Origin of the sequence: Peptoniphilus phoceensis (assembly GCF_001517665.2) — a bacterium.
In the GTDB taxonomy this organism is placed as follows: domain Bacteria; phylum Bacillota; class Clostridia; order Tissierellales; family Peptoniphilaceae; genus Peptoniphilus_A; species Peptoniphilus_A timonensis.
Genome location: NZ_LN999809.1, coordinates 422,501 through 653,186, shown reverse-complemented (window position 1 = coordinate 653,186; position 230,686 = coordinate 422,501). Strand labels below are relative to the sequence as shown.

Below are 230,686 nucleotides of genomic sequence, written 5' to 3'. Positions count from 1 at the left end.
CAAGAAACTATTTCATCTTTATTTGCATCATCACTTACAACTTTCGCAGGCTTTATAGTATTAATTGCAATGAGACTTGGACTTGGTAAGGATATTGGTCTTGTAATGAGTAAAGGTGTTTTAATAGGACTTATATCCACAGTTACAGTTTTGCCTACTATGCTTTTGATAGTTGAAAAACTTGTCAATAAATACAATCATAAGGTAATGTTACCAAGCTTCGATAAATTATCTGAATTTAACATAAGACATAAGAAGACACTTTTTATAGCCTTTATAGCAATATTTATCCCAGCTGTATTTGGATCTATAAACACAAAACTTTATTACAATTTGGACAGGTCACTTCCACAAGATTTGGATTCAATAGTGGCTTTAAATAAGATGAAAAAAGATTATGATATGGCAAGTACACACTTTATTGTTGTGAAAGATGATTTATCTAATTCAAATTTAGATGGTCTTATTAGTGATTTAAAGGGAATTGATGGAATTAATTCTGTCTTGAGTGTAAGTTCTGTCACAGGAGTTACAATACCAAGTGAATTTTTGCCAGACAGTTTAAAAGATAATTTCACAAAAAATGGTTACGAGATGATAATGGCAAATTCAAAGTATCAGACAGCATCACCAGAAGTAAAAAATCAAGTTAGTGAAATGAGAGATGTTATAAATAAATATGACGAAGAAGGTTATTTAACTGGTGAAGCAGTTCTTACTGATGACTTAACTGTAATTTCTGATAGAGACTTTAAAATAGTAAATATTATATCTATTGCAGTAGTATTTTTAATAATTGCTATTGTGTTTAAATCTATTGGAATTCCAGTTGTTCTAATTGCAGCAATTGAACTTGCAATTCAAATAAACATGGGTATTCCTTTTTATTTGAATCAAACAATCCCATTTATAACCTCAATAATAATAGGGGTAATCCAGCTTGGATCAACAATTGACTATTCAATTCTTTTGACAGATAGATTTTTAGCTGAATATAAAAAATCAAAGGATGTAGATGGATCTTTAAAAATTTCTGTAAAGGAAACTTCTAAATCAATTGTAACTTCAGCCCTATCTTTTATGGCGGCAACAATTGGTGTAGGTATTTATTCAAAGATGGAAATTGTTTCAACAATTTGTACTTTCTTAGCAAGGGGTGCCATTATAAGTATGCTTGTTATCATACTTTTACTACCTGCTATTATTTCAGTTAGTTTTCCATTTATCAGGAAGACTACAAAAAATTTTGATTAATTTAAAAATAAAGGAGAATAAAATGAATAAAAAAGTTCAAAAGGGTGTTGTTTCCCTAGTTCTATCTTCTATGATATTAACTAATACTGCTTTTGCAGCATCAGAGATTATAAATAAAAGTGAAACTGTTTATGTAATAAAAAAAGATGACCAAATAAAGGATAAAACTGTTTCTGTTTGGTTAAATTCTGAAGATGATATTAAGGGAAAGGACAAGTCTAACCTTAAAAATGTAAAAAACTTAAAAACTGATGAGAGCATTAAAAATGATTCTGGTTACATCTATTGGGATGAAGATGTAAAGGACATTTACTATCAAGGTAAAAGTGAAAAAGACTTACCAGTAGATATTAATATTGACTATTATCTTGATGGCGAAAAATTAGAAAACACTGAACTAAAGGGTAAATCTGGTCATTTGAAAGTTGTATTATCTGCAGAAAATAAAAATTATGTAGTTAAAAAGATTGCTGGCAAAAAAACCAAGGTTTATGCACCATATACACTTATCGCAGCTATGTCTTTTCCACAAGAAGTAGCATCAAATATTGAAACAGATGATGCAAAAGTAGCAAAAGATGGAAAAAATGAATTAGTAACTTCAATTCTAACTCCTGGTCTTAGAGAAAATTTTGAAACTATATTGGAAGAAAGACAAATGGAAGATTTTAGGAGCCAAGCAGTTATAGAAATGGATGTCAAAGATTATAAACCAGTGGAAGCTTATATTGTTGTTTCAAATGAGCTATTCCAAAATGATGCTGATTTAAAAACTATTGATGATCTAAGAGATGGTGTTAAAGAATTAGAAGATAACTCAAAAAAATTAGTAGACGCATCTTCAAAACTTTCTGATGCACAGGGCGAATTAAATGATGGAATTTCAGAATTAGGCGACGGAACTGTTAAACTTAAAGATGGTTCAAAGGAACTTTACGATAAATCTGGAGAATTTGAAGATAAAATTGATGAAGTAATTGATAAGGTTGAACCAATTCCAGGTGCAGCACAAGAAATGTTTGAAGGTGGAAGCAAATTAACATCAGGAATTACTGATTACACTTCCGCAGTTGGAAAAATGAATGAAAAAACTGGGGAAATGAAAGATGGAGCTAGAAAACTTCACGATGGTTCAGTTGAACTTGACAATGGTATTGGAAAACTAAAAGATGCAACAGTACAGTTAAGAGAAGGTTCAAGTAAGCTAAGCAAGGTTGACGAAATGAAGGAAGAAGCCTTAAAGAAATTATCAGAATTAAAAGCTGGTATAGGACAACTTGCAGCTGGTGCAGATAAACTAAATGCTGGAGCTAGTAAGGCTTATGAAGGTGCAAATAAGCTTGCGGCTGGAGAAAAAGAATTTAATTCTAATTTCCAAATGTTAAATGATAAAGTTCAAGATATGAATGCTCCGGACTTATCTGGTCTAGGAAATATTAATGTTGAGGGAGATCTAAATAAAATTGGTGCATCTGCGCAAAGTATTGGGGGTTCAGCCCAAGAAATTGAACAAGTAATAGGAATGCTTAGTCAAATTCAAGATCCAGAATCACAAGCTATAGCTTTCCAAGCAATTACTAAACTTAGTGGAGCAGCACGAAATATTGGTAAAAACGCTCAAACAATTGGTGGATCAGCCCAAAATGTGGGAGCACAACTTGAAGCACTAAAAGATTTAAGTGGAATGGCAGGACAACTTCAAGGCCTAGAACAATTAAAAGACGGAATGAATCAACTAGCTGCTTCATCTGAACAAATAAATGCTGGAGCGAGTCAACTTCCTGGAGGACTTGAACAATTACAAGCTGGAACAAGAGAACTTGCGAGTGGTGCAAAACAAATCGATAGTGAACTTGGAAAGGCAATGGCTGAAGCTGCATCAAAACTTGATACTTCTCAACTTATGAAATTATCTGATTCACTTGTTAAACTTGATGACGCAGCAGGAAAATTAAAAGACGGTTCATCAAAACTAAGAGAGGGAACAGGAGAAAGTGAAGAAGCTGTAAGTAAATTTACAGATGCAATAACAGAACTTGATTCCAACTCTGGCAAGTTAAAGGATGGTGCAAGCGACTTGACAGATGGTCTCTTGGAATTTAGAGATAAATCTCAAGACTTTAAAGAGTTCCCAAGACTTAAAACAGAAGGTATGGTTCCACTTAGAGATGGAATTAAAAAATTGGATGATGGAATAATCGACTTAAATGATGGAGCCTTTAAATTAAAAGATGGTGGAAATTTAATTGACGACAATATGAGAATTTTTGCAGAAAAATTAGCAGAATTCAAACAAAAAGGAATCGATGAACTAGATAGAAAAACAGAAGAACTTCCAGAGTTCAAAGAAATTGTAGATACAATGTTAGAACTTTTAAAAGATGATTCATCATTCACAGGAACAAGTGAAGGTTTTGATACTAAGTATAGAATTATAGAAAAAATAAAATAAAAGTGAACTTTCATTTTAAATGGGTAGTATATAAATAAGAGCATTTAAAATAGGAGGTTATAATTTATGGAAGTTAAAAAAGGTAAAAATTGTTATTATATAGGTGAAGACCAAACAAATTACAAGGGAATCTTACAATATGAAGAAAAGGGCGATGTAATTGATGCCAAACATACTATTGTGAAAGAAGAATTTGGTGGACAAGGACTCGCAGGTGAACTTGTAAAAAAATTAGTTGAAGATGCTAGACGTGAAAATAAAAAAATTAAAGGAACTTGCTCATATGTTGCGAAAAAACTAGAGTCAAGTGAATTTAATGATGTGAGAGCATAAAGAAGGTCGGCTATGCCGATCTTTTTTTATGAATTAGATATTTATTTACCTTTTTATTTTGAGATTATATAATTGTCAAAAGGAAGTGATGAGATGGCAGAAAATATAAAGTCCAGAGACTTTTTAAAAATTGAAATAGCTAATTCAATTAGTCATGGGATTGGTGTTTTACTTGGAATTATTTTTTTATTGATGTTAATTATTCCAAGCGTGAGAGATGGCGATGTTTTAAAGACTGTTGCCTTTTCCATTTATGGTGGCTGTTTTATATTTATGTTTTTAATGAGTACAATTTATCACGCAATCCAACACAAAAAAGCAAAACAGATTCTTAGAATTTTTGACCACGTATCTATTTATTATTTTATTGCAGGAAGTTTTACACCAGTTATACTCTTACTAACAAAGGGAAAATTCAGATTATTTTTTATTATTTTAATTTGGGCAATAGCAATTTTTGGAACTGTTTTTAAAATTGCAACTTATCAAAAATACGACAAGTTAAAGACAATTTCTGTTATTATTTACATTGCTATGGGCTGGCTTTCTGTATTTTTAATTAAGCCAATTGTAACTAACACAACTTGGAAATTTATGTTGCTTTTAGTAATAGGTGGTCTTGTTTATACAGCAGGAACTTATTTTTACAAATCAAAGAAATTTAAATACAATCACATAATTTGGCATTTCTTTGTATTGGCAGCAGCGATAGTCCACTTTGTTGCATTTTATATCTATATTGGCTAAAAATTTTAGGTTCATCTCTTTTGATGAGCCTATTTTATTGCAAAAAATAGACGGGATTTCCCGCCTAAAATTTAAAGTTTTATTTAAAATAAAGTTTCATATCTCCGTCTTGGATAAGTCCCTTTCTATAAAAAATTTCATAAATTGAAGATGTCAAAAGGGCTGGCAGAATAATATGCATAAGTAAAATTATTCCCAAAAGCTTCATAAAGGGCACATTTGGCATGGCAGCAAAGGTTGAGATTTGTCCAACAAGACCACTTGTACCCATTCCAGATCCAAGTGGAGTGTTTTCTAGTTTAAAAATAATTGTAGAAACAGGTCCAAGGATGGCAGATGAAATTATTGGTGGGATAATTATTATAGGTTTTCTCACAATATTTGGCATCTGAAGCATAGAAGTCCCAAGTCCTTGAGCTACGAGACCTTCGATTTTATTGTCTCGATAAGACATAACGGCAAATCCTACCATTTGACAGCAACAACCAATTGTTGCAGCACCGCCAGCGAGAGAAGAAAGTGAAAGCATCATTGAGAGAGCGGCTGAGGAAATTGGAAGTGTGAGTACAATTCCAACTATAACAGACACAATAATTCCCATAAAGAAAGGAGCTTTATCTGTTGCATTTATAATTATTGCTCCCAAAAGATTCATAAAATTTCCTATGTAAGGACCAACAAAGTTTGCAACAAATACACCAGTTAACACTGTCACAGCAGGTGTTACAATTATATCTACCTTTGTTTTTCTGCTGACAAGTTTTCCAAATTCGACAGCTACTATAGTGGCTATATAAACTCCCATGGGACCACCAAGTTCATTTCCAGCAATACCAACAACAGTAGCAGCATAAACCACAAGACTTGGAGCAGACATGGCTGTTGCAATGGCAACTGCAATGGCAGGTCCTGTTGCCTTTTGAGCCAGAGGCCAAAGGACATCAGTTAAAAAATAAATATCAAAGCTTTTTCCAATAGTATTTAAAATTGTTCCGACTAATAGAGTTGCAAAAAGACCAAAAGCCATAGCTCCAAGAGCATCTATGAAATATAACTTTGACTTTCTTTTTATAAGTTCACTTAAACTTTTATTTTGATTTTCTTTCATTATATTCTCCTTAAAATGTCATCTAGTTTATATTTGGGAACAATATAATTTCCTTTGTCGTCAAGATAATATGATTGGTCATGAGAAATATCAATTTCTTCTATAGTAGATTTGACTTTCGGATAACCAAAAGCAACTACAAGATTACAAGTATATTTTTCATCATAAGATAAAATTTCTCGCATTTTATTATCATTTACACTCCCAATTATACAAGATCCAATTCCTCTTTCTGCAGCTGCAAGAGTAAGGTTTGAAATAACAAGTCCCTGGTCAACACCGTCAAATCTTAATTTTTTTTCATTATCACTTAAAACAGCAATAAAATAAACAGGTCTTTCTCCCTCTTTAAGTCTACCTGCTTCATTAGCTAGAGATGCTGCCCATTTGCTATTATTGAAAATTTCCAATACTTTATCTCTTTTTTCAACAGAGATAAATCTCAAATACTGTCTGTTATTTGCACAAGATGCATATTTTATAGAATTTAAAATAGCATCAATATCTTCTTGAGAAAGTAGTTTATTTTCGTCAAACTTTCTGTAAGATCTTCTCCATTTTAATAAATTTTCCAAGTCCATAATTCCTCCAATTGCGATAAATTTCTTCTTGTTAACTTTATATTTTACAACAAAAAAAGTATTTTTCAATTAATACATTAAATTGAGTATAAATTTAATAAAAAGGGGTATAAGAATATTAGTGAAAACGAAAAGATTTGAATTAAAAACTTTTAAATTTTTATTCAAAATTTAGTGGAAATGTTTTGACACTTTAAAGAAGTTGTTGTATACTTTAATTATTGTATACCATCTTGGTGTATCTTTTGTTTTTAACTATTAAAGTATAAATTACTTTAATTATCTTTAATCTTAAAAGGAGGAAAATATGTCAAATATGTATAAGACAACTGACGAACATGAAGCCCTTCGTAAGGCTATCAGAGAGTTTGCAGAAGCAGAAATCAAGCCATTATCTTTTGGACTTGATCAAAACAATGAATTTCCAGAAGAAATAGTTAAGAAGATTGGCGAAAACGGTTGGATGGGACTTCCATACCCTGAAGAAGAAGGCGGAGCAGGTAAGGATGTTATTTCTTACGCAATCGCTGTTGAAGAATTATCAAGAGTAGATGCAGGTGTTGGTGTTGTATTATCAGCTCACACTTCATTAGGATCTTATCCAATTCAAGCTTTCGGTACAAAGGAACAAAAGGAAAAATATTTAAAACCTCTTGCTCAAGGTAAAAAACTTGGTGCTTTTGGATTAACTGAACCTAACGCTGGTTCTGATGCAGGTGGTACAGAAACTACTGCTGTTCTTGATGGAGATTACTACATCTTAAATGGTAACAAGATTTTTATTACTAATGCTCCAGCTGCTGACACTTATGTAGTTTATGCAGTTACTACACCAGGTATCGGAACTCACGGAATTTCTGCTTTCATAGTAGAAAAAGGATGGGAAGGATTCACTTTTGGAGATCACTATGACAAATTAGGTATTAGATCTTCAACTACTGCCGAACTTCAATTTAACAATGTTAAGGTTCCAAAGGAAAACTTACTTGGTAAAGAAGGTCAAGGATTTAGAATTGCAATGCAAACACTTGATGGTGGTAGAATTGGTATTGCATCTCAAGCTCTAGGTATTGCACAAGGCGCTTATGAAGCTGCACTTGCTTATGCAAAAGAAAGAATCCAATTTGGAAGACCAATAGCACAACAACAAGCTATCGCTTTCAAGATTGCAGATATGGCTACTAAAATCAGAGCTGCAAGACTTATGGTTTATTCAGCTGCTGAAATGAAACAAAATCACGAAAACTACTCAATGGAAGCTGCAATGGCAAAAACAGTTGCATCTGAAGTTGCTATGTGGGTTGTTAACGAAGCTCTTCAAATCCACGGTGGTAATGGATATCTAAAGGGAATGGATGTAGAAAGATTCTTCAGAGATGCTAAGATCACTACTATCTATGAAGGTACTTCTGAAATCCAAAGAGTTGTAGTTGCAAGTCACCTTGTTGGTAAAGCTCCTAAGAAAAAAGGTAGAGCAGCTATTATAGATAAAAAAGCTGGTCCTATCACTGGAGATAGAAAAAGAGAAATAATAAAAGCAGATACAGCTGAAGAAGCTGTTGATATACTAGTTAAAAACTTAAAGAAAGATGGATATGACTTCTCTGTAGGAATTGATATTGATACTCCTGTTTACGATGCTGAAAGAGTTGTTTCAGTTGGTAAGGGAATCGGCGGAGAAGAAAATATGGACATGGCAAGAGAACTTGCACACGCTGCTGGTGCTGCACTAGGTTCATCAAGACCAGTTGCAGAAACATTAAAACTTGTACCACTTGAAAGATATGTAGGTATGTCAGGACAAAAATTCAATGGTAACCTATATATAGCATGTGGTATTTCTGGAGCAAGCCAACACTTAAAGGGTATTAAAAATGCATCAACAATTGTTGCAATTAACAAAAATGCTGGAGCTCCTATATTTAAGAACTGTGACTATGGTATAGTTGGAGATATGTTTGAAATTATGCCACTTCTTGCAGAAGCACTTGGAACTGGTGAAAAAGAACCAGCACCTCCAATGAAGAAAGTTAGAAGATCTAAACCTAGAAAATTAGCTCCTAACTACAAAGTAATGGTATGCCCAGGCTGTGGATATGAATATGATCCAAACTTCGGAGATCCAGAAGGCGAAATCGATCCTGGTACAGATTTTGATAGACTACCAGATGATTGGACATGCCCAGAATGTCAAGAAGAAAAGCAAAACTTTATTGAAGCTGATTTCCCAGCTGATAGAAAATAAAGGAGGATATAATGTATACTGTTAGAAAAGTCACAGATGATCTTTACTATGTTGGTGGAAATGATCATAGACTAGAATTATTTGAAAATATTTTTCCTATTCCAGAAGGAGTAACATATAATTCATATTTACTAAAAGATGAAAAAAACGTACTATTTGATACAGTTGACTGGTCAATTGTAAAAGATTATTTAGAAAATATATCTGAAGTTCTTGATGGAGAAGACCTAGATTATCTAGTAATTCACCACTTAGAACCAGACCATGCTGCTGCTATTGATGAAATTGTTTTAAGATACCCAGATGTAAAAGTTATAGCAAGTGAACAAGGTTTTGAATTCATGCGTCAATATGGTTTCCATGTAGACGATGAACAATCAATTGTTGTAGCTGAAGGAGACACTATTTCCTTTGGTAAGCACGAATTCATTTTCTTAGAAGCACCTATGGTTCACTGGCCAGAAGTTCTTGTAAGTTTCGATACAACTGACGGAGTACTATTCGCAGCTGACGCTTTTGGTACATTCGGTACACTTGATGGTAAACTATTTGCTGACGAAGTTAACTTCGAAAGAGATTATCTTGACCCAGCAAGAAGATATTTAACAAATATCGTAGGAAAATATGGTCCATTCGTACAAGATGTTCTTAAAAAAGCTGCAACTGTAGATATTAAATACATCTGTCCACTTCACGGACCAGTTTGGAGAGAAAACCTAGGATGGTTCATCGAAAAATATGACAAATGGTCAAGATATGAACCAGAAGAAGAAGGCGTAATGATTGTTTATGCATCAATGTATGGAAATACAGAACGTGCTGCACAAGCTCTTGCATCAAGACTTTGTGATAAGGGAATGACTAATGTAGTAGTTCACGATGTAAGTAACACTCACATGTCTTACCTAATTGCAGACACATTTAAATACTCTCACATTGTAATTGCATCTGTAACTTACAACTTAGGTATTTACCCTGTAATGAAAAACTTCTTAATGGACCTTGAAGCTCTTAACGTTCAAAACAGAACTGTTGGTATCATTGAAAATGGTACTTGGGCTTGTACAGTTGGCGATAAGATTGAAGAATATATTGACGAAAATCTTAAGATGTTCGACGTACTTCCAGAAAGAGTTACACTTAACTCAGCTCTTAACAAGGCTAACGAAAACGATATGGAAGCTCTTGCAGATTCTATTATCGAATCAATGGCTAAGATTAGAGAAGTTAAAGCAAAATCAGCTGATAAATAATAAACTTTTTATTAAAATATTTAAAGAAGCTATATCATTTGATGTAGCTTCTTTTTTTGCAATAATTTATCTTGTTTTCAATGAAAAATTCTTTATGAAAATCAATAGGACAAATATGTCCCAAATATTTAAATTGAATAATAAAATTATTATTAATATAAACTTTATTAAAAATAAAATAGTGGTTCTTTTTATCTGCTGCATTCTTTGAATTTAATCTAAAATAATTGTGACCAGTGGAGGACATGTGTTGGAGAATATCAGAAGTTAAAAATATTAAAGGAACATTTAAATTTGAGAACTTATAGAAATCATTCTCGAAAATTTTGTAATTAATAGAAAAATAATCAAACTGAAGAGAGTTTCTTTCTAAACACATTATAATTCCTCCAAAAGTACAATTTTTATAATATCCTCAAAAGAAATATTCAGGGCTTCATCGCCACTTAAATAAATACTTTCGTGAAAAATTTCTTTAATCCTACCAGAGTAAGCATCTTTTCTCAGCTTAGTATAAATGAGAACCTCAAGATTATTTACATAGACCTGACTTATTAAAAGAATAAGCTCTTTTCGCGTCATTTGAGAAGAAAAATCTATAAAATCACCCATTTTGTGAAGAGCAGAGGTATGTTCTGAAATAAAAAATCCCATCCACTTTGCCATTCCCCTATCCATATATTCTCTAGCAGACTTAAAGGGCAAATAAGACCTGTCAACCATACAAATACCTCCTAAAATTATTTAACACCATCCATGCCACCACAGTGACCACCAATTAACTTGCTTCTTTCAATAACTCTCGAACCTTCAACAAAAGATGTAGCCTTTTGAATAGAAGTAAAACCGAATCTGTCACGTATTTCATCAATTGCACTATCAAGATTTTCTTCCCTTTCAATAGCCTCTACATCATCAAAAAAATCAAAAACAGTGGAAGATTCGTCTACTAAATTATCATAGGTTACCCCAAGATTTCTCACAGAACCACCCTTATATCTTTCCCTAAAAAGCTTTAGCACTTCCATTTGTAAGACCCTAGTAGATTGACTTGGTCTAATAGTTTTTCTTGCATTAATAGACTTTTTATTTTCGGTATAAGAAAAACCAACATATATAGAAATTACAGAAGCCTTTTTCTTTAGCCTTCTAATTCTAATAGCCACTTGCTCAGCGATTTCAGAAAGGACAATTTCAATTTCATCTTGATTTTCGTAGTCACGAGGAAGAACTTGAGAATTTCCAAGACCTTTTGATTTTGGCTTATAAGGTTTTGATAACTTGGACTCATCAACACCATTTGCGTGAAACCAAAGTTGAAGTCCTATAACACCAAAAATTTTTTTAAGAATATCAGGATCATAATTAGCAAGATCGCGAGCAGTATAAATTGACATAGAGTTGAGTCTTTTTTTCAATCTAGAACCAATTCCCCAAAAATCACTTAAATCATCAATAGCCCAAAGTTTTGATTCCACATCTTCATAAGACCAATTTGCACGCATAGTCCGTGTTTTTTTAGCTTCATTATCAAGAGCAAGCTTTGCAAGAAGGGGATTAGAATTGCTCATGCCAACAGTGGAATATAGACCAGTTGTTTCCCAAATGTCTTTTTGAATCATAGAAGAAACAAGGTCCAACTTGTATTTCTTAGAAAGACATTTATCGGGAACAAAATAATTTAAACTTTTTGTAAGATCAATAAAACCCTCATCAATAGAGTAGGGAAGGATGTCTTCTCTAGGAGCATAGTTTTGGAAAATTTTTTGGATTTTTAAATTTTCTTCAATATAAAGAGCCATTCTTGGAGGGACAATAAGAGTATTTTTCGCCCACTTCTCAATAAAATCGATATAATCCTTAGTGATTTCAATATTTTGTCTCCTGGCCTTTTCAAAGCTAAACTTTCTAGTTTCGATGTCAAAGGGAAGCTTACTTGCCCTTCCCACATTACTTTTCCCAAAAATCTTCTTGAAAAGAGGAGAACTTGCAAGAATAAGACCCTTAGAATTGCTAGACCTACTCATAACACAAAGGCTAGTAGTTAGAGGATCGAGATTTCTCGTGACACACTCAACACTGGCATAAAAAGACTTGATGTCCACAAAAGCAATATCAGATTTAGGTTCTAAAGAATAATCAATAAAAGTCATAAGCCACCTCGAGAAAAATCAAATAAATAAAAATCAATTTTTCAAAAAACAGAATACATATTTAAACAATAGTTTCAATTAAATATATTTTAGAACATTTGACTTAAAAACACAAGTTCACAAAAATTATAAGTTTGAACAAATTTATTAGATTATAAAAATAAGCAAGTTTTGAAAATTTATGAACTCATAAAAAATAATTAAGATTTAAAAATTAAAAAATTCTTTTCTATATTTCACTAAAGAAAAACAAGTAAGCATGTTATAATTTATTTATGATAATGTTTACCTTTAAAAAATTTAAGAGGACAAGGAGATAAAATGTCAGAAAAAATATCAAGTGCAAACTTAGGCTTTGAAAAAGAAATTTTTGGTGCAGCAGACAAACTAAGAGGAAATGTAGATGCTGCTGAATACAAGAACGTAGTCTTGGGCCTAATATTTTTAAAATACATATCAGATAGCTTTGAAGAAAAATATAGAGAATTATTAGATGAAGGCGACGGATTCGAAGAAGACCGTGACGAATACATGGCAGAAAATATATTTTTCGTGCCAAAGGAAGCAAGATGGGACTATGTTGCATCAAAGGCAATGACAGCAGAAATTGGTCAAGTAATAGACAGGGCAATGGTGGCAATCGAAGAAGAAAACGACAGACTAAGAGGAATCCTTCCAAAAAATTATGGCAGACCTGAACTAGACAAGAGACGACTAGGAGAAGTAGTTGACCTCTTCAACAACTTAAAACTAAAGGAACATGGGAATTCAAAGGACATACTTGGCAGGACTTATGAATATTCAATAGCACAATTTGCTTCACTAGAAGGTAAGAATGCAGGAGAATTCTATACGCCTACAAGTATAGTTAAGACATTAGTTGAGATATTAGAACCCTACGAGGGAAGAGTTTATGACCCTTGTTGTGGTGCAGGGGGCATGTTTGTTCAATCGGCAAAATTCGTGGAAAACCATCAGGGAAGGATCAACGAGCTTTCTATTTATGGTCAAGAGTCCAATGCAAACACATGGAAGCTTGCTCAAATGAACCTTGCCATCCATGGACTTGAAGGAGACCTTGGCCATGGTGCAGCAGACACCTTCTTCAATGACCAGCACGAGTCTATGAGAGCAGACTATATTCTTGCAAACCCACCCTTTAATTTAAAGGACTGGGGAGGAAATAAGCTCTTAGAAGATTCTAGGTGGAAGTATGGGACTCCACCAGAGGGCAATGCCAACTACGCTTGGATGCAGCACATGATTTATCATCTTGGATCCAAGGGAAAGATGGGCCTAGTTCTTGCCAATGGATCTCTATCTGCATCAGGAAGAGAAGGAGAAATAAGAGAAGCTATAATAAGAGATGACTTAGTTGAGTGTATTATTGCCATGCCAGACAGGCTCTTTTATTCCACAGGGATTTCTGTTTCTCTTTGGATCTTAAATAAGAACAAGAAGCAAAAGGACAAGACCCTATTTATAGATTGCAGGAATATGGGAAAAATGATTGACAGGGCCCACAGGGACTTAACAGAAGAAGATATACAAAAAATTGCAGATAGCTACAAGGACTTTGTCAAGGGAGAAGATGTAGAAGAGCTTGGCTATGCCCATGTAGCAGGACTAGACGAGCTAGAAGAAAACTCCTTTGTCCTCACACCAGGAAGATATGTGGGACTAGAAGAAGGAGAAGAAGATGACGAGCCCTTTGATGAAAAGATGGAAAGACTTACAAGTGAACTGGGAGAATTATTTAAGGAATCCAATGATTTGGAAGAACTTATAAGGGAAAATCTTGGAGCTATTGGTTATGAAATTTAAAAATTTAAGAAATTGGCATTATAAACCCATTAGTTCAATAACCGAAACGATAACAGACTATGTTGCAAATGGAAGTTTTGCAACCCTTAAAGAAAATACTGAATATGTAGCTAGTAGTAAATTTATACTTATTAGGCTAGTTGATTATAACAATAATTTTAACGGAGAATTTAAATATATAACAAAAGAAAGCTATGAATTTTTAGATAAGACTAAGTTATTTGGTGGGGAAATAATTATTTCAAATGTTGGTGCAAATGCTGGGACAGTATTTAAAACGCCCTATTTAAAATATAAGATGAGCCTGGGGCCAAATTCAATAGTAGTAAAAACTAAAGAAAATGATGATTTTTATTATTATTGGTTCAAAAGCATATATGGTCAATTTTCATTAGATTCTATAAAAACAGGTAGTGCTCAACCTAAATTTAATAAAACGGATTTCAGGAAATTGTTGGTACCTGTTCCAGATATTTTAGAACAGAATAGAATTGCAAATATATTGAACAACTTAGATGGAAAAATTGAAGTTAATAATAAAATAATTGCTAATTTGGAAGAGCAAGCGCAAGCTATTTTTAAGTCATGGTTTATTGATTTTGAACCCTTCCAAGACGGAAATTTTGTTGAAAGCGAATTGGGCTTGATTCCTGAAGGCTGGGAAGTAAGAGAAGTAAAAGATATATGTGACTTAAAGATAGGGAGAACACCACCGCGCAAAGAAAGTGAATGGTTTAATGATAAGAAAGGCATAAAATGGGTTTCCATAAAAGATATGGGGAATTCAGATATGTATATATCTGATACAACAGAATTTTTAACAGAAGAAGCAATAGATAAGTTCAACATTCCTTTAGTAGAAGAGAACACATTAATTTTAAGTTTTAAATTAACTGTTGGAAGGATAGCAATAACATCTGAAAAAATATGTACTAATGAAGCCATTGCTCAATTAAAAAATCCAATTATTAATAGTTTATATTTGTATTTTTATTTTAAAAATTTTTCTTTTGAAACTTTAGGAAATACTTCATCAATTGGAAATGCAGTCAATTCAAAAATAATTAGAGAAACAAAAATTCTTATACCTAATAATAAAGTATTAGATCAATTTTTAAAATCCGTAAAACCAATAAGTGATTTTATTAGAACATTGTTAAATCAAAATAAAAAGCTTGCTGAAATAAGAGATGCCCTTTTACCAAAATTAATGTCAGGAGAAATTGACGTCTCTAATGTAAAAATTAAAGGAGAGGAGGTAAAAAATGAGTGAAATTTATTTAGAAGATGGTTTTGAAAAAATCTTTATAAAATTTATTGAGGACTTAGGCTACCGCTACCTCCCTCACCAAGAAATTGTAAGAGATAGCATGAAGTCACCATTGGCTTCTGAAATCCTGGAAGATTCTCTTAGAAGAATTAATCCTGACATTTCAGATGAAGCTATAAAGGAAGCTCTTCACAAGATAAAGAATATTGATGCAGGTCTCCTTGTTAATAGGAATGAGACCTTCTTTGAATACTTGCAAGATGGTCTTGAGATTTCTACCCATGATGGTGAAAGAGAAAAGACTGAGAGAGTTTATCTGATTGATTACAAGGACATAGACAATAACGACTTTCTTGTCACTAACCAGTTGACAATTATTGGAAAAGACACCAAGAGGCCTGATGTTCTTATTTTTGTAAATGGCCTGCCTTTAGTTGTCATTGAGTTAAAGTCTATTAGCTCTGAAATTGCAGATGTAACTAGTGCTTATAGGCAAATCAAGAATTATCAATATGATATTGAAGACCTATTTGTCTACAATGCCTTTAATATTATTTCGGACTTTACTACTACGAAGCTGGGGACTATTACGGCTGGTGAAGCCTGGTACAAGGAGTGGAAATCTACTGATGGGTCTTATGAGTCCACTAAGTACGCTGACTACAAGACACTTTTGGAAGGGGTTCTTGATAAGAATAGGTTTTTAGATATTATTAAAAATTTTATATTTTTTGAACACAAGGATGATGGGACTAATAAGATTTTGGCTCAATACCACCAATATTTTGCAGTCCACAAGGCTGTTCACTCTACTCTTGAGGCTGTAATGGCTGGAGACGGAAGGGGTGGGGTTTTTTGGCATACTCAAGGCTCAGGTAAGTCTCTCTCCATGGTATTCTACGCCCACTCTCTTATTAATCAACTTGGACACCCTACCTTTGTTGTTTTAACTGATAGGAATGATCTTGACACTCAACTTTTTGGACAGTTTGCCAGGGCAAGCAAGTTCTTGAGACAGAATCCAGTTCAGGCAGAGTCAAGGGCTCACTTAAAAAAGTTACTTAATAATAGGGAATCCAATGGGATTTTCTTCTCAACTATGCAGAAATTCGCCGAGTCAGAAGAGCCCCTAACTTGTAGGGAAGATGTGATAGTAGTGGCAGACGAGGCCCACAGGTCACAGTATGGTTTGAGGGAAAGAATCTCTAAGGATGGCAAGGTCCAATCTGGTATGGCAAGGCTTGTGAGACAATCCCTTCCTAAGGCAACTTACATTGGATTTACTGGAACTCCTCTTAGTATTAACGACAAGGACACTCAAGAAATTTTTGGTCAGTACATCGATATCTATGACATGAGTCAAGCTGTTGAAGATGGTGCTACTAAACCAGTTTATTATGAAAACAGGGTTATTAATTTAGGTTTAAATGAAGAAATACTTAAGAAAATTGATGAAAAATATGAAGAATTATCAGAGAGTGCCAGCGAATATGATATAGAAAGAAGCAAGAGAGACCTAAGTAAGTTGGAACAAATTATTGGTTCTGATGAAGCTATTGACACCCTGGTAAAGGATATTCTAGAGCATTATGAAACAAGTAGAGAAAATCTTTTGACAGGCAAGGCTATGATTGTTGCTTACAATAGAAAAATTGCTGTAAAAATATACAAGAGAATCTTAGAAATTCATCCTGATTGGGATGAAAAAGTTAAGGTGGTTGTGACTCCAAACAACAATGACCCAGAAGAGTGGAAGGAAATAATTGGCAACAAGTCGGACAAGGAAGAGTTGGCAAAGAAGTTTAAGGATGACAATGATCCTTTCAAGATTGCCATTGTTGTGGACATGTGGCTAACTGGTTTTGATGTACCAAGTCTTTCTACTATGTATGTTTACAAGCCAATGCAGGGTCACAACTTGATGCAAGCCATTGCAAGGGTAAACCGTGTCTTTAAGGATAAGGAAGGTGGACTTGTTGTAGATTATATTGGAATAGCCAATGCCCTAAAGAAAGCCATGAGTGATTACACGAAAGCAGATCAAGAAGCTATTGACAATGCAAATATTAGAGATTCGGCTTATCCTCTCTTCCAGGAAAAGCTTGAAGTTTGCAGGAATGTTTTCTTCCATAGTTTTAATTATTCTAAGATATTTTCTGAAAAGATTAATAATATTGAACTTGCTGATTTAATTACTGAAGGATTGAATCATGTTTTAGGCTTTGCCGACAATAAGGTCGATGATTTTAAGAAGGAAGCCTATGCTCTTAAGCAAGCACACACACTTTGCTCTTCTATTTCTACTGAAGTTGAACAAAGAGAGGCTGCTTATTTTGAAGCAATAAGGACAAGTTTAAACAGGATTACTTCTCCAGGCAAGTTAAATAAAAAAGACATAGACAAGCAAATTGGTGAACTACTAGAGCAATCTATTCATAGTGACGGTGTAATTAACTTATTTAGAGATTTTGACAAGGGATTTAGTTTATTTGATCCATTATTCTTGGAAAAAATATCTAATATGAAAGAAAGCAATCTTAGCATCGAACTTCTCAACAAGCTCTTGGGAGATGAAATTAGGGTAAGCTCTAAGGGCGACATCATTAAGGGAGAAGAATTTTCTGAAAGACTTAGAAAAATTATGAAAAACTATAGGAAGACTATGGTGGATAATGCAGAAAGCTTGGATAAATTTATTGGCATAGCATCTGAAGCTACAGATAAGGGTGAATATAAATTAGGAAGTGTAAGAGACGAACTCTTAAAGCTAGCCAAAGATTTAATTAATCTACATGAAGAAAATAAGGCCTTGGGACTTAGTCGTGAAGAAATTGCCTTTTATCATGCAATAAGTAAACCGGAAAATATAAAAGATTTCTATACAGATAAAGAGTTAATCGCATTTACTCAAGAACTTACTAGGACAATAGCACAAGAAATGACTTCGGACTGGATGATGAGAGAGTCTGGAAGAGCAAACATGAGGAGAAAGGTAAAAAGACTTTTGGCCAAGTACAAATACCCAAAGGACCAAAGAAACAATGTTATCGATTTAATAGTAGAACAAGCAGAGTATTATGATGGGTTAATGGAAGCATAATTATATAAGAAGGAGCCATGAGCTCCTTTTTTATATGTTAAAATGTAATTAATAAATAATAAAATGTAATTAATAATATAGAAACTGGAGGAGCTAATGAAGGGTGATGGCATCCAATTATATTCTTACATGGAGGGTCCTAACCACAGGTATATTATTCCTGTTTATCAAAGAAGATATGATTGGAAGATTGAAAACTGCAAACAACTTTATAATGATTTATTAAGACTCGCAAAAGATAAGGAAGGTAATCACTTTTTTGGAAGTATTGTTTCTGATGTTGTTGGTGCTGGGTCTATTACTGAATATCATATTATTGATGGGCAACAGAGACTAACTACTGTAACTCTTCTTCTTTTAGCTATTGCCAAGTTAGTTGAGAAAGGCGAAGCTTATTCTAATGAAGTGGATTTAAATGAGCAAATAATGGAAAGATTTATTATTTCCAAGTGGGCTAAGGAAGATGACAAAGTAAAATTAATCCCTGTTAAGAGAGATAGGAAGGCACTTCATTATTTAATTTTTGGAGAAGAAGACGAGTATATAGAAAATTCAAATTTGACTATTAATTATAAATATTTTTATGAGAGATTAAAAAAGGATTCTCATATTATCGATGAAATTTATTCTGCTATTCAAAGACTTCAAGTTATCTCTATTACTTTAGAGAAGGGCGACGATGCTCAACTTATATTTGAAAGTTTAAATTCAACGGGTCTTGCTCTCAGTGAAGGTGATAAGATAAGGAATTTTATTCTCATGAATCTGCCTTTAGAAAAGCAAAATAAATATTTTGAAAAGTATTGGATAAAAATTGAAGATTTTACTAATAAAAGAATAGATAATTTTGTAAGAAATTACTTGAGTATTAAAACTTTTTCCATGCCCACTATGTCTAAAGTTTATTTTGAGTTTAAAGATTATGTAAATAGACATAGCGAATCTTTGGAAACTTTGCTAGAAGATATGCTTAAATACTCTAAATTCTATAAAAAGCTACTTGATGGTGAAAGCGGATTTAAAAATAAAGACCTAGATTCTTCCATGTTTAATTTAAAGAAGATGGAAATAAGTGTAACAGAACCTTTCTTTATGGAAGTTTTTAGCCTAAATGATGAAAGCATGCTAAGTCTTGATGATTTAATTGGAATTTTTAATACTATTGAAATCTATTTATTTAGAAGAAATATTTGTGGAGTTGCAAGTAATGCTTTAAGCAAAATTTTTCTCAATTTAAATAAAGATATTGTCAGGTATGATGGCACTACTGAAAATTATGTTGAAAAATTGAAATATAATCTTACTCAAAGGAGAGATTCTGGTAGATTTCCTAAAGATGAGGAATTTTATGAAAATTTAAATAACAAAGAAATTTATTTAATGCGTGGAAGGTTTAAAAATTATTTATTTAATAAAATTGAAAACTATAATACTGTGGAAACCAGAGATATTTACAATCATTTAGATGAAGGAACTTATAGCATTGAACATGTTATGCCGCAAAAATTAAATGATGATTGGTATGAAGAGTTGGGAGATAACGCTGAAGAAATTCATGAAAAGTGGATTCACAAGCTAGGTAATCTTACTATAACTGGATATAATTCTGATATGGGAAATTCTTCTTTTGAGAAAAAGAGAGATGGAAAGCATGGTTTTAAAAAAAGCGGAATTAGGATGAACCAAGATTTGGCATTATTAGATTCTTGGGGAGAAGAGGAAATAGAAAAGAGACACAAAGATCTTCTTGATCTTTCAGTTTATGAGATTTGGAAGTATCCTACTACGAAATTTGAATTACAAAGGGAAGACCTTGAATATATTTCTTTAGCTGATGATGATTACGACTTAAAGGGAAAGAAGATTCTAAAAATTAACTTCAGGGGAGAAGAGTCATCTTTTAGAAACTGGTCAGAAACCTTTACTTTTATAATAAAAATCTTGCATGAAGAAGATAAGTCTCAATTAATTAATTTAGTCAGAGAAGAGCCAAGGGATGTATTAGGACTTAATTTCTTTACAACTTCTAATGACTTGCGAAGTTTTGAAAAAATAGATGAGAATATTTTTGTTTCTACAAATAATAATACAAATACAAAAATTAAAATATTAAGTAAACTTTTTGAATTATATGAAGAAGATCCTGATAATTTAATTTTTTATTTTGAAGACTCTGATAATTTTGATAGGACTCCAGAAAATATAAGAGAAGAATATTGGAACTATGCTATTCCTATAATAAAAGAAGAAAATATAGATAATGATTCTTTTAAGAACAACACAAGATCAAAGGGTTCATGGATAGTAGGTTCAATAGGAATACGCAGATTTTATATTTCTTGCTATTTTTATATGAAATCTGCCAAAGTTTCGATGACATTAAATAAGCCTGACAAGGAAACAAATAAGGCAGCTTTTGATTATCTATATAAATATAAAGAAAATATAGAAAATAGTTTAGGTTTAAAACTTTATTGGAATAGATTAGATGATAAAAAAGTTTCTACTATTGAAGTAGCTATAGAAAACATAAACTCAAAAGACAAGTCAAATTGGGAAAAAATTGCAAAATTCCACGCAGAAATGAGCGATGCTTTTTATAAGGAATTTGTTCCAAGACTTAGAGAATTTAATAGTCAATATAATAAATAAAATTATAAACTCGGGCGTGGCTCGAGTTTTTTTGTGTTATAATCTACACAAATAAAAGCTGGAGTTGGTGACTATGAAGAAGAAATTTAATTTCAAAAAATTTTTTATAGGACTTGGTATTGTTTTTGCTATAATTTTTTTATTTTTTTATTTTGCCATATTTGGAAATCCTATTTCTAGGCTAATAGCGGAAAAGTCTGCTGATAAATATATAAAGACCCACTACAAGGATCTGGACTTAAAGCGTGATGAGACCTTTTATAATTTTAAGGATGGCTACTACACTGTAAGGCTTAGCAGCAAAAAAAGTAAGGATACTAAATTTATCTTGGGCTTTGATAGCTTTGGTAAGTTGAAACAAGATACTTACGATTCTATTTTATTTAATACCAAGATTAGATTGTTAGATGAGTTAAGGGAATATGGGGCTACTATTCAGAAAAAGTATAATTTTCCTTATGATATTTCTTTAAACACAGTTGAGGATGTCCCTAGAGAAGACTTAGTCTTAGATCAAGAATTTGATTTTGATAATTTTAAGGAAGAAGTGAGTGCAGAAGTTGTTGGTTTTTCAAAAAATCCAAATCTTGAAGAGTGCTTAGATGTTCTTTGCGATTCACAAAAAATTTTGGACAAGACTTCTTTAAAGGTCACTAAATATTCTGTTATTTTAATTCCAGAGGAAAATAAAAAACCTGATGGTGAAGCTGAGTCATGGCAAAATTCTCTTGGAGTCTACGATGTTCCAGAAGATGTTGTAAGGAATAGGGACCTAAAGAAATTTAAAAATATTTATGAAGAAGCAATAAGTAAAACCAAAGACTAATAAAAAACTCTCATTCTAGGATTTCTATTTTAGGATTTCCTAGGATGAGAGTTTCTTTTTGTCTTTTATTAAAACGTTGATTTTTAAAAATTTATAAATTTTTGTAGACTTCAGTGGTAAAGTCTGTTTTTATTTTTCCAGATTTTATGTTATAAAGATCGCTTGCCAAAATTTCCTTATCAAGCATTTCTTTTGTGATGCCAGTTGAGCTGTCGTAAAAGGATTTAAATGAATAAATTTTATTTTTATTTTTTGATTTTTTAAAAATTTCAATGCCTCTTTCGTCACAAGCAAGGACTCTTGTGTAGGGTTCTTTTAAAGAATTTTTTATTAGGTCTTTTTTTATATCCAATATAATTTCAATTACAAGTCTTTTAATTCTAGATCTGCTGTGTCTTTTGGAATGAACTTTTTCTATAAATTCTTCAAAGTTTTTAGCATCGATGTTTTCTAAAAGTCTATTTTCAAGTCCTTCTTCATAGTCAAAATATTCATTGAAGTTTATTTTTTCAGAAATCATCTTGTATTTAAAAATTTCAAAATAATTTTCTAGATTATTTTCTGGGACTAATTTATAATCAGGAATAAATTTGCTGACATCTTCTCCCTCATAAGCAAGTCTTCTTATGTGAGATGCTGATGCAAAGTCACCGAGGGAAAAGCCATCGTCGTGATTTACATTTTTTCTTTTTATTGAGTGAGCTTCGATTTTTGAATCTAATTTTGCAAGACTATTTAAGTATTCAAGTCCTAATATGTTATTTGGTTTTTTTATTATTTCTTTTTCTTCTTGACTTAAAAAATCCATGGCAAGTTCACGGGATTTTATATATGAATTTCCCTCTGCTAAAAATTTTTTTATCTTTTCATCATCCAAATTTTTATAGATTTTTTCTGATAAATTTTTTAAAGTGGATGCGTCATTTTCACTGCCAAAGTAAAGTCTATCAATTATGCCCATAGAATTTAAAATAATTGTTGCCCCTAATGAAAAAATTTCTGCATTAGATGTAGAATAAAGTAAAGGCAATTCTAATACAAGGCTTGCACCATTATCCACTGCTATTTTTGCCCTCTTGTATTTATCTATAATAGCAGGTTCGCCCCTTTGGACAAAATTTCCAGACATTAGGACGACAATAAAGTCTGTATAGTCCTTTTTTATTTTATTAATTTGATAAGCGTGTCCCTTGTGGAAGGGGTTATACTCGGCTATTATAGAAGCAATTTTCATATTTTAAATCTCCAATTATTGACTAATGGCTACAACTGTTATAAACTAATTATTAGTTATTATACTATATTTAATAAATTTAAAAAACACGAGGAGGAAATATGAAGATATTAGTTATTAATTGCGGATCATCTTCTCTTAAATATCAACTTATTGATATGGAAACTGAAGATGTTATGGCAAAGGGTTTAGTTGAAAGAATCGGAATTGAAGGTTCAAGAATTAAACACGAAACAATAGGTAAGGAAAAGAAAACTATTGAAACACCAATGCAAGACCACAAGAGAGCTCTTGAACTTGTAATGGAATCCCTAACAAATGAAGAATACGGTGCAATAAAATCTCTTGATGAAATTGATGCAGTAGGTCACAGAGTTGTACACGGTGGCGAAGATTTTGCTAAATCCGTTATTATTGATGATAAAGTTTTAAAGGGAATTGAAGATAATGTTGAAATAGCTCCTCTTCACAACCCACCAAATATTATGGGAATAAAGGCTTGTCAAAGACTTCTTCCAGATGTTAAACAAGTTGCAGTATTTGATACAGCTTTCCACCAAACTATGCCAGAAGAAAGCTACATCTATGCTCTTCCATATGAATATTATGAAAAATATAAAATTAGAAGATTTGGTTTCCACGGAACTTCTCACAAATACATTACAAATAAGGCAGCAGAAATGCTAGGTAAAGATGTAAATGAAGTTAACCTAATCACTTGTCACCTAGGAAATGGTTCAAGTATCTGTGCAGTTGAAAATGGTAAATCTATTGATACATCAATGGGCTTCACACCACTTGAAGGACTTGCAATGGGTACAAGATGTGGTGATTTAGACCCAGCTATTCTTCCATTCATTATGGATAAAGAAAATCTTTCTACTGAAGAAATTAACACTCTTATCAATAAAAAGTCAGGCGTACTAGGAATTTCTGGAGTATCAAGTGACTTCAGAGACATTGAAGAAGCAAGAGATAAAGGAAACAAGAGAGCAAAACTTGCACTTGATATCTTTGAAAAAAGAGTTCGTGGATATATTGGTTCTTACATGACAGAACTTGATCATGTTGATGCAATTGTATTTACAGCTGGTGTTGGTGAAAACTCTATTGAAATGAGAGAATCAATAGTTGCTGGATTAAAATCTTTAGGAATTAAATTAGACCCTGAAAGAAACAACGTAAGAGGAGAAGATAAACTTATTTCTTCTGACGATTCTGCTATCAAAGTTTTTGTTATTCCAACTAACGAAGAGCTTATGATTGCAAGAGATACTAAGGAACTTGTTGAAGCATAATTTTCTATATAGTATTGACAATTTAAATTTTAAAAGTTATAATAATTTGTATGTATTTTTGAGGTGAGTATATGAAATTAGATCTTTTTACTTTTTTGTCTTCTGATGATATCAGATTAGACTTTGATGGTATTCTAGAAGATAATGATACAGATTTGAATTTAGAAGATCTCAATCTCATCTATCCTGTAGAGTACAGTGGATATATTCATGATTTGACAGGGGAATTAGAACTTTGTCTCAATATTTCCTACAAATTTAAGGCGATTTGTGACCGATGTCTCAAGGAATTTGTAAAAGAAAAAGAGACAAGTTACATTGCTTACAATTTTAAAGATCCGAGTCTATATGATGAAAATTCTGTAGATGAGTACTTTGAAATTAAAGATGATTCCATAAACCTTTCAGAAATTATTTTTTCACAAATTATCACTTCCATAAATGGAAAAAATTTATGTAGTGAAGATTGCAAGGGACTTTGTCCACATTGTGGCAAAAATTTAAATGATGGACCTTGTGATTGTGTGGAAGAAGAAGTAGAAGAAGTTGTGGACCCAAGATTTGGGAAGTTATTAGATTTATTTAAAGATGAGGAGGTGTAGAAATGGCCGTACCTAAGAGAAAAACTTCAAAACAAAGAAAAAACAAGAGAAGAGCATCTTCTTATAGATTAAATAAAGCAACAGTAGTTGAATGTCCTAACTGCCATGAAATGAAATTACCTCATAGAGTTTGTCCTTCTTGTGGACACTATGCAGGCAAAGAAATTATTGCAGAAGCTGAATAATAAAGTGAGACTTAGGTCTCGCTTTTTTGTAATTAGAATACCCCTGGTTAGACCAGGGGTTCAATTTAGCTTTAGCGATGAAAAACTAATAAAAAAAGACCTCCATGTTAAAATAAATTGTGGTTTACCAGAACACAAAAATAACAGGAGGTTTTTTATGAATTTAAATCATACACATAGTCTATCACATACAAAATGGAATTGTAAATATCATGTAGTGTTCGCTCCGAAATATAGAAGAAAAGTATTTTACGGAAGCAAAAGATTAGAAATAGGTGCAATATTAAGAGAGCTTTGCAACTGGAAAGGAGTTAACATAATAGAAGCAGAAGTTTGTCCAGATCACGTGCACATGTTGTTAGAAATACCACCAAAATTGAGTATATCTAGTTTTATGGGATTTTTAAAAGGCAAAAGCAGTATTATGATATACGATAAGTGGGGTAGCTTAAAATACAAATACAGAGGAAGGCAATTTTGGTGCCGAGGATACTATGTAGATACAGCAGGAAAAAATACAAAAGCAATAAAAGAGTATATTCATAACCAACTTAAAGAGGATGAATTAAGTGGTCAGATAACAATGGACAACACAGACCCCTTTAGGGGTTAGCTAGTAGTAATTGCAAGTGGTAAACCACAAGCGTCCTTGAGACGCAGCTAGCAAAAAAGGTCCTTTGGACCGCAAAAGCAAAACCACCGGCTACGCCGGTGGATTTTTATTTTATTGTTTTTAATATTTGAGATAATTTATTTTTGTAATTTTTAATTATATAAATTTGAAAAAACTCTCTTTACAAGATTTTGTTAAGAGGGTTTTCTATTAGTTTTAATTTAAATAAAAGTAAAGTGTGATATTTGTCACATTGTTTTTTGTAATTTAATGTTAAAATTTTAATAGAAAAGAGGGATAAGATGAGTTTATTTTTAGGATATATTCACTATATGATGTACGATAAAATTATGTTTCAAGAGAATATTTTAGAAGATTTATTAAATCTTTTAGATGAAGATGAAAAAAATAGTTTAAAAAAAGAATTAGATGCAAAATTTTTAATAGAAAAGGGAGATCTAAAGGATATAATTGACGAAAGTAACATTCACGGATGGCTAGATGAAAGGGTTAAGAGAAGTGAAAATAGGCTTGCAAAAACTGTTTTATATTTATTAAAAGATTTTACCATAAAAGATTTAGAAGATAAATTTTATGAAATTGGTAAATCTTATGAAGCCGGAAACTCTCCAAGCCAAGTCTTTAATTTTATTAGTTCAAAATTTTTAGATGGCATGCCTTGTGATCATGCCCTTATGATTCTAAAAAATGAAGATGATGAAGTTATTTTTAATATAGCAAGAGATGTCCACAAAGAAATTTGGGAAAAATACCTAGATCCAAAAATTTACTGGAATCTTAGAGACAGTTTTATAGCTGGAAGTTTAGAAAAGTCTAATTTAAAATATAAAAAGATAGACGAAAATTATGTAATTGGGAAGTGATATAGTGGATTCTTTAAAAAGTACCATAGATTATTTAGAAGAAGAGCACAGAGAAATTATTAACTTTTGTGACAAAATGGAAGAAAAATGTTTAGAAATTTTAGATGGCAATCTTGATATAAAATTTTTTAGAAATGCTATATTATTTATTAGAAAATATGCTGATGGACTTCATCATAAAAAAGAGGAAGATATTTTATTTAAGGCAATGCTTGAAAATCTAGGACCTATAGCAGAAAAAGTTGTTAGGTCTGGAATGCTTGTGGAGCATCAAATGGCAAGAGGATATGTAATGGAGCTTGAAAATAATTTAAATCTATACGAAGAGTCTTCTTCTGATCTTGCAAAACTTCACATTTTAACAAATGCCATGTCTTATGTTGAACTTTTAAGGGACCATGCAAAAAAAGAAAATCAAACTGTATATCCCTTTGCTGAAAAAAATCTTTCTGAAGAAGTAAAAGTGAATGTAAAAAAAGAAATGGAAGAAAGAATTAAGGATGAAAAAGAGTATTTAAAAGATAAGGAAAATTTGATGAAATTATTGGGATTATAATTTTAATACTTTCCCAGATTAGTAAAAAAATTACAAATTTATTACAAAATCTATGAAATAAAGATTTTCACAAGACTTTTTGGTATTATGAGTCTTCGAGGTGAAAAATGAAGAAAATATTTATATTGATGATAATGTTAATTGCTTTGCCATTAGAAGTCTTTGCAGCTAAAGAAGTTGCTATGCCTTTAAATGTCAGTGCAGTTAAAGACAATGAAGTTTATAATTTTGAGATTAAAAATGCCAAGGCTAATGATTTAATTGAAATCGAAGTTAAAAGTGAAGGAAATGAAAATAAGGGAACATTTAAGAAAAATGTACTTGAAAAAAATAATAAAAAATTTATTTCTCTTAGTCAAAATGAATTAAACGCTAAGGTTGGTCCTTCTAGTGGATATTCTTTTAGACTTAGATTTGCCAACAAAGATCAAAGTTCAAATTTTACAAATGAACTGCATTTAGGTAAAGCTCCTATTTTTAGAAATTACAGCAATTGGGCATATAAGGATTTATTAAAGGCTGAGAGTCTAAAACTTTTTTCAAAGGATCTTGCTAGCAATACAAAAGCTCAAATAACAAGAGAAGAATTTGCAGAAGTTGCAGTTAAAGCTTATAAGATTAAGTACAAGAGATCTTCTCAAGGGTCAATAAAGCACTTTAAAGATACTAATAACAAGTACGTGAATATGGCATATGATCTAGGAATAATGAAGGGAAAGGGAGATGGAACTTTTTCTCCAAAAGCTCATATTACTAGAGAAGATTATGCTGTAGTTATTTCTAATATTTTTAAATTAGAAAATGGAAAAAATTGGACTATAAATGACGGCAAAAACATTTCTCATTATGCTAGGGAATCTGTAAATAAGGCACTTAATGCAAAGTATTTAAATTTGGATTCAAATAAAAAATTTAATCCTAAAAATGAAATGAAGAGGGAAGAAGTTATCTCTTCAATAGTACGTCATATTTAACAATATTTTTACAAAAAGTTTAATTAAATTATAAAATACAAGATTTTATGATATAATACTTCCAGGTGAGATAATGAAAAAAGTAATTTTTGACATTAGTCCACTTGGAAGTTTTCAATTTTCTTGTGAGACTTACATAATTTATTATAGGGAAAAATATGGACAAGATATTTTTTTCTATACTAGAAAAGATGGAAGATACTTAAAAGTAGAAGATGATGACGAGCTAATGAACTTAAAAAATAGGGTGATTGTCCATAAAGATTTAGGTCCAGAAGTTGATATGATTTCCCATGATATGGATACAAGAGTACTTCCTTTGGGAGAAGAGCTTGAAGAAGATGAGCTTCTAATTGATATTGTAGAAAGATTGGGAGAAAGAGCTAGTTGGAAAAATTCCAATATTAAAGTTGTAGAAGTAAATGAAAACTGATCCTTAAAATTAAATAGGCAAAAAGAAAAGAGATTCAATGGCGAATCTCTTATTTTTTTCTTGCATTTATTTTTTAGGAAAGTCTACAAGTATTTTTTCTATTCTATTTTTTGTCTTTTTAATAATTGTAAAATTTAAATCATCAATTTTTATTACTTCATTTAATTTTGGAAACCTATCTATATTTTCGATGATATATCCACCGAGAGAATCAAATTCTTGACACTCAAGTTCTGTTCCAAATCTTTGGTTTATTTCGTCAATGTTGACTGAGGCGTCTATTAGATATTTTCCTGGAGCGATAGTTATTATGTCTTCGTCTTCTTCTGTGTCGTACTCGTCAGAAATTTGTCCCACAATTTTTTCGAAAATATCTTCAAAAGTTATCATGCCCTCTGTTCCGCCATATTCATCTGTAACAATAGCAACAGATAATTTATTTTGTCTCATTTCAGAGAAAAGTGTTCCTGTTGGTTTATATTCAAAGGTAAAGAAAGGTTTTTTAAAGAAATTTTTATTTTCTTCAAGTGATTTTGATCTATCCATGTGAAAAATATCTTTAACATTTAAAATTCCAACAATGTTATCTAGATTATCTTCATAAACTGGCATCCTGGAATAAGAATATTCAGAAATTTTTTTGATAATATCTTCATAGGATTCATCAATTTCAATAGCAACAATATCTGTTCTCGGAGTCATAATGTCCTTAGCATAATTGTCCTTAAAATCAATAACATTTTGAATCATCTTAGACTCATTTTCATTTATAATTCCTTCCTCTATACCCAAATCCATAACATCGATTAAATCATCTTCAGTTATTAGTGGTGCCTTGTAATCTCTATCTTTTATAACAACCTTAATAATCGATTGAGATAAAAAAGTTATGAAAAGTGAAAAAGGTCTCAAAAAAGCAATAAAAAAATTTAAAAATTTAGCATATTTTGGAACAATTTCCTCATAATTTTTTTTGCCTAAATTTCTTGGCAAACTTTCCCCAATAATTATTACACTAATTGTGGATATTAAAACTCCAAGAACTATGCCGAGATTTCCCAATATCTTATAAAAGAAGATACTAGTAAAAATTATTGCAAGTGAGTTGGAAAAATAATCTAAGATTAATGTAGAAGAATAAATATTTTCTTTTTTTACAAGTTTTTTAATAATGGAAATATTCTTTACTTCTAAATCTTCTAATTTTGAAAGTTTTACAGAGCCAAGGGCCAAGTAGGCATTCTCAATTAGGGTAAATAAATAGGAAAAATACATTGCCACAAGGGCTAATAAAAGGTATATGTAATCAATCATATAATTCAACTCCATTTTAAATTTTATACCCCAAAAATAAAAATAAAATCTAAAAAAGCTGCCCATCGGCAGCCTTTATTTATTCAACAGTTACTGATTTTGCTAAGTTTCTAGGTTTGTCTACATCATTTCCAAGTAATACAGAAGTGTAATAAGCAATTACTTGTTCAGGTATTACTGCAAGAAGTGGTGTCAATAAATCAATTGTCTTTGGAATTTCTATTATCTCATCTGATGAATCTTTTACGAATTCATTTCCTTCTTGAGCTATAGAAATGACTTTTGCTCCTCTGGCAATTAGTTCTTGGTTATTAGATACAGTTTTATCTAATATTTTGCTGTGAAGAGCAACTGATATAACTGGAGTGCCTTCTTCTATAAGAGCAATTGATCCATGTTTTAATTCGCCAGAAGGGAAAGCTTCTGTGTGAATGTAAGAAATTTCCTTTAGCTTTAAGGCACCTTCTTTTGCAGTTATATAGTCAAGAGATCTTCCAGTGTAGAAAATTGACTTTGAATTTTTGATAGAATCTGCAATTTCTTTAAATTCTTCTTTGTGTTTTAAAATTTCTTCAATTTGGTCTGGAAGTTTTTCCATATTTTTTATTATATCTTTTACTTCATCTTGAGAAATTTTATTTAATTTAAGAGCTATATCCATTGCCAAGAAGTAAAGTGAAATAACTTGAGTTGTGTATGCCTTAGTTGATGCTACAGATATTTCTGGTCCAGCATAACAATATATAACCTTATCTGCTTCTCTTGAAATAGATGATCCAACAACATTTGTTACTGCAAGAGTCTTTGCTCCAAGTGATTTTGCTTCTCTTAGTGCTGCAAGAGTATCAGCTGTTTCACCTGATTGGGACACAAAGATTACAAGGGACTTGTCATCTAAAAACATATTTTTATATCTAAATTCAGATGCGATTTCAGAAATTACAGGGATTTTTGCAAGATTTTCTATGGCATATTTACCAGCTTCTCCTGCGTGGAAAGCAGTTCCACAAGCTGTTACAAAAATTTTATCTATTTTTTTAAGTTCTTCTAGTGATAAACTTCCTTCGCTTGGAAGATTAATCTTATAATCATTGTGCTTAATAGAAATAACTTCTTTTAAAATAGAAGGTTGTTCGTGAATTTCTTTAATTAAGAAGTGATCGTAACCTTCCTTTGATGCATCTGATGCAGAAATTTCAACTTTAGTAATTTCTCTTTCGACTCTATTGTGATTTTTGTCGTAAATAGTGTAAGAATCTTCTCTCATATCGACAATATCACCATCTTCAAGATAAATTATTTTATCAGTGTGTTCTATAACAGAAGTGATATCACTAGCTATGAAATATCCGTCATCACAAATTGCAAAAAGAAGCGGAGAAGAATTTCTAACAGCAATAAGTCTATTTGCTTCATTTTCATCTATGATTCCAAGGCTGTAAGCACCTGATAAAATATCAGTTGATTTAAAAACAGCTTCTAGAATATCTCCATTGTAATTATCAGAAATTAGATTTGGAATTACTTCTGTATCAGTTTGTGAAAGGAATTTATGTCCTTTTTTTATTAATTGATTTCTAAGTTCCAAATAATTTTCAATAATTCCATTGTGGACAACAGAAATCTTTTTATCTGTACTTAAATGAGGATGAGCATTTATTTCATTAGGTTCACCATGAGTTGCCCATCTTGTGTGGCCAATACAAACCTTTGATGCGTATTCATCTTGATCAAAAGAATCTTCTAGGACCTTTATACGGCCCTTCTTTTTAAATGTTTCTAATTTATTATCTTTTATAAAAGAAAGTCCAGCAGAGTCATAGCCTCTGTATTCTAATTTTTTTAGACCTTCTAGTACTAATTTCGTTGCATTATTTTTTCCAATATATCCAACTATTCCGCACATATTTCTACCTCCAAATATTTTAGAGACTCACTACATTTATTTTGTTATAAAATTACTTTTATTTTTTGTAAAATGTTTAGGCTGTGAAACCTCTGGAGCATCCGCCGATTTTCGATAACTCCATTCCTCGTCATCCAAATAGGATCAGGCGCTTAGATTATTTTTGTCTCTTTCAGTTGATTTTATCATACTGTCTATTTAATGTAAACTTATAAAGAAGCTTGGATTATATGAGGAATTTAGATATAGAATTATGTTAAAATTGTAATGGAGGTAGATATGAGCATTTTTTGTAAAGAATATACTGTAAGAGATTTTCTGTGTAAAGATGGAGAACTTACAACAAATAATATTATTGAATACTTAATTGAAACTTCAAATTATCATTCAATAGATTGTGGACTATCTAATGAGTATTTGCTTTCAATGGGATATACTTGGATGATTTATAAGTGGAAGATAAGATTTTTTAGAAAAGCAAAATCCTTTGAAAAAATTAAAGTAAAGACTTGGGCAAGTGGTTTTAGAAATATAAATGCTTTTCGTGAATTTGAAATTTATGCTGGTAATGAAAAAATCTTGGAAGCATCATCTATATTTTTATTAATTGATTTGGAAAAGAGAAAAGCAAGTAGAATTCCAGAAGATATAGCAAATGCATATGGAGTTTGTGAAAATAAATTTTTTAAAAACATAAAAAGGGTAAATGAACCAGAAAACTTAGATCCTATAAATAGATTTTCCTATAAAGCCCTTAGAAGGGATATTGATTTTAATGATCATGTTAATAACAGCGTATATCTTGAACTTATTTATGAGGCTTTGCCAAGTAAATTTTCTGATATAAATTTTAGTGAAATAAATATAAATTATATGAAAGAAATAAAAGTAGATGATGAAATAATAATTGATGTTTACAAGGATAATTTTGATTTTTATTTCTTCTTTAAAAGTCGAGACGAAAGCCAAATTTATGCGAGAGTATCTGCTAAATATGAAAGCTCATATTAGTTGAAAAAATAATATTCAAATGTTAACATACTTATAGAAAAGATATTATTCGAGATAAATTACGGAGGTAATAATGGATAAAGATAAAATTTTAGCAGAAGTAAATGGCAAGAAAATAACAGGGGTTGACTACAACTTATTTATTGACTCCCTAAATCCACAATTAAAACAATATTTTGGCGGAGAAGAATTAAATAAAGATGTAGTAAATGAACTTGTTTATCAAGCCTTATTATATGAAGATGCAATGGAAAAGGGCATGGATAAAGATGATGAATTTTTACAAGTTGTAGAAAAAACTAAGGAAAGCATGCTTAAAACTTATGCACTTGGAAAACTTCTTGCTACTGCTGAAGTTACTGATGAAGATATAAAAAAATTCTATGAAGAAAATAAAGAAGCCTTCATACAACCAGAATCTGCAGATGCATCTCACATATTAGTTGAAGAAGAAGACAAGGCAAGAGAAATTTATGAAAAAATCCAAAATGGAGAAAGCTTTGAAGAACTTGCTAAAGAATGTTCAACTTGTCCATCAAAGGAAAAAGGTGGAAATCTTGGAACTTTCACAAAAGGACAAATGGTAAAAGAATTTGAAGATGCTGTTTTTGAAAATGAAGTTGGAACAATTACAGAGCCTGTTAAGACTCAATTTGGCTATCACATTATAAAAATTAATCAAAAAAATGATGCAAAGAAACTTTCTTTTGATGAAGTAAAAGATAAAATTGCTGCACAAGTGAGAAGACAAAAAGAACAAGAAATTTATAACGAAAAAATCACAGAATTAAAAGATAAATACGAAGTAAAAATGAATATTTAGGTGAATTATGAAACTTGAGCTTTTTAATTACATCGATGATGTAATGAATCTTTTTGATTATCACAAAATTGAATTAGCGGGAGTTAATAAAGAGCTTAAAAAGTATTTTACAGATTTATTTATCGGTGATGATAGACTTACTAATATTACCACTAGAATCAAGACACAGGAATCTCTTCGTGAAAAACTAATTAGAAGAAATTTTTTCATGAGGTTTCCTGATCCTGTTAGTGGATTTAATTACATTCAAGATTTAGTTGGCATTAGAGTTGAGTGTCGTTTCATAAAAGATGAAGAAGATTTGTACAAAAAAATAATTGAAGATTTTACGATAAAATCAGACAGGGGTTATTATAAGTCTAATAAAAACAAAAAGATTAGTCTAAAGCTTGATGACCCCCAACCTCAAACACTTGCAAATGGTTTCACAATGTATAAACTCGATGGAGAATATGACACAGGGTCTTATATTTATTGTTTCGAGCTACAAATCAAATCCTTTGTAAATGTATTTTGGGGTGAAATTGATCACAAGCTTCTTTACAAAAATTACAATTACATTATAACTGAAGGTTTTTTTAGAGAAATAATGAATTCAATCAATGACAATTTGAAGATGATTGACAAGCAACTTATGATTTTGTACGACCATGTAAAAAAACAAGATGCTTCTGAGACTATTTCTGCAGAAAGTCAACTAAAAAAACTTTTATCAAAAATTCTTCACGACGTTTTTACAACAAAAATCCACGAAGAATTAGGTATTTTTATAAATATAAGAATTATAACGGATATTGTTGTTGATTTTTTATTTATGAAATCATCTAAAAATAAGGATTTAAGTTATGGAGAAAATTTTATAAATTTAATTAACAAGGTGAATTCTGTTTCTGGAAATGAAATGGACTTTGAAGAATATATAGTATTTCAAAAAGATCCTAAATATTATGACAATTTTTCAAGAGGACTGACAGAAGTTTTGGGAAATGTTCTAAATCGTGATCTGGATTGGAATGTTTTATTTAAAATTTTAAAGAGAATGACACAAGAATCTTATAGTGAGATTTTTACGGAATTTATTATTTTTGTGAGATATGAATATAGCAGTGAGCTTAGACAAGTTTGTGAAAATAAGAATCTTACTAAAGAAGAGTGCGATGATTTTGAAATAGAATCATTATCCCTTGTGCTTGATGAATTTAGAAAAAAACCTTCTGTAGATTTCTTAATGGACACTTCTCTAAATAAATTTAGGTCAGTAATTTGTGAAATTGACAAGTCTGATGCCCAAACTACAGGAAAAATGATGAAAATATTTAGAGACAATTATACTTTTTAAACTGTAATTATTATTAGTTCTTATGTATAATAGACCTAGGAGGTTTAAATGGAAAAAAAAGATAGCTTATTAGAGAATAGAACTTTTTATTATTTTGATAAATTGACAAAAATTCCTAGATGTTCTTGTGAAGAAGAAAAAATAAGAGATTATTTAGTTTCTTTTGCGAAAGATCACAATTTGGAATATAGAACTGATGCAATTGGTAACGTTGTAATAGTTAAAGAAGCTACAGAAGGCTATGAAGATGTAGACAGTATAATTTTACAAGGTCACATGGACATGGTTTGTGAAAAAACTCCTGAATGTAGTATTGATTTTTCAAAAGATCCAATAAAATATGAAATAGATGGCGACTATATAATAGCTCGTGAAACAACTCTTGGTGCAGATAATGGAATTGCTGTTGCTATGACACTTGCTCTTTTAGAATCTAGCGACTACAAACATCCAAAGATTGAAGCACTTTTCACAGTTAATGAAGAAAGTGGAATGACTGGTGCTGGAAATCTTGAAAAGGGAATGGTTACTTCTAAGAGATTATTAAATATTGATTCTGAAACTGAAGGTGTTGGATGCATTTCTTGTGCAGGAGCAGAAAGAGACCTCATTAAGTTAAAAAAAGAATATAAAGAACTTGATAAAGATAAAAATCTTTATGAAGTTATTGTAAATGGATTAAAAGGTGGACACTCTGGACAAGAAATTCAAGTCGGTCTTGGAAATGCTGTTAAAATCTTGGGAAGAAGCCTTTATAGATTGTTCCAAACAGTTGATGGTGATTTAATTGAAATTGAAGGTGGAGCAAAACCAAATGCTATTCCAAGATATGCAAGAGCACTAGTTGCTGTAAAAGAAGAAGACATAAAAGAAGTTCAAGATTTAATTGTTGAATTAAATTCGCAATTTGTAACTGAACTTGGAAAAGTGGATCCTGATGTTAGGATAAACTTTGAAAAATCCAAAGAGTCCTTTGAAAAAGCTCTTACAAGTGATTTAAGAGATAGAATTGTTAATCTTTTAAATTTATTGCCAAATGGTGTTATTTCAATGAGTAAAAACATTCACGGATTAGTAGAAACATCTGTAAATGTTGGTGTAATTGAAAATAAAGAAGATAATGTAAATATTATTTCAAATATAAGATCTTCTGTATCTTCTCACAAGGAATATATAGGAAGTGTAAATAAAATTGCTGCAAAAACCTTTGGAGCAGAAGTAGAAATTATTGCAAAATATCCTGCATGGGAATATAAAGAAAATTCTCCATTAAGAGAAGTAGCAAAGGAAGCTTACAAAGAAGTAAGTGGCAAAGATTTTAAGCTTGAAGCAATTCATGCTGGACTTGAATGTGGAATTTTTGTTGAAACAATAGGGGATATAGATATGCTTTCTATTGGACCAAATATGAAGGGAGTTCACGCACCTGGCGAACATCTTTCTATTTCTTCAACTGAAAGAGTATTTGATTTCTTAATAAAAATATTAGAAAAATTAAAATAAATTTGGAGGAAATATGAATAACGAAGAAAAAAACCTACACCAACACGATGAAAACTGTGAATGTGGTTGTGGACACGACCATGATCACGAAGAAGGCTACCAAACTCTAACTCTTACTTTAGAAGATGATAGTGAAATGGTATGTATAGTCCTTGGAATCTTTGAATGTGAAGGAAATGAATATATTGCACTTCTTCCAGAAAATGAAGAAGATGGCGAAGATGTATTTATTTATAAGTACAAGGAAATAAACGAAGAAGAAGTTGAACTTGATACAATTGAAAGTGAAGAAGAATTTGAAAAAGTTTCAAAAACTTTCGAAGAAATTTTTGACGACGAAGAAGAATAATTTTCTATATGACTTATAGAAAGTATTCGGATTTTTTAAAAGACAAGTTTGGCGAAAAAGTCTATAAGCTTCCAGTTAAACTTGATTTAACTTGTCCAAATAGAGATGGAACTTGTGGATTTGGTGGGTGCATTTTTTGTGGCGAAGAAGGCGGAAGTTTTGAAAATAGTGAAGGCACTGTTAGAGAACAACTTCTGAAGAATATGGCCCACATTAGGAAGAAATATAAAGCAAAGAAATTCATTGCTTATTTTCAAAATTTCACCAATACCTACATGCCCTTTGAAGATTTCAAAAGAGTAATCGAAGAATCATTAATAGAAGATGTGGTTGGTCTTAGCATTTCTACTAGACCAGACTATCTTCCAAAGGCTCATTTAGATTATTTAGAAGAATTGAGTAAGGATTACTTTGTGACTCTTGAAATTGGACTCCAAACTCCTAATTATCACAGCTTAAAAAAATTAAATAGGGGACATGGACTTGCTGAATTTATTGATGCAGCTTTAAAACTAAAAAAAAGAAATTTAAATATTTGCACTCACATAATTATTGGATTACCATGGGATGATGATTTAGATATTATTGAATGTGCAAAAATTTTAAATGTGCTTGGCGTTGATGAAGTCAAAATTCATGCTCTTTATATCCTAAAGGGAACAGCTCTTGGTAATATGTATGAAAAGGGAGAAATAGAACCAATTTCTTTAGAAGATTACAAGAAAAAAGTTATACTCTTTTTAAGAAATCTCAAAGATGATATAATAGTTGAAAGAATAATAGGAAGAGCACCTTATGAAGACTCTCTCTTCTGCAACTGGAATACTTCCTGGTGGAAAATTAGAGACGATATTATAAATGAGATGCAAGAAAATGGATACACTCAAGGTGATCTACTGAAAGGAGAATTACTATGATAAAGTATATTTTAGGAAGCAAAGGCTCTGGAAAAACAAGATGGTTAATTGACAACGCAAATGAAGACATGAAAAAGGGCGATGGAAATATTGCTTTCGTAGAAGTTGATGATGATCACATTTTTAGCTTAGACTATAATGTAAGACTTATCAATGCAACAGAATACAGACTAAATTCAATTGAAAGTTTTTACGGTTTTATCTGTGGACTTCTTGCAATGGATTATGATTTACACAAAATATATGTAGATGGAATTTATAAAGTTCTTAATCTTAACATCGAAGATTTAGAACATCTTTACAATAAAATTTCTAAAATTCCTGATGCAGAAAATAAAGAAATTTTTATAAATGTTGACTATTTAAAAGAAGACATGCCTGAAACTTTAAAGGATAATTGTCTTGAAGTAACTGGTAAATAAGGTGTTATAAGTGGATAGAAAAACAATGGTTAGAATTATTGCTTTATTACTTGTAATTGCAATGGTAATCCCAATAGTTCTTAGTGTGATTTAATGGTGCTTCGTGGAGTATAAGAAAAAAAAGGGAGTATTTGAAGATTTTTTTGAACACAGGTCCTTTCTAATTATGCAATATACTAATGGAGACCTGACGAAAAGGGAATTTTTACAAAAGAATTTTGATTATTTTGCTCTTAGAAATGCAAGACCCTATATAAAAGTAGACTCCTATGAAAAGGGAATGTATAATTACCAATATTATAACGTTATGGCAAAATATTACAGGGCCCTATCAAAGGATGTAAGAAATACAAAAAAACATTCAAAATACTACAATTATTATTTGAATCTTACAAATAAATACTATCATCTTAAAGACAAGTCTGTCCTTAGTATTTTAAAAATTCAGGATTTTAGGAATACTAAAGCCTATTTTATTAAGTGTCAATCAAAGACACTTAGAAATGAACTATATGAAATAGTTTTAGAAGATAAGAAAGAGGCTATTTTCCATTCAAAAGCTCAGTGGCTTTTGAAAGTCCTTCAAGAAGAAAATATTTTTGATGAAGGTATGAAGACATCTATAATAGATCACTATATTAACGAAAAATATTATTAAAAAAATAAAGACTGAAACAGAATGAATCTGGGTCAGTCTTTTTTTGACTCTATAATATCTGTTGGGGGAGTAAATCTCTAACAGATATTTTTTGACTCTATGTCAAATGGTGGGGGACACATTATCGAGTCTCTCTTTTTTATTAAATTTTAAGCTTATTTTGCTTCTCTTTTTATTTCAATTAAGAAGGATTCCATAATTCTCTTTAAATCTTTTTCTTGGCAGTTTATATCTAATGTGTACATATTGCCAGTTCCAGAATAGGAGAAGTGTTCTTTTAATTTTACGAAGATTTTCTTTAAATCGAAATTTAAATTTTGAGATCTTAGAATTAATATTTTAGAGTTGTTTCCATTTTTTATTCCGTAAATTTGTATAAAGTCCCTATCTTTTAAGATATAATTTGAAACTTCACGAAGCTCATTTAAATTTACATCTTCCAAAACTTTATAGATATAATTTAAACCTGAAACTTCAGTGGAAAAAGCCTTAAAGCTTTCCACAACTTGATAAAATATAGGAGATTTTTCTTCTTCTTTATGAGTTTTATCATTATCTAAAGAATTTGTACTTTTTTTATTTTCTCCCATAGATCTATTATCATCAAGTTTTTCTTGTTCTTTTTTGGAATCCATCATTTTATTTAAATCTTTAAAAGATTCAAGCTTGTACTTTTTGTGAAAATATTGAGAATCATAATTTTCTTCTTTTTTTGCATAATTCTTTGAATTATTTTTTTCTTTTTGGGCTTTTATTTTTTTATTTAGATTCTTAAAAGATTCAAGTTTATATTTTTCGTGAAAGATTTTAGAATCATATTTATCTTCTTTAATTTCTTTTTTTAACTCTTTATTTTTATTCTCAGGAACATTCTCTTTTTCTAAATTATTTAAAGAGTTTTTATTTTCTTCTGAAGATTTTTTATTGGAATTTTTATCATCAAAAGATTCTGAAAGTTTAGTTGAATTATTAATTTTGTCCTCTTTAAAACTTTTTTCTAAAACTTTAACTTCTTCATGGGATTTACCTAAATTTCTTGAAGAGTTTAGATTAGATCTTAATTTTTTAAGGTCAGAAAAAACAGAATCTATGCTATCACTATTGAGATACATCTTCATATTATCCAATGTATTTAGAGAATTACGAGCCAACTTGTAGGCATTTTCTCCAGAAGTAATTGTAAGTCTAAGCATTGAGTTTAATTTTTCAACAGAAGAAATTAAAATCATGCCAATTTCTCCAGTCCTTGTCAAGGCAGGACCTTCATAGGGAATGTCTGCAAGTCTTTCGATGGAAATGTGATCTTCAAAATTTTCTATAATTAAATTTGAAAAAACTGCATAATTTGCTAGAGATTCAATATTTTTGGCAGTCATAAATTTAAAATCTTTTGCAGAAACATCTATATAAGAAGAATTTTTTTGGACCTTATAGTTTAAGATTTCAATGTTAGTATTTGCTAAAAGGAAATGTCTAACAAGAGCATTTCCAAGATTTTCTTGCATAAGTAATAATCTATTTTTCCAAGCTATTTCTATTTCTACACTTTTGGATTCTTCATCAATTTTAAAATAGTTTTTATTTCCTGATAAAAAAATTGGATCTTCACCATTTATTTTTATTTCATCCTTGTCAACTCTTTCGCTACCAAGGAAGAAAGGTTGATTTTCAACTTTTCCATAAGTAATTCCGTCACGATTTATTTTATCAATTATTTCTAATTTATATTTTTTCTTGTAAGGATTTTTGTAAATTGAATTCATAATTACCTCCTCTAATATATTATCATATTTCATGGTTCATCGCCTTAAAAAGATATATAATAAAGAGGGGTGTCTATGTATTTATTTGTGGCAATAATCTCTGGACTTATACTTTCAATTTACATAAAGTCCTATTTTTTAAATGGACTTATTATATTATTTTTGACTTTATACATTTTATCAAAGAAAAACAGGACAAAATTTTTATATTTACCCCTGCTTATTTTTCTTGTAATTTTAAATTATAATTTTAGAGATTATGATTTAGAGCCCTTTGATGGGAATATAAGTGGAAAAGTTGTGTCAGCTTATGAAAACAAATCTATTATTAAAACTGATAGGATAAATTCAAAAAAATTTAAGACAAAAATTCTTGTTTATGAAAAACTAAATAGAGGAAGCTACTACAAATTAAGTGGAAATTTTTATCCAGCTCTTCCTGCTATGAATAAGGGGAATTTTGACTACGAGAAAAATAATAAGTCTCAAGGAATTTATCTAATTGGTAAAATCAAAAATTATGAAGTGATTTCTGAAGCTAGTGGTATTTACAAATTTACAAATATATTTAAGGATAGGGCAAAATATTTTTTTAATAAAAATTTAAATGATAGGAATGCCGGACTTTTGGGATCACTAGTATTAGGAGATAAATCTTTAGTTGATTCAGCTGAAAGAGATAGATTTAATAGTCTTGGCATAAGTCATTTGCTTGCTGTTTCTGGTCTTCATATTGGAGTTATTGCCTTTCTTATAGAGTTTTTCTTTAAAAATACTATCAAGAATAAGAAAATTACAGATTTTTGTGTGACAGTAATTTTATTTTTATACATAATGGCAATAGGATTTTCGATTTCTGCAGTTCGTGCCTTTTTGTTTTTCTTTTTATACAAGGGAAACATCTACTTGCAAAGGGATTTAGAGATAAAAGATATTTTCTTTTTAAGTCTTAGCTTAATTTTATTTATAAATCCTATGGCTATTTATTCTATTTCACTACTCTTATCCTATGGAGCTATTTTTGGGCTTGTATTTGTTTATCCAAGTCTTTCTAGCAAATTTTCAAGTAGTGGATTTGTAGCAAAGTCTTTCTTAGTTACTTTATCGGTCTTGATTTCTGTTTTTCCACTGATTAATTATTATTTTTCAGGGTTTTCACTATTTGTTTTTATTGCCAACTTAATAATTGTTCCAATCTATTCTATTATTATCTCTTTTGCTTTTGTTATGGGTCTTGGAATTTTTTCAGGAATAATTGGAAAAATTTTAAATATTTTAATGAATGCTAGTTATGGACTTGAAAGTTTAATCATATCAAAGGGTAGCATATTTTTATCACTGAAAGCTTTTAAATTTGACTATATTTTTCTATATTACTTACTTCTTATTTTAATAATTAATAGACATAAGTTTGATGAAATTATTAAACTTAATTTAAAAATAATAGAAATATATTCTTTTTTTGCCTTTATTATTTTAGGATTTGGAATATTTATTGATTTAAATACCTTTGAAATAAGTCAGCTTTACGTTGATCAAGGTGATGGTGCTATTATTTCTTATGCTGGCAAAAATTATTTAATTGACACAGGTGGAGCTAGATATAAAAATAATATTGCAGAAAAATATTTATTTCCTAGTTTGAACTGGCGGGGAGTTTCAAATATAGATGGGATTTTTATATCTCACTTTGATGAAGATCATGCGGGAAATCTTGAAAAAATTTTAAGAAATTACAAGGTGAAGAATGTATTTATAAACCACTTACCTGAAAATAAGGAAATTTTGAAAAATATAAAGGATTATTCAAATTTAGTTTTGCTTGAAAAAGGAGATAAATTAAAACTTTTTAAGGACACAAGTTTAGAAGTTCTTCTGGATAATAAAGATAGGGAAGATGAAAACAACAAATCCATGGTTTTATTATTAAATCACAAGGGATTTAAGGCACTTTTCCCAGGGGACATATCAGCTGAAACTGAGAAAGAAATAAAGACAAAAGTTGATTTATTAAAAGTCGCTCACCACGGTTCAAAAACTTCTACAAGTGATGAATTTTTAGAAAATATTCAGCCTAAATTTGCTGTAATTTCTGCAGCTTATAATAATTCTTATGGTCATCCACACAAAGAAAGTTTAGATAATTTAGAAAATCATGATATCATATACTATGTCACTTCAAGAGATGGGGAAGTGGATTTTAAGATTTTAAAAGATAGACTTAAAATTGAAAAAAATAATAGAGATAAAGATTATAAACTTGAAATGATTTTAATTATTTTAAATACAAGTTTATTATATTTTACAGCGAGGAAAAACTATGAATTACAAAAAGATTTACAGAGATAAAGATCACAGTGGGGCATATTTATTTTTCGGAAAAGAAAAATATTTAATAGAAAATGCTGTGGGATATTTATTAAATAAATATGTAAAGGGAACAGAGGCTTTTAACTACACAAAATTTAAGGGTAGTGAAGCAAAAGTAGAGGATATTATTTCTGCTTGTGAGACTTATCCAGTGATGAATGATAAAAAAATTGTCCTTGTTCGTGACCTTGTAGATTTTTTAAGTGAAAATGACTTAAAAGATTCTTTTTATGATTTTTTAGATAATCTATCTGATTTTGTAATTTTAATTTTTTGGGACACTGGAAATTTAAAAAAGACTACAAAGTTTTATAAAGAGTTTCATAAAAAAGATAGGGATATGGACTTTGCCAAGTTAAGTATGCCTGATTTAAATAACTTTGTTAAGGGTTATTTTATAAGGAAGGGAAAAGATATAAAGCCTAGCGAAGTTTCACTTTTTATTGAAGAAAGTGGCTACAATTCTAAGAACGAAGATGTAAGTCTTTTGGATCTTAAAACAGAAATGGATAAAATTGCATCTCATGCCAAGGACAAAAAAATTACAAGAGAAGATATTAGTAGTTCTATAACAGAAAATATAGACACAAATATTTTTAGGTTTTTGGATGCTATGATGAATAGGAACACAGAAGTTGCCATTATAGAACTTCACAATCTTTATAAATTATCAGAAGCTTCTCTTAAAATATTTACTATGATAATTAGGCAGGTAAAAAATTTCTTATTCTATAAGATTTTATCAGAAAAAAACATGAGTCAAGTTGAAATCATGAACAAGATGGAAGTATCAAAATTTGAATTTGACAAAAAAATAAAAATGAAGGAAAGAAATTTTACTAAAGAATTTTTAATTGATTTTTATGATGAACTTATAAAAGCTGACGAACTTTTCAAAACTTCTTCTATTGATGAAAAAGTTATTATGGAAACTTTAATTATAAAATACTGCAATGACTTCTAGTTTTTGCAAGACTTGGTGAAAATATCTTGCAATGATTTAAATTTCATGGTAAAATAGCAAAAGTGTTAAATATGGGGGTGAAATAATGGCAAATATTAAATCAGCTATCAAAAGAATTGATGTTGCTAAAAGAAATTCTGAAAACAACAAACCAATTAGAACTGAAATGAAAAACGCAGTTAAAAATGTTAGAATCGCAATTGAAGAAGATAGAATTGACGATGCAAAAGAACTTCTTATCGTTGCAGATAAAAAGTTAAAGAAAGCTGCTAATAAAAATATTATTCACAAAAAACAAGCTTCTAGAAAAATAAGTCGACTAGCTAAGGAGCTAAACAGCAAAATCGCTGGCTAAGAGAAATTTTCCCGGGAAAGTTTCTCTTTTTATTTTTTATAATAAAGAGAAAGAGGTAGTTAATTTTCTACCTCTTATTTTTTTAAAATTTTTAATTTATCTAAAGAAGTCTAGTTCAACTTGATTTGAGAGGTCGCGTCCCATATCAGTAAGTCTAATCTTGTCGCCATCTAATAAAATTAAATTTGATTTAATATTTTTTTCTATTTCTCTTTTGTAAGTTTTTAAAAAGTTTTCTTTAAATTTTTTTTCAAATTCTATTAGGTCTACACCAGAATTAAGTCTTAATCCCATCATTATAAATTCATTCATCCTATCAGTTTTTGTAAGATTTTCAGAAAAAGCTATGGGATTTTCTCCTCTATCAAGAGCTTCATAATAGTCTTTAAAAGAATAATAATTTGTGTATCTTTTATTTCCAATATTTGATGAAGCTGACAAGCCAAAGGAAATATAATCTCTTAATTTCCAATAGGTCATATTGTGGCGACACTCAAAGCCTTTTTTTGCAAAATTAGAAATTTCATATTGTTTTAAACCGTTCTTTTCAAGTTCAGAAACTACATAGTGATACATTTTGCGGTCCTCATTTTCTGTGGGGAAGCTAAGAGGAGATTTTTCATGTTCCAGAAATAGTTTTGTGTTTTCTTCTAAAATAAGTGAATAATAAGAAATATGGGGAAGGTCAAGTTTTTTTATTTCTTCAAGAGATTTTTTGATGTCAGAAAATTTTTGATCGGGTAGGGCGAGCATTAAATCTAAATTAATATTATAAAAGCCTGCTGATCTTGCGTTTTCTATAGCTTTATAAATGTCGGTGGACTTGTGAATCCTTCTAATTCTTTTTAGAATATCATCATTAAAAGATTGCGCACCAATGGATATCCTATTTATGCCAGAAGAAAAATAAGCTTCTGCTTTTTCTCTTGTAAGTGAATTTGGATTTGATTCTATTGTTATTTCTATATTTTTAGAAAATTGAAAATTGGATAATTTTTCCATTATTTCTGTTATATACTTTGAATCAACAGACGAAGGAGTTCCTCCACCAACAAAAATTGTATCAATTATTTTATCTTTTAAAAATTTTTCTTGTAAATTTATTTCTTTTTTTAGATATTCAAAATACTTCTTTACATTTTCCTCATTTAAAAGAGAAGAGCAGAAGTCACAATAGTGACATCTACTCTCACAAAAAGGTATATGAATATAAACTGAAATTTTATTTGTCTTCATCGTATTTTAATACAGATAAGAAAGCATCTTGTGGAATTTCTACACTACCCACAGTACGCATTCTCTTCTTTCCTTCCTTTTGCTTTTCAAGAAGTTTTCTCTTTCTTGAAATATCTCCACCATAACATTTTGCAAGTACGTCTTTTCTAAGGGCACGAATAGTTTCTCTGGCAATTATTTTATTTCCAATTGCTGCTTGAATAGGAACTGCAAATTGATGTCTAGGTATTACATCTTTTAATTTTTCGCAAACTTTTCTAGCTCGAGTGTAGGCATTAGATTCGTGGACAATAAGTGAAAAAGCGTCAACAAGTTCTTCATTTATTAAAATATCTAATTTAACAAGATCAGAAATTTCATATCCAATTAGTTCATAATCATAGGAAGCATAGCCACGAGTTTTTGATTTTAAAGCATCGAAAAAGTCATAAATAACTTCGTTAAGTGGCATGTGATAAGTTATAAGAGCTCTTGTTTCTTCAAGATATTGCATATCTTTAAAGACACCACGTCTATTTTGACAAAGTTCCATAACTTGACCTACATAATCTGTTGGTGTCATTATTTCTGCCTTTACAATAGGTTCTTCCATAAATTCAATTTCTGTTGGGTCAGGAAGATTTGATGGATTTTGAATTGAAATCATTTCTCCATCTTTTTTCATGACATTATAAATAACAGATGGGGCAGTAGTGACGATATTTAAATTAAATTCTCTTTCAAGTCTTTCTTGAATAATTTCCATGTGCAAAAGACCTAAAAATCCACATCTAAAACCAAATCCTAGGGCAACAGAAGTTTCTGCTTCAAAATCTAGGGCGGCATCATTTACTTGAAGTTTTTCTAAGGCTTCACGAACATTGTTGTATTCTTCGCCTTCACCAGGATAAACTCCACAAAATACCATAGGTACAACTTTTTTGTAACCTGGCATTGGTTCTTCAGTTTTTCTATTTTTTAAAGTTATTGTATCACCGACTCTTGCATCTTTGACATTTTTAATAGAAGCAGTTATGTAACCAACTTCACCAGCACTTAGAGAGTCAAGAGGAATATGGCCATTAGATGTAACACCAACTTCAACAACTTCGAAGGATTTTCCTGTAGCCATCATGCTAATTTCGTCACCAGGTTTAACAGTGCCGTCTATAATTCTTACATGACAAACTACACCTTTGTAAGAATCATAAAAAGAATCAAAAATTAAAGCTTTTAGTGGTGCATCGTGGTCTCCACTTGGGGCAGGAACTTTATCCACAATTGCATGTAGGACATCATCTATTCCAATTCCTTCCTTAGCAGATATAAGAGGAATTCCTTCAGTGTCTATTCCTATAATATCTTCAATTTCTTCTTTAATTTCATCAGGTCTTGCACTAGGCAAGTCTATTTTATTAATTACAGGTACTAACTCAAGGTTTTGATCTATGGCAAGATAAACATTAGCAAGAGTTTGTGCTTCCACACCTTGGGCAGCATCGACAACGACTATTGCACCTTCACAAGCAGCAAGGGAGCGAGAAACTTCGTAATTAAAGTCAACATGACCTGGAGTGTCAATTAAGTTTAAAATATATTCTTGACCGTCTCTATCGTCCTTATAAATTAATCTCACTGCCTTTAATTTAATTGTAATTCCTCTTTCACGTTCAAGATCCATAGAGTCGAGAACTTGCTCATCCATTTCTCTTTTTGTTAGCATACCTGTAGATTCAATTAATCTATCTGCTAGAGTAGATTTTCCGTGATCAATGTGTGCTATTATTGAAAAATTTCTAATATTTTTCTGATTTCTCAAATTTTTACCTCCAATTTCTAGGGGATTTATTTTAAATTTTTCCTCTATTATTTAGAGGCAAAATTCTATAAACTGCTGCTGATTTAATTCTCTTCTTTTCAATTGGTCCAAAATATCTTGAATCTATACTCATGCCAGGAAGCCTGTTATCTCCCATGACAAAATATTCATCATCTTTTAATTTAAAAGCATCGACATTGGACTCTGTATAATCAGAAGAAGTATAATTTTCTTCCAAAATTTTTCCATTTAAAATAACTTTTCCATCTCTAAATTCAATAGTGTCTCCAGGTTTTCCAACTAACCTTTTTATATAATTTCTATTGTCATTAGGTGCATCAATTACTACGATTTGTCCTCTAGGGATATCGGTAAATCTCTTATAGGATAGACAAATTAATTTGTCTTTTTCATTTAAAGTTGGGTTCATGGATTCTCCATTTACCACAGCAATATTAAAAATAAAAGTTCTTACAAATAGTGCAATTAAAACTGCAGCTACAATTGTAACAATGAAAGATACTGTTTCATTTTTTTTCAATGCAATCATCTCCAAATAGTAATTTTATCATAAATAAGAGAAAGTTTGGAAATATTTTAAATTATGTTAGCTACTTAAAAATTAAATTGCACAAATTTTATAAAAAGAAAGTAAAAATAGTGAAAAAAATTATAAGGAGCTTGAAAGTATATACACACAGATTATAGATAATTTCAATTATATACAGTCTGTGTGTGTAAAGAGAAGTATTAACAAAAAATTTTCACCAACTAAAATTAGAAGACTAAATTTTTAAATAGAAGAAATAAGTTTTGAAAAATATTAAAGATAAATAATATGAGAGTTGGAAACTTTTAAAAAGTAATTCAAATAATAAACTTAAAAGAAAATATAATAAAAATGAATTGGATTTTAAGAAAAAATTTTAAAATTTATAGAATTAATTTATGGTCAATAGCTGTAAAACTTGTAAATAAAGCCAAAAAATAAAAGTCAAAAAAAGTCAAAAATTTTTATAAATATGCTTGACAAAGTTCTAGGTGTGAAGTACTATATATATAGATTAGCACTCACGAAATAAGAGTGCTAACAAAGGAGGGATTATGGATACTAGAAAAATTAATATTTTAAATGCCATAATTGAAGCATATATTGATATGCCTACTCCCGTTGGTTCGAGAACTCTCTCCAAGGAATACAATCTTGGAGTTAGTTCAGCAACTATAAGAAATGAAATGGCAGATCTTGAAGATCTTGGTTTTTTAAACAAGCCTCATCAGTCAGCAGGAAGAGTTCCTTCTGACAAGGCTTATCGGTTCTATGTTGATGAACTTTTTAAAAATTTTAACACTTTTCACGATATAGAATCTTCAGAAAAAATCAAGGAGAGACTTTTATTTAACTCTAGAAATTTAGAAGAGTTTTATAAAAATTCAGTTAATCTCCTTGCCAATATAAGTTCTTGTACGGCTTATCTCATAACACCACAGAAGGCCGATACAAAAATCAAAAGGCTAACTCTTGTAAAGCTTGACGAGTCAACTGCTCTTTTAGTTTTAATAGGCGACAAGGGAGTTATTGAGAGATATTTTTTAGAAATAAATGATATTTCTGATGAAGACTTTTACTTTATTGAGAAAGTCTTAAATGAAAAGATATCGGGAATTAATTTTAATGAAATTGAATCTCTAAAAATTTCTGTTTCAGATGACATGATAAAACATGGAAAATTCATTTCTGATATTGTAAAAATTGCCAGCCAGTTTAATAAAAAAGTGTCTTCCATTGATATTTATTATGATGGTCTTACAAATATTTTGAATTTTGACGAATATAAGGATTTAGATAAGGCTAGAAATTTCATGAGCTTAGTTGAAGATAGGGACAGCTTATTTCAGATCCTAAAGAATGATAATTTTACAAGTGATGTTGAGGTTATCATAGGATCAGAAAACAGCGCCAGTCTTATGAAAGAAAATACAATTATTAGAGCTCCTTTTTCAAAGGAACATGGAATATATGGAAGTATTGGACTCATTGGGCCAGTTAGAATTGATTATATGCGATTGGTTAAGGTCGTTAAAATTTTTAGCGATGCAGTGAGAAGTGGATTGAAAGAAATGTGAGGGAGTACATGACGAATGAAGATATAAAAAAAGAAGATGTTATAAATGATGACGATATAGATACGAGTGAAGAAAATCAAGATATGGATGAAGAAACTGAAGTAAATGATGTTTCTGATGATGAAAAATATCAAGATTTAATGGATAAATTTATGAGGCTTCAAGCAGATTTTTCTAATTATAAGAGAAGAACTGAAACTCAAAAAACTGAGTATGTTGAACTTGGAGTTAAAAAAGTAGCAAATGACTTACTTCCTGTCATAGATAATTTTGAAAGGGCTTTAGATTCTATTAAAAACAAAGACTCAACTTATGATGGGATTTTAATGATAAAAAATCAACTTGCTGGAGTTCTTGAAAAAGAAGGCATAGTTGAGATGAAAGCATTGGGCGAAGAATTTGATCCAATGTATCATCACGCAGTACTAACTGAAGATTCTGATGAATACGACAGTGGTTATGTTATAGAAGTATTGCAAAAAGGTTATTTAATTAATGAGAAAACACTAAGACCAGCTATGGTCAAAGTTTCACAATAAGTGATTTTAGGAGGAAATATAAATGGGAAAAATAATTGGTATTGATTTAGGTACAACAAACTCTGCAGTAGCAGTAATGGAAGGTGGAGAATCTGTAATAATTCCTAACATTGAAGGAAATAGAACTACTCCATCAGTAGTAGCTTTCACAAAAGATGGCGAAAGATTAGTAGGTGAAACTGCAAAAAGACAAGCAATCACAAACCCAGAAAGAACTGTTTCATCTATTAAGAGACACATGGGATCTGATTTCAATGTAAAAATTGATGATAAAACTTACACTCCACAAGATATTTCAGCTATGATTTTACAAAAATTAAAATCTGATGCAGAATCTTATCTTGGAGAAACAATTACAGAAGCAGTTATCACTGTTCCAGCATACTTCACAGATGCTCAAAGACAAGCAACAAAAGACGCAGGAAGAATTGCAGGACTCGATGTAAAGAGAATTGTAAATGAACCAACTGCAGCAGCTCTTGCTTATGGAGAAGACAAGGACACTGACGCACAAACTGTAATGGTTTATGACCTTGGTGGTGGTACATTTGACGTATCAATCCTTGAACTTTCTGATGGTGTATTTGAAGTGCACGCAACTCGTGGTAACAATAAGCTTGGTGGAGATGACTTCGACAATAGACTAATTGATTATATTGCTGAAGAATTTAAAAAAGAAAATGGAATTGATTTAAAGGCTGACAACATGAGTCTTCAAAGACTAAAAGAAGCAGCTGAAAAGGCTAAGAAAGAACTTTCTTCTACTATGTCAACTAACATCAACCTTCCATTTATCACAGCATCTCAATCTGGTCCACTTCACTTAAATATGGATATTACTCGTGCTAAATTTGATGAATTAACTTCAGATCTTGTTAAGATGACTGAAGGACCTGTAAAAGATGCACTAAAGGACGCAGGACTTTCTGCAAATGATATCGACAAAGTTCTTTTAGTTGGTGGTTCAACAAGAATTCCATCAGTACAAGAATGTATTAAGAAATTAACTGGAAAACAACCACAAAAAGATATTAACCCAGATGAATGTGTTGCACTTGGTGCAGCTATCCAAGGTGGAGTTCTTTCTGGAGATGTAAAAGATTTACTTCTTCTTGATGTAACACCACTTTCTCTAGGAATTGAAACAATGGGTAACATCACAACAAGACTTATTGAAAGAAATACAACAATTCCAACTAAGAAGTCACAAGTATTTACAACTGCAGCAGATAATCAAACTTCTGTAGAAATCCATGTGCTTCAAGGTGAAAGACAAATGGCAAAAGACAATGTAACTCTTGGAAGATTTACACTTGATGGTATAGCTCCAGCAAGAAGAGGAGTGCCTCAAATCGAAGTAACATTTGATATTGATGCAAATGGTATTGTAAATGTAAGCGCAAAAGATTTAGGAACAGGAAAAGAACAACACATCACAATTACATCTTCAACTAACTTAAACGAAGAAGAAATCGAAAAGAAAGTTAAAGAAGCTGAAATGTATGCTCAAGAAGATGCAAAGAAAAAAGATTTAATTGAAGCTAAAAACAATGCAGATTCAATGATTTATCAATCTGAAAATACTTTAAAAGATGTTGAAGGAAAGATTTCTGATGCTGATAAGACTAAGATTGAAGATGCAATTAAGAATCTTAAAGATGTAAAAGATGGAGAAGATCTTGAAGCTATTAAATCTAAGACTGAAGAATTAACTCAAGCCTTCTACGCAATTTCTGAAGAAATTTATAAACAACAACAAGAAGGTCAAGAAGGATCAACTGAAGCAAAACAAGATGATGATGTAGTTGACGCTGACTATGAAGTTGTAGATGAAGACGAAGAATAATAATTAAATAAAATTGTTGCAGTTTCGGCTGCAACTTTTTTTATGTTCAAAATTATTTATCTAAGTTTTTTATAAATTTTCTTTAAAAATCTAAATAATTAAAAAATAAATTAAACTTTATTTTTTTGAGATTTTATATTAGAATATAGAACTATTGAGGTGGAAGATGAGAAATTTTTATGAAATTCTCGAAGTTGAGAAAAATGTAAGTAAAGAAGAATTAAAGAGATCTTATAAAAAGCTTGCAAAAAAATATCACCCAGACCTAAATCCAGGAGATGAAGTTGCTGAGGCAAAGTTTAAGGAAATTTCCTATGCTTATGAAGTTCTTTCAGACGATGAAAAAAGACAGATTTATGATGTCTATGGAGAAGAAGGTTTAAAGGGAAATATGGGAGGATCTGGCGGAAGTGGATTTGGCGGATTTTCTGATATTTTTGATGATATCTTTGATATTTTTGGTGGCTCAAGATCAAATAGATATGATTATACAGACAGAAAGGATATGCCAAAGAAAGGACCTGATTCTAGAGTAGATATAACTCTTGATTTCTTTGAGGCTATTTTTGGTGTGGAAAAAGAAATTACTGTCAAAGTAAAAGAAGAGTGTTCTCACTGTCATGGAAGCAAAATGGAACCAGGAAGTGAAAAGCACACTTGTGAAACCTGTCACGGAAGTGGTAAGGTTACATCAGAACAAAATACACCTTTTGGTAGATTTGTGAGAACTTCTGCTTGTGAAGACTGTAATGGCACTGGTGAAATAATTGAAGAACCATGTAAAAAATGTTCTGGTAAGGGAAGTCAAGCGAGAAGCAAAAAATTAAAAGTCAATATTCCTAAGGGAGTTGATACTGGAAATATTATTTCTCTAAAGGGACAAGGATCTGTAGGCGAAAATGGCGGCGAAAATGGAGATATTTTTGTTTACATTAGAGTAAGATCTGATGCTGTATTTAAGAGAGAAGGAAATGATATATACTTGAATATTCCAATTTCTTATTCAGATGCTGTTCTTGGAGCAAAGATTAAAGTTCCAACTCTAGAAAAAATCGTAGACTATGATATTCCAAAGGGAACAACTGGAGGAACAGTCTTTAGACTTAAAGGAGAAGGTGTTCCTTACGTAAATAGAGAAAAACAAAGGGGAGATCTTTTCTTTAAGGTTGATATAATAATCCCTAAGAAAGTTAGTGATGAACAAAGAAAGCTCTTAGAGGAACTTAGGGAAACTGAACCAGAGGTTGCAGAAAATAAAAAAACTTTTTTAGATAAGTTAAAAAATTTATTTGATTAATGCGGATCATAGATTCGCATTTTTTAAATTGTATAAAAATTTTATCTATAATATAATGAAATCAGGTGATTAGATGAAATATATTGAAATGACTATAAATACATCAAAAAATAAAAAAGATATTATTGAGGGAATTTTATTTGATTTTGGAATTTATAATACAGAAGAAATTTCCAGTGACTTAGTTGATGAATTGGATCAAGATGAAAAAGATTGGGATTTTATAGATTATCCTCTTTTAAATTCAGATAAAAATATTTTTACAATTAAGATTTATCCTGAAAATATTGAAGATGCTAAGAATTTAAAAATTGAATTAGAAGAAAAAAATCTTGGAAAGTGTCTTATTGAAGAAAAAGACGATGAAGATTGGGCTAATAATTGGAAAAAATATTATAAGCCACTTGAAATAGGGAAAAAACTCGCAATAGTTCCTGAATGGGAAGACTATGAAAATAAAAATAGAGAAATTATAAAAATCAATCCAGGAATGGCATTTGGAACAGGAACACATGAATCAACTTATATGTGTCTTGAACTTCTAGAAAAATATGTAAAAAATGATGATGAAATTTTTGATATTGGTTGTGGTTCTGGCATACTTGCAATTGCTGCCTTAAAGCTTGGAGCAAAGAGTGCTCTTGCAATTGATATTGACGAAAAGTGTATTGACGCATCTCATGAAAATGCAAGCCTTAATAATCTTGAAGATAAGATGAAAATCGAAAAAGGAAATCTTCTTGATGTGGTAAAGGGAAGAGCAGATTTAATTGTGTCAAATATTATTGCTGAAATTATTGTTGATGAGATTAAAAATCTTAAAAATCACATGGACAAGGGTGGAATTTTTATAACTTCTGGAATTATAAAAGAGAGAAGGAAAATGGTTATTGATGCTCTAGAAGAAAATGGCTTTGAAATAATTGATGAATTAGATAAAAACAACTGGGTCGCAATTGTAGGAAGATTAAATGTATAGATTTTTTGAAGAAAGAAATTTTGAAGGAAATACAAATTTAAAAGAAGAAACTCTTCACCATTTAAAAAATGTAATTAGGATAAATGATGGAGAAGAGTTTCAAGTGGTTTTTGATGATGGTATTTTTTCCTTTGCTTATTATGATGGAAAAATCAAAAATTTAGGAAAAGTGGAAGAAAGTAATGAGTCCAAGATAAGACTTTCTCTATTTTTTGGTGTTTTAAAAAACAACAAATCAGAAGATGTTATAAGACATGCAACAGAAATTGGAGTTAGTGACTTTTACCCTGTCTTAATGGATAGGACGATTTCTGATATATCAAAGAAAAAAGAGAAGAAAAAGGAAAGATACCAAAAAATTGTTGAGTCTGCGGCAAAGCAATCAAAAAGAGATATTATTCCTATAGTTCACGATATTATAAAGACCGAGGATATTTTAAGTTTTCATGGTGATTTGGTCTTGTGTTATGAAGATGAAAATAAAATTCAACTAGGAGAAATTACCAAAACTTTAGGTAAAAATATTGGACTTATAATCGGACCAGAGGGCGGAATTTCTGATAGAGAACTTGAAATTTTAAAGGGAGCAAAAAAAGTTGGTCTAGGTAGGAGAATTCTTCGTGCTGAAACAGCAGCTATAAGTGCTTCTTTTTATATAATTCATGCAAAGGAGTGTGAGTAATGGAAAAAACTTTTTCAATTTTAACTCTCGGTTGTAAGGTTAATCAATATGAATCAGAAGCCATGAGTGAAATTTTTGAAGGTAGAGGATATAGACAAGTAGAAAACGATGAATTTAGCGATGTATATATTGTAAACACATGCACAGTTACAAATTTGTCTGACAGAAAGTCTAGACAATTTATAAGAAAGTCAAAAAAGAAAAACCCAAATTCTGTTGTTGCAGTTGTGGGTTGCTACTCACAAGTTAGTCCTGATGAAGTTAAAAATATTGATGGAGTAGATGTTGTAATAGGGACAACTGAGAGAAATAAAATAGTTGATTTAATTGAAGAAGCTAAAGATTCTCACGAAAAAATTAACATTGTAAAAGACTTAAAAAATGTTAGAGAGTTTGCGAATACAACAAATTTTGATAGCAATAATAGGACTCGTGCTTATATGAAGGTTCAAGATGGCTGTAATAGATTTTGCACATATTGTATTATCCCCTTTGCAAGAGGACCAATTAGATCTAGGACAATTGAGGATTCAGTGAGAGAAGCAAAAACTCTTGCAGAAAGAGGATTTAAGGAAATTGTCTTAACTGGTATTCACATTGGTTCTTTTGGAATGGACATGGGGGATATGAGATTAATTGATCTTATAGAAGCTATTGCAGAGGTTGATGGCATAGAGAGAATTAGACTTTCTTCAGTTGAACCAATAATTATTTCAGATGAATTTATGAAGAGGGCAGTAAATACTGGAAAATTATGTGATCATTTCCATTTATCACTTCAAAGTGGTTCTAATAATATTTTAGAAGCAATGAATAGACGCTATACTCGTGAAGAATATATTGAAAAAGCAAATATTATTAGAAAATACATGCCTCACGCTGGACTTACAACAGATATTATTGTAGGATTCCCAGGAGAAACTGAAGATGATTTCGAAGATTCCATGAATATAGTAAGAGAAGTGGGATTTTCAAGAATACATGTCTTTAAATACTCTAAGAGAAAAAATACCAAGGCAGCTGTTATGAAAAACCAAATTGATGGAAATATTAAAAAAGAAAGATCTGAAAAATTAATTTCTCTTGGAGAAGAGTATCAAGAAATTTTTGAAAAAGAAAATATGAAAGCTCCACAATCTGTTTTATTCGAAGAAGAACACAATGGTGTTTATTACGGTTATACAACAAATTATATTAGAGTTAAAGTTAAAAGTAAGCTTGATCTTACAAATAAGATAAAAAAAGTTAAAATTTTGGATACTGGCGAAATTGCAAATTGTGAAATTATTGGTGATTAAGTGTTAAAAATAAGAGCTCATCATCTTCTCTGTACAAGAAATTTTGTAGGAGAGGGATATAGTGATGATTTTTCAAAAAATATGACAAATATTATAAGAGAATTAAATAATAATCCAAAAGTTAAGTTACTTGTAGATTTAGATGATATTTGCAAGGCTTGTCCAGAAAATCTTGGAGATAAATGTAAGAGTGATAAAAAAGTTAAATCTTATGATATGAAACTACTAAAAATTTTAGGACTTTCAAAAGATGAAATTTATTCTTGGCAGGACATTAATAAGGCTTGCTGTGATATAATATTCTCAAAAGATAGGCGAGAAGAAATATGCAAGGATTGTCAGTGGAATGATCTTTGCAAAGAAATTGAAGCCAAAAGGAGGTAGTGATGGACTGTTTATTTTGTAAAATTATTAAGGGAGAAATTCCTTCAGAAAAACTTTATGAAGATGAACTTGTGTATGCTTTTAGAGATATAGACCCACAAGCTCCAACTCATTTTTTAATTGTGCCAAAGGAGCATATTCAATCAGCAGATGACCTTGAAGAAAAACACAAGGACTTAATTGGACATGTGTTTCTAGTGGCAAAGAAGCTTTGTGCTGAAGAAGGTCTAACTAAAGGATACAGAATAGTAAATAATTGCAAAGAAGACGGCGGTCAAAGTGTTGATCACTTACATTTCCATGTACTTGGAGGAAGAAGTTTAAATTGGCCACCAGGTTGATAAAATTTTTTTTAATGCTAGGATTTATGTCCTGGCATTTTTTTATGAAAAATTTTAAATAAAAATGTATTTTACACACTTTTACAATATTGTCTATGTTAAAAGTTTAAAATATTATATATAATTAATATAAAGATAATTTTCTTATTTAAAGAAGGAAGATGATTTATGAAATTAGGATTTGTAGATGTAGGTGGAGGTACTCGCGGTATTTATGGGGCGGGAGTTTTTGATTATTTAATGGAAGAAGGCATTAGTGGAGATTATTTCATTGGAGTTTCTGCAGGGGCTGCTAATGGTGCATCCTTTCTTGCAAATCAGCCTAGAAGAAATTTTGTGTTTTATAATAATTATGCCTTTAGAAAAGAATATATGAGTTTAAAAAATTTTTTGAGGACTGGTTCTTATATTGACCTAGATTATATTTATTATGATTTAAGCAGTTCTAATGGCGAGTATCCCCTTGATTATAAGACTTTAAAAGAAAATCCAATGGAATTTGAAATTGTTGCAACAGATGCGAGAACTGGAAAGCCGAAATATTTTAATAAAAATGATCTTGTAATTGATAATTATGACCCAATAAAAGCATCTTGTTGTGTTCCAGTATTGTGCAAACCCTATAAAATAAAGGGCGTTGACTATGTTGATGGAGGATTAAGTGATCCTATTCCTTTTAAAAGAGCTTTTGAAGCTGGATGTGACAAAGTAATACTAGTTTTGACTAGGCCGAAAGATTATTTTAGAGAGAAGAGAAAAGACAAAAAGTTTGTCAGGATTCTAAGAAGAAATTATCCTGTTCTTTCAAGAACTTTTGCAAAAAGACATGAGATTTACAATACTTGTCTAAGAGAAGCCTTAAAACTTGAAAAAGAAAACAGGATAATTATAGTTGCACCAAGTGATATTGGGAACTTAAAAACTCTAAGTCAAGATCATAAACAATTGGAAAAATTATATGAAATGGGGAGAAAGGATGCAAGAAAAGTTTTAACTTTAGAAAATATTAATAGAAAATGAGTTGATATGTGTGCCAAAAATAAAATCAAAAATTAGAAAAATTGAAAATAAATTAGGGAAAGAAAATAGGAATTTAAATGAATCAGATGTAAATGTTAAAAAAAGATTTAAAAAAATTCAAGTTGTTGCTTTAGTTTCCTTTGCTTCAATTTTACTTGTATTGTTATTAACTCGAACTGGGAATGTGACAATAGATTCAATTATTGAAAATGCCAATGGCAATGAAAAAAAGTCTATCTTATCCCTATTTGCATTATTTGCTGTAAAAAGTTTAACTATTATAATTCCGCTACCATCACTATATATAGCTAGTGGTGTTTTATTTAAACCTGCAAAAGCACTAGTAATTAGCTACATTGGATTGGCAATAACTCTTACAATTCCCTTTGTTCTAGGAAGATGGTCTGGTGCAGAAGAAATGACTTATCTTAAAAACAAATATCCTAAGATCGAAAAACTCATTGAGATGCAAGAAAGAAATGAATTTTTGGCAAGTTTCGTAATTAGACTAATTGGTTGGTTTCCTTGTGATATTTTGAGTTTTTACTTTGGTGCATGTAAGACAAATTACATAAAATATATTACTTCATCACTTCTTGGAGCCTCAATTGGGGTTATAACAAATACTCTTCTTGGAGATGTAATTTTGGATCCTCTTTCTTGGCAATTTTTGACAATGATCTTAATAAAAATTTTTATTTCTGTTTCTGTTGTGGCAATAACTTACTTTGTAAATAAAAACAAAAATCTTAAAAAATAAAAATATTATTGAAGTTTTGCGATTTATAGAGTATAATAAACCTAAATTGGCCGAAAGGCTACTCTTTTCTACGAGAGGAGGTTAAAAAATGTCCGAAATCAGGGTTGGTGAAAATGAATCTTTAGACAATGCTCTTAAAAGATTCAAAAGACAATGTGCCACAAGTGGAGTTCTTAAAGAAGTAAGAAAAAGAGAACACTACGAAAAACCAAGTGTTAGAAGGAAGAAAAAATCCGAAGAGGCACGCAGAAAAAAACACAGATATTAAAGAGGGTGTTCTTATGTCTCTAAAAGAGAGACTCATGGCTGACTTAAAGAGTGCTATGAAAAATAAAGATAAACTTCGAAAAGATGTTATCACCATGGTTCGTGCAGCTATTAAACAAAAAGAAGTAGATGAACGAGTTGAGCTTGATGATGCTGATATTGAAAATATCATTGCTAAGCAACTAAAAGAAAAGAAATCGTCAATTGAAGAGTTTAAGAAAGGTAATAGAGAAGATTTAGTTGAACATACAAATCAAGAAATCGAAATATTACTTGACTACTTACCTGAGCAATTATCAGATGAAGAATTAAAAGAAATTATAAAAAAAGTAATTGACGAAAATGATATAACATCAATGAAGGATATTGGAAAATTAATGAAAAATGTAATGCCTTTAATAAAGGGCAAAGCTGATGGCAAACAAGTTAATGCCATTGCTAAAGATTTATTAAGCTAAAACTCGGGATTTTTCCCGGGTTTTATTTTTATATTTTTTTATAAAATTTAATCTTAAATTAGAATTTTTAAATGAATTTGTATTTTTGAACTTTTATGTAAAGATGTAAATTTTAAGTGTGATTAAAAAATCTTAAACTTTTCTTAAATAGAATTTAGATTATACGTAATTTGGATTGGGTAAAATAATTCTAAGTGCAAAGGAGGTTAACTTGAAAAAATTTAAGAATTTATTTTATAGTATGCCATTTTTACTTATTTTTTGTAATCTTGTGTATGCACAAGGAGAGAGAATGTCATCAATAGAAAATATTTTTTCTAATGATTATGTTTTTACGTTATTACTTATCGTGGCAATAGTAGCAGGCGTTTTTGAAATTCTAACTCCAGGTTTTGGATTTTCTGGTATTATTTCCATTGCTTCCTTTTTTGTATTTTTCTGGGGAAATATAAAAATGGGAAATACAAACTTTTATGAAATTTCACTTTTTGTAATAGGATTGCTTCTACTTGCACTTGAAATTATGATACCAGGTTTTGGAGTGGCTGGTATAAGTGGAATTATTGCAGTCTCAGTTGGTTTAGTCTTATCCATGAGTGATATTTATTTTGCTTTATTTTCATTAGCACTGGCACTTGTCATTGCAATAATATTGGGATTTGCTCTTTTTAAAAGAGGTATAAAGTCCGATACAATAAATAAACTTAGACTTTTTAAAGAAAGTTCAAGTGACAAGGGATATCTTAGTGTTGAAAGTGAAGAGGTCTCAATTGGAGATGTCTTATTAACAAAAACTCCACTTAGACCAACTGGTTACGCCTTATTAGGTGAAAAAAAGATAGAAGTAATTTCAGATGTTGGGTTCATTGGAAAAGATGAATCTGTTGTTGTAGTAAGAATTAGCGGGGCGAGAATTTTCGTCGAAAGAAATTAGGAGGACATATGAATTATTATCCTTTAGGGAGTATTATTATAATAGCTTTAATAGTTATTGTAGTGGCGATGTTTTTATCCTTTGTTCCAGTTGGACTTTGGGTTACAGCATTTTTCTCTGGTGTTAGAATAAAAATATCAGAACTTATTGGTATGAAATTAAGAAGAGTAAAACCATCAAGAATAGTTAGACCTGCCATCAAGGCGACTAAGGCTGGACTTGATTTAGAAATTTCTAGTCTTGAAGCTCACTATTTAGCAGGTGGTAATGTAAATACTCTAGTAGATGCTCTAATTGCAGCGCAAAGAGCTAATATACCACTTCAATTTGAAAGAGCTGCAGCAATTGATCTTGCAGGTAGAGATGTGCTTGAAGCTGTTCAAGTTTCTGTAAATCCAAAGGTAATTGAAACACCAAATATTTCAGCAGTAGCTCAAGATGGTATAGAAGTTATTGTTAAAGCTAAGGTAACTGTAAGGGCAAATATTGAAAGACTCGTTGGTGGTGCTGGTGAACAAACTATAATTGCAAGAGTTGGTGAAGGAATAGTAACTACAGTAGGTTCATCTCAAAGCTATAAGTCCGTTTTAGAAAACCCAGATTCTATTTCAAGAGTGGTTCTTGATAAGGGTCTTGATTCTGGTACAGCTTATGAAATTCTTTCAATTGATATTGCAGATGTTGATGTTGCAAGAAATATTGGGGCAAGACTTCAAACTGATCAAGCAGAAGCTGATAAGAGAATATCTGAAGCTAAAGCTAGTGAAAGACGTGCTATGGCACTAGCTCGTGAACAAGAAATGAAGGCAGAAGTTGAAGCCATGAGAGCAAAAGTTGTTGAAGCAGAATCTCAAGTTCCAATAGCTATGGCAGAAGCTTTAAAGAGTGGAAATCTTGGAGTCTTTGATTATTATAAAATGAAAAATTTAAACTCTGATACTGACATGAGAAATTCTATTTCCAAAATACCTGATAAAAATCACAAAAAGGAAAATAAATAATGGGACCTATTTTTAGTATTGTAATTGCCATTTTTTCTCTCATGCCTGCTATAATCTTTGTCATTGTTTTTAAAGTTTTACTTACTATTTTAAAAAGAGGTAAAAGTAAAATGACAGAAGATTTTTATGAAAATGAGAAAAAAATTGGGAATTCTAAAAATATTTATGAAAATAGAAGTTCAGATCAGGAAAGTTTAATAGATGAAATAAAAAGAGTAATCAAAGAAGAAAAAGAAAAAGATAAACTTAAAAAGGAATCCTCAGATAAAAAAATTAGGGACACTTATAAAGATAAAGTAAATAAATATAAGCATAATAATAAAAAAGATAAGATATTTATCAATAAGGATATTAACATTTCACAAAGAGAATTAAAGGAAAAATTATTAGAAAAAAAGTCTTTGTCTAGGGATAAACTTGAATCATCAAAAGTTAATGAAAATAAGGAAGTATTAGAGGGCTCAAGAAATCTTGAAAAAATGTCTGATAAAATTTTTGAAAGTGAATTTATCAAAGAATGTGAATCAGATTATGTTAGTTATGAAGACAATAATTCTGAAAATGATTTTTCACAAATTTTAAATTTTGATGAAGATGATTTACTTAAAATTCAAATATATAAAGAGATTTTTGATAAACCTTTAAGTCTTAGATAAATCAAGGCTTGCTTTCCATAATCTATGGAAAAGTAAGCCTTTTTATGATATTATTATATTCGCGTTTAAGGGGGTATATTTTTGGCAAAAATGGAAAAATCCATTGAAATTAATGATATAAATTTAATGTCTATTGTTTTTGGAAAGCTTGATGAAAATATTTCTCTTGTAGAAAAAGAGCTGGGACTAAGTGTTAAATCAAGGGATAATAAAATTATAGTAAGTGGAGAAGAAGATGTAGTTGAGGATGGATATCTTCTTTTAAATAATTTAATTGAAACTGCAAAAAAACAAAATAGCTTAAGTTTATCTGATGTTCGTTATGCTATTTCTCTTATAAAAAATAATGAGAAGAGACCAGTTTCAGAACTACTAAAGGATACTTTGGTTTACACATCTATGGGGAAACCAATTAGGGCAAAAACTTTAGGTCAAAAAAGATATATAGATAATATTAACAATAATGATATTGTGTTTGGAATTGGACCTGCAGGGACTGGAAAGACTTATCTTGCCATGGCTGCAGCGGTTCGTGCTTTTAAGGCTAAAGAAGTAAACAGAATAATTTTAACAAGACCTGCTGTTGAAGCTGGAGAAAATCTTGGATTTTTGCCAGGAGACTTGCAAAATAAAGTAGATCCTTATTTGAGACCGCTTTACGATGCCCTCTTTGAGATATTAGGACATGATACTTATAATAACTTATTTGAAAAGGGACTTATAGAAGTTGCACCTCTTGCTTATATGAGAGGTAGAACTTTAGATTCAGCCTTTGTAATTTTGGATGAAGCTCAAAATACAACAAATGAACAGATGAAGATGTTTTTAACAAGACTTGGATATGGTTCTAAGGCAATTGTGACAGGTGATGTTACACAAATTGACCTACCTAGTGGAAAGCAATCAGGTTTAAAAACTGTCCTAAAAATTTTAGCGGGAGTTAAGGGTATTGGCATAACTTACTTAAATAAAAATGATATTGTTCGTCATGCTCTAGTTCAAAGAATTATTGATGCTTATGAAAAATATGAAAAGACAAATGAAAAGGCAAATAAAGTTATAGAAGCAAAAAAATCAAAAAATGGGAGTAAATAATGGAAGTTTACTACGATGATAGGCAAGACAATATAAAAATAACAGAAGAGATGAAAAATCTTATTGAGAAATCTATAAAAGCTGTTTTAAAAGTTGAAGAACTTGACGATGATGTTGAAGTTTCTGTTTCCTTTGTAGGCGACGAAGAAATAAGAGATTTAAATAGAGATTATAGAGGAGTTGATAAATCAACGGATGTCTTGTCTTTTCCAATGGATGATGAGTTTATAATAGACAATAGAATCCTTGGTGATGTTATAATTAATACAAGAAGAGTTATGGAACAAGCAGAAGAGCTTGGTCACTCTCATGAAAGAGAATTGTCTTATCTTACTGTTCACAGCATTTTACATCTTTTGGGGTATGATCACATTGAAGATGAAGATAAAAAAGAAATGAGAGAAAGAGAAAAGTTATCTATGAAGGAACTTGAAATATATAGGTGATTTTATGAAAAAGGGACGTTTTATATCATCTTTTAATTATGCAGTGCAAGGTATTATTTCTGTATTAAAAACAGAGAGGAATATGAAATTTCACTATTTAGCTGCTTTAGGAATAATTATTTTATCTCTTTTTTTTGATATATCATCTACAGAATTTTTGTTAATGCTTTTTGCAATTAGTCTTGTTATATTTGCAGAAATGATAAATACAGCAATAGAGAGAACAGTGGACTTAGTTGTTCAAGAGTACAATCCCATAGCAAAGTATGTAAAGGATGTATCGGCAGGCGCAGTTTTAATTACAGCTTTAAATGCCGTTGTCGTTGCTTATCTTGTATTTTATGATAAATTTGCATCCTTTGGCGATCTTCTTTTATTTAAAATAAAAAATATGCCAAATCATTTGGCATTTGTTTCTTTACTTATAATTATTATCGCCACAGTTGGAGCAAAACTTTTGATGGCTAAGAAAAGTGGGGGAACTTATTTCCAAGGAGGAGGTCTAAGTGGACACTCTGCAATATCATTTTGTGCAGCGACTATTATAACAATGATAGCAGAAAATTCGCTTGTAACTCTTTGTTCCTTTGGACTTGCATTTCTAGTTGCAGAAAGTAGAGTAGAGGGGAAAATTCACAAGGTTTCTGAAGTTGTTGTAGGTGCAATTTTGGGAGTTTGTGTAGCAATATTTGTTTTTAAGGTAGTTGGTTAAATGGAATATAAAAAATTAATAGAGCTTGCAATAGATGCAAGAGAATATATGACCTATACACCCTATTCACATTTTAATGTTGGTTGTGCCATTGAGATGGAAGATGGATCAGTTTATACTGGTGGAAATATAGAAATAGCTTCATATTCACCAACAAATTGTGCGGAAAGAACTGCAATTTTTAAGGCAGTTTCTGAGGGTAAAAGAGAAATAAAAAAGATAGCAGTAGTTGGAGATAGTGATTACACTTTTCCTTGTGGAGTATGCAGGCAAGTTATTCGTGAGTTTTCAAAAAATCCTGAAATAATAATAGCAAACTCTACTGATGACTACAAAATTTTTGGAATGGAGGAAATTTTACCTCATTCCTTTGGTCCAGAGGACCTAAATGGAGATGAAAATGACAGAAAATAATTTTAAATCGGGATATGTGTCAGTGGTTGGAAGACCAAATGTTGGAAAGTCCACTCTTCTAAATGCAATAATTGGAGAGAAAATTTCAGCAATATCTTCAAAACCACAAACTACAAGACAAAATATAACCTTTATCCACACAGATGAAGATTCACAAATAATTTTTTTGGATACACCAGGAATACAAAAGCCAAAAAATAAGTTGGGAGAATTCATGCTTACTGAATCTAAAGAGGGAATAGAAGATTCAGATATTATAACTTATATAGTGGATACTTCTAAAAGAATTGGAAAAGCAGAAAGATCTATAATAGATATTTTAAAAGAGTATAAGGGCGAACTTCCAATAATTCTTTTGATAAATAAAGTTGACACAATAAAAAAAGATGAGCTTTTAGAAATTATATCAATGTATGCAGAAGAAGATATTTTTGATGATATTATTCCAATCTCTGCAATTAATAATGATGGTGTTGACATATATTTAGAAACTCTTAAAAACTTTTTGAAGCCTGGACCAATGTATTATCCAGAAGATATGATAACTGATAAAAATGAAAGATTTATTGTATCAGAAATTATAAGAGAAAAGGGGCTAAAATATTTAAATGAAGAAGTCCCTCATGGACTTGCAATTTCAATTGAAAAATTCAAAAAAAGACCAGATAAAAATATTTACGATATTGAAGCTAATATATATGTTGAAAGAGACTCTCACAAGGGAATTCTTATTGGCAAGAAAGGTTCTATGTTAAAGAAAATTGGAACTGAGTCAAGAGAAGAAGCTGAAAAACTTTTAGATGCTAAGGTAAATTTACAAATTTGGGTTAAAGTTGAGAAAAACTGGAGAGAAAAAGATAATTTGGTAAAAAGATTTGGCTACGATAAATAATTATACTTTGGGAATTGTACTAAATGAAATGGATTTTGGTGAGAGTTCAAAGATAATAAGAGTATTTACCAAAGAATATGGTAAAATTTCTATTATGGTAAAGGGTGCAATGAGTCCAAAATCTAAAAACTTGAGTGTTTCACAAGTTTTTGGTGTAAATGAATATTTATTAAAAAAAGGACAAAGTTTTTTTTATATTAGCGATTCAAAAATTCTTGAATCTAATTTTAAAATTAGAGAAAATTATGATAATTTAATTTATGCTTCTATTTTGTTAGAAATTTTGGATAAATCTTCTATAAGCGGTGAAACAAACAAAAAAGCATTTGATCTATTGAGAAAGACTTTGAAGTTTTTTAATTTCACTAAAGATCCAATTAGCCTTGCCTTGGCTTTTGAATTAAAATACCTAAGTTTTATTGGCTATAGACCAAGGCTTGATATTAAAGAAAGGTCTTATTTTTCTATAAGAGAAGGAATTATTGATTTTCAAGATCCATTTTCCTTTTCTCTAACAAGAAAAGATTTAGTTTATTTGAACGAGATTTTATATGGAAAGTTAGAAGATTTAGAAAATATCGAAAATATTGAAATAAGTAGGAAAAAATATTTGCATAATATTATAATAAAGTATATAAAATACAATTTAGATATAAGCAGTTTTAAGTCAGATAAGCTGTTTAATTAAGGAGGAAAAAATGTATTTCCAAGATTTAATTATGACATTGGAAAATTATTGGAAGGAAAAGGGAGCTATTATAATGCAACCTTATGATATTGAAAAGGGTGCAGGAACTATGAATCCAAATACTTTCTTAAGATCTCTTGGACCTGAAGAATGGAAAGTAGTTTATGTTGAACCTTCAAGAAGACCTGCAGATGGTAGATATGGTGAAAATCCAAATAGACTTTATCAACATCACCAATTGCAAGTTATTTTGAAACCATCTCCAGAAGATGTTCAACAACTTTATCTTGATTCACTTTTCGCAATTGGTATTGATCCAAAAAAACATGACATTAGATTTGTTGAAGACAATTGGGAATCTCCTACACTAGGTGCTTGGGGTCTTGGTTGGGAAGTTTGGCTTGATGGAATGGAAGTAACACAGTTTACTTATTTCCAACAAGTAGGTGGAGTAAACCTTGATCTAGAAAGTGCTGAATTAACTTATGGACTTGAAAGAATTGCAATGTATCTTCAAAATGTAGAGTCAGTATATGATATTAAATATAATGAAAATATAACTTACGGAGAAGTATTTAAGAAAAATGAATATGAACACTCAAAATATGCTTTTGAAAGTGCTGATATAGATATGCTTAGAAAACTTTTTGATATGTATGAAGCTGAAGCACAAAGAGTAATTGGAGAAGATATAGTAATTGATGCTTATGACTACACTTTAAAGTGTTCTCATGCTTTTAACTTATTAGACGCAAGAGGAGCCCTTTCTGTTTCTGAAAGAACTAGCTACATCCAAAGAGTAAGAAATCTTGCAAGACTTGTAGCAAAAACTCATTTAAAACACAGAGAAGAAATGAATTATCCCCTTATAAATAGAGGTGAAATAAATGAATAATTATTTACTTGAAATTGGAGTTGAAGAATTGCCATCTAGATTTGTAAATATGGCAATAGAACAACTTAAAGATAAATCTCAAAAATTATTAGTTGAAAATGAACTTGGATTTGAAGATGTAAAAGTTTATGCAACTCCTAGAAGACTTAGCCTTATAATTGAATCCTTAGATGAAAAACAAAAAGATATGCAAAAAGAAGTTAAGGGACCTTCTGTAAAAATTGCTTATGATGATGAAAAAAATCCTACAAAACCACTTTTAGGTTTTATGAAATCTCAAAAAATTACTGAAGATGACATAGTTATAAAAGAAGTTAAGGGAACAGATTATATTTTTGCACAAATTTCATCAGTGGGTAAAGAGTCTTCTGAAATTTTAAAAGAAATAATACCTGGACTAATTAAGGACATTAATTTTCCAAAAAATATGCGTTGGGGTGGAAAGAATTTAAGATTTGCAAGACCAATAAGATGGATTGTATCTCTTCTAGATGATAAGGTTGTTGATTTTGATTTTGAAGGAATTCAAGTTGGAAACACTACTAAAGGTCATAGATTTTTAGGATCATCAGAAGTTATCATAGACAATGTAGAAAATTATGAAAAGTTACTTGAAGATAATTATGTAATTCTAGACCAAAATAAAAGACGTGAAATTATAAAATACGAATCAACAAAGATTGCAAAGTCTCTTGGTGGAGAAATTCACGAAAACGAAGATCTTTTAGAAGAATTAACTTATATAGTTGAATATCCAAGTCCAATTAAGGGAAGCATAAAGGAAAAATATTTAAGTCTTCCAAAAGAAGTTGTAACAACTACAATGATTGATCATTTGAGATTTACTCCAATCTATTCACAAAAAGGTGAGTTACTTCCATATTTTATTACAGTTAGAAATGGTACTAAAGATTATGAAGACATTGTAATAGCTGGAAATGAAAAAGTTCTTGGAGCAAGACTTGAAGATGCTAAATTCTTCTATGATGACGATATTTCAAGACCACTGGAAGATTATGTTGAAAATTTAAATGGTGTTTTATTCCATGATAAATTAGGAACAATGCTTGAAAAAGAAAAAAGAGATGGCGTAGTTGCAAATAAAATTGCAGAATCACTTTCTTTTGCAGATGAAGCTATTGATGCTATAAAAAGAGTAGCTCATCTTTCTAAAGCAGATTTGACAACAAAAATGGTAATCGAATTTACTGAACTTCAAGGTGTTATTGGAGAAATTTATGCTTTAAAATCTGGTGAAAAAGATATTGTTGCTACTGCAATAAGAGAACAATACCTTCCAAAATTCGCAGGAGATAAGCTTCCAGAATCAAGTGTAGGCTCAATTTTTTCACTAGCTGATAAAATTGATACAATTGCTGGGCTTTTTGCTATAGGTGAAATTCCTACAGGTTCAACAGATCCCTTTGCTTTAAGAAGATCTGCTATTGGTGTAATTAATATAATTAGAAATAATTCTTGGAAATTTGATTTAAATGAAGCTGTAGAAGCTAGTTTATATGAATATATAAATGATCTTGGTCTTACTTTTAACCACGAAGAAGTTATTGAAAACGTAAGAGATTTCTTCTTTGGAAGAATTAAAACTATGCTTCAAGAAGAAGGCATTAGGTATGATATTATAGATTCAGTTTTAATTCCGGAAAGTGAAATACACAATATCTTTGATAAAGCTAATGAACTAGATGAATGGTTTAAAGAAGATAGGAGCCATTTTGTTGATGCATATAAGAGAATAAATAATTTAACAAAAAATGTAGATTTACTTGAAATTAATGAAGATCTTCTAAAAGAAGAAGCTGAAAAAGATTTATATAATAAATTTACTGAAATTGATGAAAGTTTTAATGATGCTTTATCATCAGAAAGATATAAGGAAGCTATGGACTTATTAAATGATTTAGTTCCTGCTATTGATTCTTTCTTTGACAGTGTAATGGTAATGGCTGAAGATGAAAAAATTAGAGAAAATAGACTAGCACTCATAAATAGAATTGAGGAAAATATTCAAAAAATATTAAAAATCGATAATATTGTAGAATAGGTCGGTGAGCAAATGAAATTCAGTGATAGGCAGACTGAAATTATTGATATTGTAAAGGAAAAGGGCCCTATAACTGGTGATGAGATAGCAGAAATTTTAGGACTTTCAAGAGCTACTATAAGGTCTGATCTTTCTGTACTCACAATGATAAATATTTTGGGAGCAAGACCAAAGTTTGGATATTTTTATACTGGAAAATCTATTTTTTCTCAGTTGTCTAGTGACTTAAAGAAATTAAAGTTGAAAGATTATATGTCACTTCCTTTTTCTTGTGACCAAAAAACTTCTGTCTATGATGTTGTGGTAGATTTATTTATGGAAGATTTATCATCAATGTTTGTTACTGATGGCGGATTTCTAACAGGTATTGTATCAAGAAAAGATTTAATTAGATTTATGATTGGTGATGCTGATATTAAAAAGACTCCCATAAGTGTAATTATGACAAGAATGCCAAATATTTTTTATGTAAATATAGATGACAGTGTTTATAAGGCTGCAAATCTAATTGTGACAAAGGGTATTGATTCCCTTCCTGTTGTAGAAGTTAAAAATAATAATGATCTTGAAGTTGTTGGCAGATTTACAAAGACAAATGTTACGAGACTTTTTGTTGATGTTTGTGATGGCGAGATAATTTAGGAGGAGAAATGAATAAAGACGATAATCAACTTACTATTTTTGTAATTTCAGATTCTATTGGCGAAACTGGGGAGTTAATTGCAAAATCTTCTGCAAGACAATTTGAATCAGAAAATTATGAAATTATTAGATACCCTTATCATAATAGTATTGAACAAATTAAACCTGTACTAGAAAAGGCATCAAAAATAAAAAATAGTCTTATAGTTTATACAAATGTTGTTAAGGAAACTAGAGATTTTATCGAAGAAAAGACTCATGAATTAAAATTACACACTGTTGATGTTATGGGAGAACCATTACTTCAAATTGAAGATATTTTAGGATATGAACCTTTAAGAGAACCTGGTTTAATTAGAAGGCTAGATGAAAATTATTTTAAAAAGGTTGAATGTGTTGAGTTTGCTGTAAAATACGATGATGGTAAAGATCCTCGTGGTGCGAAAAAGGCAGATATATGTCTAGTTGGTATTTCTAGAACTTCAAAGACTCCTCTATCTATGTATCTTGCAAATAAACTTTATAAAGTTGCTAATATTCCACTTGTTCCTGAAGTTCCTGTTCCAAAGGAAGTTTATGAAAAAGACGTTGATAAGATAATTGGACTTACAGCAAATCCGGAAAAGATTATTTCTGTAAGAGAGCAGAGATTAAAATCTTTAGGCTTAACTTCAGGTGCAAAATATGCTAATTACGATAGAATAAGAGATGAATTAAATTATTCAAAGCAAGTTATGGAAGAATTAGGTTGTTTTGTAATTGATGTATCTGACAAGGCAATCGAAGAAACTGCTGAAATCATCATTAAACATATGGAATCCAGGAAGTGATTAAATGAATCTTCGAGTTGAGAGAGAAAAACTTGAACACAAGATGTTTTTTGAATATGCTACTTTTGCAGATTCAACTTTGGGAAGAAATAAAGATGAAGAAAAATCCGATCTTAGAACTGAATTTCAAAGAGATAGGGACAGGATTATCCACTCAAAGAGTTTTAGGAGATTAAAACATAAGACGCAGGTCTTTATTTCTCCTGAGGGTGACCATTTTAGGACAAGACTCACTCACACTCTTGAAGTTAGTCAAATAGCTAGAACGATAGCTAGAGCATTGAGGCTTAATGAAGATTTAGTAGAAGCAATTTCTTTAGGGCATGATCTTGGTCATACACCTTTTGGACATTCTGGTGAAGCAGTTCTAAATGAATTAAAAAGTACAGGCTTTATTCACGGTGAACAGTCTTTAAAAGTAGTTGACTTTTTGGAAAGATCTGAAAAAAGAATTGGTTTAAATTTAACTGAAGAAGTTAGAGATGGAATTCTAAATCATTCTGGCAGTAGCAATGCAAAAACTTTAGAGGGAAAAATTATAAAATTCGCAGATAGAATTGCCTATATAAATCATGATATTGATGATGCAATTAGGGCTGGAATTATTTCTTCTGATTCACTTCCTAAAGAATTAACTAAGGTTTTGGGAAATACTTCTTCTGAAAGAATTAACACGATGATTAACGGCATAGTTAATGAATCTTATGGGAATCCTATTGTTGAAATGGAAAAAGAAGTCTATGAGGCAACTATGGAACTTAGACAGTATATGTTTAAAAGGGTTTATATGGATCCTGTTGTAAAAAGTGAAGAGATAAAAATTAAAAGACTTTTGACAGAACTTTATAGATTTTATGCAGAAGATTTAAGTAGAATACCAGAAAATCATCTAAGTCTTTATAGTGATAGAAGTCATAGCGATGAAGATATTGTATCTGACTATATAGCTGGAATGACTGATACTTATGCAATGAAGCAAATAAAAAATATTTTTATACCGAAGGGATGGAGCATTTAATTGTACCTTATAAATGACAATGTTCTTGATGAAATAAGAGATAGGGCAGATATTGTAGATTTAATTGGAGAATATGTGGACTTAAAGAAGTCTGGATCCAATTATATGGGACTCTGCCCTTTTCATTCTGAAAAAACTCCTTCATTTTCTGTTTCCAGTTCTAAATCTATTTTTAAATGTTTTGGATGTGGAGTTGGCGGAGATGTAATCACTTTTGTAATGAAAAGAGAAAATTTAAGTTTTCCTGAGGCTGTGGAATTTTTAGCAGATAAGTACAATGTTAGACTCGAAGAATACAAGGATGAAAATAAAGAAGCACGTGAAAAAAGAAATAGGCTATACGAAATAAATAGGGAAGCAGCCTTACATTTTCTAAAAAATTTTCAAGCATCAAAAAAAGCGCAATTATATTTAAATAATAGGATGCTAAGTGCAAAAACTATTAGATCTTACGGCATAGGATATTCTAAAGATTCTTGGACTGATTTATACGATCATTTAACAAGTTTGGGATATAAAGAAGATGAACTTTTAGACTTAAATTTAATTTCAAAAAGTAAAAATGGAAATTATATTGACAGATTTCGAGATAGAATCATGTTTCCAATTATAAATAGAAATAATAAGGTAATTGGGTTTGGAGCAAGGGGTTTTGGTGATACAAAACCGAAGTATTTAAATTCTAGAGAAACTCCTATTTTTCATAAAGGTAGTAATGTTTTTAACATGAATATAATTTCTAGAGAGTCAAGTCGAGAAAGAATTATCTTAGTAGAAGGCTATATGGATGTTATATCTTTATACAATAGTGGTATAAATTATAGTGTAGCAAGCCTTGGTACTTCTCTTACATTTGACCAGGCTAATATTATTAAGAAAATGGCTAAAGATATTTACATTTGTTATGACAGTGATAATGCAGGTATTAACGCAACTGCAAGAGCCATAGATATTTTTCTTCAAGCATCAGTAAAGCCTAAAATAATAGAACTTAATGATGGATTGGATCCTGACGATTTTATAAAAAAATATGGATTAGAAGCTTTTGAAAATAAAATTAAATCTTCTATATCTTATATCGAATTTAAAATAAAAAAACTTAGGGAAAATTATAATCTAGAAGATAATGAGGGACTTAGCAATTTTACAATTGAAGCCGCAAAAATTTTTTCTAGTATAAAAAATCCCATAGAAAGAGATATTTTTGTAAAAGAATTCTCAAAAAATTACAATATTTCAAATTTAGCAATTGAAAATTATATAAATTATCTAAATAGGAATAGGGTTAAAGAAGCAAAAAAGGAAAAGTTTAAGGTAAAGAAAAATACAAATGTTGTGAAATCTAATAGGACTAGAGCACAAGAGGAATTATTATCGTATTCTTTACTGGACAATGATATTTACAATTATATCAAAAAAAGAATTGAAGTTTTTTATTTTAGCAACGCCATGACTAGGGCTGTCTTTGAAGAAATACCTAAATTTTTTGAAGAAGAGATGGAGCTAAATGATTTTTTAACTCTTTTAGAATCAAATAGGCTCATTGACACTGTGTTTAAGAATAATATTTTAGCAATTATAAATGATATCTATGTAAATGAAAAAGTAGTCGATGAATTGATAAGAACTGTCGAAGGTAATTATCTTCAAAATCAAAAAAACAAAATCCTCGAAAATATCGAAAAACTTCAAGGGGGAGAAAATAAAAATCTTCTACTCGAAGCTTTAAAAGAATTGCAAGAAATTAATTTAAAGTTAAACGAGTTGAAAGAGGAGGGCAATTATGAGTGAAAAATTAAAAAATAAAGAATCTATTGATTCCATAAGAGAACGACTCTTAAAAGATGGAAAAAAGGACGGAAAACTTACCTATGAGGAAATAGGAGATGCCTTTGAAAAAGTTCAAATAGATTCAGATGATATAGATGAACTATATAAACTATTTGAAAAAGAAGGAATACATTTAGTTGACAAAAAAAATTCAAAAGATGATGAAGATGAAGTAGATGTTACTAAAGAGGATTTATCAGTCCCAAAGGGAGTAACAGTAGATGATCCTGTAAGAATGTATTTAAAAGAAATTGGAAAGATTTCACTTTTAACAGCTGATGAAGAAGTTGAAATAGCTAAGAGAATGGAAGCAGGCGATGAGTTTGCAAAAAAAGAGCTTGCTGAAGCCAATTTAAGACTCGTAGTTTCTATTGCTAAAAGATATGTTGGCAGGGGAATGAGCTTTTTAGATTTAATTCAAGAAGGAAATCTTGGACTCATGAAAGCAGTGGATAAATTTGATTACACTAAGGGTTTTAAATTTTCAACTTATGCTACTTGGTGGATTAGACAAGCAATTACAAGAGCTATTGCAGACCAAGCTAGAACTATAAGAATTCCAGTTCATATGGTTGAAACAATTAATAAGCTTGTCAGGGTACAAAGACAACTAGTGCAGGATCTTGGACGTGATCCTCTACCAGAAGAAATTGCAGCAGAAATGAATTTAGACGTAGATAGAGTTCGTGAAATTCAAAAAATTGCTCAAGAACCAGTTTCATTGGAAACTCCAATTGGTGAAGAAGAAGATTCACATCTAGGTGATTTTATACCAGATGATGAAATTCTATCACCGCAAGATGCAGCTACTTTCACTTTGTTAAAAGAACAATTAAACACAGTTTTAGAAACTTTGACAGAAAGAGAAAAGAAAGTTCTTACTTTAAGATTCGGACTTGATGATGGAAGAGCAAGAACTCTAGAAGAAGTTGGTAAGGAATTTGATGTAACTCGTGAAAGAATTAGACAAATTGAAGCAAAAGCTTTGAGAAAGTTACGTCATCCAAGTAGATCAAAGAAATTAAAGGATTATTTAGAATGATAAAATTATCAAAGAGGCTTAATAAAATTGCAGAACTTGTAGATTTTGGGGCTTCGGTAATTGATGTGGGCACAGATCATGGATATGTGCCCAATTTTTTATGCGAAAATAAAATTTCAAGTGATATTATTGCGACAGATATCTCAAAAAATTCTTTACAAAAGTCTATTGATTTAACAAAAGAATTGGGAAATGAAAAATACATTAGAAATATATTAGCAAATGGAATTATTGATGAAAAACGAGATAATATAATTATTGCAGGATTAGGCGGGATACAAATTGCAGAGATTATTAATAATTCTATTGAAATTGCAAAAAGTGCAAATAAATTAATATTGCAACCAATGCAAAAAACACAGATTCTCCGTCGTGAATTAAATAATCTTGGATTTAAAATTATAGATGAGTACATTATTTATGAAGATGATAGGTATTTTGAAATTATTGTTGCAAAGTTTTTGAAGGAAGTTAAAATTGAAACTTTTAAAGATGAAGATTATTATTTTTCAAAAAAATTAATAGAGAAAAAAGATAAAACATATTTAAAATTTTTATTAGATAAAAAAACTTATTTAGAAAATATATTACAAAACTTTGATCCAAATAATCTTAGGACAAAAAAAAGAAGTGATGAAATTAAATCTTTGATTTTAAAAATAGAGGAGGCAATAGATGAAATATCCAATTGAAGATATAAAAAATTATATGGAAAGTTGGGCAAAAAATGATTATCAACTTTCCTGGGATAATTCTGGCAGCCAAGTTGAGTTTAAAGATTTCACTAAATCTGTAGTTTTAGCTATGGATGTTACAGATAAAGTCATAGATAAGGCTATAGAAACAGAATCAAAGCTCATAATAAGCCATCATCCTATGTTTTTTAGTGGAAATAAAAATATTATTGAAGGGACTTATTTGGGAGATAATATAATAAAATTAATTAAAAATAATATTTCAGTTTTTTCTTACCATACTTCTATGGATGTGGCAGATGATGGAGTTAATGACACACTTTTTGAAAAATTAAATCTTAAAGGTAAATCTGTTTTAACTTATGAAGAAGAAAAAGCTATGGGCCTAGTAGGAGAATTTGAAAGTGCATATAGTCTTGAAGAATTAGATAAATTTTTAAAAGAAAAGCTTCAAGTAAAAAAAATAAAATATTACGGAAGAACTAATAGAAAAATTAAAAAAGTTGCAATTCTTGGCGGAAGTGGAGCAGATTTTATTGATATAGCTAAAAGTAATGGTGTAGATGCTTATATAACTTCTGATATAAAATATCATGACGGACAAAGAGCTTATGAAGAAGATCTGATTTTAATAGACCTTGGACATTTTTATTCAGAAAGAATAATTCTTCCAAAAATAAAAAAAAGACTTGAAAAAAACTTTAAGGAATTAGATTTTTATATACAAGAAGAAAGTAGCTTTGAACTTGATATTTGAGAGATTCAGTGGTAAAATTATCTGGTAAGTAAATTGGTCAACTGCACAAATGTGAGGAAAGTCCGCGCTCCACAGAGCAGGGATGCTGGCTAACGGCCAGTGGGGGTGACCCCAAGGCTAGTGCAACAGAAATATACCGCCCCTTGGGTAAGGTTGGAAAGGCGAGGTAAGAGCTCACCAGGTCATTAGTGATAATGATGCTATGTAAACCCCATTCGGAGCAAAACCAAATAGGAATAACAGATGTTGCTCGCATCTGCCGGTAGGTAGGTTGCTAGAAATTATAGGTAACTATAATTCAAGATAGATAGTTGACAAAACAGAACGCGGCTTATAGATTTACTTACTACATATAATTTATATTTTTTAAAAAGTTACAAAATAGTTAAAATTGTTTTAACTATTTTGTAACTTTTTGTTGTTTTTTTGTAATTAGTTTGTTATACTTAATTAGTAATAAAAATGTAGGCAAAAAAATATATAAAAAAATATCTAAAAATATAAAAGCATAGGAGTTGTTAGTATTGGTTTCCTTTAAAAATAAATTGCCACTTGGCTTATTTGCACTTTGTGCAGTGTCAATAGTTGGCATGAAAGATACAGGAGTATTTATTAACGAACACATTCAAAAAACATATAGTGGTAATGAAATAGACTTTTCAATTGGAGAAAAAGTTGAAGTCCTTGAAAAAAAAGGTAATGACTTTTTTGTTCAAAAGGGAAAAGCTAAAGTAACTATTCCACAAGATAAAATTTTACTTACAGAAGTTAATGTTCCAACATATAAAATTGTAAAAGCTAGTCCAATTCTTGATGATAATGGAAAAATAATAAGAAGCTTATTTGTTGATGAATATGCAGTTGGAATTTCAGTAGATAATACTACAGCAAAAATTAAGTGTAATGACGGTACAATAGGTAATGTAAACAGAACAGCACTTAAAAAAGTTGCCGATAAGAGAAATAATGTTACAGAAGTTGAAGTGAAAAACAACACTGTTGCTAAAAGTGACAATGGTAGAAAAATTAATTTAAATAAAAAACAAGTTGTTGATGTAATTGATTACAAAAATGGTAATTTTGTAATTGACGAAAAGGGTACTTCTTATAATGTTGAAGCTAAAGATTTAAATATTGTATCTGGACAAAAAGTTGAAAAGATTCAAGAAAACAAAGATGAAAGTATTTTATCTTCAGATGAAGAAAACATTCAAGAAGCTATAAAAAATAAAGAAGAAATTAAAGTAAGCTTTGAATATAAAAAAGCTGCAGCTCCAAATGCGTCAATTGCTGCAAAAGTTATATCTTCTGCAGAAAATAAACTTGGATCTACATATGTATATGGAGATACTGGTAATGCTGGATTTGATTGTTCAGGTTTAGTTTATTCAATTTATAATGACGAACTTGGAATTTCAATCCCAAGATCTTCTAGAACTCAATCAACTTATGGAAAACAAGTTTCTAAGTCTGATTTACAAGAAGGAGATTTAGTATTCTTTAATACAACAGGTAATGGAGTTAGTCATGTTGGTATTTATGTTGGCGATGGAAAATTTATCCATGCTTCTTCAGGTCAAGGAAAAGTTATGACATCTTCTCTTACTGAAGGTTATTACCAAGAAAGATACGTAAACGCTACTCGTGTTTTATAATTTTAAGAAAATTAAGAGCCTTAGGGCTCTTTTTTTGGCTTTATGTCAAATATTAGCTAGACTCGTTAATTCGAGTCTTTATTTTTATCTAAAAATGAAGACATAAAGGCTAATAAAACATCAAATCTAAAATTACTAAAAAACAAATAAAATAATAAAGATATTTTATGAAATTTTTTATAAAAAAATAACCACTAGCATTAACTAGTGGTTATGATTTAAAATTTATTTTCTAAATTATCTTAGAGATGGTCCTTGATTGTAGTTAGCTGCATCATTTCTGTCGTCTCTATTTTTTAATTGGAATTCTTTTCTAGTCATAACATCATCTACACGAACATTAACTTCAACAACTTTAAGACCAGTCATTTGACCAACTGATTGAGAGATGTTTCTCTTTAATTCTTCAAATACCTTTGGAGCAGAGTGTCCATATTCAAGAATTATTGATGCATCGATTGCAGCTTCTTGTTCTCCAACATCAGCAGAAATACCTTTAGTTAAGCTATATCCACCAAATTGTTCTGAGATTCCTGAGAAGAATCCGCCCTTCATATCAAGTACTCCTGGAACTTCGTGACATGCAATTGCTGCAATTTTTTCTATAACAGAATCTTCAAAAGTTAATTTAGATTCGTGTTTATTTTGTTCTTCTTGAGCAGAGTCTTTAATATCTTCTTGTTTTTCTTTGAAGTTATCTTTTGCGTTTTCTACAAATTCTTCTCTTTTTTGAGCTTTTTCTCTTTTTTCTTGTTCTTTTTTGTTAATTCCTGCTATTTCGTTATATTTTGCTTCTGTTGCCATTATTTTTCTCTCCTTTAAAATTAGTAACTAAATAAAATTAATACTTTCTAAACAATCTTTCTAACCAAAATAAAATTCTCGGATCACCATCTTTAAATTTCCCATAGCTATTGCCAATGAGGAAAAGAATCGCAATTAAAAGTGTTCTGAAAAAACCTATTGTTAAAAACAAAATTGCAATTATGATTCCAAGTAAAGTGTACTTGAACTCATTCCAATGAAGTCGAGTGAAATTTCTAAATCTTTCTTTTATAATAGAATTTTCTCTTTCCTTTTGTTTTTCTAGGAGAACAATTTTTTGATTCTCTTGGTTTTCTCTAGAGTTCTCATAATAATTTTGATAATCCGGATAATTTCCATAATTATTTCTCATATGAGCCCCCTAAACAACTCTTTTACCTGATTCTTCTTTGATGTCGTAAAATTCTACATTAACCTCTTTTACTGAATATCCAGTAAATTTTTCTAAGTTAGAAGATACATCATTTTTAATTCTTTTTCCTAATGAATTTAAATCAATGCCTTCTTGCACTCCGCAAGTTATTTTGGTACTGATTTCGTGCTTACTACCATTATTTACTCTTACATCAACATCTGATCTTTTCACTTCATTATAGTTTTCTAACGTTGATAAAACATTATTTTCAACTGCTCTTGAAGTGATGAGCATCTCACCGTCCTCATCCTTGTCTATAACGTATGAGTTAAGTGTAGGGAGGACTAATACTCTAATAAAATTAAATAGAGCATATAGAGCTGCTATTGCTGATACTACAGTTAGGAAATAGAAAAACCAATCTTGTTTATAAAAATTTCCTAAATCTGCCGTTATTTTGCCATAATCATATAATAAGAAATATGTGCAAAATAGAGATAAGAATAAGGCGATAGAAAAAATTGCATTAATCCATTTGCGCCATCTCTTCAAACCTAATTCCTCCTTTTATTAAGAAATCATCAACTAGTGAAGCTCTCTTAATTTATATATAACCAAAGAATATTATTTTATTCATAATTTTGAAAGTTATTATTATATTTTAGTATCTAGTTATTACAATAAAGCTTTAAAAGACTGTTAGAATCATATTTAAATGAGAAAAAAATAAAAAATATTATTAAGATAAGTTTTGGAAAAATTAAATTTTAAGAATAAATTTTTTAAAAATTTTAGTACACTTATTTTGTTAGAATGGTAAAATGTTAGAAGAAGTAAAACTTCAAATAATTTTATATAGGAGGAGAGATGAAGAAAAATAATTTTTTTAATTCTTTAGTATTTAAACTAATACTAGGAATTATAATAGGTATTTTTGTTGGAAGCATATCTAATGAAAGCGCCATAGTTGCAATTGATACTATAAAAAGAGTCATTGGCGACTTAATTGGATATATAGTGCCATTAATAATTTTAGGTTTTATAACTCCAGCTATTGTATCTCTAAAAGAAAGTGCAGGAAAGATTTTAAGTGTTACGCTCATAATTTGTTACATATCAACAGTAGGAGCAGCAACAATGTCATTTCTTGCAGGAAAAGCAATTATTCCAAAATTAAATATTGCACCAAATGTTGGAGCAGGAAATGCAATCCCAGAATCAATTTTTAAACTTTCTATTGATCCAATAATGCCAGTTATGACCGCACTTGTAACATCAATTTTATTTGGTATCGCTGTAATTGTTACTAATTCAGAAACATGGGAAAAAATGTTGATTGAATTAAATAAAATAGTTTTATCTATTGTAAACAATGTAGTAATAAAGATTCTTCCAGTTTATATTGCAACAACTTTTGCAGTTTTATCTTATGAAGGAGTAATTATTACTGAATTACCTGTATTCTTAAAGATTATACTAATTGTAATTGTTGGACATTTTATTTGGATGACTGTGATGTATTCTCTTGCAGGATTAATTTCAAAAACTAATCCAAAAGAAGTATATAGACATTATGCACCAGCTTATCTTACTGCAGTTGGAACAATGTCATCAGCTGCAACTTTGCCAGTTGCTATTGAATGTGCTAGAAAGTCTGAAACTCTTGATCCAAAAATCAGAGACTTTGCAATTCCACTTTGTTCAAATACCCATCTTTGTGGGTCAGTTTTGACAGAAGTATTTTTTGTAATGACAGTTTCACAAATATTAACTGGAAAACTTCCTGAAACTGCGAATATGATAGTTTTTATTACACTCTTGGGAATATTTGCTATTGCGGCTCCTGGAGTGCCAGGAGGAACAGTAGTAGCTTCTCTTGGACTAATAACATCAGTGCTTGGCTTTAATGACACAGGAACAGCTCTTATGCTTTCAATATTTGCTTTACAGGATAGTTTTGGAACAGCTTGTAATGTAACAACAGATGGAGCAATTGCACTCATGGTTACTGGAATTTTTAATAAAGTTCCTACTAGAAAGAAGACTAAATAAAAATAATTAGATATGAAAAGACCAAGCTCATAACAAAAGCTTGGTCTTTTTTACTAGATAAAATGTTATTAAATTTATTTTACAAATGTTTTTATAAAGGTTAACACAATTGGTTGGTAAATTATATCAACTAAGAAAGCTCCTACTATTGGAACAATCATCATGGCCTTTCTACTCAAACCATACTCTTCATTTATTGCAGTCATATTAACAATTGCAGATGGTGTGGCACCTAATCCGTGACCACAAAGGCCTGCACACATAACTGCAGCATCATAATTTTTGCCCAAGACTCTAAATACTATAAAGTAATTGTAGATAAGCATAAAGATTACTTGGCAAATTAGAACAATAAGAACGCCACCCATTAAATCTTGAAGCTCCCACAATTTTAAAGTCATAAGTGCTAGTGCAAGGTATAAGTTTAGCATAACATCGCCAATACCATCCACTAAATTACCATTAAAGTTGTAAATGTTTATTTTTTCATTTAAGTTTCTTAAAATAACAGCAATAAACATTGCACCAACGTAATCAGGGAATTGCATATCTATAAGCTTTCCTATGAATTTTGAAACCAAGGTTCCAAGTGCCATAGAAATAATAATTGCAGCTACATTTTTGATGATATCAAGGTTTGATAATTCAACTTTTTCTTCTTTAAATAGATCATCTAATTTTGATGAGTCAAAATCATCGTCATTATTTGCTTTTAAACCATTTTTTACTATTAATCTTCTGCCAAGAGGTCCACCTATAATTACACCAGAAATAAGTCCAAAAGTAGCTGCAGCAGCACCTACAACTGGTGCTTGTGCATAACCCATTTCAGCAAATGTATTTCCATAACTTAAAGCAGCCCCGTGTCCACCAATCATAGATATAGAAGACGCAAGAATTCCATAAGCGGGTTCAAGATCAACAGCCTTTGAAACTAAAACACCAATAGTATTTTGTCCAAGAGATAGAATTCCACAAACTAACCAATAAATAATTAATAGAACTCCACCTGATTTTAATATTTTTAAATTTGCTCCAAGTCCAACTGATGTAAAAAAGACTAGCATAAAAGTAGATTGAAATATATTTTCATAAGTGAAATTGAAAGTATTTGTTTTGTAGCCAATAAAACTTATGAACATAAATAAAAACCCACCGATAACTGGAGCAGGTATACAGTATTTTCTTAAAAATTGTAATTTATTTCTAACTCCATATCCAACCAATAAAACTACTACTGCAAGAGCAAGAGTTAATATTGAATCGAGATTAATAGTTAGAATTCCATTTTCTCTAATAAATTCCATTTTTCCTCCCTTGTATACATTTTATCTAATAAAATGGTATCATGAATTTTTATTTCTTACAAGAAAATGGCTAATTTCTTACGTTTAGAAATAAAAAACTAAAAATATTTATTTATCGATATTAATGTTTCAATTTTTAATAGCTAATTTAAATAATTACAATAATTTATTGTAATTAAAAAATTAAAAAGAGTTTAATATAAAAGATAAATAATATCAAAATAAAAGGAGAAAAAAATGAAAAAAATTAATGTAATTTATTGGTCTGGAACTGGAAATACTGAAAGAATGGCAGAAGCTATTGTAAAAGGAGCTAAAAGGGAAGGAGCAGAAGTAAAATTATTGCAAGTTTCAAGTGCTACAGAAGAGGATGTAAAAAATGTCGATAGGATAGCTTTTGGTTGCCCTGCTATGGGTGCAGAAGAATTAGAAGAAACTGAAATGCGTCCATTTATGGACAAGGTAAATTCATTTTTATCTGGGAAAAATATCATTTTATTTGGATCCTATGAGTGGGCAGAGGGTGAATGGATGAAGCTTTGGCAAGAAGAAATTGAAGGTACTGGAGCTAGGTTAATTGCAGATGGATTTGCCGCTTATGATAATCCTGATGAAGCAGCAATAGAGGAATGTGAAGCTCTTGGAAGAGACTTAGCGAGGTCATAATGTATAAAGAAGTTTTAATTGAATTTTTAAAATTTATTGACGATTTTAAAGACTTTGATTATATACTTGCACTTATTAAATCTACAGTTGCTCCAACTCTTAAAGATCTTAAACTTGGAACTATGATGAATTTTAGAAATGGTAAAAGACCTTTAAAAGATTATTGGATAAAAAATAGATTATTTATAAGAGAATCTCTTTGCCTAGATTTTTTTGAATTGAAAGAAGGAGAAGATTTCATCTTAGTTTATTTTTTTAAAATTGAAAACTTAATAAAGAAACTTTCACAAGAAAAAATAATTAATTATTTAAATTCATGTGGTTATAATTCATGTAAAACAGTAAAAGATTATTTAAATTTTTTAAAAATTAGATTTATAAATAAATGCCCTCATGAAATAGGTATATTTTTAGGTTATCCCTTGAAAGATGTTATTGATTTTCAATTAAAAGATAAAAGATTTTGTAAATGCTCAGGATATTGGAAGTGCTTTAATAATGAAAAAAGTTCTTTAGAAGCTTTCAAAAAATTTGACGAAGTTAAGGTTATTGAAATGAAAAATATCTTGAGAAATTATGGGACGATTTAAAATTTATAAAAAATTAAATAATTAAGACAAAAGAAATACCAGGCTAATAAATTAATTAACCTGGTATTTTTTACTAGATAAAATGCAAATATTCTATTTTACAAAGGTTTTTATAAATGTCAAAACTATTGGTTGGTATATTATATCTACCAAAAATGCTCCAACTATAGGAACAATCATCATAGCTTTTCTACTCATTCCATACTCTTCATTGATTGCTGTCATATTAACTATTGCTGAAGGAGTTGCACCTAATCCGTGGCCACAAAGTCCAGCACACATAACAGCTGCATCATAATTTTTGCCTAAAACTCTAAATACTATAAAGTAAGCATAAATCAACATAAAGATTACTTGGAAAATTAATACTATCAGAACTCCACCCATTAAATCTTGAAGTTCCCATAATTTTAATGTCATAAGTGCTAAAGCTAAATAAAGATTTAGCATTACATCACCAATGCCGTCGACTAAATTAGAACCAAATCTATAGAAATGTGCTTTTTCATTAATATTTCTTAAAATAACAGCAATAAACATGGCGCCAACGTAATCAGGGAATTGCATATCTATAAGCTTTCCTATGAATTTGGAAACCAAAGTACCAAGAGCCATTGAAATAATTATAGCTGCAACATTTTTAATAATATCTAAATTTGTAAGATCAACTTTTTCTTCTTTAAATAAATTATCAAGAGCTGAAGAATCAAAATCATCTTCTGTACTTGCTTTTAAACCATTTTTAACAATCAATCTTCTACCAAGAGGACCACCAATAATAACTCCAAAAATTAGTCCAAAGGTTGCTGCAGCAGCTCCAACAACAGGTGCTTGTGCATAACCCATTTCAGCAAATGTATTTCCATAACTTAGAGCAGCGCCGTGTCCACCTATCATCGAGATAGAGGAAGCGAGCATTCCATATGCTGGTTCTAGTCCAATAGTTTTTGAAATACCAATACCTATTGTATTTTGTACTAGGGAACAAAATCCACAAACTAACCAATAGATAATCAAGAGTTTACCACCAGATTTTAGTATTTTTAAATTTGCTCCAAGTCCAACAGTTGTGAAAAATGCCAACATAAAAGTAGATTGGAAAATATTTTCATATGTAAAGTTAAAAGAGTTTGTCTTATAACCTATGAAAGTGATAAACATGAATAAAAATCCACCAACAACAGGAGCAGGTATACAGTACTTTCTCAAGAATGCTGATTTGTTCTTTATTCCATAACCTACTAATAGAACAATTACTGCAAGAGCCAAAGTTAAGATAGAATCTAAATTAATTGTAAGAATTCCATTTTCTCTGATAAATTCCATATTGCCTCCTTATATTATTAAATTTTATTTTACATTTTATCTAAGTAAATATTATCATAATCCTACCATATATTCAATAATTTATCTTGATAAATAATAAAAATATTAAACTTTTTAATTTAAAAAAGTAATTTATACTTATCGTTTAAAATCTTAATATGCTAGGCTTTTAGTCGATTTTAAAATTATAAAGAAAGTAAAATATGATTTTAAATCGTTTGAATTGTATGGAGAAAATATAATTCTTATAAGAAAAATATACAATAAAAAAATCAAAAATTATATTATAATGACATATAAAATCAAGATAATTATGAACACTAATTTTCTAATTAAAGTAGATTATTCTAAAAAATTATTATAAAATGATATTAATTGTTGTATATAAATAAAAAGATATTATTTTGAAAAATATTTTAATTGAGGTATATTATGGAAAAATTAATTTTTAAATTTTTAGGAAAAGAAGATATAGATGAAATTTACGAGCTGACATCTGAAGTTTATGAAGGTATTGAAAATAAAGAAATATTTTCTCACGATACAAAAGATGATTTGGAACATTTAATTGACGGTGGGGGAGCTTTTGTTGGGGTTTATGATGAAGATAAACTTGTAGCATATAGAAGTTTAAAAGTACCCGACTTAGAAGATAATTTAGCTAATGATGTAGATTTTTATATAGACCCAAAGTCTGTAATTGTAAATGATACAGTTGTTGTTTTAAAGGAATATAGGGGAAGAAATCTTCAAAATTTAACTAGAGAAAAACTTGAAAAAAAATATAGCGATTCTAAATTTACAAATAAGATGTCAACTATATCACCAAAGAATTATAGATCTTATAAAAACACTTTAGATTCTGGTTACATGCTTGTGTCTTTAAGAAAAAAATATCCTGATGAATATTCTCCTGAAGGCTACGATCGTTTTATTTTATTAAAATCAGATGACTTAAATTTAAAATTCACTGGTAGAGAAAGGACGATACATGCAGACGAAACAGAAGATTTAAGAAAAGCTTTTAAAGATAATTATTTCGGAATCTCTGTAGACGGCGAAGGATATATTTTATTTAAAGAAGTAAAGTTTATTTAATTTAATATAAAAGAAAAAGAGGCCAGATATTTTTCTGGTCTCTTTTAGAGTATAAATATAAAATAAGTTTAATTATTTATCAGAATAGTGTTACAAATATAAAATTAATAATGAACCAAATCATTTTAAATAAAAGTTCAAAAAGTGTAAAAGCTATTGCATACCAACCAATAAAATTAATTTTTGATCTTCCAACAAAGCTATCTCTATAAAGAGTAATTGCTATTAAAAGAGAAAGACCAATGAGAATTAAAGTAGCAAGAGGCATAGCAGTTAGAGCTTGTAACATATTGTACTTAAAAAATCCGCCAAATGGTGAAATTATAAATCCTACAAATAGAACTAATTTACAAATTATCCAATTAATAAGTGCGTATTTTCTAACTTCTGGATATGATGTATCTATGTTATCTCTTTCAGTTGCTATATTAAGAGGAATATAAAATTCAAAATAATCAAAAACTAATTTCAATAATAAAAATAGTATTAAAATTAATTTAAAAGATCCGCTACCAATAAAAAGCATTATTGCATTTAATACGATTCCAGTAGCTATCACAATTTTACTTTCTTTTGAACCGAAAGATCCAATATAGTCAGATAATTTTTCAGTAATTTTTTCAATGAAATTTAAAGCCTTATCAATTCCTTGAGATGAATTTGATATTTTTGACTCCAATTTATTTGCCTTTTGTGAAATATTTTTTTCAAAAGATTTTTCAACATTTGAAGTAACTTTTTCTTTATCTTTAACAGGTTTTTCACCTTTATCATTAAAAGAGAAAAGTTCCTTTAAATTTTCTTTCTCCTTAAGCTTATTTTTTTCTTTATTTTCGCCATATTCTATTTTATTTTCAGTTTTTGAAGATTTTTTGAGAGAATCTTCTTTATTTTTGCTAAGTTTGTTCTTATTATCAGAATTAGAAACTTTTAAATCATTAAGATTAGATAAATCTGACTTGGAATTAGAATTAAAAATCTTAGAATCTTTTTTTGATTTTTTCTTTTCTTCTTCAGATTTTTTTATAGCATTTTCTATGTCAATTTTTGGAGTACTAAGAGTATTTTCGAAACTTTTATCTGTATCTTCAACAGATTTACTAATTTCTAGATTTCTAGTATCTTCCTTTTTCTTTGTATCATCTCTCAAATCAGCAAAAATCGAAAATTCATCGTCATCTTCTCTTATAAAATTATTCCATTTTTCTTTAATGGAAAATTTTTTAGAAGATTTATTGTCATTATTTTGATAGTCAAAATTTTCAAAAGAATTATCTAAAGTTGACTTAGAATCTCTATTTTTATCTGATGAAGTCTTCTTTTTATTTTCTTCATCAAAATTTGATTTTTTAAGTTCTTCTTGGACTCTTCTCACAAGTTCTTTTTGACTCATTTGATTTGAAGTAGATTTATCATCTAAGTCATCAAAAAAATTGTTGTTTATTTTATTTTCTTCATTTTTATCTAAAGTTTTAGAAGTGTCTTTTTTTAGAAGACCTCTTTTTTCAACTTTTGAATTATTTGAACTTTCTTTGCTTTTATTTTTTATTTTTTTATCGTCATTAATAGTAGATTTTGATTGAAGATTATTATTTTCATAATCTTTAATATTTTTAGATATTTTTCTATCTACTTCATCTATAATATTTTTAAGTTCATCAGTAGTGTCAATTGCATCTAGAGATCTTGGATTGAAAACTCTAGTGTGCTCGCTAACTTTTTTAACCTTATTGGTGTCTTCAAAGCTTTTCTTATTTGGTGTAATATTTATTTTTACGTCTTTTAAGTTGTGGCCACATGAAGCACAAAAGTTGTCATCTTTAGAAACTGGATTTCCGCATTTTGGACAAAACAATGTAACACCTTCTTTCATAAAATTCTGTAATTTTAATTATAACATATTTTTTTATCTAGATTAATCTTTTATATACTAAAAACAAATTATAGTATATAAAATTTTAATAATTAAAAAAAATACTTATAAGTTAAATTTATGTAAAAAAAGAAGCCCCGAAAGGCTTCTTTAAAAGTTAAGCTAAATTATTTTGCTTGTTCTTCAGTTGCAGTTTCGTTAGTAGTAGCTGCTTCTTTTTCAGCGTTGATTTCTTCTTTAGCTTGTTCTTCTTCAGCTTCTACTTCAGCTTCAGCTTCTTTAGCGTTAGCTTCTACTTGAGCTTTGTTAGCTTCAGCTTGTTCTTCTACAGCGTTGTTTTTAGCGTTTGCAGCTTCTTCTGCTTTGTTGTTAGCGCCTTGGCAAGCTACCATGCCTAACATTAATACAGAGATCATTCCAACACTTGCTAATTTCTTTAAATTTTTCATTTTAATAAATCCTCCTAATTTGAAACATTTTGTTTCTTTGATTTGTCTATATACTATACTTGCCATGTGAAAACTATGTGAAGATGTTGTTAAATATTTTTGGAATAAAAATAAAATCAATTATAAATATTTAAAAATAATTTATAATAGTAAAATTTCATGTATAATTATTACAAGGTGAGAGAATGTACAAAGCATTATATAGAAAATACAGGTCGAAGACCTTTGATGAATTATACGGACAAGAAGCAGTAGTAGCTTCTTTAAAAAATCAAGTTAGAAATAATGAAATTAGTCACGCTTATATATTTCAAGGAACTAGGGGCACTGGCAAGACTTCTGCCGCAAAAATCTTATCAAGAGCGGTAAATTGTCTTAATCCAGTAGATGGAAATCCATGTAACGAGTGCGAAAACTGTAAAAAAATTTTAAGTGAATCAGTTTTAGATGTTGTTGAAATGGATGCAGCAAGTAACAATGGAGTAGACGATATTAGAGAATTGAAGGATAAAGTAATATATCCTCCTCAGTCTCTTAAATACAAGGTTTATATTATTGATGAAGTTCACATGCTTTCTAAAGGAGCCTTCAACGCTCTTCTTAAAATTTTAGAAGAGCCACCGAGACATTTAATATTTATTTTAGCAACGACGGAGATTGAAAAAATACCAGCTACAATATTATCTAGATCTCAAAAATTTAATTTTAAGAGAATTTCCATAGATGATATAGTAGAAAATTTAAAAAGAATTACTGAATTAGAGGGAAAATCTTGTGATGATGAAGTTTTTACATTAATTGCTAAAACTGCAGATGGTGCAATGAGAGATGCTCTTTCAGTTCTTGACCAGCTTTTAACAAAAAATAAAGATCATATAAAATTAGAAGATGCCATGGAAGTACTGGGAATATCATCTTCGGATTTATTATTTTCATTTTCAAAAGCTCTTATAGAAAAAAACATAAGCGAGTCTCTTTTAACAATAGATGAAATTTATAAAGAAGGAGTGGACTTTAATACACTTTCTTCTCAAATATTAAGTCACTTTAGAGATATTCTTTTGGTTAAAACTTTAAAAAATCCCAAAAAAATAGTTTATACAACTTATATGAAGGAGTTCAATGAACTTGCTGGGAAAGTAGAACTTGAAGATTTATTGTCTATAATTGAACTATTAAAAGATCTTTCTCTTGAAATAAAGTATTCAGATAATAAAAGAGTTGTATTTGAAATGAATGCAATAAAAATTTGCAAGAGAAGGTCAGGAGAAAATTTAGAAAATAGAATTAAATTATTAGAAGAAAAAATAAATAATATAAGATTTTCTGGAAATAATCTTGTAAAAAATTCTAATTATAATCCTATTGACAATAATTTAAATAATTCTTATGAAGATAATAGGGATTTTGAGGGATACAATAAAAATAGAAATAATAATGAAAATTTAAACACATCTAATGATAACTTAAATCAAGATAATTTAAATTATGAGTCAAACAAAAAAAATCTTTCTAATAATAAAAATACTAAAACTAGTTCAATTGAAAAATCAAGGCAATCTGCTATAATTAATGATGAAAATAATACTAGTGAAAATAGAAATAAAGCTAATCAAGATATTTCTCTTGAAAGAATTAAATCTGATTGGGCAAAGATAATAAGAGAACTTGAATCTAGAGGAGCTAAAGGTTATGCTGGTTTTGTTGAGCATGCTATACCTGAAAAATTCCATGACAATATTTTAGAGCTAGTATTTGATGAAAAAGATAGCTTGTTTTATGATTACTGCGTAATGCCAAATAATAAAAATATTTTACGAGATTTAATTAATAATGTTTATAATACAAATATAGAAGTAAGGATGAAATTAAAAAAAGACGGAGTAGACAAGTTAGAAGAAATTTTTGGAAAAAATAATATAGAAGATATTTAGGAGGAAAAATGGCTAGAGGTGGATTTAATGGCTTCCCTGGTGGAGGCGGAAGAAATAATATGATGAAGCAAATTGAAAAGCTTCAAAAACAAATGGAAGAAATGCAAGAAAATTTAGCAAATGAGGAAATTTCTGCAACTTCAGGTGGTGGAGCAGTGTGCGCTACTGTAAATGGAAATAAAGAACTTATTTCTATTAAATTAGATAAAGATGCAGTTGATCCTGATGATGTGGAAATGCTTGAAGATCTAATTGTTGCTGCAGTTAATGAAGCTATGAGAAGTGCTGAAAGCAAAATGAGTTCACAAATGGGTAAATTTACAGGCGGTCTTAATATACCGGGGCTATAATATGAATAAAGAAATAGGACCTATAGAAGACTTAATCAAGAGATTAAATCGCCTACCTGGTATTGGTTCTAAAACTGCTCAAAGGCTTGCGTATTATATTATTGGTCTTGAGGATAAAGAAGTTAAGGATTTAGCAGAAGCTCTTATTTCTGCAAAGAATAATACTGTTGAATGTTCAATTTGTATGAATTACGCTGACAGTGATCCTTGTGAAATTTGTTCAAACAAAAATAGAGATGATTCAATTATTTGCGTTGTTGAAAGTCCAAAAGATGTGGATGCAATGGAAAGATCACTTAGTTTTCGTGGAAAGTACCACGTTCTTCATGGGGTAATTTCTCCTCTAAAGGGTAAAACTCCAGAAGATGTAACAGTTAAAGAACTAATTAAAAGAATCGAAAAGGGTAATATAAAAGAAGTAATTGTAGCAACTAATCCAACAGTTGATGGAGATGCAACTGCTAGATATATAAAAAATATTCTAGAGGATTATGATATCCTAGTTTCGAGAATAGGTTACGGTCTTCCAGTGGGTGGAGATTTAGAGTTTTATGATGAAATAACTATTCAAACAGCTATGGAAAATAGAAGAAGATTAGATTAATTTTTGGGACTAAGTCCCAAATTTTTTCTTTACTCATCTATTAAGGGGGAAAATTTTTGTCGAATAAAAAAAATAATTTTAATAAATTCATTCCCACAATTCTTTATGTAATCTTGGCGATAATAATATTTTATGTAGTTGCCATATTTCTTGTACCAAGATTAAATAAAGATTCAGAGATAAAAGAAATAGATTATGTTTCCTTTGTAAATATGGTAAAGAGGAATGAAGTAAAAAAGGCAGAAGTTAGGGATAGAACAATTGCCTTTGAAGTTGAAAAAGATGGAAAGAAAATAAAATATGAAACAAATAGGATGTATGACCCTAATTTAGTTGATAGACTTGTTAATAATAATGTAAAATCTGCACAAGTTTATAAAGCTGAAATGAATCCTGCACTTTCATTTATAATATCTACTGTTGCAACTTTTGCAATTTTTATAGCATTTTGGTTATTCCTATCAAAATTTATATTTAAAAAAATGGGCGATGTAGGTCCAATGAATTTTGGTAAAAGTGGAGCAAAAATTTATGTTGAATCCACTGATGGAATTAAATTTGAAAATGTTGCTGGTCAAGATGAAGCAAAAGAGGCTTTATCTGAACTAGTGGATTTTTTACACAATCCAAAAAAATACACTGAGATAGGAGCAAAACTTCCTAAAGGTGCTTTATTAGTAGGACCTCCAGGAACAGGTAAAACATTGCTAGCAAAAGCTGTAGCTAGTGAAGCAGGAGTTCCATTCTTTTCTATTTCTGGATCAGCTTTTGTAGAGATGTTTGTTGGTCTTGGTGCTGCTAAAGTCAGAGATTTATTTAAACAAGCAGTTGAAAAAGCCCCTTGTATTATATTTATTGATGAAATTGATACAATTGGTAAAAAAAGAGATGGAGCAGGTTTTTCTGGTAATGATGAAAGAGAACAAACTTTAAATCAACTGCTTTCTGAAATGGATGGATTTGATGCAAAGGCTGGAGTGGTAATTTTAGCTGCAACTAATAGACCTGATTCTCTTGATCCAGCTTTATTAAGACCAGGAAGATTTGATAGAAGAATTCCTGTAGAACTTCCTGATTTAAAGGGCAGAGTTGAAATATTAAAAGTTCATGTAAAAAATATCAAAAAAGAAGAAAATATTGATTATGAAAAAATTGCTAGAGCAACTGCAGGAGCTAGTGGAGCGGACCTTGCTAATATGGTTAACGAAGGTGCCTTGAGAGCAGTCCGTGAAGGTAGAGATAAAATGAGTGAAAGAGATTTAGAAGAGTCTGTTGAAGTTGTTCTTGCAGGTTATGAAAAGAAAAATGCAGTTATATCTCCTCGTGAAAAGAGAATTATAGCCTATCACGAAGTAGGTCATGCTTTAGTAGCCGCTAAGCAAAAAGATTCTGCACCAGTTCATAAAATCACTATTATTCCAAGAACTTCTGGAGCTTTAGGTTATACTATGCAAGTAGATGAAGAAGAAAAATTCCTTATGTCAAAGGAAGATGCTTTGAATAGTATAGTAACTTTAACAGGTGGAAGATCTGCGGAAGAATTAATATTTAATATTAGAACAAGTGGTGCTTCTAACGACATTGAAAAGGCGACAAAAATTGCAAAAGCTATGGTTACAAGATTTGGCATGACAGATGAATTTGGTTTTGTTGCTCTTGAATCAATGACTAATGCATATCTTGGAGGAGATACTTCTTTACAATGTTCACCTCAAACACAATATGAAATTGATGAGGCTGTTCAAAAAATTATTGATGAAGCACACAATGAAGCTAGAAAAATATTGCGTGAAAATATAAAAGCACTTCATGCTATTTCTGAATATTTACTGCGTCAAGAGACGATATCAGGCGAAGAATTTATGGATATCTTAAAAAAATATGAAGAAAAAGAAAGGTTTTCATTGGATAATGCTAATGAAGAGTCTAGTGATAACAATGATGAAATGGCGTAATTATTAACAATTTGTTATTTATACAAGTATTAAGAATTAATAATAGATAAGGAAAAAGATTTTTCTATTTTTAGAAAAGTCTTTTTTTATTATTCAATTTAGATTAAAATATAATAGTAGAGTAAAGAATTAATTAAAAAGAAAGGAAGAGAAAATGATATTTTCAAACGCAGTTGTGCTGTCAGTAATTATTTTGGCAGCTTTATGTTTAGCGAAAGTACCTGTATTTTTTTCGCTGATGATTTCAGCAATATGTGCAGGACTTATTTCGGGAGCAGGAATTTCAGATACTATGGAGCTATTAATTGGAGGAATGGGTAATAATGCCGAAACAGCTCTTAGTTATATACTTCTTGGTTCATTAGCTTTTTGTATGCAAGAAACTGGTGCAGCAGATATAATGGCAAAAAAGATTGGATCACTTGTAAAAGAAAACAAGATTCTTCTTTGTGTTATTATAATTTTAATTGCAATGGCAGCGGAAACTATTATTCCAATTCACATTGCCTTTATACCAATTTTGATACCGCCACTACTTTCACATATGAATAAAATGAAAATGAACAGGAAAATGCTTTCTGTTTCCTTTGGTTTTGGTCTAAAGGCGCCATATATAGCAATACCTGTTGGATATGGTGCAATATTTCAAGGTCTTATAGTAGATTCTTTTAACAGATCAGGACTTTCAATTGTTAGAAAAGATGTTATAACAACAAACTGGATGGTTGCAGCAATAATGTTTATTGGTCTTGTAGGAGGAATGATCTTCTTCTCAAGAGACAGAGACTATTCACAAAAAGATGTAGAAGATTCAAAAGTAAAAGATATTCCAGACAAATTGGAAAAGAAACACATTTTAGTTCTTTCATCAGGACTAATAACCGTTTTAGTACAAATATTTACAGATTCACTTCCACTAGGTGCATTGGTAGGTCTTATCTTCATTGTAGTTACTAGAGTTATAAAATGGGAAGACATACAAAAAATGTTAGATGGTGGTATTAGTATGATGGGATTCATAGCTTTTGTAATGTTAATTGCAGCTGGTTACGCCAATGTGCTTATAAAAACAGGAGCAGTTGATGATTTAGTACAATTTGCAACATCTTTACTTGGAGGTTCAAAACTTGTAGCTTCTTATGTTATGATTCTTCTTGGTCTAATGATTACACTCGGTATAGGTACATCATTTGGTACAGTTCCAATTATTTCAGCTATCTATGTTCCTATTGCAGTGAGCCTTGGATATTCAGTTCCAGCTACAATTTTACTTGTTACAATTGCAGCAGTATGTGGAGATGCAGGATCACCAGCATCTGATACAACTCTTGGACCAACATCTGGACTTTCTGTTGACGGTCAACATGACCACATAAAAGATACTTGTATTCCACAATTTACTTTCTATGGAATACCATTAATATTAATTGGTGGTTTTGTTACAACTTTAATTTAATAAAAATATTAAAAAGAAATAAAAAATAAAAGAGACTTACTGCGGGGTGTACAGTAAGTCTCTTTTATTTTTGAAATATAAGTAAAGGATAGTAAAATAACTTGAATATTATTTCACTAATTTAATTATAACTCTAAAAAATAAAAAGTAAAGAATTATTTTGCAATACGAAGACTATTCCATAAAGTGGAATTATTTATTTTGACACTCAGGACAAATTCCTCTCAACTCTACAATATGTCCAACAACTTTGTAGCCAGTTTCATCTTCAGCAATTTTTTCAAAGTCAGATATTGGACATTCTTTAATTGGAGATACTTTTCCACATTTACTACAAACAATGTAATGTCTGTGTTCAGTTTGAGCGTATTCATAATAAAAGAGTCCATTAGAATATAAATTTTTTCTTATAATTCCCTTGTCACATAGCTCATTTAACATCCTGTATAGGGAAGTAAAGCTGGGAATAGATTCCTTATCTGTTAAATCAAAAATTTCTTCTGTGTTCATGGGAACATTGGATTCATTTAAAAGTTCTAATAGAGCAATTCTTCCTTTAGTAACTTTTAAATTATTATTTCTTAAAATTTCTTCATAACTTTTCAAATTTTCACCTGCTTTCAATAAACAATTATATCAAAATTTATTTAATTTAAAAAATTACTTTCATAAATATAAATTTCTGTTATAATAACAAATAGAAATCATTATTGTTTAGGAGGAAATATGAAAAATATAAAAAAGATTTTATTTTTATTAGTTGGAATTGTTTTATTATCAGCTTGTTCAAAGGGAGTTGATACAGAAGATGCTAAAGAGGAAGTAAATACTGAAAGTGATTTAAAGGTTTACGCTTCTGTTTATCCCATGTATGATTTTACAAAAAAAATCGCAGGAGATAAAATTGACGTAGAAATGATTATGCCACAGGGTACAGAACCTCATGGTTGGGAACCAGATTCAAATGCAATTAAGAATTTGGAAAATGCTGATTTATTTATATACAATGGTGCAGGTTTGGAATCTTGGACTGATAAAGTAATAGATTCTTTATCAAACAAAGACTTAAGAGTTGTTGAAGCATCTAAGGGAGTGGAACTTATAAAATCAAATCATAATCATGAAGATGAGGAACATGATCACAACCACAATCACGAGGAAGCAGGAGAAAACCACAACCACGATCACGAGGAAGTAGTAGAAAATCACAATCATGAAGAAGAGCATAATCATGAAGCTCACCATCATGGACCAATGGATCCTCATGTGTGGATTTCACCAAAGAACGCAAAAATTGAAATGGAAAATATAAAGGACGCCTTAGCAGAACTTGACAAAGAAAATGCAGATTATTATGAGTCAAATTATCAAAAATATGCTAAAATGTTAGATGAACTTGATGCAAAATATATGGAAAACTTAAATAATTTGCCAAATAAGACAATTGTAGTTAGTCATGAAGCTTATGGATATTTATGTAAAGATTATTCTTTAACTCAAATTGGTGTTAAAGGCGTAAATGCAGAAACTGAACCAGATGCAAAAAAAATGGCTGAAATAATTAAATACATCAAAGAAAATAAAATTACAACTATTTTTACAGAAGAATTAATTGATCCAAAAGTTTCAAAAATTATCGCAGAGGAAACAGGGTGCCAGGTAAAAGTACTATCACCAATTGAAGGTCTAAGCGAAGAGCAAATTAAAAATAATGAAGATTATTTTAGCATCATGGAAAAAAATCTAGAAAATTTAGTAGGTGCTTTAAAATAGTGAAGGAAAAATTGTTAGAAATTAAAAATCTAAGTTTTAAATACAGCGATGAATTAATCTTAGATGATATAAATTTTGATGTCTTTAGGGGCGACTACATCGCCCTTATTGGCTCTAATGGTGCTGGAAAGTCGACTTTAGTTAAACTTATTTTAAATCAACTAAAGCCTCTTTATGGCACTGTTTCTTTTTATACAGAAAATGGAATTAAAAATGTCGGCTATGTACCACAACTTTCCATGCCATCAAGCCTAGAATTTCCAATAACAGTAAAGGAATTGTTGTCTCTTGCTCTTTATCCAAGTAATAGAGGATTTAGAAAATTAAAAGATTATCAAATAGAAAAAATTGACAATGCCCTAAATTTAGTTGGCATGAGTAAATACAAAGATAGGTTATATACAGAACTTTCAGGAGGACAGAGACAGAGGATTTTAATTGCAAAAACCCTAGTTGCAACACCTGAATTTCTCATTCTTGATGAACCAATGACAGGAGTTGACAAGGAATCTAAGGAATCTTTATTCCATCTTCTAAGTCACATAAATAATAAACATAATATAACAATTTTGATGATAACTCATAATCTTGAAGAAATTGAAAACAATGTAAATAAGGTTTATGAAATAAAAGATAAAAAAATAAGGGAAGTGAAGTAATGGAAATTTTTCAATATTCATATATGATTAAGGCCCTTATAGTTGGAGCATTTTTGTCCATAATAATTCCTTGCATGGGAGTAGTTGTTGTAAATAAAAAAATATCAGTAATTGGAGATGCCCTATCTCACGTCTCTCTTGCAGGTGTGATGCTTGGACTTATTACTTCCACATCACCAGTTATTGGGGCACTCATTCTATGTGTTATTGGGTCGATTTTTCTTGAATATGTCAGGACTAAATTTCCAGGATATCAAGAAATTTCCTCTGCCATATTAATGAGTACAGGAATTGGACTGGCATCACTTTTTTCTGGTTTTGTAAAAACAAGTGCAAATTTTGAAGAATATTTATTTGGATCAATTATAGCAATACCGGAATTGGATTTTTATTTAATACTTGTTGTTGCAGTTCTTGTATTTATTTTATTTTCTTATTTATTTACAGAGCTCATGTATATATCCTTTGATGAATCATCAGCTAGATTATCTGGAGTAAATGTTGAGAGAATAAATTTGATTTTTATGATTCTAATTGCCGTTACAATTTCTGTATCTGCAAGGACAGTTGGGATATTAATAATATCATCACTTATGGTTGTGCCAGTTGCGTGTGCAATGCAATTTAAATTGGGTTATTTAAAGACAACAATTCTTGCTTCATGCTTTGGATTTATTTTTACAATGCTAGGTTTAGTTTTATCTTTTTACTTTGGACTAAAACCAGGGGGAGCAATTGTATTAATTGGAGTTATATCTCTAACAATTATTTTATTAATAAAGAAAAAATAAGAGTGAGGATTTTCCCCACTCTTATTTTTATGTTGATTTTTGATTTGTTTAAGATAAAAAAATTTTTTAATGGGAAATAAATATAAGTCCTTCTTTATTTATAAGTATCTTTGTTTTATGATAGATGATAGGTACTAAGAGGTGTTTTATGGAAATTCTAGTTAAAGAAAATAATTATAAAATAGATATTGAATATAAAGAAGATAAAAAGTTAAGGGATTATTTATTAAAAAATGAGGAAGCAAAGTTTTTAGTAATAACTGATGAAAATGTCTTTAATCTTTATGAAAAAAGATTAAAAAAGATTATGAATGGCTTAAATTATTTTATTTATAAATTTCCAGCTGGTGAAAAATCTAAGTCTATGGAAAATTATATAAATATAAATAAATTTTTACTGGAAAATAATTTTAATAGAGGTGACTTGATTGTAGCCTTTGGAGGCGGAGTTGTTGGAGATATATCAGGTTTTGTTGCATCAACATATTTAAGAGGAATTGATTTTATTTCTGTTCCAACAACTTTATTATCAATGATAGATTCATCTGTTGGTGGGAAAAATGGAATAAATTTTATGAACTTAAAAAATCAAATAGGATCATTTTATTTTCCAAAATATGTTCATATAGATTACAGTTTTTTAGAAAGCCTTGACGAGAGAAATATAAATAATGGGCTTGCAGAAATTTTTAAATATTCGGTTCTAAAAGATAAAGATTTTTTTGATTATTTAAAATCTTCAAAAGATTTAGACTACGAAAAAGTTATTTATAAATCACTAAATATAAAACTAGAATTTGTAAAAGACGATGAAAGGGATAAGGGAAAAAGACAAAAGTTAAACTTAGGTCACACCATTGGTCACGGTATTGAATCTCTTTCAAATTATAAATTAAATCATGGTGAAAGTATTGGAATAGGAACTATATATATGGCAAGAGCTTCTTATAAATTGGGTCTTGCTAAAGATAATTTTTATAAAGATTTAATTAGTGCTTATGAAAATCACAAATTGCCTACTCATTATGACTTTGACACAGAAGAAATATTAGAAATTTTAAAGCACGATAAGAAAATAAAAAACAATCTTATAAATGTTATAATTCCTGTAAAAATTGGTGAAGTTATTAATAAAAAGATGGATTTTAATGAACTCAGAAAATTAATTGAATTAGGGAAAGATGATGAATAGAGTTATTGAAAATAAAAAATTAAGTGGTCAAATTTTAGGAATAAGTTCAAAATCTTATGCTCATAGAGCAATTTTTTGTGCTGCCTTGTCAGAAGGAGAATCTATTTTAGAAATTGAGGATTTGTCTAAAGACATTGAAAGTTCCTTAAATTGTATAAAGTCTTTAGGTGTTTCAGTCAAAAAAAAAGATAGTAAATTTTACATTAAAGCCCCAAAGAAGTTTAATAAAAATGTTTCTATAGATGTAGGTGAAAGTGGGACAAGTTTGAGGTTTATTTTGCCAATAGTTGCAGGCTTGGGTATTGATGCTGAAATAATAAGAAGAGGAAGCTTGATTTCAAGAACAAATGAAGTTTATTTTGATTTATTTCCAAAACATGGAGTCTCTATAGAAGAAAAAAATGAAAAAATATTTGTAAATGGTAAATTAAGGGATTTTAACTTTAAGCTTACTGCAAATATAAGTTCTCAGTTTATATCTGGTCTTATGCTGGCTTCAGCAAGTTCTGATTCAGATTATAATATTGAACTTACTACGGATATTGAATCAAAATCATATATTCAAATGACTATTGATGTAATGGAAAAATTTGGAGCAAAAATAGAAAAAGTAAATAATTCTTTTAAATGTTCTGGAAAATTATATAGTCAAAATTATATTGTAGAAAAAGACTGGAGTAATGCCTTATTCTTTTTGGCAGCAGGAGTAGAAGTGCTTGGACTAAATAAAAATTCAATTCAAGCTGATAAAAAATCTCTGAAATATTTTTGTGAACTGGGTTTAGAAAATATCTCAAAAAAAGATTATAAATTTGTAAAGAACAAAGAAGCAAAGGATAAAATTACAATCGATGCCAAAGATATTCCTGATTCTATTCCAATATTGGCAATATTATCAGCTCTTTATGCTAAAGAAATTAATATAATAAATACTAAGAGATTAAAGTTGAAAGAAAGTGACAGAGTAAAATCTACACTTGATATGCTAAGAAATTTGGGAGTAGAAAGCCAAGTTTATGAAGATTCTTTTTCTTTCAAAGGAGTTAGAAGTTTTAAAAGTTGTGAAATTCATTCTTATAATGATCACAGGATTGCCATGTCAGCTGCTATTGCCGCTACTTTTGCAGATGGCCCTATTACAATTTTAGATAGTGAGTGTGTAAAAAAATCTTATAAAAATTTTTATGAAGATTTTGAATCTCTTGGAGGTGTTTGTCATGTCCTATAGTTTTGGAAAAAATTTTAAAGTAACTTTATTTGGTCAATCACATTCTAAAGAGATTGGAATTGTAATTGATGGAATAAAAGCTGGTTATAAAATAAATAGAGAATTAATAGAAAAAAATTTAGACAGAAGAAGACCTGGGAAAAATGAGTTTTCTACATCAAGGAATGAATTAGATTCTTTTAAAATTGTTAGTGGGGAAGTTAACAATATTACTTGTGGAGCACCCTTAACATGTATTATAGAAAATAAAGATCAAAAAAGTGAGGATTATGAAAATTTAAGAGATCTTCCCAGACCATCACATGCTGATTATCCTGCTTACGTTAAATTTTCTTCCAACAACGATATAAGAGGCGGTGGACAGTTTTCTGGAAGAATGACTGCACCTATTGTAATAGCAGGCTCAATTGCAGAAGACCTGCTTGATAAGAGAGGAATAAAAATTTTTTCTAGAATTAAAAAACTAGGTGGAATAGAGGATTTTGATTTAAAGTTAGAAGATATAAAAGAAGAAAATTTTTCTAATTTTAAAAATCAACTTTTTCCAGTGATAGATGAAGATGTAAGAGAAAAAATGAAAGAAGAAATCTTAAAAGTTAAAAAGGAAGAAAATTCTATTGGTGGAATTGTAGAAAGCTACATTTTAAATATGCCAGTTGGAATTGGAGAACCATTTTTTGACTCAATTGAATCGGTTATTTCTCATGCAGTTTTTTCGGTTCCAGGGATAAAAGGAATAGAATTTGGAAGCGGATTTGAATCTTCAAATATGCTAGGAAGTGATCATAATGATGAATATTATTATGAAGATGGTCTTATAAAAACAAAGTCAAATAATCACGGGGGAATAATAGGAGGACTTTCAACTTCTATGCCAATTGTATTTAGAACGGCAATTAAGCCAACAAGTTCCATTGGTAAAATTCAAGACACAGTATCTCTTAAAAAAGGGACAAACGAAAAATTAAAAATTGTAGGAAGACACGATCCTACAATAGTACCAAGGGCCCTTGTTGCTATTGAAATGATAACAGCAATAGCTATCCTTGATTTAGTAATGGAAGGTGAAAGATGAGAGATCTTAGGGAAGATAGAAAAATTTTGGATGAAATAGATTCTAAGATTATATCTCTATTAGAGAATAGGATGGAAATCGTAAAAGAAGTAGGTAGCTATAAGTTAAAAAATAATTTAAATATAGAAGATAAGAATCGTGAAAAATTTATCATTGAAAAATTAGAAAAATCAATTAATCCAGAATTTAAAAACATAGTTGAACCTATTTACAGTGAAATTTTTAAAGAGAGTAAAAAATTAACTTCAAAAATAAAAAATGAAAATTTTAAATATGGTTTAATTGGAAAAAGTTTATCTCATAGCAAATCTAAAGAAATTCACGATTTTTTATCAAGATATGACTATTATTTACGTAATATAGATGAAAATGAACTTAGGAGCTTTTTTAAGCATAGAATTTTTAAAGGTATAAATGTCACTATTCCTTATAAAGAAATTTCAATGAAATATTTAGATGAAGTAGATAATCTAGCAAAAGAAATTGGAGCTGTAAATACAATTGTTAATAGGAATGGAAAGCTTATAGGTTACAATACAGATTATCTTGGATTTAACTATAGCATAAGTAAATTTGGCATAAATTTAAAAAATAAAAACGTTTTAATATTAGGTAGTGGTGGTGCCAGTAAGATGCTACAAAAACTTCTTCTTGATAAGCATGTAAAAGATTTTGTAGTTATTAGTAGGTCTGGAGAAAATAATTACAATAATATCGAAAAATTTTATGATTATAATTTAATAATAAATGCAACTCCTATAGGGATGTATCCCAATAATATGGAATCAAAAATTAATTTGGAAAATTTTAATAAACTTGAAGGAGTAATAGATTTAATTTACAATCCTCTTAATACAAAATTGATTTTAGATGCAAAAAAATTAAAGATTAAAACTATGTCAGGTCTTTTGATGTTAGTTGCTCAAGCCTTTTATGCCGCAAAGTTTTTCTTAGATGAAAAGTTAGATGAAAATTTAATTGATAAAATTTACGATAAATTAAAATTTGACATGACAAATATAGTATTTATTGGTATGCCTTCAAGTGGCAAAACTACAATGGCTAAAGCCTTGGCTGAAAAGCTAAATAGAAAATTTTTGGACACAGATCAACTTATAGAAGAATGTGAAAATAAAAAAATTCCTGAAATATTTGAAAAAAATGATGAAGAATATTTTAGAGATTTAGAATCTAAAATCCTTTCTAAGATTAGTAAAGAAACAGGTCTAGTAATTGCTACTGGTGGAGGAACAGTTCTAAGAGAAGAAAATAGAGATTTAATTCTACAAAATTCTCTAGTTGTTTATCTTGACAGAGATTTGAAAAATTTAGAAACAGAAGGAAGACCACTTTCAAAAAATTTAGACAATTTAAAAAGATTATATTGTGAAAGACATAAAATCTATGAAGATCTATCAAATATTAGAATAAAAGTTATAGAAGATAAAGATAAAAATCTAGAGTTAATTTTAAAGGAAGTTGAAAATTATGAAAATTTTAGTGATTAATGGTCCAAATATAAATATGCTTGGAATTAGAGAAGTTAATATTTATGGCAGTGAAAATTATGAAACTCTATTAGAAAGAATTGATAAACTTGCAAGTAAAGAAAATATAGAATTAGAAGAATTTCAATCAAATCATGAAGGAGATATTGTTGATATAATTCAAAATGCTTATAGGAATTTTGATGGTATAGTTATAAATCCTGCCGCTTATACACACACAAGTGTTGCAATACTTGATGCTTTAAAAGCCGTTAATATACCTACGGTAGAGGTTCATATATCAAAACTTTCAGAGCGTGAAGATTTTAGACAGGTTAATTTTATTAGAAAATTTGCCATAAAGTCCTTTGAAGGTTACGGAATTTCTGGATACGAAAAGGCGATTATATACTTAAAAAATTATTTAAAGGAGCAGAAATGAGATCACTATTAATAGATAATTACGATTCTTATACTTACAATCTTTTTCAACTCATAGGAAAAGTTAGTGGAATAGAACCTATTGTAATAAAAAATGATGAGTTGACTTTTGAAGAAATTTTAGACTTAGAATTTGATAATGTTATTATTTCTCCTGGACCTGGAAGTCCAGATAAGGAAAAAGATTTTGGTGTTTGCAAGGAAGTTATAGAAAAACTGAACAAACCAATTCTTGGGATTTGTCTCGGTCATCAAGGAATTTATTTTTATAATGGTGGAAAAGTGCTTAGAGCTGAAGAACCTATGCACGGAAGACAAAGTGAAGTAGTTCACAATGGAAAAAATCTTTTTTTAGGAATTGAAAATAATTTTAAAGTTACAAGATACCATTCTTTAACATGTGAAAATAAGGAACTTCCAAATATTTCTATTGATGCAAGAACAAAGGATGGCATTGTAATGGGTATTTCTCATAAGAAAAAACCAATATATGGCTTACAATTTCATCCAGAATCTATAGCTAGTGAATATGGAGAAAAATTAATTCAAAATTTTATAAATATTACCAGGGATTTTTATGAGGAAAATAAACTTTATTTTGAAATAATTGATAAAAATCTTGATACATCAGTCTTATATGAAAAATTATACGCATATGATGATAAAACTATTTGGCTTGATAGCAGTAAAATTGAAGAAGGGCTATCTAGGTTTTCAATTTTTGGACTTCAAAGTGAAAAAAGAGAGCATATTCTAAAATATAATGTCGATGATAAAATTGTTGAAAAAATTTATTTATCACAAAATAAAAAAGAAACATTTAACGAAGATATTTTTAATTTTTTAAAGAATAATAGAATAAAGTGGCCTTATAATGAAGAATTACCCTTTGATTTTCAGCTGGGTTACATTGGATATTTTGGATATGAATTAAAAAAAGATACAGAAAAAGTGAAAAATAAACACTCTTATCCATATCCTGACTCCTATTTAAAATATTGTGATAGAGCAATAGTTTATGATCACATGGAAATGAAAGTTTATATTTTATCTTACAAAGACGATATAGATTGGATAGAAAATATTAAAAAAATTATAGATGAAGATTTTGAAAATAATATAGAAGAAAAAACAAAAAAAGAATTTCCAAAATTAAAATTTGAAAAAGACAAAAAAACTTATATAGATGATATAAAAAAGATAAAAGAATTAATTTGTGCAGGAGAAACTTATGAAGTTTGTCTTACAAATAGATTAGATATCTTTGACAAATTAGATGGAAAGAAGTATTATATGGAACTCAGAGAGAAAAGTCCTGGACAGTACAGTGCCTTTCTACCTTTTGAAGATTTAAAAATAGCATCTTCATCTATGGAAAGATTTTTAAAAGTTGATAAAAATAAAATTGTCTCAACGAAACCAATTAAGGGTACCATTAAAAGAGGAGAGTCTGAAGAAGAGGATAGAAAGCTAATTGAAGAACTTAGAAGTGAAGAAAAAACAAAATCAGAAAATTTAATGATAGTAGACCTTTTAAGAAATGATCTTGGAAAATTTTGTGAAATTGGTTCAGTTAATGTTCCAAAATTAATGGATGTAGAAACCTATAAAACTTTGCATCAACTTGTAACTACAGTTTCAGGTAAAATTAGAGATGATGTCGATATAATAGATGTTCTTGAAAAAACTTTTCCTGGTGGTTCTATGACAGGTGCTCCAAAAAAGAGAACTCTTGAAATAATTGATGAGCTAGAAACTTATCCTAGAGGTGTTTATTCAGGAACTATTGGATATATATCAAATAATTCCACTATGGATTTTAACATTGTTATAAGAACAGCTTTAATTGAAAAAGATAAAGCTAGTATAGGAGTTGGAGGAGCAATTATACTTTTATCGGATGAAGAGGAAGAATTTGATGAAATTGTTTTAAAAGCAAAGGGTTCACTTCTTGCACTTCAATCTTACTATAACAATTTCGACGAAATATATATTGAGGGAAGCAAAAATTAAAATGATAGAAAAATTAAGTAAGAATAAAATCGTGAAAATTAGAAATATTAATCTTGGTGATGGTAATCCTATTTTAATTGCGGGTCCATGTTCAATTGAATCAAGAGAACATATAGTAAATGAAGCAAAGGATCTTAAAAATATAGGTCTTGATATATTAAGGGGTGGTGCCTTTAAACCTAGGACGAGTCCCTTCGATTTTCAAGGTATAGGGTTTGATGCAGTTAAATATTTAAAGGAAGCATCAGAGGAAACAAATCTACCTATCGTCACTGAAGTTTTAAGTGAAGATCATGTTGAATTAATTAAAGATTATATAGATGTTTTTCAAATTGGATCAAGAAATATGTATAACTATGCCTTACTAAAAAAAGTTGGCAAAACAAATAAACCAGTAATTTTAAAGAGAGGATTTTCTGCAACTTTAAAAGAATGGGAAATGGCAGCAAAATATATTGAAGTTGAAGGTAATAAAAATATAATATTTTGTGAAAGAGGCATAAGAACTTTTGAAACAGAAATGAGAAATACTCTTGATTTAGCTGGAGCTTATATGATTAAAGAAAAAACTGGCTATCCAGTAATTGTCGATCCAAGTCATGGAACTGGTAAAAGAGAATTAATTGAACCTATGGTTAGAGCAACTCTTGCTCTTGGACTTGATGGTGTTATGATTGAAGTCCATCCAAATCCAGATGAAGCAAAAAGTGATGCTGCACAAACTATTTCTTATGAGACTTATGAAAAGATAGCAAAATATGTAGAGGATTTTAATGAAAATAGAATTTGATGATGGTTTCTCTTTTGGGAAGGGAGCTTTTGAGACAATTAAAGTTGTTGATAGAAAAGCACTTTTTCTTGACGCTCATTTAAAAAGACTAAAGAATAGTTTGGATTTTTTTGGAATTACAAAAGAGATAGATGAAGAAAAAATTATTTCTTATATAAAAAATGCGGATGAAGATAATTTTGCTCTTAAAATAATAGTTTCTGATAAAAATTTTATTCTATCTTCTAGAGAAGATAATTATAGAAATGAAGATAAGCTTTTTAAATTAAAAATTTCACCTGTCAGAAGAAATTCAACTTCGAAAATGATATATCACAAAAGTCTTTCTTATTATGAAAATATTTTAGAACACAGGTGGGCTATATCTAAGGGTTTTGATTCTGCTTTATTTTTAAATGAGAGAGAGGAAGTGGCAGAAACTTCCTTTGCAAATATATTTTTTGTTAAAGATGATGAAATTTTTACTCCAACACTTTCTTCTGGATTATTAAAGGGTACTATGAGAGATTATTTAATAAATAATTACAAGATACGTGAAAAAGTAATATCTAATAGTGAAATCAAGGATTTTGATGAAGTATTTATTTCAAATTCTCTTATGGGCGTAAGATCTGTATTAGCAATAGATGATAATATTTTTAATAATCAAAGGATTAAATTAAAGATTGAAAAAGATTTAAAAAATATTGGTTTTTAAGATAATTAGGCTGGGAATTTCCAGTCTTTTTTTATTTGTTTTTTTAAAAATTAATAAAATAAAATATATTTTTAAAAAGATGAAGAAAAGATTTTTTTGTTGTAAAATTAATATAGATGAAAAGGTGATTTTATGAAAAAGACAAATGCAATGAGAATACTTAAAAGTGAAAATATAGATTTTGAAATTATCGAATATTCAACTAAGGATGGAATATCTGGAACAGATGTGGCAGAAAAGCTAGGCGAAAATAAAGACAAAGTTTTTAAGACCTTAGTGACAGAATCTAAAGAGGGTGAAAATTTCGTTTTTGTTGTACCTGTATCTAGTGAATTAGATTTAAAAAAAGCTGCAAGGGCATCTAATTCAAAAAAAATTGAAATGATTCCTCAAAAAAAACTTTTACCTTTGACAGGATATGTTCATGGAGGATGTTCACCTGTTGGAATGAAGAAAGAATTCAAAACATATATTGATTCTTCGGCAGAAGATCTTAACTTTTTTTATATAAGTGGTGGAAAAGTTGGGATGCAAATAAAATTAAATCCTAAAGAATTAGTTTCTCTAATAGATGGAGAATTTTCAGATATAAAAAAGGAGTAAGTATGTATAAAGATATCTATAATGAATGGCTGGAAAGCGAAAATGTTAATGAAAAATTAAAAATAGAACTTGAAAAAATGAAAGACAATGAAGAAGAAATTGAAGATAGTTTTTATAAAAATTTAGAATTTGGGACAGCAGGTCTTCGTGGTATTCTTGGACCAGGCACAAATAGAATGAATTATTTGACTGTTTCTAAGACTGCTCTTGCTCTAGCTAATTTTATAAAAAATCTTGGAGAAGATGCGGCAAATAAGGGTGTAGTTATTGGTCGTGACATAAGACATGAATCCTACGAATTTTCCATTTTAACTGCAAAAATTTTAGCTGAAAATGGAATTAAGGTTTATTTATTTTCAGGAATTTGTCCAACTCCACTTTTAGCTTACTCAATTAGATATTTAAAAACTATTTCAGGAATAATGATTACAGCTTCGCATAATCCAAAAAATTACAATGGTTTTAAACTTTACTGGGAAAAAGGATCTCAAATTTTATCAGATATTGCAGATGAAATAGAAGAAAGATCACAAAAAATTAATATTTTGGACTATGACTTTAAGACATTAAAAAAATTATCTAATTATAAAAATATAAAATTTCTTGGAGAAGGTGTAATTAAGTCTTTCTACAAGGATATTTTAAAAATTTCTTTAACTGATGATATAGATAAGGACATAAAAATTGTGTACACACCTTTGAGCGGTTGTGGAAATAAATACGTAAGAAATATATTAGATATGCGTGGATTTAAAAATGTTTTTGTAGTAGCTGAGCAAGAAAATCCTGATGGAGATTTTAAAAATGTTACAAATCCAAATCCAGAAGATATAAGGGCTTTTGACAAAGCAATCAAACTAGCAAAAAAAGAAGATGCGGATATAATTATTGCAACAGACCCTGATTCTGATAGAGTTGCAGTTCTTGAAATGGATGATGAAGTTTTAAGAATTACAGGAAATCAAATGGGTTTTATTCTAGGATACTTTATTTTAGAAAGAGAAGCTCACAAAAAATTTGATAATCCAGCTATTGTAAAAACAGTTGTTACTGCAGATTTAATAAAAAAAATAGCAAAAGATTATGGTGTTGATGTTTTTGAAACACTAACAGGTTTTAAAAATATTTGTAATATGCCTAATATTTGGGATGAAAATCATGAAAAAGACTTTGTCTTTGGCTATGAAGAATCAATTGGTTATGTTATTGGAAATAATATAAGGGATAAAGATGCTGTTGGGACTTCAATGATTATAGCTGAACTAGCTGGATATCTTAAAAAAAGAAATTTAAAATTAAAAGATTATTTAGAAGAAATATATAAAAAATATGGATATTATGAAGAATATCTTGATTCAGTTTACTTTGAAGGTAAAGACGGAAAATCAATAATGAAAAAAATTATGGATAGTTTTAGACAAATTGATTCTTTTGAAAAAATAGGAGATTTAATAAGAAAAGAAGATTTTATAAATAACTCAGAAAAACCTCAAGATCTTTTAAAATTCTACTTTGATGAACAAAATTGGTTTGCACTTAGACCTTCAGGGACAGAACCAAAATTAAAAATATATGCCTATGCTGTATCCGATAGTAAAATAGATGCGGAAGAAAGAATTAAATTGATGAAAGAAGAGATTATGGATAAAATCCAAACAAGTAGGTGAAAAAATGATACTATTTTGTGACTTTAACCCAAAGATTGTAAGAGAATTTAATTTAAAAAGTGATTCTGAGAACATCATAGAAAAATCTCAAATTTATCCTAGCGGACATGGAATTTATATGTCCTTATTTTCAAAAAAACTTGGAGTAGATTCTGAAGTTTTTATGTTGAAGGGGAATAATAGGGGAAAGGAAATTGCTCTTGCCTTGAGTCAGTTAGCTATTGATGTTAATTTTACTAGCTTAAAAGATGAAAATGTCGAAGAAGTTTTAATAAAATCTGAAAATCAAAATACAATTTATAGGACTGAAGACCCTAGGATAACGATGGAAGACAGATCATATATTTTAAATTCCTTTGAAAGGTCTTTATTTAAAAAAAAAATTGCTGTAATTCCCCAAATTGATTTAAAGGGTCTTGATGAAAATATTTATGAGAAACTTGTAAAAATATGTTACAAAAACAATATAAAAGTTGCAGTTAATCCAAAAAATCTTGAAGATGTAAAAAATACCAACCCATATATTTTGATGTTTGATAAAAAGGACATAGAAAAAAATAAGAAAATAAACTACACAGGTGAGGTAATTGAATATAATAAGAAATTTATTGAAGCTGGAACTAAAATAGTTTTTGTAAATAGTAAAAGAGCTACAATAATTTCCACAGAAGATAAGAATTATAGAGCTTATATAAATAAGGACAAGCTAGAAAAAAAGATCTTAACTGAAAAATTTGATACAAGTTTATCTCTAGCAGGGCTAGCAATAGCAATAGATAGAGATTATGATTTTATAACTTCAATAAAACTTGCAATCTCATGTGGAGTATGGGAAAATTTTGTTGATAAAGATAAAATTGAAATGAGTGCTATAAAGAAATTAATGAGTAGCGTAGAGGTTGAAGAAATTTAGGAGGAAGAATGAAGAATTTTCACTTAAATAGAGATGATGTTGTTTTTGTATTTGTAGACATTCAGGATAAATTGTTAAAAGCTATGTATAATAGCGATGAAATTATAAAAAACTCTACTGTACTAGCTAATTTAGCAAATATAATTAATGCAGAAGCAATTTATACGGTCCAATATCCTAAGGGTCTTGGTTATACAAATGAAGAAGTAAAAGCTCCATTAAAGGATAAGGAAGAATTTCCTAAACTTACTTTTAATTCCTATGGAGATGAAGATATAAAAAAAGAATTCGAAAGATTAGCTAAGAAACAAGTTGTCCTTTGTGGTATGGAAACTCATATTTGTGTTTTTCAAACTGTTAGATCCCTTGTTGAAGCGGGATATGATGTTTTTGTTGCTGTAGATGCATTGGGATCAAGAACTGAAAAAAATTCTAAAAATGGCATCGAACTTCTAAGAGAAGTGGGAGCTGTTATTTCCAATACTGAAACAATATTATTTGATCTAGCAGGAATAGCTGGAACAGACGAATTTAAGAAAATCCAAAAATTAATAATCTAATATTAATAAAAGAGTTTCCAAATATGGAGACTCTTTTTTTGATTTTAAACTGTGATATAATTATTTTGGTGATAAGATGAAAATAATTCACACTGGTGATTTGCATTTAAAAAAATTTTATAAGGGCAGTCTTCCACTTGAAGTTTCAAATAAGCTGTTGGAAGATGGATGGAGAGCCTTGGGCGAACTTTTTGATTTTTCAAATGAAGTTGACGCAGATATTATTTTGATTGCTGGAGATTTATTCGAAAGAGAATTTTTTAATTTGAAAGATTTGAATAGATTTTTGGACTTAATTAAATGTGTAAGAGCAAAAGTTTTTCTTGCCTTTGGAAATCATGATTATCTTTCAGGAGATAATCTATTTTTAAAAGTAGAATTACCAGATAATTTATATTTTTTCAAAAATGAACTAGACTATTTTGAACTGAGTGAACTAAATACAAGAATATATGGTATATCTTATGACAATTATTCTTTTAAAAGGGATTTTAAAGAATTAGATTTAGATGAAAAATTTATAAATATAGGATTATTTCATTCAGATTTAAAAGACGAAAGATACTTGCCTTTAGATATAGAATTCCTTAAAAAATTTAATTATGTGGCACTTGGTCATATTCATAAAAGAGAAAAAGTATTAGAAAACACTTATTATTCAGGATCTTTAATTCCACTTTCTTTTAAAGACAAAGGAAAAAGAGGAATTATATTTTTAGATGATAATAAAAAGATTATTGAATTTAAAAATTTTTCTAAGAGAGAATTTATAAGTTTAGAGATAAAAGTTACTAATGAAATGACATTTTCTGAAATTTTATCACTAATACAAGAGAAAATTGAAAAGAATAATTTATACAGAATAAATTTATCTGGAAATAATAAGCACTCACTGGATTTAGAAAATTTTCTAAGAGAAAATTTATCTGTTTTCTATTTTGAAATTATAAATAATATTAGTGAAGATGATTCTGAAATTAAGATCAAAGATGAATTTATATTAGATCTTTTAGGGAATTTTTCAAATAGCCAAATAGAAAGTGATGCTAGAGAATTGTCAAAAAAGTATATTTTGGAGCAATATTATGATATTTGAAGAATTAGGACTTTTAAATTTTGCTAAGTTTGAAAATAAAACAATTGAGCTTCACAGAGGAATAAATTTAATTTTTGGTGAAAATGAAAGGGGAAAATCCACTATTGTTAATTTTATAGATGGTATTTTTTATGGATTTAGCAAAGACTCTTTGGCAAGAAAGATAAGAGATGACCTTTTTGAGAAATCAAGACCTTGGGGATCTAATTTATATAAGGGTTATATTATCCTTAAAGATGAAGATAAGGAATATAGAATAAGCCGAGATTTTGATAAAGACGAAATTTCTATAGTGAATATTGAAACTGGTGAAGACTTTTCCTTTGACGATAAAAATTATTTAAATTCTAGAATTCCTCAACCTGGCATACTTTTTTTTGATATAAATAGAAAAATTTATAAGTCTTCTTTTTTTATTTCTCAAAGATTAAGCCAAATAGAAAATGAAGCTGGAGAAGAGTTAAAAAATAGAATCGATAATTTTTCTGTTTCGGAAGATGAAAATATTGATTTAAATAAAGTCGTCGACAAAATGAATGATGATCTCTATAAACTGGGAAACAAAAGAAGAAAGACTTCTGAAATAGGAAGACTCACAGAAGAATTAGATAAAATTTCTCTTGAGAAAATAAACTATATAAGCCTAAAAGATTCTTATAATAAGTCTACTGATGAATATAAAAAAGCAAAGGAAAAGTTAAAGGACTTAGAAGATAAGCTTCGAGGTAGAAAAATTTTCGAATTAGAGAATTTAAGAAAAGAATTAAATGAAATTGAAAATAATAATTCTAATGAAAATAAATACAATTTAACAGATCTTGAAGAAGCTATTGAGTTAAATAAATCTTTGGGAATTTATTCTAGTAAACTTGATGATTTGATATCATTAGAAGGAGAAAAGTTTGAAGTAGACAAAGATTTGGAAAATGATTATAAGAGATATAAGGAGATAAACAGGGAACTTTTTGTATTAAATGAAAATAATTTTTCAAAAGAAATAGAAATTATTTCCAGGGATATAAAAAGTCTTAATATAGAGATAATGAAGTATCTCATAAAATTTATTTCAAGCTTTATTATAGCTATTGGAATTATAATTGCATCAATCCATTATAAAAAATATTTTATTTCCATTTTTTCTGTCTTATTTTTTACTTATTCTTATTTTAGGTTTGTAAAATTTAGGGAAAATAAGGATCTATTAGAGAGATTAAATAGAAAGCTCAATGATTTTAAAAAGAAATCAAGAGATAAAACTTTTATAAAAAAAGAGTTTGATAAAGAGATCAAAGATATTCTATTAAAATACAATGCAAAAGATTCAAGAGAGCTTGGACAAATTTTGGATTTAAAGGTAGAAGAAAACTTAAAAAATAAATCTAAAAATGAGTACAATGACCAGCTTAAAGAAAAAAACTTATTTGAAATAGAAGAAATTAAGAAAAAAATCATTGATTATGAGAGAGAACTTGAAATAATCTTTGAAAAATATAAGGTAAAAAATATAAAAGATTTAAAAGAAGTTTTTCATGATAAAAGAAATAAGAGTGATGATAGATCAAGTGAATACAGATATAGAATAGATGAACTTGAAAAAGAAAGCCTAAGTGGTGAGATTTATAAGAAGAGTTCAATTGAAGAGATATCAAAAGATATTTCTACAACAAAAAGAGAAATTTCTAATTTAGAAGGAAGTCTAAGAACATTAGAAGATTCATTAGAAAAATTAAGAATTTTGGAAGAGAAAACTTTTGAATTAAATAGAAAACTAGAAGAACTTGATTATAGAAAGAAATTACTGGAGATTTCAATAGAAAAAATTGAAAATTTTATGAAATCCAAAAGAAGAAGTACCCTTCCTATTTTGAAAAATGAAATTTCAAATTATCTAAGCTTAATTACAGACAATAAGTACAGTGAGATATTAATAGATGACAGTTTAGCTATTAGGGTTTATGATAAAAGCATAAGTGATTATATTGATTTGGAAAGTTTAAGTATTGGAACACTAGATCAAATTTATCTTGCTTTTAGATTGGCCGTTTCAAAAATAATAACCGATAAAAAAATTCCGATTGTGCTTGATAGTCATTTTGATTCTTATGACGATGATAGACTTAAAAACACATTGGAAATTTTGCAAGATGAAGAACAAGTTCTAATATTTGCAAGTTCAAATAGAGAAAAAGATATTTTAGATAAAAATAATATGACATATAAATTAATAAAACTTTGAGGTGTTTATGATATTCGCAATTGGAGATCTTCACTTCGATTATACAGAAGAGAAACCCATGAATATTTTTGGTGATAATTGGGAAAATCACGAAGAAAAAATAATTGAAAATTGGAGGGAAGTAGTTAAAGAAGATGATCTTGTTCTATTGCCAGGAGATATTTCTTGGGCCCTTAAACTTGGGACTGCTGCTTTTGATTTAAAAAGGATAGATGAACTCCCAGGAATAAAGATAATTTCTAAGGGCAATCACGATTATTGGTGGTCTTCTTTAAACAAGATGAATAATTTAGATTTTAAGAGCATACATTTTCTTCACAACAATTCTTTTGAATATAAAGACTATTCAATTTGTGGTACAAGAGGCTGGGCATCACGAGATTCCTTTGAATTTTCAGAAGACGATGAAAAAATTTATTTAAGAGAAGTTCAAAGATTAAAAAATTCTTTAGATACATGTGTTAATAAAAAAATAATAGCAATGATACATTATCCACCCTTTAATCAGGATTTGGGAGTAAATGAATTTTCACAAACTCTTGCAGATTACAAGGTAGAAAAGTGCGTATACGGCCATCTTCATGGTAAGGGTCACAAATATTCCTTTGAAGGTGATTTGATGGGCGTTGATTATCATTTTGTAGCAAGTGATTTTTTGAATTTTAAGTTAAAGAAACTTGAGGAGGACTAATGGAAAGAGAAATTGAAGTTAAGCTTCTTGATATTGATATAGAAGATTTTGAAAATAAATTATTAAAACTTGGTGGAGTTTTTATTAAGGAAGAAGATCAGACAAATATTACAGTAAATTCTACTGCTCATAAAATATATAAAAAGAAAGGTTATTTAAGAATTAGGATAACTAAGTCACTTGAAGGTGAGAAAAAATATTTTACATTTAAGGAAAATATTTCTGATTTTAAAGTTAGAGACAATATAGAACACACAACTGAAATAAGTAGTGAAGAAGATTTAATTAATATTCTAAAGTGTTTGGGATATGATATTTATCACACTGGTTATAAAAATAGAAGAAAATATTCTTATAAGAATTTTATAATTGATATTGATACTTGGGATAAATTTACTTATCCAAAGCCTTATGTTGAAATAGAAGCTCAAAGTATGGAAGAGATATATAATCTTGTAGATAAACTTGATGTGGATAGAGAACATGTTTCGACAATGTCAATTGATGAACTTAGAAAATCTTTAAAAAAATAGTGTGACATATATAATAAATGTGTTATAATATTTTTATCGAATAAGGAGGAACTTATGTCTAAGTATAATTATATTAAATGGTTTGATGAAATTGGTAAAAAGGATGTAGGAATTGTTGGAGGAAAGGGAGCAAATCTAGGAGAACTAACTAGTTTTGGTCTACCAGTGCCTCCAGGATTTTGTGTAACAGCAGAAGCTTACACTAAATTTATTAAATACGCAGAATTAGATGAAGTTGTAAAATTTTTAATGGAAGCTGTTGACGTAGAAAATGTTGATGACTTAACTAATGCTTCAAAAGAAATCCAAAAGAAAATCAAGGAAAAAGATTTTGATCCAGAACTTGAGGAAGAAATTTTAAGAGCTTATAGAGAATTTTCTGAAAATATTGGCGTAAAAGATCCTGAAGTTGCAGTAAGATCCTCTGCCACTGCTGAAGATTTACCAGATGCATCATTTGCAGGACAACAAGATACTTACTTACACATTAGTGGTGAAGAAGAATTATTAAATCATATAAGAGATTGTTTCGCATCACTTTGGACATCAAGAGCAATTTATTACAGAGAAAAACAAAATTATGATCACTTTGATGTTGCATTATCAGTTGTAATTCAAAAAATGGTAAATTCTGAAAAATCTGGTGTAATGTTTACTGCAAATCCAATAAATAACAGCCAAGACGAAATGATGATAAATGCATCTTATGGACTTGGTGAAGCTGTTGTATCTGGAATTGTTACTCCTGATGAATATATTATTGATAAAAAAACTAAGAAAGTTATAGAAAAAAATATCGCTGAAAAAGAATACATGGTAATTAAAAACGAAAATGGTGTTGGAACTAGAACTGTAAGTGTAAAAGATATTTTAGGTTCAGATGCAGTTACAGAAGAAGCTCTTTCAGCAAAGGAACTTGATACATTAATCGAAAGAGGACTTAAAGTTGAAAAACTTTATGGCTCTGTTCAAGATACTGAATGGGGTTTTGACACAGATACAAAGGAATTTTATTTCCTACAATCAAGACCAATTACAACACTTGGTGGAAGTGAAGAAAAAGAAGAAAAACTAGTAACAATTTGTAAGGGACTTCCAGCTTCTCCAGGAATTGGTAGAGGTAAGGTTAAACTTATAAAGGATATTTCTGAAATAAACCTTGTTGAAGAAGGCGATGTTCTAGTAACTGCAATGACAAACCCAGACATGGTTCCAGCTATGAGAAAATGTGCTGGTGTTGTAACTGACGAAGGTGGAAGAACTTGCCACGCTGCTATTGTATCTAGAGAATTACAAATACCATGTATAGTTGGGGCTAAAAACGCAACAACATCACTTAAAACTGGTGATACTGTAACAGTTGATGCAGTAAGAGGTATTGTTTACGAAGGTGAAGTTCTTAAAGAAAAAGAAGAAAAGAAAACTGAAAGTCAAGGAAATGTATCAAGTATTGCTAATCTTGACGAACTTAGAAATCTCTTTGCCCCTACAACAGCTACAAAGATTTATATGAATCTTGGTGAGCCAGAACTAATTGAAAAATATAAAAACCTCCCAATGGATGGAATAGGTCTTATGAGAACTGAATTCATATTCACAAATATGATTGGTGCTCACCCTATGTATCTTGTAAAAACAGGTCAAGGAGATATGATGATAGAAAAACTTGCCGAAGGTATCTCCAAAGTTGCACAAGCAATTTATCCTAAAAACCTTGTTGTAAGAACAAGTGATTTTAGAACAAATGAATTTAGAGGTTTAAAAGGTGGAGATGAAGTTGAACCAATCGAAGCAAATCCAATGATTGGTTGGAGAGGTGTTTCAAGATATATTTCTCCTGAATATGAAGAAGGATTTAGACTAGAATGTAGAGCTATAAGAAAAGTAAGAGAAGAATACGGTCTAACAAATGTAATTGTAATGCTTCCATTTGTTAGAACTCCTGAAGAACTTAAAGTTGTTAAGGGAATTATGGCTGAAGAAGGTCTTGTACAATCTAAAAACTTTAAAATTTGGATTATGGCAGAAGTTCCAGCAGTTGTACTTCAAGCAGAAGAATTTGCAGAATTAGTTGACGGTTTCTCTATTGGATCAAACGACTTAACTCAACTTGTAATGGGTGCAGATAGAGATTCTGGAATTTTAAATAATATGGGATATTTTGATGAAAGAAATGATGCTGTAAAAATTGCTCTTAAAACAATTATTGATGCAGCAAATAAAAAGGGTATAACATGCTCAATATGTGGTCAAGGACCAAGTCAATATCCAGAACTTGCTGAATTCTTAGTTGAATGCGGTATTACATCAATGTCAGTTAATCCAGATACTGTTGAATACACAAGAAGATTAGTTGCTAGTGTAGAACAAAAAATTATTCTAAAAAAACTTAGACAAATGTAAAACTTATATTTAAACACATAAAAAATCTCATGATTAATTTCATGAGATTTTTTTATGAAAAAGCTTTTTAGACTTTCTTCAGTTATTATTTTTTATATTAATTTCTTATAATCGAGAAAATCTGCTCTTAAAGTTTTTGTAAAAGCATATTTCTCAAGTACAATGTTGCAAATATCGTCAATAAAGATAAGTTCTTTATCTATATAAATTTTATAATTTAAATAATCAAAAATATTGTAATCTTTATCTCGTCTTTTTGAAGATCCAAGATAAACTTCTGATTCGGGAAGACCACTAGCACAACATTGTTTACTACTTACTTTATCTATAAAAATGTCTTTTTCAGATTTCTTTTCTAAAAAATCTAAGACATCTTTTGAAATGTTTATCTTCAAATTACTCACTCTTCTTTATTAATGTAACAAAAAATTCACTCGCTTTTACAGCTTCAATGGAAATATAATTGTCTCCATCGAATTTTAAAACTTTGCCAGGTTTGAAATCTCTGTCTTCAGTATCATTTAAGATTACTTTTATTTCACCTTTAACAATAGTTACTAGAACAGTAAAACCAGGATGGTTGTGATTTTCAATAATTTCTCCTGATTCTAAAACCTTCTTTACAAGAGTAAATTCTTTTTCTTTAAATACTTTTCCGGGCATACTTCCTACATAACCTATCATTTTATACTTCCTTTCTAAAACTAAATGCTGTCAAAACTTTCACTTTTCAAATTTATCTAAATTGTTAAAACTTTCCAAATTTAAATTAGATTTGTCTAAATCTTTATCTCTTGACATATCTTTTGCTTCATCCAAATTCTTTTTAATAATTTGATCTTCTTCCATTGTACTTTCTTTTTCAGCTTTAATTTCATCGCCATTTTCAATATGCTTAATTAAATCCTCTGAAGATTTTAAATCTTCAATTTTGTATTCAGGCATCTCTTCTAAGAAAGTAGAAAGATTAATTGTTTCACTTTCATAAAGCCTTCTGATAATTTCATCTATATTTTGAGAATTTTTGCGAACCAATTCAGATCTAATCTCATTTAAAATATTTAATTTTTCAAGATTATATTTTTCTGTAAATTTTTCTAAGTCTTCAAAAATTATGTCAGTTACAGTTGGATTTAATCTGGAACTGTTTAGAGAAAAAGTTAGAGGGCCACGTTCAACTGATTTATTTATTGACATTAAAGATTTTGATAGAATATCAAACCTTTGATAAATCATATTTCTTGAGTTTGCTCTTTTTTCTAATGCTTCATTAATTTCGAAATCTTCAGTTGCTATTAAGACATAATCATAACCCATAAACATAAAATCTTTATCGATTTCATGTTCCTTTATCTTAATTTTACCCTGTGAATCTTCAGCTTTTTGCAAAATATTTTTTGTGAAAGAATCAGCTATCATGTATATTTCAGCTTCAGTATCTATTACAGATTTTAAGGCAGAAAAAGCAAGGTAACCACCGCCGAGAATGAGGATTTTTTTATCTTCAGTGTCAAGGCTCACTGGCAAGTAACGCATATTATCACTCCTTTATAAAATTTTTACATTAATGTATGTAACCTTTAAATTAATTATACCAAATATAAGAGTAAAATATTCAAATTAATTATTTTATTAAAACTTTTCAATGTTAATTTAATAATATTTTAACAATTAAAAACTCAACAGATTTTTATTTGTGTTATAATAAGTAAAAGAAGCTATAAAAAATGGAGGTTTTATTATGAAATCTAATAATTTAAAAAGAGCAGCTGCTCTTGGTCTTGCTACTTTAATGTTAGCTCCAAGTGCAACTTTTGCAAAAGAATTTAAAGATGTAAAAAAGAATAATAAATATTCTTGGGCTTACAATGCAATTGATACATTAAGCGATAAAAATATAATAAGTGGACATCCAGATGGAGAATTTAAACCAGGAGATTCTGTATCACTTGAAGAACTATTGCAACTTATAAAACAAGTTTTAAATCCAAGTGATAAGGAATTAAAAGATGCTAAAGAAAAATATGCAAAAACTGCAAAAGCCAATGGTGTAAAATCTTGGTCTGAAGATGCTGTTTGTCTAGCTCTTGATAGAGGTTACTTAGATGAAAGCGCTCTTAAAAAAGCTTATGAAAGAGGATTCTTTAATATTGATTCTAGAGAATATCCAAGTAGAGGAGACATAGCAATTTTCTTTGCAAGAGCTCTTAACTTGAACTCAAAAGGAAATACAAACTTATTAAAACACAAGGATCAAAATAAGATGAGTGAAACTCTAAAGGGATATCTTGCATCATTAGTTGAAGCAGATATTTTCACTTCTACAGGATCTGATGGAAACTTCGAAGGAGATAGACCTATCACTCGTGCCGAAACTGCAATAATTACTAAAGCTTCTTTTGATTATGCAGAAAAAAATACAATAAATGCAAAAACCGAAAAGAAAAAAGGTACTGTTGTCCTTTCTTCAAAACTTAACAATGTAAATGTAATTATTATTGAATCAAATAATCAAAAATATTCTTTTGATATTGACAACAATACAAAATATAAATTAAAAGACAAAGATCTTAAACTTGAAGATATTAAAGCAGGACAAGAAGTTGAAATTGAATATGTTAAAGCAAATAGTGGAGAAAGAGAAGGCACTGCAAAGACAATAAATGTTACAAATGCAATGCTTGACATGGTTGGATATGTAAATTCTAAGGGAAATAATCAAATAACACTTAGATACAGAAGCAATTCTGACACACTTAACTTTAGAACTACATCAAAGATTTCAACATCAGATACAAAGACTTTTGATCTTGACACAAATGTAAAAATTAAAGCTTATGGAAAAGATTTGAAACTTGAAGATATAGCTATTGACGATTTAGTTGAATTCAAGACTAATAATGATAATAAAATTACTGAAATGACAGTTTATCCTAAAGAAGCTTATGTAAAAGGACAAATAGTTTCTATAGATAACTCTAATAAAGATAAATCATCTATAAAGTTAAAATTAAGTGATGGAAAAACTTACGAATTCTACATTACAAATGAAACAAAAGATTTAAATAATATAACTTTTAGAGATGAAGTTAATTTATTTGTAAATTATAAAGTTGCAAAAGGACTTGCTTCTGATAATAATAGAGAAAACGATCTAATGGGAGAAGTAATTGGTTATAGTAGCGATGAGTCTTCTTTCGATTATAGAAACCGTTACATTGACATAAGAACAGTTGATGGATATACAAAAAAATATTATTTAGCTAATAGATTTGAAATAAAAAATTACAATGGAACAAGACAAACTCAAGTAACTGAATCCTATCTTAGAGGTAAAAATGTTTTGTTAACATTGAATAATTATGGAGAAGTTGAAACTATTACTATAGTAGATTCTAATCTTCAATTCAGTGCAATGTTTCAAGTTGTAAGTAGAAAAGATGTTAGTTTTGATAATAATAGAATTTATAAGATTGGATTAAAAGTTATACAATCAGATAATGCCAGATTAAATCCAGGAAACACTCTATATTTCCAAACAAGTCAAGAATTAGGATTATATGAAGTTTTATCACTTGACGGATATTTAAATTACGATGGAGAGATAATTTCAGATTCAAACAATAGAAGTCTTGGAAATCCAGGAGAATATTTAGATTATGCTAATGGTACTACAAGAAAAAGTGATTTTAAAGATTACAGATATTTCTTAAATAGTCACCGTCGTAGTTATAATAATAGTAATAACTATTATAATGGTGGAGCAAGACAATATTAATTAAATCACGAGATAGAAACCTCTAGGGGTTTCTATTTTTTTATCCTATTTTATGCTATAATTTAGCATGGAGTGATAAAATGAAAAAGAAAATAATAGCAATAAATTTAGTTCTAGCTATTTTGTTAGCACCAGCAAGTCTATTTGCGAAATCTTTTAAAGATGTTAAAGAAACTGGTAATACTTCTTGGGCATACAAATATGTAGATGAATTATCTAATAAAAATATTTTAAATGGCTATGAAGATGGAACTTTTAAACCTAATAACCCTGTTAGCTTTCTAGAAACTATGCAAATTATAAAAACTCTTTTAAATCCTAGTGAAGAAGAATTAAAATTAGCTAGAGAGGCTAATATGGAGATTGTGAACTCAAATGGAGTTTTGGATTGGGCAAAAGATGCAGTATCTTATAATCTCTATCATGGGACAATAACAGAAAAAACTTTAACAAGTGCACGAGAAAGAGGATTTTTAGAAAATAAAGTTTTTCCAAATAGAAATACAATTGCTGTTTATTTTGCAAGAGCTTTTACTATGGAAAAATCCAAAGATAAATCAAATTTAAATTATAAAGATATAGAAAAGATTCATCCAATTACTTTAGAATATTTACCAAGTCTTGTAAATAAAGAAATATTTACTTCTACTGGTTCAGATGGAAAATTTAACGGTAATTTAGCGATAAGAAGAAGTGAAATTGCAGTTATAACTTCTAATTCTTTAAAATATTTAGAAAATTATAAACCAATAGTTGAAAATAATCTTGATAATGAAGTAAAAGCTGAAGATCTTATTGTAAATTCTGAAGAAAATAAAAATCCTGTTAATGAAAATAATGATTCGATTTTAAATAATAATAGTATGGATAAAGCTGATTTAGAAGCTGGAGAAATTAGCACAAATGTTAATTTTAAAGGTGAAGTTATAGAAATAATTAGTAGTGAAAAAGTTAATTTTATTAAACTTAGAATAATAGAATCTGATTCAACAAGCTTTAATACAGGAGAAATTGTAACTGTAAATACTTTTAGAAAACATAATATAAATGACATAGTTGAGGGTAGTGGAACTCTTGGCGAAAATAGTCTTACAAACATAAAATTGAAATAATATTAAAGGGCTGTTCTTATGACGGCCCTTTCAAATTGGAGGAAAATTGGAATTTTTAAGTAGAACAAAAAGAATGATTTCAGATCAAGATATAGAAAAAATAAATTCAAAATCGGTATTAGTTTTTGGTTTAGGTGGTGTTGGTGGTTCGCTAGCTGAATCTTTAGTAAGAGCAGGAATTGGTAAAATTGGTCTAGTAGATGGTGATGAATACGAAATAACAAATGTAAATAGACAAGTTTTTGCAACTATGAAAACTATCGGAATGAGAAAAGTTGATGCTTGTAAAGAAAGACTTCTCGATATAAATCCAGATTTATTAATAAAAGAATATGATTTATTTGTAACTGAAGATAATATAAGTGATATTGATTTTGAAAATTATGATTATGTTGTAGATGCAATTGACACTATAACATCTAAGCTTTTGATAATAAAAGAAGCCTATGATAAGGATATTAAAATCATTTCTGCAATGGGAGCAGGAAATAGGCTTGATCCTACAAAGTTTAAAATTATGGATATAGAAAAGACGAAAAATGATCCTCTTGCTAGAATAATGAGAAAAAAACTAAAAGAAATGAACATAAAGAAATTAAAGGTAGTTTGCTCTGAAGAATTACCAATAAAAACCAGTGATAGAACTCCAGGTTCAATTTCTTTTGTACCACCAGTATGTGGCATGGTTCTTGCATCTTATGTAATAACTGATATCCTAAAAAGTTGAAATGATATCAAAAAACACATATAATATTTACCAGTAAGGAGAAGTCATGGATATAAATACATTAAATGATAAACAGAAGGAAGCTTTGTTAGCGACTGAAGGGCCCCTATTAATTTTGGCAGGTGCTGGAAGTGGTAAAACTAAAGTTGTTACTTCTAAAATCGCATATTTAATAGAAGAATTAAAAGTTCCTTCATGGAAGATTTTGGCAATAACTTTTACTAATAAGGCTGCCAATGAAATGAGGGAGAGAGTTGCAAAATTAATTGATGAAGATATCTCCTCAATGTGGATCGGAACTTTTCACTCAATTTGTGTGAGAATACTTAGAAGAAATATAGAAAAAATTGGATATAAGTCTAGTTTTACAATTTATGATAGAGATGACCAAATCACAGTAGCAAAAGAAGCTATTGCTGAACTTTATCTTGACAAAGATGTTTACAAAGCTAGGGCAATAGTTAATGATATTTCTAATATAAAAAGTGATGGACTTAGCCCACACGAATATTTAAATGTTAATAAGGGAAATTTTTTCAAAGAAAATCTTGCTAAAATTTACGAAATATACGAAAAGAAATTGATAAATAATAACGCTCTAGATTTTGATGATCTTTTAATAAAAACAGTTGAATTATTGAGAGATTATAAAGAAGTGAGAGATTTTTGTAGAGAAAAATTTGAATATATTTTTGTCGACGAGTATCAAGATACTAATAAAATCCAATATGAATTTATTAAATTAGTTTCTGGTAAATCACCTAATTTAACAGTAGTTGGTGATAATGATCAATCTATTTATAAGTGGCGTGGAGCAGATATAAATAATATCTTGAATTTCCATAAGGATTTTCCAGGTGCAAAAATTGTTAAACTAGAACAAAATTATAGGTCAACTCAAAAAATTCTTGAAGTTGCAAATAAAATAATTGAAAATAATTCTACTAGGATAGACAAAAATCTCTGGACTTCTAGAGATGGTGGAAAAGACGTCGTTTATAGAGAATTTCCACATTCAAATGAAGAAGAATACGGAGTTGTAAATAAAATTATTGGTCTACATTATAAAGGTGAAGAATTTAAAGACATGGCAATTCTTTATAGGACCAATGCTCAATCAAGAGGTTTTGAAGAGGATTTAGTTAGAGAGAGAATCCCCTATAAAATAGTTGGTGGACTAAAGTTCTATGACAGAATGGAAGTCAAAGACGTATTGGCATATTTAAGAGTTCTCAATAATAGTGATGATAATGTGAGTTTGTCAAGAATAATTAATAGACCAAAAAGAGGAATAGGCGACACTTCTCTTTCAGATATGTTGGATTATGCAGACAGGAATGGTATTTCACTTTATGATCTTGTGACTAACATTGATAAGTTTGAAGATTTAAATCTAAGAGCAAGAAAGAATGTAAAAGAATTTGGAAGTGTTTTGAAAATATTAAAAGATAGATCAGAAAATCTTTCCATAGGAAAACTCTTTGAAGAGGTTCTTTATGAAAGTGGTTATGTTCTTGATTTAAAAAATCAAAATACTATTGTAGCGAAAACAAGGCTAGAAAATATAGAAGAACTTCATTCCAATATTATGGAATATGATAGGGAAGGCGTTGAGCTAGCTGAATATTTAAATACTCTATCTCTTCTTTCGGATGTTGATAAAACTTCTGAAGATATTGGTGTTAATCTCATGACAATGCACGCAGCAAAGGGACTTGAATTTGGTACTGTCTTCTTAGTTGGACTAGAAGAAGGACTTTTCCCAACTAGTAGATCACTTGAAGATGAAGAAGAAATTGAAGAAGAAAGAAGACTTTGCTATGTAGGAGTAACAAGAGCTTGTAATAATCTATTTATATCATCTTCTAGGACAAGATCTATGTATGGTAAGTTAACGCCAGCAAAAAGAAGTAGATTTATAGAGGAAATGGGAGACAAAGTAGAAATAATTGAAGATAAAAATCGTGAATTATTGGAAGTAAGAGATTACAATGAGGGAAATAAATATTCTATCAATAGACCTAAAAGATTCTCAGGACTTGATAAAAAAGTTGAGACAAAAAAAGAAAAAGTTTCAGCTACTGATAAAAATATAAATGTTGGCGATAAGGTTAAGCATAAGATTTTTGGCAAGGGTATGGTAGTTCAAAAGAAAGAAAAGAATGGTGATTTTGAAGTTGTAATATCCTTTGACAAAAAAGGATTAAAAAGACTTATGCTATCTGTTGCTCCTATTAAGCTAGTTGATTAGTGGGTGAAATATGAATGATAAGATAAAAGAAATGGAAAATTTAATTCAAAAAATTGATAAATTAAATTACCATTATTATACCCTTGATGATCCACTTCTTTCAGATGGAGAATATGATAAGTTATATGATAAACTTGTCAATTTAGAAAATGAAACTGGGACTGTCCTCTCATATTCACCAACCACAAGAGTGGGCGGAGCGGTTTTAGATAAATTTAATAAACACATTCACCTTTCAAGATTGTATTCTATGGATAAAGCACAAGGTGATGATTCACTTCTAGCTTGGTATAATAGAATAATAAATTTTGTTAAAGATTATAACAACAACAATATAAATAAATTGCCTGATCCAGAATTTGTAGTAGAACTTAAATTTGATGGGCTTACCATAAATTTAACTTATAATAATAAAAATCTCATTATGGCATCAACTAGAGGAAATGGAAGTGTCGGTGAAGAAATATTAGAACAGGTTAAAACAATTTATTCAGTTCCACTTCGTATAAATTATTCGGGTAAAATTGAGGTTCAGGGTGAAGGTTTAATGCCTCTATCTGAACTTGAAAAGTATAATGAAAATAATGAAGAAAAACTAAAAAATGCAAGGAATGCTGCTGCAGGTGCCTTGAGAAACTTGGACCCTAAAGTAACTAAAAAGAGGAACTTAACAGCTTTTTTCTATAATGTTGGATATATTGAAGAAGATTTATTTAAATCAGATGATGATATTAAAAATTTCTTGAAAGATAACAACTTTAAAGTTTCAAAATATAATTTTAAAGTGAAAAAATTCTCTGAAATATTAGAAAAAATTAATTTAATAGGAGAAAATAGAGATAAACTTGATATACTAATTGACGGAGTTACTATAAAAGTAAATGATATTGAAACTAGAAAGGCTCTTGGTTACACTAATAAATTTCCACGCTGGGCAGTAGCCTATAAATTTGAAGCAGAAGAAATTTCAACAACTCTTTTAGATGTAATTTGGAATGTAGGAAGAACTGCCAAAGTAACACCATCTGCAATCTTGGAACCAGTAGAAATTGGCGGAGTAACTGTTAAAAGAGCAACTTTAAATAATTATGACGATATACTTAGAAAGAAAGTTAAAATTGGTTCAAGAGTTTTAATTAGAAGATCTAATGATGTAATTCCTGAAATTCTTGGAACTTTACCTAGTGATGAGAAGACAATTGAGATAGAAAAGCCAAAATATTGTCCTTATTGTGGTTCACACCTTTATCAAGATGGAGTTCATATTTTCTGTCCTAATACACTCTCTTGTGTGCCACAGTTAGTATCAAGATTAACTCATTTTGCATCAAGAGATGCAATGGATATAGAGGGTTTTAGTGAAAAAACTATTGAAAAACTTATGGAAACTGTAAATTTGAGAGAAATCCCAGATGTTTACAAGTTAAAATATGAAGATATAATAAGAATAGAAGGATTTAAAGAAAAGAGAACTAAAAATCTTTTAAATGCAATAGAAGAATCTAAAAATCCGGATTTGGCTAATTTTATATATGCCTTAGGAATCCCAAATGTAGGTATAAAAACTGCTAGAGATTTAGCAAATTATTTTAAAAATTTTGAAAAATTAAGAAATGCAGATGAAGCTGAACTTATTTCTATTGGAGATATAGGTGATATAACTGCGAGAGAAATTGTAGAATTTTTCCACGATGACAGAATAATTACAGCAGTTAGTGAGCTTTTTGAGTTAGGTGTAAAACCAAAATATGAAAATGATGAGGATTTAGAAAAGCCGCTTGAAGGAAATACTTTTGTATTAACAGGAAGTTTAGAAATTCCGAGAAAAGAATTAGAAGAAAAATTAATTTCTTTAGGAGCAAAAGTTACAAGTTCTGTTAGTAAAAAAACTGACTATGTAGTTGTTGGTGAAAACCCTGGTTCTAAATATGATAAAGCAAAATCTTTAAATATAAAAATTTTAAGTTTAAAAAATCTTAAAGAATTAGTAGGAGGTTTAAATGAATAAAGAAGAAATAAGGCATATTGCAAATATAGCTCAAATAGATTTTTCTGAAGAAGAGCTTGATAAATTTGCACCAACCTTTGAAGAAAATATTAAACTTGTTGACAAGATAAAAGAAATTGATACTGATGGTGTCGATAAAGTTTTTCAAGTTAATGGAACAGAAAATAATATTCGTGAAGATAAAACTGGTGAGTCTCTTTCACAAGAAGAGGCACTTGAAAATGCCGCTACTAAAAAATACGGTTATTTTAAACTTATTAAGTTTGTAGATTAGGAGGAGACTCATGACTTTTAGTAAATTAAAAGCCTGGGAGATTGCCCAAGGATATAGAAATAGAGATTTTTCTTGTGAAGAAGTTACAAGAGAATTTTTAGATAATATTAAAGAAAAAGATAAAGATATTAATGCTTATATTACAGTTACTGAAAAGATGGCAATAGATCAAGCAAAAAAAGTTGATGAAAAATTTCATAATAGAGAAGAAATGTCAGCTCTTGCTGGAGTTCCAATTTCTATAAAGGATAATATTTCAGTTAAAGATGTAAAAATGACATGTGGATCTAAGATGCTCGAAAATTATATTGCTCCATATGATGCAAGTTTAGTAAAAAAAATAAAGAAAAATGATGGAGTAATATTAGGTAAGGTAAACTTAGATGAGTTCGCTATGGGGGCATCAACAAGAACTTCATATTTTGGTGTAACAAAAAACCCCTTGGATTTAACAAGAGTTTCTGGTGGTTCATCTGGAGGATCCGCTGCTTCAGTAAGTGCAAATATGGCAACTATATCAATTGGATCCGACACTGGTGGATCTGTTAGACAACCTTCTAGTTTTTGTAAGACAGTAGGAATGAAACCAACTTATGGTTCAATTTCAAGATTTGGAATGGCAACTATGGCTAATACCTTTGATCAACCAGGTGTTATTGCAAATGATGTAAGAGACCTCACAATGATGTTTAATGTAATAGAAGGTCGTGATGAAAAAGACGCAACCTCTGTGGGTAATCCTGGGTTAAATTTTGATTTTGATTTTTCTGATGATTCAATAAAAAATCTTAAAGGAAAGAAGTTTGCTATTCCAAAAACTTATTTAAATATGGATTTAAATGAAAGGGTAAGTGGTGAACTAAATAAAGCTATTGAAATTTTAAAGGAAAATGGAGCAGTAGTAGAAGAATATGAAATTGAATCACTTAACCATGTGATTGAAACTTATAATATTTTAGTAAATGGTGAAATTTCATCAAATATGGCACGTTTTGATTCTATAAGATACGGTCATAGAACAGATAAAAAATTTGAAACAATAGAAGAAATGTATCGTGCTTCAAGAAGCGAAGGATTTGGCGACGAAGTTAAGAGAAGAATAATGATTGGTACTCATATTCTTTCTATGGATAATGCAGACGAATTTTATTATAAGGCTTTAAAAGTAAGAGGTCTTATTAAGAAAGATATGGATAGGATGTTTAAAGATTATGATTTTATGATTTGTCCAACATTCCCAGTTCTTCCGTTTAAAATTGACGATGACATGAGTCCTGTTGAAATGTATCAAGCAGATTTATTTACTGTACCTGCAAACATTGTTGGATCTCCTTCAATTTCATTGCCAATGCCAGCTGGAGAAGATGGTCTTTCAGTTGGAATAGAATTTACTGGAAAGAGATTTAAAGATAAAGATTTACTTCAAGCATCATTAGCTTTTGAAAGGAGTTTAAATAAATGAAATATAAAACAATTGTAGGTTTAGAAATTCACGTTGAACTTTCTACGGAAACAAAAGCTTTTTGTTCTTGCAAGAATACTTTTGGTGATGAACCTAATACAAATGTCTGTCCAGTTTGTTTAGCTCTTCCTGGAGGAATGCCTGTATTAAATAGAAATGTAATTAACTATACAGTAATGGCAGGTACTGCTTTTAATTGTAAAATAAATAATAAATCTAAATTTGATAGAAAAAATTATTTTTACCCAGACTTAACTAAGGGATTTCAAATTACTCAAAATGATGAACCTATTTGTACTGATGGATATCTTGAAATTGATACAGATGAAGGTAAGAAAAAAATTGGTTTATTCCAAATTCAAATGGAAGAAGATACTGCTAAGAGCCTCCACACAGAAGAAAATGAAACCCTTATGGATTACAATAGATGTGGAGTTCCACTTATTGAAATTGTAACAAAACCTGATATATCAAGCGGTAAAGAAGCTCGTGAATTCCTTGAAAAATTAAAATCAACATTGAGATTTCTAGATATTTCTGACTGTAAGATGGAAGAAGGATCTCTTAGATGTGATGTCAATGTCAATGTCAAAAATGTGGAAACTGGAGAAAAGACATCTATAACAGAAGTTAAAAATCTTAACTCCTTTAGAGGTGTTGAAAAAGCTATTGATTTTGAAGTAGATAGGCACATAAAACTTCTTGAAAATAATGAAGATGAAATTAAAACAACAAGAAGATGGGACGATGCGAAAAATGAAACAGTCTTGATGAGAGTTAAATACACAGCAAATGATTATAGATTTGCACCAGAAGGAGATCTTCCAATAGTTAATATTACAGATGAAGAGATAAAAGAAATAGTTGATAAAATGCCAGAACTTCCATCTCAAATGATAGAAAGATTTGTCGATGAATATAAAATAACAGAAGAAGATGCGTCTGTATTAACTTCATCTAGAGAACTTGCTAATTTCTTTGAAGAACTTGCAAAAGATTTTTATGATTACACTTTACTTTCAAATTGGATTCAAACTGAAATATTAAGAAGAGTAGAAATAACTGATGATGTTAAATTTGAACTTCCATTTGAAAATAAGCAATTTATTGAACTTTTAAAGTCAATTAAGAGTGAAAAAATAAGTAATAATGCTGGTAAAAAAGTTTTAAGAGAAATGTTTGAAACAGGTGATGGTGCTCAAGAAATAATTGAGAGACTTGGACTTGTTCAAATGACTGATCATTCAGCTATTGAAAAAATAGTTGATGAAGTTTTAGATGAAAATGAACAATCTATTATTGATTTTAAAGAAGGTAAAGACAGGGCACTTGGATTTTTAGTTGGCCAAGTTATGAAAAAATCTAGAGGAAAAGCAAATCCAAAAATTGCAAATGAAATGATTGTTAAAAAAATTAATGAAAGATAATCTTATTCTTTAAAACCCTAGTTACAATATAACTAGGGTTTATTGTAATTAGAATACCCCTGGTTAGACCAGGGGTTCAATTTAGCTTTAGCGATGAAAAACTAATAAAAAAAGACCTCCATGTTAAAATAAATTGTGGTTTACCAGAACACAAAAATAACAGGAGGTTTTTTATGAATTTAAATCATACACATAGTCTATCACATACAAAATGGAATTGTAAATATCATGTAGTGTTCGCTCCGAAATATAGAAGAAAAGTATTTTACGGAAGCAAAAGATTAGAAATAGGTGCAATATTAAGAGAGCTTTGCAACTGGAAAGGAGTTAACATAATAGAAGCAGAAGTTTGTCCAGATCACGTGCACATGTTGTTAGAAATACCACCAAAATTGAGTATATCTAGTTTTATGGGATTTTTAAAAGGCAAAAGCAGTATTATGATATACGATAAGTGGGGTAGCTTAAAATACAAATACAGAGGAAGGCAATTTTGGTGCCGAGGATACTATGTAGATACAGCAGGAAAAAATACAAAAGCAATAAAAGAGTATATTCATAACCAACTTAAAGAGGATGAATTAAGTGGTCAGATAACAATGGACAACACAGACCCCTTTAGGGGTTAGCTAGTAGTAATTGCAAGTGGTAAACCACAAGCGTCCTTGAGACGCAGCTAGCAAAAAAGGTCCTTTGGACCGCAAAAGCAAAACCACCGGCTACGCCGGTGGATTTTTATTTTTTAAGTATTTATACTATTATTTTTATAATTTCTAATTAATTCTCTTATTATTCTGACAATACCTTGAGATAATACAATGCCCAAAGCCAAAGCAGATGTAGTGAGTGTTGTTTTAATAACTTGCTCTCTCATTACTACATAGTTTGATTCTATAAAATAATACATAATATAATACATGCCAGCTCCAGGAACAAGGGGAACTAAACAAGGTAAGGTAAATACTGTTGCCGGTTTTTTAAAATACACAGCAAAACTTTCAGAAAAGACACCTATTAAAAATGAAGAAATTAAATAAGAAATCATATAATTATCAGAAAAATCATATAAGAGTTCATATACAACCCAAATAAAACCTGACAATGCTGAAGTAATGAGTCTAACTCTTTTGGGTAATTTAAAATAGATTGTAAAACCATAAGTTGCTAAAGTCGATAAAAGAAATTGTTCTAGACTTCTCATAATATAAACCTCATAATTTTCAAACCAACACCAACTCCAAAAGCTATGGCAAGAGCAATGAAAAATGCTTTAATCATGGTTATAGCACCTGTTATAAATTCTCCACTCATAATATCTCTGACAGAGTTTGTTATAGCAACTCCAGGAACAAGAAGCATTATTACTCCGATAACTATATTGTCCACATTTGAACCGAATTCAAAATGAACACATAGAATTGCAAGTATTGATGTTATAAAAGCACAGATAATATTATTTATAAAAAAGGAAAGTTTCAGATAACTTAATTTATCCAATACAATCGGGATTAAAATACCAATTAAAAAGCTAGCAGCAAAATCCTTTATATTTCCTCCGAATAAAACAGAGAAAAAAGAGGCCGCAATTCCTCCTGAAAAATATATTTTATATGGACTTTCTTCTTTTCCGTCAATTTCAAAAAGTCTATCATAAGCTTCCTTAATTGAAAGGTCTTTTGAGACAAATTCTCTAGAAAAGGAATTTACACAATCAATCTTGTAAAGATTTGTATCTGAAATTGTAATTTTTCTAAAATTGCTAAGAGTTTCACCTTCAAATTCCATAGAAATAAATATAGCGGAAGGAAGGGCATAAGCCGCAACATTTGAAATATTAGAAACAGATTTACAAATTCGCTCTATTGTATCTTCAGCTCTATAACTTTCTGCTCCATTTTGGATGAGAAGTGCACCAGTATATAATGATAGGTTCATTAAATCTTTAGCATCTTTTATATTATTTAAGACTTTAGCCATTTTATCACCAAAACAATTATACTATGCAGTTTTTTTATTCTCAATCTAATTAGTAAATTGATTATGATAATTTAGTTTGATATAATATTTAAAATAGGGGTGATTATATGGAAATGCCCATAATTTCAATAATTGGCAGACCAAATGTAGGCAAATCTACACTATTTAATAAAATAGTTGGAAAAAAGATATCAATTACAGAAGACACACCAGGTGTTACTAGAGATAGGATTTATCAGCCTGCTACTTGGCTTAATTATAAATTTTTATTAGTGGATACAGGCGGACTTGATTTAAAAGATGAAGACATATTTATGTCTAGTATTAAGGCACAAATAGATATAGCTTTAGATACTTCAGATGCCGTTATATTTGTTGTTGATGGAGCTGAAGGAATAAATCCTACAGATAGAGAAATTTCAAACTTTTTAAGAAAAACTAAAACTAAAGTAATCCTTGCTGTAAATAAATTTGATTCAAAAATAACAAAAGAAAATATTTATGATTTTTACGAATTAGGTTTAGGTGAACCTATAGGAATTAGTGCAGAACAAGGAACTGGTATAGGTGACCTACTAGATGAAGTGGTTATGGATTTGACACCATTAGATGAAATTGAAGAAGATGATAACATAAGAGTAACCCTAATAGGAAAGCCTAATGTTGGTAAATCTTCTTTACTAAACTATTTGACTGGCGAAAATAGGTCTATTGTAACAAATATACCTGGGACAACAAGAGATTCAATTGATTCATTAATTAAATACAAGGATAATGAATATATATTTGTAGATACTGCTGGACTAAGAAAGAAAAAGAAAATTGCTCAAGGAGTTGAAAGATATTCAGTTATTAGGACTTTAACAGCAATTGAAAGATCAAATGTATGTGTCCTTATGATTGATGCTCTCGAAGGTGTAACGGAACAAGATTCCAAAATAGTTGGATACGCTCATGATAATAATAAGGCGATTATAATAGCTGTAAACAAGTGGGATGCTCTCGAAAAAGAAACAAAAACTATGAAGAACTTCGAAAAGAGAATAAGAGAAGAGCTTCCTTTTGTTTCATATGCTCCAATTGTTTTTATATCTGCTAAAACTGGTCAAAGAGTTGATGAATTTTTAGATATGATTGAGCTTGTAAACAATAATTACAATCATAGAATCCAAACTGGAGTGTTAAACGACATACTTAATAAAGCTGTTTTAATGAATCAACCACCATCAGATAAAGGTAAGCGTGGCAAACTTTATTATGGATCTCAAGTAAGTGTAAGACCTCCAAAATTTCTATTATCAGTAAATGATAAAGAACTTTTCCATTTTTCTTATTTGAGGTATATAGAAAATCAAATTAGAGATACCTATTCCTTTGATGGAACTCCAATTATTTTAGAACTAAAAAATAGAACTAATGTAAGATCAGATAAGGGACCTAGAAGATGAATTATATCTTAACTTTGATTATTTCATATTTTTTAGGAACAATTTCAGGTTCATACATTATTGGAAATATATTTTTAAATAAAGATATCAGAAAATACGGTTCTGGTAATGCTGGGACAACAAATGCCATGAGAGTTCTTGGAAAAAAAGCAGGAGTTTTAACTTTTTTAATTGATTTTTTAAAGGGAGCTATTGTAACTATATTAATAAGAAAATTATTTGGATATAACTTTGTTCCTCTTGGAATACTAGCTGCAGTAATTGGACACGATTTTCCATTTTATATGAATTTTAAAGGTGGAAAGGGAGTAGCTACAACTTTAGGAGCATTAGCTTTATTTAATTTTCCGCTAACATTGATATGTTATATAGTGTGGTTATTGGCAACTATAATTTCAAAAATGGTTTCTGTAGGTTCAATTTTATTTTTTGGATCAATTATTATTGTCTACAGTTTTATGTCAGACCTTTCAATTTATAATATTATTCTTATAAATATAATTTCTATTATTGGAATTATAAGACATAAAGAAAACATAAAAAGAATTATGTCAGGTAATGAGAATAAAATAGGAGGTAAAAAATGAATCTTACTCTTTGTGGAGGAGGAAGCTGGGGAACTGCAATAGCAAGGTTACTATCTAATAAGGGCCACAAAGTTAATTTTTATATCCGAAACGAAGAAGTTATTGAAGATATTAAAATAAATAAAGAAAATTCAAAATATCTTCCAGGGGCTAAGTTTGAAAAAGAAATTAACTTAACAAATAATTTAGAAAGTGTGCTTGATGGAATAGATGCTTTTATAATTGGAGTACCGACTTCTAGTACAAGAGAAATTTTAAATAAAATAAAAGATAAAATTTCTAAGGATACAATTATTGTTAATCTTTCCAAAGGAATAGAAGTTGAAAGCCTAGATAGAATATCAGAAATTTCCAAAGAAATATTAAAAGATAATCCCTTTGTAGCTTTATCAGGGCCATCTCATGCTGAAGAAGTTGGTAAAGATATACCAACAACTCTTGTAGCATCTTCAGAAAATCTTGAAGTTGCTCAACTAATTCAAAAAGAATTTTCAACACCTATATTTAGAATTTACACTAATCCAGATTTAGTTGGTGTAGAAATGGGTGGTGCTTTAAAAAATATAATAGCTTTAGCAGCGGGGATGAATGATGGTTTAGGCTATGGTGATAATACTAAGGCAGCACTTATGACTCGTGGTATTTATGAAATGAGTAAACTTGGAATATCTCTTGGAGCAAATCCTCACACCTTTAATGGACTATCTGGAATTGGTGATTTAATAGTTACATGTACTAGTATGCACTCAAGAAATAGAAGAGCAGGTATATTAATTGGTGAAGGCAAGTCAATGGATGAAGCTTGCAAAGAAGTTGGTCAAGTAGTTGAGGGAGTGAAAACTGTAAAATCTGCATATAAACTTTCTCAAGTAAAAGGAATCGAAATGCCAATCACAAAAGCACTATATAGAGTTTTATATGAAGGTTATGATCCTAATAAAGCTGTTTATGAGTTGATGACTAGGAAGAACAAAGATGAAATTGAGCAAATCTTTTTCGAATAATTTCTTATTAGAAGACTTTATGATATAATTATTTAGTAAATAGGTGGTTTTTTGAGTAGATCTTTAAAAAAAAATAAATATTTTAGAAGAAGAGTTATTGCTTGTATAATTATTTTATTTTTGCTAATGATTTTCGGAAAGTTAATAAGAGGAAATCGTATAAGTGATTATAAGACTATTTTTCCAACTTTAACCACTTTTGAAAAAGACATTGACACAAAAATCTATAATATCTTTGAAGAAAAAGCATATTTTGCAAAGGGAGATGGAATAGTTGTATTTCATGCCAGTGAAGGTCAAAAAGTCCCTTCGGGTTATGAGATTGCAAATTTAAATTTAATGGAAGATGTGTCATCTCTTAATGATGAATTAACAAGAATTAATGCAGCTATTAAAATAAAAAAAGGTATAGAGCCAGTTGAGAGAGAGAATAGTAAAGGATTTACTAAAAATTTACAAGAACAAATAAAAAACAAAAATTTTTCAGGAGTGTATTTTGATTTAAATTCTACTGATAGTGAAATTAATGAGAATATTAATGCTGCTGAATTAAAAGAATATTTAGAACTTTCAGAAGAAGAATTAAATATTAAAAAAGATGATCTGGAAGAAAAGATCTCAAAATATAATTTTTCTTATAAATCAGAATTTAGTGGAATTGTTTCTTATAAAATAGATGGAAATGAAGAACATTTTAAAATTGATGATTTAAACAAGTTTACATATAAATACTTGGAAAAAAATTATTCTTTTAAAAATCTTGAAATGGAAACTAGAGTAAAAAATGGAGATCCTCTTTTTAAGATAATTAATAACTTAAATTGGAAACTAGCTTGTACAATAAACAATGCCTCAAATATATCAAATTACAATGTTGGAGATTCTGTAAAGATTCAAATTCCAGAAATCGAAGATATTTATGGAGTAGTTGAACAAATTAACAAAGATGATAATCATGCTGTTATTATTGTCAGTCTCGATAGATATTTTGAAAATATGTATTCTAATAGAGTTCATGAAGGAAAAATTATTGTAAATAAAACAAAGGGATTTGAAATTCCTAAATCCACATTGATTGAAAGAAATAATCTAATTGGTGTTTATGTACAAGAAATAAAAGGACTTGTTAAATTTGTTCCAGTTGAAATAGTAAGTGAATCTAACGATACCGTATTTATAAACAAGGGAAATAAACAGTCAGTTATAAGTATAGGTGATAAATCCTATAAGACTTTAACTGTGAACGATGCAATCGTGATAAATCCAAAAACTGTCGATGAATCAAGAATATTAAACTGAGGTGATAATTTGGATTTAAAAGACAATTTGAATAAACTTTATGAAGATATAGAAATTGCAAAGGAAAAATCAAAATTTAAAAGAGATGTGGAGTTAATTGCAGTTTCTAAAACTCATCCTGTGGAAATGATTGATGAATTTAATAAATTAGGTCTTACTGAATTTGGTGAAAATAAAGTACAAGAACTTGTTTCTAAGATAGAGGATGAAAAAATAAAAGAAAATGTAAAAAATAATAAAATAAATTTCCATTTAATTGGCAATTTGCAGACGAATAAAGTAAAATATATTTATAATAAAGTAAAACTAATCCAATCACTTGATAGGTTAAAATTAGCTAAAGAAATAAATAAAAGAGCTAATAAAGATAATATTTGTGTTGATTGTCTTGTTCAAATTAATATTGGAAATGAAGAAAGTAAGTTTGGAATAAATTATGAAGATACAGAAAAATTTATTTACGAACTTTTAGATTTTAAAAACATTAATATTAAAGGACTTATGGCTATTGCACCTAATACAAATGATGAATTATTACTTAGGAAATTGTTTGAAAAAATGAACAATAAGTTTGAAGAAATCTCATCAAAAGGGTATGAGGGCGTAGAAATGAAGTATTTATCAATGGGAATGAGCCATGATTTTAAATTGGCAATAGAAGAAGGATCCAATATGATTAGGGTTGGTTCTAAACTATTTGGAAATAGGAATTATAATTAGGAGGATATTATGGCAGAAAAAACTATGGACAAATTAAAGAAAATCTTTGGTTTTGCAGATGAGTATGAGTACGAAGATTTTGATGATGATTTTGAAAATGAAGTAAATGAAAGTGAAGCAGTAGAACCTGCTTACACACCAAAAACAGTTAGTCACAAACCAGCAACTAAGTCTAAATTATCAGCTAGCAATATGGTTATAACAGTTCACGAACCACTTTCCTATGACGAATCACCATTAATTGTTGATGATTTAAGAGATTTTAAAGCAGTTGTTTTAAACTTTGAACAACTTGATGTTGACGTAAAAAGACAAATTTTTGATTTTGTAAGTGGAGCTCTTTATGCTCTTGACGGTAAGATGCAAAAGGTAAATAAAGATATTTTTATTCTTGCACCTAATAATGTTGAAATCGATGGATTAAAAGAGCAACTTAAAAATAACGGAATGTTTCCTTGGTAAATTTAAATAGAATAGATTTAATTAATCACATTAATAGACCTGAAGAAAAAATTTCTATTAGAAAAGTTATTGACAAAATGGAATCTGTAATAAATAGTCATATTCCGACTTCTACAGATTTTTTAAATCCTCACGAGATTAATTTATCTATTTCCGTTTTAAATAGGTTTAAAGATAATATATCTTACAAAATAGATGGGGGATATGAAGATTCTGAATTATCTATAATTTACATATACCCCAGCTATATATATGAAAATATAGGTAGTGATCTTGTCCTATTTAAATTTGAATCAAATAAAAAAATTAAACATGGTGATGTACTTGGTTCACTTATTGGATTAAGTATAGACAGAGGAAAAATAGGTGATATTTTAATTGGAGAAAAATTCACTTATTTTTTTGTTAAAAGAGAAATTGCAAACTTTGTTGAAATCAATCTTAATAAAATTTCAAAATACAATATTTATCTATCAAGAGAAAATGGTGTTTCGGACTTACCAAAAAAGGAATACACTTATAAAAAAATAATTGTATCATCTTTTAGACTTGATAATTTAATTGCCAAGGTTTTTAATATTTCAAGATCTAAAGTTAAAGAAATGATTAGTGGGGAATTTGTTAAGGTTAACTATGCTATCGAAACAAGATCTCACATTGAACTTGAACTTAATGACCTGGTATCCTTGAGAAAATATGGTAGATTCAGAATTTTCGATTTAGAAGGAAATACAAAAAAGGGTAATTTTGTATTGATAGTAAGATTAAATAAATAAGGAGATAATATGTTTGTTGCTATATTTAGCATAATTTTAATAATTATAGATCAATTCACAAAATATTTAGCTGCTACAAATTTGGCTAATCAAAATTCTTTGGTACTAATCGATAATTTTTTAAGGCTTTACTATATAGAAAACAGAGGCGCTGCATTTGGGATTTTACAAGGATTCAGGTCACTTTTTGCTATTATAACTATAATTGTTCTCTTGGCTTTGATTATTTTTTTGTTTAAAAATTACAATAAAGTTCCCTTTATTTATCTATTAAGTTTTAGTTTGTTAATAGGTGGAACTATAGGAAATTTTATCGATAGAGTTAGACTTCATTATGTTGTAGATTTTATTAGTATGAAATTTTTTGGACATGATTTTGCAATATTTAATTTTGCTGATGTTTTTATTGTTATAGGGACAATATTAATTTCAATTGGGATAATTCTACACGATAATAAAAGGTGATTTATGTATAAAAATAATTTCACTGTTGATTTAAGTTCTGAAGGACTTAGATTGGACAAATTTTTAGAAAAAGAACTAGATATTAATAGGTCACAAATTAAAAAAAATATTGATCTTGGAAATATTTTGTTAAACAAAAAAGTTGTCAAAGCAGGGTATTGTTTAAAATGTGGAGACGAAATAGAAGTTTCTTATGAGGATGATTTTAGAATTCTACCTGAAGAAATTGATTTTGATATTATTTATGAAGATGAATATTTAGCAGTTATATCAAAACCACAAAATTTAGTTGTTCATCCTGGAGCGGGAAATAAAAAAGGTACATTGGTAAACGGATTACTTAATCAATTTGATGAACTATCTAACCCAATTGATTCTGAAAGACCAGGAATAGTACATAGGCTGGATAAAGATACTTCTGGTTTAATGATTATCTCAAAAAAAGAGGAAGCATATTATAAATTAGTTGATATGTTTAAAAACCGTGAAATAGAAAAACATTATTTAGCTATAGCTCATGGAAATATATTTAATGATTTTGATGTCAATGAACCAATTGGTAGAGATCCAAATAATAGAATAAAAATGAAAGTCATTGAAAAAAATTCTAAAAGTGCATCTACAAGCTTTAAAGTTCTTAAAAATTTTAATGATTTTTGTCTATTAGATGTTCACCTTCATACAGGAAGAACGCATCAAATAAGAGTGCATCTTTCTTATGTAAATCACCCAGTAGTTGGTGATGAGCTGTATGGTAAAAGAAATAAGTTTAAAATTAATAAACAGCTTTTACATTCTTATAAACTTACATTTATTCATCCAATTACAGGTAAAAAAATGGAAATAGTGGACAAATTTCCAAAGAGATTTGAAGATTTTATGGCAAAATTTAATGGGGAGATAAAAATTGAAGGAATATGATGTTATAATTGTAGGAGCAGGTGCAAGTGGAGTATTTGCTTCATATGAATTTAAAAAATTAAATTCAAATTTAAAGGTCCTTGTTATTGATAAGGGTAATGAAATTTACAAGAGGCAATGCCCAATAAAGGCAGGAAAAGTTGAAAATTGTATATCATGCAATCCTTGTAATATAATGAACGGTTACGGCGGAGCTGGGACATTATCTGACGGAAAATATAATATTACTACTAACTTTGGTGGACAAATCCATGAATTTCTTGGCAAGGATAATTCTATTGAGCTTATGGAATATGTTGATTCTGTACTATGTGGATTTGATGGTGGAAATTCAAAACTCTATGAAACTACATCCTCTAATTTAAAAACCCTTGCACTTAAACATGATTTACATTTATTAGATGCTAAAGTAAGACATTTTGGGACAGATAGAAATGTTAAGATTTTAGAAAAAGTTTATGAATGGACTAGAGGTAAAGTTGAAATGATTTTTAATACAACTATAGTCGATGTTGATAAAGATGAGAAATTTAAACTTACAACTGACAAGGGTGAAACTTTTCTTTGTGATAAACTTGTTCTAGCTTCAGGAAGAAGTGGATCAAAATGGATTTCAAAAATTTGTAAAAAATTTAATATAAATTTGTTTTCTAACCAAGTTGATATTGGAGTGAGGGTTGAACTTCCTGCAGAAGTTTTTAAACATATTACAGATGCGGTTTATGAATCAAAAATCGTTTATCAAACAAAGGGATATAATGATTTAGTAAGAACATTTTGTATGAATCCTTATGGTCAAGTAGTTGCTGAAAATACTAATGGAATTATAACGGTAAATGGTCACTCTTATGCTGATCCAAAATTACAATCAGATAATACTAATTTTGCTCTTTTAGTTAGTAATAAATTTACAGAACCTTTTAAAGATTCAAATGAATATGGAGAATCTATTGCAAAATTAAGTAATATGTTAGGCGGGGGAGTTTTACTTCAAAGGTTTGGTGATTTAGTTAAGGGTAGAAGGTCTGATGAAAGAAGAATGCAAAAATGTTTTACAGAACCAACTTTAAAAGCAACGCCTGGCGATTTATCTCTCGTTATACCAAAAAGACAGTTGGATTCAATTATTGAGATGATATATGCTCTTGACAAAATTGCTCCTGGTACTGCAAATGATGATACTCTCTTATATGGTGTGGAGGTCAAATTTTATAACTCAAGAGTTGAAATTGATAATAATTTTGAAACTTCAGTTGATGGTTTATTTGTAGTAGGTGATGGTGGAGGTGCTACTCATTCACTTTCACAAGCATCTGCCTGTGGAGTTTATGTAGCTAGATATTTAAATAAAATTTTATCTTAAGGGTATGCATATGCATACTCTTTTCTTGATAAATAGGCTATTTTTCAGTTATAATATAAAGATATGAAATGAGGATATAAATGGAAAATAAAGAACTAATTAATGATATTAATAATAATGTAAATGAATATATTAGAAGTATAAAAGAAAATGTTGATGATAAAAAAGCGCTTATAATAACGCATGGCTGTCAAATGAACGAGCATGATTCTGAGAAAATAACATGGCTGCTAGAAAAAATGGGATATTCTTTTGTCAATGAGATTGATGATGCAGATCTAATTATTTTAAATACTTGCTCTGTAAGACACTCAGCAGAGGATAAAGTTTATGGTCAACTTGGAAATTTAAAAAATTTAAAAAATAAAAAAAGAAATATAAAAATAGCTGTTTGTGGATGTATGATGCAAAGGGAAGAGTCAAGAAATTATGTTATTGAAAAATTTCCAAATGTAGATATAATTTTTGGAACAAATAACATTTGGAAGCTACCAGAACTTTTAAGTTTATCCTACGATGGAAAAAAACTTGCTATTGATATCGAAGAAAATGCTTTGAGTATTGATGATAGCCTTGGAGCTAACAGACTTTATAAATTTAAGTCTTATGTAAACATTATGTATGGATGCAATAATTTCTGCTCGTATTGTATTGTACCTTACACTAGGGGAAGAGAAACTAGTAGAAGACCTGGTGAAATTATAAAGGAAATTGAAGAACTCGCTAAAAATGGAACTAAGGAAGTTACTCTATTAGGTCAAAATGTAAATTCTTATGGCAAGACATTTGATGATAAATTTACATTTGCTAATCTTTTAGAAGAAGTTAATGCAATTGATGGCATTGAGAGAATTAGGTTTATGACATCTCACCCTAAAGATATATCTGATGAGCTAATTTATTCGTTTAAAAATCTTGATAAGCTTTGCAACTTCTTACATCTTCCTGTTCAAGCAGGATCATCAAGGGTTTTAAAAATGATGAATAGAAAATATAGTAAAGAAGATTATCTTAGAAAAATTGATAAGGTAAAAAGTGTTAATCCAAATATTGCCTTATCAACAGATATAATGGTAGGTTTTCCTGGAGAAAGTGAAGAAGATTTTCTTGACACCTTAGACTTAGCAAAAAGAGTTGAATACGATACATCTTTTACCTTTATATATTCTGTTAGAGAGAATACTCCTGCAGCAAATAGAAAAGATCAAGTTCCTGACAAAATTAAACATGATAGGTTTGAAAGGCTTCTTGATGTTTTGTACCCTATACAAGAAAAGAAAAATAAAGCTTTTATTGGTAGGAATGTAGATGTCTTAGTAGAAGATATTTCAAGAAAGAATGAAAGTAATGTTAGTGGTAGAACTAATGAATTTAAACTTGTTAACTTCAAGGGTGACAAAAGTGACGTTGGTAAAATAGTTAAAGTTAAAATTAAAGATGCAAATAGTTTTTCTCTAGTGGGTGAGAAAGTTGAATCGTGAAAAATTAACACCAATGATGCAGCAATATCTTGCTGTTAAGGATGAAAATCCAGACTCTATTTTATTTTTTAGACTTGGAGATTTTTATGAAATGTTTTTTGATGATGCTCTATTAGCATCTAGGGAACTTGAAATTACTCTAACTAAAAGAGATGCTGGTTTAGAAGAAAAAGCACCTATGTGTGGTGTTCCATACCATGTTGCTTCGTCATATATATCTAAATTAATTGATAAGGGTTATAAAGTTGCCATTTGTGATCAAGTTGAAGATCCAAAGCTTGCAAAGGGAATAGTAAAGAGAGAAGTAACACAAATTATTACTCCTGGAACTTTTACAGACACAGAATATCTAAAAAGTGATTTAAATAATTATCTTCTTTCAATTTTTATACAAGCTTATTATATAAATCTCACTTATTCAGATTATTCAACTGGAGAAATATATTTTATAGAAAAAACTTTTCTATCAAAAGCTGAACTTTATCATTTTTTAAGGGATCAAGTTGACAGAATAAGTCCTAATGAAATCTTAATAAACGAAGAAGAAATTGAAAAATTCAAAAAGAGTCTAAAAAAAGACAATGCTTTTTTAAATGCTTATATATCAGAAAATTTAAAAAAAAGTAATTTAATAAAAGATTTTGGAGATTATTTTAGTGATACCTTTAAAGATAATTTAAAAAACTTTTTAGACAAAAATAATATTAATGATTATATTTCATTAAAAAAGTTATTACAATATCTAGTAATCACTCAAAAAATAAATTTAAAACATATAAATAATATTTCATATTATAATAATTTTGATTTTTTATTTTTAGATGAAAGTTCTAAAAGGACATTAGAAATAGTAAAAGGTTTAAATACATTTACAAAAAAAGGCTCACTATTAGATGTTTTAGATAAATGTAGTACATCTATGGGATCAAGAAAATTAAAAAAATGGGTTGAGAGTCCTCTAATAAATTTGGAAAAAATTGAAAGAAGACTAAATCTAATAGAGTCTTTTACAAAAGATTTATTGCTTTTAGATAAATTAGAAAATATTTTAAAAGAAGTTTATGATATTGAAAGACTTGTTGTTAAGATATCAAATGGAACTATAAATCCACGAGAATTAGTTTCTCTTAAATCAACAATTGAAAATTCTAAGAAAGTAAAGAAAATTTTAGAATCACAAGATAATTTTTATTTAAATTTATTGTCAAAAGATTTCATAGATTTAGACGATATTTCTTCTGAGATAGATAATGTCTTAATAGATAATCCACCTGTAATTATTGAAGAAAATAGAATAATAAAAGAAGAATATTCTAAGGATTTAGATGAATTATTTAGAATATCAATTGAAGGTAAGAATTGGCTTCTTGATTTTGAAGAAAGAGAAAGAAAGCGTACAGGTATAAAAAAATTAAAGGTTAAGCATAACAAAATTCTAGGTTATTTTATTGAAGTTACAAAATCTTTCTTAGATCAGGTTCCAGAGGATTATATAAGAAAGCAAACTTTAGTAGGTTCAGAAAGATTTTTTTCTGTGAAATTAAAAGAAATGGAAGGAAAGTTACTTGGGTCTAAAGAAAGGGCTCTTAACCTTCAAGCTGAAATCTATAACAAACTAAAGGATTTTATTGGAAAAGAAATTTATAGAATTCAAATATTGGCTGATAAATTATCTGATCTGGATTCCATTTTATCTCTTGCAAAAGTTTCGAATTTAAATAATTATACCAGACCTAAATTTAATAATGATGGTTTTATAGAAATAAAGGAAGGAAGGCATCCTATTGTCGAATCATATATGAAAGATGATTTTTTTGTACCTAATGATACTTTTATTGATACAAAAAATAATATGATTCATATAATTACTGGACCTAATATGGCTGGTAAGTCCACTTATATGAGACAAGTTGCCTTAATAACAATTATGGCACATATAGGTTCTTTTGTTCCTTGTGATTCATGTAATATTTCTCTAGTGGATAGAATTTTCACTAGAATTGGTGCAAGCGACAATTTAGCAAAGGGACAGTCAACTTTCATGGTTGAAATGCAAGAAGTTGCAGATATTATTGAAAATGCAAGTTCAAACTCGCTTTTGATTCTTGATGAAGTTGGAAGAGGGACTAGTACTTTCGACGGGCTTGCTATTGCAAATGCAATAATTGAATATATTGCAGAAAATATAAAAGCTAAAACGCTTTTTGCAACACATTATCACGAATTAGTTCATCTTGAGGAAAAATATGATTCAATTGAAAATTTAACAATAGCAGTTGATAGACAAGATGACGATATTATTTTTTTGAGAAAGATAATTCAAGGTTTTACTAATAATTCTTATGGAATTGATGTTGCAAAATTAGCCGGTATAGATAATAAAATAATAGATAGAGCAAAGGAAGTTCTGGCGGTAATAGAAAAGGAAAATGAAGGCATTAGTATAGATCTAAACAAAGAATTTGTTAAAGATGAACATGAAAATCCTGAAATAATGAACTTTATTAATAAATTAAAAGAAATTAATATTCTTGAAATAAATCCTATGCAAGCCTTTAATATATTAGATGAAATAGTAAAACGATCTAAGGAGTTATGATGATTAGACTTTTAGATGAATCAACAATTTCAAAAATAGCAGCTGGAGAAATAATTGAAAATCCTGCTTCAATAGTTAAAGAATTAGTAGAAAATTCTATTGATGCTGGATCAGATGATATTTTAATAGAATTGAGAGGAGAAAGTACAAATTACATTAAGATTACTGACAATGGTTCTGGTATTTCTGAAGATGATTTGGAGATTGCCTTTCTTCGCCATTCTACATCTAAACTTGAATTTATAGAAGATCTAGAGAAAATAAGAACTCTAGGATTTCGAGGAGAAGCACTTGCTAGTATTGCAAATATATCAAAAATAAAATTGATGACAAAAACAGAAGAAGATCTTGCTGGCAATTCTTTATTAATTGAAAATGGAAAAATTATAAAAAAGAATAAGATAGGCATGCCTAAAGGAACTAGCTTTATAATTAATGATGTTTTTTATAATACTCCAGTAAGAAAAAAATTTTTGAGAAAAGATTCTACTGAAATAAGTAATATAATAGATATTGTACAAAAAATTGCACTTAGCAATAATAACATCAAATTTACACTTATAAGAGATGGAAAAACCATATTAAATACAGGTAGTGATAAAAATCCTATAAATAGAATATTTTCAATTTTGGGTTCTGAGATAGCTTCTTCTTTAAATGAAGGATATTTTGAATCTGAAAATTATAAAATCAGAGGTTTCTTCTCTAATAACAAACTTTTTAGATCCAATAGAGATAGTCAATATATATTTGTTAACGGAAGATTTATTAGAGATATTAATATTTCTAGAGCTGTAGAAAAAAATTATTCCTCTTTAATTCCACTTAATAGATATCCAGTATTTGTACTCTATATCGATATTGATCCCAAGTTAATTGATGTTAATATTCATCCAAAGAAAAATGAAATAAAAATCTCTAATGAAAATATTTTGACTTCATTATTGTCAGAAGTAGTCGAAGAAGTAATTTTTCCTAATAGATCCATTAGAGAAATTGAAATAGAAGAAAAAGAAGAAAATATAAATATCTTTGATATATTTGATGAAGAGGATAGCGAAGAAAAAGTAAGTAACTCCAATGAAAATAATCAAATTAAAAGTAATAATGAAGTAAAAAGTATTTGGGAACTTGAAAATGAATTTAATGTAGACGATAATCTATATTCTGACTCTCTTAAAGAGGATTCGATTTTATATAGTGAAGATAAAAAGACTAAAGATAAAGACAAAACTTTTCATGAAGAAAAAAACTTTTTATTTAATAAAGAAGTCAGTCATATAGATGAAGATCTTCTAAATACTAGGATTGTCGGTGTGCTTTTTAAAACTTATATTATACTTGAAAATCAAAGAGATGGAAAAACTTTTATAGTTGATCAACACGCTGCTCATGAAAGAGTTAATTATGAGAAATTTCGAAGAATGTATTTAACTAGTGAAATTTCTTCACAAATTTTAATTAAGCCCGAGATTATTGAGTTAAATCAAATAGAGTACGATAAGATAATAAATTATATAGATTTATTCATAAAACTTGGATTTAAAATTGATGATTTTGGTGATCAATCAATTGTATTAAGAGAAGTTCCAATGATTTTTGGAATGCCAACATATGTAAATTTTATTAGAGATATAATTGATTCTTTAGATAGAGAAATTTCATCAAATTATGAGGCGGATTTATATAAGATTATGAGAAAAGCTTGTAAAGCTTCTGTAAAAGCAGGAGACGATCTTTCAAATATAGAGATTGAATCACTTATAAGAGATCTTAAAAATTGTGAAAATCCTTATACTTGTCCTCATGGTAGACCTACAATTGTTGAAGTTTCTAAACATACGATATCAAAATTATTTTTGAGGGAATAAATGGAAAAATTAGTAATAATAACGGGACCAACTGGAATAGGAAAAACTGAGCTTTCTTTAGAACTTGCAAAAAAATATAAAGGGGAGATTATTTCCAGTGACTCTATGCAAATATATAAAAAATTAGATATTGGAACTGCTAAGATAGACCTTAGTAAAACTACTATTCCTCACCATATGATTGATATTGTAGAAGCAAATGAAACTTTTTCTGTAGCAGAATTTAAAAATATGTCAAAGGCTATTATTAGCGACATAAACAAAAGAGGAAGGGTGCCCTTTGTCGTAGGCGGGACAGGACTATACATCAATTCTCTTGTTTATAATCTTGACTTCACTGAAACAGAAGCAGATTATCAATATAGAAATGAATTAAATAAAATATTAGAAAACGAAGGAAGTGAAGTTCTATATAATAAATTATTTGCTCTTAATAGTGATATGGCAAAAAAAATTCATAAAAATAATGGTCAAAGAATAATTAGAGCCCTTGAAATCTTAAAAGATGGTAATATAAAAGGAAATAAATTTAGAGAAGAGAATAAGGATTATAACTTAGTCTATATTGGGTTAAATATGGATAGAAAAAGACTTTATGACAAGATAAATAGTCGTGTCGAAAAAATGATAAATCTAGGTCTTGTTGAAGAAGTTCAAGGTCTATTAAAGGAAGGAATAGATAAAAACTCCCAATCTCTTAAAGCTATAGGTTATAAAGAAGTTATTTCATATTTAGATAATGAAATTGATTATTATGAAATGGTTGACTTAATTAAGAAAAATTCAAGACATTATGCAAAAAGACAATTAACATGGTTTAGAAGAGATGATAGGATAAAATGGTTTGACAGGGAATCAGATAATTTGCTAGAAGATATAGAGAATTATATTAATTGTAAGTTATATGAATAGTTTAGGAGAAAAGATGACAATATACGATAAATTATTTGAAGAAGAGTATGACATAGATTCAAGAATAATTAAATTTGTAAATAATATAGAAAGTAAGTTACAAGATAAATTTCAAAAAGTTAGTGATATTGCACAGTATAATCAGGTTAAAATTTTAAAAGCAATGCAAGAAGAAGGACTCAAAGCAACAGACTTTAATTGGACAACAGGATATGGATATGGTGATATTGGTAGAGATAAGGTAGAAAGCATATATACTAAGATTTTTAAAACAGAAGATAGTTTAGTTAGATCTAATATAGTATCAGGAACTCATGCTATTACACTTGCTATTAAGGCTGTGTTAAAGCCAGGAGATCATTTTTTATCTGTAACATCAACACCTTACGATACCTTGCAAAAGGTTATAGGAATTAGGGGAAATAGTGAAGATTCATTAATCAATAGCGGCTATGAATATTCAGAAATTCCTTTAATAGACAATAAAATAGATGTAAAAAATATAAAGAATTATATAAGAGAGAACACAAGTCTTGTTATAATGCAGAGATCAACAGGTTATTCTAATAGAAGAGCTTTTACAATATCTGAACTTAAAGAAGCAATAGATGAAGTAAAAAAAATAAATAAAAATATAAAAATCTTTGTTGATAATTGCTATGGCGAATTTACAGAAATTTTAGAACCAAGTGAAATTGGTATCGATATAATGGCAGGATCCCTTATTAAAAATCCTGGTGGTGGTCTTTGTTATACAGGAGGATATGTAGCTGGAAAAGAAGAACTTGTTGAAAGAGCAGCAAATATTCTTACAGCTCCAGGTATTGGTAAAGATTGTGGCTTAACTTTTGGGATGACAAGACAAATTCTTCAGGGACTTTTTATGTCTCCAAAAATTGTTGAAGATGCTATAAAAGGGGCTACTCTTTTTTCTAAAAGTTTTGAAGAACTTGGATTTAAAACAATACCGGCAAGCTCTGACCCTAGAAGTGATATTGTTACTGCAATTGAATTAAAAAAGCCAGAGATTCTTGAGATTTTTTGTAAATATATTCAATTTTCATCTCCAGTAGACTCTGAATTCACTCCAATAGCTTGGGATATGCCAGGTTATGATGATAAAGTAATAATGGCAGCAGGGGACTTTATAGAAGGTTCTTCAATAGAACTTTCAGCTGACGGACCTATGAGAGATCCATATTATGTTTATTTCCAAGGAGGATTGTCTTATTATCACATTAAGTTTGCATTAATACATTTATTAAATGCACTTGACAAAGAAAATTTAATTACAATAAAAGATAATTAAAAAATAGAGATGCCTTTATGCTTCTCAAAAAATTAAATCTTTTAATATTTAATTTTAGAAAAACCTTACTGTTTTTTAAAAGCAGTAAGGTTTTTATTTTAGTTAATTTTTCTGTAAAGTCCAACAATTTTTCCTAATATTTCGACTTTGTCAAAGTAAAAAGGTTCCATAGAATCATTTTCTGGTTGCAATCTATATCTATTTTCTTCTTTATAAAAAGTTTTTATAGTTGCTTCATCTTCTATTAGTGCTAAAACTTTTTCTCCATTTCTAGCGGAATTTGTCTTTTCAATTATTACATAATCTCCATCAAAAATTCCTGCATTAATCATACTTTCTCCAGAAACCTTTAAAATAAAAAGTTCTTTATTTGAAACATATTCAATAGGTAATGGCATAGTGTCTTCTATATTTTGAACAGCAAGAATAGGGGAGCCAGCAGTTACTTTACCAAGTACAGGAACATCAACAGTTTTCTTTTTAAGCATTAAAATGTCATCATCTTGAGGAACAATTTCAATAGCTCTGGTTTTAGATGCATCCTTTCTAATATAGTTAGTTGATTCTAATTTTTCAAGTGCATAGTAAACAGTGGAAGTTGATTTAATATTACAACCTCTACATATTTCACGAACAGTAGGTGGGTATGACTTGGACTCAATAAATCTTTTTATAAAAAATAAGATTTCAAGTTCTCTTTGATTTAATTCATCATACATGGATATACCTCCTCATTTTTATACTATCATAATACCATACTTGAACAGGTATTTCAAACGATAGTTTAAATAATTTTTCTAAACTATTGACATTATAGAACATACGATGTAACATATGTTTAGAACTTATATTTGATACTTATGTTTGATACAAAAGTTTAAACTAAAACGAAACAACATTTTGAGGTGATATTATGAAACGTAAAATTGTAATAAATAAACCAAAGGTATTATTATTTTTGCTATTTATTTTTATATTTAATTCTGGATTAATTGTAAAAAATGATTATGATTTAAATAATAATGAAGAAGAAATAATTTATGATGTTTATACTGTTAAGAGTGGGGACACTATTTGGAGTATTTCAAATAATTACGAATATAAGAATAAAATGAAATTTGTAATGGACATTGAAAAAGCAAATAGCATTTCCTCATATGATATAAAACCAGGATATAAACTAGCTATACCTATCTATAAAAGTAAATAGATTAAGCCATTATACGCACTTTTTAGTTTGACTTATGCTTTTAAAAGATATACAATTATTTTAAGGCTTTGGCCTTAATTATGATTTTAAAATTTGAAACATGAAAACTAAATAGGAGGTGTGTAGAATGGATTTTAGTAGTACTTTAATATCTATTTTAATCGGTATTATTGGCTTAGCTATAGGCTATGCTATTAGAAAATATATTTCTGAAGGTAAAATTAAAAATGCTGAAGAATTATCTAAAAAGATAATATACGATGCTGAAAATCAAGCTCAAACTCAAAAGAAAGTTTTGCTTGTTGAAGCTAAAGAAGAGATTCAAAAGTTAAGATCTGAACAAGAAAATGAAGCTAAGATAAGAAGATCAGAAATTAAAGAATTAGAAGATCGCGTTTTATCTAAAGAAAAATTGTTAGATAAAAAGTCTATTCAAGTTGAAAAGAAAGATGAGAAACTTAGCAAAAAATTAGAAGGCTTGAGAGAAAAGGAAGATCAAGCTGATGAACTTGTTAAAAAGAGAGAAGAAGAACTTCAAAAACTTGCTGGTCTTACTAAAGATGAAGGTAAAGAAATTCTTCTAAATGAACTAAAAAAAGAAATAACTAATGAATCAGCACTAATTATTAAAGAAAACGAAAACAGAATCAAAGAGGAATCTGGAAAGTATGCTAGAAATGTTATAGCTCAAGCTATTCAAAGATGTGCTGCAGATCAAGTAGCAGAGTCTACAGTTGCTGTTGTAAATCTTCCTAATGATGAAATGAAGGGAAGGATAATAGGACGTGAAGGTAGAAATATTAGAGCAATTGAGTCTATAACAGGCGTAGATTTAATTATCGATGATACTCCAGAAGCAGTTGTTTTATCTTGTTTTGATCCAATTAGAAGAGAAATTGCAAGAGTTGCTCTTGAAAAACTTGTTAATGATGGAAGAATCCATCCAACAAAAATTGAAGAAACTGTTGAAAAAGCTAAAAACGAAGTAGAAACTATTATCAAGGAGTCTGGTGAACAAGCTGCTTATGATGCAGGAGTTCATGGACTTCATCCAGAAATTATTAAATATCTTGGTAGGTTGAAGTATAGAACAAGTTACGGTCAAAACAACTTAAAGCATTCTGTAGAAGTTTCTGAAATAGCTGGAATTTTGGCTGGTGAAATTGGTGCAGATGTTAAACTTGCTAAGAGAGGTGGATTGCTTCACGACTTAGGAAAGTCAGTTGATAGGAATCTAGATGCTCCACATGTTGATATTGGAGTTGAAATTGCAAGAAAATATCATGAGTCTGAGTTTGTTATAAATGCAATCCAATCTCATCATGGTGATGTTGAACCTAATTGTGTTGAATCTGTTTTGGTTCAAGCAGCTGATGCTATCTCAGCAGCTAGACCAGGTGCAAGACGTGAAACTGTTGAATCATATATTCAAAGACTTGAAAAACTTGAAGAGATTGCTAATGATTTTGACGGTATTGAAAAGTCCTATGCTGTTCAAGCTGGACGTGAAATACGCATAATTGTAAAACCTGAAAAGATTTCTGAAGCAGAAATAACTATTACTGCAAGAGAAATTGTTAAAAGAATAGAGTCTGAATTAGATTTCCCTGGTCAAATTAAAGTTAATGTAATTAGAGAAACTAGGGCAGTTGAATACGCTAAATAATTGAGAACCTGACTAAATGTCAGGTTTTTATTTTTATAGAAGGTGATGAATTTGATTAATTCTAATTTGATAGATGATTTCCTAGACTATATGAAGGCTACTAAAGGTGCATCTGAGAATACTGTAAAAGAATATTATTATGATCTTAGAATGTTCGTAAGATTTATTAAAAGGAGAAAAGGGTTAGTAGATTCATCTATTGATTTTGATGATATTCCTATTGAAGATATAAATGCTGAGTTATTTGAAAGTGTGACAAAACAGGATATTTATGCTTATAATGCTTTTCTTGAAAGAGAAAGAAAAATTTCAAACAGATCAAAATTTAGAAAGATTTCTTCTATAAGAAGTTTTTATAATTATTTGCACTCAAAAATTGATATAATTAAAGTAAATCCTGTTATTGACATAGATATGCCAAAGGTTGAGAAGACTTTGCCAGTTTATTTAAGTTTGGAACAAAGTCTAAATTTATTAAAGACAATAGAAAATTCAAAACTTAAGGCTGTTTATAAAAAGAGAGACTATGCAATAGTGACCTTATTTTTAAACTGTGGTATGAGACTTTCAGAACTCGCAGGTATAAATATTTCTCATGTCCAAGAGGACAATACTCTAAAGGTTATAGGAAAAGGTAACAAGGAGAGAATAATATATTTAAATCAAGCTTGCATTTATGCAATCAATGAATATTTAAAGCTAAGACCTCAAATTGAAGACGATGCCATGTTCTTGTCTATGAGACAACAAAGAATGAGCAATAGATCAATACAACATATGATTGAAAAACATATGAAAAATTCAGGATTAGATACAAATAAATATTCAGTCCACAAACTAAGACATACTGCAGCTACTTTATTATATGAGTATGGAAATGCAGATATAAGGTCTCTTCAAGAGATTCTAGGTCATGAATCAGTTAACACAACTGAAATTTATACTCATGTAAATAAAAAAGCTCTTAAAAAGATGGTGGCATCAAATCCTTTAGCAGGAATAAAGGAAACTATGAAAGAAGATAATGAAAAATGAAGATAATATTTAAGGAGAGATTATGAAAAATTTTAAAAAAATTCTTGGCATAGGAATTATGACTATGCTTTTAACAACATCAGTTTTTGCAGCTGGTAAACTACCTAAGGAAGCTTCAGACAAAAATATTAGCATTTATATAAATGACAGTATACAAACAATTCCTGAAGATATGGGTAAAGCTTATTTAGATAAAACAAACGATAGGGTAATGGTTCCAATTAGATATATTTCTGAAAATTTAGGTGCTAATATTAATTTTTATCAAAGAAAAGAAACTAATACAAGTGGAATTCTTATAGGAGCAATTGATGTTTTAGTAGAACTTGATATTAAATCAACTAAGGCTAAGATCAATAATGGAGGAGTTGATTCAGTTGTGAATTTAGATTCTCCAGCTATTTTATTTGATGGAAGGACTTATGTACCAATTAGATTTGTTTCTGAAACTTTAGGTCTAAATGTTGATTGGAAAAATGATTCTGTTTATATTTCTGGAAACTTTAAGACTAAGGGAAAAAGATATAATTATGAAGAAAATAAAGATAGCCAAGAAAACAAAAATGTAAAAAATGAAGAATATAAAGATATTAAAGAAACTACAGACAATTCTCTAGATACTAACAAAAATGAATCTAAAAATTCTCTATTTGATTAATTAAAAATATTATAAATATACTTTTGTATAAAGAATTTTATTTTTTAAGTTATTTTAGAAGGGAACCTAGCGAATTAAGTAAAAAATTCATATTTGATGAAGATAAAAATAGTCACAAAATAATAATTTTGTGACTATTTTTAAATTATTTTATAATATTATCCGACTTTTTACTGAATGTCACCAAATATTTTCTTTTAAAGATTTCAATTATATAATAATACTCTAATAATAATACCGTTATTATAAATAACTTTTTTATTTACTAGTGAATTTATTTTTGTATGATTTAATCTCTTCAGCTTATAAAATTCGTCATGTTAATAATATATAATTAACTTCATTACTTACTAAGTTCTATTATATTTCTTAAAATAATTCTAATACTTGCTTATATCCTTTAATTTAATTTTTGTTTTGTTATTATAATATGTTTTGATTATAAAATAATAAATATCATATTAATTACTTTTTCTATTTTTTATGCAATGTGTTTTTTAGTGAGCACATTTGTTCTAAATATATGTTTTATTAGATTTAAACTATATTTTTTTCAATTAATAATATGTTATAATAAATTTTAGGTGATTATATGTCTTTAGATGGTACAGTAGTTAAAAACTTAGTTTATGAAATAAATAATAGAATTATTAACGGTAGAATTGATAAAATTTACCAAAATGAAAACAATGATCTTTTAATTAATATTAGATCTAATGGACGAAAAGAAAGGTTATTTATATCAATATCTGGTAGTCCTAGGATATATTTTAGCGAAGAAATATTTGATAGTCCTCAAAATCCCCCTGCATTTTGCATGTTACTTAGAAAACACCTTGAAAATAATCAAATATTAAAAGTTTGTCAATATAAAATGGATAGAATAATCGAAATTCATGTCAAATCTCGCGATGAACTAGGTTTATTTAGTGAAAAATGTCTTATTATAGAGCTTATGGGGAAACACTCTAATGTAATTTTAATTGATAATGATAGTAAAAAAATTATTGACTCTTTAAAAAGAGTTAATTTTAATCTTTCTAGTGTCCGAGAAATTTTACCAGGTCTTATTTATAATGCTGATGATATATCAGATGGATTGAATCCTTGTGATACTTTGTCTATTGTCGATATTATAAAAAATCAGGAAGAAAATTTTAATCTAAAAACTTTTTTTATTAAAACATTTACTGGTATTAGTCCACAAATGTGCAGAGAACTTGAATATAGATCAAATATAGACTTTAAAAGAAATATTTCTGCCTTAAATAGTGATGAAATAGAAATTTTAAATAAAAACTTTATTGAAATCTTTTCTAATATTAGGAAAAATAATTTTACTCCGATAAAAATTTATAGAGATGAAATTTTTAAGGATTTCTATTCAATAGATCTAAAAGAGTTAAGTGAAAAAGAAAAAATTAAAGCCGAATCCATCTCTTCCCTCTTAGAGGAATTTTATAATTCAAAATTTTTAAGGGACACTTTAGGAACTAAGAGTAAAGAACTAAAAAAATCTGTTAAGAAAAATATTGATAAAATTTCACGTAAACTATCTAACCAATCTAACGAACTAAACCTTGCTTTAAATAGAGAAAAGTATAAAATTTATGCGGATCTCATTTCTTCTAATTTTTACAAAATAGAAAAAGGAGCAGAATCAGTTAAAGTTGAAAATTTCTACAATGAAATGGAAGAAATTGAGATACCCCTTGATTCAAAGCTTGATGGTCCCTCTAATGCTTCAAAATATTATAAGAAGTTTTCTAAGCTTAAGAATGCTGCGATTTATTTAAAGGAACAAATTGAAATTGGTAAATCTGAATTAAATTATTTAGAATCAATTTTATTAAATATTGAATTTGCTGAAACGCCAGATGAAATTGATGATTTATACGAAGAACTTGAAAAAGAAGGATATTTAAAAAAGAAGAAGAAAAAAAATAATAAAAAGAGAAAAGATTCTCAGGAAAATTATCTTAAATTAAAAACGGAAGACGGATTTGATATATTTATAGGTAAAAATAACAAACAAAATGATTATTTGACATTAAAAAAAGCTAAAAAAAATGACCTATGGTTTCATGTTAAAGATGCCCCAGGTTCTCACGTAATACTTAAAAATGATAATAGAGATTTTTCAAATAATTCTTTAATAACGGCGGCTAAACTGGCGGCAAAATATAGTTCACTTTCAAAATCTCAAAATATTCCAGTAGATTATACTTTTAAAATGAATGTTAAAAGACATCCTGCCAAAAAACCTGGTTTGGTCACATACACAAATTACAAAACTATAAATGTAAACATATAAAAAAGAATAAGGTAAGCCTTATTCTTTTTCTTCTTCATCTTCGTCTATAATATTTAATCTTTGTAGTACTAGTTTATATCCATCAGATCCATAATTTAAAGATCTATTGATTCTAGATATAGTTGCTGTTGAAGCACCAGTTTCACTTTCAATTTCATGATAAGTTTTATTTTTTATTAATAACTTAACAACTTGAAGTCTTTGTGCTATTGCTTGTAATTCTTTAACTGTACAAATATCTTCAAAAAATCTATAACACTCTTCTAAATTCTCTAGTAAAAGAATGGCTTCAAATAAACCATCTACATCTTTATTTTTTATTTTTGAGTCGTAAATCATTATATTTCCTCCTGACTTAAAGCTTAATATTCATATAATATATAAACGCTCTATATTCTCATTAATATACTAACAATTTTACTCACTAAAGTCAAGAAAATCTTAATGCTCGTAAACACTTACTTCACTTATTCCCCTTTTGTTTGAAACTTGAAATGCTTTGTCAGAAATTTGTGACAAATGAGGATTATGTGTAACCATGATAATTTGTCGATTAAAAATTCCAGAAGACCTTTTTAAAAATTCTCCTAAATTAAAAATATAATCATTGCTAACATGTTTTCCTGGTTCATCAAGGATTAATGGACCTGATAATAAAGGCTGATTTTGTTGCAAGAATGCAATTCTAAGTGCTAGAGAAATTATATCGACAACTCCACCACCACGAGCAATTTCTGGTTTTGTTTTTATGCTATATCCTTCTGGATAATTAGATTGAACAAAAAATTCTGCAACAGGCACAGATCTAGATTCAGATAATTCAATTAGAAATTCTATATCAGTTTCTAGTATAAATTGAAGACATTTGGTCACAGTATCTTCAATTTGTCGTTTAGATTGTTCTCTAGCGAATTCAGACGTTTTTTGAAATAGAATAGACACCTGAGTTAAGATATCGCTGTATTTCTCCTTGTCGCTTAATTTGAGCTCAACTTTATCAAGCTGATCCTTTAATATTTCAACTTTTCCCTCATCATTTAAAATTTTATTATTTAATTCTGAGAGTTTGTTATCTAAATCTTTTAGTTCCAAAAAATCACAACCTTGGCATTAAATCATTTGCTTCATTAAATAGACTATCTATTTCATTTTTTAATTTAGAAATTTCACTTTCTAATTCCTCTGGTTTTATACCTAAATCTTCAATTTCATTTAGTATTTCTTTTTTTTGTGCATTTAATTGTTCAAGTCTGGCTTCAGACTTGTATTTCATATTTTTAAGTTTATCAAGTTGTTCTTTTAAATTTTTTAAATTTTCTTCGTAATTCATTTAATCATTCCTTAAATGGTATTTTATATGCTCAATAGACTGACTATTAATTTCACTGTAACAAAATGGGCAAACACCTAATTCAAGAATAGTCTTTTCATAGGAATCTGTATAATTCTTTATGTCTTGAATAGTTTTTTCTATTTCATTTTCTTCATATTTTATATTATTATTTAGATCGCAATACTTAATATTCAATTCTTTTAGTTTATTTAATTGAATTAGCTTTGACTGTAAATTCTTGAAAATATCAGATATATTTTTATTATTATCAAATTTCTTTATATAGTCCTTTCCTATTTTTAAATTTGATAATATTTTATTTAATGCTATGTATGAAGATGAAAGTTTATTATAAAAATTAATATTTTGTTCAAGATCTTTAATTATGCTTTCGATTTGGTCATTATTTCTAAATTTATCTAAATTTAAAAGTAATTCATTTATTTGTGAAAAATTAATTTTATACTTCTCTTCAATTCTCAGATAATTTTTTAATTTAGCTTCTTTTACTTCAATTACTTTTGTCTTTTCAGACAAATTATTAATATTCTTTAACTTATCTAAGTTAAGATTCATTAAATCTATTTCTTTAGCTGTCTTTAACAATCTATTTTGGTAATTTTCAAAACTATTTTTTTTAATTAAATAATTTTCTAATTTTGGAAGTATATTTTCAATTTTATCTAGATCTTTAAATTTTAAAACTAAATTATTTGTTTCAAGAATAGCATTATCAATTTTTTCATAATCATCTTTTAATTTTGAAGCCAAATCAAGTTTATGCTGAAGATTTTCGATTTTATTTCGAATAGCAGATATTTTCTCAAAACGATTTTTATAATCATCTATATACTCAAACTCTTTGAGTTGATTTTTGTAATCTTCCCTACTTTTTTTTAAAGTATCAATTTCTTGACTCAACCTTTTATTATCTCTTACAACATTTCTTAAAGCATCATCAACGTAGTTTACTCCAATTAATCGACCAATTGCAGAAGCCCTTAAAGAAGCCTGTTCATTTAACAAAAATGGTCCATCAAGTTGTTCTGCTATATTTAAAATACTTTTATTGTTAGAATTATCAAGAGAAACTTTATACATATTAGTTGCATCTCTTATTTCTTTAGGTACATCTAGACCAAATCCTTCGAATCTCATCTCTTCACCTTCAGCTGTCATAAGATAGTAGGAATTTTTGGAAGGAGTTCTAGATCTCTCTACAACAACACCATTTGAAAAGGTAACTTTTACAGAAACTTCTTTTTCTCCTTGCCTAATAAAATAATCTCCCTTAGGTTCATTATATAGAGCCCATTTTATTGCTCTAAGTATTGCAGTTTTTCCTGCGTCAGAATTACCGAGGATAACATTTAATCCTCGGTCAAATTCAATTTCTGTATAATTATGAGATTGAAAATTATGAAGTTCAACATTTTTTATATATATCATTTATATTCAACTCCATTAATTTGTGCTTCTTCAACTCTTTTTAGAGCTTCTTTTTTTATATCTTCAGATATTTTTTCGCTCTTAGAAATTTTTAAAAGTAAATCAAAAATATCTAAACTTTTATAATTAGCTGAAGCATCAATACTTTCCTTAAATTCTGCCATTTTAATACCCTTAAATTTATGTCTTTCCATTTCAGATCTATCTAAAACAACTTCTCCTGCTTTTGCGCATTTTAAAAACCTGTCTTCTATTTTAATATCATTTCCTAATGTAATAATATTAACCTTTGGTTTTCTTTTTATTTCTATCTTTGAATTAGAAATTCTCATTAAAGCTCCAGGATTTATAAAATATTTATTATCTAGCTCTACAGTTTTAAAACCAAAGTGATAGTGACCAGCTAAAGTTATATCTGCCTTAGTATTTCTAATATCATCTATAATAGTATGAGGTACTTCTTTTAAAAATGGCTTATCAATTAAAAAACCATGTGTCATATGGATTGCGTACTTACAAGTCTCATCAACTTCGTTTATAATATAATTTTCTTTGTTTGATGCTTCGTCCATGGAATAAATATATGGTGAACCTGTCAATTGTACTTTTATATCTTTTTCTAATATTATTTTCTTATAATTAACTAAATTCATTATGCCAAGATTACACAATAAACCTAACATAGTCCTATCTAAAGTATCAGGATTATGTCCAAAAATATCATGATTTCCGCTTATTATATATATAGGCACACCAAAGTCTTGAAAAATTTTTGCAAAATCAGAAACAATACTAACCGAAACATCAGGACGATCAAATAAATCTCCTCCATGTAAGACATAGTCAACTTTTTCTTCACGAATAATATTTGAAATTTCTTTTAATTTTTCTTTTAAGCTTTCATAATAATCATCTAGTCTATTTTTAGGACTAGTTCCTCTTATATGGGTGTCTGTTAAGTAAAGTAATTTCAAAAAATCACACCTTGTTTTTAATCAGCTTTTGGACTTTCTTCTATATTTTCTTCTGTAGATTCGTCATCTTCTATTAAGTTATAGTAAACTCTTACCTTGTGTTCAATTTCTTTTAATAAATCTTCATTGTTTTCTAAATATTCTTTAGCATTTTCTCTACCTTGTCCAAGTCTTTCTTCACCATAAGAATACCAAGCACCAGCTTTTTTAACAATATCAGCTTCAGCAGCTACATCGAGAATATTTCCTACACTTGATATGCCTTTTCCATACATAATGTCAAATTCTGCTTGTCTAAAAGGTGGAGCGATTTTATTTTTAACAACCTTAACTCTTACTCTATTACCAATAATTTCGTCACCTTTTTTTATATTTTCAGATTTTCTTATATCAAGTCTTACTGAAGAATAAAATTTAAGCGCCCTACCTCCTGTTGTTGTTTCAGGATTACCAAACATAATTCCAACTTTTTCTCTAAGTTGATTAATAAATACAACAGTGCACTTTGATTTATTAATTGCACCTGTTAACTTTCTTAAGGCTTGTGACATTAACCTAGCTTGAAGACCAATTTGTGCAGCACCCATATCACCATCTATTTCAGCTTTAGGAACAAGAGCTGCAACAGAGTCAATTATAATTAAATCTACTGCATTAGATCTAACCAAAGCCTCTGTTATTTCTAGAGCTTGTTCACCAGTATCAGGTTGTGAAATAATTAAGTTTTCAATATCAACACCTAAGTTTTTTGCGTAACCAGCATCAAGTGCGTGCTCTGCATCGACAAAAGCTCCCGTACCTCCAATTTTTTGGGCTTCAGCTAACATATGAAGAGCTAATGTTGTCTTGCCTGAAGATTCAGGTCCATAAATTTCTATAATTCTTCCTTTAGGTATACCGCCAATGCCAAGAGCAATATCAAGTGCTAGTGATCCTGTTGGAATAGAATCGATATCTAGCTTTACGTCATCACCTAGAATCATAACAGATCCTTCACCATATTGTTTTTCAATTTTTGAAATAACATTGTGTAGAGCTTCTTGTTTTTCCTTACTTAAATTATTGTCTTTCATAATTACTCCTTATAATTTTTTCTAAGTAAATATAGAATTTCTGATAAAACTCTATTTACAGTGCTTCTTCGTATTTTATTTCTATCTCCACTAAAGAAATAATGATTTAATTTATAATTATCTTCTCCAAAAAATATACAAGTAAAAACATTTCCCACTTCAGTTTCTGATGAGTTTGGTCCTGCTTCTCCAGTAGTAGCTACACCAATATTTGATTTAGATCTTTCTCTTATTCCTTTTGCCATTTCATATGCTGTATTATCACTAATTGCTCCAAAATCTCTTAAAGTATTATTTGATACATTAAGATTTTTATTTTTTGAATCATTTGAATAAGTAACAAAGGATGTTTCTATTACCTTTGAAGCTCCACTTATATCTGTTATAGCAGAACTAAGTAAGCCGCCAGTTATAGATTCAGCAAAAGAAATTTTTAAATTGTTTTTTTCAAGTATATTTACAATTTGTCTTGCAACATCTTCATTATTTTCTGAATAAATATGAGTGTTAAATTCCTTATAAAGAGAACTTACAGTGACATCGATCGAACTTTGAAGTTTCTCAAAGTTAGAATTTTTTCCAATTATCTTAATTTCAGTATGAGTCCCATGAGCAAAGGTGTTTATACTTATATCTTTATCTGAAAAAGTCATTTTTCTGATTCTATCTTCAATTATAGACTCTCCTAAGCCGATAACATCAATAGATTTTACAATTATATTGTCTTTAGTAAAAGATTTATTGGCAAAATAATAATCTAACATTGGTTCCATTTCATTTGGTGGTCCAGGTAGTAAAATTATTTTTTTGTTGTCAAATTCAATATATTCACCTAATGCTACACCCCAGTGGTTTTCTATTTTTTCTGACCCTTCTATTAACATAACTTGCTTTAAATTATTTGGAGTCATTTTTCTTCCAAATCTATTAAATCTATCTTCCAATTTTTCTTTTTCGTCTTTATCAAGATAAATCTTTCTATTTAGAAATTTTGCAACAGCATCTCTGGTTATATCATCATTAGTAGGACCAAGACCTCCACTTATTACGATTAAGTCAGATGTTTTTGATAAGTACTTTAGTTCACTCACTATTTCATCTAATTCATCATCAACTGAAACTTGTCTTACTACATCTAATCCCATATCAGTTAGTTTTTCAGAAATATATTTTGAATTTGTATTAGTTATAGAGCCAATTAATATTTCTGTTCCAACTGTTAAAACACTTGCTTTCATACTTCTCCTTAAATTTTTTCTTAAATATTTTCTAAATCTAAAACTTTTTTATTTTTTATAAGGTAATCTGCACCAGAAATAACAGTAAATATAACTGCAAGATAAAATATTACCATTCCAAAATTTCTTAGGCTACTTATTCCACTCAAAAGTAAAATATTAGATATTAACTGAGTCACTGTTTTAAATTTACCAAGTGGACTTGCTGCAATAGTAATGTTTTCTGAAGCTGCAATTATTCTAAATCCTGTAATAGTAAATTCTCTAGCTATTATGATTATAACAGCCCATGCAGGCATCTCGCCAGTGCTTACTAACATTATCATAGCTGAACAAACTAATATTTTATCTGCTAGTGGATCTGCAAATTTGCCAAAATTAGTAACTAAATTATCCCTTCTTGCAATATGTCCATCAAGAAAATCAGTAAAAGAAGCTATAGCAAAAATAGCTGTTGCAATAATTCTAGAATTATTAAAATCTAAATACATACAAAGTACAAAAATAGGAACCATTATAGTTCTCATAAGAGTTAACTTATTTGGAGTGTTCATATCAATTCACCTACTAAATCATAATCAAGACTATCTATTATTTTAACATCTACAAAATCACCGATATTTAAATCTCTATCACTAGTTATATAAGTCACTCCGTCAATTTCTGGAGCATCCATGTATGTTCTTCCCACATAATTATTTCCATCAATTTTCTCTTCTATTAAAATTTCTAATTTCTCATTTATCTTTTCTGAAAGAACTTCACTAGAGATCTCATTTTGAATAGACATTATTTCATTTTTTCTATTTTCCTTAATTTCATCTGGAATCTGATTATCTAATAAGGATGCACTTGTTCCTTCTTCTTTAGAATATTCAAAAACTCCAAGCTTATCAAACTTAACGTCTTTAATAAAATTAATTAATTCTTTGAAATCATCCTCTGTTTCTCCTGGGAATCCAACAATGAATGTAGTTCTTATTACAATACCATCTACAGACTCTCTAAGGCTTTTTAATGTTTTTATTATATGGTCTTTACTTGTTTTTCTATTCATTCTTTTTAAAACATTATCTGAAATATGTTGAAGAGGCATATCAACATATTTAATTAGCTTATCATTATTTTTAAACTCTTCAATTAAATCATCTGTAAAATGATCGGGGTAAAGATAAAGAACTCTTATCCATTTAAGATTTTTAATCTTAGAAATTTCCTTTATTAAATTAGATAAAGAATACTTTGAGTATAAATCAATACCGTAGTCTGTTGTATTTTGAGCAATTAAAATGATTTCTCTTGCTCCTTTATCAACTAAGTATTCAACTTCACTATATATATCTTCAATTGTTCTAGATCTATTTTTTCCACGAAGAGAAGGTATTATACAATAAGAGCAATTATTATTACAACCTTCAGATATTTTTACATATTCAGTAGTATTAACTTGATCTTTTCTTACACCTTCAATATAAGCTGAGTTCAAATTATCTGTTTTTATAAATAAATCTCCTTCTAGACTTCTATCTAAGAGCTCGTTTATATAATTTATATTTCCTGTTCCTATAATTCCATCAATTTCAGGTATTTCTTTTATAAGTTCTTCTGGATATCTTTGTGCCAAACATCCTGACAAAAGAACCTTTTTACATCTTCCATTTTTCTTATATTCTACTGATTCTAATATAGTGTCAATTGATTCTTCCTTTGCAGAATCAATAAATCCACAAGTATTAACTATTAAAATATCTGCGTCACTTGGTCTTTTAACCATTTTATATTTATCTTTATTTAAAAGTGAGTACATCATAGAGGAGTCTACATCATTTTTAGAACATCCTAAAGTAACTATATGCACATTATTCATCTTCATCACCTAAAATCATATCTAATTCTTCTCTTGTCTTTAATAGTTTACGAGGTTTTGATCCCTCATGAGGACCAATTATTCCCATTTCTTCCATTTGATCAACTATTCTTCCTGCTCTAGAATATCCAACTTTTAACTTTCTTTGAATATAAGAAATAGAAGCTTGCTCGTCATTTATAACAAGTTCAACAGCATCCTTAAAAAGTGGATCTTTTTCATCATCGATTTTTACTTTCTTATCTTCTATAGCTTGTTCAATCTTAGATTCAACATTATTTTTAATTTCGTTATTATTTTTTACAAAATCAACAAGTCTCTCAACTTCGCCATCACTTATAAAAGCACCTTGAATTCTTTTAGGTTTTGGATATTTACTTGGATAGAAAAGCATATCTCCCTTTCCAAGTAGTTTTTCTGCTCCACCCATGTCCAGTATAGTCCTAGAATCCACAGCAGAAGCTACTGAAAATGCTATACGAGAAGGAACGTTAGCTTTAATAGTACCTGTAATAACATCAACTGAAGGTCTTTGTGTAGCAAGTATCAAATGCATACCTGCAGCTCTTGCCTTTTGAGCGAGCCTTGCTATATATTCTTCAATTTCTTTTGAAGCAACCATCATCAGATCTGCTAATTCATCTACTATTATTAAAATTTTAGGAAGTTTTTCATTTTCTCTTCCTTCAGAAATCATTTTTTTATTAAAACCTTTTAAATCTCTTACATGATTTTCAGCAAAGGCTAAATATCTTTTTTCCATTTCATCAACAGCCCAATTAAGTGCGAAAGCAGCTTTTTTAGGATTAGTGACTACGTCAATTAAAAGATGTGGAATTCCGTTATAAACACTTAACTCAACAACTTTAGGATCTATTAACATAAGTTTTACATCTTTAGGAGATGATTTATAAATGACACTAGTTATAATTGAGTTAATGCAAACAGATTTACCTGATCCAGTTGCTCCCGCTATTAAAAGATGGGGCATATCTTCCATGCCTGATACTAAAATATTTCCTTCAACATCCTTACCTAATGTTAGAGGTATATCAGATTTAATACTTTTGAATTCCCTTGATTCTATTATTTCTTTTAATCCAACTGAATCTTTTTCTTTATTTGGAACTTCAATTCCTACAACAGTTTTCCCTGGTATAGGAGCTTCAATACGCAAATCAGAACTTGCAAGAGCCATGGCAATATTATCACTAAGACTGACAATTCTTGATAATTTTATTCCTGGTGCTGGTTTCAATTCATAAGAAGTAATTACAGGTCCACGATTTATTGCCACAACTTTAGAATCAATACCAAAGTTCTTCATTGTGTTTTCGATAATCTTTCCTTTTTCAACTACTTCATCTTTAGAAAAATTTCCTTTTGATGAAACTCTTTCCAAAAGAGCTGTATCAGGATAAGTATAGACAAATTCCTCTTCTTTTTTATGTTCAATATCGTCTTTTATGGTATCAACTATTTCCTCTTCAGTATTTTCAGAATTCTCATTATTTTCATTTTCTGAACTTGAATTTTTTTGATTATTATTGTCAAAATTATTTATCTTTATAAAATCTGTATCTTCAGAATCTATTTCATCAGAATAATCTTTTATTACTAAATTCTCTGATAATTCGTTTGTTTCAACTACTGAATCAGAAGCAACTTGATTTTTAGACTTTTCTTTTTTATTAAGTTCTTTTAAAGCTTTTTTCTTTTCTTTTTCTTCAAGCTTTAATTTTTTTTGAGCTTTCTTTTCTTCTAATATTTTCTTTTTATCTTCAATATGTTCCCCAAGATCTTCAAAAGCCATAATAATTTGATCCATATTTGGTCTTAACATTAAATAAATAGACGCAAAAATTATTATAGTTAATATTAAATAAGTACCTAGGGATCCTAAAAGCTTATAGGAGAAAAAACCAAAAATTGCTCCTATTATTCCACCACTTCGAGTTATATCCATATACTCTGTAGATTTTATTATTCTCTCTATAAGAGTCATGTCCATTTCCTTAAATCCATCTAAGAAAACTAGGATGCATAAAAAAATTAAAAGTGAGTAAGCTATATATCGTTTCATATTTAGTTTAGTAGCTTGAATATTAAATAGAATTCCCCAAAATATTAATAATAGAGGTATAACAAAATTTGCTGATCCTGATAAAACAGAGAACAGCTTATAAATTAGAGAACCTATTATTCCCATTCTTTGACTATATAGACATATGAAAAAAACTATACCTATAACTATTAGAAACAAGCCCATTATTTCTTGTCCGCTTCCAAGGTTAGAAGGATTATTTCTATTTTTAAACTTTTTATTATTTTTTTTATTTGTAGATTTTTTATTGTTTTTCGTATTCCTTTTCAAGAGTTAGCACCTCATTAATATTATAACAATTTGTGCTCTCAAAGACCAGTGTGACCGAAGCCTCCATCACTTCTCTTCGTTTCACTAATCTCTTGTACTTCAACTACTTCTGGAAGTTCAATTTTCATAAAAACAACTTGAGCAATTCTATCGCCGTCTTCGATAACAACATCCTCTTTACTCAAATTAATTAAAATAACTTTTAATTCACCCCTATAATCGGAGTCAATTGTTCCAATTCCATTAGGAAGTCCTAAACCTTTTTTAAGAGCAAGCCCAGATCTAGCTCTTACTTGTGCTTCATATCCTTTTTCAAATTCAAAATAAAGTCCTGTTGGAACTAAAACTCTATCAAGTGGCTTTAAGACCATCTTTTCGTCTAAATTTGCCCTTAAATCCATACCTGAAGAGCCATCTGTTTGATAATTTGGCAATGGGTGTTTGCTTTTATTTATAACTTTTAATTTCATAATTTCTCCTTTAAAAAATCGCATTAAAATAAATCTTAATGCGACCAAAATCTTATTTATTGTTTTCTTCTTCTTTGTTGTTTTCTTTCTTTAAAAGAGCTTTTCTTGATAAAGAGATTTTTCCTGTATCTTTGGCAATATCTATTACCTTAACTTCAACTGAATCTCCAACTTTTAAAACATCTTCAACATTTTTAGTTCTTTCGTGAGCAATTTCTGATATATGAAGCAAGCCTTCAGTTCCCTTCTTTAATTCTACAAAGGCACCAAATTTGACTATTTTCTTAACTTTTCCAACATATATTTCTCCAACTTCAATTTCTTTTACAATATCTTCTATAATTGAAATTGCTTCTTTAGCTTTTTCATCACTATCTGATAGGATAGAAATCTTTCCATCATCATCGATATCAATTTTAACACCAGTTTGTTCAATAATTTTATTAATTATTTTACCACCAGCACCGATAACTTCGCCGATTCTTTCAGGATCTATACTTATCATATGAATTATTGGAGCATATTTAGAAAGTTCTTCTCTTGGTTTTTCTATTGTTTTAGCAATATGATCTAAAATTTCAAATCTTGCATCCTTTGCTCTATCAAGAGCTGTTTCAAGAATTTCTTTTTTTATTCCTTCAACTTTTATATCCATTTGAATAGCTGTAATACCCTTTCTAGTACCAGCTACCTTGAAGTCCATATCACCAAAATGATCTTCTAAACCTTGAATATCTGTCAAAATTTTTATTTTTCCTTCTTCTTCTATTAGTCCCATTGCTATACCTGCAACTGGAGCTTTGATAGGTACACCTGCATCCATAAGTGCAAGAGTTGATCCACATATAGAAGCTTGAGAAGATGATCCATTGGAAGATAAAACTTCTGAAACTACTCTAATTGTATAAGGGAAAGTTTCTTGATCTGGGATAACTGGCAAAAGTGCCCTTTCAGCAAGTGCTCCATGTCCAATTTCACGTCTACCTGGAGATCTTGATGGTTTAGTGTCTCCAACACAAAAACCAGGGAAGTTATAATGATGAATATATCTCTTAGGTCTATCATCACCAAGACCATCAATTACTTGTTCTTCAGAAATAGCTCCAAGAGTTGCTATTGAAAGCACTTGAGTTTGTCCTCTTGTAAATAAGCCTGATCCATGAGTTCTAGGTAGAACACCAACTTCTGAAGAAAGTGGTCTTATTTCAGTAAGCTTTCTGTCATCAGGTCTTCTTTCCTCTTCAATTATTCCACGTCTTATTTCAGTTACTTCGATTTCATCTATAGCTGCTGAGACATCTTTAGCGTGTTCTTCCATTAAGTCCTCGAAGTGTTCTTTAATTTCTTCTTTAGCTTTTTCAGTTTTTTCTTCTCTTACAACTTTATCTTTTTGTCTTATAGCATCAACAAGCAAGTCTGTTCCAAATTCTTTTACTTTGGCAACAATTTCTTCATCAGCTTTAAATACTTCGTATTCAGATTTTTCTTTTCCGATTTCCTCAGCGATGTCACTTACGAAAGTGCATATTTCTTTAATTACATTATGTCCGTCTAAAATTGCACCAAGCATTTCAGCTTCACTAACTTCCTGAGCACCTGCTTCAACCATCATAATAGCTGTCTCAGTTCCTGCAAGAGATAAATTAATCTTAGAATTATTTCTCTCTTCCTCATTAGGATTTATTATATACTTACCGTCTATATAACCAACTTCAACTGAACCTGTTGGTCCATCAAAAGGAATATCAGAAATAGAAAGAGCAATAGAGGAACCTATCATGGCAACAATTTCTGGTGAATGATCTTGATCAACACTTAAAACAGTTGCTACTATGTGTACATCATTTCTATAACCTTCTGGGAAAAGAGGCCTAAGAGGTCTGTCGATTAATCTAGCTGTTAGAGTTGCTTTTTCACTAGGTCGTCCTTCTCTCTTAATGAATCCACCTGGAATCTTGCCAACAGCATACATTTTTTCTTCATAATCAACACTTAGAGGAAAAAAGTCGATTCCCTCTCTTGGTTTAGAAGATGCCGTTGCAGTAACAAGTACAACAGTATCTCCATATTGTACTAAACAAGCTCCATTTGCTTGTTCAGCAACTTTTCCAATTGTTACTTTTAACTGAGAACCTGCAAGATCCATAGTATAAGTTTTTTCCATTATTTCCTCCTTCTAATAAGAAAGAGCGGAATTACCGCTCCTATTATCCTCTTATTTGTAGTTTTTTAATAAGTGTACGATATCTTTCTATATCCTTATTTTTTAAATATCTCAATAAATTTCTTCTTTTACCTACCATTTTAAGAAGTCCTCTTCTTGAATGGTGATCTTTTTTATGAGTTCTTAAGTGTTCATTTAAATCGTTAATTCTTCTTGTAAGAATTGCAATTTGTACTTCTGGTGATCCTGTATCACCTTCATGAGTTTTAAATTCGTCAATAATAATTTTTTTAATATTTGGTTCTAACATAATTTCCTCCTATTTTCTTAATAAAGCTAATCAAAGTAGGCGTCGAGGAGCGACCAACTGTGAATAGCTATTTAACCTTGTATATCTTACCACATAATTAATTTATTGTAAAGTCATCTATTCCTTGTAACTAAAACATCTCTAGCTATTTGTTCAAAAAGTTCATCTACACTATCAAACTTTAATTCTGGTCTAACAAATTCTAAAAGTTCCAGTTCAACAATTTCGCCATAAATATCTCTATCAAAATCAAGAATATGTGCTTCTATTTTAATTCCATCATGTTCAACAGTTGGATTAGTTCCAATATTGGTTGAAGCTTTAAATCTTTTACCATCAATAATAATATCAGTGTCGTAAACACCAAATTTAGGAATTACAAAATTATCTACTAGCTCAAGATTTGCAGTTGGATATCCCATTTTTTTACCAAGACCTTTGGCATGGATAATCTTACCAATTAGTTTATATGGTCTTGATAGTAAATTATGCGCCTCTTTTACTCTTCCCTCTTCAATCAAGCTTCTTATACGAGATGATGATATTTTTTCGCCTTTATAAGAAATTTGTTCTATAACATGAACACTTTTAAATAATTTTTTGTTTTTATTTAAAAATTCAACATCACCTGATTTTTTAAAACCATAAGTGTAGTCATATCCAACAACTACACCTTTAATTTTTAAATTATTAGCTAAAAAATTCTCCAAAAACATTATAGGACTATAAGCCATAAATTCTTTTGTAAAATTAATTAGATAAATTATATCTACACCAAGTTTTTCAAGAATTTCAAATTTTGTCTTATTTGTCGTAATTATTTCTTTTTTACCAACTTTAACAAGATTGTCTGTGTGTTCATTAAAAAGTAGTAGGCTGGATTTAATTTTTAATTTTTTTGCATCTTCAACTGCTTTTTTTATTAATTCGATATGACCCCTATGAACGCCATCAAAATTTCCAAGGGCAATAACTGATTCTTCATTTGCTACAAATTTTAAGTCAATTTCAATTATTTTCATAAATCACCTATCAATTTTTTCTTCATCTTCAGATAGAATTTCCCATCAATTATTCTGATTTCTCCAATTCCTAAAAACTTATTATCAGAATAAACTCTGTATTCCTTATCTTCCACTTTATTGTTCAGTCTATAAAATTGTCCATTTAGAAATTTTTCATAATAATTTTTATCTATATCAATTCTACTAAAACTACTAAGTGCTAAATCCATTGCTAATATTTTTTTATTTATTTCATCTACACTCATATTTTCAAATTCAGAAACTCCAACAGCATCTTGAATTTTAAAATCACCAGTTCTAGTCCTTCTTAATTCTGTAAGTGTTCCATAGCTTCCTAAATATTCACCGATATCGTTAGCAAGAGATCTTATATATGTTCCTTTTGACACTTTAGTTCTAATTGAAATTTCATCGCTTCCATTAAAACCTAAGAGATCTATTGAATATATCTCTACATCTCTTTTTTTTATATCAACACTCTTGCCCTCTCTGGCGTATTCATAAAGTTTTTTACCCTTAACTTTAAGAGCTGAATAAATAGGTGGCTTTTGAGAAATTTTTCCAGTGAATTTTTTTAAACATTCTCCAATTTCTTCTTCAGTAAAATTAACTGATTCTTTCTTTAAAATTTCTCCTGTAATATCGTAAGTATCAGTTAATATTCCTAACTTTATTTTAGCTTCGTATTCTTTATCACTTGAAATTATATATTCACTGGTTTTAGTAGCTTTGCCAATAGATATGACAAGTACACCTGTTGCCATAGGATCAAGAGTACCTGTATGACCTACTTTTTTTATGCCTAATTTTCGTCTAACTTTATAAACTAAATCGTGAGAAGTTATTCCCTTGTCTTTGTCAAAAACTAAAAGTCCATCCATCATAGCTGCTCTTCTGCAAAATTAACTACATCTCTTTTTGCCTTTTCCAAATCTGTAGAATAAATTGTACCTCCTGATGCTCTAATATGGCCACCACCATTAAACTTAGAAGCTATTTCAGTACAATCTACATAAGATTTAGATCTTAAAGAGAGTCTAATACAGTCCTCTTTTTCTTTAAGTAAGACTGCCAATTCAACTGTATCTATATCTCTTACAAATTCTACTATACCATCGGCATCAGCTTTAGATGCCTTTGTTATTTCCATATCATCTTTTGTAACAAAAACAACTGCAATCCTATCATCATCAAAATACTCTATAGAATTCATCGCTCTAATTAAAAGATCTGTTTTTTGTCTTGACCTACTTTGATAAATATTTACTGTAACTTCATTAATGTCAATATCATATTTAAATAGGTCCGATGCAATACTAAAAGTATCTGAAGTCACTGAACTATATTTAAAAGATCCTGTATCAGTTGAAAGTCCAGTAAATAAGGAAGTAGCTATTTCTTTATTTAATTCAAGGTTTAATGATTTAAAAATTCTTGCAAGAATTTCACAAGTTGCAGGAGATTTGTCATCTACAATATTTAAATCTGCATATTTTTTATTGCTAAAATGATGGTCTATATTTGCAGTTCTCTTTGATTTAGAAAAAATCTCTTTCACCTTGTCTCCCATTCTATCTTCATCAGAAGAATCAAGAGCAATAAATAAATCAATTTCACAATCAATTTGATCTGGGCTTTTTGCATAAGATAAATTTGGTAAAAACTTAAAAGAAGATGGGATAGTATCATCTAATATAAAAATTGGTTTTTTCCCAAGTTTAACTAATAATCCAATCATTGCCGTAACTGATCCAAGATTGTCTCCATCAGGATTTAAGTGTGATGCCACAGCAATATTTTTACTAGTATCGATTAGATTTTTTAATTCCAAAGAAAGATCTTTTAAATTAGTCATTTCCACGATTAACCTCATCAATTAACTTGTCAAGTTCAAGAGCTCTTTCAATGGAATCATCTTTTATAAAAATCAATTCTGGCATAGCTCTAAGTTTTACTTTTTTTGCCAATTCTTTTTTTATAAAACCCTTAGCTGAATTAAGTCCTTCTACAGCTTCATCTCTATCATATTCATCGCCTAAAACAGATACATACACCTTGGCGTAAGATAAATCATTTGTTACCTCAACATGAGATATACTTGTTATAGAAGGAATTCTTGGATCTTTCAATTCGTTTTGAACAATATTAGAAATTGTTCTTTTAACTTCTTCTGAAATTCTATTAATCCTTTTATTATTCATTATGCTCGCTCAACTTCCTTTAGAATATAAGACTCAAGAAGATCCCCTTCTTTAATGTCGTTAAATCCATCTACAACTAGACCACCTTCGAAGCCCGTTGCAAGTTCTTTAGCATCGTCTTTAAATCTCTTTAGTGAAGCAATATCTCCTTCGTGAATAACAACGTCATCTCTTAAAACTTTAACTTTTGAGTTTCTTAAAATTTTACCACTTAGTACATAAACACCTGCTACCATTTGATTGTTTGGTAGTTTAAATGTTTGTCTTATTTCACATCTTCCTAGGATTTCTTCAACAATATCTGGATCTAGCATACCTTTAGCAGCTTGTTCAATGTCATTAATGATTTCGTAGATAACTCTGTAAGTTCTAATTTCAACATCTTCAGTTTTTGCCAGTTCTATGGCATTGATATTAGGTCTTACATTAAATCCTATTACAATAGCATTAGATGCAGATGCAAGAGTGACATCTGACTCATTAATTCCACCGACGCCTGAATGAATTACAGAAATTTTAACTTCTTCAGTAGAAAGTTTTAATAAAGATTGATTAAGAGCTTCAACAGAACCTTTTACATCGCCTTTAACAACAATATTAAGTTCTTTTACATCTTCTTCAGATATTTTTTCAAATAAATTATCAAGACTTATTTTAGTTGTTTGACTTAATCTTTTTTCTCTTGAAATTTCTGTGTTTTTATCTGCAATAGCTTTAGCTGTTTTGTCATCTTTTACTGCATAAATAGTGTCACCAGCATTTGGAACGTCATTTAATCCTAAAATTACAACTGGCATAGATGGACCAGCTTTTTTGACTTTTTTGCTCTTATCATCTTCCATAGCTCTAATTCTTCCAGAACAAGTACCAGATACAATGGCATCACCAAATCTTAGAGTACCATTTTTTATAAGAATAGTGGCCATAGGTCCCTTTGCCTTATCAAGATTTGCTTCAATTATTGTACCAATTGCACGTCTATTAGGATTTGCTTTTAATTCACGCATTTCTGCTACTAGAAGAATCATTTCAAGAAGTTCATCAATACCTTCTCCAGATTTAGATGAAACTCCAACAACTATTGTATCTCCACCCCATTCTTCTGGTACAAGATTTTCGTTCATTAATTCTTGTTTTACTCTTTCAGGATTTCCTTCTGGTTTATCAATTTTTGTGATAGCTACAATAATCGGTACATCAGCAGATCTAGCGTGAGAAATTGCTTCGATAGTTTGTGGCATAACACCATCATCTGCGGCTACAACAAGAACAGCTATATCTGTAGTTTGAGCCCCTCTTAATCTCATAGAAGTGAAAGCTTCGTGACCTGGAGTATCTAGAAAAGTTATCTTCTTTCCAGATAAATTAACTGTGTATGCTCCTATATGTTGAGTAATTCCACCTGCTTCAGATTGAGTTACATGAGTTTTCTTTATTGAATCTAATAGGGATGTTTTACCATGGTCAACGTGACCCATTACTGTTACTACTGGTGGTCTAGTTTTTAGATCTCTTTCCCTATCTTTTTTTAATAGTCCATATTCTTCTTCCACTGACTCATCAAGATTTGGAGCTTCTATTTCGATTTCAATTCCAAGTTCATCAGCTAGCAATATACAAGTATCTTCATCAATACTTTGATTTTGATTTGCCATTACCCCAAGACCAATTAACTTTGTAATAACTGTAGAAACAGATACACCAAGTTGATTTGCAAAATCTTTTACTGTTATAGGTGCAATCACTGTTATAGAATCATCTCCCTTATCATCTTCTTCAACCCTATGTTTTGACTTAACTTTTTTCTTAGGTTTCTTTTTTGTTAAATCTCTTTTAAAGAAGTTGTTATTTTCATTATTATCTTTATTTTTAGACTTTTTCTTTTTATTCTTTGAATTTTTATTTTTAAAAGAATTATCCTTATCTTCTTTTTTATTGTTAGAGTTATTAACTTGATTAGAAGATTTTTTATTATTTTCTTTCTTTTTTACTGTATTACTTTCTAAAGTCTTATTATCTTTAAATTTTTTATTAGAATCAGACTTTTTGTTTGCATCTCTCTTAATATTAGAATCATTATTCTTTACAGGAGATTCACTTTTATGGGAATTATTTTTATATAAATTCCTTACTTTTTCTTCATCAGCACTATCTAAAGTTGACATATGATTTTTTACGGATATTTCAAGTTCATTTAGCTTTGCAATTAATTCTTTACTTGTTATACCAATCTCTTTTGCCAACGCATGTACTCTAATTTTTGACAAATTGAACACCTCCTAGAAAGAAGCTTAATCTACAGACTCAATTAGTTTTTCATAGACTTCCTCACTAATTTCTGTTGTAAACGCCCTATTTAAAGCTTTTGACTTTATCGCTTTCTCTAAACAACTTTTGTCATTACATAAATAAGCTCCTCTTCCATTTGCCTTTCCAGTTTTATCTATAAAGATTTCATCTTCCTTGTTTTTTACAACTCTGATTAAATCTTTTTTTGCCTTTTGTTCTCTACATCCTATACAAGTTCGCATAGGAATCTTCCTAATTTTAGTCATTATTTACTCCATTAAATTAAGAATTTTAAATTTCCTCTTCATCAGTATTAGAAGTTTCTGTTTCTTCTTCAACTTCTAACAAATTTTCATTTTCATCGTAAGAATTTTCTAAATCTAAATCTAAATCTTCTTTGCCATCTATTTTAGAATCTAAATTATCTAGATTATCTAAAGTTTCTTCACAATTTTCTTCAAATTCTTCTGAACTATCTTTTTTAGAATTTTCAAATTCTTCTCTCAATTCTTCTTCAGTTATATCTTTTTCTTCAAGATATTCTTCAAATTGAAGATTAGATTTTATATCAATTTTCCAACCTGTTAGTTTAGCAGCAAGTCTTACATTTTGACCTTCTTTACCAATAGCAAGAGAAAGTTGATAATCAGGAACAATCGCAAGTGCAGATTTTTCAGCTTCATTAATAAACACTTTTTCAACTTTAGAAGGACTAAGTGAATTTGCAATAAATTTATCTACTTCTTTTTCAAATATAACTATATCTATTTTTTCGTTGTCGATTTCATCAACAATTGCATTAACTCTTTGTCCCTTGTATCCTACACATGCACCTAAAGGATCAACTTCTGGATCTCTTGAAAATACTGCAATTTTTGTTCTTGATCCAGCTTCTCTAGAGATAGAATAAATTTCTACAATCCCTTCGCTGACTTCAGGAATTTCCAATTCAAAAAGTCTTTTAATTAGATCTGGGTGAGATCTTGAAAGAACAATTTGTGGACCTTTTGTAGATTTTTCTACAGAAAGAATTAGCATTTTATATCTATCACCGTGATTGTAAGATTCTCCACTTATTTGTTCCCCATAAGGTAGAATTGCTTCAGTTGTTCCTAAATTAATATAAACATTGTTATAGGACTTTCTTTGTACTACTCCTGTAATGATTTCTTTTTCTCTTTCAACATACTCATCAAAAACTATATCTCTTTCTGCATCTTTAATTCTTTGGATGACAACTTGTTTAGCAGTTTGTGCTGCAATTCTACCAAAATTCTTTGGATGAATTTCTAAGTTGTAAACATCCCCTATTGAATAGTCTGGATCAATTTTTTTAGCTTCATCAAGTGATATTTCAAGTTGAGGATCTTCAACTTCTTCAACAACATTTTTAGATGCGAATAGTTTAATTTCACCAGTTTCTCTATCCATATTTACAATAACATTTTCAGATGTTCCATAGTTTTTTCTATAGCTTGAAACTAAAGCTGACTCCAAAGCTTCAAAAATTATTTCTTTAGAAATTCCTTTTTCTTTTTCTATTTCATTCAAAGCATCTATAAACTCTTGGTTCATATATTCCTCCATTAAAATTTAATAGTTTGTTTCATTGATGAAATAGATTTTATTGGAATTGAAAGTTCTTTATCATCAATTTTACAATAAACATATTCATCATCATATTTTTCTAAAACAAAACTAAATTCCTTTTTTCCGTCTATTGGGGCATAAAGTTTTACATCTACTTCACTTCCAATATTTCTTCTATAGTCATCTTTTGTTTTTAAAGGTCTATCAAGTCCCGGCGAAGAAATCTCAAGATAATAAGGATTTTCTAATATTTCTAAATCGTCTAATTTTTTTTCTAAATTCCTACTCATATCTGTACAGTCATCTAGATCAATGCCATCTTTTTTATAAATAAAAATTGATAAAAGATCATGCTTTGATCCATTTTGAAATTCTATGTCTACAATTTCGTAGCCAAGTTCCTCTGCTACCTCTTCAGCTAGTGGGTAAATTTCTTTTTTTAATTCTTTTTTATTCACTTAACACCTCACTACTAAAAAACAAAGAGTGGGTCGTCCCACTCTTTACTCTAAAATATCTTTCTTTATTAAATTATAACACAAATTGCGACAAATACAAGTTTTCAAAAATTAAATAATGAAATTTGATTAGTTTCATCAAGATTTTCAAGCATAGAATTTTTTTGTAAAATTGATATTACAGAATTACCTGCTTTAGTTCTTTTTGAAAAATCTTCAACGGATAAATACTTTGATTTTTTCGATTCTTCTTCAATATTTTTAGCGCAATTTTCTCCAATACCTGGGATTGCTCTAAGAGGCATTCTAATTTTTCCGTCTTCTATTGTAAATTCAGATGCTTTAGACTTATAAATATCTGCTTGTAAAAATTCAAATCCTCTAGCATACATTTCAAGAGCAACTTCAGAAACTCTTATTTCTCCCTTATCTTTGGCAGTAGGTTTTTCTATTTCTTTTAAAATTTTAATTCTATTTTTTAAGAAATTAGGACCTTCAATTATACTTTCTCCATTAAAATCATTTAATTTAATAGTGAAAAATGTGGCATAAAAAGCCAAAGGATAATTTAACTTATAGTATGCAATTCTGAAAGATAACATAACATAAGCAACAGCATGTGCTTTTGGAAACATATACTTAATTTTTTTACAGGAATCAATATACCATTCAGGCAAGTCTAAATTTTTCATTATATTTTCCTGTTCTTCTGTAAGTCCCTTTCCTTTTCTTACTTTTTCCATTGTATCAAATGCCATTTTATTTTCTGCACCAGCATTTATAAGATAAACCATTATATCTTCTCTAGTAGCAATAACATCTTTTAGTTCAGCTCTTCCTGAATCAACTAATTCTTGTGCATTTGATATCCAAACATCTGTACCGTGTGATAGACCAGAAATTCTAACAAGATCCGCAAAATTCTTTGGTTTTGTTTCAAGAAGCATAGAGATTACAAAAGATGTTCCAAATTCTGGAATTCCAAGAGTTCCGGTTTTGCAAGAAAAAATATCTTCATCCATATTAAATATTTCTGCACTATTAAAGATAGATAAAGTTTTTTCATCGTCAAATCTAATTGAATTTGAATCTATTCCAGTAAAATCCTCAAGCATTTTTATAATTGTAGGACCATCGTGTCCAAGTATATCAAGTTTTAATATTTTGCCATGAATAAAGTTATAATCAAAATGTGTAGTTATTACTCCAGAACTTGGATCATCTGCTGGATATTGTATTGGTGTAAAATCAAAAATAGAATTTGTTTTAGGAACAATCATAACTCCACCAGGGTGTTGTCCACTTGTCCTTTTTCCATCTGTTATTGCTCGGGATAATCTATCAACTTCAATTAGAGAAATATTTTTATTTTCAAAATATTTTTTAACATAACCATAAGCAGTTTTTTCTGCAATTTTTCCAATAGTTCCTGCTCTAAACACATAGCCTTCTCCAAACAATTCCTCTGTATATTTATGTGCCCTAGGTTGATATTCTCCAGCAAAATTCAAATCTATATCTGGTTCTTTGTCACCATAGAATCCCAAAAACACTTCAAAAGGAATGTTATGACCATCTTTTTTTAATGGACTTCCACATTTTGGACACGTTTTATCTGGCATATCAACTCCACTTCCATAGGTTAAATCCTTTGTAAACTCAGAATATTTACAATTTGGACAAATATAATGCGGTGGTAAAGGATTTACTTCAGTTATATCTGCCATAGTTGCAACAAAGGATGAACCAACAGATCCTCTTGATCCTACTAAAAATCCATCGTCATTAGATTTTTTTACTAGTTTTTGTGCAATTATATATAGAACAGAGTAACCATTAGATATTATGGATTTTAATTCCTTTTCTAACCTATCCTCAACTATTTTTGGAAGATCCTCTCCATAAATTTCATGAGCTTTTTTATAAGTCATCTCTCTTAAAGATTGATCTGATCCTTCTATAACTGGAGGATATTTACCATCTGGTATAGGTTTAATATCTTTTATAGAATCCTTTAAAAATTTCGTATTTTCAACAACAACTTTATAGGAATCATCTTCTCCTAAATAAGAAAATTCATCTAGCATTTCTTCTGTACTTTTAAAATAAAATTTTTGATTTCTACTTGCTTGAGGATCTGGTCTTCCAGGTTTACCATTAAGAACAATTCGCCTTAAAACATCATCATCTTCTTCTAAATAGTAAGTGTCAGAATCTGCTATAACAGGTATATTAAGTTCTTTTCCTATAGAAAAAATTTCTTTATTAATTATCTTTATATCTTCAATTGTAAGTTTACCATCTTCAATTGCCATTATATTATCACTTGCTGGTTGAATTTCTAAGAAATCGTAGTATTTAGCAATTTCTAATAATTCTTCATGAGGATTCATTCTATAAATTGCGTCAAAAAGTTCAGAATTTGCGTTACCCGATCCAACTAGTATACCTTCTCTATACTTATTTAAAAGACTTCTTGGTACTTTTGCTGAAAAATTAAAATATTCCATGTGAGATTCAGAAATAAGTTTATATAAATTTTTCAGACCAACTTCATCTTTAACAATTAATAGCAAAGATGACTCAAACAGTCGTTTAGAATCTATGTTTTTAATATGTTTATTTAGATTATCAAAATTGAATTCTTCTTCTCTTTTTATTTTTTCAACTAATTTAATAAAAACTTCAGCAGTTGCTTCGGCATCATTTACAGCTCTATGGGCTCCAACTAGAGAAACTCCAAGATTTTTACATAAAGTTCCTAAGTTGAATCTTTTCATATGAGTCATAGTAGCTCTTGCCAATACAAGAGTGTCAAGTATTGGATGCTTAAACTCTAAATTATTCTTTTTATACTCTCTTCTAATAAAAGAAATATCAAATTTAGCATTATGAGCAACAAGAACTGAATCTTTTGCAAATTCATAAAATTTTGGAATAACTTCTTCAATAGTTGGTTCATTTTCAACAAGTGAATTACTGATTCCCGTTAATTCAACAACAACTTGAGGAATTTCTTTTTCAGGATTAATTAGCTGTGAAAATCTATCTGTGATAATTCCATCTTTAATTTTTACAGCTCCAATTTCAGTAATTTTATCATTTCTCGAAGAAAGTCCTGTGGTTTCAATATCAAAAACAACATAAGTGTTGTATCTTTTATCTCTATCATAATTTGTAACTATTTTTTCAAAATCATCTACAAAATTAATATCTGTACCATAAATTATTTTTAAACCAGTTTCATCTCCTGCTTCCATTGCTTCTGGAAAACCTTGGACATCATTAGTATCTGCTATTGCTATTGCATCATGTCCCCATACTTTTGCTCTTTTTGCAAAATCAGTAAAAGATGTGACACCAGACATTTGAGACATTTTTGAATGAATTCTAAATTCAGTTCTCTTTTCATCACTGTAATCCATTCTTATAATCTTATCTTTTTTTTCAATATACCTAAGCATAATTGTTTCACATCTTGAAAAGTTATCATAGGAAACATTGCCTGTTATTAAAACGTGATCACCTTCTCTAAAACTTTCCAAAAATTCTTCTGCTTTTTCTGGTTTTAGAAATATTTTTGCTAAAGTTGAAGATGTGTAATCAGTGATAGAAAGAGCAATTAAAAAGTTTCCATTTTTTAACTGACGACTTTCGACATTAAATATATCAACTTCTACCGTAACTTTTTGAGAATTGACATTTACGTCTATTAGTCTTTCAATTTCATCAATATCTTTCTTTCCATAGGAGTTTGATTTCTTTATTTTTTTTTCTTTTTCTTTATTTTCAGATTTCTTTTTAACTTCAATTTCATGTTTTGTAGAAATAACTTCTTCTGCTTGATCAATTTTTGTAATAAAAGATTCAATATTATTTTCTTCTAGCTTATTTTCACTAAATGAAAATTTAACTTTATAAGATGAAAAAACCTCTAGTTCATTCTCGAGATAAGATGCAAATCCATTTTGACTTAAACTATAATAAGCTTCTTCGCTAGGTAAAATAATTTCTATATTATTAATTTTTTCATTTTTATTTATTATTATATCTTTTATCCAAATTTTTGAAGATGGATTGTATTTTAAAATTTCGGCACAAATTAAATCATCTTCACTTGTATAAAGAGAAGATGATTTATAATCAATATGAATTTTATAATTATTTAAATTACTTGAAAAAATATTTTTAATTTCATCTTTAAAATTTAATTCAAGTTCTTTTTTTGAACTTATAACAAAGAATACCTCTCCAGAAAGCTTATTTCTTTTTATAGATTCAATTACAATTTCCTCGGATATATTTTCATGAGGAGAATCTAGTTTTTGTAAAATATCTCTTAATAATATCAAACTATCACCCAATATTTTCAATTTCTTTTAATAATTCACTTAATAACTTATCTTCTGGAACTTTTTTTATAATTTGACCTTTACTAAATATAAGACCTTCTCCATCCCCACAAGCTATTCCTATATCTGCTTCTCTCGCTTCTCCAGGACCATTAACGGCACATCCCATAATTGCGACTTTCAGATTTTTATCTAACTCATAAAGTCTATCTTCAGCCTTATTAACTATTTCAATTAAATTAACCTTAGTTCTTGCACAAGTTGGACAGGAAATTAAATCGATTCCTTCTCTTCTAAGGTCTAATGCTTTTAAAATATCCTTCCCTGCAATAACTTCATCAACAGGATCAGATGTCAATGAAACTCTAATTGTATCACCGATGCCTTCAGCTAATAAAGTTCCAATACCAATTGCTGATTTTACTATTCCTTTTTTTGGACTACCTGCTTCAGTTACTCCTAAATGAAGTGGATAGTTGGACATTTCTGAAAACTTTCTATAACTTTCTATAGTAAGATTTACATCTGAGGCCTTCAAAGATACTGCGATATTTGAAAAATTATTTTTTTCTAACAATTCAACTTCTTCCATTGCACTATAACATATAGAAGATGCATTAACACCCTTAAATTTATCTAAAAACTCTTGTTTTACAGATCCAGAGTTAACTCCAACTCTTATTGGAATATCATAAAACTTACAAGCTTCAATAACTTCTTTTATTTTCCATGATTCACCAATATTACCTGGATTTAATCTAATTGCATCACTTTCATTTTTTGCCGCTGCAAGAGCAAGCTTATAGTCGAATTGTATGTCTGAAATAATAGGAATATTAATTTGTTTTTTTATTTCTCTAAGTGCAGCTGCATCTTCTAAGTCATTTACAGCCATTCTTATAATGTCACAACCAGCTTCTTCTAATTTTTTTATTTGAGAAACAGTGTCAGTAATATTTTTTGTATTAGTATTTGTCATTGATTGAATTGATATTGAAGAATCTCCACCAATTGCTACATTTCCAACGTAAATTTTTTTTGTTTTTTTTCTGTCTATCATTTATTAAACAACCTTCCAATATCATTAAAAATAGTTACATAAATCATAAGTGAAAATAAAAGACTTATACCTATTAATGAAAGTCCTTGTTCAATTTTTTCATCTATAGGTTTTCCTCTTAGTGCTTCAATTAGCAAAAATAAGAACTTTCCCCCATCTAAAGCAGGAATAGGCAATAAATTAAAAACACCAAGATTTACTGAAATTAATCCTAAAATCTGTAGAAAATTTAAAAATCCCTTTGACGATTCAGAACCAATAACTTGGACAACTCCAACTGGACCTGATAAATATTCTAACTTAAAAGATCCTGAGAACATCATTTTAATACTTTGTAGGATCATTTTTAAAATCTCTAATGTCCTATCAAAAGCAAGACTTATTGATTTAATAATTGAGTGATCTAATTTAGCTGTAATTCCAATTAAATACATATTGTTTTCAGAAGAAAATTCAGGAGTAATCTTATAATCTTTTGTCTCACCCATTCTCCTAATTGTGAAATCCATCTCTTTATTTTTGTTTTCCGAAATTATAGAATTGATATCGTATATATCTTTTGTTTTCTTACCATTTATGCTTATAATTTCATCACCATTTTTTAATCCAACTATTTGAGCTGGAGAATTTTGAACAATTTTGTCTATTTTGTTAGAACCATAACCAATAATAGAAAATATTATAGAAAAAGCAATAAAAGCAAGTACAAAATTCATAAAGGCACCAGCTAAAACAACTGCCATTCTTTTAATAATATGAACATTATTAAATGCTCTTGGATCATGGGAATTTTCTTCTTCACCTTCCATTGCTACATACCCTCCAACTGGTAAGGCTCTCAAACTATAAAAAGTTTCACCTTTTTTCTTTTGAAATATCTTTGGACCCATACCAACGGAAAATTCATTAACTTTTACACCAGATAATTTAGCAACTGTAAAGTGACCAAATTCATGAAGCATAACAACTAATAAAAAAACAAGTAACGAACTTATTATAGTAATCATTTTATCTCCTTAAATAAAATTATATAAAATAAATATAAAAGGGCTTATAAAAATTAAACTATCAAATCTATCTAAAATTCCACCGTGACCTGGTAAAATTTGAGCATAATCTTTAATTCCTGTGAATCTTTTAATCTTTGAAGCAAATAAATCTCCAAATTGACCTGCTATTGATGCTAGTAAAACTATAAGAATAACAATAAAATTAATATTATAAATTGCATTATATTTATTTAACATTACAAAATATACTGTTGTTAGAATTAAAGCAAAAACTGTGCCACCAATTGCACCCTCTATAGATTTGTTAGGACTAACCTTTTCTATAAGCTTGTGTTTTCCAAAGGTAGACCCAACAAAATAAGCAAAAGTATCTGTTGTAAAAGCAATTACAAATGCAGATATTATCAAATATATATCATCAAGACTTCCCAATAAATTTAGGAAGAAAACAACATATAAATAAGACATATTTGTAAAAGAATAATTGCTAATAGAGTAATCTTCAGATATTACATAGATAGATGAATTTAAAATAAAATAAACTACAAGTCCAAATATTAAATTCAAATGGAAAAATGAACATAAAAAAGTCACTAGAGCTCCAAAAAGCAAGGTTGATAAATATAATTTAATTCCTTTTTTTACTAATGCATTATAAAGTTCTCTAATTCCCTCTAAGGTCAAAATAAATATAGCAGTTTTTATAGCATTTAAACCTAGATAAAAAATTAAAATAATTAGTGCTATTCCAACAACACCTGTAGAAACTCTTTTTTGTAAATCAGTCAAGATTATAATCCTCCATACCTTCTATTGCGACTTTGAAAATCACAAATGGCTTTATAAAATTCATTCTCATGAAAGTCTGGCCATAGTATGTCTGAAAAATAAAACTCACTATAAGCCAACTGATAGAGTAGAAAATTTGAAACTCTAAGCTCACCACTAGGTCTAATAAGAAGATCAAGATCATTTTGTCCTCTAGTATATAAATAATCTTTAAAAGATTCCGTATTTATATCATCAATAGAAATATTTCCAGCAATTACTTCTTCACAAATTTTTTTACTAGCTCTTACAATTTCACTTTGACCACCATAATTTAGACCAATATTTAGTATCATTTTATCATTTGATTTTGTTTCCTGCAATGCGGTATCTATAAGACCAACTATTTTCTCTGGAAATGCGGTGTAGTCACCTAAGACCATTATTCTAATATTATTCTTCTTAATTTTCTCAAGTTGACTTTTTATGTAAAAAGCAAGTAAATCCATTAATTTAGAAATTTCTTCTTCTGGTCTTTTCCAGTTTTCTGTTGAAAAAGCATACAAAGTTAGGGACTTAACATTAATCTTATAAGCTGCTTCAACAATTTCAATAACTCTTTCTGTTCCCTCTTTATGCCCAAAAGATCTTGGTTTTTTTCTGTTTTTTGCCCATCTGCCATTTCCATCCATTATAATTCCTACGTGTTTAGGAATATTATCAAAGTCTAATTTTTCGTAATAATTCATAAAACTCCTTAAAAAAAGAGCCTTAGAATATTAATCTAAGGCTAAAAATTAAATTTCCATAAGTTCTTTTTCTTTATTTTCTGCTACTTTGTCAACTTCTTTGATATACTTATCTGTTAACTTTTGAATATCTTCTTCATAAGTTATTTTATCATCTTCTGAAATTTCCTTAGCTTTTTCTGCTTTTTTTACATCTTCCATTGCATCTCTTCTGATATTTCTAATAGATACTTTGGTTTCTTCAGAATACTTTCCAACTAACTTTGTAAGATCTTTTCTTCTTTCTTCTGTTAGTTGTGGAATAACAAGTCTAATTATCTTTCCATCATTTGATGGAGTTATTCCTAAATCAGATTTTTGTATTGCCTTTTCAATTTCAGGAATTAAAGTAGCATCCCATGGTTGAATTGCAAGGAGTCTTGGCTCTGGTGCAGAAAGACTAGCAACTTGATTAAGTGGAGATTGTTGTCCATAATAATCAACATAAATCTTGTCAAGCAAACTTGTATTAGCACGTCCTGCTCTTATAGACTGAAGTGATTCAGTAAGTGAGTCAACAGATTTTGACATTCTGGATTCCGTATTTTTCTTAAGATCAGATATCATAATATCCTCCTATTTAACATTAGTACCAATTTCTTCGCCACATACAACTTTATACATTGCATCTTCTTCATCTATTCCAAAAACTTTAAGCGGAATATCGTTATCCATACAAAGTGTTGTTGCAGTGCCATCCATAATTTTCAAATTTTTATTTAAAATTTCCCTATAAGTTAGATCATCGAATTTTTTAGCGTCTGGATTTATATTAGGGTCTGAATCATAGATACCGTCTACACCTTTTTTAGCAAGTAAAATCACATCTGCATCTATTTCTGCAGCCCTAAGCGCAGCAGCTGTATCTGTTGAGAAGTAAGGATTACCTACTCCTGCTGAGAATATAACTACTCTGCCTTTTTCCAAATGTCTAATAGCACGTCTTCTAATATAAGGTTCAGCAACTTGCTTCATTTCGATAGCAGTTTGCACACGAGTAATAACGCCTAATTTTTCTAAAGAGTCCTGCAATGCTAAAGCATTCATTACAGTTCCTAACATACCCATATAATCAGATGTAGCACGATCTATATTGTTTTCGTCACGTCCTCTCCAAAAGTTTCCGCCACCAACAACAATACCAGTTTCTACTCCTGAATCATAAATTTTCTTAACTTGCTTTGCAATTAGATTGACATAATCCATGTCAATTCCAACTGTATTTGATCCTGCTAATGCTTCTCCGCTGAGTTTTAAAACAATTCTCTTATATTTTGGCATTTACTCCTCCAATTTGTTATCCTATTTGTTTTGCTACTTCTTCAGCAAAGTCTTCTTCTCTTTTTTCTAGACCTTCACCAACTTCAAATCTAACAAATCTTCTGATTTTAATATTTTCACCAATTTTAGCAATTAAATCATTTAGTATATCTTTAATTTTCTTATCTGAATCTTTAATGAAATCTTGATCAAGTAGACAAATTTCTTCATAGAATTTTTCAAGTCTACCTTCAACCATTTTTTCAATAATGTGTTCAGGTTTATTTTCTCCTCTAGCTTGTTCAGTTAAAATATTTCTTTCATGTTCAACTTCTTCAGCAGGAACTTCTTCACGACTAACATATTTTGGCGCAACTGCTGCGATTTGCATTGCAATATCTTTTACAAAGTTTTGGAATTCTTCGTTTTTAGCAACGAAATCTGTTTCTGAGTTAACTTCTACTAAAACACCAATTCTTCCACCGTGAATATATGATTCAACAATACCTTCAGAAGCAATTCTTGATGATTTTTTTGCAACAGAAGCAAGTCCTTTTTCTCTTAGGAAGTCTACTGCCTTATCCATATCACCATTTGTTTCTGATAAAGCTTTCTTGCAGTCCATCATACCTGCGCCAGTTTTTTCTCTTAATTCTTTAACTAATGCTGCTGTAATAGCCATTTTAATTCACTCCTTATTTATTTTAAAAAAAGAGAGTTTTAAAGGATTACTTTAGAACTCTCGAAATATCTTTACTCTTCTATAGCTGACTTTTCATCCTCAACTGCTTCTTCTTCAGAAACTTCTTGAGCGGATTCATCATAATCTGTATCTTCAATTTGACTGCCTTGTTTTCCTTCGATAACTGCATTAGCAATTGTTTCAGTAATAAGTTTTACCGCTCTAATTGCATCATCGTTTCCTGGAATTGGAATATCCACTTCTTCAGGATCACAGTTTGTATCAACGATACCAATAACAGGAATTCCTAAAATATGAGCTTCTTTTACTGCTATATTCTCTTTCTTAGGATCTACTACAAATAGCGCTTGAGGCATACCCTTCATTTCTTTAATTCCACCTAAGAATTTTTCAAGCTTTTCTCTTTCGTGAATTAATTGAGCAACTTCTTTTTTTGGAAGAACATCAAATGTTCCATTTTCTTCCATTTCATATAATTTGTAAAGTCTTTCAATTCTATTCTTGATAGTTTTGTAGTTAGTTAAAAGTCCACCTAACCATCTTTGGTTAATATAAGGCATACCGCATTTAGTAGCTTCTTTTTCAATTGCATCTTGGGCTTGTTTTTTTGTACCAACAAAAAGAACTTCTCCACCATTAGCTGCAACTTCTCTTACGAAATCATAAGCTTCTTCTACTTTTTTAACAGTTTTTTGAAGATCAATTATATAAATACCATTTCTTTCGGTAAATATAAATCTCTTCATTTTAGGGTTCCATCTTCTAGTTTGATGTCCAAAGTGAACACCAGCTTCTAATAAGCTTTTCATTGAAATTACTGACATTTAAGCCACCTCCGTGTTTTTTTCCTCCATTTTCATCATCTATCAAAAGGACCAAATTGGCAACTCAATTGATATCAAAAAATGTGTGTATTACTTACCGCATAAAAGTATACCATAGGATTTTATAATTATCAATATTTTGTTTATTTTATGGACAATTTAATATTAAAATTTTTCATTTTATTGTAAAATATTGATAATATATTAATATATTTTTGTTTGGGGGATAATTATGAAAAAATTTTTATGTTTAACCTTGATAATTCAACTCGCAACACTTCTAGTTTCTTGTAAAAATCAGGCAGTAAGAGCTAGTAAAATAAATGATTTTAAAGAAAACAAGATAGTTCAAGAAAATATAAAAGAAAATCAGAATAATTTAGATCAAAAAACAAAAGAAGAAATCAAAGAATTAGAAAATAATTCTTTAGATTTGTTAAGAGAAAATTTGAATAATAAATCTAAAAAATTTGCTGTTGCTTATCTTAGTATTACAGAAAATCAACTAGATAAAAATTTTCAAAAGTGGATTGAAGCTAATAACCCTAAATTAGTTAAAGATTATCCTTTTATTAAAGAAATTCCATTTGAAAATATTATTTCTAAAGAAAAAAAAATATGGTCAAGCTTATTTGATAGTATCAGCGGACAAAAATGCTTCTCTTGCTGTAAATAGTCTTAAAATTTCTGAAGATTTTAATTTAATAGGCGATGAAGTCTTATACAGAAAAGACACTGCTGATCCTATTTTAATATTATCTGATTCTCTCGAATTTCCTGATATAGAAATAAATATTGTACCTGAACATCAAGAGCCTACAAATTGGAATCCAGGAATGCTTTGGAATTTAGATAATGATGATTTAAAAAATACTCAAGATTTTTTAGATTTCACACAATATGGAGAAAATGGAGTTGATGCCATTAGAGCCTTCCTTATCGATTCTGGATGGAGAAATTTAAGTGATAAGGAACTAGATGATACAACTTGGGTTTATAAGGATTGGTATTTTGATTTTAATAAGGATAATTCAAACAAAGATTATGACGGAAAAATGGAATTTTACCAAATTGATGATAAAAGTTTAGACCACATAAATAAATATTTTGGATTTTATAAGATTGATGGAGACAAAATAAAAGTTAATATTTCAAATAATAAGGGCAATGAAATAAAATCTGAATACAATATACTTATTTTTGTTAATGATGAAATTCTTAGAATAGAAAAAAATTCTGATTCTAAAAATAATCTTCCATTTTTTAGTCCCGATAGTAATTTTGTAGAGTTGTTTAAATCATTTGGTTAAAATAAAAATCCAAACTATCAATAAAAAGAACTGGAAAATTTTATAGAAAAAAGTAAGTTACAAGACACTGACTTTTTCATAAAAAAAACTCTCCACTAATTTGGAGAGTTTTTCCTTAACAAAAATTAATAAGCAACAAATTTGCTTCCTGCACATCCACAAATTGGACATTTCTCTTCTTCTTCAAAAGTAATATATCCGCAAACTGGACATAAGTAGATATTTTCTACTTCTAAATCTTTACCAGCATCAACTGCTTCTTTAGCAGCTTCAAATCTTTTAGCGTGTACTTCTTCAGCAGCTGTTGCATATTTCATAGCTTTAACAGCTTCTTTTTCACCTTGCATTTCTGCAACTGCGATAAAAGCTGGATACATTTGAGTAGATTCGAAAATTTCTCCATTCTTTGCGCCTTCAAGGTTTTCAGAAGTAGAGTTAATTCCAAATCCAGCCATTGATGTTACAGGAAAATCTCCTGAAACGTCTTTAAGAGCCTTGAAATGTAGAGTCGCGTGAATTTTTTCTGCATCAGAAGTTGCGTCGAAAAGTCTTTTTACGTTTTTGAATCCGTCTTTTTCTGCTACATCTCCCCAGATATTGTATCTAGTACGTGCTTGTGATTCTCCGCCGAATGCTGATCTTAAATTGTCGCTTGTCATTTGATTCATAATATTACCCCCATAAATTTAATAATAAAACTACCACCATTATTATAGAATAATATTAATAAAAAATCAAATAGTGTATTAAAAATATATTAAATAAATATTAATTATTATCCTATTTTTTCAATTTTTTGTGTTTGATCATATGTTATGAGAGCATCAATGATTTCATCAAGATCTCCATCGTTAATAGCATCAATTTTGTGTGATGTTAGATTAATTCTGTGATCAGTTACTCTTCCTTGAGGATAATTATAAGTTCTTATTCTTTCTGATCTATCCCCTGTTCCAATTTGAGAAGATCTTTCCATTGACTCTTTTTCATTTTGCTCTTGTAATTTTAAGTCGTAAAGTTTAGACCTTAAAAGTTTCATCGCTTTTTCTTTATTTCTAAGTTGTGATTTTTCATCTTGACATGATATTACAATTCCAGTTGGAATATGAGTTAGTCTAACTGCAGAATCTGTCGTATTTACACATTGTCCACCATTACCTGATGCACGGAATACATCAAATTTTATTTGTGTTGGATCAATTTCAATATCAACATCTTCAGCTTCTGGTAAAACTGCTACTGTGGCAGTTGAAGTATGAATTCTCCCTCCACTTTCTGTTTCAGGAACTCTTTGTACTCTATGGACTCCTGATTCATATTTAAGCCTAGAATAAGCACCATCACCAATAATCATAAAGACAATTTCTTTATAACCACCAATTCCAATTTCATTAGAAGAAATTGTTTCGACTTTAAAACCACTTCTTTCAGCGTATCTTACATATTGCCTATAAAGAACTCCTGCAAATAGAGCTGCTTCATCTCCACCTGCACCAGCACGAATTTCTACCATAACATTCTTACTGTCATTTTTATCCTTTGGAATTAAAAGAATTTTTAGTTCATTTTCAAGATTTTCAATTTTTTTGCTTCCTTCATTGATCTCTTCTCTAACCAAATCTTTAAAATCATCATCTAATTTTTCTTTTATCAATTCCTTGTTTTCATTTAATGTATTTAAAGTTTCTTTATAATCTCTATATTTAGTAACAATTGGTTCTATTTCTGCGTGTTCAATTGCCTTTTTTTGATATAATTTAGAATCATTAATAACTTCAACGTTACTAAGATCTTTTTCTAATTCAACTAATCTATCTTCAAAAACTGAAAGTTTTTCGTACATATTTACACCTACATCTTTAATTGACCAAGGATTACTCTATCTAAATTATTCAAATCCTTGTAAACTTCTACTATAAAGTTTTTCTCCATTAATTCAAGAATATCTTCTGCTTCATCATGACCTATTTCAAATACCAAAAATCCATTCTCATTTAAATAATTTGGAGCTTTTTTTATAATTTGTCTATAAAAATCTAATCCGTCAGATCCTCCATCAAGAGCAAGTCTAGGTTCATAATCTTTTACTTCCACTTGCAAATTATTAATTTCATTTGTCTTTATATATGGAGGATTGGAATATATTAAATCAAATTTTTCTTTTACATTCTCAAATAAGTCACTTTTTTTTACTTCAATATTAGAATTGTGAATTTTCTTATTTATTTTAGTATTCTCTAAAGCTTTGGGACTAATATCTACACAAACTACTTTGATATCTGCCTCAAGATCAATAGTTATGCTCACAATACCTGATCCACATCCTATTTCAAGCATATTAGAAATATTATTATTTTTTATAATCTCTAAAAGTTTTTCTACTGAGATTTCAGTATCCGACCTAGGTATTAGAACACCTTCCAAAACTCTGAAACTTCTACCATAAAAATCTTCTTTTCCCAAAATATATTGAAGAGGCATTCCTGATTTTCTTTTCTTTAATATATCAAAATATTTATTCTCTATTGATTCCTCTAATTCATCCTTATCATGAGCAACCAAATAGGATAAATCTTTATTTAATAAATCGCTTAATATTCTTCTCGTTTCATAAATTGGATTAGTGTATTCCAATTCTTTTAAATACTTTCTACCTTCTATTAAGGCTTCGTAAATTTTCATAAATTTAAGTAATAAAAAAGGTTAGCCAGGCTAACCTCATTGTCATTTATTTCTCTTGTATCTGCTATTGAATTTCTCAATTCTTCCGCCATGATCAGAGAGTTTTTGCTTTCCTGTAAAGAAAGGATGACAAGCTGAACAAATTTCAACTTTTAAATCTTCTTTAACGGATCCTGTTTTAAAAGTATTGCCACATGCACAAGTTACTGTAGCTTCTTTATAATCTGGATGAATTCCTTTTTTCATTGTTTAGCCCCCTTAAACTTATTTTATAACTCAATTTTAATATTATAACACAATTTTTACCTTTATGCAAACTCAACTATTTGCTTAATTATTATACAATAATTATTATGATATTTCAAGATTTAGAGAATAAAAATAGACCTAGATCTTATTTTTTAAAAACTCTTCATTGTCTTTTGTCTTTGAAATCTTGTCTAAAAATTTTTCTGTGACATCTTCAATATTTTCTTCACTTAATTTATTTCTAAGATCATAGTTGAAGGAAAGTTCTTTCTTGTTTAAAAGTAATTCTTCTTTTCTAGTTCCTGATTTTAAAATATCTATTGCTGGAAAAATCCTCTTTTCAGAAAGGCTTCTATTTAGATGAAGTTCCATATTACCTGTTCCCTTGAATTCCTCAAAGATAACATCATCCATTCTTGAACCAGTATCAACTAATGCAGTTGCAAGTATAGTAAGACTTCCGCCTTCTTCAATATTTCTCGCTGCTCCAAAAAATCTCTTTGGTTTGTGAAGTGACAAGGGATCTAGTCCTCCAGATAAAGTCTTTCCACTAGTTGGAGTTACTAAATTATAAGCACGAGAAAGTCTTGTAAGTGAATCTAAAAGTATAACTACATCTTCTTTATTTTCAACTAACCTTTTTGCTCTATCTATAACCATTTCAGCTACTCTAGTGTGGTTTTTTGGATTTTCGTCAAAAGTTGAATAAACAACTTCTCCGTTAACAGATCTCTTCATATCTGTTACTTCTTCTGGTCTCTCATCTACTAATAAAACAATTAAATGTAGATTTGGATATTTCATATTTATTGATTTAGAAATCTTTTTAAGAAGAGTTGTCTTACCTGACTTAGGCTGTGAAACAATAAGTCCTCTTTGACCTAAACCGACTGGAGCTAATAAATCAATTACTCTCATGGCCGTATCTTCTGTTTCTAAATTAATTTTCTTCTTTGGATAAATAGGAGTTAAATTATCAAAAAAAGGTCTGTCTACTATTTTTGAAGGATGTATACCGTTCACAGACTTAATATATAAGAGAGCATTAAAATTTTCCCCATCCTTTGGAGGAGATTTTATTCCAAGTATTTCGTCTCCATTTCTTAGTTTAAATTTTCTTATTTGAGATGGGGATACATAAATATCTTCCTCGCTTGGAAGATAATTTATTGTCCTTAAAAAACCATAGCCATCTTGGTGTAAATCTAAAATACCCCTAACATAATTCTTATCATCAAGATTTTTTAAAGTCTCAGCAGCATTGTCAGATATATCTAGTTTATCTATCTTTTCTGATTCTTTTTTTGATTTGATTTTTTTTAAAAGGTCATCTTTTTTTAAAGAATATGGTTTTTCTATACCATATTCTTTAGCTAGTTCTCTTAATTCAGTGACTTTTAAATCCTTTAAATTTTCAAGCTGTAAAAAAGAATTTGGAATCTTTCCATTTTCAATATAATATTTTAGTTCGTCATAATCATAATTTTCAGAATTTTCTAAACCTAAAGACCTTGAAATATTTCTCAAATCATCAATAGATTTATTATTTAATTCATTATTATTTGACATGATAAAAATTATTTAGCATAATCAGGTTTTAAATCAAGTGAATGAATTGATTTTATAAACCTTTGAGTTCCACTAGGAAGTCTTAGTACAAGTGTGTCAGTCTTTGCTTTATTATCTCCGTAGTATTTAACTCCATCTAGGATTTCACCAGATGTAATACCTGTTACTGAGAAAATAACTTCATTGCCTTTTACTAAATCTTCAATTGAATAGATTTTTTGTAAATCTGAATCTAAATCTCTACATCTTGCTTCTTGTTTTTCATCAGTTGGATGAAGTCTTCCTTGGAAATCTCCTCCCAAACATTTTAAGGCTGCAGCAGCAATTACTCCTTCAGGAGCTCCACCACGACCAATTACAAGATCTATTCCAGAATCCTCATAACAAGTTTCAATTGCTGTAACAACATCTCCATCTGATACTTTTTTTACTCTGGCACCAATAGAAATAATTTCATCTATTAATTCTTCATGTCTAGGTCTATCAAGTACAGCTACAACAATATCGTCAATGTTTTTATTTAATGCTTTTGCAACTCTTTTAATATTTTCTGTTGGTGAATCATCTAGTTTAATAAGACCCTTAGCCTTAGGACCACAAGCAATTTTATCCATATAAATATCAGGTGCATTTAATAGACATCCCTTAGGTGCAACTGCAAGAACAGCAATTGAATTGTCTGTGCCGTTAGCAATTGAGTTTGTTCCATCTATAGGATCAACTGCTATGTCAACTTGTTCTTCCCCTTCTTTTGTACCAATTTTTTCTCCGATGTAAAGCATAGGAGCTTCGTCAATTTCTCCTTCACCTATAACTACAGTTCCGTCAATGTCAACTGTATCAAACATTCTTCTCATTGCATCTACTGCTGCACCATCCGCTGCATTTTTATCACCTTTTCCAAGCCATTTACCTGCTGAAAGTGCTGCTGCTTCTGTTACTCTTGCTAAGTTTAGTGCTAAATTTCTGTCCATCTTATTTCTCCTTTGTCTTTACATTTTTAAAATCTTCTAAAAATTTTTCTAATCCACTATCTGTTAGTTGATGTTTTATCATTTCCTTAAATATTTTATAAGGAATTGTTCCCACATCAGCTCCAGTTTTTGCAACTTCTTCTACATGTTTAATATGTCTAATACTTGCAGCTATAATTTGTGTATCATAATCATAAGTTTCAAATATATGAGAAATGTCTTTAACTAAATCTAGTCCAGACTCTCCTATATCATCGAGTCTTCCCATAAAAGGACTAACATAAGTTGCTCCTGCATTTGCTGCAAGAAGGGCTTGTGAAACCGAAAATATTAAAGTTACATTAGTTTTTATACCTTCTTTACTTAAAATACTTACTGCTTTTAATCCTTCTTCAATCATTGGAATTTTTATTACGATATTTTTTGATATTTTTGCAAGTTCTCTTGCTTCTTTAAGCATTCCATCTAAATCAGTTGAAATTACTTCAGCAGAAATATCTCCATCAACTATTTCAGAAATTTCTTTTATTACATCCTCAAAAACTCCACCACTTTTTGCAATTAGAGTGGGATTTGTTGTCACTCCTGATAAAACACCCCAAGAATTAATCTCTCGAATTTCTTCGATATTTGCAGTATCAATAAAAAACTTCATTTAATCATCCCTTTCAAGTAAACATACAGCTTCAGAAGATATCCCTTCTCCCCTACCAATAAAACCTAATTTTTCAGTAGTAGTTGCTTTTATAGAAATATTTTCTATATCAGTATCTAATATAATGCTTATGGTCTTTCTCATTTCTTCAATATAGCTAGCAAGCTTTGGAGCTTGACAAGCTATGACACAATCAATGTTTCCTATTTTATAATTTTTAGATTTCATGATTTCGAAAACTCTTTTTAAAAGAATTTTTGAATCAATATCCTTGAACTCATTATCATTATCTGGAAAATGGTATCCAATATCTCTAAGAGCTAAGGCTCCCAAAATAGAATCCATTATTGCGTGTATAAGAACATCAGCATCCGAGTGACCAAGAAGTCCTTTTTCATAAGGTATTTCAATACCACCAATAAATAACTTTCTATTTTCTACCAATTTATGAACATCATATCCAATTCCTATTCTCATGTATTCACCTTCTTAACTAGAATATTTGCTATAGATAAATCTTCTCTTGTTGTTATCTTTATATTATCGTAAGAATTATAGATAAGTTTTACCTTAACCCCTGTTTTTTCAACTAAAGAGCAATCATCAGTTCCATAATACCCTTCTGAATAAGCTTGTTCATAGGCCTTAATTAAAATTTCTTTTCTAAAAACTTGAGGAGTTTGGACTTGCCAAAGTCTATCTCTATTTGGAGTATAATCTACTAATTTACCATCAGTTGAAACTTTTATAGTATCTTTAACAGGATTAGCCAAAACACAAGCACCAGTATCAAGAACATTTTCAATTGCTTCATCAATTTTATCAACTGATACAAAGGGTCTAGCACCATCATGTGTTAAAACTATATTTGTTTCTATTGGCATATTTAAAAGACCATTGTTTATAGAATCTTGCCTCTCCTTGCCTCCATAAACAATTTTATACTCCATGTTGATTTGATATTTTTTTATTATATCATCCACATAACGCATGTCAGTCTTTTTTACGATTAGGAGTAAAAAATCAATATACTTAGATTTTTCTATCTTTTTAATTGTATGAGCTAAAATTGGAATTCCATCAATTGCTAAAAACTGTTTATTAATACCCATTTTCATTCTCTTACCCATACCAGCTGCAGCTACTATAGCAGTAACAAATTTTTCCTTATACACTTGATCACTCTTCTTCAATTTGTAAATTATTAATTGCGTACTTTAGAAGTTCCCCAGCAATTGGTGCGGCAGCTTGAGAACCATAATCCTTAATATTAGGAATTACAACTGCTATTGCCACTTGAGGATCATCTGCAGGAGCAAAACCTACAAACCAAGCGTTGTTTGTACCCTCTTTTAAGTCTAGTTGAGCAGTACCAGTTTTACCTGCAACTTTTACACCAGAGACATATGCCTCAGTTCCTGTACCATTGTTTACAACATTTACCATGTATTTTGTAATTTGATCAGCATTTTCCTTTGAAGTTACTTCACTTAAAACAGTTGGAGTATTTCTAATTACATTTTTCCCATCAGAAGAATCAATTCTTTTAACAATATGAGGTTGCATCATTACACCATCATTTGCAATTGTTGAAGCTACCATGCACATTTCGAGAGGTGTAACTAAAATTGTATCGTGTCCAATACCACCGGCAGCAAGAGCTGTCCTATCAAAATCACTTCTTTTAAATGTCCATGTAGAAGTTTCAAGAGGAAGTTCAAAATCAACTTTTTTATTTATCATATATTTTTCAGAAACCTGTCCCATAATATCAATTCCCATGTCCACAGATTTTCTGACAAAATAAGTATTAAGTGAATTTGTAAATGCCTTTCTTAAATCTACCCTACCATAAATTTTATTTCCTGCATTTTTAAATTCTCTACCATTGTCAATTTTTTCCAAACCTTCATCGGTATACTTTTGTGAAATTCCTGATTCTAATATTGCTGTAGTTGTAACGATTTTATAGACTGAACCTGGAGCAAACTTACCCTTTGTAGAACTATTGAATAAGGCTCCATTATTTGCTTCATTAATTTTTTGCATATCTTTTGCAATATTTTGAGAATTAAAATCCGGAAGAGATACCATAGATAAAACTTCACCAGTTTTTGGATTCATCATTACTACAGACCCTTTTTCAGAGTTAGCTGATAATACAGATCTAGTCTTTTCTTGTAAATCAGTATCCGTTGTTAAAGTTACATCATCACCAGTATAAGGATCGTAATTTTTATTTATTATTGACTTAAAAGTTTTTAATAATTTAGAGCCTTCTTTTCCAACTAAATAGTCATTTAACTCTTTTTCAAGCCCATATTTATCGACAATTTTATCTGAATACCCTATTATATGAGAATAAATAATAGGCTGATTATAAATTCTGTGATAATTATATTTTTCACCATTAGAGTAAGCTAGCACTTCATGATTTCTATCATAAAAAGTTCCTCTCTTGACCGAATTTTCTCTAAGTTCACTTCTTCTATTGGCCGGATGTTTTACAATATCATCTGCCTTAAAAACTGTGAAATATGTCAAATAAACAATTGGAGCAACTAATAAAATCATTAAAAAAACTAGTAAAACTAAGATTCTTTTATTATCTTTACTATTCATTATCTAATCCCCTATCATATTTGTATGATAAATCTTCACTTGTAACTTGTAAAATACCAAGCGCAACAAAACTTGAAATCAAGGAACTTCCACCATAAGAAATAAATGGCAAAGTAAGTCCTGTCATAGGTATAAGTTTAATTACACCACCAATATTTAAGAATGCTTGAACTGTAAATAATATTGCAACAGATAAAGCAAGAATTCTATAAAAAAGATATTCTTGATTTAAAGCAATTTTTATAGCTCTATAAACTAAAAGCATGTAGAGCATTATTATTCCTATTCCTGTTAGCACTCCCATTTCTTCACAAATTGCAGAAAAAATCACATCAGAATAAGCAAAAGCAATTTGTTTAGGGTATCCAAGACCAATACCTTGCCCTATAAATCCACCTTCACCAATTCCAAATAAAGATTGGACGATTTGCCTTGCTGAATTTACAACTTTATCTGCAGTCCAAGGATTTAACCAAATATCGACTCTACTTCGGACGTGGGAAAACAAGAAAAATCCAACTACTGAGCCAAAGATCATAAGGCCAATATTAACTAAAATTGATTTTCTATCTTCATCATATATATATTGAATAAGAGTGTATATTGCAATAAAAATAGCTGCTGTTCCAAGATCTCTTTGTATAAATAAAAATCCCACAAAAATATATATTACTGCCATTAAGTAATATGAGGTATATTTATAATTTAATTTTTTTAATCTTGTTTGGAAAGTTGTATAAAAAGAAGCTATTAAAAAAATCACTAAAATTTTAGTAAATTCAGATAACTGAATAGTTATACTGTCAGAAATTTCTATCCAGTTTTTGGCTCCATATTTTGAAGGAGCAAGAATAATTGTGAGTAAGAAAAATAAAATAGAAAGTCCCAAATAAAGACCTGTCATATATTCTAGTCTTCTCATTGCCCTAATTATAAAGTAGGTTAAGTAAAAAACAAGTATACCTGCTAAAACCCAAATTAGTTGTCTAAGTCCAAGTTTAGGTGATAACCTATATATGGTTATAATTCCAAGGCTTAAAAGCATGGATACTATCAGAAAAATATAATTGTCACCAGAAGAAACTTTTCCTAGTACCAAATTTGATATATAGACTATTAATATTAATCCTAAAAATAAAATTATTATGTACCTATCAATATTATTGTTGTTAAAGGTAAATAATAGCAATATACTTAGAATTTCAAAAATCAATAAAAGATTTCTAGGTTTTCTCTGTTTAAAAATTTTATCTAACACAATTTCACCTTTTATCTACAAAAATAAATTGGATAAATCCAACGCCAATCTTGTCATTATTTTGAAGTTCTATAAACTCATTAGAGTCTACTTTAACACCATTTAAGAAAGTCCCATTGGCAGAACCCAAATCCTCCAAATAATATCTTTGATTTTTTTCACGAATTAACAAATGATTTTTACTTACAAATTTATCTTTTATAACAATGTCATTTCTCGAACTTCTACCAAGACTTATGTCACCTTCAATGACATAATATTCCTGCATTTTGAAATTCAAGGAGTCAAGTCTATTAACCACTTTTAAATAAGCATCATCAAGGGAGCCTCCCCCGCTTGTCATACTTTTTACATCAAGATACATTAGTCTTAAAATACTAAAAATAAAAAGATAAATTAAGATTATAAAAACGTATCTCAACACTTGTGAGATCAATTCAAACATATTCCACCTCTTTGTCTAAAACTCTATCTCATTATATACTTTTTAAAAAAATTTTTCCATTATTTTGTTTAAATAAGATGAATTGGGCAATCTCCATTTTTATGTTAAAATAAATCTGGTGATAAAATGATTATCTCAAATATAAGTTTTGAAAAGAAAAAATTTAATATTACTTTTGATTCTGGCGAGGAAATTAAGATTTCTGAAGATACTTTAGTAAATTTTGGACTATACAAGGGACAAGAAGTTGAAGAAGAGTTTGTTGAAAATTTGAAATTTGAAAATGAAAAATCAGAAGCCCTTCTACTTTCCTACAAATTTTTGCAAAGAAATAAAACAAAAAAACAATTAATTGATCATCTCTACAAAAATAAAATTCAAAGAGAAATCATTGACATCATAATTCCCATTTTAGAAGAAAAAAAATATCTCAACGATGAAGATTATGCTAGAAGATATTTAAATGATGCCATGAATATTAAAAAATATGGGAAAATAAAAACTAAATATATGCTGATGTCTAAGGGTATCGATAAAAATATTATAGAAAAAATTATGGAAAATTATGACTATGAGTTGGAGTATGAAAATGCTCTCGAACTCGTAAAAAAAAGAATATCCAAAAATGAAAGCGACCCTAAAAAAATTTATTCAGTAAAAAATTATTTACAGGGTCGTGGATTTGAATTCGAAATTATAAATTTTACTTTTGATGATTATCTAAGTGGTGAATAAATGAAAGCTTTTGTTTATATTTTAAAATGTGCGGACAATAGCTTATACACAGGTTACACTGTGAATTTAGAAAAAAGATTAAAAACTCATAACAGCGGAAAGGCTTCTAAGTATACATCTGCAAGACTTCCCGTCAAGATGGTCTTTAGCGAAGAATGCAAGGACAAATCTGATGCCCTAAAAAAAGAATATTTTATAAAAAGCTTAAATAGAGATGATAAAATAAAGATTATTGAAAATAAAAAATCTCTTCAAGACTTATACGACTTATATTTAATTAATAAATCGAATGCAAAAAAATAGAAAAAACTGATCTAAGTTAAGTAAAACCTAGACCAGTTTTTTTATTTTACCTTATACATTTCAGTTAAGAAATTGTCTTCTTTTTCTATAAAATCTCTTTCACACAAAGAGTCCAATTTATTTTTAAATTCGTCGTAAGAAAGATTTTCTCCAGTCTTTTTATTGTAATTAACAAGCACACCATTTAAATTAGAACTATCAATTGGAAGTAAATCTTTTACATCAGCAAAAAATTTTTCATAAATTTCATCATCATGTGATGTCAGTTCATCAAAAGGATTTTCTGTATGTGGAGATACTGTATTAGCTGCTCTAATTCGAACAAAAGATGTTCTTCCTTTCTTTGCAGAAGAAATAAAAACATCACCTGAACTCAAATAAGGAAGCCTTTTAGTTTCATCTGAGGAAAGGTCAGTTTCCTCTCTAATTGTATCAATATCAGATGCTCTAACAGTTCTAAATATTAATTTAGTATTTAATTGTGCTGTTATTGTTTCATCTAGAAGAGTAGGCCTTTGTGTTGCAAGAATTAAAAATACTCCATATTTTCTTCCTTCTTGTGACACTTCTCTCAATATACTCTTTGATGGTGTATCAAAACCTTTTGGTGCAAAATTGTGAGCTTCATCAGTAATAATTATAAAAGGTGGAAAATAATCTACTTTTACATTATTTCTATAAAGTTCATCTCTATATTCTTTTCTCAAATAATATAATTTTGCCAGTAGATAAGTTGAAAAAACATTTATCATCCTTGTTGAGCCTTGCAGAACAACCAATTTTCTTCTTTTTAATAAATCTAAAAGTTCATCTATGTTGTGAGAAAATATACCTTCATTTTGTAAAGTCATAAGTCGCCACAAAACTCCACGTACACTCATTGAGTTACAAGTTTTGTCATATCTTTCATATATATCTAAAACATCTTCTAGTCGATTTCTTATAGATTGATCTGTTTCTGCAGCAATTTCTGCAAGTATTTTGTCTCTTGATCCTATTTCTTGACCTTCTAAAAGCATATCTAATTTATTTTTAAAAGATTCAAAACTGGCTCCTTTAGAAAGCATTACATCAATTACATTATTCATTGAATCAGTTAGAGGTGAAGCTGCATTTAGTAAATTTTTTAAATCTCTTTTTTGCAATTCCTGAAATTTTATACCAGTATCCAGTCCAATTTCAAGACACTTAAATTTGTCTGTATAATTTTTATTAGATATATCAGAATTATTTGTAAAGTCCATTTCATAATGAGGATCCATTACAATTGCTGGAACTCCCATTTCCATTAATTCTTCTAAGATAACTCTCAGTCCAAAAGATTTACCACTACCAGAGCCTCCAAAAACTCCTATGTGAGGATATTGGTGCATTGATTTGTAATCAAATAAATAAGGAAGTTCTTTTTGTTTTATAAATTCATTATTTTGAAAAATAGAAAATAAATCCTTATAAACATCATCCATTCCTTTTGCTATGTTATCTGTATTTTTAATTGAACCAAGTTTAAGAGATTCTTTAGGAAGACTATCTATTAATAGATTTTTTATTTCATTAAATTCAGGAGTTCTCAAATCACTTCCTGTCAAAGGTGGGTATAAAAGTTCTTCAAAAAATCTAAGTTTTGCTACATAAACAGTTTCGTTCCCAACATCATAGCCCATTGAACCCAGAGAAGATAAAACATCACTATCTATAAAATCTCCACCAATATCTAGAGGAATAAAACGGTTAAAAGTTTGTGAATCAACAACTTCACCAATGATATCACCTTGAACTGGATCTTCAACTATTAAAAACTCATTGTTCCTAAAATTTTTATCCTTAGAACCAATATATACTTCTCTTGTTGTCGTAACTCCAAGTACTTTCATTTTTCCTCCTATAAAGTTCTCTTATCTCTTTCAGAAATAAAAAATCTTTCATAGACATCCCTATCAAGATATTCCTCCAAAAGAGTTTTTAAAATTTCATCAGTTATCTTAACATCTTTATCTACAATATCAAGCCATAAAGGAACTCCTCTTGATGACATTGGCGTTAAGGTATAAATTAAACTGCAAATTTCTTCCAGATGCCTTTCTTGAGTGTCTAGTATATCAACTCCTATTGCTCCAGGGAATTTTGATGTTCTCATAAAAGCTGAAGAAAAACCTTCCCCCAAACCATCTTTTATAAATTTTTTATTGATTTCATTTCGTATTAAAAGACCTTCTCCAGTTTTAAGTCTATTAAATAAAATCTCCCTGTCGTAAATACTCTCATCAATATCAAGGCTTCTTGCTATTACATTAGTTTTTAAGTCTTTTATTACACCAAATAAAATTATATTTTTTTCTTCACAAATTTCTCTAAGCTCTTTAAATAAATCAAGACAGTTTATTTTATATCTTATGAATCCTCCATCCATCATGAGATAATCAAATTCATAAGTGCTTATATATTCAAGAGCTGTTTCTATTTCTATAGTTGCTAAATATTTTTGTGAAAGATTTTTATCATCATAAATTTCATTTAGCGTTGGAGTATAAACATTATTCCTATATATTTCATTTCCGTCTGTACACTTGGCAAGTCCTTGAAAAATCTCAATAAAATGAGGAAAAGCTCCTCCAGACATGTTGTTAGAACCATCAACTCCAACTGTTCTTCTAAATTTATTTAACTTTTCTTTAGGGAATTTTTCCATTTCAATAAGTCTTCCCACATTTTTAATAAGTTCACTTTGAAATTCATCATTATCGAATTTGAAAATAAAATCATATTTGTTTCTTAAATTTAAGTTTACATCTTTAAGTTGACCTTCAAGATCTTTTAAATTTATCATAGGTCTAAACTCTCCTTATAAACCTCATTTTTAGGAATATTATATTCTTTAGAAATTTTTTTAACTGCTTGAGATTTTTTCATTCCAGTTTCTAATTTTTCTCTAAGAAGACTTTTTATGTCATAAGTAACTTCCTCATTATTGCCCTCAACAACAATAACAAATTCTCCCTTTTCAGTAATTTCTTTTTCCAAAATTTCTGAAGTAGTTGACCTTATTGTTTCTTCAAAAACTTTTGTAATTTCTCTAGAAATAGATATTTTTCTTTCTCCAAAAACTTTGTAAAGATCATTTAAAAAATCTTTTATCCTGTGAGGCGCTTCATAAAAAATCAAACTAAATTTTAAATCTTTTAAGGATTCAAATTCTTTTTTTCTGCCACTTGATTTACTTGAAGTAAAACCGTAAAAAAGAAAATGATCAGTATCAAGGCCTGATAAAACTAAAGCGGTTAGTGCTGCATTTGCACCAGGTAAAACTCTAAAATCAATTTTTTCCTCTATTAACTTTTTTACTAAGACTGCACCAGGATCGCTAATACCTGGCATTCCAGCATCAGTCACAAGAGCAATATCCTTATCTTCTATATGATTAACTATTTTTTCAGACATCTCAGCTTCATTAAACTTGTGATAAGTCCTTAATTCTTTATTAATATCGTAATGATTTAAAAGTTTTAGAGTTACTCTTTTGTCTTCTGCATAAATTATATCAACAGACTTTAAAATTTCTATTGTTCTAAGAGTGATATCTCCTAAATTTCCAATTGGAGTTGGGCAAAAATAAATCACAAAATTACCTCATTTCTATAAACTTTTTTCATTTCATCTGAATATTTTTCGCCATTTTTTATGTAAAAATCTCTAAAATCATTTCCAAAGTTAGCTTGTTTTCTAGCAATAATAACAGAAGTTTTTGCTTCCTTTTTTGTATTTCCGTGAATGTTAATTATATGCTTCACTTTTAGACCTGCTAAATTGATTTTATAGATTAGTTCAGCTAGCCTATAGCTTGGATAAATTATATATAAATAAGCAGAATTTTTTAAAAGATAATTAATTATAAAAAGACTTTCTTCTATGTCAAAAAAATGTTTAGCAGCTATATTATTAAATTTTATATTTTCATAATTATAATAAGGTGGATTAAATACAACTGCATCAAAATAATTTGTTTCATAATCATCTTTTAATTCAAATATATTTCTATTTTTAATATTTATTTTATCCTCTAAATCATTAACTTTAAGAGACTCTTTAAAATTAGAAAGTACATTTTTATTTATGTCAATAGAATGAATTTCATTAAATCTTTCTGCCAATCTTAAAGACAAAATCCCATTTCCACAACCAAGGTCTATAATTTTATTGCTTGCTTTTACAAAGGAAGAAAGTATAAGAGCATCAGTTGTATATTTAAATTCATTATCATCTTGATAAATTATATATTTTGTTCCAGGAACTTGATCTTTTTTCATATTTCTCCCTTTAGAACCCCTAAGGCTTCTTTATATTTATCATTAGCAGAATTTTGTAAACTCCCATCAATTGATTCGCTTAGTTTTCCTCCAGGTATTATGTCTTCTAACTTAACTAAATCGTAATTAAGTTTTCCATTTGCCCAAAACCTATTTACATAAGTTGGATACACTCCATAAGATTTTAACTTTGTTTCACCCTTGATATTATCTTTTTCAATTACTAACTTAACAAGAGCACCTGTATCTACACCAGACTTTTTCAGATATTCAACTCTTTGATTTGAAAGTGCATTGCCCATAGAAAAAATTGTAAAAAATTTATTATTATCTCTTTCTTCAACTTGATATCTTTGAAGAACATGAGGATGAGAGCCCAAAATTATATTTGCACCAGATTCTTGTAATTTTTCTTTAAGAAATAATTGCCTGTCACTTGGGTGATATTGGTATTCATTTCCCCAATGAGGATAAACAATTACAATGTCAGATTTTTCTTTTAGAAGTTTAATATCATTCTCAAAATCTTGGGAAAAAGTGTTTACGGAATACTCTTTGTCACGCATGAGAGAATCCATTCCATTTAAAGTATCAGTAAAGGAAATAAATCCAATCTTTATTCCCTTTTTTTCTACAACAATTCCCTTTTCACCATCTTCTGATAAAGTCCCAAATGATTTCATTCCACTGTCATTTATATGTGCTAAAGTTTCCGCCACCCCTTCCAGTCCTGTATCAAGTGCGTGATTGTTTGCAGTGGACATTAAATCAAAACCAACATTTTTTAAGGAATAAATAGATTCTTTTGGGAAATTAAAAAGAGGAAATCCAGATAATTTTCTATTAGAATTAACTGAACCTTCAAAATTTGCAACAGCTATATCAGCTTCATTTATTTCCGCTGATATATTGGAAAAAATGGGAGTAAAATCATAAGCTTCATTACTCCTATAATTTTTCACTATTGGTTGATGAAAAATCATGTCACCCATAGCAAGAATAGTTACTTGTGACTTATCTTCTTCTATTTTTTCATCAACCTTATTATTTTTAACAATAGTACTTTCTTGAGATAAATTAAAATCACTTTTATAAGTTACATAAAGTCCAAATCCAAGAAAAAATAAGAGAGAAATAATAAAAATATTTTTTATGTTTTTCAAAATTTACTCCTTGAAAATTCACACCCACAATAATCCTGCCTATACATGTTAAATTCATCGGTCAATTCTACTGACCTTTTAAAACCATTTTTCTTTTTAAAATCAGAGAATAAATATTTAACTTTATATTTTTTTGATAAAAATTTTCCTAATCTGTTTAGAATTTGTGAATCCTTGTGAGGGGAAATTGAAAGAGTTGTTGTAAAATAATCATAATTATTTATAGATGCAAATTCTGCTGCCTTTTCCATCCTTTGTCTATAGCATTTAAAGCATCTTGCTCCACCCTCTTTATATTTTTCAAATCCCTTTATATAGTCTAAAAATTCTTCGTGGTCATATTTTATTACTTTAACTGAAATTTTTTCTTTAAAACCAAGATCTTCTACAAGTTTTATTTGTTCATCTGATCTTCTGTAAAATTCCTCTTCGCTATCAATATTGGGATTATAATAAAATACATCTATGTCAAAGTATTCTTCTATTCTTTCAAGGATTGCAGAAGAACAAGGTCCACAGCATGAATGCAAAAGAAGTTTAGGCTTATTTTCCTTATCTATTTTCTTTATTACTTTTTCCATTTCCAAGTTATAATTTATTTTATTCAAAATATCACCTATAAAATTAGACTAGTTGCCTAGTCTAAAAAATTTATATATTTTTTTGTCTTTTTTTAGCTATGATTCTTATAGCAATACCAAAAATAATAATGCCTATGCTAACTAATTGAGAAACTCTAAAAGAACCAATATATAAAGAATCAGTTCTCATTCCTTCAATAAAGAATCTAGCTATTCCATAAAATATCATATAAAAAGAAATCAATTGACCTTCAAATTTTTGTTTCTTTGAAAGATAAAAATATAAAAATAAGAAAATCAAAAAATTTACCAAGGATTCATAAAAAAATGTTGGGTGAACCATTTCGCCATCAACTAAAATTGCCCAAGGTACATCAGTGACGCCACCATGAGCTTCACCATTAATATAATTTCCCCATCTTCCAATAGATTGAGCAAGCGCAAGACCTGGTGCAATACAATCTGCTAAACTAAAAAAATTTACTTTCTTATGCTTACTAAAAAAATATATTGTTAGACCACCAGCAATAATGCCGCCATAAATTGCAAGTCCACCATTTCTAATAGCAAATATCTCATTTAAATGTTGGCTATAATAGTCCCACTCAAAAATAACATAATAGAGTCTTGCTCCCAAGACCCCAATTAAAACAGCCAAAAGTGAAACATCATTAGCTATATCTTTATAAAGTCCATTTTTGTAAGACTTTTTCTTTGCCATAGATTCTGTAACAAAAATTGCCAAAAAAACTCCTAAAGCAATTAAAATTCCGTACCATCTTACTTCTAAACCAAAAATTTTAAATGCAACTGGATTTATCTTCATACTGATTTACTTTCTTTATAAATATTAACTCCAGCAGAAACTCCCAATCTATCTGCCCCATTTTCAATCATTTCTAGAGATTTTTTGTAATCTCTTATACCGCCACTAGCTTTTACTTTAACTCTATCAGACACTGATTTTTTCATTAAAGCTACATCAGAAGAGTCTGCACCAGATGTCGAGAAACCAGTAGACGTTTTTACAAAATCTGCTCCTGCTTCATCAGATACCTCGCAAGCTTTTACAATTTCTTCTTTTGTAAGAAGACAATTTTCTAATATAACTTTAAGAATAGCTCCTTCATTATGACAAATTTTTGCCAGTTCTTCTATTTCTTCTTTTACAGCATCAAATTTTTTAGATTTAAGAAGTCCAATGTCAATTACCATATCAATCTCATCTGCACCATTGGAAAGAGCATTCTTTGTTTCAAAAGCTTTTGTTTCCTTTGTGTTGGCTCCAAGTGGAAATCCAATTACAGTACAAACTTTTACATCAGAATCTTTAAGACTTTCGGCACATTTTTTAACCCAAACTGGATTAACGCAAACTGAAAAGAAATTATATTCTTTAGCTTCTTCTAAAAGTTTATCTATTTGTTCTTCAGTAGATTCAGGTTTTAATAATGTATGGTCAATAATTCTATTAATTTCCATTAATCTCTCTCCCATGAAGTAAAGACATCTGTAACATCATCATTATCTTCCAAAGCATCGATTAATTTTTCCATGTTCTTAATATCATCTTCTTCTGTAAGAGAAGTTTCTGTTTGTGGGATAAAAGTTATATCAGATTCTATAAAAGTATGACCTTCATCTTCTAAAACTTTTCTCACATTGTGATAATCTTCTGGTTCAGTAATAATTTCAAAGGCTTCTCCTCTGTCAATTACATCTTCAGCACCAGCATCAATTGCAACTAAAGTAAATTCATCCTCATCAAGTCCTTCTTTTAAAACTCCTAGAGAACCTTTTTTATCAAACATAAAAGATACGCAACCTGGTTGGCCAAGATTTCCAGCAAATTTATCAAATAAATGTCTTATTTCAGGTGCAGTTCTATTTCTATTATCAGTTAAACAGTGAACCATTACTGCAACTCCACCTGGACCATAACCTTCATAAACAATTTCTTCAAAGTTATCGTCGTTATCTCCACCGCCAGCTTTAGCAACAGCTCTGTCTATATTGTCATTTGGCATATTTTCAGCTTTTGCCTTATCAATTGCAACTTTTAGAGAAGGATTATAATCTGGATCTAGCCCACCTTCCTTTGCAGCAACAGTTATTTGTCTAGCAAGTTTAGTAAAAATCTTACCTTTTTTTGCGTCTTCCTTACCTTTTTTATTTTTAATATTATTCCATTTAGAATGTCCTGACATTTAATCACCTTTCTATATAAATCGCTATTTTAAGCATATTGACTATTATATTACAAATATTAAGTAATCGTCAATATTATGTGCATAAGATGATGCTTCTTAATAGTTTATTTTTGTTTTAGATAAAAAATAAAAGATACACTTACATCTTGATTATAATTTTCTATTTTCATCTCTCCCTTATGGAGCTTACAAATTTGCTTTGATACAAATAAGCCAATACCATGTCTTTGAACATCTGATAAATTTTCTTCATCTAGTCTTTTTATAATACTTTCATCAATAGGTCTTCCCTCATTCTTAATTAATATAACTAATCTGTCTTGTAAAATTTCATAATTTAAAAAAATTTTTCCCTTTCCGTATTTAATACTGTTGTTTAAAATATTTTCCAGCATTCTATAAAATAAATGATTATCCATTTTTATTTTTATTTCTTTATTTATTTTATTCTCAAAAATAATTTCTTTGTCAGAATTTTCATTTAAGCTATTTACAAGTAACTTTCTTATGACAGAGATTGGATCCTTATACTCAAAGTGTTTATCACTAAGGTTCTCAAGACTATTTGTTAAATTTAAGTCCTCAATAATTCTACTTATTTTTAAAATTTGATCTTCAATTTTTTTGACTTCGTCTAAATTTTCTTTTGTCTTAATCCCTTCCATCTCCCAAGAAATTTTTGTGAGCGGAGTCCTTACGTCGTGGCTAATCCCTCTAAGCCAACTTGCTTGACTTTTTTTGAGATTTGTAAATTTCTCATTTGCTTCATTTATTGTTTTAGAAATTTCTTTTAACTCTCCTTCTTCTTCTACTTCCACATAATCTTCATCGAAAATATTATTGATAGCTTTTTGAAGTGGATTTAATTTTTTAAAAATACTTTTAACTTCATAAAGATAAAATAAATAAACAAGTAAAGAAAAGAAGAGTATGCTAATTAATAAAATAAAAAAATTTATTTTTGCTAAGTCGTAAGAATAATAATTAAATGGAAACTTATCTAAGGAATTTTTTGGATAAGCTAAAACTAATATTCCATCATCTAGGACAAAAGTAAAAACGGGATAATCATTTAAGTAATACCTTGTAAATCTTACGACATCAATTATGTCAAATTTACCTTTAACTTCTACAGGCTTGTTAAAGCTTTCAATTACTTCTCCACTTTTATCAATTCTCATTGCCCAAATATTCTTTTTTTCTAAAAAGTTTTTATTTTCCTTTGTAAAATAATTATCTTTATTTTTATCTTCTTCCTTGTTCTCCTCTAAAAATTCAAAAACCTTATTTGGATCTATATACTTTTTTGAAAATTTAAAACTAGAATAAAAAATTCCAGTTAGGCAGGATAGCATTAAAAACAATAAAATTAATATAAATAATATAAACTTCTTTAGTTTTTTAAAAAAATAATTTAACATTCTTAATTATCTCCAAGTAATTTGTATCCCAAGCCCTTTACTGTAATAAGTATTTGTGGATTCGCCGGATCTTCTTCAAGCTTATCCCTTAACCTATAAATGTGTGTAATAAGGGTATTTTCGTAACCAAAACTTTCTTCCCAACACTTTTCTAATATTTGATCTATTGAAACAATTTTATTTATATTAGTGGCAAGATAATCTAAAATTTTAAATTGCTTTGCCGTCAATTGTATCTCCTCGTAATTCTTTATTAACATTGCCCTCTCTCTATCAAAAACAATTCCACCAGATAAGATTATTTTTTCATTTTTATTTTGATAAGTTCTCCTAAGGACTGCTTCTATTCTCCATAAGAGGTCTTCAGGCAAAAAGGGTTTTACAATATAATCGTCAACTTCTAAATCAAATCCTTCTTTCTTGTCGTCAATACCACTTAAGGCCGACAAAACAATCACAGGCAAGTTGGATTTTTTTCTAAGATCTTTTAACAAGTCAAAACCACTCCCATCTGGAAGCATTATATCTAATACCATTAAATCAACTTTATTGTTCTTGAGTTTGAAATTTGCTTCTGCAATATTTTTTGCTGTTAAAAGATTACTGAAGCCTTTTTTCTTTAAAAAACTATACATACTATTTATTAAGTCAGACTCATCATCAACTAATAAAATCTTCGCTTCTCTAAAAATATTCATTTCTTTCTCCTTTAAAGCAATTTTATCACAATAAAAACTGATATTTGAAAATGTGATGTAAAAGTAATCTAGATAAAATTTCCATGTGATAGCAACTTATTATAATGAATTTACTAAAAATAGAGGAGAAGAAAATGAATAATATTTTAAAAATTGAAAACCTTAATACATCTTATGGAAAAAATTTAGTTTTAAAAGATATTAATTTAGAAATCAAAGAAGGAAGTATTTTTGGACTGATAGGTCCCAATGGTGCTGGTAAGTCCACTCTAATGAAATCTATCCTAGGTTTAGTAGAGAAGGATTCAGGAAAAATAACTTTATACGGAAAAGAAATAAATGAAAAAAATCAAAAGGAAACAAATAAAAATTTAGGTTCCTTAATAGAAGCCCCATCTTTTTATGACCATCTCACTGCCTATGATAACTTAGATCTTATCTGTGATATGAAAAATATAAATAAAGACAAGATTGATAAAACGCTAAGAGATGTCGGACTAATAAAAAGTAAAGACAAGAAACTAAGAGAATTTTCACTTGGTATGAAGCAAAGGATGGGTATTGCAATCGCCCTTATTGGGAACCCAAAATATTTAATATTAGATGAACCCATTAATGGACTTGACCCCTATGGCATTGAAGAGATGAGGGACTTGTTCAAAAGAATTGTAAAAAATTCAAATACCAGCATCTTAATCTCGTCACATATCTTGGATGAAATCGAAAAAATTTCCACTCACATTGGCATCCTTAAAAATGGATCCTTAACTTACAGTGGTTCCCTAGAAGAATATAGAGAACTTCATCCACCAGTAATTGTTTTAAAAACCTCAGATAATCTTAAGGCTTCAAAAATCCTAGCTTTATCTCAAGAAAATATAATTGACGACTATTTAGTCCTAGGTAACAAGAGTAAAGAAGAAGTTGCAAGAATAATAAAAAATCTTGTCAATGACCTTGATATTTATAGGGTCGAAAAAAGAAAAGAAAGTCTTGAAAAATTATTTATTAAAGAAACAAGTGCAAGGTGATCTCATGAAAAATCTAGAAATAAAAAAGAATAAGGGACTAAAATTAAATTTCACTCTTTTAATTTTATTTGCAATTCATTTATTTTCTATTCTTATTGCTTTCAAGACAAAAGACTTTCAATCTAACAAGTATCCTCTTGCAAGAATATTAGATTCTTATCTTGCATTTTCTTTATTCTTTAATCCCATTGCCCTATCATCACTTGTGAAAAAAGTAATTGAGATTGAAGAGAAAAATAATATGTGGCAACTGCAAATAAGTCTTGGCTTAAAGGTTCAGAAGATTTTGTTGGATAAAATCAAAAACTTGTCCATAAAAGTTTTCTTACTACAAATTCTTGAGTGGTTGATAATTATATTCTTAGCAAGTAAAAATATAAACTTTGACTTAGAAATAAACTTAATAAAAAGAATAATAATTTACTTTTTAACGACTTTATCAATTAACATTTCTATGATCATGATCTTCACAATAATTGAAATTAAAAGTAAAAAGATTTACTTCTCCCTTTTCTTTTCAATTGTTGGAGCAATGTCTGGAATAATTACTATGCTAACATCAAAGTTTTTAACACAAATAAATCCCTTTGGACTCTTCGCCACTATTTTAAATATAAATTATGCAAGAGAAGGACAAGTTTTTATACAGACTATGAATAAAATAAATTATCTCACATTGCCAATAAGTTTAATTTATATTCTTATCGCTTTAATTTACATCATAAGACTTAATAAATATTCACTTTCAAAGGACATCTAGGAGGTATTCATGTTAAAAACAGAATTTAAAAAATTAAAATTATTTTCACTCTTAACTACAATATTAATTATTCCCCTTCTTGCAAATATTTTTGGGACAATAAACTATTTGCAAAATCAAGAAATTTTAAAAAATAAATGGGAAAGTCTTTGGACACAAACATCCCTATTTTACTTCATGTTTTTTATAATCCCACTTATAGCAATTATTGTTTCAAGTCTTTGGTCAGTGGAACATAAGGCGGGTCTAAAATTAATTAGAACTAGCCCAATAAAAAATATTAGTGTTATAATGAGTAAATCTATTGTTGCCCTAATACTAATAAGTTTATGTCAAATATATTTTATAGTTTTATTTATCATGAGTGGAAAATTCGTCTGCGGATTTAAAATTGAAGGTCTGGGCCTCTACTTTTACTACATTGGGATAAGCATCTTATCTTCTATTCCAATAATTTCTATAATGAATTATCTAAGTTTGAAATTTAAGTCTTTAGGTTTAATAGTTCTTATCTCTATTTTGATATCAATTTTTGGCTTCTGTCTTGTAGCACAAAATATATTGCCGATATTTCAAAATATTATAGCTTCAAGCAAACTCGCCATTACAACAAATCATTTTGAACTAATAAGTAGAAATGAAGGATTAAAAATGATCATATTTTCCTTATTTGAGACTCTTATTTTTACAATTTTAGCAAATAAATTCTTAATGTATGAGTAATTATAAAATAATTTATTTAAAAATATCCTTGACAAAAAAATTTTCTCAACTTATAATTCAAAACATAGACTTTGAAGAGGAGAGTACATTGTAAAACTTTTCACAGAGAGATTTCATTTGGTGAAAGAAATCAAAAGAATTGCTTTGGAACATGGCCTTGGAGTCTTCGCACCAAGACAATAGTTTAGACTGCGACAGGTACGCCTGTTATAGCGTTCGGAGTATGTTGGTACTCTATGAGGTTATTTTAGCGATAAAATAATAAAAAAAGGTGGTAACACGAAGCACAGCTTTCGTCCTTTAAGGACGGGAGCTTTTTTTATTTTATAAAAGCTTTTAAAATATTTATTTTTTATTTCCTTTAAGATGCCGACAAGTATTTAAAAATTAGGAGGAAAATATGACAAAGAAAAATTTAGGAACCTTATGTGTTCAAGCTGGTTATGAACCCAAAAATGGAGAAGCGAGAGTTGTACCTATTGTACAATCAACAACCTTTAAATATGACTCTTCAGAACAAATGGCAAATCTTTTTGACTTAAAAGAAGCTGGTTATTTTTATACAAGACTTGCAAATCCAACAAATGATGCCGTTGCAAATAAAATTGTCGCTCTTGAAGGCGGCGTTGCAGGAATTTTGACTTCATCAGGACAAGCTGCTAACTTTTATGCACTGTTAAATATTTTAAAAGCAGGAGATCACATAATTTCATCATCAGCAATTTACGGTGGGACTTATAATTTAATTGCAAATACCTTAAAAAACTTTGGAATTGAGGCAACATTTGTTGACCCTAATATCTCGATTGAAGATTTAAATAAAGAGTTTAAAAAAAATACTAAAGTTGTATTTGGAGAAACTCTTTCAAACCCATCGCTTAAAGTATTGGATATTGAAACCTTTGCTACAGCAGCTCACGAACATGGAGTTCCACTTATAGTTGACAATACTTTTCCCACACCAATTTTCTTGAGGCCAATTGAATGGGGCGCGGATATTGTTACTCATTCAACTACAAAATACATGAATGGATCTGCTAACTCTGTTGGAGGAGCTATTGTTGATTCAGGAAATTTTGATTGGTCAAAATATAAAGATAAATTCCCTGGACTAACAGAACCTGATGAATCCTACCACGGTGTTGTCTTTACAGAAAGCTTTGGAAAAGGAGCTTATATTACAAAAATGACAACAACTCTAATGAGAGACCTTGGAAGTATCCCTTCTCCACAAAATTCTTTTTATTTAGGTATAGGACTTGAAACCCTTCATTTGAGAATGCCAAGACATTTCGAAAATGCACTTGCCCTTGCAAAATATTTAAAATCTAATGATAAAATATCTTGGGTTAATTTTTCTGGATTAGAAGATGACTCACAACATGAACTTGCACAAAAATATTTGCCGAAGGGATCCTGTGGTGTAATTGCATTTGGAATCAAAGGCGGAAGAGTTGCTGCTACAAAATTTATGGACTCACTAAAACTTGCAGCTGTGGTAACTCACGTGGCCGATGCAAGAACTTGTGTCCTTCACCCTGCAAGCACAACTCATAGACAAATGAATGATGAAGAACTTAAAAAAGCCGGCATTAGCCCTGACTTAATTAGAATGAGCGTTGGCATAGAAGATGCAGAGGATATAATAGCTGATGTAGAACAAGCTTTAAATTCCCTATAATATAAAATAATTATTTTATTCCATTTAAATATCTAAAAAAAGAACTTCTTAAATATCTTAAATCATAACCACCCGTCAAATGGGTGGTTTTGCATTTGCGGTACAAAGGTCCCTTAGACTTGTCGTGCCTCAATGGTGCCTTATGATTTACCACTTACATTTTTACTTGCTAATCCCTAAAAAGGTCTGTTTTATCCATTGTTATTTGACCACTCAATTCATCTTCTTTAAGTTAATTATGAATATTCTCTTTTATTGCTTTTTGTATTCTTACCTGCTGTATCTAAAAAATTTTCCCTTCATCAAAATTTTCTTCCTCTGTATTTGTATTTTAAATTGCCCCATTTATCACAAATCATTATGCTACTCTTAACTTATAAAACCCATAAAGTTTTATATACTAGCCTCGCTAGTATTCCGATTAACATTTAACTTGATCCGAACAGACTTCTCTTTCTATTAAATTTACTCTTTTTCAATTACATAATTCTCTTAATTTTGCTCTTATTTCCAATATTTTTCTTCCATAAAATACTTTTCTTCTGTATTTCGACTCAAATACTATGTGGTACTTACAATTCCATTTTGTGTGTTATAAACTGAGTGTATAAGTTAGACTCAAAAAAGATCTTGTTATTTTGTGTTCTGGTAAACCACAAATTTATTTTAACACGAAGGTATTTTTTTTTGTTTTTTATCGCTAAAGCTAAATTGAAACCCAGCCAAGCCAGTGGTTCTAATTACAAATAGCCCGTCCTAAACAAAGGACGAGCTACAGTGATTCCACCTTTTTATCTTTATTAAAATAATAAAAATCTCTCAGGATCAATTAAGTCTTATCTCGATAATGGGAAAACTCGCTACAAGCTAATATCGGTATAGGATTAAAAAGATGCATTTAATTATTTTTTAATAGCTTGATTTTACAGGCATAAAAATAATTAAAAATTTTTAAAATTTTATACTTGCAAGAGAACCCATTGGATCCCATGGTTTCAAATGAATAGGTTCTTTTTCATAAGCCTTAATAACTTTTTCATCTAAATATTTTTTGTTTATAAGGGCTTGATACATATATTCATCAAACCATTCATCACTCATCACAAGATAACCTCTTTCTCCTGAATCTTTGCCCCAAGAGTTTTCAACCTTATACCTATTAATTTTGTCATTTTCTTTATCATAATCACAACCAACAAAAACCATGGCATGAGTCATAAGTGACTCTTTATAGTCTAATCTTTCTTCTTTGGAAAAATCATAATCTACATCTAGTAAATCAAATACTTTTACACTTGAAAGATCAAGTGAGGAACCTTTTCTATTAAAAAATTGTCCAACATCACATCCAAACCAAACTGCTTCATCAGCTTGTAACTGTTTTAAAATCGATTTTTTCATTACATCAATAGGCACATTTACATATCTAACTTCATCTAGTTCTTTTACATTTCCTAAAAAATCTACTGTATAAGATTTAAAGTATGGTTTATCCTTTGTAGGTGCATTAATTAAAGATATATAATCATCTAAATTTATATCTAAATAATTTTCGAAAAATTCTTGTGGACTTAAATTTTTATGAGAAATAAATTCATCATCTTCATTTCTAACTTCAAAATCAAATTTTTCTGGAGGTGTTCCCAAGGCTATTGATAAAATTTCATAAATTTTTCTCATATATTTTTCTTGCAAAGCTTTTAATTTTTCAATATCTTTATCTTTTTCATAAGATTTTCTAATATTTTTTGCATACATTCTTAGAATTTTAGTTAAATAATTATTTAAACTTGCAGTTGCAGACGAATTTACAGATTCCTTCATTGCATATTGAGGCACCAATCCATATTTATTTATAATATTTTTGATCATGTCCCATTGACCACCATCACCCATTGGATCTGTCAGTATATGAGAAAGTAGCCTACTGTCTAAATCTTCATCAAGTGTATTTATTATTGATTCTAAAAAATAGTTGCATCTTTCAAGTTTGTCAAAAAATAAAGTATAATTTTTGGAAAGTTCAAATCCCTTTAAATTATATTTTTTGCAGAGTTTATATTCCATTAAATTTAGGGCTGCGAACATCCAACATCTTCCAGATTGTTTTTGATTTCTTATTTCTTTTTCTTTTAGTTCAATATTAAAAGAAAAAGTATTATTTTTATCTTCAAGTCTATCAATAGAAGCTTCAACAAGACCATTATTTACAGCTGCTCTTTGTGCTATTCTATTGGCTCTATTTTTATAAAAATCTTCTCTACTATTTTTTAAAAATTCTTGTGTCAATTCCATAAAAGTTTTTCTCCCTTTCTTTATTAAATCTATTATCAAATTTCTCTTTATTATTAAGTATACTCTTAAAATTGAATTTTTAAAATTTTACAAATCTTTTTCAAATAATAAATTTAACATTTTTTCTGGATTATCTAGAAAAGTTTTTGTTATATTATAAGCTTCTGTTTCTTTGTAGGTTTTTTTCTCTAATCCATATTCATTAAATTCAAAGATTTCTGCATCTGGAAATGCTAATAATATTGGCGAATGAGTAGCAATAAAAAACTGAGAATCTTCCTTTATTAATTGGTGGATAATATAGAGAAGAGACATCTGCGATGTTGGAGAAAGTGCAGCTTCTGGTTCGTCAAGTAGATAAATTCCTCTTGATCTAAATCTATTTAAGACAAGTGATCTAAAGCTCTCTCCATGAGATTGGCTGTGTAGAGACTTCCCACCATAATTGTCATAAAAATTACCAAAGCCAGAAGCTTGTAAATCATCGACTTCTGTCGCAAGATTATAAAAAGATTCAGCTCTCAAAAAAAATCCATCATTTTCTCTAGCTGGTCCCCTAGCAATTTCTAATAAACTACCAAGTTCAGAATGAGTATTTTTTGTTGCAAAATTAAAATTTTTAGATCCACCCTCTGGATTTAAACCAATAGCAATTGCCAAAGCTTCAAGCAAAGTAGATTTTCCACTCCCATTTTCTCCAACAAAAAATGTCACTGGCTTTTCTATTTTTATTCCATTAAAGTTTTTTAAGAAAGGAATGTTATTTAAATAGGAATCTTTTGGCAAATCTTCTTTATTTATTTTATAAATTTCTTTTATGTATTGCAAAATAAATTCTCCCCTCTTCATTTTCTATTTTATTATATCACTCAAAAAAATTTATTTGCTTTGAACTTGTGATAAGTTTGCTATAATAATCTTAGATGATAAAGGGGGCTATTATGGATAAAATTCTTCTTGGCAAGGGAAAAAATGAAAATTATATTCTTTTAAATAAAATTAATAGACATGGTCTAATTAGTGGAGCTACTGGCACTGGAAAGACAGTGACTTTAAAAGTTTTAACTGAAGCTTTATCAGATGCTGGCGTTCCAACTATTCTTGCTGATGTAAAGGGAGATCTTGCTAATATTTCTAAGGCTGGAAAAATAAATGAAAAATTGCAAGAAAGGCTTAATTTTTTGGGATTAGCTGATTTTGAATTTAAAAATTATCCTGTAAATTTATGGGATATTTATGGAGAAAAAGGAATCCCACTTAGAGTGACTGTTTCTGAAATGGGTCCACTAATGTTATCAAACATATTGGGTTTAAATGACACACAAAGTGGAGTTTTAAATATAATTTTTAAAGTTGCTGACAGTGAAGGTCTTCTTCTAATTGACCTAAAGGATTTAAAAGAACTAATAAATTATGTGTCTGAAAATCGTGATGAAATTAGCAAGACCTACGGCAATGTAGCTAGTCAAAGTTTATCTGCAATTTCTAGAAAATTATTATTTGTTGAGGATGCTGGTGGAGAATTGTTTTTTGGAGAGCCTGCTCTTAATATAAATGATTTATTAAGAACTGATGCCACAGGCAAGGGTTTTGTAAATATTATAAATGCCAATAAACTAATTTCAAATCCACTTTTATATTCAATGTTGTTATTATATATGTTATCAGAAATTTATGAAACTTTCCCTGAAGTTGGCGACTTAGATAAGCCTAAATTAGTGTTTTTCTTTGACGAAGCCCATTTACTTTTTAACAATACGCCAAACATTTTAAAGGAAAAAATTATTCAAGTTGTCAGACTTATAAGGAGTAAAGGTGTAGGTGTATTCTTTATTACACAAAATCCTTTAGATATACCTGAAGAAGTTTCTTCACAACTATCCAATAGAATTATTCATCAATTAAGAGCTTTCTCACCTAAAGAATTAAAAACTATTAAAACAGTTGCCGATACTTTTAGACAAGATGATTCTATTGATTTAAAAGAAGAAATTATAAATTTGAGAACTGGCGAAGCAATAGTCTCTTTTGCTGATGAAAGTGGAGCTCCAACAGTGGCTGATAAATCAATGATTTTAGCTCCTCATTCTTCTTTTGATGCTCTTAGTGATCTTGAATATAGAAATTTAGTTGAGACTTCAGATCTTTATAATAAATACAAAGATGTTTATGACAGAGAATCTGCTTATGAAATTTTAAAAGAAAGATTTGAGAGGGAGAAAATCGCAAAAGAGAGAGAAGAAGAGTTAGCAAAAAGAGAAAAGGAACTAGAAAAAGAAAGAAAACAAGATGCAAATAAAAAATCTTACGTAGACAAGGGCATAGATTCCATGTTAGGTACAATTACTAGAAGTATTGGTCGTGAAATTGCAAGAGGAATACTTGGTTCTATAAAAAAGAAAAGATAAATACAAAAATAAAAGTAAAAAAAGACTGGATTATAGTTTTTAACTATTTCCAGTCTTTTCTACTTAATTATCTTTTTCTTCTTCTAACTCTTCTTCCACTTCTTCCTCAACAGCTTCTTTTATTTTATCATTTTCTATAATTGAAGCTTCAGCAAGTTTATTTAGTTTTTCTCTGTCTTTCTTGCCAAAATCTTCATCGTCATCTAATTTTTTTCTAGTAAGATCGCTCATTTGATCTCTCTTTTTATTTTCTGATTTTATTGCATCTCTTTCTTTAAACCAAGCTACAATGAGGATAATTATTAATATAAGTCCTAAGAATCCAAGTATTGGGTATAAAAGGGCCATTAGTTTCTTAAATCCCATAAAGGATAAAGCAAATCCAAGTAAAGTGAAAATTACTAAGTTTCTCTTAAATTTTTCTTCTGTCAGTGACAATCTCTTAGCTGCTGAATAAAATAATGAGATGGCAGTATTAAAAATCATTCCAAAAATAATTAGTGACATTGCAAGTCCCATGTAAGGATGTACATTATTTAAAATTATTTGCATTGGTATATCAGCATCTTTAACATCATTTAGTGCAAAGAAAAGAGTAAGACCAACTAAAGCTGTAAGAATTGCAACAAGTCCACCACCTAGCATTCCCCCAGCTCTTGCTTGAGAAGAATCAGTTCTACTTCCACCTAATACAAAAGCCATAGAAATACTTGAAATCATACAAAGTCCAAAATAATTAATTGTTGATACTGCAATATTTGGAAGAGATGATCCCATTGATTTACCTAATACATCTAGAGCTTCAAAATCTGGATTTGCCTTCACAATTGTATAAATAGCTCCAATTAAAGTAAAAACTAAAACTAAAGGTGTGAAAAATCCTATAACTTTTGTCACTTTTTCAAAATCCATCATTCCAACAACAATAATTAATAAAGTACAAATTAATGAACCTATCCATGGTGCTAATCCAAATTGTTGCTCAAGATTTGATCCAGCTCCTGCTATCATTACAAAACCCATTAAAAAGCAATTTAAAATTAAAGCAAAATCCATAAATTTTGTAACAAATTTTTCCGAAACTTCTTCTAAAACATCAATATGACTTTGTGCGACAAAATGACTTCCCAGTTGAAGCACTATACCCCCAACAAATATATGAAGTGCACCTATACCAACTAATCCATAAAGTCCGTCTTTCCCAAAGGAAATAAAATATTGCATAATTTCTTGTCCACTAGCTAAACCCGCACCTGTAAGTACACCTACGTAAGCCAAAATTATGCTTATAGTTTTTTTATCCATGTATTCTCCTTATTCTCCAATTAATAACTTAACCCTTATATATTATCACAATGAAAATAAATTACAAATCTATACTTGATAAAGAAATATTACATAAGCAATTACTAAAAGATATTTCTTTTTTACTTTAAACATTTTATCTCCCCTTATTTAATCCTTTAAACATTTGTAAATAACTTTTGTCAATATTTATTATATTAATAAATTTCAAATTTAATTCACTTAATTATTTTCATTAATTAAATTATTTAAGTTAATAATTTTATAACTTTTTTTCTATTAAAATTAGATTTACACCTTTAAGTCCATTAAAAGTACATGGTATACAATCAATTTCTTTATAATCTAAACTTTTATAAAGAGATCTAGCTGATTTGTTTTTCTCATTTGTATCTATTCTCAGATATTTACAATTTTTGCTTCTTGCATATTCTTCATAAAATTTTACAAAATTTTTTCCATTGCCTTTTCCAGACATATCTGGGTCAACGACAAGTGTGTGAAGAACCATAACTTCTGAATCTGTTGCTTCAAATTTCCACTTAGCTTTTTTATAAACATCTACTTGTTCCTGATTAATTATCCCAGAAGCTAGAATAACACCATCCTCCTCCATGACAAATAAATCATGCCTTTTAAGAGCATCTTCTGCTGTCTCTCTAACTGGATAAATATCTCTTTTCCAGCCAACACTTATAAAACCATTTTCTTCAGCTTGATGAATCTTTTCATAAATCTTTTCTACGAAGTCTATATCTATTCTATTAGCTTTTCTTATAATCATTTTTATCTCCCAAAATCAAATTCTAAAACTTTATATTTATATTTCTCTTATTTTAAAACATATTATATAACAAAAAAACTCTTAAAATTATTTCTAATTTTAAGAGTTATAAAAATTTATAAAATGAAAAATTATTATTTAATTGTGAAAAATTGATTCAATATTTTTTTTGACTAATTTTAAAAGTTCATTTGTCAATTCTTGAATATCTTCTCCCAAAATGATTCCGTGCTTATATTTAAAAGAATCATTCCAAATATAATTAAAGGTTTTTGTATCTATATTTGATATTTTTCCTATTTGAATTGCATAAATCTCTATTCCATCTTCGATTAAATCCCTTACAATATCTTTTGTTGAACCAGGAAAAGTAGAAGCTCCGTCTGTAATTTCAAATATTATTTTGTATTCCTTTTTAGAATTTATTCTTCTTTTTTGCTCATCATCTATATTATTATATAAGTCTCTAAGACAAGCTGCATCCTCAGTAGTTCCATCACTTGCATCAACTTTTACTATAGAAGATATAATTTTTGATTCCTCTAAATCCTTCTTGTCTTTAAAATCTTTTATTTTATAATGATTTTTTCCGAAAAACCACGTTTCAGTCAATACTTCTATTTTTTGATTTGTCTTTTTTGCCTCAATTTGCAAATAATTATTAAAGTCTTTTATGGATAAAAGAGTAGCTGCTAATGTTTTTCTTGTTGCTTCAATTTTCTCTTTATTCATAGATCCTGAATTATCTATTAAAAAAGATATTTCAATTTTTTCTGGCAAAAGTTTATTATGAGATTCTAAAAAATTCTTATCAAAAATTTTAAGTTCTTTATAATTCCCTTTTTGTTCTGCTTCAACAAAGTCTGGGTAATTGTATATTAAATCATTTACATTTAGTTTTCCTCTTGCCTGTCTATTTCTTTTTACATTAATTTCTTTTTTTGCAGAACCTATTAACTTTTTCCAAAACTCTCCCATTTCTTTTCTTTGTTTATTTGTCTTATTTACATAAAAATTAAATAGCTCTAGATCCTTCTCATTAACACCATAAGATTCCAAATCTTTTTTATCAAATTCTCCAGTAGCTTTCAGGTTATTAATTTCTTGCTCTAGAATTTCTTCTAGTGTTTCTTCCACATCTTTTCTTGTAGACTCAATTTTATTGGAAGATTTTTCTTTTTTACTTTCTTCAAAAAATTTTTTTCCTTCTTCTCCACTGCTTTCACTTGTTCCCATAGAGTCAATTTCTTCTAGCCAATATTTTTTAAAACTTGGGTAAATAAAAGATTTTATAAGTGGATCTCTTTTTCTTATACCTTCATCTTCATTGATTTCTTTTATTAATTCTTTAGTTAAAAATTTATAGATAGACTGTGAAAAAATTTTAGCATCAAATTTCCCTTCTATTTCAGAAACTAAACTTTCATTTTCACTATAAATATTCCAAATCAAAAAACTTTCTGAGAATCCATTGTGAGGTAATGAAGAAAAGATTTCTTCAGAGTCAATTTTATCTTTCATATAATTTATAATTTTTTCTTTTTCTTCTTCATCTCTGTAAACAGGACAGCTTTCTAGAACTCTTAGAAAAGCTGTATATTTATCCATTTCAAATAAAAAATCTAAAATTTCACTTTTTACATATTCTCTTATAGTTTTTATATCAATTTTATTATCATCATCTAATAGTTCATTGGTTTTTTTTGAAATAATATAAGTGATTTCATCAATTTCTTTTTTCCAAGCAAACTCTCTACCTAAATAATATTTAGGATTTTTTTTCCAATCTGGATATAAAGCTAACTCATTATATATATGCCATAAAACCTCATTATTATTTAAATCATCTTCCACAAAAGTAGCTAGTGGAAGATACAAAATAGATTCACTTGCTTTAAGAGAAAATTTTTCTAAACTCTTAGATCCAATATATCTGAGGCTCTGATCCCTAGTAAACGTTGCGAGAGATTGTTTATGATTTTCTAAAAATATCTTTAGATTTGCTTCAGCTTCTTTTTTTATACTGTTTTCATCTAACGATTCTTTACTTAATCCAAACATTTCTTTCCTCCTAGTCATATAAACTAATACTTTTCAGTTTATCTAAAGAATCAAGTCTATCAATATTTAAAATTGAAAAATTGCCATTAAAATCCACAGATAAAAAAATTGATGATTCTATTGGTATGAGATTTATTAAAAATAGTTCAGACAGAAAAACTTTAGAATTTAATTTCCACTCTCCCATATTTTCTTCCAATAAATATACAAATCCATCTTCTGTAAGAATAAGAGCACTTCCATTTTTTGATGAAATATTAAATAAATTACCCTTAATTTTTTCTTTTTCTAACATTATTACTTCTTTCTTTTCTAAATCATAAAGTGCAAACTTTCCACTTTCTCCTAAAATTGCGCATATATTTTTATCTAAATTTTCATTTTCAAGAAGAGCTAATTTCTCAATTCGGTCTTCAAAAATATTTGTCTTTTTTTCAATTATAATTTCTTCATCAAAATATTTTGCCTCTAAAATGCTTCCATCACTTGTTGCAATTGCAATTTTAGAATTAGAAATTTTAATCAACGAACTAATTTCTTCTTTTATAATAGATAATTTAATTTGATTTAAAACTTTGACTTTAGAATAGTCATCATTAAATCCTAATATTAATAAGTGATTCCTTCCTAATTGACATAAAAATTTTTTATCTGATAAATTAATAATATTTTCAAAACCTTTGAATTTTGTTTCTACTTTATTGATTTTTAAAGAATTAATATTCTCAAAGAGATCCTCGCTATTTTTGCATGAAAAAATAAATATTTCTCCACTTACAGTAAAAACTAAAAATTTATCTTCATTTATTTGATAGCAAAAAATTATTAATTTATTAAAATTTTTTATAGGAGAACTTAATTCTAGCTTAGATTTATCTTCGTCTAAAAATCTACCAAAAAAAGATTTTTGATTTGAGTCACAAAAGAAAAATATATCTTTTTTTATCTTTAAATAAGATTTCAAATAACTTTCAGACTTAAAAGTTCCCTCTACTTTTATAGGATAACTATTTATTTTTGTTTCATATAAATTTGGGGAATACAACCTATAATAAGCTAAAAGTTCATTCAAAATTATATTTTCATTTTCTTCTATTGACAATAATTTATCTTCAAAATCTTCTTTTAAATTACCCTTTTCTAAACTTTCATTTAAGTCTTTTCTTAATTTTATTAAATTTTCTTTAAATTCATTTGTATTTATAGAGAATTTCATTTTTTATTTTTTTCCATATCTTCTAAATACTCAAGAAGAAATTTAGAATGTTCCAACTTGTTTAATCTTTGATCGAAATCTTCATATTCTTCCAAAGAAATTTTATGGTCTTCTTCTATTTTTTTTAAAAAACTTTTAAGATTTTCTGGTACTTCTTTTCTTTCAGGTATTGGACCAAATAATATCTTTATTAAATCTAGATAACTTAAACTTTCTGTCTCTCCCCTTGTATATTCATAAGGTCTATTTCTTATTTCGTCAAATTCTTGTACTACTTTTCCAAGATTTTCATTATTTATAGTCCATCCTTCAGACTCTTTAAAAAATCCAAATCTAACAGCTTGAGATAAAATATAAGCTTGATCTTTTGGCTCTGTGATAGAACTAATAAATCCATCCCATAAAGCCATACTCAAATCTTTTTCTTCTCCTAGATTCCAATTTTCTAATACTCTTAAAATATTTCTAAGTGACAAAACAGATTCTTTTAGTTCTGGTAAATCTTGAGTCGACTTTTTATTTTTATCAGAAATTAATTTTCCCATAAAAACTTCTTGAGTTATTCTAGAAAGTTGTGCCAATCTAAAAAGTTCTTCCAAAGTTTTTGTAGGAGTAGGAATGTGTAAATTTCCATTATTATCAGCAAGTCTAACTAAAATTATCCTAAATAGTTCATTCTTTTTATTATCCTTTTGATTTTTTAAAGATCCTATTGTTTTTTGATTTACATAATTATATTCTATGGTTTGAAAGCGAGATTTAAAAGCTGGATTTAATTCATTTGTTGCTTCATAACTTACTGAATCAGTTGAGAGATTTCCTGTACCAATAAGACCAAAACCTTTTTTTATTTTTACTGGTCCAATTCCAGTAACATAAGCCTTAGATCCAATTTTACTTTGCAAAATATCATTTAAACCTATTAAATTTTGCATTGCAATAGTATTAAGCTCGTCTATGATAACAGGTTTTCCTTTTTTAACAGCTAATAATATTTCTCTTTCAATTTTTTTGACTACTGTTCCATAAGTCGTATTCCTAGCTATAAAAATTTCAGATATACTATCCCAAAGCTTACTTTTTATTAAATCTTGTTTTTGTGAGTCCATTTTTTCTAGCTCTTTTTCATGAGATTTTGTCCAAGTAAAATATTGATCCACAACTTCATCTATTAATTCTATGTTACTTTCGTTAGAAGAAGCTTTTTCCAGAGATAAAGTCTTTTCCACAAACATATCTTCATAAGTTAAATTGTAAGATCCAGAAATAAAATATGGATATATTTTTTCTCTATCATCTTGATTACCATCTTTTAAAATATTTTTATAATAATTTCTCTTTTTTTCTCTCAATTCTTTAAATTTATATATTGCTTCATCTTCATTTGCATTTTTATTTTTTAAAAACCATTTTTCTAAGTCGTCTTCTAATTCCTTTTGAATAATATTTTCTATAGTAAACTCTATTGCTGCTTCTCTTGCTATCTGTGTTTTTCCACTTCCCAAGTGCCCAATTATATATACTGGAGTCCCTTGTTTTAGTGATGATATAATCTTTTTCTTTGTATCAACTACATATTTTACTTCAACTAGACCCTTGTTATAGCCTGTCTCTATATCTTTCATTAACTGCCTTTGATAATAAAATTCCCAAGCTTCAGGAGACGAATTTATAATTTCATTTAATTTTTTAGAATATTCATTAATTTTATTGATTCTATATCTTGTGGCAGGATTACTTCCAGCAAAATTACTCTTATAATTTTTTTGACTTAAATTTCTTTCGTATTCTAAGAAAAACTTTTCATATTCAATTAAATTTTCTAATTCTTCAATATTCTCTTTTTGTTTATTTTTCTCGAATTTTATATAGTCTCCATACTTTTTTAATATAGAATTTTCTTTATTTATTTTTTTATTTTCTTTTTCATATTTCCTAAAATTTTTAAAAAATTCTCCTGATTCTAGATTGGATTCATTTTCTTCTGATGCTTCACTTCTCAAAACATCTTCATACATTTTTTGAATTTCATCCAAAGTAGGCAAAGCTTGATTATTCAAGTTGTTTTTATTCATGAGAATACTCCTTTATTTTAAAAGTTAAAAAAAGGGACGATAATTAAACCGTCCCAAATTTTTAAATTAATAATTTAATATTAAACTATTAAATTATATGAAATTCTTTTAACATTTCTTCTATATCTGTTCCCTTGATAAGTTTTGCAACTTTCATCTTTTGTAGTGGGCTAAGTGGAAGTTCAGGTTTTTTACCATCTGATAAAGCAACCATTCCATTTAGTAGATATCTTAAATCATATCTTGAAGCATAAACTTCTGGAACAGCTTTTTCTACTCCACAAAGAACATAAACTGCTTCCATAGCTGTTCTTCCAGAATATTCTGTTGTAAATACTGTATCTCTTCCTGGTTCATCTAAAGTTTCAGCAAATTGTCCTAGAAAAGCAAAGTTTACTCCACCCTTTGGAACTACATAAGGTCTATCTCCAGATTTTCTAGGCATAAATTGTGAAGTTATATATGGCATCATAACTGGAACAGCTGTACAAGTTTCTGCAAGCTTATCAATTTCATTAACTGGTACACCAATGTGATATAGCCATTCTTTAGTGATTTCTTTACCAGTACAATCTCTCATTTTCTTTTTGATGAAGTCACCTTCTACATCTGTGAATAGTCCGTAAACCCAAACAGCAATATCATTTTCAGGTTGTTCTGGATATTGTCCTTGTCTATTAATTGTCCAAGACATTAACCAAGATGAATCAACGCAAGTTACAATACCACCAGTTACGGTTTTTCCACCATAAGGACTTCTCTTTGTAATTTTTTCAATATATTTTGGAACAGATTCATCGTGGCAAGTTACTGTACATGATTCCCAGTTACTCTTTTCTACATCAGAACAGAAAACTTCTGGATGCCCAAAATCATCAGATTTTCTAGCAATATTTTTCCACATTTCCCAACAACCAGATTGTTCATCACTAAGTTCAGCTGCTGTATTGTCATCTCCATAAGAAGAATTTTCAGTCATTGAACCATTTGTAATAAATAGTAGATCATTTTCTGTTAAATCAATTGACTTATCATTTCCATCTTTATCTTCAGCAATAATTTTTGTGGCAACTTTTTTATTTTCAGAAATATCAAAATCTACATCAGTAACTTTTATATTGTATTGGAATTTACATCCATGATTTTCAAGATACTTAACCATAGGTTTTACAATTGAATTGTATTGGTCATATCTAGTAAATCTAAGTGCTGATAAATCTGTAAGACCACCTACATGGTGAATGAAACGATTTAAATATAATTTCATTTCTAAAGCTGAGTGCCAATTTTCAAAAGCAAACATAGTTCTCCATAAAGTCCAAAAATCGGAATTTAAAAGACCATCTGAAAAAATATCTTCAATTGCTTTATCTTCAAGTTTTTCATCTTGAGTCATACAAAGTTCAGCAATTTCCTTAACTTGATCTTGAGTTAAATTAAACTTGCCATCATCATACCTTTCACCTTGTTTGTGAGTTATACGACAATTACTGTAATTTGGATCATCATAATTAGTATAGAAATAATCATCTAAAACACTAATTTCAGGATCTTCTAAGCTTGGGATTGAGCTCCAAATATCCCATAGACATTCAAAGTGAGCACCAGTTTCTCTACCACCACGTGCAACATATCCTCTAGTGTCCATATATTCACCATCGAGTGATCCACCTGGAATATCTAATTGTTCAAGGAAAGTAATTTTCTTACCATCCATGTGGGCATCTCTAATTAAAAAGCAAGCTGCTGTTAGAGCTGCAATACCAGTTCCAACTAAATATGCAGATTTTTCTTCTATACCTTCTGGTTTTCTAGCCTTAACTAATCTTTGAAAATCTCCATTAGTTAATTTAAGTCTTTTATCATGAGTTTTAAGTTCCATAACATCCTCCTTAGATAGTTCTTTATCTTTCTTTCTGTATTCATTAAACCATTATTTTGATAAAGTGTCATCTCCCAAAAGAGGACATTTGGGGTAATTTTACCCAATATCAAAGTTTTGGGTAAACTCTTTTAAATTCTCACTTCTCTTTAAAGATAATAAAATATTACCATCCATTAGCTCTCCGATTCTTCGTGCAATAGCTTTAGGATCTGTCTTCATATCAGTTGCTACCCATTGAATTAAAGAAGAACTTAGAGCACATTGATAAAAATAAGCAATTAGCTTTATATCAATTTCTTTAGCCTGAGTGTCCTTAGCAACTCTTCTTACATATTTTCTCATTATTTCACCTGAAATAGAAAAAATATATTTTTCCAACTCAATTTTATAATCAGATTCATACATGTGCTTTACAACTTTTTTGTTATCTAAGATAAATTTAGCAGCTAAAATAAAACTCTCTTCCCATGATAAGGTCTCAGTGAACTCCTCAATTACCCTTTCAAGTTCTTCATCAAAAATTTCCTTTACCAATTGTGTCAAATTTTCATAGTGATAATAAAAAGTTTTTCTCTCAATATTACATGTTTTAGCTAATTCTGTAACAGTTATATTATGTAACTTCTTTTTATTTAAAAGATTTATAAACTCTTTTCTGATCAAATCTTTAGTATAGTTTTTCGCCATAAAAAACCTCTTTCTGAGAATTATTCTAATTTCTTTAGTCAACTTTATTAGTTTCACATACTCTAGTATCATTATAGTTATGATTTATTTTATTAGTAAAATTCTAAAATTTTCAAACTTTTTAAATTAAGGCTTTTAAAATTAAATATTTATTTTTAATCCTTATAAACAATTATTTATTTTTCTCAAGGATAGCGACTGATTCCACATGGATTGAGTTGTCATTATGGATAAAATTAAAAGTTTTTCAAAAGCTTCGTATACGGGAATAGGCCAAGGTGATAAGCTCGATAAACTTGGATGGTTGAATATCATTATTTAATCAAATTACTAGTGATTCTATCAAATGTTTCTTCTTTTAATTTCCAAATACCTGCATAGGGCTGCTCAACATAACTACTGTTTTTGTCTTTATATATATACGCAAGGCTTGGACTTCCTTCTGCATTTTTATGGTGAAATTTGACGATAATATAATCCTTTATATTTGTGGGTTGATCGTTGACACTTTCCCTACCGGTATCATTGGTATTTTCCTTAATTCCTTCAATTATGCCGGATATTTCATCTTGATTCTCAATTTTCAAACTATCTTCTGAAGTGTTTTTTATAATTTCAATTTCTTTTATTTCTTCGGCTTTTGGT

218 protein-coding genes, 1 other RNA gene, 1 pseudogene and 1 other annotated feature (2 of these 221 cut by a window edge) are annotated in these 230,686 nt (G+C 29.2%); of the genes and pseudogenes, 130 read left to right on the top strand and 90 right to left on the bottom strand.

Features of this window, described 5'->3' with window-relative positions:
* The 4 genes from BN3657_RS07330 to trhA all read left to right on the top strand — a co-directional run.
* A protein-coding gene (locus BN3657_RS07330; RefSeq protein ID WP_062552383.1) for an efflux RND transporter permease subunit crosses the window boundary here: on the top strand, positions 1-1,254 show its 3' portion. Its footprint begins 801 nt before the window's first position; only the last 1,254 of its 2,055 coding nucleotides appear in the window; its start codon lies beyond the left edge, outside the window; the stop codon is at positions 1,252-1,254.
* Positions 1,255-1,276: 22 nt separating this feature from the next.
* Positions 1,277-3,706 (top strand): methyl-accepting chemotaxis protein, encoded by a 2,430-nt coding sequence (locus tag BN3657_RS07325; protein WP_062552382.1) that lies wholly within the window; start codon positions 1,277-1,279, stop codon positions 3,704-3,706.
* Between the two features lie 66 nt (positions 3,707-3,772).
* Entirely contained in the window at positions 3,773-4,039 is a 267-nt protein-coding gene (locus BN3657_RS07320; protein WP_062552381.1) for a GNAT family N-acetyltransferase, read from the top strand.
* A gap of 93 nt (positions 4,040-4,132) precedes the next feature.
* Positions 4,133-4,786, top strand: coding sequence for a PAQR family membrane homeostasis protein TrhA (trhA, locus tag BN3657_RS07315; RefSeq protein ID WP_062552380.1), 654 nt, complete (start codon positions 4,133-4,135; stop codon positions 4,784-4,786).
* A gap of 79 nt (positions 4,787-4,865) precedes the next feature.
* Here the strand turns inward: trhA and BN3657_RS07310 are convergent, their stop codons facing one another.
* Complete coding sequence (locus tag BN3657_RS07310; protein ID WP_062552379.1) at positions 4,866-5,894, bottom strand: PTS transporter subunit IIC; 1,029 nt, start codon at positions 5,892-5,894, stop codon at positions 4,866-4,868.
* On the bottom strand, positions 5,894-6,544 hold the full coding sequence (locus BN3657_RS07305; protein WP_230204198.1) for a nitroreductase family protein: 651 nt from the start codon (positions 6,542-6,544) through the stop codon (positions 5,894-5,896). The genes BN3657_RS07310 and BN3657_RS07305 overlap by 1 nt, the downstream gene beginning before the upstream one ends.
* 238 nt (positions 6,545-6,782) lie before the next feature.
* Here BN3657_RS07305 and BN3657_RS07300 point away from each other — a divergent pair, with 238 nt between their 5' ends.
* Both BN3657_RS07300 and BN3657_RS07295 read left to right on the top strand, forming a co-directional pair.
* Positions 6,783-8,720 carry an acyl-CoA dehydrogenase family protein gene (locus tag BN3657_RS07300; protein WP_074017854.1) on the top strand — a complete coding sequence of 646 codons (1,938 nt, stop codon included), beginning with the start codon at positions 6,783-6,785 and terminating at the stop codon, positions 8,718-8,720.
* A gap of 11 nt (positions 8,721-8,731) precedes the next feature.
* Complete coding sequence (locus BN3657_RS07295) at positions 8,732-9,973, top strand: FprA family A-type flavoprotein (RefSeq protein ID WP_019138419.1); 1,242 nt, start codon at positions 8,732-8,734, stop codon at positions 9,971-9,973.
* A gap of 34 nt (positions 9,974-10,007) precedes the next feature.
* Here BN3657_RS07295 and BN3657_RS07290 read toward each other — a convergent pair whose 3' ends face one another.
* From BN3657_RS07290 to BN3657_RS07280, 3 genes are read right to left on the bottom strand one after another with little or no spacing between them, the layout of a single operon-like run.
* Positions 10,008-10,352 (bottom strand): DUF5960 family protein, encoded by a 345-nt coding sequence (locus BN3657_RS07290; RefSeq protein ID WP_019138418.1) that lies wholly within the window; start codon positions 10,350-10,352, stop codon positions 10,008-10,010.
* Positions 10,352-10,696 (bottom strand): hypothetical protein, encoded by a 345-nt coding sequence (locus tag BN3657_RS07285; RefSeq protein WP_062552377.1) that lies wholly within the window; start codon positions 10,694-10,696, stop codon positions 10,352-10,354. The genes BN3657_RS07290 and BN3657_RS07285 overlap by 1 nt, the downstream gene beginning before the upstream one ends.
* A 17-nt stretch (positions 10,697-10,713) precedes the next feature.
* Positions 10,714-12,126 (bottom strand): Y-family DNA polymerase, encoded by a 1,413-nt coding sequence (locus BN3657_RS07280; RefSeq protein WP_062552376.1) that lies wholly within the window; start codon positions 12,124-12,126, stop codon positions 10,714-10,716.
* 321 nt (positions 12,127-12,447) lie between these two features.
* Here BN3657_RS07280 and BN3657_RS07275 point away from each other — a divergent pair, with 321 nt between their 5' ends.
* From BN3657_RS07275 to BN3657_RS07255, 5 genes are all read left to right on the top strand, one after another.
* On the top strand, positions 12,448-13,950 hold the full coding sequence (locus tag BN3657_RS07275; protein ID WP_062552375.1) for a type I restriction-modification system subunit M: 1,503 nt from the start codon (positions 12,448-12,450) through the stop codon (positions 13,948-13,950).
* Complete coding sequence (locus tag BN3657_RS07270; protein ID WP_062552374.1) at positions 13,940-15,223, top strand: restriction endonuclease subunit S; 1,284 nt, start codon at positions 13,940-13,942, stop codon at positions 15,221-15,223. The genes BN3657_RS07275 and BN3657_RS07270 overlap by 11 nt, the downstream gene beginning before the upstream one ends.
* Positions 15,216-18,320 (top strand): type I restriction endonuclease subunit R, encoded by a 3,105-nt coding sequence (locus tag BN3657_RS07265; RefSeq protein WP_062552373.1) that lies wholly within the window; start codon positions 15,216-15,218, stop codon positions 18,318-18,320. The genes BN3657_RS07270 and BN3657_RS07265 overlap by 8 nt, the downstream gene beginning before the upstream one ends.
* 96 nt (positions 18,321-18,416) lie before the next feature.
* A complete protein-coding gene (locus tag BN3657_RS07260; RefSeq protein WP_062552372.1) occupies positions 18,417-20,972 on the top strand; it encodes a DUF4268 domain-containing protein in 2,556 nt (851 codons plus the stop codon).
* Between the two features lie 73 nt (positions 20,973-21,045).
* Positions 21,046-21,798, top strand: coding sequence for a YfjL-like protein (locus tag BN3657_RS07255; protein WP_062552371.1), 753 nt, complete (start codon positions 21,046-21,048; stop codon positions 21,796-21,798).
* A 91-nt stretch (positions 21,799-21,889) separates the two neighbouring features.
* Here BN3657_RS07255 and BN3657_RS07250 read toward each other — a convergent pair whose 3' ends face one another.
* The gene (locus BN3657_RS07250; RefSeq protein WP_062552370.1) at positions 21,890-23,032 is read right to left on the bottom strand and encodes a tRNA(Met) cytidine acetate ligase; all 1,143 of its coding nucleotides are present in this window, start codon (positions 23,030-23,032) and stop codon (positions 21,890-21,892) included.
* A gap of 101 nt (positions 23,033-23,133) precedes the next feature.
* On the opposite strand from BN3657_RS07250, the gene BN3657_RS07245 reads away from it, so the two are divergent.
* The 8 genes from BN3657_RS07245 to BN3657_RS07210 all read left to right on the top strand — a co-directional run bounded on the left by BN3657_RS07245 (position 23,134) and on the right by BN3657_RS07210 (position 28,577).
* On the top strand, positions 23,134-24,330 hold the full coding sequence (locus BN3657_RS07245) for an acetate kinase (protein ID WP_062552369.1): 1,197 nt from the start codon (positions 23,134-23,136) through the stop codon (positions 24,328-24,330).
* Positions 24,331-24,401: 71 nt separating this feature from the next.
* A complete protein-coding gene (locus BN3657_RS07240; protein ID WP_062552368.1) occupies positions 24,402-24,932 on the top strand; it encodes a YceD family protein in 531 nt (176 codons plus the stop codon).
* A gap of 2 nt (positions 24,933-24,934) precedes the next feature.
* On the top strand, positions 24,935-25,117 hold the full coding sequence (rpmF, locus tag BN3657_RS07235) for a 50S ribosomal protein L32 (protein WP_019124550.1): 183 nt from the start codon (positions 24,935-24,937) through the stop codon (positions 25,115-25,117).
* Positions 25,118-25,274: 157 nt separating this feature from the next.
* Positions 25,275-25,730 (top strand): IS200/IS605 family transposase, encoded by a 456-nt coding sequence (gene tnpA, locus BN3657_RS07230; protein ID WP_062551533.1) that lies wholly within the window; start codon positions 25,275-25,277, stop codon positions 25,728-25,730.
* Between the two features lie 302 nt (positions 25,731-26,032).
* On the top strand, positions 26,033-26,614 hold the full coding sequence (locus tag BN3657_RS07225; protein ID WP_062552367.1) for a hypothetical protein: 582 nt from the start codon (positions 26,033-26,035) through the stop codon (positions 26,612-26,614).
* Between the two features lie 4 nt (positions 26,615-26,618).
* Positions 26,619-27,170: a hemerythrin domain-containing protein gene (locus BN3657_RS07220; protein WP_082676835.1), complete on the top strand. Its 552-nt coding sequence runs from the start codon at positions 26,619-26,621 to the stop codon at positions 27,168-27,170.
* Positions 27,171-27,277: 107 nt separating this feature from the next.
* The gene (locus BN3657_RS07215) at positions 27,278-28,144 is read left to right on the top strand and encodes an S-layer homology domain-containing protein (protein WP_062552366.1); all 867 of its coding nucleotides are present in this window, start codon (positions 27,278-27,280) and stop codon (positions 28,142-28,144) included.
* Between the two features lie 73 nt (positions 28,145-28,217).
* Positions 28,218-28,577: a hypothetical protein gene (locus tag BN3657_RS07210; RefSeq protein WP_062552365.1), complete on the top strand. Its 360-nt coding sequence runs from the start codon at positions 28,218-28,220 to the stop codon at positions 28,575-28,577.
* Between the two features lie 66 nt (positions 28,578-28,643).
* On the opposite strand, the gene BN3657_RS07205 is transcribed toward BN3657_RS07210, so the two are convergent.
* Entirely contained in the window at positions 28,644-29,891 is a 1,248-nt protein-coding gene (locus BN3657_RS07205; protein ID WP_187363628.1) for a hemolysin family protein, read from the bottom strand.
* Between the two features lie 79 nt (positions 29,892-29,970).
* Positions 29,971-31,797, bottom strand: coding sequence for a glutamine--fructose-6-phosphate transaminase (isomerizing) (gene glmS, locus BN3657_RS07200; protein WP_062552364.1), 1,827 nt, complete (start codon positions 31,795-31,797; stop codon positions 29,971-29,973).
* A gap of 279 nt (positions 31,798-32,076) precedes the next feature.
* Here glmS and BN3657_RS07195 point away from each other — a divergent pair, with 279 nt between their 5' ends.
* From BN3657_RS07195 to BN3657_RS07160, 8 genes are all read left to right on the top strand, one after another.
* Positions 32,077-32,808 (top strand): acyl-[acyl-carrier-protein] thioesterase, encoded by a 732-nt coding sequence (locus BN3657_RS07195; RefSeq protein ID WP_062552363.1) that lies wholly within the window; start codon positions 32,077-32,079, stop codon positions 32,806-32,808.
* Between the two features lie 73 nt (positions 32,809-32,881).
* Entirely contained in the window at positions 32,882-33,631 is a 750-nt protein-coding gene (locus tag BN3657_RS07190; protein ID WP_062552362.1) for a peptidylprolyl isomerase, read from the top strand.
* Positions 33,632-33,638: 7 nt separating this feature from the next.
* Positions 33,639-34,970, top strand: a complete 1,332-nt coding sequence (locus tag BN3657_RS07185; protein ID WP_062552361.1) for a GTP pyrophosphokinase — start codon at positions 33,639-33,641, stop codon at positions 34,968-34,970.
* Between the two features lie 48 nt (positions 34,971-35,018).
* Positions 35,019-36,473 carry an aminoacyl-histidine dipeptidase gene (locus tag BN3657_RS07180; RefSeq protein WP_062552360.1) on the top strand — a complete coding sequence of 485 codons (1,455 nt, stop codon included), beginning with the start codon at positions 35,019-35,021 and terminating at the stop codon, positions 36,471-36,473.
* 13 nt (positions 36,474-36,486) lie between these two features.
* Positions 36,487-36,822, top strand: a complete 336-nt coding sequence (locus BN3657_RS07175) for a DUF1292 domain-containing protein (protein WP_062552359.1) — start codon at positions 36,487-36,489, stop codon at positions 36,820-36,822.
* Between the two features lie 8 nt (positions 36,823-36,830).
* On the top strand, positions 36,831-37,739 hold the full coding sequence (locus BN3657_RS07170; RefSeq protein ID WP_062552358.1) for a TIGR01212 family radical SAM protein: 909 nt from the start codon (positions 36,831-36,833) through the stop codon (positions 37,737-37,739).
* On the top strand, positions 37,736-38,161 hold the full coding sequence (locus BN3657_RS07165; protein WP_019138401.1) for a hypothetical protein: 426 nt from the start codon (positions 37,736-37,738) through the stop codon (positions 38,159-38,161). The genes BN3657_RS07170 and BN3657_RS07165 overlap by 4 nt, the downstream gene beginning before the upstream one ends.
* Before the next feature lie 103 nt (positions 38,162-38,264).
* Positions 38,265-38,819: a DUF6648 family protein gene (locus BN3657_RS07160; protein WP_062552357.1), complete on the top strand. Its 555-nt coding sequence runs from the start codon at positions 38,265-38,267 to the stop codon at positions 38,817-38,819.
* A 155-nt stretch (positions 38,820-38,974) separates the two neighbouring features.
* Here the strand turns inward: BN3657_RS07160 and BN3657_RS07155 are convergent, their stop codons facing one another.
* Positions 38,975-40,582: a hypothetical protein gene (locus BN3657_RS07155; protein ID WP_062552356.1), complete on the bottom strand. Its 1,608-nt coding sequence runs from the start codon at positions 40,580-40,582 to the stop codon at positions 38,975-38,977.
* A gap of 75 nt (positions 40,583-40,657) precedes the next feature.
* Between BN3657_RS07155 and BN3657_RS07150 the strand changes: the two genes are divergently transcribed.
* From BN3657_RS07150 to rpsT, 3 genes are all read left to right on the top strand, one after another.
* Positions 40,658-42,931 carry a DNA internalization-related competence protein ComEC/Rec2 gene (locus BN3657_RS07150; protein ID WP_062552355.1) on the top strand — a complete coding sequence of 758 codons (2,274 nt, stop codon included), beginning with the start codon at positions 40,658-40,660 and terminating at the stop codon, positions 42,929-42,931.
* Entirely contained in the window at positions 42,903-43,916 is a 1,014-nt protein-coding gene (gene holA, locus BN3657_RS07145) for a DNA polymerase III subunit delta (protein WP_019138396.1), read from the top strand. Before BN3657_RS07150 ends, holA begins: the two co-directional genes overlap by 29 nt.
* Positions 43,917-44,001: 85 nt before the next feature.
* Positions 44,002-44,271: a 30S ribosomal protein S20 gene (gene rpsT, locus BN3657_RS07140; RefSeq protein ID WP_019138395.1), complete on the top strand. Its 270-nt coding sequence runs from the start codon at positions 44,002-44,004 to the stop codon at positions 44,269-44,271.
* A gap of 96 nt (positions 44,272-44,367) precedes the next feature.
* Here rpsT and hemW read toward each other — a convergent pair whose 3' ends face one another.
* The 3 genes from hemW to lepB are packed head-to-tail and all read right to left on the bottom strand — an operon-like array spanning position 44,368 to position 47,855.
* On the bottom strand, positions 44,368-45,507 hold the full coding sequence (gene hemW / locus BN3657_RS07135) for a radical SAM family heme chaperone HemW (protein WP_062552354.1): 1,140 nt from the start codon (positions 45,505-45,507) through the stop codon (positions 44,368-44,370).
* The gene (gene lepA / locus BN3657_RS07130; RefSeq protein WP_062552353.1) at positions 45,494-47,305 is read right to left on the bottom strand and encodes a translation elongation factor 4; all 1,812 of its coding nucleotides are present in this window, start codon (positions 47,303-47,305) and stop codon (positions 45,494-45,496) included. Before lepA ends, hemW begins: the two co-directional genes overlap by 14 nt.
* A gap of 31 nt (positions 47,306-47,336) precedes the next feature.
* Positions 47,337-47,855, bottom strand: a complete 519-nt coding sequence (lepB, locus tag BN3657_RS07125) for a signal peptidase I (RefSeq protein WP_230204197.1) — start codon at positions 47,853-47,855, stop codon at positions 47,337-47,339.
* Between the two features lie 554 nt (positions 47,856-48,409).
* On the opposite strand from lepB, the gene hrcA reads away from it, so the two are divergent.
* The 33 genes from hrcA (at position 48,410) to BN3657_RS06960 (ending at position 77,567) form a co-directional block, all read left to right on the top strand.
* Positions 48,410-49,432 (top strand): heat-inducible transcriptional repressor HrcA, encoded by a 1,023-nt coding sequence (gene hrcA, locus BN3657_RS07120; RefSeq protein WP_062552351.1) that lies wholly within the window; start codon positions 48,410-48,412, stop codon positions 49,430-49,432.
* 8 nt (positions 49,433-49,440) lie between these two features.
* Positions 49,441-49,971 carry a nucleotide exchange factor GrpE gene (gene grpE, locus BN3657_RS07115; protein ID WP_062552350.1) on the top strand — a complete coding sequence of 177 codons (531 nt, stop codon included), beginning with the start codon at positions 49,441-49,443 and terminating at the stop codon, positions 49,969-49,971.
* Between the two features lie 22 nt (positions 49,972-49,993).
* On the top strand, positions 49,994-51,817 hold the full coding sequence (gene dnaK / locus BN3657_RS07110; protein ID WP_019138389.1) for a molecular chaperone DnaK: 1,824 nt from the start codon (positions 49,994-49,996) through the stop codon (positions 51,815-51,817).
* A gap of 166 nt (positions 51,818-51,983) precedes the next feature.
* Positions 51,984-53,114 (top strand): molecular chaperone DnaJ, encoded by a 1,131-nt coding sequence (gene dnaJ / locus BN3657_RS07105; RefSeq protein WP_019138388.1) that lies wholly within the window; start codon positions 51,984-51,986, stop codon positions 53,112-53,114.
* Between the two features lie 73 nt (positions 53,115-53,187).
* Positions 53,188-54,093 carry a 50S ribosomal protein L11 methyltransferase gene (gene prmA, locus BN3657_RS07100; RefSeq protein WP_062552349.1) on the top strand — a complete coding sequence of 302 codons (906 nt, stop codon included), beginning with the start codon at positions 53,188-53,190 and terminating at the stop codon, positions 54,091-54,093.
* Complete coding sequence (locus BN3657_RS07095; RefSeq protein WP_019138386.1) at positions 54,086-54,775, top strand: RsmE family RNA methyltransferase; 690 nt, start codon at positions 54,086-54,088, stop codon at positions 54,773-54,775. Before prmA ends, BN3657_RS07095 begins: the two co-directional genes overlap by 8 nt.
* Entirely contained in the window at positions 54,775-56,073 is a 1,299-nt protein-coding gene (gene mtaB, locus BN3657_RS07090; protein WP_062552348.1) for a tRNA (N(6)-L-threonylcarbamoyladenosine(37)-C(2))-methylthiotransferase MtaB, read from the top strand. The genes BN3657_RS07095 and mtaB overlap by 1 nt, the downstream gene beginning before the upstream one ends.
* Positions 56,074-56,457 carry a DUF1284 domain-containing protein gene (locus BN3657_RS07085; RefSeq protein WP_062552347.1) on the top strand — a complete coding sequence of 128 codons (384 nt, stop codon included), beginning with the start codon at positions 56,074-56,076 and terminating at the stop codon, positions 56,455-56,457.
* Positions 56,458-56,459: 2 nt separating this feature from the next.
* Complete coding sequence (locus tag BN3657_RS07080; protein WP_062552346.1) at positions 56,460-56,798, top strand: histidine triad nucleotide-binding protein; 339 nt, start codon at positions 56,460-56,462, stop codon at positions 56,796-56,798.
* A gap of 168 nt (positions 56,799-56,966) precedes the next feature.
* Positions 56,967-57,818 carry a patatin-like phospholipase family protein gene (locus BN3657_RS07075; RefSeq protein WP_062552345.1) on the top strand — a complete coding sequence of 284 codons (852 nt, stop codon included), beginning with the start codon at positions 56,967-56,969 and terminating at the stop codon, positions 57,816-57,818.
* Between the two features lie 10 nt (positions 57,819-57,828).
* Complete coding sequence (locus tag BN3657_RS07070; protein WP_062552344.1) at positions 57,829-58,578, top strand: TVP38/TMEM64 family protein; 750 nt, start codon at positions 57,829-57,831, stop codon at positions 58,576-58,578.
* Positions 58,579-58,666: 88 nt separating this feature from the next.
* Entirely contained in the window at positions 58,667-58,846 is a 180-nt protein-coding gene (rpsU, locus tag BN3657_RS07065) for a 30S ribosomal protein S21 (protein WP_005957648.1), read from the top strand.
* Between the two features lie 13 nt (positions 58,847-58,859).
* Positions 58,860-59,303, top strand: a complete 444-nt coding sequence (locus tag BN3657_RS07060; protein ID WP_019138382.1) for a GatB/YqeY domain-containing protein — start codon at positions 58,860-58,862, stop codon at positions 59,301-59,303.
* 211 nt (positions 59,304-59,514) lie between these two features.
* Positions 59,515-60,237 (top strand): NfeD family protein, encoded by a 723-nt coding sequence (locus tag BN3657_RS07055; RefSeq protein ID WP_062552343.1) that lies wholly within the window; start codon positions 59,515-59,517, stop codon positions 60,235-60,237.
* Positions 60,238-60,245: 8 nt separating this feature from the next.
* Positions 60,246-61,238 (top strand): flotillin-like protein FloA, encoded by a 993-nt coding sequence (floA, locus tag BN3657_RS07050; protein ID WP_062552342.1) that lies wholly within the window; start codon positions 60,246-60,248, stop codon positions 61,236-61,238.
* Positions 61,238-61,894, top strand: coding sequence for a hypothetical protein (locus BN3657_RS07045; protein WP_062552341.1), 657 nt, complete (start codon positions 61,238-61,240; stop codon positions 61,892-61,894). Before floA ends, BN3657_RS07045 begins: the two co-directional genes overlap by 1 nt.
* Positions 61,895-61,975: 81 nt before the next feature.
* Positions 61,976-62,989 carry a PhoH family protein gene (locus BN3657_RS07040; RefSeq protein ID WP_098039834.1) on the top strand — a complete coding sequence of 338 codons (1,014 nt, stop codon included), beginning with the start codon at positions 61,976-61,978 and terminating at the stop codon, positions 62,987-62,989.
* Positions 62,989-63,435 (top strand): rRNA maturation RNase YbeY, encoded by a 447-nt coding sequence (gene ybeY, locus BN3657_RS07035; protein WP_062552340.1) that lies wholly within the window; start codon positions 62,989-62,991, stop codon positions 63,433-63,435. The genes BN3657_RS07040 and ybeY overlap by 1 nt, the downstream gene beginning before the upstream one ends.
* A gap of 4 nt (positions 63,436-63,439) precedes the next feature.
* Positions 63,440-64,147 (top strand): diacylglycerol kinase, encoded by a 708-nt coding sequence (locus BN3657_RS07030; RefSeq protein WP_019138376.1) that lies wholly within the window; start codon positions 63,440-63,442, stop codon positions 64,145-64,147.
* Complete coding sequence (locus BN3657_RS07025; protein WP_062552339.1) at positions 64,148-64,561, top strand: cytidine deaminase; 414 nt, start codon at positions 64,148-64,150, stop codon at positions 64,559-64,561.
* Positions 64,548-65,453, top strand: a complete 906-nt coding sequence (gene era, locus BN3657_RS07020) for a GTPase Era (protein WP_062552338.1) — start codon at positions 64,548-64,550, stop codon at positions 65,451-65,453. Before BN3657_RS07025 ends, era begins: the two co-directional genes overlap by 14 nt.
* Positions 65,437-66,141, top strand: coding sequence for a DNA repair protein RecO (gene recO, locus BN3657_RS07015; RefSeq protein WP_062552337.1), 705 nt, complete (start codon positions 65,437-65,439; stop codon positions 66,139-66,141). The genes era and recO overlap by 17 nt, the downstream gene beginning before the upstream one ends.
* Before the next feature lie 10 nt (positions 66,142-66,151).
* Positions 66,152-67,036, top strand: a complete 885-nt coding sequence (locus BN3657_RS07010; protein ID WP_062552336.1) for a glycine--tRNA ligase subunit alpha — start codon at positions 66,152-66,154, stop codon at positions 67,034-67,036.
* Positions 67,029-69,098: a glycine--tRNA ligase subunit beta gene (gene glyS / locus BN3657_RS07005; RefSeq protein ID WP_062552335.1), complete on the top strand. Its 2,070-nt coding sequence runs from the start codon at positions 67,029-67,031 to the stop codon at positions 69,096-69,098. The genes BN3657_RS07010 and glyS overlap by 8 nt, the downstream gene beginning before the upstream one ends.
* 12 nt (positions 69,099-69,110) lie before the next feature.
* Entirely contained in the window at positions 69,111-69,740 is a 630-nt protein-coding gene (locus BN3657_RS07000) for a CBS domain-containing protein (protein WP_062552334.1), read from the top strand.
* Between the two features lie 8 nt (positions 69,741-69,748).
* Positions 69,749-70,570, top strand: coding sequence for a pyruvate, water dikinase regulatory protein (locus BN3657_RS06995; protein WP_062552333.1), 822 nt, complete (start codon positions 69,749-69,751; stop codon positions 70,568-70,570).
* 4 nt (positions 70,571-70,574) lie between these two features.
* Positions 70,575-71,588, top strand: a complete 1,014-nt coding sequence (locus BN3657_RS06990; RefSeq protein ID WP_062552332.1) for a deoxyguanosinetriphosphate triphosphohydrolase — start codon at positions 70,575-70,577, stop codon at positions 71,586-71,588.
* On the top strand, positions 71,589-73,379 hold the full coding sequence (gene dnaG, locus BN3657_RS06985; protein ID WP_062552331.1) for a DNA primase: 1,791 nt from the start codon (positions 71,589-71,591) through the stop codon (positions 73,377-73,379). It abuts the gene before it with no gap.
* On the top strand, positions 73,372-74,460 hold the full coding sequence (rpoD, locus tag BN3657_RS06980; RefSeq protein ID WP_062552330.1) for an RNA polymerase sigma factor RpoD: 1,089 nt from the start codon (positions 73,372-73,374) through the stop codon (positions 74,458-74,460). Before dnaG ends, rpoD begins: the two co-directional genes overlap by 8 nt.
* A complete protein-coding gene (locus tag BN3657_RS06975) occupies positions 74,457-75,152 on the top strand; it encodes a tRNA (adenine(22)-N(1))-methyltransferase (RefSeq protein WP_019138366.1) in 696 nt (231 codons plus the stop codon). Before rpoD ends, BN3657_RS06975 begins: the two co-directional genes overlap by 4 nt.
* Positions 75,136-75,912, top strand: coding sequence for a Nif3-like dinuclear metal center hexameric protein (locus BN3657_RS06970; RefSeq protein ID WP_062552329.1), 777 nt, complete (start codon positions 75,136-75,138; stop codon positions 75,910-75,912). The genes BN3657_RS06975 and BN3657_RS06970 overlap by 17 nt, the downstream gene beginning before the upstream one ends.
* Before the next feature lie 25 nt (positions 75,913-75,937).
* An RNA gene (gene rnpB / locus BN3657_RS06965) (RNase P RNA component class A) lies at positions 75,938-76,262 on the top strand.
* A 165-nt stretch (positions 76,263-76,427) separates the two neighbouring features.
* Positions 76,428-77,567: a C40 family peptidase gene (locus BN3657_RS06960; protein WP_230204196.1), complete on the top strand. Its 1,140-nt coding sequence runs from the start codon at positions 76,428-76,430 to the stop codon at positions 77,565-77,567.
* Positions 77,568-77,804: 237 nt separating this feature from the next.
* Here the strand turns inward: BN3657_RS06960 and BN3657_RS06955 are convergent, their stop codons facing one another.
* The 3 genes from BN3657_RS06955 to amaP are packed head-to-tail and all read right to left on the bottom strand — an operon-like array spanning position 77,805 to position 79,299.
* The gene (locus tag BN3657_RS06955; protein ID WP_074017853.1) at positions 77,805-78,371 is read right to left on the bottom strand and encodes an Asp23/Gls24 family envelope stress response protein; all 567 of its coding nucleotides are present in this window, start codon (positions 78,369-78,371) and stop codon (positions 77,805-77,807) included.
* A gap of 37 nt (positions 78,372-78,408) precedes the next feature.
* Positions 78,409-78,744, bottom strand: coding sequence for a DUF2273 domain-containing protein (locus tag BN3657_RS06950; RefSeq protein WP_062552328.1), 336 nt, complete (start codon positions 78,742-78,744; stop codon positions 78,409-78,411).
* Positions 78,745-78,753: 9 nt separating this feature from the next.
* Positions 78,754-79,299 (bottom strand): alkaline shock response membrane anchor protein AmaP, encoded by a 546-nt coding sequence (gene amaP / locus BN3657_RS06945; protein WP_062552327.1) that lies wholly within the window; start codon positions 79,297-79,299, stop codon positions 78,754-78,756.
* A gap of 315 nt (positions 79,300-79,614) precedes the next feature.
* Between amaP and BN3657_RS06940 the strand changes: the two genes are divergently transcribed.
* Positions 79,615-80,799, top strand: a complete 1,185-nt coding sequence (locus BN3657_RS06940; RefSeq protein WP_062552326.1) for a dicarboxylate/amino acid:cation symporter — start codon at positions 79,615-79,617, stop codon at positions 80,797-80,799.
* Between the two features lie 74 nt (positions 80,800-80,873).
* Here BN3657_RS06940 and gltS (BN3657_RS06935) read toward each other — a convergent pair whose 3' ends face one another.
* Positions 80,874-82,106 (bottom strand): sodium/glutamate symporter, encoded by a 1,233-nt coding sequence (gene gltS / locus BN3657_RS06935; RefSeq protein WP_062552325.1) that lies wholly within the window; start codon positions 82,104-82,106, stop codon positions 80,874-80,876.
* A gap of 237 nt (positions 82,107-82,343) precedes the next feature.
* On the opposite strand from gltS (BN3657_RS06935), the gene BN3657_RS06930 reads away from it, so the two are divergent.
* Positions 82,344-82,772: a flavodoxin gene (locus tag BN3657_RS06930; RefSeq protein ID WP_062552324.1), complete on the top strand. Its 429-nt coding sequence runs from the start codon at positions 82,344-82,346 to the stop codon at positions 82,770-82,772.
* Positions 82,772-83,362, top strand: coding sequence for a DUF3793 family protein (locus tag BN3657_RS06925; protein WP_062552323.1), 591 nt, complete (start codon positions 82,772-82,774; stop codon positions 83,360-83,362). The genes BN3657_RS06930 and BN3657_RS06925 overlap by 1 nt, the downstream gene beginning before the upstream one ends.
* Before the next feature lie 93 nt (positions 83,363-83,455).
* On the opposite strand, the gene gltS (BN3657_RS06920) is transcribed toward BN3657_RS06925, so the two are convergent.
* On the bottom strand, positions 83,456-84,688 hold the full coding sequence (gene gltS / locus BN3657_RS06920; RefSeq protein WP_062552322.1) for a sodium/glutamate symporter: 1,233 nt from the start codon (positions 84,686-84,688) through the stop codon (positions 83,456-83,458).
* A 432-nt stretch (positions 84,689-85,120) separates the two neighbouring features.
* On the opposite strand from gltS (BN3657_RS06920), the gene BN3657_RS06915 reads away from it, so the two are divergent.
* The gene (locus BN3657_RS06915) at positions 85,121-85,786 is read left to right on the top strand and encodes a hypothetical protein (RefSeq protein ID WP_062552321.1); all 666 of its coding nucleotides are present in this window, start codon (positions 85,121-85,123) and stop codon (positions 85,784-85,786) included.
* Between the two features lie 79 nt (positions 85,787-85,865).
* Here BN3657_RS06915 and BN3657_RS06910 read toward each other — a convergent pair whose 3' ends face one another.
* On the bottom strand, positions 85,866-87,659 hold the full coding sequence (locus tag BN3657_RS06910; protein ID WP_230204195.1) for a zinc ribbon domain-containing protein: 1,794 nt from the start codon (positions 87,657-87,659) through the stop codon (positions 85,866-85,868).
* A gap of 167 nt (positions 87,660-87,826) precedes the next feature.
* Entirely contained in the window at positions 87,827-88,108 is a 282-nt protein-coding gene (locus BN3657_RS06905; RefSeq protein WP_062552320.1) for a hypothetical protein, read from the bottom strand.
* 185 nt (positions 88,109-88,293) lie between these two features.
* Here BN3657_RS06905 and dnaX point away from each other — a divergent pair, with 185 nt between their 5' ends.
* The 5 genes from dnaX to BN3657_RS06880 all read left to right on the top strand — a co-directional run bounded on the left by dnaX (position 88,294) and on the right by BN3657_RS06880 (position 94,407).
* Positions 88,294-90,042 (top strand): DNA polymerase III subunit gamma/tau, encoded by a 1,749-nt coding sequence (dnaX, locus tag BN3657_RS06900; protein WP_062552319.1) that lies wholly within the window; start codon positions 88,294-88,296, stop codon positions 90,040-90,042.
* Positions 90,043-90,050: 8 nt separating this feature from the next.
* Positions 90,051-90,392 (top strand): YbaB/EbfC family nucleoid-associated protein, encoded by a 342-nt coding sequence (locus BN3657_RS06895; RefSeq protein ID WP_019138349.1) that lies wholly within the window; start codon positions 90,051-90,053, stop codon positions 90,390-90,392.
* Between the two features lies 1 nt (position 90,393).
* The gene (recR, locus tag BN3657_RS06890) at positions 90,394-90,996 is read left to right on the top strand and encodes a recombination mediator RecR (protein WP_062552318.1); all 603 of its coding nucleotides are present in this window, start codon (positions 90,394-90,396) and stop codon (positions 90,994-90,996) included.
* A gap of 56 nt (positions 90,997-91,052) precedes the next feature.
* Positions 91,053-92,951, top strand: a complete 1,899-nt coding sequence (gene ftsH, locus BN3657_RS06885; RefSeq protein WP_062552317.1) for an ATP-dependent zinc metalloprotease FtsH — start codon at positions 91,053-91,055, stop codon at positions 92,949-92,951.
* A 154-nt stretch (positions 92,952-93,105) separates the two neighbouring features.
* Positions 93,106-94,407, top strand: a complete 1,302-nt coding sequence (locus BN3657_RS06880; protein ID WP_019138346.1) for a Na+/H+ antiporter NhaC family protein — start codon at positions 93,106-93,108, stop codon at positions 94,405-94,407.
* A 192-nt stretch (positions 94,408-94,599) separates the two neighbouring features.
* Here the strand turns inward: BN3657_RS06880 and BN3657_RS06875 are convergent, their stop codons facing one another.
* Positions 94,600-95,013 (bottom strand): Fur family transcriptional regulator, encoded by a 414-nt coding sequence (locus BN3657_RS06875; RefSeq protein ID WP_062552316.1) that lies wholly within the window; start codon positions 95,011-95,013, stop codon positions 94,600-94,602.
* Between the two features lie 120 nt (positions 95,014-95,133).
* On the opposite strand from BN3657_RS06875, the gene BN3657_RS06870 reads away from it, so the two are divergent.
* From BN3657_RS06870 to ppsA, 20 genes are all read left to right on the top strand, one after another.
* A complete protein-coding gene (locus tag BN3657_RS06870) occupies positions 95,134-96,180 on the top strand; it encodes a metal ABC transporter substrate-binding protein (RefSeq protein WP_062552315.1) in 1,047 nt (348 codons plus the stop codon).
* Positions 96,180-96,839 (top strand): metal ABC transporter ATP-binding protein, encoded by a 660-nt coding sequence (locus tag BN3657_RS06865; protein WP_062552314.1) that lies wholly within the window; start codon positions 96,180-96,182, stop codon positions 96,837-96,839. The genes BN3657_RS06870 and BN3657_RS06865 overlap by 1 nt, the downstream gene beginning before the upstream one ends.
* Positions 96,839-97,630, top strand: a complete 792-nt coding sequence (locus tag BN3657_RS06860; protein ID WP_062552313.1) for a metal ABC transporter permease — start codon at positions 96,839-96,841, stop codon at positions 97,628-97,630. The genes BN3657_RS06865 and BN3657_RS06860 overlap by 1 nt, the downstream gene beginning before the upstream one ends.
* A gap of 148 nt (positions 97,631-97,778) precedes the next feature.
* Positions 97,779-98,822, top strand: coding sequence for a 3-dehydroquinate synthase (gene aroB, locus BN3657_RS06855; protein ID WP_062552312.1), 1,044 nt, complete (start codon positions 97,779-97,781; stop codon positions 98,820-98,822).
* Positions 98,812-100,050 carry a 3-phosphoshikimate 1-carboxyvinyltransferase gene (locus BN3657_RS06850; RefSeq protein WP_230204194.1) on the top strand — a complete coding sequence of 413 codons (1,239 nt, stop codon included), beginning with the start codon at positions 98,812-98,814 and terminating at the stop codon, positions 100,048-100,050. The genes aroB and BN3657_RS06850 overlap by 11 nt, the downstream gene beginning before the upstream one ends.
* Complete coding sequence (gene aroC / locus BN3657_RS06845; protein ID WP_019138341.1) at positions 100,040-101,125, top strand: chorismate synthase; 1,086 nt, start codon at positions 100,040-100,042, stop codon at positions 101,123-101,125. Before BN3657_RS06850 ends, aroC begins: the two co-directional genes overlap by 11 nt.
* Complete coding sequence (locus BN3657_RS06840) at positions 101,122-102,633, top strand: shikimate kinase (RefSeq protein WP_062552310.1); 1,512 nt, start codon at positions 101,122-101,124, stop codon at positions 102,631-102,633. Before aroC ends, BN3657_RS06840 begins: the two co-directional genes overlap by 4 nt.
* Positions 102,614-103,054, top strand: a complete 441-nt coding sequence (aroQ, locus tag BN3657_RS06835) for a type II 3-dehydroquinate dehydratase (protein WP_062552309.1) — start codon at positions 102,614-102,616, stop codon at positions 103,052-103,054. Before BN3657_RS06840 ends, aroQ begins: the two co-directional genes overlap by 20 nt.
* A complete protein-coding gene (gene pabB, locus BN3657_RS06830) occupies positions 103,051-105,066 on the top strand; it encodes an aminodeoxychorismate synthase component I (RefSeq protein ID WP_082676834.1) in 2,016 nt (671 codons plus the stop codon). Before aroQ ends, pabB begins: the two co-directional genes overlap by 4 nt.
* 1 nt (position 105,067) lies before the next feature.
* On the top strand, positions 105,068-105,856 hold the full coding sequence (gene aroF / locus BN3657_RS06825; RefSeq protein WP_062552307.1) for a 3-deoxy-7-phosphoheptulonate synthase: 789 nt from the start codon (positions 105,068-105,070) through the stop codon (positions 105,854-105,856).
* Positions 105,840-106,553, top strand: a complete 714-nt coding sequence (locus BN3657_RS06820) for an aminotransferase class IV (protein WP_062552306.1) — start codon at positions 105,840-105,842, stop codon at positions 106,551-106,553. The genes aroF and BN3657_RS06820 overlap by 17 nt, the downstream gene beginning before the upstream one ends.
* Positions 106,554-106,685: 132 nt before the next feature.
* On the top strand, positions 106,686-107,156 hold the full coding sequence (gene ybaK, locus BN3657_RS06815; RefSeq protein WP_062552305.1) for a Cys-tRNA(Pro) deacylase: 471 nt from the start codon (positions 106,686-106,688) through the stop codon (positions 107,154-107,156).
* Positions 107,157-107,158: 2 nt separating this feature from the next.
* Complete coding sequence (locus BN3657_RS06810; RefSeq protein WP_062552304.1) at positions 107,159-108,823, top strand: phospho-sugar mutase; 1,665 nt, start codon at positions 107,159-107,161, stop codon at positions 108,821-108,823.
* Positions 108,824-108,827: 4 nt separating this feature from the next.
* Positions 108,828-109,736, top strand: coding sequence for a hypothetical protein (locus tag BN3657_RS06805; protein WP_062552303.1), 909 nt, complete (start codon positions 108,828-108,830; stop codon positions 109,734-109,736).
* 8 nt (positions 109,737-109,744) lie between these two features.
* Entirely contained in the window at positions 109,745-110,296 is a 552-nt protein-coding gene (locus BN3657_RS06800) for an isochorismatase family protein (RefSeq protein WP_062552302.1), read from the top strand.
* Positions 110,297-110,372: 76 nt separating this feature from the next.
* On the top strand, positions 110,373-111,392 hold the full coding sequence (locus BN3657_RS06795; RefSeq protein ID WP_062552301.1) for a metallophosphoesterase family protein: 1,020 nt from the start codon (positions 110,373-110,375) through the stop codon (positions 111,390-111,392).
* Positions 111,382-113,628 carry an ATP-binding protein gene (locus BN3657_RS06790; RefSeq protein ID WP_062552300.1) on the top strand — a complete coding sequence of 749 codons (2,247 nt, stop codon included), beginning with the start codon at positions 111,382-111,384 and terminating at the stop codon, positions 113,626-113,628. The genes BN3657_RS06795 and BN3657_RS06790 overlap by 11 nt, the downstream gene beginning before the upstream one ends.
* Before the next feature lie 7 nt (positions 113,629-113,635).
* Entirely contained in the window at positions 113,636-114,319 is a 684-nt protein-coding gene (locus BN3657_RS06785) for a metallophosphoesterase (RefSeq protein ID WP_019138330.1), read from the top strand.
* Positions 114,319-114,852, top strand: a complete 534-nt coding sequence (locus BN3657_RS06780; RefSeq protein WP_062552299.1) for a class IV adenylate cyclase — start codon at positions 114,319-114,321, stop codon at positions 114,850-114,852. The genes BN3657_RS06785 and BN3657_RS06780 overlap by 1 nt, the downstream gene beginning before the upstream one ends.
* 54 nt (positions 114,853-114,906) lie before the next feature.
* A complete protein-coding gene (gene ppsA / locus BN3657_RS06775) occupies positions 114,907-117,255 on the top strand; it encodes a phosphoenolpyruvate synthase (protein WP_062552298.1) in 2,349 nt (782 codons plus the stop codon).
* Positions 117,256-117,347: 92 nt separating this feature from the next.
* Here the strand turns inward: ppsA and BN3657_RS06770 are convergent, their stop codons facing one another.
* Genes BN3657_RS06770 through BN3657_RS06760 form a run of 3 tightly spaced genes read right to left on the bottom strand, consistent with a single transcriptional unit; the run spans position 117,348 to position 118,791 of the window.
* Positions 117,348-117,650 carry a hypothetical protein gene (locus BN3657_RS06770; RefSeq protein WP_062552297.1) on the bottom strand — a complete coding sequence of 101 codons (303 nt, stop codon included), beginning with the start codon at positions 117,648-117,650 and terminating at the stop codon, positions 117,348-117,350.
* A 1-nt stretch (position 117,651) separates the two neighbouring features.
* Positions 117,652-117,939, bottom strand: coding sequence for a cupin domain-containing protein (locus BN3657_RS06765; protein ID WP_019138325.1), 288 nt, complete (start codon positions 117,937-117,939; stop codon positions 117,652-117,654).
* Positions 117,940-117,978: 39 nt separating this feature from the next.
* The gene (locus BN3657_RS06760; RefSeq protein WP_062552296.1) at positions 117,979-118,791 is read right to left on the bottom strand and encodes a precorrin-2 dehydrogenase/sirohydrochlorin ferrochelatase family protein; all 813 of its coding nucleotides are present in this window, start codon (positions 118,789-118,791) and stop codon (positions 117,979-117,981) included.
* Positions 118,792-118,996: 205 nt separating this feature from the next.
* On the opposite strand from BN3657_RS06760, the gene BN3657_RS06755 reads away from it, so the two are divergent.
* From BN3657_RS06755 to tnpA (BN3657_RS06715), 9 genes are all read left to right on the top strand, one after another.
* Positions 118,997-121,033 carry an S-layer homology domain-containing protein gene (locus BN3657_RS06755; RefSeq protein WP_062552295.1) on the top strand — a complete coding sequence of 679 codons (2,037 nt, stop codon included), beginning with the start codon at positions 118,997-118,999 and terminating at the stop codon, positions 121,031-121,033.
* 80 nt (positions 121,034-121,113) lie between these two features.
* Positions 121,114-122,145, top strand: a complete 1,032-nt coding sequence (locus BN3657_RS06750) for an S-layer homology domain-containing protein (protein WP_062552294.1) — start codon at positions 121,114-121,116, stop codon at positions 122,143-122,145.
* 46 nt (positions 122,146-122,191) lie between these two features.
* Complete coding sequence (locus BN3657_RS06745) at positions 122,192-122,872, top strand: tRNA threonylcarbamoyladenosine dehydratase (protein WP_062552293.1); 681 nt, start codon at positions 122,192-122,194, stop codon at positions 122,870-122,872.
* A gap of 46 nt (positions 122,873-122,918) precedes the next feature.
* Entirely contained in the window at positions 122,919-125,123 is a 2,205-nt protein-coding gene (locus BN3657_RS06740; RefSeq protein WP_062552292.1) for an ATP-dependent helicase, read from the top strand.
* 10 nt (positions 125,124-125,133) lie between these two features.
* Positions 125,134-127,131, top strand: coding sequence for an NAD-dependent DNA ligase LigA (gene ligA / locus BN3657_RS06735; RefSeq protein WP_062552291.1), 1,998 nt, complete (start codon positions 125,134-125,136; stop codon positions 127,129-127,131).
* The gene (gene gatC / locus BN3657_RS06730) at positions 127,124-127,405 is read left to right on the top strand and encodes an Asp-tRNA(Asn)/Glu-tRNA(Gln) amidotransferase subunit GatC (RefSeq protein ID WP_019138318.1); all 282 of its coding nucleotides are present in this window, start codon (positions 127,124-127,126) and stop codon (positions 127,403-127,405) included. The genes ligA and gatC overlap by 8 nt, the downstream gene beginning before the upstream one ends.
* Positions 127,406-127,415: 10 nt before the next feature.
* Complete coding sequence (gene gatA / locus BN3657_RS06725) at positions 127,416-128,867, top strand: Asp-tRNA(Asn)/Glu-tRNA(Gln) amidotransferase subunit GatA (RefSeq protein ID WP_062552290.1); 1,452 nt, start codon at positions 127,416-127,418, stop codon at positions 128,865-128,867.
* Positions 128,864-130,294, top strand: a complete 1,431-nt coding sequence (gatB, locus tag BN3657_RS06720; protein ID WP_062552289.1) for an Asp-tRNA(Asn)/Glu-tRNA(Gln) amidotransferase subunit GatB — start codon at positions 128,864-128,866, stop codon at positions 130,292-130,294. The genes gatA and gatB overlap by 4 nt, the downstream gene beginning before the upstream one ends.
* A gap of 173 nt (positions 130,295-130,467) precedes the next feature.
* Positions 130,468-130,923, top strand: coding sequence for an IS200/IS605 family transposase (gene tnpA / locus BN3657_RS06715; RefSeq protein ID WP_062551533.1), 456 nt, complete (start codon positions 130,468-130,470; stop codon positions 130,921-130,923).
* A 113-nt stretch (positions 130,924-131,036) separates the two neighbouring features.
* Here tnpA (BN3657_RS06715) and BN3657_RS06710 read toward each other — a convergent pair whose 3' ends face one another.
* The gene (locus BN3657_RS06710) at positions 131,037-131,495 is read right to left on the bottom strand and encodes a threonine/serine exporter family protein (RefSeq protein WP_062552288.1); all 459 of its coding nucleotides are present in this window, start codon (positions 131,493-131,495) and stop codon (positions 131,037-131,039) included.
* The gene (locus tag BN3657_RS06705; protein ID WP_062552287.1) at positions 131,492-132,271 is read right to left on the bottom strand and encodes a threonine/serine exporter family protein; all 780 of its coding nucleotides are present in this window, start codon (positions 132,269-132,271) and stop codon (positions 131,492-131,494) included. The genes BN3657_RS06710 and BN3657_RS06705 overlap by 4 nt, the downstream gene beginning before the upstream one ends.
* Before the next feature lie 107 nt (positions 132,272-132,378).
* Here BN3657_RS06705 and der point away from each other — a divergent pair, with 107 nt between their 5' ends.
* From der to BN3657_RS06630, 15 genes are all read left to right on the top strand, one after another.
* Positions 132,379-133,719 carry a ribosome biogenesis GTPase Der gene (gene der, locus BN3657_RS06700; RefSeq protein WP_062552286.1) on the top strand — a complete coding sequence of 447 codons (1,341 nt, stop codon included), beginning with the start codon at positions 132,379-132,381 and terminating at the stop codon, positions 133,717-133,719.
* On the top strand, positions 133,716-134,306 hold the full coding sequence (plsY, locus tag BN3657_RS06695) for a glycerol-3-phosphate 1-O-acyltransferase PlsY (RefSeq protein WP_062552285.1): 591 nt from the start codon (positions 133,716-133,718) through the stop codon (positions 134,304-134,306). Before der ends, plsY begins: the two co-directional genes overlap by 4 nt.
* Entirely contained in the window at positions 134,303-135,310 is a 1,008-nt protein-coding gene (locus BN3657_RS06690) for an NAD(P)H-dependent glycerol-3-phosphate dehydrogenase (protein ID WP_062552284.1), read from the top strand. The genes plsY and BN3657_RS06690 overlap by 4 nt, the downstream gene beginning before the upstream one ends.
* Before the next feature lie 51 nt (positions 135,311-135,361).
* Entirely contained in the window at positions 135,362-136,609 is a 1,248-nt protein-coding gene (locus BN3657_RS06685) for an HlyD family efflux transporter periplasmic adaptor subunit (protein ID WP_062552283.1), read from the top strand.
* Between the two features lie 9 nt (positions 136,610-136,618).
* Positions 136,619-137,329, top strand: coding sequence for a YggS family pyridoxal phosphate-dependent enzyme (locus BN3657_RS06680; protein ID WP_062552282.1), 711 nt, complete (start codon positions 136,619-136,621; stop codon positions 137,327-137,329).
* Between the two features lie 9 nt (positions 137,330-137,338).
* Entirely contained in the window at positions 137,339-137,791 is a 453-nt protein-coding gene (locus BN3657_RS06675) for a cell division protein SepF (RefSeq protein WP_062552281.1), read from the top strand.
* On the top strand, positions 137,785-138,567 hold the full coding sequence (locus BN3657_RS06670) for a YlmH family RNA-binding protein (RefSeq protein ID WP_062552280.1): 783 nt from the start codon (positions 137,785-137,787) through the stop codon (positions 138,565-138,567). The genes BN3657_RS06675 and BN3657_RS06670 overlap by 7 nt, the downstream gene beginning before the upstream one ends.
* A gap of 9 nt (positions 138,568-138,576) precedes the next feature.
* Positions 138,577-139,032, top strand: a complete 456-nt coding sequence (gene lspA, locus BN3657_RS06665) for a signal peptidase II (RefSeq protein WP_062552279.1) — start codon at positions 138,577-138,579, stop codon at positions 139,030-139,032.
* A 3-nt stretch (positions 139,033-139,035) separates the two neighbouring features.
* A complete protein-coding gene (locus BN3657_RS06660) occupies positions 139,036-139,953 on the top strand; it encodes an RluA family pseudouridine synthase (protein ID WP_062552278.1) in 918 nt (305 codons plus the stop codon).
* Positions 139,940-141,316 (top strand): NAD(P)/FAD-dependent oxidoreductase, encoded by a 1,377-nt coding sequence (locus tag BN3657_RS06655; RefSeq protein WP_062552277.1) that lies wholly within the window; start codon positions 139,940-139,942, stop codon positions 141,314-141,316. Before BN3657_RS06660 ends, BN3657_RS06655 begins: the two co-directional genes overlap by 14 nt.
* A gap of 80 nt (positions 141,317-141,396) precedes the next feature.
* Positions 141,397-142,797, top strand: a complete 1,401-nt coding sequence (gene miaB / locus BN3657_RS06650) for a tRNA (N6-isopentenyl adenosine(37)-C2)-methylthiotransferase MiaB (RefSeq protein WP_062552276.1) — start codon at positions 141,397-141,399, stop codon at positions 142,795-142,797.
* Positions 142,787-145,396 carry a DNA mismatch repair protein MutS gene (gene mutS, locus BN3657_RS06645; protein WP_062552275.1) on the top strand — a complete coding sequence of 870 codons (2,610 nt, stop codon included), beginning with the start codon at positions 142,787-142,789 and terminating at the stop codon, positions 145,394-145,396. Before miaB ends, mutS begins: the two co-directional genes overlap by 11 nt.
* Positions 145,396-147,267, top strand: coding sequence for a DNA mismatch repair endonuclease MutL (gene mutL, locus BN3657_RS06640; protein ID WP_187363627.1), 1,872 nt, complete (start codon positions 145,396-145,398; stop codon positions 147,265-147,267). The genes mutS and mutL overlap by 1 nt, the downstream gene beginning before the upstream one ends.
* The gene (gene miaA, locus BN3657_RS06635) at positions 147,268-148,179 is read left to right on the top strand and encodes a tRNA (adenosine(37)-N6)-dimethylallyltransferase MiaA (protein ID WP_062552273.1); all 912 of its coding nucleotides are present in this window, start codon (positions 147,268-147,270) and stop codon (positions 148,177-148,179) included.
* A 13-nt stretch (positions 148,180-148,192) separates the two neighbouring features.
* A complete protein-coding gene (locus BN3657_RS06630; protein ID WP_062552272.1) occupies positions 148,193-149,488 on the top strand; it encodes a methionine gamma-lyase family protein in 1,296 nt (431 codons plus the stop codon).
* 98 nt (positions 149,489-149,586) lie between these two features.
* Here the strand turns inward: BN3657_RS06630 and lexA are convergent, their stop codons facing one another.
* The gene (lexA, locus tag BN3657_RS06625; RefSeq protein WP_019138301.1) at positions 149,587-150,207 is read right to left on the bottom strand and encodes a transcriptional repressor LexA; all 621 of its coding nucleotides are present in this window, start codon (positions 150,205-150,207) and stop codon (positions 149,587-149,589) included.
* 194 nt (positions 150,208-150,401) lie between these two features.
* Here lexA and BN3657_RS06620 point away from each other — a divergent pair, with 194 nt between their 5' ends.
* The 5 genes from BN3657_RS06620 (at position 150,402) to BN3657_RS06600 (ending at position 156,371) form a co-directional block, all read left to right on the top strand.
* Positions 150,402-150,698: a LysM peptidoglycan-binding domain-containing protein gene (locus BN3657_RS06620; protein WP_062552271.1), complete on the top strand. Its 297-nt coding sequence runs from the start codon at positions 150,402-150,404 to the stop codon at positions 150,696-150,698.
* Positions 150,699-150,825: 127 nt separating this feature from the next.
* On the top strand, positions 150,826-152,364 hold the full coding sequence (gene rny, locus BN3657_RS06615; RefSeq protein ID WP_062552270.1) for a ribonuclease Y: 1,539 nt from the start codon (positions 150,826-150,828) through the stop codon (positions 152,362-152,364).
* Positions 152,365-152,415: 51 nt separating this feature from the next.
* Positions 152,416-153,399 (top strand): tyrosine recombinase XerC, encoded by a 984-nt coding sequence (locus BN3657_RS06610; RefSeq protein ID WP_019138298.1) that lies wholly within the window; start codon positions 152,416-152,418, stop codon positions 153,397-153,399.
* 22 nt (positions 153,400-153,421) lie between these two features.
* Positions 153,422-154,057 (top strand): copper amine oxidase N-terminal domain-containing protein, encoded by a 636-nt coding sequence (locus tag BN3657_RS06605; RefSeq protein ID WP_062552269.1) that lies wholly within the window; start codon positions 153,422-153,424, stop codon positions 154,055-154,057.
* A 592-nt stretch (positions 154,058-154,649) separates the two neighbouring features.
* The gene (locus BN3657_RS06600; protein WP_062552268.1) at positions 154,650-156,371 is read left to right on the top strand and encodes an Rqc2 family fibronectin-binding protein; all 1,722 of its coding nucleotides are present in this window, start codon (positions 154,650-154,652) and stop codon (positions 156,369-156,371) included.
* Positions 156,372-156,389: 18 nt separating this feature from the next.
* On the opposite strand, the gene BN3657_RS06595 is transcribed toward BN3657_RS06600, so the two are convergent.
* The 30 genes from BN3657_RS06595 to rpsB form a co-directional block, all read right to left on the bottom strand.
* The gene (locus tag BN3657_RS06595) at positions 156,390-156,710 is read right to left on the bottom strand and encodes a YerC/YecD family TrpR-related protein (RefSeq protein ID WP_019138296.1); all 321 of its coding nucleotides are present in this window, start codon (positions 156,708-156,710) and stop codon (positions 156,390-156,392) included.
* Positions 156,711-156,812: 102 nt separating this feature from the next.
* Positions 156,813-157,463, bottom strand: a complete 651-nt coding sequence (locus tag BN3657_RS06590) for an ATPase (protein WP_019138295.1) — start codon at positions 157,461-157,463, stop codon at positions 156,813-156,815.
* A gap of 4 nt (positions 157,464-157,467) precedes the next feature.
* Positions 157,468-157,701, bottom strand: coding sequence for a hypothetical protein (locus BN3657_RS06585; RefSeq protein ID WP_019138294.1), 234 nt, complete (start codon positions 157,699-157,701; stop codon positions 157,468-157,470).
* Positions 157,702-159,153 carry an AAA family ATPase gene (locus tag BN3657_RS06580; protein WP_062552267.1) on the bottom strand — a complete coding sequence of 484 codons (1,452 nt, stop codon included), beginning with the start codon at positions 159,151-159,153 and terminating at the stop codon, positions 157,702-157,704. It abuts the gene before it with no gap.
* Entirely contained in the window at positions 159,150-160,127 is a 978-nt protein-coding gene (locus BN3657_RS06575; RefSeq protein ID WP_062552266.1) for a metallophosphoesterase family protein, read from the bottom strand. Before BN3657_RS06575 ends, BN3657_RS06580 begins: the two co-directional genes overlap by 4 nt.
* A gap of 17 nt (positions 160,128-160,144) precedes the next feature.
* Positions 160,145-161,200: a recombinase RecA gene (gene recA, locus BN3657_RS06570; RefSeq protein ID WP_062552265.1), complete on the bottom strand. Its 1,056-nt coding sequence runs from the start codon at positions 161,198-161,200 to the stop codon at positions 160,145-160,147.
* A 2-nt stretch (positions 161,201-161,202) separates the two neighbouring features.
* Positions 161,203-162,438 (bottom strand): competence/damage-inducible protein A, encoded by a 1,236-nt coding sequence (locus tag BN3657_RS06565; RefSeq protein ID WP_062552264.1) that lies wholly within the window; start codon positions 162,436-162,438, stop codon positions 161,203-161,205.
* Between the two features lie 20 nt (positions 162,439-162,458).
* Positions 162,459-162,992: a CDP-diacylglycerol--glycerol-3-phosphate 3-phosphatidyltransferase gene (gene pgsA, locus BN3657_RS06560; protein WP_062552263.1), complete on the bottom strand. Its 534-nt coding sequence runs from the start codon at positions 162,990-162,992 to the stop codon at positions 162,459-162,461.
* Positions 162,989-164,305: a 30S ribosomal protein S12 methylthiotransferase RimO gene (rimO, locus tag BN3657_RS06555; protein ID WP_062552262.1), complete on the bottom strand. Its 1,317-nt coding sequence runs from the start codon at positions 164,303-164,305 to the stop codon at positions 162,989-162,991. Before rimO ends, pgsA begins: the two co-directional genes overlap by 4 nt.
* Positions 164,298-166,679 carry an FtsK/SpoIIIE family DNA translocase gene (locus BN3657_RS06550; protein WP_062552261.1) on the bottom strand — a complete coding sequence of 794 codons (2,382 nt, stop codon included), beginning with the start codon at positions 166,677-166,679 and terminating at the stop codon, positions 164,298-164,300. Before BN3657_RS06550 ends, rimO begins: the two co-directional genes overlap by 8 nt.
* Positions 166,680-166,717: 38 nt before the next feature.
* Complete coding sequence (dut, locus tag BN3657_RS06545; RefSeq protein WP_019138287.1) at positions 166,718-167,149, bottom strand: dUTP diphosphatase; 432 nt, start codon at positions 167,147-167,149, stop codon at positions 166,718-166,720.
* A gap of 52 nt (positions 167,150-167,201) precedes the next feature.
* Positions 167,202-169,313, bottom strand: coding sequence for a polyribonucleotide nucleotidyltransferase (locus BN3657_RS06540; RefSeq protein WP_062552260.1), 2,112 nt, complete (start codon positions 169,311-169,313; stop codon positions 167,202-167,204).
* A 43-nt stretch (positions 169,314-169,356) separates the two neighbouring features.
* Positions 169,357-169,623 carry a 30S ribosomal protein S15 gene (gene rpsO, locus BN3657_RS06535; RefSeq protein WP_019138285.1) on the bottom strand — a complete coding sequence of 89 codons (267 nt, stop codon included), beginning with the start codon at positions 169,621-169,623 and terminating at the stop codon, positions 169,357-169,359.
* A gap of 113 nt (positions 169,624-169,736) precedes the next feature.
* Entirely contained in the window at positions 169,737-170,645 is a 909-nt protein-coding gene (locus BN3657_RS06530) for a bifunctional riboflavin kinase/FAD synthetase (RefSeq protein WP_062552259.1), read from the bottom strand.
* On the bottom strand, positions 170,642-171,532 hold the full coding sequence (gene truB / locus BN3657_RS06525) for a tRNA pseudouridine(55) synthase TruB (RefSeq protein ID WP_074017851.1): 891 nt from the start codon (positions 171,530-171,532) through the stop codon (positions 170,642-170,644). The genes BN3657_RS06530 and truB overlap by 4 nt, the downstream gene beginning before the upstream one ends.
* Positions 171,529-172,503, bottom strand: coding sequence for a DHH family phosphoesterase (locus BN3657_RS06520; RefSeq protein WP_062552564.1), 975 nt, complete (start codon positions 172,501-172,503; stop codon positions 171,529-171,531). The genes truB and BN3657_RS06520 overlap by 4 nt, the downstream gene beginning before the upstream one ends.
* On the bottom strand, positions 172,496-172,849 hold the full coding sequence (gene rbfA, locus BN3657_RS06515; protein ID WP_019138282.1) for a 30S ribosome-binding factor RbfA: 354 nt from the start codon (positions 172,847-172,849) through the stop codon (positions 172,496-172,498). Before rbfA ends, BN3657_RS06520 begins: the two co-directional genes overlap by 8 nt.
* Positions 172,849-175,116 (bottom strand): translation initiation factor IF-2, encoded by a 2,268-nt coding sequence (gene infB / locus BN3657_RS06510; RefSeq protein ID WP_062552258.1) that lies wholly within the window; start codon positions 175,114-175,116, stop codon positions 172,849-172,851. The genes rbfA and infB overlap by 1 nt, the downstream gene beginning before the upstream one ends.
* Positions 175,117-175,140: 24 nt before the next feature.
* Complete coding sequence (gene rnpM / locus BN3657_RS06505; protein WP_062552257.1) at positions 175,141-175,404, bottom strand: RNase P modulator RnpM; 264 nt, start codon at positions 175,402-175,404, stop codon at positions 175,141-175,143.
* Between the two features lie 25 nt (positions 175,405-175,429).
* Positions 175,430-176,713 (bottom strand): transcription termination factor NusA, encoded by a 1,284-nt coding sequence (gene nusA, locus BN3657_RS06500; RefSeq protein WP_062552256.1) that lies wholly within the window; start codon positions 176,711-176,713, stop codon positions 175,430-175,432.
* An 11-nt stretch (positions 176,714-176,724) separates the two neighbouring features.
* Positions 176,725-177,186, bottom strand: coding sequence for a ribosome maturation factor RimP (locus tag BN3657_RS06495; RefSeq protein WP_062552255.1), 462 nt, complete (start codon positions 177,184-177,186; stop codon positions 176,725-176,727).
* A 104-nt stretch (positions 177,187-177,290) separates the two neighbouring features.
* Positions 177,291-181,538, bottom strand: coding sequence for a PolC-type DNA polymerase III (locus BN3657_RS06490; RefSeq protein WP_187363626.1), 4,248 nt, complete (start codon positions 181,536-181,538; stop codon positions 177,291-177,293).
* Positions 181,539-181,542: 4 nt separating this feature from the next.
* Complete coding sequence (ispG, locus tag BN3657_RS06485) at positions 181,543-182,598, bottom strand: flavodoxin-dependent (E)-4-hydroxy-3-methylbut-2-enyl-diphosphate synthase (RefSeq protein ID WP_074017850.1); 1,056 nt, start codon at positions 182,596-182,598, stop codon at positions 181,543-181,545.
* Complete coding sequence (gene rseP, locus BN3657_RS06480) at positions 182,595-183,605, bottom strand: RIP metalloprotease RseP (protein ID WP_062552254.1); 1,011 nt, start codon at positions 183,603-183,605, stop codon at positions 182,595-182,597. The genes ispG and rseP overlap by 4 nt, the downstream gene beginning before the upstream one ends.
* Before the next feature lie 9 nt (positions 183,606-183,614).
* On the bottom strand, positions 183,615-184,397 hold the full coding sequence (locus tag BN3657_RS06475; protein ID WP_062552253.1) for a phosphatidate cytidylyltransferase: 783 nt from the start codon (positions 184,395-184,397) through the stop codon (positions 183,615-183,617).
* Between the two features lie 2 nt (positions 184,398-184,399).
* Positions 184,400-185,125 (bottom strand): isoprenyl transferase, encoded by a 726-nt coding sequence (locus BN3657_RS06470; protein ID WP_062552252.1) that lies wholly within the window; start codon positions 185,123-185,125, stop codon positions 184,400-184,402.
* 48 nt (positions 185,126-185,173) lie between these two features.
* On the bottom strand, positions 185,174-185,731 hold the full coding sequence (gene frr / locus BN3657_RS06465; RefSeq protein WP_019138274.1) for a ribosome recycling factor: 558 nt from the start codon (positions 185,729-185,731) through the stop codon (positions 185,174-185,176).
* Between the two features lie 9 nt (positions 185,732-185,740).
* Positions 185,741-186,445, bottom strand: a complete 705-nt coding sequence (gene pyrH, locus BN3657_RS06460) for a UMP kinase (RefSeq protein ID WP_019138273.1) — start codon at positions 186,443-186,445, stop codon at positions 185,741-185,743.
* Positions 186,446-186,461: 16 nt separating this feature from the next.
* Entirely contained in the window at positions 186,462-187,106 is a 645-nt protein-coding gene (tsf, locus tag BN3657_RS06455; RefSeq protein ID WP_062552251.1) for a translation elongation factor Ts, read from the bottom strand.
* Positions 187,107-187,177: 71 nt separating this feature from the next.
* Positions 187,178-187,951: a 30S ribosomal protein S2 gene (gene rpsB / locus BN3657_RS06450; protein WP_019138271.1), complete on the bottom strand. Its 774-nt coding sequence runs from the start codon at positions 187,949-187,951 to the stop codon at positions 187,178-187,180.
* A 232-nt stretch (positions 187,952-188,183) separates the two neighbouring features.
* On the opposite strand from rpsB, the gene BN3657_RS06445 reads away from it, so the two are divergent.
* Together BN3657_RS06445 and BN3657_RS06440 are read left to right on the top strand one after the other, a co-directional pair.
* The gene (locus BN3657_RS06445; protein ID WP_062552250.1) at positions 188,184-188,627 is read left to right on the top strand and encodes a hypothetical protein; all 444 of its coding nucleotides are present in this window, start codon (positions 188,184-188,186) and stop codon (positions 188,625-188,627) included.
* Positions 188,584-189,261, top strand: coding sequence for a hypothetical protein (locus BN3657_RS06440; protein ID WP_062552249.1), 678 nt, complete (start codon positions 188,584-188,586; stop codon positions 189,259-189,261). The genes BN3657_RS06445 and BN3657_RS06440 overlap by 44 nt, the downstream gene beginning before the upstream one ends.
* A gap of 125 nt (positions 189,262-189,386) precedes the next feature.
* On the opposite strand, the gene BN3657_RS06435 is transcribed toward BN3657_RS06440, so the two are convergent.
* From BN3657_RS06435 to BN3657_RS06380, 12 genes are all read right to left on the bottom strand, one after another.
* A complete protein-coding gene (locus BN3657_RS06435; protein ID WP_062552248.1) occupies positions 189,387-189,929 on the bottom strand; it encodes a rubrerythrin family protein in 543 nt (180 codons plus the stop codon).
* Positions 189,930-190,036: 107 nt separating this feature from the next.
* The gene (gene prfA / locus BN3657_RS06430) at positions 190,037-191,104 is read right to left on the bottom strand and encodes a peptide chain release factor 1 (RefSeq protein WP_062552247.1); all 1,068 of its coding nucleotides are present in this window, start codon (positions 191,102-191,104) and stop codon (positions 190,037-190,039) included.
* An 8-nt stretch (positions 191,105-191,112) separates the two neighbouring features.
* Positions 191,113-191,943 carry a peptide chain release factor N(5)-glutamine methyltransferase gene (gene prmC / locus BN3657_RS06425; protein WP_062552246.1) on the bottom strand — a complete coding sequence of 277 codons (831 nt, stop codon included), beginning with the start codon at positions 191,941-191,943 and terminating at the stop codon, positions 191,113-191,115.
* A 42-nt stretch (positions 191,944-191,985) separates the two neighbouring features.
* The gene (gene rpmE, locus BN3657_RS06420) at positions 191,986-192,189 is read right to left on the bottom strand and encodes a 50S ribosomal protein L31 (protein ID WP_005956574.1); all 204 of its coding nucleotides are present in this window, start codon (positions 192,187-192,189) and stop codon (positions 191,986-191,988) included.
* Between the two features lie 141 nt (positions 192,190-192,330).
* Entirely contained in the window at positions 192,331-193,761 is a 1,431-nt protein-coding gene (gene rho / locus BN3657_RS06415) for a transcription termination factor Rho (protein ID WP_062552245.1), read from the bottom strand.
* Between the two features lie 8 nt (positions 193,762-193,769).
* On the bottom strand, positions 193,770-194,735 hold the full coding sequence (gene glpX, locus BN3657_RS06410; RefSeq protein WP_019138263.1) for a class II fructose-bisphosphatase: 966 nt from the start codon (positions 194,733-194,735) through the stop codon (positions 193,770-193,772).
* 1 nt (position 194,736) lies between these two features.
* Positions 194,737-195,390, bottom strand: a complete 654-nt coding sequence (fsa, locus tag BN3657_RS06405; RefSeq protein ID WP_062552244.1) for a fructose-6-phosphate aldolase — start codon at positions 195,388-195,390, stop codon at positions 194,737-194,739.
* Positions 195,391-195,867, bottom strand: a complete 477-nt coding sequence (ispF, locus tag BN3657_RS06400; protein WP_062552243.1) for a 2-C-methyl-D-erythritol 2,4-cyclodiphosphate synthase — start codon at positions 195,865-195,867, stop codon at positions 195,391-195,393.
* Positions 195,864-196,565 (bottom strand): 2-C-methyl-D-erythritol 4-phosphate cytidylyltransferase, encoded by a 702-nt coding sequence (ispD, locus tag BN3657_RS06395; protein WP_074017849.1) that lies wholly within the window; start codon positions 196,563-196,565, stop codon positions 195,864-195,866. The genes ispF and ispD overlap by 4 nt, the downstream gene beginning before the upstream one ends.
* A gap of 4 nt (positions 196,566-196,569) precedes the next feature.
* Positions 196,570-198,012 carry a peptidoglycan D,D-transpeptidase FtsI family protein gene (locus tag BN3657_RS06390; protein ID WP_062552242.1) on the bottom strand — a complete coding sequence of 481 codons (1,443 nt, stop codon included), beginning with the start codon at positions 198,010-198,012 and terminating at the stop codon, positions 196,570-196,572.
* On the bottom strand, positions 198,005-199,270 hold the full coding sequence (locus tag BN3657_RS06385; protein ID WP_062552241.1) for an FtsW/RodA/SpoVE family cell cycle protein: 1,266 nt from the start codon (positions 199,268-199,270) through the stop codon (positions 198,005-198,007). Before BN3657_RS06385 ends, BN3657_RS06390 begins: the two co-directional genes overlap by 8 nt.
* A gap of 4 nt (positions 199,271-199,274) precedes the next feature.
* Complete coding sequence (locus BN3657_RS06380; protein ID WP_019138258.1) at positions 199,275-199,715, bottom strand: FHA domain-containing protein; 441 nt, start codon at positions 199,713-199,715, stop codon at positions 199,275-199,277.
* A 126-nt stretch (positions 199,716-199,841) separates the two neighbouring features.
* On the opposite strand from BN3657_RS06380, the gene BN3657_RS06375 reads away from it, so the two are divergent.
* Positions 199,842-200,450, top strand: coding sequence for a regulatory protein RecX (locus BN3657_RS06375; RefSeq protein WP_062552240.1), 609 nt, complete (start codon positions 199,842-199,844; stop codon positions 200,448-200,450).
* Positions 200,451-200,753: a GIY-YIG nuclease family protein gene (locus tag BN3657_RS06370; protein ID WP_019138256.1), complete on the top strand. Its 303-nt coding sequence runs from the start codon at positions 200,451-200,453 to the stop codon at positions 200,751-200,753.
* A gap of 41 nt (positions 200,754-200,794) precedes the next feature.
* On the opposite strand, the gene BN3657_RS06365 is transcribed toward BN3657_RS06370, so the two are convergent.
* From BN3657_RS06365 to BN3657_RS06315, 11 genes are all read right to left on the bottom strand, one after another.
* Complete coding sequence (locus tag BN3657_RS06365; protein ID WP_062552239.1) at positions 200,795-202,627, bottom strand: ATP-binding protein; 1,833 nt, start codon at positions 202,625-202,627, stop codon at positions 200,795-200,797.
* Positions 202,628-202,635: 8 nt separating this feature from the next.
* A complete protein-coding gene (locus BN3657_RS06360) occupies positions 202,636-203,580 on the bottom strand; it encodes a DNA double-strand break repair nuclease NurA (RefSeq protein ID WP_062552238.1) in 945 nt (314 codons plus the stop codon).
* Positions 203,577-204,371, bottom strand: coding sequence for a 16S rRNA (cytidine(1402)-2'-O)-methyltransferase (rsmI, locus tag BN3657_RS06355; protein WP_062552237.1), 795 nt, complete (start codon positions 204,369-204,371; stop codon positions 203,577-203,579). Before rsmI ends, BN3657_RS06360 begins: the two co-directional genes overlap by 4 nt.
* Positions 204,368-205,057: a tRNA1(Val) (adenine(37)-N6)-methyltransferase gene (locus BN3657_RS06350; protein ID WP_062552236.1), complete on the bottom strand. Its 690-nt coding sequence runs from the start codon at positions 205,055-205,057 to the stop codon at positions 204,368-204,370. The genes rsmI and BN3657_RS06350 overlap by 4 nt, the downstream gene beginning before the upstream one ends.
* Complete coding sequence (locus tag BN3657_RS06345; protein WP_062552235.1) at positions 205,054-206,220, bottom strand: CapA family protein; 1,167 nt, start codon at positions 206,218-206,220, stop codon at positions 205,054-205,056. The genes BN3657_RS06350 and BN3657_RS06345 overlap by 4 nt, the downstream gene beginning before the upstream one ends.
* Positions 206,217-206,828: an epoxyqueuosine reductase QueH gene (locus BN3657_RS06340; protein ID WP_062552234.1), complete on the bottom strand. Its 612-nt coding sequence runs from the start codon at positions 206,826-206,828 to the stop codon at positions 206,217-206,219. Before BN3657_RS06340 ends, BN3657_RS06345 begins: the two co-directional genes overlap by 4 nt.
* 43 nt (positions 206,829-206,871) lie before the next feature.
* Positions 206,872-207,627, bottom strand: coding sequence for a prolipoprotein diacylglyceryl transferase (lgt, locus tag BN3657_RS06335; protein WP_062552233.1), 756 nt, complete (start codon positions 207,625-207,627; stop codon positions 206,872-206,874).
* Positions 207,624-208,283 carry a deoxyribose-phosphate aldolase gene (gene deoC / locus BN3657_RS06330; protein ID WP_062552232.1) on the bottom strand — a complete coding sequence of 220 codons (660 nt, stop codon included), beginning with the start codon at positions 208,281-208,283 and terminating at the stop codon, positions 207,624-207,626. Before deoC ends, lgt begins: the two co-directional genes overlap by 4 nt.
* Complete coding sequence (locus tag BN3657_RS06325) at positions 208,283-209,008, bottom strand: YebC/PmpR family DNA-binding transcriptional regulator (RefSeq protein WP_062552231.1); 726 nt, start codon at positions 209,006-209,008, stop codon at positions 208,283-208,285. Before BN3657_RS06325 ends, deoC begins: the two co-directional genes overlap by 1 nt.
* Positions 209,009-209,115: 107 nt before the next feature.
* A complete protein-coding gene (locus tag BN3657_RS06320) occupies positions 209,116-210,432 on the bottom strand; it encodes a sensor histidine kinase (protein WP_062552230.1) in 1,317 nt (438 codons plus the stop codon).
* A 2-nt stretch (positions 210,433-210,434) separates the two neighbouring features.
* Positions 210,435-211,130 (bottom strand): response regulator transcription factor, encoded by a 696-nt coding sequence (locus tag BN3657_RS06315; RefSeq protein ID WP_062552229.1) that lies wholly within the window; start codon positions 211,128-211,130, stop codon positions 210,435-210,437.
* Between the two features lie 134 nt (positions 211,131-211,264).
* Between BN3657_RS06315 and BN3657_RS06310 the strand changes: the two genes are divergently transcribed.
* From BN3657_RS06310 to BN3657_RS06295, 4 genes are all read left to right on the top strand, one after another.
* Positions 211,265-212,161 (top strand): ABC transporter ATP-binding protein, encoded by an 897-nt coding sequence (locus BN3657_RS06310; RefSeq protein WP_062552228.1) that lies wholly within the window; start codon positions 211,265-211,267, stop codon positions 212,159-212,161.
* A gap of 4 nt (positions 212,162-212,165) precedes the next feature.
* A complete protein-coding gene (locus BN3657_RS06305; RefSeq protein ID WP_062552227.1) occupies positions 212,166-212,921 on the top strand; it encodes an ABC-2 family transporter permease in 756 nt (251 codons plus the stop codon).
* A 9-nt stretch (positions 212,922-212,930) separates the two neighbouring features.
* On the top strand, positions 212,931-213,644 hold the full coding sequence (locus BN3657_RS06300) for an ABC transporter permease (protein ID WP_062552226.1): 714 nt from the start codon (positions 212,931-212,933) through the stop codon (positions 213,642-213,644).
* Positions 213,645-213,706: 62 nt separating this feature from the next.
* Positions 213,707-213,948, top strand: a binding site (T-box leader).
* A 96-nt stretch (positions 213,949-214,044) separates the two neighbouring features.
* Complete coding sequence (locus BN3657_RS06295; protein ID WP_062552225.1) at positions 214,045-215,325, top strand: O-acetylhomoserine aminocarboxypropyltransferase/cysteine synthase family protein; 1,281 nt, start codon at positions 214,045-214,047, stop codon at positions 215,323-215,325.
* Positions 215,326-215,803: 478 nt separating this feature from the next.
* On the opposite strand, the pseudogene BN3657_RS08630 reads toward BN3657_RS06295, so the two are convergent.
* From BN3657_RS08630 to BN3657_RS06280, 3 genes and pseudogenes are all read right to left on the bottom strand, one after another.
* Positions 215,804-215,917: pseudogene (locus tag BN3657_RS08630) on the bottom strand (transposase); the annotation flags it as partial.
* A 359-nt stretch (positions 215,918-216,276) separates the two neighbouring features.
* On the bottom strand, positions 216,277-217,620 hold the full coding sequence (locus BN3657_RS06285) for a C1 family peptidase (protein WP_062552224.1): 1,344 nt from the start codon (positions 217,618-217,620) through the stop codon (positions 216,277-216,279).
* Positions 217,621-217,707: 87 nt separating this feature from the next.
* Positions 217,708-218,448 carry an AAA family ATPase gene (locus BN3657_RS06280; protein WP_222859623.1) on the bottom strand — a complete coding sequence of 247 codons (741 nt, stop codon included), beginning with the start codon at positions 218,446-218,448 and terminating at the stop codon, positions 217,708-217,710.
* Between the two features lie 113 nt (positions 218,449-218,561).
* Here BN3657_RS06280 and BN3657_RS06275 point away from each other — a divergent pair, with 113 nt between their 5' ends.
* A complete protein-coding gene (locus BN3657_RS06275) occupies positions 218,562-220,028 on the top strand; it encodes a helicase HerA-like domain-containing protein (RefSeq protein WP_062552222.1) in 1,467 nt (488 codons plus the stop codon).
* A gap of 63 nt (positions 220,029-220,091) precedes the next feature.
* On the opposite strand, the gene BN3657_RS06270 is transcribed toward BN3657_RS06275, so the two are convergent.
* The 8 genes from BN3657_RS06270 to BN3657_RS06235 form a co-directional block, all read right to left on the bottom strand.
* Positions 220,092-221,333 (bottom strand): YkvI family membrane protein, encoded by a 1,242-nt coding sequence (locus BN3657_RS06270; RefSeq protein WP_062552221.1) that lies wholly within the window; start codon positions 221,331-221,333, stop codon positions 220,092-220,094.
* 262 nt (positions 221,334-221,595) lie between these two features.
* Complete coding sequence (locus BN3657_RS06265; protein ID WP_062552220.1) at positions 221,596-222,117, bottom strand: GNAT family N-acetyltransferase; 522 nt, start codon at positions 222,115-222,117, stop codon at positions 221,596-221,598.
* 138 nt (positions 222,118-222,255) lie between these two features.
* Positions 222,256-224,178, bottom strand: coding sequence for a vWA domain-containing protein (locus BN3657_RS06260; RefSeq protein WP_062552219.1), 1,923 nt, complete (start codon positions 224,176-224,178; stop codon positions 222,256-222,258).
* A gap of 10 nt (positions 224,179-224,188) precedes the next feature.
* On the bottom strand, positions 224,189-225,394 hold the full coding sequence (locus BN3657_RS06255; RefSeq protein WP_062552218.1) for a hypothetical protein: 1,206 nt from the start codon (positions 225,392-225,394) through the stop codon (positions 224,189-224,191).
* A complete protein-coding gene (locus tag BN3657_RS06250; RefSeq protein WP_062552217.1) occupies positions 225,391-227,469 on the bottom strand; it encodes a P-loop NTPase family protein in 2,079 nt (692 codons plus the stop codon). The genes BN3657_RS06255 and BN3657_RS06250 overlap by 4 nt, the downstream gene beginning before the upstream one ends.
* Before the next feature lie 88 nt (positions 227,470-227,557).
* Positions 227,558-229,351, bottom strand: coding sequence for an oleate hydratase (locus tag BN3657_RS06245; protein ID WP_062552216.1), 1,794 nt, complete (start codon positions 229,349-229,351; stop codon positions 227,558-227,560).
* Between the two features lie 99 nt (positions 229,352-229,450).
* Entirely contained in the window at positions 229,451-230,041 is a 591-nt protein-coding gene (locus BN3657_RS06240) for a TetR-like C-terminal domain-containing protein (RefSeq protein WP_062552215.1), read from the bottom strand.
* A 314-nt stretch (positions 230,042-230,355) separates the two neighbouring features.
* A protein-coding gene (locus BN3657_RS06235; protein WP_230204192.1) for a DUF5301 domain-containing protein crosses the window boundary here: on the bottom strand, positions 230,356-230,686 show its 3' portion. It continues 131 nt past the right edge of the window; the window shows 331 of its 462 coding nt (coding positions 132-462); its start codon lies beyond the right edge, outside the window; it ends in the stop codon at positions 230,356-230,358.

Bases quoted from the DNA above. Each gene is read 5' to 3' on its own strand.
- glmS (WP_062552364.1), bottom strand. From the start codon at position 31,797: ATGTGCGGAATAGTTGGATATATTGGAAAAAATAATGCAACGAAATTA.
- rpsU (WP_005957648.1), top strand. From the start codon at position 58,667: ATGTCCGAAATCAGGGTTGGTGAAAATGAATCTTTAGACAATGCTCTT.
- lexA (WP_019138301.1), bottom strand. From the start codon at position 150,207: ATGTATGATGAATTAAATCAAAGAGAACTTGAAATCTTATTTTTTATA.
- pyrH (WP_019138273.1), bottom strand. From the start codon at position 186,445: ATGCCAAAATATAAGAGAATTGTTTTAAAACTCAGCGGAGAAGCATTA.
- BN3657_RS07245 (WP_062552369.1), top strand. From the start codon at position 23,134: ATGAAGATATTAGTTATTAATTGCGGATCATCTTCTCTTAAATATCAA.
- BN3657_RS06895 (WP_019138349.1), top strand. From the start codon at position 90,051: ATGGCTAGAGGTGGATTTAATGGCTTCCCTGGTGGAGGCGGAAGAAAT.
- BN3657_RS07205 (WP_187363628.1), bottom strand. From the start codon at position 29,891: ATGATTGATTACATATACCTTTTATTAGCCCTTGTGGCAATGTATTTT.
- trhA (WP_062552380.1), top strand. From the start codon at position 4,133: ATGGCAGAAAATATAAAGTCCAGAGACTTTTTAAAAATTGAAATAGCT.
- BN3657_RS06950 (WP_062552328.1), bottom strand. From the start codon at position 78,744: ATGAGAAATAATTATGGAAATTATCCGGATTATCAAAATTATTATGAG.
- truB (WP_074017851.1), bottom strand. From the start codon at position 171,532: ATGATGGATGGACTTTTAGTTTTTGACAAAGACAAGGGAATAACTTCT.
- BN3657_RS06760 (WP_062552296.1), bottom strand. From the start codon at position 118,791: ATGCGTTACTTGCCAGTGAGCCTTGACACTGAAGATAAAAAAATCCTC.
- BN3657_RS06390 (WP_062552242.1), bottom strand. From the start codon at position 198,012: ATGAATAGTAAAGATAATAAAAGAATCTTAGTTTTACTAGTTTTTTTA.
- BN3657_RS06580 (WP_062552267.1), bottom strand. From the start codon at position 159,153: ATGATATATATAAAAAATGTTGAACTTCATAATTTTCAATCTCATAAT.
- BN3657_RS07225 (WP_062552367.1), top strand. From the start codon at position 26,033: ATGAGTTTATTTTTAGGATATATTCACTATATGATGTACGATAAAATT.
- ybaK (WP_062552305.1), top strand. From the start codon at position 106,686: ATGAAAAAGACAAATGCAATGAGAATACTTAAAAGTGAAAATATAGAT.
- BN3657_RS06585 (WP_019138294.1), bottom strand. From the start codon at position 157,701: ATGAATTACGAAGAAAATTTAAAAAATTTAAAAGAACAACTTGATAAA.
- BN3657_RS06820 (WP_062552306.1), top strand. From the start codon at position 105,840: ATGAAAATAGAATTTGATGATGGTTTCTCTTTTGGGAAGGGAGCTTTT.
- BN3657_RS06435 (WP_062552248.1), bottom strand. From the start codon at position 189,929: ATGAATCAAATGACAAGCGACAATTTAAGATCAGCATTCGGCGGAGAA.
- BN3657_RS06630 (WP_062552272.1), top strand. From the start codon at position 148,193: ATGACAATATACGATAAATTATTTGAAGAAGAGTATGACATAGATTCA.
- BN3657_RS06470 (WP_062552252.1), bottom strand. From the start codon at position 185,125: ATGAATTATTACGAAAAATTAGACTTTGATAATATTCCTAAACACGTA.
- ispG (WP_074017850.1), bottom strand. From the start codon at position 182,598: ATGATAGACAGAAAAAAAACAAAAAAAATTTACGTTGGAAATGTAGCA.
- BN3657_RS06325 (WP_062552231.1), bottom strand. From the start codon at position 209,008: ATGTCAGGACATTCTAAATGGAATAATATTAAAAATAAAAAAGGTAAG.
- BN3657_RS06350 (WP_062552236.1), bottom strand. From the start codon at position 205,057: ATGAAAAAAGATCAAGTTCCTGGAACAAAATATATAATTTATCAAGAT.
- BN3657_RS06675 (WP_062552281.1), top strand. From the start codon at position 137,339: ATGGCAGAAAAAACTATGGACAAATTAAAGAAAATCTTTGGTTTTGCA.
- BN3657_RS06370 (WP_019138256.1), top strand. From the start codon at position 200,451: ATGAAAGCTTTTGTTTATATTTTAAAATGTGCGGACAATAGCTTATAC.
- BN3657_RS06995 (WP_062552333.1), top strand. From the start codon at position 69,749: ATGAATAAAGACGATAATCAACTTACTATTTTTGTAATTTCAGATTCT.
- BN3657_RS06880 (WP_019138346.1), top strand. From the start codon at position 93,106: ATGATATTTTCAAACGCAGTTGTGCTGTCAGTAATTATTTTGGCAGCT.
- rho (WP_062552245.1), bottom strand. From the start codon at position 193,761: ATGTCAAATAATAATGAATTAAATAATAAATCTATTGATGATTTGAGA.
- der (WP_062552286.1), top strand. From the start codon at position 132,379: ATGGAAATGCCCATAATTTCAATAATTGGCAGACCAAATGTAGGCAAA.
- BN3657_RS06315 (WP_062552229.1), bottom strand. From the start codon at position 211,130: ATGAATATTTTTAGAGAAGCGAAGATTTTATTAGTTGATGATGAGTCT.
- dnaK (WP_019138389.1), top strand. From the start codon at position 49,994: ATGGGAAAAATAATTGGTATTGATTTAGGTACAACAAACTCTGCAGTA.
- BN3657_RS06275 (WP_062552222.1), top strand. From the start codon at position 218,562: ATGGATAAAATTCTTCTTGGCAAGGGAAAAAATGAAAATTATATTCTT.
- BN3657_RS07250 (WP_062552370.1), bottom strand. From the start codon at position 23,032: ATGAAAATTGCTTCTATAATAGCCGAGTATAACCCCTTCCACAAGGGA.
- aroB (WP_062552312.1), top strand. From the start codon at position 97,779: ATGGAAATTCTAGTTAAAGAAAATAATTATAAAATAGATATTGAATAT.
- BN3657_RS06245 (WP_062552216.1), bottom strand. From the start codon at position 229,351: ATGGAACTTAAAACTCATGATAAAAGACTTAAATTAACTAATGGAGAT.
- BN3657_RS06940 (WP_062552326.1), top strand. From the start codon at position 79,615: ATGAAGAAAAATAATTTTTTTAATTCTTTAGTATTTAAACTAATACTA.
- tsf (WP_062552251.1), bottom strand. From the start codon at position 187,106: ATGGCTATTACAGCAGCATTAGTTAAAGAATTAAGAGAAAAAACTGGC.
- rpmE (WP_005956574.1), bottom strand. From the start codon at position 192,189: ATGAAAAAAGGAATTCATCCAGATTATAAAGAAGCTACAGTAACTTGT.
- dnaJ (WP_019138388.1), top strand. From the start codon at position 51,984: ATGAGAAATTTTTATGAAATTCTCGAAGTTGAGAAAAATGTAAGTAAA.
- BN3657_RS07325 (WP_062552382.1), top strand. From the start codon at position 1,277: ATGAATAAAAAAGTTCAAAAGGGTGTTGTTTCCCTAGTTCTATCTTCT.
- BN3657_RS06750 (WP_062552294.1), top strand. From the start codon at position 121,114: ATGAAAAAGAAAATAATAGCAATAAATTTAGTTCTAGCTATTTTGTTA.
- BN3657_RS07260 (WP_062552372.1), top strand. From the start codon at position 18,417: ATGAAGGGTGATGGCATCCAATTATATTCTTACATGGAGGGTCCTAAC.
- BN3657_RS07290 (WP_019138418.1), bottom strand. From the start codon at position 10,352: ATGTGTTTAGAAAGAAACTCTCTTCAGTTTGATTATTTTTCTATTAAT.
- BN3657_RS06805 (WP_062552303.1), top strand. From the start codon at position 108,828: ATGATACTATTTTGTGACTTTAACCCAAAGATTGTAAGAGAATTTAAT.
- BN3657_RS07240 (WP_062552368.1), top strand. From the start codon at position 24,402: ATGAAATTAGATCTTTTTACTTTTTTGTCTTCTGATGATATCAGATTA.
- mutL (WP_187363627.1), top strand. From the start codon at position 145,396: ATGATTAGACTTTTAGATGAATCAACAATTTCAAAAATAGCAGCTGGA.
- BN3657_RS06620 (WP_062552271.1), top strand. From the start codon at position 150,402: ATGAAACGTAAAATTGTAATAAATAAACCAAAGGTATTATTATTTTTG.
- BN3657_RS07060 (WP_019138382.1), top strand. From the start codon at position 58,860: ATGTCTCTAAAAGAGAGACTCATGGCTGACTTAAAGAGTGCTATGAAA.
- BN3657_RS06990 (WP_062552332.1), top strand. From the start codon at position 70,575: ATGAATCTTCGAGTTGAGAGAGAAAAACTTGAACACAAGATGTTTTTT.
- BN3657_RS06910 (WP_230204195.1), bottom strand. From the start codon at position 87,659: ATGAAAGAAGGTGTTACATTGTTTTGTCCAAAATGCGGAAATCCAGTT.
- frr (WP_019138274.1), bottom strand. From the start codon at position 185,731: ATGATATCTGATCTTAAGAAAAATACGGAATCCAGAATGTCAAAATCT.
- nusA (WP_062552256.1), bottom strand. From the start codon at position 176,713: ATGAACCAAGAGTTTATAGATGCTTTGAATGAAATAGAAAAAGAAAAA.
- BN3657_RS07010 (WP_062552336.1), top strand. From the start codon at position 66,152: ATGTATTTCCAAGATTTAATTATGACATTGGAAAATTATTGGAAGGAA.
- gltS (WP_062552325.1), bottom strand. From the start codon at position 82,106: ATGGAATTTATTAGAGAAAATGGAATTCTAACTATTAATCTCGATTCA.
- recA (WP_062552265.1), bottom strand. From the start codon at position 161,200: ATGAAAGACAATAATTTAAGTAAGGAAAAACAAGAAGCTCTACACAAT.
- BN3657_RS06780 (WP_062552299.1), top strand. From the start codon at position 114,319: ATGGAAAGAGAAATTGAAGTTAAGCTTCTTGATATTGATATAGAAGAT.
- holA (WP_019138396.1), top strand. From the start codon at position 42,903: ATGAATTACAAAAAGATTTACAGAGATAAAGATCACAGTGGGGCATAT.
- BN3657_RS06660 (WP_062552278.1), top strand. From the start codon at position 139,036: ATGTATAAAAATAATTTCACTGTTGATTTAAGTTCTGAAGGACTTAGA.
- rimO (WP_062552262.1), bottom strand. From the start codon at position 164,305: ATGAATAATGTGCATATAGTTACTTTAGGATGTTCTAAAAATGATGTA.
- BN3657_RS06360 (WP_062552238.1), bottom strand. From the start codon at position 203,580: ATGATAAATTTAAAAGATCTTGAAGGTCAACTTAAAGATGTAAACTTA.
- BN3657_RS07180 (WP_062552360.1), top strand. From the start codon at position 35,019: ATGGAAAAAAAAGATAGCTTATTAGAGAATAGAACTTTTTATTATTTT.
- lepB (WP_230204197.1), bottom strand. From the start codon at position 47,855: ATGATTGCATTGAAAAAAAATGAAACAGTATCTTTCATTGTTACAATT.
- BN3657_RS06530 (WP_062552259.1), bottom strand. From the start codon at position 170,645: ATGAAAATAATTGAAATTGACTTAAAATTTGTAGCAAATGAAGAATCA.
- tnpA (WP_062551533.1), top strand. From the start codon at position 25,275: ATGAATTTAAATCATACACATAGTCTATCACATACAAAATGGAATTGT.
- hrcA (WP_062552351.1), top strand. From the start codon at position 48,410: ATGGATACTAGAAAAATTAATATTTTAAATGCCATAATTGAAGCATAT.
- BN3657_RS06795 (WP_062552301.1), top strand. From the start codon at position 110,373: ATGAAAATAATTCACACTGGTGATTTGCATTTAAAAAAATTTTATAAG.
- ispF (WP_062552243.1), bottom strand. From the start codon at position 195,867: ATGAGAATAGGAATTGGATATGATGTTCATAAATTGGTAGAAAATAGA.
- BN3657_RS06540 (WP_062552260.1), bottom strand. From the start codon at position 169,313: ATGGAAAAAACTTATACTATGGATCTTGCAGGTTCTCAGTTAAAAGTA.
- BN3657_RS06250 (WP_062552217.1), bottom strand. From the start codon at position 227,469: ATGAATAAAAACAACTTGAATAATCAAGCTTTGCCTACTTTGGATGAA.
- BN3657_RS07270 (WP_062552374.1), top strand. From the start codon at position 13,940: ATGAAATTTAAAAATTTAAGAAATTGGCATTATAAACCCATTAGTTCA.
- rseP (WP_062552254.1), bottom strand. From the start codon at position 183,605: ATGATTACTATAATAAGTTCGTTACTTGTTTTTTTATTAGTTGTTATG.
- BN3657_RS06765 (WP_019138325.1), bottom strand. From the start codon at position 117,939: ATGATAGGTTATGTAGGAAGTATGCCCGGAAAAGTATTTAAAGAAAAA.
- prfA (WP_062552247.1), bottom strand. From the start codon at position 191,104: ATGTACGAAAAACTTTCAGTTTTTGAAGATAGATTAGTTGAATTAGAA.
- BN3657_RS06870 (WP_062552315.1), top strand. From the start codon at position 95,134: ATGAAAAATATAAAAAAGATTTTATTTTTATTAGTTGGAATTGTTTTA.
- aroC (WP_019138341.1), top strand. From the start codon at position 100,040: ATGTCCTATAGTTTTGGAAAAAATTTTAAAGTAACTTTATTTGGTCAA.
- BN3657_RS06810 (WP_062552304.1), top strand. From the start codon at position 107,159: ATGTATAAAGATATCTATAATGAATGGCTGGAAAGCGAAAATGTTAAT.
- prmC (WP_062552246.1), bottom strand. From the start codon at position 191,943: ATGAAAATTTACGAAGCCTTAATAGAAGGTAGAAAGTATTTAAAAGAA.
- plsY (WP_062552285.1), top strand. From the start codon at position 133,716: ATGAATTATATCTTAACTTTGATTATTTCATATTTTTTAGGAACAATT.
- BN3657_RS06755 (WP_062552295.1), top strand. From the start codon at position 118,997: ATGAAATCTAATAATTTAAAAAGAGCAGCTGCTCTTGGTCTTGCTACT.
- pabB (WP_082676834.1), top strand. From the start codon at position 103,051: ATGAGATCACTATTAATAGATAATTACGATTCTTATACTTACAATCTT.
- BN3657_RS07255 (WP_062552371.1), top strand. From the start codon at position 21,046: ATGAAGAAGAAATTTAATTTCAAAAAATTTTTTATAGGACTTGGTATT.
- BN3657_RS06930 (WP_062552324.1), top strand. From the start codon at position 82,344: ATGAAAAAAATTAATGTAATTTATTGGTCTGGAACTGGAAATACTGAA.
- BN3657_RS06905 (WP_062552320.1), bottom strand. From the start codon at position 88,108: ATGAAAAATTTAAAGAAATTAGCAAGTGTTGGAATGATCTCTGTATTA.
- BN3657_RS07300 (WP_074017854.1), top strand. From the start codon at position 6,783: ATGTCAAATATGTATAAGACAACTGACGAACATGAAGCCCTTCGTAAG.
- hemW (WP_062552354.1), bottom strand. From the start codon at position 45,507: ATGAAGACAAATAAAATTTCAGTTTATATTCATATACCTTTTTGTGAG.
- BN3657_RS07175 (WP_062552359.1), top strand. From the start codon at position 36,487: ATGAATAACGAAGAAAAAAACCTACACCAACACGATGAAAACTGTGAA.
- BN3657_RS07295 (WP_019138419.1), top strand. From the start codon at position 8,732: ATGTATACTGTTAGAAAAGTCACAGATGATCTTTACTATGTTGGTGGA.
- BN3657_RS07075 (WP_062552345.1), top strand. From the start codon at position 56,967: ATGAAATTAGGATTTGTAGATGTAGGTGGAGGTACTCGCGGTATTTAT.
- prmA (WP_062552349.1), top strand. From the start codon at position 53,188: ATGAAATATATTGAAATGACTATAAATACATCAAAAAATAAAAAAGAT.
- BN3657_RS06740 (WP_062552292.1), top strand. From the start codon at position 122,919: ATGGATATAAATACATTAAATGATAAACAGAAGGAAGCTTTGTTAGCG.
- BN3657_RS06840 (WP_062552310.1), top strand. From the start codon at position 101,122: ATGAGAGATCTTAGGGAAGATAGAAAAATTTTGGATGAAATAGATTCT.
- rpsB (WP_019138271.1), bottom strand. From the start codon at position 187,951: ATGTCAGTAATTTCAATGAAAAGCTTATTAGAAGCTGGTGTTCACTTT.
- rpoD (WP_062552330.1), top strand. From the start codon at position 73,372: ATGAGTGAAAAATTAAAAAATAAAGAATCTATTGATTCCATAAGAGAA.
- BN3657_RS06790 (WP_062552300.1), top strand. From the start codon at position 111,382: ATGATATTTGAAGAATTAGGACTTTTAAATTTTGCTAAGTTTGAAAAT.
- floA (WP_062552342.1), top strand. From the start codon at position 60,246: ATGAATTATTATCCTTTAGGGAGTATTATTATAATAGCTTTAATAGTT.
- dut (WP_019138287.1), bottom strand. From the start codon at position 167,149: ATGAAATTAAAAGTTATAAATAAAAGCAAACACCCATTGCCAAATTAT.
- BN3657_RS06970 (WP_062552329.1), top strand. From the start codon at position 75,136: ATGAAATATCCAATTGAAGATATAAAAAATTATATGGAAAGTTGGGCA.
- BN3657_RS06785 (WP_019138330.1), top strand. From the start codon at position 113,636: ATGATATTCGCAATTGGAGATCTTCACTTCGATTATACAGAAGAGAAA.
- BN3657_RS06265 (WP_062552220.1), bottom strand. From the start codon at position 222,117: ATGATTATAAGAAAAGCTAATAGAATAGATATAGACTTCGTAGAAAAG.
- BN3657_RS06975 (WP_019138366.1), top strand. From the start codon at position 74,457: ATGATAAAATTATCAAAGAGGCTTAATAAAATTGCAGAACTTGTAGAT.
- gatB (WP_062552289.1), top strand. From the start codon at position 128,864: ATGAAATATAAAACAATTGTAGGTTTAGAAATTCACGTTGAACTTTCT.
- aroQ (WP_062552309.1), top strand. From the start codon at position 102,614: ATGAAAATTTTAGTGATTAATGGTCCAAATATAAATATGCTTGGAATT.
- pgsA (WP_062552263.1), bottom strand. From the start codon at position 162,992: ATGAACACTCCAAATAAGTTAACTCTTATGAGAACTATAATGGTTCCT.
- gatA (WP_062552290.1), top strand. From the start codon at position 127,416: ATGACTTTTAGTAAATTAAAAGCCTGGGAGATTGCCCAAGGATATAGA.
- BN3657_RS06850 (WP_230204194.1), top strand. From the start codon at position 98,812: ATGATGAATAGAGTTATTGAAAATAAAAAATTAAGTGGTCAAATTTTA.
- era (WP_062552338.1), top strand. From the start codon at position 64,548: ATGACAGAAAATAATTTTAAATCGGGATATGTGTCAGTGGTTGGAAGA.
- BN3657_RS07210 (WP_062552365.1), top strand. From the start codon at position 28,218: ATGAAAAAAGTAATTTTTGACATTAGTCCACTTGGAAGTTTTCAATTT.
- BN3657_RS07150 (WP_062552355.1), top strand. From the start codon at position 40,658: ATGTATTTATTTGTGGCAATAATCTCTGGACTTATACTTTCAATTTAC.
- rpmF (WP_019124550.1), top strand. From the start codon at position 24,935: ATGGCCGTACCTAAGAGAAAAACTTCAAAACAAAGAAAAAACAAGAGA.
- BN3657_RS06380 (WP_019138258.1), bottom strand. From the start codon at position 199,715: ATGTTTGAATTGATCTCACAAGTGTTGAGATACGTTTTTATAATCTTA.
- tnpA (WP_062551533.1), top strand. From the start codon at position 130,468: ATGAATTTAAATCATACACATAGTCTATCACATACAAAATGGAATTGT.
- rbfA (WP_019138282.1), bottom strand. From the start codon at position 172,849: ATGAATAATAAAAGGATTAATAGAATTTCAGAAGAAGTTAAAAGAACA.
- BN3657_RS06710 (WP_062552288.1), bottom strand. From the start codon at position 131,495: ATGAGAAGTCTAGAACAATTTCTTTTATCGACTTTAGCAACTTATGGT.
- BN3657_RS06365 (WP_062552239.1), bottom strand. From the start codon at position 202,627: ATGAAAGTACTTGGAGTTACGACAACAAGAGAAGTATATATTGGTTCT.
- BN3657_RS07190 (WP_062552362.1), top strand. From the start codon at position 32,882: ATGGATAAAGATAAAATTTTAGCAGAAGTAAATGGCAAGAAAATAACA.
- BN3657_RS07215 (WP_062552366.1), top strand. From the start codon at position 27,278: ATGAAGAAAATATTTATATTGATGATAATGTTAATTGCTTTGCCATTA.
- BN3657_RS06800 (WP_062552302.1), top strand. From the start codon at position 109,745: ATGAAGAATTTTCACTTAAATAGAGATGATGTTGTTTTTGTATTTGTA.
- BN3657_RS07170 (WP_062552358.1), top strand. From the start codon at position 36,831: ATGACTTATAGAAAGTATTCGGATTTTTTAAAAGACAAGTTTGGCGAA.
- BN3657_RS07185 (WP_062552361.1), top strand. From the start codon at position 33,639: ATGAAACTTGAGCTTTTTAATTACATCGATGATGTAATGAATCTTTTT.
- BN3657_RS07195 (WP_062552363.1), top strand. From the start codon at position 32,077: ATGAGCATTTTTTGTAAAGAATATACTGTAAGAGATTTTCTGTGTAAA.
- BN3657_RS07000 (WP_062552334.1), top strand. From the start codon at position 69,111: ATGAAATTCAGTGATAGGCAGACTGAAATTATTGATATTGTAAAGGAA.
- BN3657_RS06955 (WP_074017853.1), bottom strand. From the start codon at position 78,371: ATGGCAACAGAAGCAAAATATAACGAAATAGCAGGAATTAACAAAAAA.
- lspA (WP_062552279.1), top strand. From the start codon at position 138,577: ATGTTTGTTGCTATATTTAGCATAATTTTAATAATTATAGATCAATTC.
- BN3657_RS06270 (WP_062552221.1), bottom strand. From the start codon at position 221,333: ATGGATAAAAAAACTATAAGCATAATTTTGGCTTACGTAGGTGTACTT.
- aroF (WP_062552307.1), top strand. From the start codon at position 105,068: ATGATAGAAAAATTAAGTAAGAATAAAATCGTGAAAATTAGAAATATT.
- BN3657_RS06915 (WP_062552321.1), top strand. From the start codon at position 85,121: ATGGAAAAATTAATTTTTAAATTTTTAGGAAAAGAAGATATAGATGAA.
- rnpM (WP_062552257.1), bottom strand. From the start codon at position 175,404: ATGACTAAAATTAGGAAGATTCCTATGCGAACTTGTATAGGATGTAGA.
- BN3657_RS06300 (WP_062552226.1), top strand. From the start codon at position 212,931: ATGTTAAAAACAGAATTTAAAAAATTAAAATTATTTTCACTCTTAACT.
- BN3657_RS06240 (WP_062552215.1), bottom strand. From the start codon at position 230,041: ATGGCGAAAAACTATACTAAAGATTTGATCAGAAAAGAGTTTATAAAT.
- BN3657_RS06925 (WP_062552323.1), top strand. From the start codon at position 82,772: ATGTATAAAGAAGTTTTAATTGAATTTTTAAAATTTATTGACGATTTT.
- mtaB (WP_062552348.1), top strand. From the start codon at position 54,775: ATGGAAAAAACTTTTTCAATTTTAACTCTCGGTTGTAAGGTTAATCAA.
- BN3657_RS07095 (WP_019138386.1), top strand. From the start codon at position 54,086: ATGTATAGATTTTTTGAAGAAAGAAATTTTGAAGGAAATACAAATTTA.
- ybeY (WP_062552340.1), top strand. From the start codon at position 62,989: ATGGAAGTTTACTACGATGATAGGCAAGACAATATAAAAATAACAGAA.
- BN3657_RS06375 (WP_062552240.1), top strand. From the start codon at position 199,842: ATGATTATCTCAAATATAAGTTTTGAAAAGAAAAAATTTAATATTACT.
- BN3657_RS06255 (WP_062552218.1), bottom strand. From the start codon at position 225,394: ATGAAATTCTCTATAAATACAAATGAATTTAAAGAAAATTTAATAAAA.
- BN3657_RS07045 (WP_062552341.1), top strand. From the start codon at position 61,238: ATGGGACCTATTTTTAGTATTGTAATTGCCATTTTTTCTCTCATGCCT.
- BN3657_RS06595 (WP_019138296.1), bottom strand. From the start codon at position 156,710: ATGATTTACGACTCAAAAATAAAAAATAAAGATGTAGATGGTTTATTT.
- BN3657_RS07025 (WP_062552339.1), top strand. From the start codon at position 64,148: ATGGAATATAAAAAATTAATAGAGCTTGCAATAGATGCAAGAGAATAT.
- BN3657_RS07265 (WP_062552373.1), top strand. From the start codon at position 15,216: ATGAGTGAAATTTATTTAGAAGATGGTTTTGAAAAAATCTTTATAAAA.
- ppsA (WP_062552298.1), top strand. From the start codon at position 114,907: ATGTCTAAGTATAATTATATTAAATGGTTTGATGAAATTGGTAAAAAG.
- BN3657_RS06285 (WP_062552224.1), bottom strand. From the start codon at position 217,620: ATGGAATTGACACAAGAATTTTTAAAAAATAGTAGAGAAGATTTTTAT.
- rpsT (WP_019138395.1), top strand. From the start codon at position 44,002: ATGGCAAATATTAAATCAGCTATCAAAAGAATTGATGTTGCTAAAAGA.
- BN3657_RS07275 (WP_062552375.1), top strand. From the start codon at position 12,448: ATGTCAGAAAAAATATCAAGTGCAAACTTAGGCTTTGAAAAAGAAATT.
- BN3657_RS07165 (WP_019138401.1), top strand. From the start codon at position 37,736: ATGATAAAGTATATTTTAGGAAGCAAAGGCTCTGGAAAAACAAGATGG.
- BN3657_RS07155 (WP_062552356.1), bottom strand. From the start codon at position 40,582: ATGAATTCAATTTACAAAAATCCTTACAAGAAAAAATATAAATTAGAA.
- BN3657_RS07285 (WP_062552377.1), bottom strand. From the start codon at position 10,696: ATGGTTGACAGGTCTTATTTGCCCTTTAAGTCTGCTAGAGAATATATG.
- fsa (WP_062552244.1), bottom strand. From the start codon at position 195,390: ATGAAGTTTTTTATTGATACTGCAAATATCGAAGAAATTCGAGAGATT.
- BN3657_RS07310 (WP_062552379.1), bottom strand. From the start codon at position 5,894: ATGAAAGAAAATCAAAATAAAAGTTTAAGTGAACTTATAAAAAGAAAG.
- BN3657_RS06860 (WP_062552313.1), top strand. From the start codon at position 96,839: ATGGAAATTTTTCAATATTCATATATGATTAAGGCCCTTATAGTTGGA.
- BN3657_RS06565 (WP_062552264.1), bottom strand. From the start codon at position 162,438: ATGAAAGCAAGTGTTTTAACAGTTGGAACAGAAATATTAATTGGCTCT.
- deoC (WP_062552232.1), bottom strand. From the start codon at position 208,283: ATGGAAATTAATAGAATTATTGACCATACATTATTAAAACCTGAATCT.
- rny (WP_062552270.1), top strand. From the start codon at position 150,826: ATGGATTTTAGTAGTACTTTAATATCTATTTTAATCGGTATTATTGGC.
- BN3657_RS07320 (WP_062552381.1), top strand. From the start codon at position 3,773: ATGGAAGTTAAAAAAGGTAAAAATTGTTATTATATAGGTGAAGACCAA.
- gltS (WP_062552322.1), bottom strand. From the start codon at position 84,688: ATGGAATTTATCAGAGAAAATGGAATTCTTACAATTAATTTAGATTCT.
- dnaX (WP_062552319.1), top strand. From the start codon at position 88,294: ATGTACAAAGCATTATATAGAAAATACAGGTCGAAGACCTTTGATGAA.
- BN3657_RS06310 (WP_062552228.1), top strand. From the start codon at position 211,265: ATGAATAATATTTTAAAAATTGAAAACCTTAATACATCTTATGGAAAA.
- BN3657_RS07080 (WP_062552346.1), top strand. From the start codon at position 56,460: ATGGACTGTTTATTTTGTAAAATTATTAAGGGAGAAATTCCTTCAGAA.
- BN3657_RS06305 (WP_062552227.1), top strand. From the start codon at position 212,166: ATGAAAAATCTAGAAATAAAAAAGAATAAGGGACTAAAATTAAATTTC.
- BN3657_RS06445 (WP_062552250.1), top strand. From the start codon at position 188,184: ATGAAAAAATTTTTATGTTTAACCTTGATAATTCAACTCGCAACACTT.
- lgt (WP_062552233.1), bottom strand. From the start codon at position 207,627: ATGAAGATAAATCCAGTTGCATTTAAAATTTTTGGTTTAGAAGTAAGA.
- BN3657_RS06520 (WP_062552564.1), bottom strand. From the start codon at position 172,503: ATGACTAATTTAAAAGATCTTTCTTTGGAATTAAAAAATCTAATCGAT.
- BN3657_RS06690 (WP_062552284.1), top strand. From the start codon at position 134,303: ATGAATCTTACTCTTTGTGGAGGAGGAAGCTGGGGAACTGCAATAGCA.
- glpX (WP_019138263.1), bottom strand. From the start codon at position 194,735: ATGGACAGAAATTTAGCACTAAACTTAGCAAGAGTAACAGAAGCAGCA.
- miaA (WP_062552273.1), top strand. From the start codon at position 147,268: ATGGAAAAATTAGTAATAATAACGGGACCAACTGGAATAGGAAAAACT.
- BN3657_RS06605 (WP_062552269.1), top strand. From the start codon at position 153,422: ATGAAAAATTTTAAAAAAATTCTTGGCATAGGAATTATGACTATGCTT.
- BN3657_RS06600 (WP_062552268.1), top strand. From the start codon at position 154,650: ATGTCTTTAGATGGTACAGTAGTTAAAAACTTAGTTTATGAAATAAAT.
- gatC (WP_019138318.1), top strand. From the start codon at position 127,124: ATGAATAAAGAAGAAATAAGGCATATTGCAAATATAGCTCAAATAGAT.
- grpE (WP_062552350.1), top strand. From the start codon at position 49,441: ATGACGAATGAAGATATAAAAAAAGAAGATGTTATAAATGATGACGAT.
- BN3657_RS07280 (WP_062552376.1), bottom strand. From the start codon at position 12,126: ATGACTTTTATTGATTATTCTTTAGAACCTAAATCTGATATTGCTTTT.
- glyS (WP_062552335.1), top strand. From the start codon at position 67,029: ATGAATAATTATTTACTTGAAATTGGAGTTGAAGAATTGCCATCTAGA.
- BN3657_RS06705 (WP_062552287.1), bottom strand. From the start codon at position 132,271: ATGGCTAAAGTCTTAAATAATATAAAAGATGCTAAAGATTTAATGAAC.
- ligA (WP_062552291.1), top strand. From the start codon at position 125,134: ATGAATGATAAGATAAAAGAAATGGAAAATTTAATTCAAAAAATTGAT.
- BN3657_RS06260 (WP_062552219.1), bottom strand. From the start codon at position 224,178: ATGTTTGGATTAAGTAAAGAATCGTTAGATGAAAACAGTATAAAAAAA.
- BN3657_RS06295 (WP_062552225.1), top strand. From the start codon at position 214,045: ATGACAAAGAAAAATTTAGGAACCTTATGTGTTCAAGCTGGTTATGAA.
- rpsO (WP_019138285.1), bottom strand. From the start codon at position 169,623: ATGTTAGAACCAAATATTAAAAAAATTATTATTGACGAATTTAAAACT.
- BN3657_RS06320 (WP_062552230.1), bottom strand. From the start codon at position 210,432: ATGTTAAATTATTTTTTTAAAAAACTAAAGAAGTTTATATTATTTATA.
- recR (WP_062552318.1), top strand. From the start codon at position 90,394: ATGAATAAAGAAATAGGACCTATAGAAGACTTAATCAAGAGATTAAAT.
- BN3657_RS07030 (WP_019138376.1), top strand. From the start codon at position 63,440: ATGAAAAAGGGACGTTTTATATCATCTTTTAATTATGCAGTGCAAGGT.
- miaB (WP_062552276.1), top strand. From the start codon at position 141,397: ATGGAAAATAAAGAACTAATTAATGATATTAATAATAATGTAAATGAA.